Origin of the sequence: Bilifractor sp. LCP21S3_A7 (assembly GCF_052118825.1) — a bacterium.
In the GTDB taxonomy this organism is placed as follows: Bacteria; Bacillota; Clostridia; order Lachnospirales; family Lachnospiraceae; genus Bilifractor.
This window is the reverse complement of record NZ_JBQKGL010000002.1, coordinates 173015-346004: the sequence shown is the minus strand read 5'-3', so window position 1 is coordinate 346004 and position 172990 is coordinate 173015. Positions and strand designations below refer to the sequence as shown.

The 172990-nt window shown below is 49.2% G+C and carries 152 protein-coding genes, 2 pseudogenes, 3 riboswitches and 1 other annotated feature (1 of these 158 only partly in view); of the genes and pseudogenes, 134 read left to right on the top strand and 20 right to left on the bottom strand.

Features of this window, described 5'->3' with window-relative positions:
- Positions 1-129 precede the first annotated feature (129 nt).
- Positions 130-1416, top strand: coding sequence for a cation:proton antiporter (locus ACTQ1O_RS03250; protein WP_441486083.1), 1287 nt, complete (start codon positions 130-132; stop codon positions 1414-1416).
- 107 nt (positions 1417-1523) lie between these two features.
- Here the strand turns inward: ACTQ1O_RS03250 and ACTQ1O_RS03245 are convergent, their stop codons facing one another.
- Positions 1524-2756, bottom strand: coding sequence for a ribonuclease H-like domain-containing protein (locus tag ACTQ1O_RS03245; protein ID WP_441486070.1), 1233 nt, complete (start codon positions 2754-2756; stop codon positions 1524-1526).
- Between the two features lie 224 nt (positions 2757-2980).
- Here ACTQ1O_RS03245 and ruvA point away from each other — a divergent pair, with 224 nt between their 5' ends.
- The 47 genes and pseudogenes from ruvA (at position 2981) to ACTQ1O_RS03010 (ending at position 49266) form a co-directional block, all read left to right on the top strand.
- The gene (gene ruvA / locus ACTQ1O_RS03240) at positions 2981-3604 is read left to right on the top strand and encodes a Holliday junction branch migration protein RuvA (protein ID WP_441486069.1); all 624 of its coding nucleotides are present in this window, start codon (positions 2981-2983) and stop codon (positions 3602-3604) included.
- A 123-nt stretch (positions 3605-3727) separates the two neighbouring features.
- A complete protein-coding gene (gene ruvB / locus ACTQ1O_RS03235; RefSeq protein WP_441486068.1) occupies positions 3728-4729 on the top strand; it encodes a Holliday junction branch migration DNA helicase RuvB in 1002 nt (333 codons plus the stop codon).
- A gap of 190 nt (positions 4730-4919) precedes the next feature.
- Positions 4920-5291: a cell division protein ZapA gene (locus ACTQ1O_RS03230; protein ID WP_441475125.1), complete on the top strand. Its 372-nt coding sequence runs from the start codon at positions 4920-4922 to the stop codon at positions 5289-5291.
- A 43-nt stretch (positions 5292-5334) separates the two neighbouring features.
- Complete coding sequence (locus ACTQ1O_RS03225; RefSeq protein ID WP_441486082.1) at positions 5335-7659, top strand: peptidase U32 family protein; 2325 nt, start codon at positions 5335-5337, stop codon at positions 7657-7659.
- 52 nt (positions 7660-7711) lie between these two features.
- A complete protein-coding gene (locus ACTQ1O_RS03220; RefSeq protein ID WP_441486067.1) occupies positions 7712-9265 on the top strand; it encodes an FtsW/RodA/SpoVE family cell cycle protein in 1554 nt (517 codons plus the stop codon).
- Entirely contained in the window at positions 9147-10661 is a 1515-nt protein-coding gene (locus tag ACTQ1O_RS03215; RefSeq protein WP_441486081.1) for a peptidoglycan D,D-transpeptidase FtsI family protein, read from the top strand. The genes ACTQ1O_RS03220 and ACTQ1O_RS03215 overlap by 119 nt, the downstream gene beginning before the upstream one ends.
- A 111-nt stretch (positions 10662-10772) precedes the next feature.
- Positions 10773-11219: an NUDIX hydrolase gene (locus ACTQ1O_RS03210; protein WP_441486066.1), complete on the top strand. Its 447-nt coding sequence runs from the start codon at positions 10773-10775 to the stop codon at positions 11217-11219.
- Positions 11201-11566, top strand: a complete 366-nt coding sequence (locus ACTQ1O_RS03205; RefSeq protein ID WP_441486065.1) for a hypothetical protein — start codon at positions 11201-11203, stop codon at positions 11564-11566. The genes ACTQ1O_RS03210 and ACTQ1O_RS03205 overlap by 19 nt, the downstream gene beginning before the upstream one ends.
- A gap of 123 nt (positions 11567-11689) precedes the next feature.
- The gene (locus ACTQ1O_RS03200) at positions 11690-12754 is read left to right on the top strand and encodes a DUF2953 domain-containing protein (RefSeq protein ID WP_441486064.1); all 1065 of its coding nucleotides are present in this window, start codon (positions 11690-11692) and stop codon (positions 12752-12754) included.
- Between the two features lie 264 nt (positions 12755-13018).
- Complete coding sequence (locus ACTQ1O_RS03195; protein ID WP_441100362.1) at positions 13019-13411, top strand: GerW family sporulation protein; 393 nt, start codon at positions 13019-13021, stop codon at positions 13409-13411.
- Positions 13412-13634: 223 nt separating this feature from the next.
- Positions 13635-13820, top strand: coding sequence for a 50S ribosomal protein L28 (rpmB, locus tag ACTQ1O_RS03190; protein ID WP_441100361.1), 186 nt, complete (start codon positions 13635-13637; stop codon positions 13818-13820).
- Between the two features lie 368 nt (positions 13821-14188).
- Complete coding sequence (locus ACTQ1O_RS03185; RefSeq protein WP_441475131.1) at positions 14189-14545, top strand: Asp23/Gls24 family envelope stress response protein; 357 nt, start codon at positions 14189-14191, stop codon at positions 14543-14545.
- A gap of 20 nt (positions 14546-14565) precedes the next feature.
- A complete protein-coding gene (locus ACTQ1O_RS03180) occupies positions 14566-16239 on the top strand; it encodes a DAK2 domain-containing protein (protein WP_441486063.1) in 1674 nt (557 codons plus the stop codon).
- A 219-nt stretch (positions 16240-16458) separates the two neighbouring features.
- Complete coding sequence (gene recG / locus ACTQ1O_RS03175; protein ID WP_441486062.1) at positions 16459-18537, top strand: ATP-dependent DNA helicase RecG; 2079 nt, start codon at positions 16459-16461, stop codon at positions 18535-18537.
- 380 nt (positions 18538-18917) lie between these two features.
- Positions 18918-19610 carry a DUF6465 family protein gene (locus ACTQ1O_RS03170; protein ID WP_441486061.1) on the top strand — a complete coding sequence of 231 codons (693 nt, stop codon included), beginning with the start codon at positions 18918-18920 and terminating at the stop codon, positions 19608-19610.
- Between the two features lie 260 nt (positions 19611-19870).
- Positions 19871-20281 (top strand): methylglyoxal synthase, encoded by a 411-nt coding sequence (locus tag ACTQ1O_RS03165; protein WP_441100347.1) that lies wholly within the window; start codon positions 19871-19873, stop codon positions 20279-20281.
- A complete protein-coding gene (rsmD, locus tag ACTQ1O_RS03160; RefSeq protein WP_441486060.1) occupies positions 20278-20841 on the top strand; it encodes a 16S rRNA (guanine(966)-N(2))-methyltransferase RsmD in 564 nt (187 codons plus the stop codon). Before ACTQ1O_RS03165 ends, rsmD begins: the two co-directional genes overlap by 4 nt.
- Positions 20842-20844: 3 nt before the next feature.
- On the top strand, positions 20845-21348 hold the full coding sequence (coaD, locus tag ACTQ1O_RS03155) for a pantetheine-phosphate adenylyltransferase (protein ID WP_441486059.1): 504 nt from the start codon (positions 20845-20847) through the stop codon (positions 21346-21348).
- A gap of 145 nt (positions 21349-21493) precedes the next feature.
- The gene (locus tag ACTQ1O_RS03150) at positions 21494-22159 is read left to right on the top strand and encodes an ATPase (RefSeq protein WP_441486058.1); all 666 of its coding nucleotides are present in this window, start codon (positions 21494-21496) and stop codon (positions 22157-22159) included.
- 70 nt (positions 22160-22229) lie between these two features.
- Complete coding sequence (locus tag ACTQ1O_RS03145; RefSeq protein WP_441486057.1) at positions 22230-23063, top strand: GTP pyrophosphokinase; 834 nt, start codon at positions 22230-22232, stop codon at positions 23061-23063.
- A gap of 14 nt (positions 23064-23077) precedes the next feature.
- Complete coding sequence (locus ACTQ1O_RS03140; protein ID WP_441486056.1) at positions 23078-23650, top strand: hypothetical protein; 573 nt, start codon at positions 23078-23080, stop codon at positions 23648-23650.
- Positions 23651-23751: 101 nt separating this feature from the next.
- The gene (locus tag ACTQ1O_RS03135; RefSeq protein WP_441486055.1) at positions 23752-24894 is read left to right on the top strand and encodes an RluA family pseudouridine synthase; all 1143 of its coding nucleotides are present in this window, start codon (positions 23752-23754) and stop codon (positions 24892-24894) included.
- Between the two features lie 249 nt (positions 24895-25143).
- Positions 25144-25896 (top strand): signal peptidase I, encoded by a 753-nt coding sequence (lepB, locus tag ACTQ1O_RS03130; RefSeq protein ID WP_441486054.1) that lies wholly within the window; start codon positions 25144-25146, stop codon positions 25894-25896.
- Positions 25897-25908: 12 nt separating this feature from the next.
- Entirely contained in the window at positions 25909-26478 is a 570-nt protein-coding gene (locus ACTQ1O_RS03125; RefSeq protein WP_441486053.1) for a Holliday junction resolvase RecU, read from the top strand.
- A gap of 182 nt (positions 26479-26660) precedes the next feature.
- The gene (hisZ, locus tag ACTQ1O_RS03120; protein ID WP_441475141.1) at positions 26661-27929 is read left to right on the top strand and encodes an ATP phosphoribosyltransferase regulatory subunit; all 1269 of its coding nucleotides are present in this window, start codon (positions 26661-26663) and stop codon (positions 27927-27929) included.
- Positions 27926-28576, top strand: coding sequence for an ATP phosphoribosyltransferase (gene hisG / locus ACTQ1O_RS03115; protein WP_441486052.1), 651 nt, complete (start codon positions 27926-27928; stop codon positions 28574-28576). Before hisZ ends, hisG begins: the two co-directional genes overlap by 4 nt.
- 163 nt (positions 28577-28739) lie before the next feature.
- Positions 28740-30041 (top strand): histidinol dehydrogenase, encoded by a 1302-nt coding sequence (hisD, locus tag ACTQ1O_RS03110; RefSeq protein ID WP_441486051.1) that lies wholly within the window; start codon positions 28740-28742, stop codon positions 30039-30041.
- Positions 30042-30044: 3 nt separating this feature from the next.
- The gene (gene hisB / locus ACTQ1O_RS03105) at positions 30045-30632 is read left to right on the top strand and encodes an imidazoleglycerol-phosphate dehydratase HisB (RefSeq protein WP_441475144.1); all 588 of its coding nucleotides are present in this window, start codon (positions 30045-30047) and stop codon (positions 30630-30632) included.
- A 278-nt stretch (positions 30633-30910) separates the two neighbouring features.
- Positions 30911-31255, top strand: a pseudogene (gene hisI / locus ACTQ1O_RS03100) (phosphoribosyl-AMP cyclohydrolase); the annotation flags it as partial.
- 212 nt (positions 31256-31467) lie between these two features.
- Positions 31468-31586: riboswitch (cobalamin riboswitch) on the top strand.
- Between the two features lie 110 nt (positions 31587-31696).
- Positions 31697-32380: a precorrin-2 C(20)-methyltransferase gene (gene cobI / locus ACTQ1O_RS03095; RefSeq protein WP_441100330.1), complete on the top strand. Its 684-nt coding sequence runs from the start codon at positions 31697-31699 to the stop codon at positions 32378-32380.
- Positions 32377-33618 carry a hypothetical protein gene (locus tag ACTQ1O_RS03090; protein ID WP_441486050.1) on the top strand — a complete coding sequence of 414 codons (1242 nt, stop codon included), beginning with the start codon at positions 32377-32379 and terminating at the stop codon, positions 33616-33618. The genes cobI and ACTQ1O_RS03090 overlap by 4 nt, the downstream gene beginning before the upstream one ends.
- A 173-nt stretch (positions 33619-33791) precedes the next feature.
- Positions 33792-34637: an ABC transporter ATP-binding protein gene (locus ACTQ1O_RS03085; RefSeq protein WP_441486049.1), complete on the top strand. Its 846-nt coding sequence runs from the start codon at positions 33792-33794 to the stop codon at positions 34635-34637.
- A gap of 191 nt (positions 34638-34828) precedes the next feature.
- Positions 34829-35560 carry an ABC transporter permease gene (locus ACTQ1O_RS03080; protein ID WP_441486048.1) on the top strand — a complete coding sequence of 244 codons (732 nt, stop codon included), beginning with the start codon at positions 34829-34831 and terminating at the stop codon, positions 35558-35560.
- A 26-nt stretch (positions 35561-35586) separates the two neighbouring features.
- Positions 35587-36417 carry a sirohydrochlorin cobaltochelatase gene (locus ACTQ1O_RS03075; RefSeq protein WP_441486047.1) on the top strand — a complete coding sequence of 277 codons (831 nt, stop codon included), beginning with the start codon at positions 35587-35589 and terminating at the stop codon, positions 36415-36417.
- A 12-nt stretch (positions 36418-36429) separates the two neighbouring features.
- The gene (gene hemA, locus ACTQ1O_RS03070) at positions 36430-37677 is read left to right on the top strand and encodes a glutamyl-tRNA reductase (RefSeq protein ID WP_441486046.1); all 1248 of its coding nucleotides are present in this window, start codon (positions 36430-36432) and stop codon (positions 37675-37677) included.
- Positions 37674-38186, top strand: coding sequence for a precorrin-2 dehydrogenase/sirohydrochlorin ferrochelatase family protein (locus ACTQ1O_RS03065; RefSeq protein WP_441486045.1), 513 nt, complete (start codon positions 37674-37676; stop codon positions 38184-38186). The genes hemA and ACTQ1O_RS03065 overlap by 4 nt, the downstream gene beginning before the upstream one ends.
- A 250-nt stretch (positions 38187-38436) precedes the next feature.
- The gene (hemC, locus tag ACTQ1O_RS03060) at positions 38437-39423 is read left to right on the top strand and encodes a hydroxymethylbilane synthase (RefSeq protein WP_441486044.1); all 987 of its coding nucleotides are present in this window, start codon (positions 38437-38439) and stop codon (positions 39421-39423) included.
- A gap of 105 nt (positions 39424-39528) precedes the next feature.
- Positions 39529-41040, top strand: a complete 1512-nt coding sequence (gene cobA, locus ACTQ1O_RS03055) for a uroporphyrinogen-III C-methyltransferase (RefSeq protein WP_441486043.1) — start codon at positions 39529-39531, stop codon at positions 41038-41040.
- Positions 41041-41274: 234 nt separating this feature from the next.
- Positions 41275-42258: a porphobilinogen synthase gene (gene hemB, locus ACTQ1O_RS03050; protein WP_441486042.1), complete on the top strand. Its 984-nt coding sequence runs from the start codon at positions 41275-41277 to the stop codon at positions 42256-42258.
- An 81-nt stretch (positions 42259-42339) separates the two neighbouring features.
- The gene (hemL, locus tag ACTQ1O_RS03045) at positions 42340-43659 is read left to right on the top strand and encodes a glutamate-1-semialdehyde 2,1-aminomutase (protein ID WP_441486041.1); all 1320 of its coding nucleotides are present in this window, start codon (positions 42340-42342) and stop codon (positions 43657-43659) included.
- A 248-nt stretch (positions 43660-43907) separates the two neighbouring features.
- Positions 43908-44384, top strand: a complete 477-nt coding sequence (gene rnhA / locus ACTQ1O_RS03040; protein WP_441486040.1) for a ribonuclease HI — start codon at positions 43908-43910, stop codon at positions 44382-44384.
- A gap of 348 nt (positions 44385-44732) precedes the next feature.
- Complete coding sequence (locus ACTQ1O_RS03035) at positions 44733-45959, top strand: O-acetylhomoserine aminocarboxypropyltransferase/cysteine synthase family protein (protein ID WP_441486039.1); 1227 nt, start codon at positions 44733-44735, stop codon at positions 45957-45959.
- Between the two features lie 216 nt (positions 45960-46175).
- The gene (gene thiS / locus ACTQ1O_RS03030) at positions 46176-46385 is read left to right on the top strand and encodes a sulfur carrier protein ThiS (protein WP_441486038.1); all 210 of its coding nucleotides are present in this window, start codon (positions 46176-46178) and stop codon (positions 46383-46385) included.
- 18 nt (positions 46386-46403) lie between these two features.
- Positions 46404-47222 (top strand): thiazole biosynthesis adenylyltransferase ThiF, encoded by an 819-nt coding sequence (thiF, locus tag ACTQ1O_RS03025; protein WP_441100316.1) that lies wholly within the window; start codon positions 46404-46406, stop codon positions 47220-47222.
- Between the two features lie 253 nt (positions 47223-47475).
- The gene (locus tag ACTQ1O_RS03020; RefSeq protein ID WP_441486080.1) at positions 47476-47889 is read left to right on the top strand and encodes a M67 family metallopeptidase; all 414 of its coding nucleotides are present in this window, start codon (positions 47476-47478) and stop codon (positions 47887-47889) included.
- Positions 47890-48009: 120 nt separating this feature from the next.
- Entirely contained in the window at positions 48010-48948 is a 939-nt protein-coding gene (locus ACTQ1O_RS03015) for a 4Fe-4S binding protein (protein WP_441486037.1), read from the top strand.
- Positions 48949-49008: 60 nt separating this feature from the next.
- Complete coding sequence (locus ACTQ1O_RS03010; RefSeq protein ID WP_441100314.1) at positions 49009-49266, top strand: sulfurtransferase TusA family protein; 258 nt, start codon at positions 49009-49011, stop codon at positions 49264-49266.
- A gap of 146 nt (positions 49267-49412) precedes the next feature.
- Here ACTQ1O_RS03010 and ACTQ1O_RS03005 read toward each other — a convergent pair whose 3' ends face one another.
- Together ACTQ1O_RS03005 and ACTQ1O_RS03000 are read right to left on the bottom strand one after the other, a co-directional pair.
- The gene (locus ACTQ1O_RS03005; protein ID WP_441486036.1) at positions 49413-49622 is read right to left on the bottom strand and encodes a helix-turn-helix transcriptional regulator; all 210 of its coding nucleotides are present in this window, start codon (positions 49620-49622) and stop codon (positions 49413-49415) included.
- Between the two features lies 1 nt (position 49623).
- Positions 49624-50037, bottom strand: coding sequence for a hypothetical protein (locus ACTQ1O_RS03000; protein ID WP_441486035.1), 414 nt, complete (start codon positions 50035-50037; stop codon positions 49624-49626).
- Between the two features lie 337 nt (positions 50038-50374).
- Here ACTQ1O_RS03000 and ACTQ1O_RS02995 point away from each other — a divergent pair, with 337 nt between their 5' ends.
- The 6 genes from ACTQ1O_RS02995 (at position 50375) to alaS (ending at position 60746) form a co-directional block, all read left to right on the top strand.
- Positions 50375-51700, top strand: a complete 1326-nt coding sequence (locus ACTQ1O_RS02995; RefSeq protein WP_441486034.1) for an MATE family efflux transporter — start codon at positions 50375-50377, stop codon at positions 51698-51700.
- A 12-nt stretch (positions 51701-51712) separates the two neighbouring features.
- Complete coding sequence (locus tag ACTQ1O_RS02990) at positions 51713-52723, top strand: LacI family DNA-binding transcriptional regulator (protein ID WP_441486033.1); 1011 nt, start codon at positions 51713-51715, stop codon at positions 52721-52723.
- The gene (locus ACTQ1O_RS02985) at positions 52704-53105 is read left to right on the top strand and encodes a winged helix-turn-helix domain-containing protein (RefSeq protein WP_441486032.1); all 402 of its coding nucleotides are present in this window, start codon (positions 52704-52706) and stop codon (positions 53103-53105) included. Before ACTQ1O_RS02990 ends, ACTQ1O_RS02985 begins: the two co-directional genes overlap by 20 nt.
- Positions 53106-53378: 273 nt before the next feature.
- The gene (locus ACTQ1O_RS02980; protein ID WP_441486031.1) at positions 53379-55886 is read left to right on the top strand and encodes an excinuclease ABC subunit UvrA; all 2508 of its coding nucleotides are present in this window, start codon (positions 53379-53381) and stop codon (positions 55884-55886) included.
- Positions 55887-56029: 143 nt separating this feature from the next.
- Positions 56030-56338 (top strand) — a binding site (T-box leader).
- A 179-nt stretch (positions 56339-56517) separates the two neighbouring features.
- Complete coding sequence (gene tyrS, locus ACTQ1O_RS02975) at positions 56518-57750, top strand: tyrosine--tRNA ligase (RefSeq protein ID WP_441486030.1); 1233 nt, start codon at positions 56518-56520, stop codon at positions 57748-57750.
- A gap of 269 nt (positions 57751-58019) precedes the next feature.
- A complete protein-coding gene (gene alaS / locus ACTQ1O_RS02970) occupies positions 58020-60746 on the top strand; it encodes an alanine--tRNA ligase (protein ID WP_441486029.1) in 2727 nt (908 codons plus the stop codon).
- Positions 60747-61156: 410 nt separating this feature from the next.
- Here the strand turns inward: alaS and ACTQ1O_RS02965 are convergent, their stop codons facing one another.
- The 4 genes from ACTQ1O_RS02965 to ACTQ1O_RS02950 all read right to left on the bottom strand — a co-directional run bounded on the left by ACTQ1O_RS02965 (position 61157) and on the right by ACTQ1O_RS02950 (position 64454).
- Positions 61157-62593 carry a M20/M25/M40 family metallo-hydrolase gene (locus tag ACTQ1O_RS02965; RefSeq protein WP_441486028.1) on the bottom strand — a complete coding sequence of 479 codons (1437 nt, stop codon included), beginning with the start codon at positions 62591-62593 and terminating at the stop codon, positions 61157-61159.
- A gap of 144 nt (positions 62594-62737) precedes the next feature.
- On the bottom strand, positions 62738-63277 hold the full coding sequence (locus ACTQ1O_RS02960; protein WP_441486027.1) for a hypothetical protein: 540 nt from the start codon (positions 63275-63277) through the stop codon (positions 62738-62740).
- Between the two features lie 59 nt (positions 63278-63336).
- Positions 63337-63624: a hypothetical protein gene (locus ACTQ1O_RS02955; protein WP_441486026.1), complete on the bottom strand. Its 288-nt coding sequence runs from the start codon at positions 63622-63624 to the stop codon at positions 63337-63339.
- 92 nt (positions 63625-63716) lie between these two features.
- Complete coding sequence (locus ACTQ1O_RS02950) at positions 63717-64454, bottom strand: DUF5058 family protein (RefSeq protein WP_441475167.1); 738 nt, start codon at positions 64452-64454, stop codon at positions 63717-63719.
- A gap of 252 nt (positions 64455-64706) precedes the next feature.
- Here ACTQ1O_RS02950 and ACTQ1O_RS02945 point away from each other — a divergent pair, with 252 nt between their 5' ends.
- From ACTQ1O_RS02945 to scpB, 16 genes are all read left to right on the top strand, one after another.
- A complete protein-coding gene (locus ACTQ1O_RS02945; protein ID WP_441486025.1) occupies positions 64707-65189 on the top strand; it encodes a pyridoxamine 5'-phosphate oxidase family protein in 483 nt (160 codons plus the stop codon).
- Positions 65190-65281: 92 nt separating this feature from the next.
- A complete protein-coding gene (locus ACTQ1O_RS02940; protein WP_441486024.1) occupies positions 65282-68299 on the top strand; it encodes a DUF3427 domain-containing protein in 3018 nt (1005 codons plus the stop codon).
- A gap of 69 nt (positions 68300-68368) precedes the next feature.
- On the top strand, positions 68369-68767 hold the full coding sequence (locus tag ACTQ1O_RS02935) for a (deoxy)nucleoside triphosphate pyrophosphohydrolase (protein ID WP_441486023.1): 399 nt from the start codon (positions 68369-68371) through the stop codon (positions 68765-68767).
- 40 nt (positions 68768-68807) lie between these two features.
- The gene (locus ACTQ1O_RS02930; RefSeq protein WP_441486022.1) at positions 68808-68981 is read left to right on the top strand and encodes a phosphopantothenoylcysteine decarboxylase domain-containing protein; all 174 of its coding nucleotides are present in this window, start codon (positions 68808-68810) and stop codon (positions 68979-68981) included.
- 17 nt (positions 68982-68998) lie between these two features.
- Entirely contained in the window at positions 68999-70048 is a 1050-nt protein-coding gene (locus ACTQ1O_RS02925) for a tRNA dihydrouridine synthase (protein ID WP_441486021.1), read from the top strand.
- A 125-nt stretch (positions 70049-70173) separates the two neighbouring features.
- Positions 70174-71307, top strand: coding sequence for a sodium ion-translocating decarboxylase subunit beta (locus ACTQ1O_RS02920; protein WP_441100417.1), 1134 nt, complete (start codon positions 70174-70176; stop codon positions 71305-71307).
- A 170-nt stretch (positions 71308-71477) separates the two neighbouring features.
- On the top strand, positions 71478-71675 hold the full coding sequence (locus tag ACTQ1O_RS02915) for an OadG family transporter subunit (protein ID WP_441486020.1): 198 nt from the start codon (positions 71478-71480) through the stop codon (positions 71673-71675).
- Between the two features lie 377 nt (positions 71676-72052).
- Positions 72053-72742 carry a hydrogenase nickel incorporation protein HypB gene (hypB, locus tag ACTQ1O_RS02910; protein WP_441486019.1) on the top strand — a complete coding sequence of 230 codons (690 nt, stop codon included), beginning with the start codon at positions 72053-72055 and terminating at the stop codon, positions 72740-72742.
- Positions 72739-73443 (top strand): hydrogenase nickel incorporation protein HypB, encoded by a 705-nt coding sequence (gene hypB / locus ACTQ1O_RS02905; protein WP_441486018.1) that lies wholly within the window; start codon positions 72739-72741, stop codon positions 73441-73443. Before hypB (ACTQ1O_RS02910) ends, hypB (ACTQ1O_RS02905) begins: the two co-directional genes overlap by 4 nt.
- A 214-nt stretch (positions 73444-73657) precedes the next feature.
- Positions 73658-76450 carry an FAD-dependent oxidoreductase gene (locus tag ACTQ1O_RS02900; protein WP_441486079.1) on the top strand — a complete coding sequence of 931 codons (2793 nt, stop codon included), beginning with the start codon at positions 73658-73660 and terminating at the stop codon, positions 76448-76450.
- A gap of 12 nt (positions 76451-76462) precedes the next feature.
- Positions 76463-76807 (top strand): hydrogenase maturation nickel metallochaperone HypA, encoded by a 345-nt coding sequence (locus tag ACTQ1O_RS02895; protein WP_441486017.1) that lies wholly within the window; start codon positions 76463-76465, stop codon positions 76805-76807.
- A gap of 171 nt (positions 76808-76978) precedes the next feature.
- A complete protein-coding gene (locus ACTQ1O_RS02890) occupies positions 76979-77725 on the top strand; it encodes a LytR/AlgR family response regulator transcription factor (RefSeq protein WP_441486016.1) in 747 nt (248 codons plus the stop codon).
- Positions 77726-77968: 243 nt separating this feature from the next.
- A complete protein-coding gene (gene rpsU / locus ACTQ1O_RS02885) occupies positions 77969-78145 on the top strand; it encodes a 30S ribosomal protein S21 (RefSeq protein WP_004602251.1) in 177 nt (58 codons plus the stop codon).
- Positions 78146-78205: 60 nt separating this feature from the next.
- Positions 78206-79075 (top strand): metallophosphoesterase, encoded by an 870-nt coding sequence (locus ACTQ1O_RS02880; RefSeq protein WP_441486015.1) that lies wholly within the window; start codon positions 78206-78208, stop codon positions 79073-79075.
- 32 nt (positions 79076-79107) lie between these two features.
- Positions 79108-79929 carry a segregation and condensation protein A gene (locus tag ACTQ1O_RS02875; RefSeq protein ID WP_441100294.1) on the top strand — a complete coding sequence of 274 codons (822 nt, stop codon included), beginning with the start codon at positions 79108-79110 and terminating at the stop codon, positions 79927-79929.
- A gap of 218 nt (positions 79930-80147) precedes the next feature.
- A complete protein-coding gene (gene scpB / locus ACTQ1O_RS02870; RefSeq protein ID WP_441486078.1) occupies positions 80148-80789 on the top strand; it encodes an SMC-Scp complex subunit ScpB in 642 nt (213 codons plus the stop codon).
- Positions 80790-80994: 205 nt separating this feature from the next.
- Here the strand turns inward: scpB and ACTQ1O_RS02865 are convergent, their stop codons facing one another.
- Complete coding sequence (locus ACTQ1O_RS02865; protein ID WP_441486014.1) at positions 80995-83064, bottom strand: sulfatase-like hydrolase/transferase; 2070 nt, start codon at positions 83062-83064, stop codon at positions 80995-80997.
- 538 nt (positions 83065-83602) lie between these two features.
- Here ACTQ1O_RS02865 and ACTQ1O_RS02860 point away from each other — a divergent pair.
- Positions 83603-84928 carry a Na+/H+ antiporter NhaC family protein gene (locus ACTQ1O_RS02860; protein ID WP_441486013.1) on the top strand — a complete coding sequence of 442 codons (1326 nt, stop codon included), beginning with the start codon at positions 83603-83605 and terminating at the stop codon, positions 84926-84928.
- Positions 84929-85041: 113 nt separating this feature from the next.
- On the opposite strand, the gene ACTQ1O_RS02855 is transcribed toward ACTQ1O_RS02860, so the two are convergent.
- Complete coding sequence (locus ACTQ1O_RS02855; RefSeq protein WP_441486012.1) at positions 85042-86478, bottom strand: aspartate ammonia-lyase; 1437 nt, start codon at positions 86476-86478, stop codon at positions 85042-85044.
- Positions 86479-87012: 534 nt separating this feature from the next.
- Here ACTQ1O_RS02855 and ACTQ1O_RS02850 point away from each other — a divergent pair.
- Positions 87013-87456 carry an Lrp/AsnC family transcriptional regulator gene (locus ACTQ1O_RS02850; RefSeq protein WP_441100414.1) on the top strand — a complete coding sequence of 148 codons (444 nt, stop codon included), beginning with the start codon at positions 87013-87015 and terminating at the stop codon, positions 87454-87456.
- Between the two features lie 106 nt (positions 87457-87562).
- Here the strand turns inward: ACTQ1O_RS02850 and ACTQ1O_RS02845 are convergent, their stop codons facing one another.
- Positions 87563-88303, bottom strand: a complete 741-nt coding sequence (locus ACTQ1O_RS02845; protein WP_441486011.1) for a FadR/GntR family transcriptional regulator — start codon at positions 88301-88303, stop codon at positions 87563-87565.
- A gap of 494 nt (positions 88304-88797) precedes the next feature.
- Between ACTQ1O_RS02845 and ACTQ1O_RS02840 the strand changes: the two genes are divergently transcribed.
- The 10 genes from ACTQ1O_RS02840 (at position 88798) to speB (ACTQ1O_RS02795) (ending at position 98837) form a co-directional block, all read left to right on the top strand.
- Positions 88798-89928, top strand: coding sequence for an Ldh family oxidoreductase (locus ACTQ1O_RS02840; protein WP_441486010.1), 1131 nt, complete (start codon positions 88798-88800; stop codon positions 89926-89928).
- 186 nt (positions 89929-90114) lie between these two features.
- The gene (locus tag ACTQ1O_RS02835; RefSeq protein ID WP_441100287.1) at positions 90115-91287 is read left to right on the top strand and encodes an NAD(P)-dependent malic enzyme; all 1173 of its coding nucleotides are present in this window, start codon (positions 90115-90117) and stop codon (positions 91285-91287) included.
- A 252-nt stretch (positions 91288-91539) separates the two neighbouring features.
- A complete protein-coding gene (gene speB / locus ACTQ1O_RS02830; protein WP_441486009.1) occupies positions 91540-92586 on the top strand; it encodes an agmatinase in 1047 nt (348 codons plus the stop codon).
- Between the two features lie 104 nt (positions 92587-92690).
- Positions 92691-93629: a transporter substrate-binding domain-containing protein gene (locus ACTQ1O_RS02825; protein WP_441486008.1), complete on the top strand. Its 939-nt coding sequence runs from the start codon at positions 92691-92693 to the stop codon at positions 93627-93629.
- 101 nt (positions 93630-93730) lie between these two features.
- Positions 93731-94405 carry an amino acid ABC transporter permease gene (locus ACTQ1O_RS02820; RefSeq protein WP_441486007.1) on the top strand — a complete coding sequence of 225 codons (675 nt, stop codon included), beginning with the start codon at positions 93731-93733 and terminating at the stop codon, positions 94403-94405.
- Positions 94406-94407: 2 nt separating this feature from the next.
- The gene (locus tag ACTQ1O_RS02815) at positions 94408-95067 is read left to right on the top strand and encodes an amino acid ABC transporter permease (RefSeq protein ID WP_441486006.1); all 660 of its coding nucleotides are present in this window, start codon (positions 94408-94410) and stop codon (positions 95065-95067) included.
- 12 nt (positions 95068-95079) lie between these two features.
- A complete protein-coding gene (locus tag ACTQ1O_RS02810) occupies positions 95080-95856 on the top strand; it encodes an amino acid ABC transporter ATP-binding protein (RefSeq protein WP_441486005.1) in 777 nt (258 codons plus the stop codon).
- On the top strand, positions 95853-97163 hold the full coding sequence (locus ACTQ1O_RS02805) for a sigma 54-interacting transcriptional regulator (protein WP_441486004.1): 1311 nt from the start codon (positions 95853-95855) through the stop codon (positions 97161-97163). The genes ACTQ1O_RS02810 and ACTQ1O_RS02805 overlap by 4 nt, the downstream gene beginning before the upstream one ends.
- A 16-nt stretch (positions 97164-97179) precedes the next feature.
- Positions 97180-97785, top strand: coding sequence for an AAA family ATPase (locus ACTQ1O_RS02800; protein ID WP_441486003.1), 606 nt, complete (start codon positions 97180-97182; stop codon positions 97783-97785).
- An 86-nt stretch (positions 97786-97871) separates the two neighbouring features.
- A complete protein-coding gene (gene speB, locus ACTQ1O_RS02795) occupies positions 97872-98837 on the top strand; it encodes an agmatinase (RefSeq protein ID WP_441486002.1) in 966 nt (321 codons plus the stop codon).
- Between the two features lie 32 nt (positions 98838-98869).
- Here speB (ACTQ1O_RS02795) and ACTQ1O_RS02790 read toward each other — a convergent pair whose 3' ends face one another.
- The 5 genes from ACTQ1O_RS02790 to ACTQ1O_RS02770 form a co-directional block, all read right to left on the bottom strand.
- Positions 98870-99526: an HAD family hydrolase gene (locus ACTQ1O_RS02790; protein WP_441486001.1), complete on the bottom strand. Its 657-nt coding sequence runs from the start codon at positions 99524-99526 to the stop codon at positions 98870-98872.
- Positions 99501-100361, bottom strand: coding sequence for a hydroxyethylthiazole kinase (gene thiM, locus ACTQ1O_RS02785; RefSeq protein WP_441486000.1), 861 nt, complete (start codon positions 100359-100361; stop codon positions 99501-99503). Before thiM ends, ACTQ1O_RS02790 begins: the two co-directional genes overlap by 26 nt.
- Before the next feature lie 143 nt (positions 100362-100504).
- Positions 100505-101086 carry an energy coupling factor transporter S component ThiW gene (gene thiW, locus ACTQ1O_RS02780; protein ID WP_441485999.1) on the bottom strand — a complete coding sequence of 194 codons (582 nt, stop codon included), beginning with the start codon at positions 101084-101086 and terminating at the stop codon, positions 100505-100507.
- Positions 101087-101303: 217 nt separating this feature from the next.
- A riboswitch (TPP riboswitch) is annotated at positions 101304-101413 on the bottom strand.
- 411 nt (positions 101414-101824) lie between these two features.
- Positions 101825-102943: a M20 metallopeptidase family protein gene (locus ACTQ1O_RS02775; RefSeq protein WP_441485998.1), complete on the bottom strand. Its 1119-nt coding sequence runs from the start codon at positions 102941-102943 to the stop codon at positions 101825-101827.
- Positions 102944-103160: 217 nt separating this feature from the next.
- Positions 103161-104174 (bottom strand): DUF2284 domain-containing protein, encoded by a 1014-nt coding sequence (locus tag ACTQ1O_RS02770; protein ID WP_441485997.1) that lies wholly within the window; start codon positions 104172-104174, stop codon positions 103161-103163.
- Positions 104175-104272: 98 nt separating this feature from the next.
- Here ACTQ1O_RS02770 and ACTQ1O_RS02765 point away from each other — a divergent pair, with 98 nt between their 5' ends.
- Entirely contained in the window at positions 104273-106018 is a 1746-nt protein-coding gene (locus ACTQ1O_RS02765) for a hypothetical protein (RefSeq protein ID WP_441485996.1), read from the top strand.
- Positions 106019-106412: 394 nt separating this feature from the next.
- Here the strand turns inward: ACTQ1O_RS02765 and ACTQ1O_RS02760 are convergent, their stop codons facing one another.
- Both ACTQ1O_RS02760 and ACTQ1O_RS02755 read right to left on the bottom strand, forming a co-directional pair.
- Positions 106413-107810: an MFS transporter gene (locus tag ACTQ1O_RS02760; RefSeq protein ID WP_441485995.1), complete on the bottom strand. Its 1398-nt coding sequence runs from the start codon at positions 107808-107810 to the stop codon at positions 106413-106415.
- A 166-nt stretch (positions 107811-107976) separates the two neighbouring features.
- Complete coding sequence (locus tag ACTQ1O_RS02755) at positions 107977-111015, bottom strand: glycoside hydrolase family 2 TIM barrel-domain containing protein (protein ID WP_441485994.1); 3039 nt, start codon at positions 111013-111015, stop codon at positions 107977-107979.
- Positions 111016-111209: 194 nt separating this feature from the next.
- Here ACTQ1O_RS02755 and ACTQ1O_RS02750 point away from each other — a divergent pair, with 194 nt between their 5' ends.
- The 10 genes from ACTQ1O_RS02750 (at position 111210) to ACTQ1O_RS02705 (ending at position 121658) form a co-directional block, all read left to right on the top strand.
- Positions 111210-112073 carry an AraC family transcriptional regulator gene (locus ACTQ1O_RS02750; RefSeq protein ID WP_441485993.1) on the top strand — a complete coding sequence of 288 codons (864 nt, stop codon included), beginning with the start codon at positions 111210-111212 and terminating at the stop codon, positions 112071-112073.
- Between the two features lie 223 nt (positions 112074-112296).
- Positions 112297-112662 carry a hypothetical protein gene (locus tag ACTQ1O_RS02745; protein ID WP_441485992.1) on the top strand — a complete coding sequence of 122 codons (366 nt, stop codon included), beginning with the start codon at positions 112297-112299 and terminating at the stop codon, positions 112660-112662.
- A 998-nt stretch (positions 112663-113660) separates the two neighbouring features.
- The gene (locus ACTQ1O_RS02740) at positions 113661-113972 is read left to right on the top strand and encodes a hypothetical protein (RefSeq protein WP_441485991.1); all 312 of its coding nucleotides are present in this window, start codon (positions 113661-113663) and stop codon (positions 113970-113972) included.
- A gap of 394 nt (positions 113973-114366) precedes the next feature.
- The gene (locus ACTQ1O_RS02735) at positions 114367-114798 is read left to right on the top strand and encodes a MarR family winged helix-turn-helix transcriptional regulator (RefSeq protein WP_441485990.1); all 432 of its coding nucleotides are present in this window, start codon (positions 114367-114369) and stop codon (positions 114796-114798) included.
- Positions 114799-114892: 94 nt separating this feature from the next.
- Complete coding sequence (locus tag ACTQ1O_RS02730; protein WP_441485989.1) at positions 114893-115465, top strand: nitroreductase family protein; 573 nt, start codon at positions 114893-114895, stop codon at positions 115463-115465.
- A gap of 94 nt (positions 115466-115559) precedes the next feature.
- Positions 115560-116339 (top strand): MBL fold metallo-hydrolase, encoded by a 780-nt coding sequence (locus ACTQ1O_RS02725; RefSeq protein WP_441485988.1) that lies wholly within the window; start codon positions 115560-115562, stop codon positions 116337-116339.
- 331 nt (positions 116340-116670) lie between these two features.
- On the top strand, positions 116671-116796 hold the full coding sequence (locus ACTQ1O_RS02720; RefSeq protein ID WP_441485987.1) for a hypothetical protein: 126 nt from the start codon (positions 116671-116673) through the stop codon (positions 116794-116796).
- A 226-nt stretch (positions 116797-117022) separates the two neighbouring features.
- Positions 117023-117220: a DUF6465 family protein gene (locus tag ACTQ1O_RS02715; protein ID WP_441485986.1), complete on the top strand. Its 198-nt coding sequence runs from the start codon at positions 117023-117025 to the stop codon at positions 117218-117220.
- A gap of 290 nt (positions 117221-117510) precedes the next feature.
- Positions 117511-119151 (top strand): C69 family dipeptidase, encoded by a 1641-nt coding sequence (locus tag ACTQ1O_RS02710; protein WP_441485985.1) that lies wholly within the window; start codon positions 117511-117513, stop codon positions 119149-119151.
- Positions 119152-120263: 1112 nt separating this feature from the next.
- Positions 120264-121658 (top strand): replication initiation protein, encoded by a 1395-nt coding sequence (locus tag ACTQ1O_RS02705; protein WP_441485984.1) that lies wholly within the window; start codon positions 120264-120266, stop codon positions 121656-121658.
- A gap of 47 nt (positions 121659-121705) precedes the next feature.
- On the opposite strand, the gene ACTQ1O_RS02700 is transcribed toward ACTQ1O_RS02705, so the two are convergent.
- Positions 121706-123286 (bottom strand): response regulator, encoded by a 1581-nt coding sequence (locus ACTQ1O_RS02700; RefSeq protein WP_441485983.1) that lies wholly within the window; start codon positions 123284-123286, stop codon positions 121706-121708.
- Between the two features lie 68 nt (positions 123287-123354).
- Complete coding sequence (locus ACTQ1O_RS02695; RefSeq protein ID WP_441485982.1) at positions 123355-125145, bottom strand: cache domain-containing sensor histidine kinase; 1791 nt, start codon at positions 125143-125145, stop codon at positions 123355-123357.
- Between the two features lie 147 nt (positions 125146-125292).
- Here ACTQ1O_RS02695 and ACTQ1O_RS02690 point away from each other — a divergent pair, with 147 nt between their 5' ends.
- The 35 genes and pseudogenes from ACTQ1O_RS02690 to ACTQ1O_RS02520 all read left to right on the top strand — a co-directional run bounded on the left by ACTQ1O_RS02690 (position 125293) and on the right by ACTQ1O_RS02520 (position 163134).
- Positions 125293-126687, top strand: coding sequence for an ABC transporter substrate-binding protein (locus tag ACTQ1O_RS02690; RefSeq protein WP_441485981.1), 1395 nt, complete (start codon positions 125293-125295; stop codon positions 126685-126687).
- 113 nt (positions 126688-126800) lie between these two features.
- Positions 126801-127712 (top strand): carbohydrate ABC transporter permease, encoded by a 912-nt coding sequence (locus ACTQ1O_RS02685; RefSeq protein ID WP_441485980.1) that lies wholly within the window; start codon positions 126801-126803, stop codon positions 127710-127712.
- On the top strand, positions 127712-128581 hold the full coding sequence (locus ACTQ1O_RS02680) for a carbohydrate ABC transporter permease (RefSeq protein ID WP_441485979.1): 870 nt from the start codon (positions 127712-127714) through the stop codon (positions 128579-128581). Before ACTQ1O_RS02685 ends, ACTQ1O_RS02680 begins: the two co-directional genes overlap by 1 nt.
- Before the next feature lie 21 nt (positions 128582-128602).
- Complete coding sequence (locus ACTQ1O_RS02675) at positions 128603-129235, top strand: hypothetical protein (RefSeq protein WP_441485978.1); 633 nt, start codon at positions 128603-128605, stop codon at positions 129233-129235.
- A gap of 49 nt (positions 129236-129284) precedes the next feature.
- Positions 129285-129563: pseudogene (locus ACTQ1O_RS02670) on the top strand (DUF624 domain-containing protein); the annotation flags it as partial.
- Positions 129564-129907: 344 nt separating this feature from the next.
- Positions 129908-132142 carry a glycosyl hydrolase gene (locus ACTQ1O_RS02665; RefSeq protein ID WP_441485977.1) on the top strand — a complete coding sequence of 745 codons (2235 nt, stop codon included), beginning with the start codon at positions 129908-129910 and terminating at the stop codon, positions 132140-132142.
- Positions 132143-132246: 104 nt separating this feature from the next.
- Positions 132247-134802, top strand: coding sequence for a glycoside hydrolase family 3 protein (locus ACTQ1O_RS02660; RefSeq protein ID WP_441485976.1), 2556 nt, complete (start codon positions 132247-132249; stop codon positions 134800-134802).
- A gap of 342 nt (positions 134803-135144) precedes the next feature.
- Positions 135145-136890 carry a MalY/PatB family protein gene (locus tag ACTQ1O_RS02655; protein WP_441485975.1) on the top strand — a complete coding sequence of 582 codons (1746 nt, stop codon included), beginning with the start codon at positions 135145-135147 and terminating at the stop codon, positions 136888-136890.
- 50 nt (positions 136891-136940) lie between these two features.
- Positions 136941-138380, top strand: coding sequence for an MATE family efflux transporter (locus ACTQ1O_RS02650; protein ID WP_441485974.1), 1440 nt, complete (start codon positions 136941-136943; stop codon positions 138378-138380).
- Between the two features lie 184 nt (positions 138381-138564).
- Entirely contained in the window at positions 138565-139791 is a 1227-nt protein-coding gene (locus ACTQ1O_RS02645; protein ID WP_441485973.1) for a PucR family transcriptional regulator, read from the top strand.
- Between the two features lie 208 nt (positions 139792-139999).
- The gene (locus tag ACTQ1O_RS02640; protein WP_441485972.1) at positions 140000-140326 is read left to right on the top strand and encodes a P-II family nitrogen regulator; all 327 of its coding nucleotides are present in this window, start codon (positions 140000-140002) and stop codon (positions 140324-140326) included.
- 13 nt (positions 140327-140339) lie between these two features.
- Complete coding sequence (locus tag ACTQ1O_RS02635) at positions 140340-140696, top strand: P-II family nitrogen regulator (protein WP_441485971.1); 357 nt, start codon at positions 140340-140342, stop codon at positions 140694-140696.
- 15 nt (positions 140697-140711) lie between these two features.
- Positions 140712-141509 (top strand): ABC transporter permease, encoded by a 798-nt coding sequence (locus tag ACTQ1O_RS02630; protein WP_441485970.1) that lies wholly within the window; start codon positions 140712-140714, stop codon positions 141507-141509.
- An 86-nt stretch (positions 141510-141595) separates the two neighbouring features.
- A complete protein-coding gene (locus tag ACTQ1O_RS02625; protein WP_441485969.1) occupies positions 141596-142432 on the top strand; it encodes an ABC transporter ATP-binding protein in 837 nt (278 codons plus the stop codon).
- A complete protein-coding gene (locus ACTQ1O_RS02620; protein ID WP_279201375.1) occupies positions 142429-143580 on the top strand; it encodes an iron-containing alcohol dehydrogenase family protein in 1152 nt (383 codons plus the stop codon). Before ACTQ1O_RS02625 ends, ACTQ1O_RS02620 begins: the two co-directional genes overlap by 4 nt.
- A 79-nt stretch (positions 143581-143659) precedes the next feature.
- Positions 143660-144568, top strand: a complete 909-nt coding sequence (gene speB / locus ACTQ1O_RS02615) for an agmatinase (RefSeq protein WP_279201377.1) — start codon at positions 143660-143662, stop codon at positions 144566-144568.
- A gap of 45 nt (positions 144569-144613) precedes the next feature.
- Positions 144614-145684 (top strand): ABC transporter substrate-binding protein, encoded by a 1071-nt coding sequence (locus tag ACTQ1O_RS02610; RefSeq protein ID WP_279201378.1) that lies wholly within the window; start codon positions 144614-144616, stop codon positions 145682-145684.
- A 170-nt stretch (positions 145685-145854) separates the two neighbouring features.
- Complete coding sequence (locus ACTQ1O_RS02605) at positions 145855-146157, top strand: urease subunit gamma (RefSeq protein ID WP_279201379.1); 303 nt, start codon at positions 145855-145857, stop codon at positions 146155-146157.
- 15 nt (positions 146158-146172) lie between these two features.
- Positions 146173-146631 carry an urease subunit beta gene (locus ACTQ1O_RS02600; RefSeq protein WP_441485968.1) on the top strand — a complete coding sequence of 153 codons (459 nt, stop codon included), beginning with the start codon at positions 146173-146175 and terminating at the stop codon, positions 146629-146631.
- Positions 146628-148349: an urease subunit alpha gene (gene ureC, locus ACTQ1O_RS02595; protein WP_441474872.1), complete on the top strand. Its 1722-nt coding sequence runs from the start codon at positions 146628-146630 to the stop codon at positions 148347-148349. Before ACTQ1O_RS02600 ends, ureC begins: the two co-directional genes overlap by 4 nt.
- A gap of 255 nt (positions 148350-148604) precedes the next feature.
- On the top strand, positions 148605-149120 hold the full coding sequence (locus ACTQ1O_RS02590; protein ID WP_441485967.1) for an urease accessory protein UreE: 516 nt from the start codon (positions 148605-148607) through the stop codon (positions 149118-149120).
- 110 nt (positions 149121-149230) lie between these two features.
- Complete coding sequence (locus ACTQ1O_RS02585) at positions 149231-149923, top strand: urease accessory protein UreF (RefSeq protein WP_441485966.1); 693 nt, start codon at positions 149231-149233, stop codon at positions 149921-149923.
- Positions 149924-150037: 114 nt separating this feature from the next.
- The gene (gene ureG, locus ACTQ1O_RS02580; protein WP_441100922.1) at positions 150038-150655 is read left to right on the top strand and encodes an urease accessory protein UreG; all 618 of its coding nucleotides are present in this window, start codon (positions 150038-150040) and stop codon (positions 150653-150655) included.
- Positions 150652-151491: an urease accessory protein UreD gene (locus ACTQ1O_RS02575; RefSeq protein WP_441485965.1), complete on the top strand. Its 840-nt coding sequence runs from the start codon at positions 150652-150654 to the stop codon at positions 151489-151491. The genes ureG and ACTQ1O_RS02575 overlap by 4 nt, the downstream gene beginning before the upstream one ends.
- Before the next feature lie 52 nt (positions 151492-151543).
- Positions 151544-151780, top strand: a complete 237-nt coding sequence (locus tag ACTQ1O_RS02570) for a hypothetical protein (RefSeq protein ID WP_441485964.1) — start codon at positions 151544-151546, stop codon at positions 151778-151780.
- A riboswitch (TPP riboswitch) is annotated at positions 151752-151854 on the top strand. Its footprint overlaps the gene before it by 29 nt.
- 208 nt (positions 151855-152062) lie before the next feature.
- Positions 152063-153373: a phosphomethylpyrimidine synthase ThiC gene (gene thiC / locus ACTQ1O_RS02565; RefSeq protein ID WP_441485963.1), complete on the top strand. Its 1311-nt coding sequence runs from the start codon at positions 152063-152065 to the stop codon at positions 153371-153373.
- Positions 153374-153678: 305 nt separating this feature from the next.
- Positions 153679-154488: a DUF975 family protein gene (locus ACTQ1O_RS02560; RefSeq protein WP_441485962.1), complete on the top strand. Its 810-nt coding sequence runs from the start codon at positions 153679-153681 to the stop codon at positions 154486-154488.
- 93 nt (positions 154489-154581) lie between these two features.
- Positions 154582-154875, top strand: a complete 294-nt coding sequence (locus ACTQ1O_RS02555) for a Dabb family protein (protein ID WP_441485961.1) — start codon at positions 154582-154584, stop codon at positions 154873-154875.
- Positions 154876-155138: 263 nt separating this feature from the next.
- Positions 155139-155360 carry an HPr family phosphocarrier protein gene (locus ACTQ1O_RS02550; protein ID WP_441100917.1) on the top strand — a complete coding sequence of 74 codons (222 nt, stop codon included), beginning with the start codon at positions 155139-155141 and terminating at the stop codon, positions 155358-155360.
- 469 nt (positions 155361-155829) lie between these two features.
- Positions 155830-157020, top strand: a complete 1191-nt coding sequence (locus ACTQ1O_RS02545) for an alanyl-tRNA editing protein (protein WP_441485960.1) — start codon at positions 155830-155832, stop codon at positions 157018-157020.
- A 310-nt stretch (positions 157021-157330) separates the two neighbouring features.
- Complete coding sequence (locus ACTQ1O_RS02540) at positions 157331-158485, top strand: DNA/RNA non-specific endonuclease (RefSeq protein ID WP_441485959.1); 1155 nt, start codon at positions 157331-157333, stop codon at positions 158483-158485.
- A 56-nt stretch (positions 158486-158541) separates the two neighbouring features.
- On the top strand, positions 158542-159549 hold the full coding sequence (locus ACTQ1O_RS02535) for an alpha/beta hydrolase (protein ID WP_441485958.1): 1008 nt from the start codon (positions 158542-158544) through the stop codon (positions 159547-159549).
- Entirely contained in the window at positions 159546-160469 is a 924-nt protein-coding gene (locus tag ACTQ1O_RS02530) for an AAA family ATPase (protein WP_441485957.1), read from the top strand. The genes ACTQ1O_RS02535 and ACTQ1O_RS02530 overlap by 4 nt, the downstream gene beginning before the upstream one ends.
- A complete protein-coding gene (locus ACTQ1O_RS02525; RefSeq protein WP_441485956.1) occupies positions 160466-162247 on the top strand; it encodes a cobaltochelatase CobT-related protein in 1782 nt (593 codons plus the stop codon). Before ACTQ1O_RS02530 ends, ACTQ1O_RS02525 begins: the two co-directional genes overlap by 4 nt.
- Before the next feature lie 92 nt (positions 162248-162339).
- Positions 162340-163134, top strand: coding sequence for a lysozyme family protein (locus ACTQ1O_RS02520; protein WP_441485955.1), 795 nt, complete (start codon positions 162340-162342; stop codon positions 163132-163134).
- A gap of 314 nt (positions 163135-163448) precedes the next feature.
- Here ACTQ1O_RS02520 and ACTQ1O_RS02515 read toward each other — a convergent pair whose 3' ends face one another.
- Positions 163449-163691 (bottom strand): polya polymerase, encoded by a 243-nt coding sequence (locus ACTQ1O_RS02515; RefSeq protein WP_441100910.1) that lies wholly within the window; start codon positions 163689-163691, stop codon positions 163449-163451.
- A gap of 429 nt (positions 163692-164120) precedes the next feature.
- Here ACTQ1O_RS02515 and ACTQ1O_RS02510 point away from each other — a divergent pair, with 429 nt between their 5' ends.
- From ACTQ1O_RS02510 to feoB, 6 genes are all read left to right on the top strand, one after another.
- Positions 164121-165020 (top strand): YitT family protein, encoded by a 900-nt coding sequence (locus ACTQ1O_RS02510; RefSeq protein ID WP_441485954.1) that lies wholly within the window; start codon positions 164121-164123, stop codon positions 165018-165020.
- A 183-nt stretch (positions 165021-165203) separates the two neighbouring features.
- Complete coding sequence (locus ACTQ1O_RS02505; protein WP_441485953.1) at positions 165204-166484, top strand: glutamate-5-semialdehyde dehydrogenase; 1281 nt, start codon at positions 165204-165206, stop codon at positions 166482-166484.
- A gap of 373 nt (positions 166485-166857) precedes the next feature.
- Positions 166858-167898, top strand: a complete 1041-nt coding sequence (locus tag ACTQ1O_RS02500) for a helix-turn-helix transcriptional regulator (RefSeq protein ID WP_441485952.1) — start codon at positions 166858-166860, stop codon at positions 167896-167898.
- Positions 167895-169046 carry an exonuclease SbcCD subunit D gene (locus ACTQ1O_RS02495; RefSeq protein ID WP_441485951.1) on the top strand — a complete coding sequence of 384 codons (1152 nt, stop codon included), beginning with the start codon at positions 167895-167897 and terminating at the stop codon, positions 169044-169046. The genes ACTQ1O_RS02500 and ACTQ1O_RS02495 overlap by 4 nt, the downstream gene beginning before the upstream one ends.
- On the top strand, positions 169043-172240 hold the full coding sequence (locus tag ACTQ1O_RS02490; protein WP_441485950.1) for an AAA family ATPase: 3198 nt from the start codon (positions 169043-169045) through the stop codon (positions 172238-172240). The genes ACTQ1O_RS02495 and ACTQ1O_RS02490 overlap by 4 nt, the downstream gene beginning before the upstream one ends.
- Before the next feature lie 153 nt (positions 172241-172393).
- A protein-coding gene (gene feoB, locus ACTQ1O_RS02485) for a ferrous iron transport protein B (protein ID WP_441485949.1) crosses the window boundary here: on the top strand, positions 172394-172990 show its 5' end (the start). Its footprint extends 1812 nt past the window's final position; 597 of the gene's 2409 nt are visible here — the first part of the coding sequence; the start codon lies at positions 172394-172396; the stop codon falls past the right edge of the window.

Genomic DNA, 172990 nt, shown 5'->3' with positions numbered 1-172990 from the left:
CATTTGGTATGCGCAAGGCTATTCGCCTGGTTCGCCATGAGATCACCTCTTTCTTTTAAATAGTGGCTTGGACACCTCTATTATAGAAAGAGTTGATCTCAATTGTATAACCATTTGACTCTCACCCGCATAGCGGGTGGTTTTTTATTTCGCTCGGCTCATATTTCCGTTGGGAAATACTCGCTCGAGCTCAACAGGCTAAAGCCCATAATAAAAATGCCGGCAATTCTGGGATGGCTGATTGCCGGCATGCTGCTCGGTCCCTGCGGAGCGGGCCTGCTCTCACCGTCAATTCTGGAGACCGGATGGTATAAAATGATTATCATCTGGATGCAGTGCGCGTTTGGACTGATGCTGGGGACGGAACTTATCTGGACGAAAATAGCATCTTATGGGCGGGCGTTAATCATTACGACATTGACGCAGTCCCTCGGAACCTTTGCCATAGTCTCTGTGACCTTCGCTGTGGTACTTTATCTGGCGCGTCAGCCCGTCTGGCTTGCGCCTGCATTTGGAGGCATCGCTCTTGCCACAGCTCCTGCGCCTGCCTTATCCATTGTCCAGGAATTTCATACGAAGGGGCCGGTTACAGACACGCTGCTTCCCATGGCGGTATTGGATGATATTGTCGGAATTGCCGTCTTTTTTACCGTAAATTCCTTTATTGCTAGCAGAGTTTCCGGCGGAGCAGTGCCCCTGTATATGATTCCTGTCATGATTTTTCTGCCGATCGCGATCGGCATTGTAACCGGTGTTCCGGCAGGAATGCTGTTGAAGAAAAAACCGGGAAAGTCCGGAACACTTCTGATTCTACTGGCCGGAATTACGCTTACAGCAGCAAGTGGTCTGTTTTTCAACCGGGTAGTTTTTACAAATATCACACTGAATTACATGCTGATGGGAGTATCCTTCTCCGCTGTATTCTCCAACCGGATCCCGCAGAGACAGCTGGAGCAGACAACGACATGGTTTCATCCCATCCTCGGCGTCAGCCTGCTGGCCGCCATCACCGACCTTGGCGCTCCGCTTGACTATCACCTGATTCTCGGAGCAGGTCTCTATACCTTTGTATACATTGCTTCCCGTGCCTTTGGAAAATATTTCGGTGCCAGAGTGGGCGCCAGGGCAACACACATGCCGGTGACGGTACAGAAGTACCTTGGACTCACGCTTCTCCCGCATTCCGGTGTATCTCTGGTATTTACCGGAATTGTATGCAGTGTTCTCGCGGCTTCCCGGCCCGGGCTCTCATCCCTGGTGAAGGGGACCATCGCGGCCGCGGCCGTGATCAATGAGATCATCGCGGTAATCGCCGCAAAAAAGGGCTTTGAACTTGCCGGAGAGACTGAAGCAAAGCCAAAGACCATTCATGCATCTGACAGCACAACGGGCAGGACCTCAGGCCCGGTTAACTGACTGTCAGCGGCAAAAGATCGGAGCCGGTATGCCTCTTAACGGCTGTCTAACGGCTGATTTAGCGGTTTTTCTAAGCGACCGGTTTAAAGGCTGGTCTAATGACCGGTTTAGCGGCTGGTCCTGCGAAAAACTTCCAAAAAATCCAGGAGATACTGCCGGAGGGTCTCATCTTCCGTCTCTTCACTCCCGGCAAGCCTCGATTGAAAATCCTCCCACCGGAAGTAGGCGGGCTTTGATTTGTAGTCCATGTAAAAGGCCGGCTCGATCTGACCGGAAAACTGCGGCAGAAAGGTTCCCCGGGCTCTTTGGTAACAGGTTGCCGCCCTGGCTTTTTCCCGATGCTCCGGATCTACAAATATCGCAACGTCCCGATGAATTGCCCTGTCCTCATCCGGCAGATAGAAGTAATTCCTGTAATCGGAAAAGAAATGCTTCATCTCCATCTTTCGTGTGCGGATCAGAAGATCCGCGCTCAGCGGATTCTCCCCGCATCCTAAACGGAGGACCGCTCCGTACTCCCGGTCCGTGACCGCAGCCGGGACAGGGAAGGCGTGATCGGCTTTCATGCGGATCCGCAGTGCCTGTCTCTCAGGTGAACTCGCCCCATTTTCTTGAAAGCAAAAGTCATCTCCGCACGGCATCGCTTCTCCGGATTCTCCAACCATTGCTTCTCCGGACAGTCGGAAGCCTCCGCTGAAAAACAGAGGATAGGAGAGTACCGGTATAATATCAGCCATGCCCGCGACATCGTCATGATTGTGAAGGAAGAGAAGATGCAGCAGTTCCTCATCCCGGCTTTCCAGGTAACGCCGGTATACCGGTATCAGATCACCGCCACTTGAGCGATCCTCTCTTTCGACCCCGAGAAATTTCTCCACATCCTTCTGCTTCAGAGAGGGCAGGCCCAGAAACTTCTGAAGAGGATGCACCTCCCGGTAGATATCAACGCTCTCCATCCCCTCAAACGGGTCTGTCAGACCGTAAAACTCACATTTATGCCGGATATACGGAAGATCAAACAAATTGCCATTATAATGCAGAAGCCGCACACTGCCTCCGCCTTCTTCGGAATTCCCGTTTTTTTCTTTCCCCTTCAGATCGTGCAGAAAATCCCCGAACATCTGCAGAAGATTTTTCTCCTCTGAAGGCCTGTCCAGAAACCACTGAACCAAAATCCACTCGCCGCAGCAGCAGTACAGGACGCCGATCAGATATACATGAGAGGTTTTCCAGGAAAGTCCCGTCGTTTCTATATCAAACAAAACCACGTCCTCATCCGGAAAATATTCCCGGATCTTTTCCGTCAGATGTCGCTCCGCAATTTCCTGTCTTTTCCGCATTATCTTCTCCTTTCTGCACAGTTTTTCTCAAGTCAAAGCGTCTGTATCATGCAGTCATATTCCTACATTATAGCTTTCGCGCCATCCTGCCGCAAGCGAAGCACGGAGCATTGCACAGCTTATACCATCTGTGGCACGGTTTACAAAATCCTCCGTTTCGTGGTAATATGATTGAAATATGGGGTACTCTGTACCGGGGATAAATTTCTGAAAGGCATGCGCACATGATAGGATTTCTGAAAGGCACAATTGAAGAAACAGGTCCGGATTATGTTGTCATTGACAATCATGGGATCGGCTGGATCGTTTATGTACCAACAGCTCTCCTTGACCGGGAACTCCGCGCAGGAGATGACGTGAAGCTGTACACCCATATGGCCGTTCGTGAGGACGCGGTGACACTCTACGGTTTTTTCACAAGAGATGATCTCGAAGTCTTCCGGCTCCTGTTAAATGTCAGCGGAATCGGTCCGAGGGGAGCTCTCGGCGTTCTCTCCACCATGACATCAGACAATCTGCGCTTTGCGGTGCTCGCCGACGATGCCGCCGCGATTGCGAAGGCGCCGGGCATCGGAAAGAAGACCGCCCAGAAGCTCATACTGGAACTGAAGGACAAGTTCCGTCTCGACGAAGCCTTTGAGAAAAAGCTTGCACACGGAGCGGAAGCGGACAGTGCCGCTGAGCCCGGTTCCGGCGGACAGTCCGCCGCTGCGGATGATGCCGTGCAGGCACTTGTCGCTCTCGGCTACTCGGGAGCCGAGGCCCTGCAGGCTGTTCGAAAGGCAGCCACCGATGAAAGTATGGACTCTGAAGCCATCCTGAAGGCAGCCCTGAAATTTTTATTCTGACCTGCATTCTGTCCGCACCGCGGCCGGCCGAAGAGCCGTTTCTCTCCAGGATTGAGGGGCACAGCGGCACGGAACGTTCCGTAACTAATATTATTTGTGGTGTAATACATCATTCAGGTATTTATGGAAAAACGAATCATACAAACTGAGGCCCGGCAGGAGGATGAACCGGTAGAAAAAAGTCTCCGTCCGCAGAGCCTCGACGAATATATCGGCCAGGAAAAGGCCAAAAACAATCTTCGGATTTATATACAGGCAGCCCGGCAGAGAGGCGATGTTCTGGACCACGTCCTGTTCTATGGACCGCCCGGCCTCGGAAAAACCACCCTTGCGGGTATTATTGCCAATGAAATGGGCACGCATATGAAGGTGACGTCCGGACCGGCAATCGAAAAGCCGGGAGAGATGGCCGCGATTCTGAACAATCTTCAGGAGGGCGACATCCTGTTTGTCGACGAGATACACCGTCTGAACCGGCAGGTGGAGGAAGTACTCTATCCGGCGATGGAGGATTACGCCATCGATATTATGATCGGCAAAGGTTCCTCCGCGCGGTCGATAAGGCTCGATCTCCCGAAATTCACTCTGGTGGGTGCCACGACAAGAGCGGGCCTCCTGACCGCGCCCCTGAGGGATCGTTTCGGCGTGATCCAGCACATGGAATTCTATACCGTTGATGAGCTCAGTGAAATCATCCTTCACTCCTCACGAATTCTGGACGTTGAAATTGACGATGAAGGAGCACACGAGCTTGCCAGACGGTCACGCGGAACCCCGCGGATTGCCAACCGCCTCCTGAAACGTGTCCGGGATTTCGCAATGGTTCAGTATGACGGGAAGATCACCGCGGATGTCGCGAATATGGCGCTGAATCTGCTGGAGGTGGACCGATACGGGCTGGACCGTACCGACCGAAAGCTGCTGACCACAATCATTGACAAGTTCCGGGGAGGGCCAGTAGGCCTGGATACGCTCGCCGCTGCCATCGGCGAAGATTCCGGCACCATCGAGGATGTCTACGAACCGTATCTGATCAAGAACGGTTTTCTGAACCGGACGCACAGCGGAAGAGTGGCGACCGAGCTCGCCTACCACCATCTCGGGATAGATATCCCCGAGAACTAAGGCACAGCACAGATTCAGCAGAGAAGAAGCGCTGACATACCAGGTGAGGAAGCTGCACCGCAGATATAACAGATCTGTCAAAAGAACAATCCGCAGCAAAGATACACCGGAAGCGGAAACCGGATCGCTAGCATCCGGCAGAATCCGTATTTATAACATATAGACAATACAGATACAGAGGGATAAACGTATGGCGGAAAAACATTCAGTAAAGGTTCTGATTGACGGAAAGGCAATTACTCTTTCCGGTTATGAGAGTGAGGAATACCTGCAGAGAGTCGCATTCTACCTCAACAACAAGATTGCCGAGCTCAGCTCCATCAGCGGCTACGGCCGCCTGACGCAGGATACGAAATCCATGCTTCTCGAGTTCAATATTGCAGACGACTACTTCAAGGCAAAATCCCAGGTGGATTCTATGGAGCAGGATCTCGAGAATAAGGATCAGAGCACCTACGATATCAAGCATGACCTCGTGGCGGCGCAGATGGAGATTGAAAGGCTCAAGAAGGAAAATGCAAGACTTCGTGAAAGCAGAAGCAATGGCAGTACCCGTAAATAAACGAGAGATGACTGAAAGGATTTCCGGCGGAAGAACGGCAGGCATCCCCGCTTTTCAGACAGAGCTTCTGGCCCCTGCCGGTTCTGTCGAAGCTCTGAAGGCTGCCTACATCGCCGGAGCCGACGCCGTATACATCGGAGGCAGCCGGTTCGGGGCCAGAGCGTATGCCGACAATCCCGGAGAAACCGAGCTCTGTGAAGCCATCGACCTTGCGCACAGACTCGGAAAAAAACTCTACATGACCGTCAACACTCTGGTCAAGGATTCCGAGATTGAAAAAGACCTCGAAGACTTCATGAAGCCATATGTGGAGGAGGGTCTGGACGGCGTCATCGTGCAGGATTTCGGTGTCATTGATCTCTTTCAGCATGTATTTCCGGATCTCCCTCTCCATGCCAGCACGCAGATGACGGTGACCGGCGTTCACGGCGCTGCCTTCCTGAAGGAAATCGGAATGTCCAGAATCGTCCCCGCAAGGGAACTCTCTCTGGAAGAGATCCGTCTCATTCATGACAAGACCGGTATGGAAATCGAAAGCTTCATCCACGGAGCGATGTGTTACAGCTATTCCGGCCAGTGCCTGATGAGCAGCCTTATCGGAGGCCGCAGCGGAAACCGGGGCAGATGTGCCGGTGTCTGCCGCCTTCCTTTCGAAGTCTATGAAAACGGAAAGCTCCTCACCGGGAAAAACACCAGATATCCGCTGAACATGAAGGATATGAACACGGTTGAGATTCTTCCGGATCTCATCCGTGCGGGTATTTCTTCCTTTAAAATAGAGGGACGAATGAAAAAACCCGAGTATACCGCAGGCGTCGTGCAGGTCTATCGGAAATACATCGACCGCTTCCTCTCGGACCCGGACCACTACCGCGTAGATAGCGAAGACCTGGAGTTTCTATGGAATCTCTTCAACCGCGACGGCTTTCATCCCGGCTGTTATCTGCAACGAAACGGCAGGGATATGATTGCCCTCAAAAATGAAAAGCTGAGCGATGTCCGTCAGAAGGCTGCTCAGCAGCTGACCGGACGAATCCGCGCTGATCTCAGCACACGTGAGGCTGCCCACAGGCTGCAGACTCCTGTCGCCGCAAGACTCAGACTCACTGCAGACGAAGGCGCCGTTCTTGATCTGTCATGGTCAGCGGACCAGTCGCCCCGTCTCCCGGAAGGTCCGGATTTTCCCGGAGAAATCGTCTCCGGTAAAGCCGGCTCTGTGCATGTCCGAATCCAAAAAGGCGGAATACAGATCGCAGAAAACCGTCCGGTCACCGAAGAGCGAATTCTCGCGCAAATGAACAAGACCGGAAACAGCCCTTTCTATTTTCAGGATCTGCGTCTGGAAGCGGGGAAGAATCTCTTCGTTCCGATGCAGCTGTTAAACGAGCTTCGGAGAGAGGGTTTTTCTGCGCTTTCCGAAAAAATCCGCGAGACATACCGCCGCAGCGCCCCGGCTGTTTCAAATACATCAAGGGATTTCTTCCGTACAGATACAGATACTGCCGGGCCAGGGCGGACCTGCTGTACTGCATCTGTCAGCTCCGTTGAACAGCTCCGTGCTCTTCTGGACATAAAGGGTCTCTCCGCACTCTGGCTCGATGCCGAGATGTTCCTTGGAGACAACGCACACTCCGGATTTCTGTCAGAGGCAGTACGAAGGACACAGGAATCCGGAAAGTCCGCCTTTCTGATGCTCCCCTATGTGATGCGAAAAGACAGCGAAGCGTCGCTGACCTCCCTTATCCGTGCATATATGTCCTTGTTCCCGGAATCCACGGCTGCGTCTTCCTGTGCCATTCTGGCGCGAAACCTCGAGGAGCTCGGCCTGCTCCGCTTCCTTGATCTTACCGGATATACAGTAGCAGACGCCGGAATCTACACGATGAATACGCGGGCAGAAGATTTCCTGGCCCGCTGGGGATATTCCCGCAACACAGCTTCCCTCGAACTCAATTACCGGGAACTTATAAAAAGAGACAACCGGACGAGCGAAATCATTGTATACGGCCGCGCTCCGATGATGCTGTCGGCTCACTGCCTGAAGAAGACAATGGACCGCTGCACCCATTCCGATGCTCGTCTTGTTCTGAAGGACAGAAAGGGAGCCAGGTTTCCCGCGGAATGTCACTGCGTTTCCTGCTACAATATCATCTACAACAGTCTGCCTTCCTCACTGTTAAAAGAGCATCTGAGCGACGGCAGGGATTCCTCATCCCCGCTGGACAGGCTGCATTTTCGATCCTTCCGTCTGCAGTTTACCGACGAGAGCGGTCCGCTCGCCTCGAGGATCGCGACCGCCTTCCTTGAACGGCGTGATCTTCCGGAGATGGAAACCACCCGCGGACATTTCCGCCGCGGCGTAGAATAGGTGCAGAGTGACAGAAGACAGAAAGATCCCCACAACATGAGGTGTCCGTTTCATGGTAAAAATATTAGTACAGGTATCGAAATACGTTCTTCTTCTGATCATGATTTTTTTCACGGTGGAAACCTTCATGGTCCTCAAGAGGAAATCAGATGAGGCACGGCGCCGGATCATGCGAAACCAGATCTGGCTCATGATTCTCTTCAACACCGTCAGCTATGTCATCATGTACCTTCAGTCCGAGGAGCCATATATGATCCTCATGCTGATCTGTGTGATCGGATATATCCTGGTGGTGCAGATTTTGTACCGGATTATATACCGGAAAGCCTCTCTTATTCTGCTGAATACAATGTGCATGATCCTGTCCGTCGGGCTGGTCATGCAGTCCAGGCTTGGAATTGATAATGCCAGAAAGCAGTTCATCATCGCCGCGTTTGCCACGATGGTCTGCTTCATCATCCCCGTTTTTGTCCGGAGAGTCCGCTGGGTTTCAAAGCTCACATGGCTCTACGGCATTGTGGGCATCCTGCTTCTCGGAGCGGTTCTGGCACTCGGCCGGGTTACCGGCGGTGCCAACCTCAACCTGAACATCGGAGGCATTTCCTTCCAGTTTTCCGAGTTTGTCAAGATCAGTGTCGTTCTGTTCATGGCTGGCATGCTTCAGAAGCGCACCGACTTTAAGCAGGTTGTCATCACCACGATCGTGGTCGCAATCCATGTCGGGATTCTGGCGCTGTCCGCCGATCTTGGCGCTGCGCTTGTATATTTTGTCGCGTATATCGTCATGGTTTACGTCGCCACCAGGAATCCCGGCTACATAGCTCTCGGTCTGGGAGGCATGGCAGGCGCATGTGTCGTTGCCTACCGCCGTTTTGAGCATGTCCGCATCCGGGTACAGGTCTGGAAGGATCCGTTCTCCGACTATGAAGGCACCGGATATCAGATCATCCAGGCACTCTTCGGTGTCTGCGCGGGCGGATGGTTCGGCACCGGCCTGTTCAACGGTCATCCGGAGATGATTCCTCTTGCGTATGAGGATTTCACCTTTGCAGCTATCTGTGAGGAATTCGGGATCATTTTTTCCATCTGCCTGATCCTCCTCTGCATGGGAATGTATCTGCTGATCGTAAACATTGCTCTCCGACTTGACCGGCCCTTCTATAAGCTGGTCGCGATCGGATTTGGTACGGAATATGCCTTTCAGGTATTCCTGACGATCGGCGGCACGACAAAATTCATCCCGATGACAGGCATCACGCTTCCGCTGGTCAGCTACGGAGGAAGTTCACTGATGTGCACAATTGCCATGATATCCATCATCCAGGGATTGTACATCATGAGAAAGGACGAGGACGAAGAACTTGAGGAAGAAAGACGAGAGAGGATACGGAGAAACAGAGAGCTCCAGAGGCAGCCGCAGAACCGGGATCAGGGATTCCGGCCGCAGCAGTACCGGCCGGAGCAGCCGTTCCGACCGGAACAGCAGTATGAACAGCAGCCGTACAGACCGCAGGGACAATCCGGACAGGTACGACAGGATACCGGAGACCTCGAACGAAAGATCGAAGAACAGACAAAAGAAGATCTCGCGCTCCGCAATCATTAGGCCCTACCGGATTGTGTCTTTCGTCTCCCTTGCGCTTTTTGCGTCTCTGATCGTCTACATGGTATACTTTCAGATCAACGACAGTGATGCCCTGCTGAACAGCCCATACAATAAACGGCAGGAGGAAGCGGCACAGGAGATCATCCGCGGATCCATTCTGGCGGATGATGGCACAACCGCCCTGGCAAGAACTGACACGGCAGACGACGGTACAGAAACCAGGGTTTATCCCTATGGCTCACTATTTGCCCAGTCGGTCGGTTACTCTGTCTACGGCGGAAGCGGACTGGAATCGACCCACAACAACGATCTGATCCAGTCCCACTCCGGCATCGTCACTCAGATGGAAAACGATCTGAACGAACAGAAGAAGGCCGGCGACAACATCGTGACAACCTTCAATGTGCCCCTTCAGCAGGCAGCAGCCGCTGCGATGGGCGACAATTCAGGGGCTGTAGTTGCCATGGATGTCGATACCGGAAGCGTTCTCGTGGATTACAGCAGCCCGACCTATGATCCGAACACTGTCGAAGAGAACTGGGACACCCTGACGAATTCCGACAACGGTATTTTCCTGAATCGCGCAACCCAGGGGCTTTATCCTCCAGGCTCCACCTTCAAGATCGTCACCGCGCTCGCGTATCTGCGGCAGAATGGCAGTTTCGATAATTTTTCCTACAATTGCACCGGAACATATGAAAACGCAGGCTTCACGATACATTGCTACAACTACGAGGCGCATGGGCAGGAGACCTTTGCCAGCGCGTTCGCAAATTCGTGTAACTGTGCCTTCGCCTACATGAGTCAGAACGACATCGACAAATCCACCTTACGGCAGACAGCCGATGATTTCGGTCTGAATCAGGCGGTTGATACCGATCTTGATGTCACAACAAGTACCTTCACGCTGGATACCAGCACACCGGACCAGCTGACCATGCAGACCGCGATCGGACAGGGCGACACCAGAGTCACACCCCTTCAGATGTGCATGATCGGTCAGGCTGTCGCCAATAAAGGCGTGATGCTGAAGCCCTATTTTGTAAAAAGCGTTGTAAGCGCTGAGGGAAGAACGGTAAAAACTACACAGACCACAACCTTAAAGCAGGTTATGGACGCGGGACAGGCTGCAAACCTGACGGAAGCAATGAGAGGCGTTGTGCAGGGCGGAACCGGAACTGCCATCGCTGACCTTCCTTATGACATCGTCGGAAAGACCGGAACCGCCGAATATGACAGCGCGGGCCACGCCCACTCCTGGTTTGTCGGATTCTCCAACACCGGTAATAACGATATCGTGGTCTGTGCCATCGTGGAAAACGGAGGAGACGGCACAGCCCCTGCAATCAATGTCGTCCGCCAGGTATTCGCCACATATTTCGGAAGCGAAAGCTGAACGGGATCTGTCGGAATCAGACGGAATCCGGCACTCCCGCATTTTATATCCTTCCTTGCGAACGGCGCACAACTGTCGTATACTAGTCATAATTATGGGAGGATAAAACACATGATAAATGCGGTCAGCTGCGGAGGAATCGTCATCTTCCGGGGAAAAATCCTCGTCCTGTATAAAAATTTCAAAGGTCGCTATGAAGGCTGGGTTCTCCCAAAGGGTACTGTCGAACAGGGAGAAGAGTTCACAGATACGGCTCTTCGGGAAGTTCGTGAAGAATCCGGGGCAAGGGCTACAATCATGAAATATATCGGAACGAGCCACTATACATTTGAGGTTCCGGAGGGCGAGGTGGACAAACAGGTCCACTGGTATCTGATGATGGGAAGCAGTTATTACAGCAAGCCGCAGTGGGAGGAATATTTCATAGATTCCGGATATTACAAATACCACGAGGCCTATCATCTGCTGAAATTCACGAATGAGCGCCAGATCCTCGAAAAAGGATACAGCACTTACATGGAGATGAAAAAATCAGGATTATGGGTACCCCAAAAGTAAAATTTTCAGGCAAGCTGTATCTCGGCACGCGGGCGGAGGAGCAGGAAGCGGAAATCCGCCGCGCACTCCGAAAGGGTGCATGGTTTCCCGGATTGTTTCTGATCACCTACCCTCTGAACGAGGCGGAGCAGCTGGATATCATTGAAGCAAAATATCTCAGAAATGATATCATTCTTCGTACGCTCCCGCCGGTTGTCGGTCTGGCAGTCGGAAAGCGTGAAGCGTACGAGGTTCTGACGCAGATCGCCGGGGAAACATTCCAGGCGACCGGATCATGTGATATGAAAACCTATCTGAGACAGACGGATGCTCCCGGAATGTGCACCCGGAGCAGAAGCATATCCTGAATCTCCGGACCAGGACATAGTTGCCGCACACTGAAACGCAGTTGCCGCAGACTGACGCACAGATGTCGCTCACTGCGACACAGCTGTCGCAGCTGACACGGACAGAAAGATAGAGGAGGAAGGATGCTGTCAGTTTTTCTTCACATTCTGTCAACGATTGGTATCATTCTGCTGTGGATAATCGGGATTATTCTCATACTCAGCCTTCTCCTGCTTTTCACCCCCTTTTTATACCGGGTGAAACTGAAGAAGCACGGAGACGAACTCCGCGCAGACGCAAAGGTCTGGTGGCTGTTTCACTTCTTCCATGCTGACTTTCATTTCAGGCGAAGCGGCGGAAGCAGCACGCACAGCGGGGAGATACGGATTCTCGGGATTCCACTCCTGAAGCTGATCAACAGAAGAAAAGAGAAAAGGAATCACCAATCAACAGAAACAAAAGAAGTCACCGGGGCCGGTGCGAAAACATTCCGCAGTGCCTCTGAGGCCAGGGGAGAGACCTGGTCCGCGGCAAAGAAACGTCCGACGGTAAGTCCCGGTCAATGGAAATACATGCCCGACAGGAGCACCGAAGAAAACGCTGCGGCACTCGATATAGAGGTGGCTGCAAGTGAAACACCTGGTCCGCTTGCCCGGTTCGGAGCGTGGATCAGCAGTCTGTTCTGCCGGATTCGAAAGGCCTTCCGCCGGTTTTTCACCTCTGCCGGGGAAGCTCTCCGGAAAATCCGCCATTTTCTGAACATTGCGACGGACTGGATCGACTACCTGGAATCGGAATCCTTCTACTGCTTCAAGGAAATGGCACTGAAGCAGCTCGCAGCTCTGCTTCATCATATTCTTCCTCGGAGAATTGACGGGTACGCTGAATTTGGCACGGACGATCCGGCACTGACCGGACAGCTTCTCGGCATCTTCGCAATTTTTTATCCGAAGATACCGGGCAGCCTGCAGATTCGGCCGGATTTTCAACAGAAAATCCTTGAAGCAGATATGGATCTTCGAGGTCATATCATTCTGGTTGTACCACTCGTGCGAATTCTCAGAATCGTTACCGCCAGAGAATTCCGAATCCTGATGCGGCGGATCCGCCGCAAGGGATCCTCTCAGGCGGATCGCGGCGGGGAGAATCCGGATACCGGTCACAAAAAGAGAAAAGGCATCATCCCTCGCAGAAAGAGGGCTGCCTGATTGCGATTCAGCTGCTGCACCGACAGACAGGAGGCCAGCCTGCAGAATCTTCAAATGATTTTGCATAACACCCGGCCATACAGTCTCCACGCTGTCATGCCCAACCAGGCAGCAGTAGTTTTAAACCAGGCAGTAGTTTTCATATTTAAAAAAACACCCGGCCGTACAGGGCCGTCATAACGGGAATTCCGAATCAAATCGGACAGGCAGCCCGCCGCCGGCAGGGATCTGAAATAACAACGGACTACAGGAGGAATACGGATTATGTCAGACAAGAAGAACAGCTTCGAAAATAATGTTGACTCGCTTTTCAAGGGACTGAATAACTTCCTTACCACGAAGGCAGTTGTCGGCCAGCCCGTTCCGGTCGGCGACAGCATCATGATTCCCCTCTCAGAGGTTTCCTTCGGTATGGGTGCCGGCGCTTTCAGCAACAATTCCAAAGATAACGGTGGCGGCGCGGCAGGCGCCAAGATGGTCCCGGCCGCTGTACTGATGGTAGCGAAGGACGGCACCACAAAGCTGATCAGCATGAAGAGTCAGGATGCGGTTTCCAAGATCATTGATATGGCTCCGGACATCGTGACCAAGATCAAGGAAGCTGTCGGTAAGGATGGCAGCGGATCCTCCGCCGGAGAATCGGACGCGGAAGAATAAGCCTGAAATATCCCGGAAGGATTAACTTCTATCCCGATGCAGACGGGATGAAACTTTGAACTTCAGTTCACGTTCAAAAAGGTTGGTTCAAAAAAGTTCCTGCGAAATCTTGCGAAATCTTTAAAAAGTTCTTGCAAAGAGCGGAGCGTTCTGATACAATAGCTGAGTGTTGTAAGCCGTTGTATCAGATTCGGCTTTAGTTTGTGGTTAAGGAGGTGTGATCATGGCAAAATGTGCTATTTGCGATAAGGCTGTTTACTTTGGCAATAATGTAAGCCATTCTCATAGAAGATCTAATCATATGTGGAAAGCTAACGTTAAGGCTGTACGTGTAAAGACACCACAGGGTACAAAGAAGATGTACGTTTGTACCAGCTGCCTGAGAAGCGGTGCTGTAGAGCGTGCCTGAAGTCACGACTCCATAAAAGGAAACATCCTGGAGATCTCATCCGTCATCTGATGAGGTCTCTTTTTTTTACGCGAACAGTGAGCCGCAGCCGAATGCGAAGTATTCGTGTGCGGCGAGCGTCGCGATAGCGAGATAAAACTCGCGCAGCGTGTTTTATCTCGTTGCTTTCCTCCCAGGCCGGATAGATCCGGCAGGTGTCAGAGTGAGGGTACCGCCGCACATTTACCCTTCACAATCCCACATGTTTACGCTATACTAAAGATTGTGTAATTGGGCTTACCAGTCCTCCGGATGTCATCCGGACTTATACGGAGCCCTGAATCTGATTACAGTATTGTCAGTATTGTATATATAGAAAGGAGCAGGAGATGAAAGGACGCGTTAATTCGGAATTCGGCGAAGTAGTCATTAATCCCGATGTCATCGCAACCTATGCCGGCAGCGTTGCCGTAGAATGCTTCGGAATTGTCGGAATGGCTGCCGTCAACATGAAGGACGGTCTCGTCCGTCTGCTGAAAAAGGACAGCCTGAAGCACGGCATTCATGTGATGATCAGCGATAATAAAATCTCCCTGGAGTTCCACGTAATTATTGCCTATGGTGTGAGTATCTCCACGGTAGCACAGAATCTGATCGACAGCGTGAAATATCAGCTCGAGGAATTTACCGGAATGAAAGTTGAGCATGTACGCATCATCGTTGAGGGCGTACGGGTAATAGACTGATATCTGAGGAGGATATAGTTTTGGCTGAAAATACAATTGATGCCAGTCTTCTGGCGCATATGTTTTTAACCGGCGCCCAGAATCTGGATGCCAAAAAGGATTGGATCAATGAATTAAACGTTTTCCCGGTACCGGACGGTGATACCGGAACGAACATGACCATGACCATCATGTCCGCGGTTCATATGGTACAGGATATCGACAGCATGAACATGAAGGATCTGGCAAAAGCGATTTCTTCCGGATCTCTGCGCGGGGCACGTGGAAATTCCGGCGTCATCCTTTCACAGCTTTTCCGGGGGTTCACCAAGGTTGTAAAAGGCTCTGACGAAATCGATATTCCCATGATCGCCGACGCCTGTGAAAAGGCAGTAGAAACCGCCTATAAGGCTGTAATCAAGCCTAAGGAGGGCACCATTCTCACCGTCGCGAAGGGAATGGCCGAGATCGCCCGCAAACTTGTGGACGCGCAAATGACACTCGACGTCTACATCAAGAATATCATTGATTATGGCAGCGAGGTTCTCGCAAAGACTCCTGACATGCTTCCGGTTCTCAAGGAGGCCGGCGTCGTCGATTCCGGCGGACAGGGTCTTATCACCATCCTCGAGGGCGCGTATGACGGCCTGATGGGAAAGGAAGTAGATCCCGACCTCGGTAAGGCAAAGGATGAGAATGCAGACAGAAAAGAGGCTCCGGAGGAAAAAGAGCCTGAAAAGCCCCGATTTATCTACAGTGCGGAATTTATCATCAACAGCGAGAAATCGCTTCCGCAGGCACAGATCGATGAACTCCGCACCTTCCTCGTCACAAACGGTGAACAGGTGGTGATTATTCCGGACGCCAGAGAGCTGAAGGTACATGTGCATACAAACGAACCCGGTCAAATACTTTCCAAGGCGCTGACGCTCGGCAGGCTGACCTGCATCAGCATCGACAACCTCCTCGTGGAGCACCATGAAAAGCTGATCAAGAACCCATCCAAGGCAGCCAGAGATCAGGCAGATGAGCTTCTTCGGAGAACCACTCCCGCAAAACCGGTCGGCTTTATCGAGGTCTGTGCCGGCGACGGCTTTGAAGAAATCTTCCGGGGCCTTGGCGCCGATTTCATCATCAAGGGCGGACAGACCATGAATCCGAGCACTGAGGACGTACTGGACGCGATTGATCAGGTCAACGCGGAGAACATCTTCCTGTTCCCGAACAACAAGAACATCATCATGGCAGCCCGTCAGGCGCAGGATCTGGTGCGCGAGAAGAACATCATCGTGATCCCGTCAAAGACGATCCCGCAGGGAATCACCGCGCTGCTCGGATATGATCCCGCACAGAATGTTGAATCAAATCAAACGGCAATGATGGACGCCATCGCAAATGTCCGCACCGCAGAGGTAACTTACGCAATCCGCGACACCACGATCGATAACGTTGAAATTCACCAGGGAGACATCATGGCGGTCGGTGACGATGGAATTCTCTCCGTGGGCAGCGATATCGAAGACACCTCCCTCGCATCCGTCGAGAAAATGATGTCCGACGACGCCGAACTTATCAGCATATACTTCGGAAAAGAATTCTCAGAAGAGAACGCAAACCGCCTCGCTCAGAAGATCACCGAAAAGTTCCCGGATGTGGACGTCGAAGTGAACAACGGCGGACAGCCGGTCTACTACTGTATCCTTTCCGTTGAGTAAAGCTGTGTCCGTCCGCGGGAAAGCGCACAAACTCGCGCAGAATCTTTAGTCCTGCAGGCGGAATAAAACACGCTTCGCGGGTTTTATCCCGCTGTCGCGGCGCTCGCCTCACTCGAAGGCTCCGCATTCGGCTGCGGCTCACTGTTCGCGTAAATCTATGAAGCTGCCCCTCCGGTCAGACAGACCGGTGAGGCAGCTTTCTTTGCAGAGGAGGAAGATATGTCATCCCGAAAGATACCTCCCCATTCCATCCGGAATCTGAAAGGAATCGGGGAAAAATCCGAGATTCTGTTCAACCGGGCAGGAATTTTCACCACAGATGATCTGATCCGGTATTATCCAAGAGAATATGACTCCTACGAGGAACCCGTCTCCGTCGGAGCGGTTGTCCCCGGTCAGAAAAACGCCGTCTTCGGACGGATCACCCGAAAGCCCTCGGTTCGGACATTTGGAGGAAATTCCATTACCATGGCTGTCCTCAAGGACGAGACCGGTTCTCTGCAGGTGAACTGGTTTCACATGCCGTTTCTCGCCTCCACCCTGAAGCCCGGCATGGTCTATATTTTCCGGGGACCCGTCATAGAGAAAAACGGCAGACGGATCATGGAGCATCCCGAGCTTTTCACACCGGCCGCCTACGATAATCTGCGGGGGCAGTTACTCCCGATCTATGCACTGACGAAGGGGCTCACAAATCAGGCCATTCGAAAAGCCATGGCACAGCTTATACAGACCCGGGACCGCATCCCCGAAATCCTTCCGGAAGAAATCCGTGAACCTCTTGGTCTTGCGGAGATAAATTTTGCGCTCGATCAAATTCATTTCCCGGATTCCCGTGACAGCCTCCTCTCTGCCCGAAACCGTCTCTGCTTCGATGAGTTCTTTTTCTTCCTTCTGGGAATCGCCCGTATGAAGGACCGGAATCGCGACAGAGTCAACCATTTTCCGATGAAGACCGTGTGGAAGACAGAGGAAGTCATCGACGCCCTTCCATACCGTCTCACCCGCGCACAGCAGCGGGTATGGAACGAACTGGAGAAGGATCTTGCATCGAACCGGCTGATGGAACGGCTGATTCAGGGTGATGTCGGAAGCGGAAAGACTATTCTCGCTTTTCTGGCCATGATCATGGCATTTGAAAACGGCTGGCAGAGCGCAATCATGGTCCCGACAGAGGTTCTCGCCGAGCAGCATTTCGCATCTCTCACGGCACTTCTTGAAAGCAGCGGCATCGAGGACGCATGCCCCGTTCTTTTGCGCGGCAGCTGTACGCCAAAGGAAAAAAGGGAAATCTATGAGAAAATCGCCTCAGGGGAGGCAATGATGATCGTCGGCACGCACGCGCTCATCCAGGAGGCCGTGACATATCCGAATCTCGGTCTCGTCATTACGGACGAACAGCACCGCTTCGGTGTCCGACAGCGCATGACGCTTGCCGGAAAGGGCTATCCTCCGAATGTGCTCGTCATGAGTGCCACGCCGATTCCCCGCACACTGGCGATGATCCTCTACGGGGATCTGGACATTTCCGTACTTGACGATATGCCCCGGAACCGGCTTCCCATCCGTAACTGTGTAGTCGGAACCTCCTACCGGGAGACCGCCTACCGCTTCATGGAAAAACAGATCGCGGACGGACATCAGGTCTATATTATCTGCCCGATGGTCGAGCCCAATGAGGAAATCCCCTGCGAGAATGTCACGGAATACAGCCAGAAGATCCGGAAGCGTTTTGACGCATCCATCCGGGTCGAAGCTCTCCACGGCCAGATGAAGCCCCAGCAGAAACAGGAGATCATGAATGCTTTCGCCGCTGGCGAAATCCAGATTCTCGTCTCCACGACAGTCGTAGAAGTCGGCGTCAATGTTCCGAATGCCACCGTGATGATGATCGAAAATGCGGAGCGTTTCGGGCTCGCACAGCTCCATCAGCTTCGCGGAAGGGTCGGGCGGGGCAGCGCCCAGTCCTACTGCATCTTCATGCAGGGCGATGAAAAAAAAGAGACCTCAAAGAGGCTCGAAATTCTCAACGAATCCAACGACGGATTCTATATCGCAGAACAGGATCTGAAGCTTCGGGGGCCCGGAGATCTCTTCGGCGTGAGGCAGAGCGGCATTGCGGTTTTCCAGATTGCGGACATCTACCGGGATTCCGCTATCCTGAAGGCAGCATCCCGGGCAGTAAATGACCTGCTCTCCATGGACGCGGAACTTGCACTGCCGCAGAACCGTGAGCTGAAAAATGCCCTGGATCAGTATATCAGCCGTTCGGGGATTGCTTCCGGATTTCCCGGGTGAAACACATTCGCATCCGGACTCTTTCGCGCATCGCGCGCGTCGTTACCTTTCCCATCAGCGAAGTCGAAATTCTTTGATAAAAGCTTCTTTCGCACATCGCGCGCGTCGTTACCGGATCCGATTTCGAAGAGCTCTCTTTTTTCATATATAAGCGGCGCATTGCTTCGTCCTTCGCACACCTGAAATCCTTCAGGTGTGCGCAAATACGTTGTACGAAATGCCGACCGAAGCGCTTCATTCCATCATAGTTATATCCGAATCGCTGATTTTTTTCCGGTATTCTTGAAAAAATAAAGAAAAAAGAATAATATAGATAAGAATCATATTTGACCATCAAATTTTTAAACAATTATCAGTTGAGTCATTATGGAGGAGAGAAAATGGCAGAGGCTAAGAAGACAGCTGCTGTAGCTAAGACCGAAATGAAAAAGACACCGGAAGCAGCGAAAACGAACGTAGTTGAAAAAGTAGCGGCAAAGGTTGAGAAGAAAGCCGAGAAGGTGGAACATAAGGTCGAACAGGCGGCAGCAGAGGTCAGAAAGACAGCCGCTGACATCAAGACTGCAGAGAAGAAAGCAGCAAATGAGATCAAAACCGCTGAGAAGAAGGCGGCATCTGATATAAAGACTGCTGGCGCAAAGACCGCATCTGACATCAAAACTGCAGGTGCAAAGACCGCATCTGATATTAAAGCCGCAGAGAAGAAGACTGTCGTTGCGGCAAAAGCTGCTGCAAAGAAGCCTTCAAAGGCATCCAGACCGGCAGTTCACAAAGCGGCAAAATCCGCAAAGGCTGCTGTGACAAAAGCTGCTGCCACGGTGAAGAAAGAAGCCGAAAAGGCAGTTGCCGCAAAGCAGGCACACGCTGCCGAGGCAAAACAGACAGTTGTTCTCCAGTACCTCGGGAAGGAGATTCCTTACAGCGAGCTTGTTGACCGCGCAGTCGATGCCTGGAAGGCAGCCGGCAAAGACGAAGCCGCTCTGAAGGAAGTCAAGGTATATGTAAAACCAGAAGAGAACAAAGCATACTACGTACTTAATGACGGCGAAGAGATCGGCAGTTTCGACATCTGAGTTTATCACCAATTCAAGCGAGACCTCTAAGGGGCTTCCGCAGCGGACATCTGCTCGGCGGCCTCTTTTTGTAGTAAAAACCCATAATCAAACCGTTTGCGGTTGCGAAATGTTTGTGCATTTGTTATAATGTGATCAGAAAACACTCGTGCTATATCGGCACAACAATTTGTATACGTCCCCGCGGCACTTCGCTGCTTTACAGCTTCCGTGCCGCTGACAGATATTCAGGCAGTGCAGGAAAGGGAGCATCACAACGCATGAACATTGGAATAATCGCACATAACAGCAAGAAGAGTCTGATCGAAGATTTCTGCATCGCATATAAGGGGATTCTTGCAAAGCACGAAATTTATGCGACCGGTACAACCGGAAGAAGAATCGAAGAGGTAACAAACCTTCACATCCATAAGTTTCTGGCAGGAAGCCTCGGCGGTGACAAGCAGTTTACGGAAATGATCGAGAGAAATGACATGGATATGGTCATTTTCTTTTATAACCCGGCAATCATTGATCCGAGAGAACCGGATGTCGTCAAGATCATGAAGTGCTGTGACCAGTATACCATCCCGATCGCAACCAATATCGCCACGGCAGAAATGCTGATCCTCGGTCTGGACCGCGGCGATCTTGACTGGAGAATTCAATATAAAGAGGCAAAGGAAGAATGAGAGTAATCGCCGGAAAATGCAGAAGTCTTCCGCTGAAGACACTTCCCGGTAAGGATACCCGCCCGACAACTGACAGGATCAAGGAAACGCTTTTCAATATACTCCAGAATGATATTCCGGGGTGCCGTTTCCTTGATCTTTTTTCAGGAAGCGGAGCTATCGGTATCGAGGCGCTGAGCCGGGGCGCAGAGAGCTGCTGTTTTGTAGACAAAAGCCGTCAGGCAGTAAGTATCATAAACGACAACCTTCGCTTTACAAAGCTGGAGAATCAGGCAACAGTTCTTCAGATGGATGTCATGTCAGCAGTCCGGTATCTTTCCGGACAGGCGCCCTTCGACGTTGTCTTCCTGGACCCGCCATATCTTCATGATCTGGAAAAGGAAGCACTCGAGACGCTCCGCACTGCTCCTTGTGTAACCGGGGATACCCTGTTTGTCGTCGAGGCTTCCATCAAAAACGATTTTTCCTGGCTTGACAATTCAGGCTATACATGTATTAAATGGAAGACATACAAAACTAACGAGCACCTTTTCCTGAGGCTCGATTCAGCAGGAGAATAACAGATGGTTATCGCCGTTTATCCGGGTACCTTCGATCCTGTGACCTATGGTCACCTCGATATCATTACCCGCGCATCAAAATTATACGACAAGCTCATCATCGGGGTTTTGCACAATTCTGCAAAAACTCCGTTGTTTTCATCAAAAGAACGTGTTAATATACTTAAGAAAGCTACGAGTGGGATCCCGAACGTCGAGGTACAGGCATTCGAAGGACTTTCCGTCGATTTCGCGAAGGCCTGTCACGCAAGTGTGATTGTACGAGGGCTGCGCCTCATCACTGATTTTGAATATGAACTTCAGATGGCACAGACAAACCGCAAGCTTGCCCCCGATGTCGATACCACTTTTCTCTATACGGCACTTCAGTACTCGTATCTGAGCTCTACAACCGTGAAGGAGGTTGCTGCGTTCGGAGGCGATATCAGCGAATTTGTGCCTCCTTTTGTGGCGGGTGAAATACACCGCAAGCTTGGTGACATCCGACGCATTCACAGCGAAGACTGAGATATCCGCTGAATACTTTTTTCCGGACAACGCCGCGTGCGGATTCGGATCGGCACAGCTGAGGGGCAGTTGCCGGTCATAATCGGGCGGATTATTCTTCCGGAATTCAGATGATACAGGTAAATTAAGGTAAGGAGTATAAATAATGAGCAGCAGCAGAATTGAACAGATCATTGAGGAGATAGAAGAATATGTGGAGAACTGCCGGTATCAGCCGTTATCCACAACCAAGATCATTGTAAATAAAGAAGAGCTGGAAGAGCTCCTCCGCGAGCTTCGTCTGAAGACGCCGGATGAGATCAAACGATATCAGAAGATCATTGGCAACAAGGATGCAATTCTTGCGGACGCGCAGTCAAAGGCGGACAATATTATCGCAGAGGCAGAGAAGAAGGCCCAGGAGCTGACTTCGGAGACCGAAGTCATGCAGGCAGCCTATGCGCAGGCAAATGATACCGTCAATCAGGCGAATCAGCAGGCGCAGGATATTCTGGATTCCGCCCAGAATGACGCGAACAACATCCGCTCGAGCGCGATCACTTATACCGATCAGCTTCTCGGGAATATCTCCTCCATCCTCAGCAACGCGATGGCCGAGGTCGGAGAGAAGTACAACGATTTCTCCGGTTCCCTGCAGAGCTACTACGATCTTGTAAATCAGAACAGAAGTCAGCTTGCTCCGATGGAGGACAACAGTTCCACATCCGGCAATTCGGCAGATGCTGCTCAGGAGACCGGCGGCCAGACAGCATATGACGATTCCGACGACGTGGATGAGGATGATGACGCCGATTACGAGGATGAAGAGTAAATTTTGAACTTATCGCAGCTCATTCCGGAAAGGGATGGGCTGTTTTTTGTTATGAAGCAAGGTGCAGAATATGGATATCATCATGTGGCATAAGGTCCTCAGCCCCTATGTAATGGCTGTGGATGAACTGATTCTGAAATTTGATTCCCTGCGGAGAGAATTTCAGGAGCAAGGGCAGTACTGCCCGATCGAGCATGTGACCGGACGCGTCAAAAGCATTTCCAGCATACTCGACAAGATGGCAAAGAAAAATATCCCGCCGGAAAAAATGGAAGAGCAGATAGAAGACATTGCGGGCATACGCATCATCTGTCAGTTTACCGAGGATATCAGCAGAGTTGCCAGTCTCATCACCAGCCGGACCGATATCGAGCTGGTCGAAATCAAGGACTATATCCGCAACCAGAAGCAGAGCGGTTACCGCAGCTATCACATGGTTGTGCATTATGAAGTGAACACCATCAACGGGCCGAAGAAAATTCTGGTCGAGATCCAGATCCGGACCATGGCGATGGACTTCTGGGCTACGACGGAGCACTCTCTCCAGTACAAGTACAAAGGGCAGATCCCCGAGCGGGTCGGCAGCCGTCTGTCCAATGCCGCGGACGCCATCATTTCTCTGGACAGCGAGATGTCTTCCGTCCGCGATGAGATCATGGACGCCCAGCTTTCCTCCAAGCTCCGCTACAATCTCGTGGAAGATATCGTAAATACCATCGAGAGTCTCTACCGGATGACCTCGAAGCGCGAGGTGGAAAAAATTCAGGAAGAATTCTATCGGATCTATCAGTCCGGTGACGTGGAAGAACTGGTCCGCTACCATCATCAGCTGGATCTTATCGCTCAGGCCTATCACGCCCAGAAAAACCGCGTCGATGAAGGCATAAAAATCAGTGAAGAATAAAAGGAGACAGAGGTTTGAAAATCGAAAAGGGTCAGTACGGCTACATCCGACACGAAAAGTTTAAGAGAGTTCTGAGAACCGTTATCGCGTTTGCGATTGATTTCGCCATCTTTGCTTTTGGCCTGATCATGAACAGCGGCAGCCGCCGCAACATCTATTCGATTATCGCAGCGGTTGGCTGCGTTCCCGCGGCAATGTCAATGGTTGGAATGATCATGATGCTGATGAGAAAGCCGATGGATCAGGAACTCCATACGGATATCGAGACCCACGCCGGCTCTCTCCCCATGCTGTACGAACTGTACCTGACCACCCGCGACCAGAATCTCTTTATTGACGCGGCGGCCGTGTGCGGAGAGTATATCACCGCATATACCCATGAGAATGCTGCGCCCGGTGTTCTTCAGTTTATGGAAGGCCACATCCGGAAATCGGTTCTGCAGAGCGGATATAAGGTCACCGTCAAAATCTTTTCTAATCGAAAGAATTTCCTGGAGCGCATCGACCAGATGCGGGAAAAGCAGGCGGAATACCGCATGGACCGCGATGACGAGGTCGCAGCAATTCTCCGGCAGCTTGCCCTCTAATTGTTTTATTGCACTTAATTGTTTTTATTGTTTTGCATTGCTTTAATTATTTATTCGCTTTTATGGCTTTCAGCCGCTTTCAATAATATGTAGGAAGAAGAATGATTCAAATCACCATTGACACCGAAACTGCTTCCCAGCGTCTGGATAAATTTCTCAGAAGATATCTTCCGGAGGCGGGAAGCGGTTTTCTGTATAAACAGCTGCGCAAAAAAAATATTACACTTAACGGAACGAAAGCTACCGGAAAGGAACTTCTGCAGGAGGGAGACGAAATCCGAATCTTCTTTTCCGATGAAACGCTGCGTAAATTTTCCGCAAAAGAGTCTCTCCCGCAGAAGAACAAATCCGGAAAACCCGGGCCTTCCCTTGCCGCATCGGACATCCTCTTTGAGGACTCTCACGTGCTGATTCTGAACAAAAAGGCCGGGATTCTCTCGCAGAAGGCAGCCCCGGAGGACATCTCCCTGGTGGAAATGATCCAGTCATACCTGACCGAAAAAGGCGAGCTCACAGAAGAGAGTCTCCGCATCTTCCGTCCCTCTGTGGTCAACCGGATCGACCGCAATACAAGCGGAATTGTGCTTGCCGCAAAGACGCTCGCCGCCGCACGGGAGCTTTCCGAATGCCTGAGAGACCGGACCGTACACAAATACTATTATGCCCTGACAGAGGGCGAAATCCGGGAGCCCGCCCGCATCAGTGCATATCTCACGAAGGATCCCCGGACCAACCGGGTGACCGTTCATGACAGAGCATCCGTCCGAACATCTGCCGCAGACGCATTGCCTTCCCGAACATCTGCAGTATCCATACCAGACAACGATCAGATCTCTGATGCGAAGCTGACATTCGCGGCGGAAGGTGTGCAGAATCCCGGCGAATACATTGAGACGGAATACACTCCTGCAGAGCATTTCCGGATCACGGACCCGCACGGACAGCCCGTCTCCTTTACCTTGCTGAAGGTTAAACTGATCACCGGAAAGACCCACCAGATCCGGAGCCACCTTTCTTTTATTGGACATCCCATCATCGGTGATGTAAAATATGGTCTCAGAAACCGGAACGAAGATTTTCGCAAGAGCTTTGGCCTTCGAAGGCAGTTTCTCCACGCATCAGAGCTTGTTTTTCCCCCGATGAACGGCGTTCTCTCTGATCTCTCGGGAAGAACCTTTCAGGCCCCCCTGCCTGATGACCTCAGAACCACGCTGAAAAAGCTTGAAGCAGCCAACCGGCTGTAATCGCCGCATGATCATACCAAGTTGCGTGCTGCCCCGTTCATCGGACAGATAACGCTAACTGCTATTCAGCAGCACTGGCACACAGGCCTGCGCGCTGCCCTGTTCATCGGACAGATAACGCTAACCGCTATTCAGCAGCACTGGCACACAGACCTGCGCGCTGTCCTGTCTGCAGGGTTCCGGATCGCAAGTATGCGGCACTGGCGGCTGCAGAATATCATCAGTATAACTTTCAGGAAAGAAGAACACATGAGTAAAAAAGCCGATACCAATTCCACTGACACCCGTCCGGAAGAGACGGACGAGAAAACACCGGTAACCACACCGGACGACCGGAAGGAGAGTATCCGTAAGGATGTTTTCGACTACGTGAAAATCATTGCGATCGTTCTGATCGTTATGTTTGTCCTTCAGAAATTCATCATTGTCAATGCACGGATTCCATCCGCATCCATGGAACCGACGATCATGACCAACGACCAGATCTTTGGAAACCGCCTGGCCTACCTGAACAGCGATCCGAAGAGATATGACATCGTCATTTTCCGCTATCCTGATGACGAATCGCGTCTGTTCATCAAACGGGTCATCGGCCTTCCGGGCGAGACCGTCGACATCCGGAACGGTGACGTCTATATCAACGGAAGCAAGACTCCTCTGGATGACAGCTTCTGCGCAACGCCGGACTCCACCGACACCGGAAATCTGACGTTCCCGCTTACCGTTCCGGCAGACAGCTACTTCATGCTGGGCGACAACCGCATTTATTCCAAGGATTCCCGATACTGGGAAAATCCCTTTGTCAAAAAGGAAAAGATCCTTGGAAAGGCCTTCTTCCGCTACTGGCCGCTAAACAAGATCTCGGTGATCAACAGCAAAGAGGCGGACTATTATGATCCGACAGCAGATACTTCCAGTGCCTCGGTCTCTGGATTTTCCGGGGCAGCAACGACATCTGCGGGATTCCCGGCGCTGAATCCTGCTTCTGTATTCGGATTCTGAGGCGGCCTCACGATGGCGACCTGGAATTCAAGAGGGCTTCGCGGTTCCACCCTCGAAGACATGATTAACCGGACAAATGACCAGTACCGGGAACAGGGACTTGCGCTGATTCAGAAAATCCCGACCCCGATCACTCCGGTCAGAATGGACAAGGAGACCCGACGCATCACTCTGGCATATTTCGATCAGAAAAGCACCATTGATTACATCGGAGCAGTGCAGGGTATTCCCGTCTGCTTCGATGCCAAGGAATGCAAGACCGATACCTTTCCTCTGGCAAATATTCATCCGCATCAGATCCGTTTTATGTCCGATTTCGAGAAGCAGCAGGGGATATCCTTTCTCCTCATTTTTTATTCCTCACGGGATGAATATTATTATCTTCGCTATGAAGAACTGCTCCGGTTCTGGAATCGTATGGAAGCAGGCGGGCTGAAGCGTTTTCATTTTGATGAGCTTACGCCCGCTTTTTTTCTCCGGAGGAGAGCCGGCATTCTGGTGCCGTACCTGGACGGAATCTCCAGGGATCTCGCCCTTCGGGACGCGGATGCAGCAGGGGGAGCCGATTTCGACGCTGAATAAGCCCTCTGCCTGTCTTTCTCCGTCGTGCGCAGAGGGCAGGAGAGTGCCCGCAAAAGCGACGCACATGAACTCCCTCACAATTATTCCTTGTATTTAGCGTAGTAGTATGGTAGCATACTAAAGTGACGAATAAAAAACATCTGAAGAACAATCTTAACCGTTCAGACAAACAGGAGAACGCCATGAAAAAATTAATCCACACCCCCGAGGGTGTCCGTGACATATTCGGCCGTGAATGCGACCGGAAGAGATATCTGGAGAGACAGATCGAGAAGCTCTATCATTCCTACGGATATCAGTCGATCGAGACCCCGGGGTTTGAATTCTTCGACGTCTTTGCAAAGGAAGTCGGTACGACTCCCTCCCGCGATCTCTATAAATTCTTCGACCGCGACGGCAACACTCTGGTGCTGCGCTCGGATTTCACGCCTTCCGTTGCCCGCGCCGTTGCCATGTATTTCGGCGAAGAGGAGATGCCGCTCCGGCTGTGCTATCACGGAAGCATTTACCGCAACAATCATTCCTACCACGGAAGCCTGAATGAGAGCACGCAGATGGGTGTGGAATTTATGAACGATGACAGCGCCGAAGCCGACGCGGAGATCATTGCCCTTGTGGTATCCACCATGCGCAGGGCGGGGCTGGAGAATTTTCAGGTCAGCATGGGCCACGTGGATTATTTCAATGCCCTGGCGGAGGAAGCCGGCATGAGCGAGGATTCTCTGCAGGAGCTCAGAAACCTCCTTGCCGCGCAGAACCGCTTCGGCGCGGAGGAACTGATCGATCACCTGAACATCCGGCCGGATCTGAAAAAAGCTCTGGTTGAGATGCCCGGTCTCTTCGGCAGCGAGGAAGTCCTGGAACAGGCGAGAACACTGACCGGAAACCGAAGCTGCCGTGCCGCGGTCGACCGGCTGGAACGGATCTATCATTTCCTGAAGATGTACGGCTGTGAAAATTACGTTACCTTTGACTTCGGTCTGGTAACCGAATACCGGTATTACACAGGGATCATCTTCCAGGCGTATACATATGGCTCAGGTGACGCGCTGATCAAGGGAGGCCGGTACAATCGGCTTATTGAGCACTTCGGAAAGAAATGCGCTGCCGTCGGTTTTGCCACGGAGATTGACTCCCTTCTGAACGCCATAGAGCGGCAGAAGATCTCCCTTCCCGTAGAAGATATCAAGACAATGATTCTTTACCCGGCGGAGCTGGAGGAGATGGCCATTCATTATGCAGGTTCCCGGAGAGCCAATGGCCTCGATGTCGCCTGTGTAAGGTTTGAATACGGAAAGGTCCTGGACGATTACCGCAGATACGGTATGCGCAATCAGTTCGGCGGCATCATCTATTTCCGCTCGATGGATGAGGTCTACGCGATCAATCTCTCGAACGGCAGTACCGAAAGAATCTATCCCTTTGGCGGAAACGGAGGACAGGCACAATGAGATATCTTACCTTTGCGCTCACAAAAGGACGTCTGGCGGAACAGACCATGGCCACGCTTGAAAAGCTCGGCATCAGCTGCGATGAGATGAAGGACAAGAGCACCCGCAAGCTGATCTTCACCAACGAACAGTACGGTCTGCGTTTCTTCCTGGCAAAAGGCCCGGATGTCCCCACCTATGTCGAGTACGGCGCGGCCGATATCGGCATCGTCGGCAAGGACACCATAATGGAAGAGAACCGGAAGATCTATGAAGTTCTTGATCTTGGCTACGGGAAATGCAGGATGTGTGTCTGCGGCCCGGCATCCGCAAGAGAATACCTCGACCACAACCAGCTGATCCGCGTGGCAACGAAGTATCCGAACATCGCCAAGGACTATTTTTACAATAAAAAGAATCAGAACATGGAAATCATCAAGCTGAACGGATCCATCGAGCTGGCGCCCATCGTAGGGCTGTCTGAGGTGATCGTTGATATTGTTGAGACCGGAACCACCCTGAGAGAAAATGGTCTTCAGGTTCTCGAAGAGGTATGCCCGCTCTCCGCAAGAATGGTCGTGAACCCGGTCAGCATGAAAATGGACAACATGCGAATCACGGACCTGATCCGCAGAATCAAGGCAGTCCGCACGCAGGAACAGGCATAGTACACCGAATCAACACAGCCCGCGCGCAGGAACAGGCATGGTTCGCCCGATCAGCATGGTCCCCCTCAGGAGCACGCGTGATCCGGACTGCTGAAATCATCTGACAATGCAACTGAAATACAAGGCTGCGGCAGGCAGCATGAACACTGCAGGAGATAAGAAAATGAAAATCGTTGAACTCAGTGAAGAAAACAAAAAGGAAGTACAGAAAAACATCCTCCAGAGAAGTCCTTCCACCTTTGGAGCACAGGAAGCCACCGTCCGCTCCATCATCGAGGACATCAAGGCTCGCGGCGACGAGGCGGTTTTTGAATACACAAAAAAATTCGACCGCGCAGAGATCACCGGCAGCAATTTCCAGGTAACAGAGGAAGAAATCCGGGCCGCATACAAGGAGGTGCCCCCGGAACTCCTCGACGTTGTCCGCAAGGCACTCGTAAATATCCGTGCCTTCCACGAGAAGCAGAAGCAGAACAGCTGGATCACGACCACAGAAAAAGGAACCATTCTCGGGCAGAAAATCACGCCCATGCAGAGAGTCGGAGTCTATGTACCCGGCGGAAAAGCAGCATATCCTTCATCCGTACTGATGAACATCGTCCCCGCCAAGGTTGCGGGTGTCGAAGAGGTCATCATGACAACCCCCTGCAGTGCCCAGGGAAAAGTAAATCCTGTTGTCCTTGTTGCCGCCAATGAGGCTGGAGCTGACAGGATCTTCAAGGTGGGCGGAGCACAGGCGATTGCCGCGCTTGCCTTCGGCACGGAGAGCATCCCGAAAGTAGATAAAATCGTCGGTCCAGGCAATATTTTTGTCGCACTTGCAAAGAAAGCAGTATACGGCAATGTAAGCATCGATTCTGTCGCCGGTCCCTCCGAAATCCTGGTTCTCGCAGATGAGACCGCAAATCCCAGATACGTCGCCGCAGACCTTCTGTCCCAGGCGGAACACGATGAGATGGCCTCCGCCGTTCTCGTTACCACAAGTGAAGATCTCGCCCGGAAGGTCAGCGCTGAAGTTGACGGATTTCTCAAGATCCTGTCCAGACGTGAGATTATTCAGAAATCCTTAGACAATTTCGGACGGATTCTTGTGGCACGAAACAGACAGGAGGCAATCGACGCGGCAAATGAATTCGCACCGGAACATCTGGAAATCGTCATGAGAGACGCCTTCGAGGTTATGACAAAGATCCGCAACGCCGGCGCCATCTTTATTGGTGAATACAGCAGTGAACCGCTCGGCGACTATTTTGCCGGACCGAACCACATTCTCCCGACGAGCGGAACAGCCAGATTCTTCTCGCCTCTCAGTGTGGATGATTTTGTCAAGAAATCCAGCATCATCCATTATTCAAGAGAGGCCCTCAAGGAGATTCACAAGGATATTGAACAGTTTGCAAAATGTGAGCAGCTCACCGCACATGCAAATTCCATTGCGGTCCGCTTTGAAAATGACGAGGACTGAACCATGAGCAGAACAGCTACCGTAAAGCGCAATACAAAGGAGACGCAGATCACCGTCACCATCAACCTGGACGGCACCGGAAAAACAGACCTGGATACCGGCGTAGGTTTTTTCAACCATATGCTGGACGGCTTTGCCCGTCACGGTCTCTTCGATCTGACCATTCACGTAAAGGGCGATCTGAATGTTGACGATCATCACACCATCGAGGATACCGGCATTGTACTCGGCACTGCCATTCGGCAGGCTTGCGGAGACAAGAAGGGCATCCGCCGTTTCGGAAGCTGTATCCTTCCGATGGATGAAACCCTTGTGCTCACTGCCATCGATCTTTCCGGCCGTCCCTATTTCGTATATGACGCAGACTTCACCACGGACAGAATGGGAGACATGAGCACACAGATGGTCCGGGAATTCTTTTACGCGATTTCCTACTCTGCGGAAATGAATCTTCACATGAAGGTCATGTACGGCGAAAACGATCATCACAAGGCAGAGGCACTGTTCAAGTCCTTCGCAAAATCTCTCGATCAGGCCACCTCTCCGGATTCAAGAATCACAGACGTCCTGTCCACGAAGGGAAGCCTCTGATCCTCTGCCCGTAAACCGGAAGTTCGAATATCCGGCCCGGTTTTAAAATAAACCTCATACGATAAGTCGTGCCACATACTGTATAAGCTACGGATTGCTCCGTGCTTCGCACTCCTGCAATCCTACAGGTGACCGACTTCGTCGGTCTGTCGCGGCGTTCGCCCCACCGCTTCACACTTTGTGTGAGCGGATGTGGCTCACTGCCCGCGCATATCATGAATCCGCAAAATTTGGAAAGGACGCAGCTGATGATACAAAATCAGGAAGAAAAAGCAAAGACCAATACACAGAAGTGCAGCCTTGCCTGGAAGGACTTCAAACTCAATGAGAGCGGCCTTGTCCCCTGCATCGTGCAGGACTGCCGCACCGGAGAAGTTCTTATGCTCGCCTATATGAACGAGGAGTCCTTCCAGAAGACGCTGGAGAGCGGACGCATGACATACTGGAGTCGGAGCAGGCAGGAGCTGTGGATCAAAGGACTGACATCCGGACATTTCCAGTATGTTCAGTCCCTTACCCTGGACTGTGACAACGACACCCTTCTGGCAAAGGTAGAGCAGATAGGAGCTGCCTGCCACACCGGAAGCTATTCCTGCTTCTTCAAAGAGCTTTACCGCCGCGAGGAATCGTAGATCTTATTATCCATACTGTTTCCACCGCAGCGTGAAGACATGGAATGTGAACAGCTCTCATTCATCATATTTATCATTGTCTCGAATAGCAGGGATTATACAGCTATGCCCGGTTAACGGCGATGTAGATCTGACAATTCCAAAATCTTACCTTGCATATACCACATCGTTAAACTATAATAGTGGATACACACGGAAGATTTTGAAACACAAATTCTGACTGTATGTGAAGGGGGAAGCAGGTGCGAATCCTGCGCTGTCCCGCAACTGTGAGTATCGTTCTGATACAAGCCAGAGCACCCGCATACGGCACTGCAAATGACACGACGGATGGATGATTGCAGAACATAGCGATTGACTGTGCTTGTGTCCCACGCAGGTCGTTTCCCCTACCGGAAACGGCTTTTATTTTTGTCTAAGGAGAAATTTATAATGTCAGGAATATTATTTGGAATTGGAGTCGGACCCGGAGATCCGGAATTAATGACGCTGAAGGCTTGTCGTATCCTCCGCGAAAACGAGGTCATCGCTGCTCCCGGTGAATCTGTGAAGGATACTGTCGCGTATAAAATCGCGGTGCAGGCGGTCCCGGAAATCGCAGACAAAACGCTGATGCCGATCTTCATGCCGATGGTCATGAACAAGGCCGAACAAATTGAGAATCACAAAAAGGGTGCCCGTCAGATCGAAAAGGTTCTCGACGAGGGAAAAAATGTCGTCTTTATCACTCTCGGGGATCCCACGATTTACTCTACTTTCTCTTATGTACAGGAAATCGTAGAGGCGGACGGATATGAGACCGCCCTCGTCAGCGGAATCACCTCGTTCTGCGCCGCTGCCGCCACCCTGAACATACCGCTCACGGAGTGGACGGAGCAGCTTCACATCATTCCCGCGGTACATAAGCTGGATGTTCCCCTCGACCAGCCCGGCACCTACGTGCTGATGAAATCTGGCAGCCATATGGACGCCGTCAAGGAAAATCTCCGTGCCTCGGGCAAAAAGGTTGAGATGGTCGAGAACTGCGGCATGCCGGGGCAGAAGATCTACCGTTCTCTGGATGAGATTCCCGATGACGCGGGATATTTTTCACTGATCGTCGCAAAGGAAAAATGAAGAAGCTTCCATTAAAAAACAACCTGCGAAGGGTACTTCCCGTCCTCTTTCTGGTTCTGATGACCGCAGCCGCATCGTTCGGCCCCATATCTGTTTTCGCTGATCAGGAACACAGCGACGTGGCGGGAAGCGGAGAGACCGTTTCCACCAGGCCTGTCGGCCGATACGGAATGACACCGATCAGAGGAAGCGATGTCAATGATGGCACCTACGATATCGACGTCGATGTCAGCTCACAGTTTTTCCGGATTGACTCCTGCAAACTGACGGTCAAAGACGGCAAAATGACCGCAGCCATCCAGCTTGATACCTTTTCCTACTCGCTGATCTATAACGGAACCGGGAAAGAAGCCGCCAAAGCCGACGCCTCTGATTATATTGAAATCACTGAGGATAAAGAAGGCTATGCCTCCTTCACGATTCCGGTGGACGCGCTGGATAAGCAGATTTCCATTGCGTCCTTCAGCACACGGAAGAACAAATGGTACGACCGGACAATCCTGTTTGACGCGACCTCTCTTCCCGCATCGAGCCTTCACGTAACTTTGCCGGACTTCGATGCCATCGAGGACGGGCTGAAGGCAATCGGCTACGACACGGATAAGCTTGACGCAGCCAGCGATCTCGCTAAAGCCAAACGAGACACTTCTGAGACTGCCGGTTCTTCTTCAGAGAGCACTTCCACAGACAAAGAGCCTTCCGCAGATGTTCCCGCTGACACAGGCGAAAGCCTGTCCTCAGTCTCGGCTTCCTCTGCCGGATCCTCGTCGGACGCTCCCGCCGAAAGCGGGAATGCCGTAGCGGTTGACCGGAAAGACGGCGAGTATTCCATCGAGGTCAATATGACCGGCGGAAGCGGAAGAGCAAGCGTCACCTCGCCCACCCTTCTGATCATACGGAACGGAAAGGCATACGCTAAGCTTTACTGGAGCAGCACCTACTACGACTACATGATTGTTGACGGCGTCAAATACCAGAACAACACCAAAGACGGCGGAACCTCGACCTTTATCATTCCGATCACCTCCATGGACGCGCCCGTACCGGTGATTGCCGACACAACCGCCATGGGGGATCCTGTGGAAATCAGCTATCAGCTCACCTTCTATGCGGACACGATCGGAAGCAGGAATCTCGTTCCACAAATTGCGACGAGGCGGGTACTCATTGTCGCCCTGTTTATCATCCTGGCCGGCGCTGTCCTCAGCTTTCTCACCCGGAAGACAAGGTATCGCTGAGCCGTGCGAACGGGACGGAACCGTCGCTCTCAGCACCTAAAACAGTGTGATGCGACGCTCTCCGAGCCAAAGAGCATTACAAAGCGACATTCTCCGCACCAATAGCAATGTGAAACGGTACTCTCCGGACGATTTTTCAGCAGCCGGATAATCAGAAATATCGGATATACGAAATGATCGAATTACAAAATCTCACAAAAAAATTTGATGACTTCACTGCCGTGGACCATCTCAATCTGACGATAAATACCGGGGAATTTTTCGGTCTTCTCGGCTCCAACGGCGCCGGTAAGACAACGACCATCAGCATGATCTCGACGGTCCTTCTTCCTACCGAGGGAGAGGTTCTGATCGACGGCGGAAAGGTCACCCGCAAATCCTCGGCGCAGAAACGAAAGCTTTCCATCGTCACCCAGGAATACTCCATGCGTCAGGACATGACCATGGATGAGGTAATGGAATATCAGGGCCGGCTCTACTATATGCCCCGCAAGGTCATTCGCCGTAAAACCGACGAGCTGCTCGAATTCGCAGGTCTCATCGACTACCGCAGGCGCATAGTCCGGCATCTGTCCGGCGGCATGAAACGCAAGCTGATGATCTGCCGGGCGCTGATGACGGATCCCGGAATCATCCTTCTCGACGAACCCACCGCAGGCATGGACGCTTTTGCGAGACGGCAGATGTGGGAACTTCTGAGGAAGCTGCAGCGCCAGAACATCACAATTATCCTGACCACGCATTATATCGAGGAAGCAGAGGCGCTCTGCGACCGGGTTGCCTTTCTTCACAAAGGCAAACTGGACGTTGTTGACACTCCCTCAAATCTCATCCTTTCCCTTGGAAAATACGCTGTCGATGAAGCCACCGATGAGGGACAGAAGAGCCGGTTCTTCTCCGACAGAAGGGCAGCGATTGATTATCTGGATGGACTCGATCCGGACGCTACGGCATCTCTTCGCAGAACCACCCTTGAGGATGCTTTTGTGGAACGCATCGGGAACCGCATTCGCAGATGATCACAGCGGTGACGCAATGCCCTTCCGGCAAAACTGCAGGCGCAGTTCTCCTCTGTAAACCGTCTCCGCGGGCGTATGATCAGACAGACCGACCCGCTTCGCAGCAGGACGGACAGAAGGGAACGAATGAATTTCCTTATAACACCGACAACGATATCAAAGCGGGCGTACAAACAGACAGGAAAGAACGAATGGGAATAATTACCGTATTATGGGAAAAATGGGCGGAGTTCAAGCGGGATTTTTTCAAGATCACACTGGCATCCATGATCTCGCCCCTGATGTATCTGATTATTTTCGGCCTCGGCATACAGGCAACCTCGCACGGAGAGCCGTACCTCAACTACCTGATTCCCGGCATCGTAGCCATGTCCACCATGACCGGAAGCTTCAGCGCGGTGGCTCAGAACATGAGCGTTCAGCGGCTATATGAGAAAGCACTCGATCAGGTAATGATTTCGCCGACGCCCCTGTGGCAGTTCATCGCGGGACAGATTATCGGCGGCGCGCTCCGCGGGATGTACGCATCCTGCATCATCCTGCTTCTCACAATGTCGATCCGGACGGGACTCATCTTCAACTGGAAATCCTTCCTGATCATGTTCCTGAACGGCATGGTATTTTCCACGATGGCACTGGTTCTGTCCTTTCTGGCCAAAAGCTACTCGGACGCGCCGAGATACAACGCCTACATCATCGTTCCCATGTCGTTTCTGTGCAATACCTTCTTCTCGACGGATCAGATGCCTGCCGCTTTCCGGTATTTTGTGGGATTTCTCCCGCTGTCCCAGGCGAGCAACATGATCCGGAGTATTTCAGCCGGAATCGATCCGGGCTGGGGCGGGGTTGTCATTCTGCTGGTCTATCAGGCAGCCTTCACCCTGCTCTCCGTCCTGTTTATTTACAAAAAGAAAAACCTGTAAGGCGCCTCCGCCGGAAAGGAAATACAATGTCTGATAAAGCGATCCTTGTTGCAAGCTTCGGCACTCTCCAGGAAGACAGTCAGAGAAGATCGATCGGCGCTCTCGAGACAGAGGCCGCAGCTTTTTTCTCTGACAGAACTCTTTACCGCGCCTGGACAAGTGCCTTTATCCGGAAACGTCTGTTATCCTCCGGCCGCACGCCGGCAGCCAGCACAGAAGAGGCCATTGCACGGATGCTTCGCGATGGAATCCGGGATGTGCTCGTACTCCCCGCATTCGTATTCGAGGGAAAGGAGTATAGAGATCTCTGCGCCCGGTTCGCGGATATTCAGAAAGGGGAAAAAACGAAAGCCGGGAATTCCTCTGCATCCGCTAAGTTTGAAAAAGTCCGCATCGCCAGGCCACTTCTCAGCTCCGGTGCGGATCTGGACGACATCATCCGCTTTCTGACAGACAGCTTTCCCGGCCGCGAAGACGACGAAGCCGTCATCCTCATGGGGCACGGAACCACCTACGGACTCGGCGGAATCTATTCCACGCTTGATCGGGAACTTGAGAAGCGGGGGCTTCAAAACATCATGCTTGGCACCATCGATTCCCCGGAAATCGGATTTGATCATGTGCTCTCTGAACTGCAGACAGCTGCCAAAAACGGACGCCACATCCATCATCTCATCCTGATGCCATTTCTGATGACTGCGGGAAATCATGTGATCGTCGACATGGCCGGAAACCAGCCGGATTCCTGGAAGTCCCGGCTTGAAAGCGCCGGGTATGAGGTCACCTGTGTCCTGCAGGGTCTCGGCGAATCAGAGGCGATTCGCCGCCTGCTGATCCGGCATGCCCTTGGTAAGTAAGTGAGGTAAGTTATGATTCAGATGGTCGGAACGGACCATACACTGGCACCCGTCAATGTCAGGTCCTTTTTCTCCTTTACAAAAGAGGAGAGTATACAATTCATGACACAGATCCAGATAGATCTGAAAGCAAACGGCGTACTGCTTTTGTCCACATGCAACCGGATGGAGCTGTGGGTCAGCACGGACCGCGAAGAGCCGGACAACCTTCTCCATGAGATCTGCCTGTTCAAGGATGTGAACGAGGAGAGATACCGCGGCTATTTTCAGGGACGCACCGATGAGGAAGCTGTGGAGCATCTCTTTGCTCTCACCTGCGGATTAAAATCCGCTATCCTCGCGGAGGACCAGATTCTCACTCAGGTCAAATCCTCCCTCGCCTTTGCCCGGGAGAACTATTTTACCGACAGCGTCATCGAAGTTCTGTTCCGGATGGCCGTCACTGCCGCGAAGAAAGTCAAGACAAGCGTGACCTTCACCCATGCCGATTCCACTGCCATCGAGCAGGCCGTATCCATGCTGAAGGAACAGCGATTCAACTTCAAAGGCGCGAACTGTATGGTCATCGGAAATGGCGAATACGGAAAAATCGCCGCCAATACTCTTGTCAAAAACGGAGCCAATGTCACGGTAACGGTCCGCCAGTATCACCGCGGACATGTGGAAATCCCTTCAGGATGCAGCCGCATCAATTACGGCGACCGCATGCAGTATCTTCCGGAGTGCGACCTCGTAGTCAGCGCCACAACCAGTCCCCACCTCACCATTGAATATGATGATCTTCTGGGCATGCACCCGGACCACCCGATCATTCTGATCGATTTCGCGATCCCTCAGGACATCGATCCCCGCATTTCTCATCTGAAGAGCTTCACGCTCTACAATATTGATGACTTTCATTCGGATGCGGACCCCGAAAATGAAGCCAACCGGGCTGCGTATCGGCAGGCGCGGGAAATCCTTGCCGAAGAAGAAAACGAGTTCTGGTTCTGGATGAATGACCGCGATCTTGTGCCGAGGATTCACCGGATCAAGGATCAGGCGGTGGAGGACTACAACCTCCGGATGCGAAAGATCATCCGAAGGCTTCCCCTCACCGGAGATGAGCAGATGGTGCTTAACGGAGACATGGATCGTGCCGTCGGAAAAGTAATTGCCAAGCTGATCTTTGACCTTCAGGACCATCTGCCCGACCATGAATTCCGGGAATGTGTCGCAGGGATGGAGAAGGTTTTTGAAAAGGAGGATGAGAACTCATGAGCACCTCTCAGGGAAAACCATTTTTTCCGGTATTTCTTGATTTATCCGAAAAAAAAGTTGTCGTCGTCGGCGGTGGATCCATTGCGGAGCGCCGGATTCTTACCCTGTCCCGCTTTGTCGGCAGCATCACCGTGATAGCGCCGGAAGTCACCGATGCCATCAGCCGGATCACTTCCGATACGCAGCAGGCACCGGTCACCTGGATTGCGAAATCCTATGAACGCACCGATATTATGGATGCGGACCTTGTACTTGCCTGCACCGATGACCCTGATCTGAACAACGACATCTATGTCGCCTGCAAGTGTCTCGGAATCATGGTCAATGACTGCAGCGACAAGAACAAATGCGATTTTTACTTTCCAAGCGTTGTACAGAAGGACGGCATCGTCGTCGGCATCAACGCAGGAGGCACGGACCATCACCGTGTCAAGGCTGTCCGTCAGCGGGTAGAAGAGGTTCTGGAATGTAAGACCTCCCTCTATTCCGATGACACGGCTGACCGGTAAGTCCGTTCTTCCGCCACCGGCATGAGAACCGCCATGTCCGTTCTTCCGCCACCGGCATGAGAACCGCCATGTCCGTTCTTCCGCCACCGGCATGAGAACCGCCATGTCCGTTCTTTCGCCACCGGGACGAGAACCGGTAAGTTCGTTATTTGCCATCGGTACGAGGGCGGCGAGCAGGCGCATACTGCGCCGGCCATGTATATCCATCATATTCAAACATCTGATATATGTCATGAAAGAGCATCCAATTATGAAGAAACGAAAATTAATAATAGGAAGCCGTGAGAGTACTCTCGCGGTGGTACAGAGCAATCTCGTTATTCAATATCTGAACAAGGCTCATCCGGAGCTGGATACCGAACTTCTGACCATGAAGACGACCGGAGATAAAATCCTCGACCGCCGTCTCGACCAGATCGGCGGAAAGGGGCTCTTCGTCAAGGAGCTCGACAGGGCTCTCCTGGAACATCGGAGCGACTACTCGGTTCACAGCCTCAAGGATCTTCCCATGGAAGTACCGGATGAGCTTCCGGTCGTCGCTTATTCAAGGCGGGAAGACCCCAGGGATGTGCTCGTCCTTCCGAAAGGTCAGACAGAGCCGGATCTCACAAAACCGATCGGAACCTCCTCGCTCCGAAGAATCCTGCAGCTGAAAAAGCTGTTCCCGGGTGCCGTCTTCCAGAGCGTGCGCGGCAATCTTCAGACCCGCCTCCGAAAGCTCGACGACGGACAGTACGGCGCCATCGTACTCGCCGCCGCAGGCATGAAACGTCTCGGTATGCAGGACCGGATCAGCCGTTATTTTTCGGTCGATGAGGTGATTCCCTCTGCCGGCCAGGCCATACTGGCTGTACAGGGCAGAAGAGGAGAGGACTCCTCTGTATTTGACGATTTTGCAGACGAGAATTCCTTCTATGCCGCAACCTGCGAGCGGGCGTTCGTCCGTTATCTGAACGGAGGCTGTTCCTCGCCCATCGCTGCTCACGCCACTGTCTACGCGAACGAAGACGCTTTTCGGAAAGCCCTCGGGAACAAGGCGCCTGAGCTTTTTCACACCCCTGAAGCAGGCATGAATCCCGAAAAAGCCGCAAGCGGAAGTCAGAAACTGATCTACCTCCGCGGATTGTACTACAGCGAAGAGACCGGCAGGTATTCCACCGGTTTCGCTGCTGCGCGCGCCGGCGATTCAGCCGCTCTTGGCATCGCTCTCGCTCAGAAATTACAGGCAGAGATCTGAAAATATAACACCACGGACTTCAGGCGCAGATCCGCGAACATCACAGATCCAGGAAAATCGCAGATATGGAAAGACACAATCGCAAGAAAGGTACGGAATCAAGAAATGAAGAAAGGTAAAGTATGGCTCGTAGGAGCCGGTCCCGGAGATCAGGGCCTGTTCACAATCAAGGGAAAAGAAGTCCTTCAGAATGCAGATGTAGTGCTGTACGACAGCCTCGTGGGTCCCGGCGTGCTTGCCATGATTCCCGACACCGCGCGCACCATCAATGTCGGGAAAAGGTCCAGCCACCACACCATGCCTCAGTGGAAGATGAATGAGCTGATTCTGGAAGAAGCGCAGAAGGGAAACCGGGTGGTCCGCCTGAAGGGGGGAGATCCCTTCCTTTTCGGAAGAGGCGGAGAGGAACTGGAGCTCCTGGCAGAGAACGGCATCCCCTTTGAGGTCGTCCCCGGCATCACCTCGCCGATCGCGGTTCCCTCGTACAATGGCATTCCGGTCACGCACAGAGATTTCACCTCGTCCCTTCATATCATCACCGGACACAAAAAAGCCGGCGATGTCTATGACATCGATTTCCATGCCCTCGTTCAGACAAAGGGAACCCTCGTTTTTCTCATGGGAATCGCCTCCCTCAATGATATCTGCAAGGGACTTCTGGATGCCGGAATGGAACCGGACATGCCGGCAGCGGTTCTCCAGAAAGGCACCACGGCACGCCAGAAGAGAATCATCGCCACCGTCTCCACACTCCCGGATGAAGTAAAAAAGCAGGGTGTGGAGACACCGGCTATCATTGTGATCGGCAAGGTCTGCGCGCTGGCGGATACCTTCGAATGGTATGAGAAGCTTCCGCTGTCCGGCTTCCGGGTTCTTGTGACGCGTCCAAGAGGTCTCTCCTCCGAGATGGCCGCAAAGCTCAGAGCGCAGGGTGCTGACGTCCTTGAGGTTCCGTCCATCGCGACCGTTCCGATTGAAAACAATCTGAAGCTGATCCACGCCATCCAGAACCTTCGGGACTATCAATGGATCGCCTTTACCAGTCCCAGCGGCGTTAAAATCTTCTTCGATCAGATGCGCACCTCAGAAGTAGACATCCGGAATCTCGCCGGTTTAAAAATCGCCTCCATCGGAAAGGGCACGGCTAATGAGCTCGGAAAATACGGACTGATCCCCGACCTGATACCTCCGCGCTATGACGGGGAAGCTCTCGGAGAATGGATCGCCCGCAAGGCAGATCCGGATGACCGGATTCTGCTGCCGAGGGCGGAAATCGGCAGCAAGGCAATCCTTGAAAAACTGAAGGACTTTGCTGTCGACGACATTCCCACCTATCACACCGTACCCCTTAAGTCCGAAGCCGTAAACGAAACAGAGCTCTTCGAACATGGTGAGATCGACTGTGCCGCCTTCACCAGCTCCTCCGGCGTCAAGGCGTTCCTCGCCGCAAATCCCGACCTCGACATGAGCCTTGTAAAAGCCGCCTGCATCGGAAGGCAGACACAGGCTGCCGCTGACGCCGCCGGGATGGAGACCTTCTGCGCTGATAAAGCGACCATTGACAGCCTTCTGGAACTGATCATCCGGATACACGATCACTACAGACAGAACGGCTGACGCTCCGGCAAAGGACAGCCTCTGGATATCCATAGTGAAAGCCGCACTCACCTGCAGGCACAACAACTAACGAACAAATTCGACTATCCGCAGTGAAAGATGTTCACACCTGCAGGCACAACGGCTGACACTCCGGCATAAGGGCCCATGTCCACAGAATTCTCTGACACACTGGCAACCGCTTCAGAAGCGTGCTATGATACGATTGAATAAACAAGAAAAGAGGCAATTGCAATGGAAATGATAAAAAGACCGCGCCGTCTGCGCGAAAATTCAGTCATCCGCAAAATGGTGCGTGAAACCAGACTTGACAAGTCCTCTCTGGTATATCCGATTTTTGTCATGGAAGGAGAGGGTATCACAGAAGAAATTCCTTCCATGCCCGGCCAGTACCGCTACAGCATCGACACCTTTATTGTGAAGCTGAAAGAGCTCCTCGCTCATGGTGTCTCCTCCGTCATGATCTTCGGCATTCCCGATCAGAAGGACGAAATTGGCTCCGGAGCCTATGACAGCAACGGAATTGTCCAGAGAGCCCTCCGAGCAGCGAAGAAGGCTGTACCGGATATGTATTATATCACGGACGTCTGCATGTGCGAGTACACCTCGCACGGCCACTGCGGCGTCCTGAACGGAAACGACGTGGACAATGATCCAACGCTTGAACTTCTCGCAAAAACCGCTCTTTCTCACGCGGAAGCAGGTGCGGACATGGTTGCACCATCTGACATGATGGATGGACGGGTACTGGCTATCCGCAGAAAGCTGGATGAAAACGGCTATTCCAGAGTACCGATCATGTCCTATGCGGTAAAATACGCTTCCGCCTTCTACGGTCCCTTCCGTGACGCCGCGGATTCCGCGCCGAAATTCGGAGACCGCAAGACCTATCAGATGGACTTCCACAACGTACGCGAGGGCATCAAGGAGGCTCTCACCGATGTGGAAGAGGGTGCGGACATCGTCATGGTGAAACCGGCTATGTCGTTCCTCGATGTCCTGACGAAAGTACACGACGTCGTAAATGTTCCGGTTGCCTGTTACAGTGTCAGCGGCGAATATGCCATGGTCAAGGCAGCTGCACAGAACGGATGGATCGATGAAGACCGCATCGTCGGCGAAATGGCCGTATCCGCCTTCCGCGCCGGCGCACAGATCTACATCACCTATTATGCGGAACGGATCGCCCGTCTCATCGACGAAGGCGTCATCGGCTGATCCGCTGAATGATCGATAACCTTCTGCATGGCACCGGAAGAAGGCGTCCGCAGATTTATCAACAAGAAAGGATGAATCATCATGGCAGAACAAAAGAAGAACCGCTCCGAAGTTCTGATGGAGCGGGCACAGAAAGTGATTCCCGGAGGCGTAAACTCTCCGGTACGCTCCTGGCAGAATGTCGGGATGACCCCCAGATTTATCCAGGGTTCCACCGGCCCGTATATTTTTGATGTGGATGGCAACAAATATATCGACTACATCTGCTCCTGGGGTCCGATGATCCTCGGGCACAACAACAGCGAAGTCCTTGACGCGGTCGTCCGCACCGCGGAGAACGGCCTCAGTTTTGGCACCCCGACGGAGCTTGAGGTGGAAATCGCGGAATATATCTGTGAGCGGATTCCTCACGTTGACATGATCCGCATGGTGAACTCCGGCACAGAGGCTGTCATGAGCGCCATCCGCCTTGCCAGAGGGTACACCGGCAAAAACAAGGTCATCAAATTCGCCGGCAACTACCACGGTCACAGTGACTGTCTTCTCGTGGACGCCGGTTCCGGACTGATGACACAGGGTATCCCCGGCAGCGCCGGTGTTCCGGAAGGCTGCACGCAGGACACCCTCAGTGCGGTCTACAATGATATTGCGAGTGTTGAAGAGCTTTTCAAGGCAAACAAAGATGAGATCGCCTGTGTCATCGTCGAGCCTGTCGCCGCAAATATGGGCGTTGTTCCTCCGCAGCCGGGCTTTCTGCAGGGGCTCCGCGAGCTCTGCACCAAATACCATGCACTCCTGATCTTCGATGAGGTAATCACCGGATTCCGACTCGCGTTCGGCGGAGCAGCAGAATTGTTTGGAATCACCCCCGACCTCGTGACCTACGGCAAAATCATCGGAGGCGGTATGCCGGTAGGTGCATACGGCGGCAGAAGAGACATCATGAAAATGGTTGCCCCGCTCGGTCCGGTATACCAGGCAGGCACTCTTTCAGGCAACCCGGTAGCAATGGCGGCGGGACTTGCCCAGCTGAAGATTCTCTACGAAAACCGCGGGGATTATGCCGTTCTCTCCGCCAACGCAGACAAACTGTATGAAGGAATGAAGGAAATCATCCGCCGCTATGAGCTTCCGGCGACCGTAAACCATATCGGCTCACTGGGTTCTGTCTTCTTCACCGATGCGGAGGTTACCAATTATTCCATCGCCAAAACAGCAGATACCGGGGAATTCGCCCGTTACTTCCGCTTCATGCTGGAGCATGACATCAACGTGGCTCCATCTCAGTTCGAAGCTATGTTCCTCTCCCTGGCTCATACCGATGATATCATCCAGTATACACTGGACACCTTCGAGGCTTACGCGAAAACACGCCGGGACGAGATCGAAAGCGATCTGTAAAATCCGGCAGCTGCATCAAAAAGAAATGCTCGCGCATCCGGCTGCGCCGATCATGTATGATCTGCGGTTTTTTCGCATACCGCATACGCGCAGCCGCTGCCCCGCCGCAACGCGGATTCACTACTACAACGATCAGAAAGTAAACAAACCAATTATATTACAAGATGGTGTCCCGTAAATTCCAACTTGAAACATCAATTGGTCCTGGCTGACAAAGAGCCCTCTGCCACAATTCAGGAGGAAGATATATGCACGTAGAAATATACACTGACGGTGCCGCTCGCGGAAATCCTGATGGTCCTGGCGGATACGGATGCGTTCTGCAGTACGTCGACAGTCAGGGACAGCTTCACGAGAGGGAGCTCTCCCGCGGCTACAAAAAAACAACCAACAACCGGATGGAGCTGATGGCAGCAATCGCAGGACTTGAGGCCCTCACGCGTCCCTGCGACGTAACCCTTCATTCCGATTCCCAGTATCTTGTCAATGCCTTCAATCAGCACTGGATCGACTCCTGGATCCGCAAGGGATGGAAGAGAGGAAAGAATGAACCGGTCAAGAACATCGATCTCTGGAAGCGGCTACTCGAAGCCAAAAAGCCGCACAATGTAACCTTCGTCTGGGTCAGAGGCCATGACGGCAACGAACTGAACGAGCGCTGTGACAGACTGGCAACAGGAGCGGCAGACGGCGATGATCTCTCCGTCGATCCCGGAACGAGATAAAACACGCTGCGCGAGTTTTATCTCGCTATCGCGACGCTCGCCGCACACGAATACTTCGCATTCGGCTGCGGCTCACTGTTCGCGTAAATCAGTTAACCCGGTCCGACCGTCCCGCGGATCGGGTGCCCTCTCCTCTCGAAAAAACCCACTGCACGTCTTCCAATCTTATTTTTTCCCTTTCTGCATAATCCCCTCGAAAATCCTGACGAAAAATGCCAATCAACGGCTGATCGGCGGAAAATGCCGATCAGCCGTTGACATTATTCCGGAACAAGTGTAGAATTTACTCAACATATTTCATACTATATAAATAGGAATTGTAGTATAATAAAAAGGCGAGGATCACTAATGGAATTTAACACCAGGCTTCTTCATGGAAAAGCTGTCCGCAAGTATCCTGACAGCGCAATCCTTCCTCCGATCTCTCAGGTAACTGCTTTCCGATTCGACACAGCAGAAGAGCAGGCAAAGGTATTTCAGCACAAAGCCGCCGGTTTTGCATACAGCAGAGTAGGCAATCCGACAGTTGCTGCCTTTGAGCAGAGAATCAATGAGCTCGAAGGTGGCAATGCATGCATTGCCTGCTCATCCGGCATGTCCGCGATTACCCTTGCTCTGCTGAATATGCTCTGCGCGGGAGATGAGATTATCGCGGGAAGCGGCCTTTACGGAGGCTCCATCGACCTCTTCGAGGACCTTACAAAGTTCGGAATCACCACACATTTTGTCAATCACGTCACCCCGGAAGAAATCGAACCACTGATTACCAGTCACACAAGGCTGATCTACAGTGAGGTGATCGGGAACCCGGGACTTCGGGTGCTTGATATCCGGAAGGTTGCTGATTTTGCGCATGCACACGGAATCCCCCTGATGACGGATTCGACGACTGCGACTCCCTACCTGGTGAATCCGATCTCTCTTGGAGCAGACATCGTGGTTCATTCATCCTCCAAATACATCAACGGATACGGGAATGCCATCAGCGGTGTCATCATAGATTCCGCAAAATTCAAATGGGATTTCGACCGTTTCCGGGCACTTGACGGCTACCGGAAATTTGGAAATCTGGCTTATACCATCCGCCTGCGCACAGATATCTGGGAAAATATGGGAAGCTGCCTGTCTCCGGCGAATGCCTTTTTGAACATCGCCGGACTCGAGACTCTGGGGCTGCGTATGGAGAGAATCTGCAGCAACGCCAGCAGGCTGGCGGAAGCCCTGAACGGCATCGATGGAATCAAGGTCAACTATCCGCTGCTTGAGAGCAGCCCTGACAGAGACCTTTGCCGCACACAGCTCAAGGGCTTCGGCGGCGGCATTCTCACCTTCCGGACAGGAAGCAGAGAACGGGCTTTCCGAATTCTCAACAGCCTGAAATACGCGGTGATCGCCAGTAATATCGGAGATATCCGCACGCTGGCCATCCATCCCGATTCCACGCTCTACATCAGAAGTACAAAAGAGCAGAAGGAATCCGCCGGAGTCTTTGATGACACCATTCGCGTCAGCGTAGGAATCGAGAACATAGACGACCTGATCGACGATTTCACCGAAGCGATCCGCAATTCCTGATGTCCGACACATCCTGAAGCACACGAGGGAGTCAAAGTTTGTACAAGGTATTTACAATATCAAATGGCTTACCGTTTACTCAGGACTTTTACACTATGCTCAACAGGGAAAACGTTTACTCAAGACATTTACACCATCAAAAGAGATTACCGTTTACTCAAGGTATCTACACGATCAAAAAGGATAAAAAATAAAGAGGATAAGGAGTACAGAAAAATGAAAATCACAGTATCCGGAGAAACCAAGGAAGTAAAGGACGACATTACTATCTCAGAACTGATCAGCCAGGAGAACGTGGAGACGCCGGAATACGTAAGTGTCTCCGTAAACGAAGAGTTTGCCCAGAAATCAGACTTCGACACCACACACCTGAAGGAGGGCGATGTCGTTGAATTCCTCTATTTCATGGGCGGCGGATGCATGTAAGACAGGAGGATAAGGAAAATGCCATTCACAAATGAGCAGCTGGAGCGTTATTCCAGACATATTATCTTAAAAGAAATCGGTGTAAAGGGCCAGAAAAAGCTTCTGAACGGAAGCGTTCTGATCATCGGTGCAGGCGGACTCGGAGCACCGGCAGCCATGTATCTCGCTGCTGCCGGTGTCGGAAAAATCGGCATCGCCGACGCCGATAATGTTGATCTCTCCAACCTTCAGAGACAGGTCATTCATACTACAAATGACATCGGAAAGCCGAAGGTGGAATCCGCAAAGGAAACCATGAATGCCATCAACCCGGACGTCGAGGTTCAGACCTACCATGACTTCATCACCAGCAAAAACATCATGGACATCATCCGCGACTACGATTTTGTCATCGACGGAACCGACAATTTTCCCGCAAAATTCCTGATCAACGATGCCTGCGTCATGGCGGATAAGCCCTTTTCTCACGCGGGAATCATCCGCTTCAAGGGGCAGCTCATGACAGTCGTTCCTCACCAGGGCCCCTGCTACCGCTGTGTATTTAAGGAGATGCCTCCGAAGGACGCCGTTCCGACCTGCAAACAGGCCGGAGTCATCGGTGCCATGGGTGGAATCATAGGTTCCCTGCAGGCACTCGAAGCAGTAAAATATATCACAGGTGTCGGAGACCTGCTGGTCGGCAGACTTCTGACCTTTGACGGTCTGAAGGGCGAATTCCACACAATCAAGCTCCCGCCCCGAGGAGATGGATGCGCGGTATGCTCCGACCACCCGACCATCACAAAGCTCATCGATTACGAGCAGGCACAGTGCGAGTGGAAACCGGGACAGAACTGACCGCCGCGCGGAATGTCTGAGTTTTCTGGTAAATATCCGGCACGGATAATCCTATCCCTGGAAATACCCTGACACAAAAGATCAGATCACAAGATAATTAGCTCAGACACAGATTCCCGGTTTATCAGAGATTTGCCCAGACACAGATTTCCGATTCATCAGGTATTTACTCTGACAGAGCCTGTCGATATGGCTTGACATGCAGGAGGTTTGCGGTTTGAAGGTTACAATCAGAAAAAGCGATTACGAGAAGATGCTTTCCCACGCGCGCTCCGTATGGCCCGAAGAGGCCTGCGGACTCATTGCCGGGATTGATCATATCGATGACACCGACCCCGACGCAAAGGTTGAGATTCGCGAGATCCGCAAGGTATACCTTCTGGAAAACCGGGATCACACAAATGTTCATTTTTCTCTGGACCCGGGAGAACATCTGAAGGCAGTCGTCGATATGCGGAAGCATCATCTGAAGCCCCTCGGCAACTGGCACTCCCACCCGGAAACGCCGTCTCGCTCATCGGCAGAGGATATCCGTCTGGCATCCTTCGACCATACCGCAAGCTACCTGATCCTGTCGCTGATGGACAATGAACATCCGGTGCTGCACAGCTTTCATGTGGAAAACGGCGTATCCACACCAGAGGCTCTCGAAATCATTTCCGGATGATTACCGGAAAAACAGGAAACCCGCGGCCGCATATTTTATCTCACATGCGTCAGGCGGTCACAGTTCGTGTAAATAACAGCTTCCGGCACTTCGGAAGATACGAGGAGGTACAAGTCAAATATGGCTACAGATTACGCAACATTAAAAAAAGGCGGATGGATGAGGCAGAAACAGAAAAACTATTTTGCCCTCCGTATTCACGTGACCGGCGGATATCTGACAGATGAACAGATGGCAGGCGTTTCACTCGTCGCAAAAAAATACGGCCACGGATACGTCCATCTCACAGCCCGTCAGTCACTGGAAATCCCGTGGATGAAGCTCGAGGATATTGAGGCGATCAAGGCGGAGCTCGCAAAATACGGCGTACAGCCGTCTGTCTGCGGCCCGCGTGTACGTACCACCACTGCATGCCAGGGCAGCGCAACCTGTCCCTCTGCCTGCATAGATACCTACGCCCTGGCCCAGGAAATCGACGAGAGATATTTTGCGAAGGAACTTCCGGGAAAATTCAAGTTCGGTGTGACCGGATGTCAGAATAACTGCCTGAAAACAGAAGAAAATGATATCGGCATCAAGGGAGCCGAGCGCGTCGAGTGGATCGAGGACAACTGCATCGCCTGCGGCGTATGCGTCAAGGCCTGCCGCGAAAACGCAATAACACTTGCCGACGGTAAAATCACCATCGACCGTGACAAATGCACAAACTGTGGAAGATGTGCGAAGGCATGCCCTGCAGATGCCTATGAAGAGCATCCCGGATATATCATGTCCTTCGGCGGTATGTTCGGCAACCATTTTCACAAGGGAAGACAGCTTGTACCGTTCTTTGAGAGCCATGACAAGCTGATCCAGATCTGCGACACCGTCATCCGCTTCTTCCACGATAACGCGCAGCCGGGAGACCGACTTCAGTTTGCTATCGACAGATACGGTCAGGACAAATTCGACGAGTTGATCCGGGAGACCTTCGCCAAGAGCGAAGAATCCGCAAAAAAAGAAGCATCCGAGCCTCTTGAGCTCTCTGACTGGAAGCTCAGAACCGATCTTCAGAAATAATTCCGGACAATCCGAAACAGATACACAGGATCCATATTTTATCCGCAGGAGGAAAGACAAATGGCAAAGGAAATCGACGGAATTCAGGTTGACGAAACGGTAGACATCACAGATGTAGTCTGTCCGGTTACTTTTGTAAAAGCAAAGGTTGCCCTCGAGGAGCTGGACGACGGTCAGGTTCTCTCTGTTCATATGAATGACGGAGAGCCGGTGCAGAACGTGCCGAGAAGCATTAAAGAAGAAGGCCACAAGATTCTGAAGCTCATCGATAACGAAGACGGAACCTACGATCTCCTCGTCCGCAAGGTTGAAGACTAACAGCTCATCATTGAGCTGGAATAAATATTGAAAGTCCGGAACCCGGAATACTGGGTTTTCGGACTTTTTCTATGCCTCGTGAGTACATTTTTCAAAAAAAGATTCGGCGTTTACCGACCACCCTTTTTGCCTGAAAACGGAACCACCTATTTACCTCCGTCTGTGAAGGTGAATAATTCCTCGACAGTAACGTCAAATACTCTTGCAATATCCATTGCCAGCTTTAATGAGGGATTATATTTACCGTTTTCCAGATGAACAATTGTCTCCCTCCGGGCACCAACTTTCTCCGCGAGATCCGCCTGCGTTAATCCTGCTTTTTCACGGAATTCTTTTATTTTTGTAATAAGTGCCACCTCATACTCCCTTCTGATCCATTACCTTGAAAATGATAATTCGCAGTATGGAAATGATGATCAGCGAAATCATAATAACCCAGCCCATGAAAGATGCAGTATTAGCTACATGCCCCAATGTGCCGCCAATAAATGCAGTCAAAACCATTGCTGCTGCAAATATTTTCAGACAGATGGAGTCACATCTTTTTAAATTTGCTCTTGCAAGCTCATCGATGGGCTCTTTGTGAAATTTCCGGACTCTGTATGATATCAGGAAAATAATACATATGATCCCTCCTGCGACAGCATTTTGAATATACGTGTAGGATTCTTTCCAATCCGTTCTTACCCAGCACCAATAGTAGAATGTCAAACCAATGGTAAGAACTGCAGTTTCTGTCATCAATTCTGTAATACTGACTTTTTTATTCATAATGCCTCCTGTGTGATATATTTGTCACTTGTGTTATAAATATATCACATCAAAATTACTTGTCAACAATAAATGTGATAAATAATTCACTTTGTATATTCAGATATACAGTTTCCAGACCGCGATTGACAGCTATGAGGACTTGATGAGTGTGTCTGATTCTGAAAGAATTGTTTAATTGTTAAGAAGTGAGGCCTTAAACCGTTACAAGGATTACAGGAAGTTGCAAATTATAAGAGCGCAAAAAGACATTATTATATGCGGGTTACGCGATTAACCTATTGTGGAATGAGCTTTTTTTAAATACTATGGAACAAAAGCGTAAAGGAGAAACCCCATGTCAGATAAAAGATTTTTACAAGATGTGCTGCGCATCTCCATGCCGGTGGCATTACAATCCATGCTGCAGTCTTCCTTTTCCATGGTCGATCAGATCATGGTCGGTCAGCTTGGAGATAAAAGTGTTGCTGCGGTTGAAATTGCCGGAAAGCCCAGTTTTATTTATGCGTTTGTCATTGGAGCAATCAGTACGATCACAGGAATCATGATCTCGCAGTACATTGGCAACCACAACAGAAAAGCAGAGGAAAAGAGCATCTGTATCAATTTTCTGGTGATGATATTAACCGGGCTTACCTTTCTATCTGTTTTCAGCCTTTTCCAGAATCCGTTCGTGGGAATGTTTACGGAAGAAGAGCAGGTAATCGCAGAGGGCAGCACATATCTCGGGATTATCTCATGGACATTCATTCCGCTGGGGATCTGTAACATTCTGGGGACGGCGCTGCGATGCCGGGACAAATCAACCTGGCCACTTTATATCGGCATTTTTTCTGCTTTGCTCAATACAGTTTTAAACTACTGCTTTATATTTGGAAATTTTGGCGCGCCGCGTCTTGGAATAGCAGGTGCCGCATATGCGAGTGTCATATCCCAGGCAGCAGGAGCACTGATTTCCATCCTGTGTTTTTGCAGATTATATGGGCGGATTCGTATTTCGTTAAGCCTTGGAAAGGCAGGATATTCGCAGTACTTTCTGATGCTTCTGCCGATTGTTTTGAATGAGTTTTTCTGGTCCGTGGGACAAAGCGTATACACATATGTTTATGGGCATATGGGGACTAATGAACTGGCAGGAATGTCGTTGACGGGCGCTGTTCAAGGCCTGACCATGGGAGCATTAAGTGGCCTGTCTCAGGCAGCCGGGATTCTGATCGGCAAAAGGCTGGGCAGCAGGGAATATGATGCTGCTTATGAGGATTCCAAAAAGCTATGCGGTCTTGGAGTAGCCGGATCACTGGTCTTCACGCTGTTATTGATTTTGATCAGAAATCCGTATGTTCAGCTGTTCAACGTATCAGGAGATGTTCGCGGAATTGGCGCAGATATTATGGCAGCATTTGCGATCCTGATGCCTGTGAAGGTACAGAATATGATACTGGGAGGCGGAATCATCCGAAGCGGCGGAAAAACAAAGTATGTCATGATGATTGACATGATGGGAACCTGGCTGATCGGCGTACCTCTGGCACTGCTTACAGGACTGTATTTAAAGCTGCCGGTTATCTGGGTCTACTTTATTTTATCGCAGGAAGAACTGGTCCGTCTGATCGTATCTGTTATTATGTTCAGAAGCAGAAAATGGATGCATACACTACAATAATCGGAGATGAATATGTGGGATGAAAAGAAGATCCGGATTATTGATATTGCAGATGAATTAGGCGTCAGTACAGCGACGGTTTCCAATGTTATCCACGGCAAAACAAAAAAGATATCCGACGCAACGGTCAGACGTGTGCAGGAAAAACTCGTTGAAAGAGGATATATTCCGAATATGGCCGCGACGCTCCTTTCGCAGAACAATTCGAGAATTGTCGGAGTGGTCGTAAACAATCATCCGAAATATGAAGGACATGTTCTGGAAGACCCGTTCGTCAGCGGCGCAGTCAATGCGTTATCCGATGCGCTGGAAAGCCATGGATATTTTTTGATGCTGAAGAAGACAAACGACATCATGGATATTGTCCCCTTCGCATCGATGTGGAATATGGATGGGATGGTAATCATGGGTTTCTGCGAAGATGAGTATCAGAAACTTCGTGACCGCATCAGGATACCGTTTGTTGTATATGACGGCTTCTTTCAGAATGACAGAAACATCTGCAATCTGATGCTGGATGATTATGACGGAGGAAGGCAGGTCGGCGCGTTCTTCAGGGAAAACGGCAGAGAGAAGATATTATTTATCGCGGATAACCGGCTGAAACCGGATTTTGACAGATATGAGGGTCTTTGCTCCGGTTATGGAAGAACAGCTGATTTTCTGGAAGTGCCTATGAGTAAAAAAGAAAGACAGGCACATTATCAGGATATCTTACCGGTATTTCAGGATTATGATTCGGTATTTGCTGCATCGGATTATTATGCGGTTGAAATTATGTACTTTCTGATTCACGCGGGGATACGCGTCCCGGAAGATATCTGGGTTGTGGGATTTGACGACATGGAGTTATGTAGAAATGTCATGCCGCAGTTATCATCCGTCCGGCAGGATGTGTTTTTGCGCGCGGGAAAAGCAGTGGAGTATCTGGATCGGATGAAAACAGACAGAAGTTATTCTGTAACGGACAAAATTCCGGTACAGTTCGTTCCGCGGATGAGCTGTGGAAGAAGATCATATTGAAAGGAATAAAGCCGGCTGCAAAGTGGAATATCGTGGGGACGATGATGGATTTACGGTAAGATTCCACCGTCGCTGCGGAGAAGGCTGGGGGACAGGCTTGAGTGCCAATGTCATTCACGGTGGCACTTACGATGGCACTCACGATGAAGAAAAAATAAGAGAATCCTATGAATCTGGCATTCTCTCAATGGTGAAGTCAAATAACAGAATTACCCGGAAAGTAATGGCGGAAAAGTTATCCATCAGTCTCCGTTCTCTTCGAAGGATAATTAACAAAATGGATGAATTACATTACGTTGGAAGCGGAAATCACGGACATTGGGAGATCAGTTTAGCAATTGAATCAGACAGTGCTTTTTTGTACTCTTTTCCCGTTGAGTAACGGTCAAAAATCCCTGACATTGCCGGAGGCTTTTGAGATAGTATCACAAAAGATACCATGTTAGAAAAATCTGCTTACTTGATATTAAATTGAAATACAGTATGATAATGGATACAAAGAACAACACAACTATCAGGAACGAGATAAAACACGCTGCGCGAGTTTTATCTCGCTATCGCGACGCTCGCCGCACACGAATACTTCGCATTCGGCTGCGGCTCACTGTTCGCGTAAATAAAAATAGGGGACCAGAAAGGCATAGAGGTCATTGTTATGTCCAGTGAAATCAAACAGAGGAAGATGTTGCCAAAGTACATCGAAATACGCGGCGCGAAGGTTCATAATCTCAAGAATATCAATGTAGATGTCCCGCTTAATGAGATCGTGGCGATTACCGGGGTCTCCGGATCGGGAAAATCCTCGCTTGCACTTGGCGCGCTGTATGCGGAGGGATCCCGCAGATATTTGGAATCTCTCTCTACCTATACGCGCCGGAGGATGACGCAGGCGGAAAGAGCGGATGTGGATGATGTCCGCTACGTGCCGGCGGCGCTTGCACTGCGCCAGCGGCCCGGAGTTCCCGGTATCCGCAGTACATTCGGAACACTTTCGGAGCTGCTCAATAGTCTGCGGCTGATGTTTTCGCGGCTTGCGAGCCACCGCTGTCCAAACGGACATTACTGTCCGCCATCTCTTTCCGTTGCGGCCATGCAGGAAATCACCTGCCCGGGCTGCGGCGCGAAATTCTACGGTCCCGGAGCAGAAGAGCTTGCCTTCAACAGCACCGGCGCCTGCAAGACCTGCGGCGGAACAGGAGTCGTCCAGACTGTGAATGAGGCAGCCCTGGTGCCGGATGATTCCAAGACCATTGACGAAGGTGCGGTCGTTGTCTGGGGGACGCTCATGTGGTCGCTGATGAAGGATATCGTGCGCACGATGGGTGTCCGGACGGATGTTCCGTTCCGTGATCTGACACCCGGGGAAAAGGAGATTGTCTATCACGGCGAGCTGAAAAAGCACCACATCCACTACATCAATCCGAACACGCTTGAACCGGCGGATATGGATTTTAATTATTACAGTGCGGTTAATTCCGTGAAGAATTCCCTTGCCAAGGTCAAGGACGAGAAGGGAATGAAGCGGCTCGAAAAATATCTGGAAGAGGATGTCTGCCCGGATTGCCGCGGAACCAGACTTTCAGAAGCCGCCCGCGCGCCCAGGCTTCGAGGGATAGGGCTGGATGAAGCCACAGCCATGACGCTCTCAGAACTGATTCCCTGGGTGAAGGGCGTTCCGGCTTCTTTGCCGGAAGAGATGCGTCCCATGGCAGAAAATATCTGTGAATCCTTCCTGGACGTCTCAAAGCGGCTGATGGATCTGGGGCTTGGCTATCTTTCTCTTGACAGAGCGGCCTCAACGCTTTCCACCGGGGAAAGGCAGCGTGTGCAGCTCGCGAGGGCAGTGCGCAACCGCACGACAGGCGTGCTCTATGTTCTCGATGAGCCGTCGATCGGCCTGCACCCTTACAATCTCAAAGGTCTGACCGGCGTGATGGACGATCTGCGGACGGATGGAAATTCCGTCATCATTGTCGATCATGACACGCAGGTTCTAAAGCATGCCGACTGGATGATAGAGATGGGCAGGGGCGCCGGCGCGGACGGCGGAACGGTTATTGCGGAGGGGAGCATCGAGGATATCTCCAAAAATCCCGAATCCGTCATCGGGCCATACCTCTCCGATCAATATGAAGCAAGGATTCGTCCGGTGCTGCAGAAGGCTTCGATGTTTGAGAAAGGTGTCATACATCTGGAAACAGGGAAAATTCACACCGTACATCCACTGGATGTGCGGATCCCGATGGGGCGGCTCACCGTGGTGACGGGCGTTTCCGGTTCGGGAAAGACGACCATGGTGCTTGAAAGCCTGATTCCGGCACTCAGGGCAAAAATCAACAGGCAGAAACTTCCGGTACATGTAAAAAATATCGAGGCAGAAGGCATCACACAGGTCAAGCTGATCGATGCGACACCGATCGGCATTAATGTGCGCTCAACCGTGGCGACGTACGCGAATGTCCATGATGGGCTCCGAAAAGTTTACGCGAAGACAAAGGACGCAAAAGAACGCTCCTTTAAGGCGGGAGACTTTTCTTATAATACGGGGAAGCTCCGCTGTCCGACCTGTGACGGAACGGGGGAAATTTCCCTGGACGTCCAGTTTCTGCCTGACGTGAAGATTCCCTGCCCGGACTGCCGCGGCTCCCGGTACAGCAGAGAGGCTTTTGATATTCGCAGGAAGGCAAAGGACGGTAACGAATACAGTCTGCCGGAGCTCATGAATATGAGTGTGGACCAGGTGCTGCATGCGCTTGGCGGGCTTAAACTCCTGCAGCAGCGCCTGCAGGTACTGCACGACTTAGGACTCGGCTATCTGACCCTCGGAGAGGAAACACCGGGACTTTCCGGCGGCGAAGCGCAGCGTTTAAAGCTGGCCAGCGAGATGGGAAAGGGCCAGAGCGACTCTGTGTTTGTTTTTGATGAACCGACAATCGGCCTGCATCCGAAGGATGTGAGGACACTGCTGCATGTTTTTCAGACTTTGATCGACCATGGAGCAACGGTCATTGTCATAGAGCATGACCTTGATGTCATTAAGAATGCCGATTACATCATCGACATGGGTCCTGGCGGCGGAAAGGAAGGCGGCAGGATCGTTGCCTTCGGGACACCGGATGAAATCAAACAGACAGGTGAAAGCATTACCGGGCAGTATATATAACTCTCAATTGCAAAATTGCAAAACTAAATTCCCCCCAGATGGCATTTAGTTTTGCAATTGAGAAAGAAGCGCCGCCGAATAACCAAATGTCTTGACTTTGTCCCGCGAACTCTATATACTCCAAAGCATGATCAATTTCATAACAACAGGCAATGACGGGAACAAGTAGGAAAGAACAGAATCCTTCAGAGAGCTGCCGGCAGGTGAGAGGCGCAGGAAGAGTTTTTTCACGAATACATCCCCGAGCTCTGCACTGAAACATTTACAGTAGGCTGCAGCGTAGTGGCGCACGTTATAAACGCCGGAGTATTTGCTTTTCATGTCCATGCACTCCATGTTCAGGCTGTTTTATTTCATAATAACAGCGCACAGATACTCCAGGAGGCGGATATCGTGAGATACCCGTGAAATTAGGTGGTACCACGGAAGAATTTTAAGCTTTCGTCCTGAATGAATTACGGTTCGGGACGGGAGTTTTTTTATGCATTGAATAGACCCGAAAGCCACACCAAAGTGAAAAGCTCTGTCCGTACCGGAGAACCGGACACATCGCGCACATTCGCTGTGCACCTCATTTCCCAACGGAAGGACCAGCCAGCGGAATCAAACAGAAAAGGAGAATAGCAGAACAATGACACTTTACGAAGAACTTCAGGCGCGCGGACTGCTCGCGCAGCTCACAGACGAAAAGGAAATCGCCGATCTCATCAATCAGGGAAAAGCCACCTTTTATATCGGCTTTGATCCGACCGCTGATTCCCTGCATGTCGGCCATTTCATGGCCCTGCTGCTGATGAAGAGACTTCAGGCGGCGGGCAACAAGCCGATCGCCCTTGTCGGCGGAGGCACTGCGATGATCGGCGACCCCTCCGGCCGCACCGACATGCGGAAGATGATGACCGTTGATATGATTGATCACAACGTAGAATGCTTCAAGAAGCAGATGTCCCGCTTCATCGAATTTGGCGAAGGAAAGGCACAGATCGTCAACAATGCGGACTGGCTCCGTGATCTGAACTTCCTGGATTTCATGCGTGACATCGGATCTCAGTTCAATGTAAACGAAATGCTCCGCGCGCGCTGCTATGTCAACCGCATGCAGACCGGACTTTCCTTCCTTGAATTTTCCTATATGTTGATGCAGAGCTACGACTTCTACAGACTGTACCAGGATTACGGCTGCCAGATGCAGTTCGGCGGCGATGATCAGTGGTCCAACATGCTCGGCGGCATCAACCTCATCCGCAAGAAGCTGAACAAGGACGCCTATGCCATGACCATTTCTCTGCTTCTGAAGCATGACGGAACAAAGATGGGCAAGACCGCGGGCGGCGCTGTATGGCTCGATCCGGACAAATACAAGCCTTATGACTTCTACCAGTACTGGAGAAATGTTGACGACTCTGACGTACTGAAATTTCTCCGCATGATGACCTTCCTTCCGCTGGAACAGATCGATGAGATGGATAAATGGGAGGGCAGCAAGCTGAACGAGGCAAAATCAATCCTGGCATATGAGCTCACCTCTCTGGTACACGGAGAGGACGAGGCGAAAAAAGCACAGGCAGGAGCCGAGGCAGTCTTCAAGGGTGCCGGAAGTCTCGACACCGTTCCCTCCGTTGTCCTCACTCAGGATGACTTTAACGAAAACGATGCCATTGATATCATCAGTCTCCTCGTAAAAACCGAACAGTGCGGTTCCCGCTCCGACGCGCGCCGCGCCATCACCAAGGATCACAGCATTACCGTCGGCGAGAGCAAGATCGATGACTTCAAATACGAAGTGAAGAAGACGGATATCCCCGCAGAGGGTCTCCTGATCAAGAAGGGCAAGAAGAATATCAAGAAAGTAGTTGTCGAATAAACGACAATGCGGGAATCACTTCCAAGCTCTTTCGCGTGCGGCGTGACATGCCTGTCTGCGTTTTCGAAGAGCCCGCACTTTCCCATTTGACCGAAGCTTATAGACGCTTATAGACGCACTTCTTGTGCAGAAGCTTGGGATTGCGATGAAGTTCATATAGTGGTAAGATTAATTCCGTACGTGCTGCCGACGGGCAGTTTCGTACGGATTTTTCACAATAAACAGTTCGTGGACAACTGCAGAGTTCACGAAAGCAGGAGGAAGCAGTTATGGCACCAAAGAAAAAATACGGAGTCAACGAACTCCGTGAGATGTTCCTTTCATTTTTTGAATCAAAGGGCTGTCTGAGGCTGAACAGTTTTTCACTCGTTCCGCACAATGACAATTCCCTTCTGATCATCAACTCCGGCATGGCTCCGATGAAGCCCTGGTTCACCGGGCAGGAGATTCCGCCGAGAAGAAGAGTTACCACCTGTCAGAAATGCATCCGTACCGGTGATCTGGAAAACGTCGGAAAAACCGCCCGTCACGGCACGTACTTCGAGATGCTCGGAAACTTCTCCTTCGGAGACTACTTCAAGAAAGAGGCGATTCCGTGGGCGTGGGAATTCCTGACCGAGGTTGTCGGTCTCGACGCGGACAGACTGTATCCCTCCGTATATGAAAAAGACGATGAGTCCTACAATATCTGGCTCAATGACATGCACATCCCTGCAGAGCGCATCTACAAATTCGGCAAGGAGGATAACTTCTGGGAGCACGGCTCCGGCCCCTGCGGTCCCTGTACAGAGATTTACTATGACAGAGGTCCCGAATTCGGAAACGGACCGGAGGATGTCATGGGCGGAGAGGGCGACCGCTTCATGGAAGTATGGAACGTCGTTTTCTCTCAGTTCAACAACGACGGACACGGCAATTACACCGACCTCGTACAGAAGAACATCGATACCGGAATGGGACTTGAGCGTCTCGCGGTTGCCGTTCAGGGCGTCGGCTCCCTGTTCGATGTCGATACCGTAAAATCACTCCGCGACCTCGTATGCACCCTTGCCGGAGGCATCGCCTATGAGCAGCCGGACACCCATGATACCGACGTATCCGTCCGCATCTGCACCGACCACGCAAGAGCCATGACCTTCATGATCTCCGATGGCATCATGCCGTCCAACAACGGCCGCGGATATGTTCTGCGCCGAATCATCCGCCGCGCGGTCCGTCACGGAAGAAAGCTCGGCATCAAGGGTCCCTTCCTGACAAAGCTCGCAGAGAATGTAATCGAGGGCTCGAAGGACGGCTATCCGGAGCTGGAGGAAAAGAGAGATTTCATTCTGAACGTCATCCAGGCAGAAGAGGATAAATTCGAGAAAACCTATGAGCAGGGCATGGAGATCCTTCAGAGCATGGAGGATGAACTGGAGGCAGCCGGCAGAAAAGAGCTCTCCGGTGAGAATGCCTTCAAGCTTTACGATACCTACGGATTCCCCATTGATAATACAAAAGAAATTCTGGAAGAAAAGGGCTATACCGTCGATGAAGCGGGCTTCAACGCCGCAATGAAAAAGCAGAAGGAAACCGCGCGCGAGGACCGCAAGAAATCCGGAAAATCCTCGACCTACATGGGCGCAGCGGCGACCATCTATGAGGAAATGGATCCAGCCATCAACTCCGAGTTTATCGGCTATGACAAAACACAGGCAGACAGCCGGATCGTGGCAATGGCAGCCTTCGCAGGCGAGGAAGAGGACAGTGACTCCATCGTGGAAGCCCTCGCGGACGGACAGTCCGGCGCGATTATCACCGCTGAAACACCGTTCTACGGAACGATGGGCGGACAGGTCGGCGACATTGGAACCATCGTTCTCGGCAGCGACGACAATGAGGCTGCCGCGCTCGGAAAGGGAGCTGCCGTCTTCCAGGTAACCGCGACCGAACACGTAGCCGGCAATAAGATTGCCCACATCGGCAAGGTCGTAAAGGGCATGTTCAAGCTGGGCGACACAGTCACACTGAAGGTCGATGAGAAAGAACGCATGGCGACCTGCCGCAACCACAGCGCGACACACCTTCTCCAGAAGGCGCTCCGTGAAGTGCTCGGCACCCATGTAGAGCAGGCCGGCTCCTACCAGGACGCAGACCGCACCAGATTCGATTTCAGCCATTTCCAGGCAATGACCCCGGAAGAGCTGAAGAAGGTAGAAGATCTTGTCAACGAGAAGATCCAGGCAGGACTTCCGGTTAAGACAGAAATCATGAGTCTTGACGACGCGAAGAAGAGTGGTGCTATGGCGCTCTTCGGTGAGAAATATGGCGATAAGGTACGTGTCGTTCGCATGGGCGACTTTTCAACGGAGCTCTGCGGAGGTACCCACGTATCCAATACCCTGCAGATCGGACAGTTCAAGATTCTGTCCGAGAGCGGCGTAGCTGCCGGCGTCCGCCGGATCGAGGCACTGACCGGCGACAACGTAAGGAAATATTACGAGAAGCTGGAAGCACAGTTAAAGGATGCCGCTTCCCTCCTCAAGGCAACCCCTGACACTCTCGCGGATCATATCCGGAAACTTCAGGATGAACTCAAGGCATCCCGCAGCGAGAACGAGTCGCTGAAGGCAAAGGAAGCACAGAATGCCCTGGGCGATGTCACCGGAAACGCAAAGGACATCAACGGCGTGAAATTTGTCGCCTCCGCTCTTAAGGATGTAGATCCTGATGAGCTGAGGAATCTTGGTGACAGCCTGAAGACAAAGCTGGGAGACGGCAGCGTCATCCTTCTTCTGGCAGACAACGGCGGAAAGGTCAACCTGATGTGCATGGCGGATGACACTGCCGTTGGAAAAGGCGCACATGCAGGCAACATCATCCGCTCTGCCGCAAAGATCCTCGGTGGAGGAGGCGGCGGCCGCCCGAATATGGCACAGGCCGGCGGTAAGGATGCCACCAGAATCAACGACGCCATTGCAGATGCCGAGAATGTACTGAAAGCACAGATCCGGTAATTCTGAACCGCTTAAGAACGCAGAACCGGATATATGCCTGTCATCTGTATGATGCTGAACGATTCGGATTCTGACTGGGATCAAACGCAATGCAGTGCTGATTCATTTATCAAAGCTGGATTGTCGAGTTTTGAAGCCAGCACACTGTTCCCCGACGGGACTGGTGCGCTGGCTTTTTTGATTTACGCGAACAGTGAGCCGCAGCCGAATGCGAAGTATTCGTGTGCGGCGAGCGTCGCGATAGCGAGATAAAACTCGCGCAGCGTGTTTTATCTCGTTTCATGATGGCCTGCTCAAAGTTCATTCTGTTAACCGGAATTCTGCTTCTGTCCGTTAGTATTCTGCTCCCGTCAAAACAATGCTCTTGACTTTTGAACCAGGATAGGGCTAACGGGTCGGAAAAAATGTGCTCATTGTGCGCGTATCAGGTTTTTGTAAAAATCAACACATCCGGGCAGACAGTTGTACGCAATATTTTCGTTAATTCCGTGCATGCCCTTCATCTGTTCCGGTCCGTAGATGACCGGTGCAAACCGTACTACATTGTCGCAAATTTCCTGATAACAGCGGGCATCAGTAGCACCTGTCATCACATAGGGAATTCCGGTCATGCCATCAAAGGTCTTCGAAATCACACCCTGAAACATCCGGAATGCTTCTCCGTGAATGTCGATGGGGCGGGTGTAGTCGTTCTTGTGCATGACTGACATGGTCAGACCGTATTTTTCTGCCCGTTTCTGAATGAGAGCGAGGCTTTCCTCCATTCCCTGGTGAGGAATAAACCGAAGGTTCGCGGACACAGAAGCCTCCTGAGGGATGACATTTACCGCATCCGATCCAGACTGCATGGTAAAGGCAATCGTTGTTCGAAGCATGGCTGCTCCCTGAGCAGAAATGGACGGCATGACATGTGTCAGCAGTCCCTTAAAGAGCCAGAGATTCTCGAAGAGATACCGGAGACCAAATCCAGCGTAGGGTCCCAGTGTCCGGAACATCGCGGCGACTTCCGGAAGCATCTTCACCCGGAAGGGATTGTGCGTTTCTACATCATTCTCAAAAGCTGCAAGCCTCGCAATGGGAGAACCTTTTGACGGGGCACTTGCGTGTCCGCCTCTGCCCGTTGCTGTGAATTTTACATCCGCCTTTCCCTTTTCAAAAACGCCGACCATAGCAAAATTTCCCTTAATGCCCCCGATCGGGTCTGTGATGATTCCACCGCCCTCATCACAGACCAGATAGGGATGAACACCTCTTCGTTTTAGTTCATCCACTAGCTTCGGGCAGCCGTCACCAGCCCATTCCTCCGTGCAGGAGGAAGAGAGCCAGACATCCTGTTCCGGGCTGAACCCCTCGGAAAGCAGTTCCTCCACAGCCTGAAAAAAGCCCATCACAGAGCATTTCGTATCGGATGCGCCGCGTCCCCACACCTTCCCGTCCGCGATGTCGCCCGCGAACGGAGGATGAATCCAGTCTCCCTCTGCGGGCACAACATCCTGATGACTCATCAGGACAATCGGACGATTATGTTTTTTCCCTTCCCAATAAAAGAGGAGATTCCCGTCAATTTCTGTTTTTTCCAGCTTCTCGTGCACAAGTGGGAACATCTCCGCCAACAGTTTCTGGAAGCCGAGAAATTTTTCCCTGTCGTGCATACCCTGATGCGAGGTAGTGTCACAGGCCACCATGCGGGAAAGCTTCTGCGCATATTCCAGCGCACGCTTTTCATCCGGATGCGGCACATAATCCGCTGTTTTCCGTGGCACAAGCAGAGTATGAATCCAGGCTGCACACAAAAGAACTGCCAGCAGGAGAAGAATGGCAGCAATTACGAGAAGAACCAGTTTCATGAGGACGTACTCCTTTCATTTTTTCTTTCCTTTTTCGTATTTCTTTCAGGCTTCAACATTTTACTTACCGCCTTCGCCGTTTTATTTTCATTCCTCAGAATATTACTTACCGCTTTCGCCGTATTCCTTTCAATCCTCAGTGTTTTACTTACCGTTTCCGCCATTTTTCCTGCGGCAATTTATGGTTCCCTTACGGTATTCCATCCACGCCAGCAAAATAGAGAGCGCACCGGACGGAAGGATCATCATGCTCGTCTGTGCGGTCAGGGATGGAACAAAAACAAAGAGAACTGTCATGCCAGCCAAAGGGATTATGGCAAGCCGAAGATTTTTGCGGTAATACTGCCATGCCATCGCGCCGAACAGTGCGGGAACGACGTTCTCAAATGCAGGGGCGAGAGTCTGACTCTGCAGAACCGGCTGCAGAGGCTGCAGCAGCAGAACTCCGAGTGCGAGAACCGCGATTGTCACAAGTGAGGAAGTGGCAATTGAGAGCGTGGAAATAATTTCATTCTCCACTGTACCCGCCTTCGTTCCTGCAATGTCACGCGCATTCATCGCGCATGGAATTTTCATGTTGATCAGATTTCCAGTCATAAACGCCAGATACCCGCCGCCGGCTCCAAGCATAGGCGTATATACCAGAAACTCTACGACGCTTGAGACGGTCCAGATCAGTCCCACTGAGAGAAAGCCCTTGGCGGCAGCGGAAAGATCCGGCATGGCATGCAGATAGATTCCGATCAGAAACGGAGCGCCGACAAGCGAACCAGTGTGACTGCGCTTGAAATTCTACCAATCCGGTGCGTTCCCCTGTGATACTGCTCAACAGAAAAAGAACCATCCTTCATAGCATATACTCTCTCTGTTTTTGCGGCAGAGCTGTCCTTTCCGGAAGAAGTGCCCTTCTGAATAGAACCATTCTCCTGTGCGGATATATTTTCCTGTGTGGAAGCCTTTTCTTGTGCGGAAGCATTTTCCTGTATCAAAGTATTTTCAAAAATATTATTTTCTTTTTTCTGTGTTCGCATATGCTCTCCCTTCAACCTAAAGTCTGTATCTCACTTCCCGCATTCCTGCTAAAAGTCTGTATCCTACTTCCCGCATTCCTGCAATTTTCCGGTTATCCGAGAAAAACGGCGGCAGCCATCCCGATCAGCATGCTGCCCGCTACGGAGAAATTCTCAAGCCACCGCAGACCCTTTTTCTCAGAGAAGAACGTAAAAAGTCCCATCGCGGCAGCGGATACAGCGGCAACAACCAATGGAACTGCATTTCCCTGAAAGGTGAAGTTTCCACTTCCGGATACAAAATTTCCGATATAGCTCCCGATATAGGCGCTAACCAGTCCCACAAACATGGCAGTCATCGCAGAATCGCCAAAACCCGCTTCATTCTTCTGAGCTCCTCTGTTACTCAGACGGCTGGTATAGCGCTTATTGAACAGAATAGAAAGAATCATTCCCCACATGATGCAGACACTCATCAGAAACGCAATCGTAGTAAAAGCCTGCGGGGTCATATGCGCAATAGAAAGGCTTCCGATTCCCACCGCCTCTGACGCAGCTTCTGCCACCTGTGTCTCATAGTGAAGCGCCCCGATGACAGACAGCCGCAGCCAAGGCCAGGGAGTTCCCAGACTTCCCGAGAGGGCAATGACACCGAGCAGGATGCCGACAGCAGGAAGAATCGTGAAGGTGGCGCTGGACGCAATCGCATGTTTCAGAGCCTTCGGGTCCATTCCCATAGCCTTTCCCGCACGGTATGATCGCACGAGAAAGACAACACAAACGATCGCGACAAACAAAATGACCGTACCACAAACCATGTACATAAAAGGACTATTCAACTTCTGAAGCATTCACAGCACCACCTTTCGCGAGAATCCTCTTTTCTTTTCATATTCTCATAAAGTCCATTATGCTTCAATACCATCGAAATAGCAATTAATGTCTGCAAATTCCCCGGCAAATTCCATTCGTTCTGCCTCCATTACAAATGCCGCTTTCCTGTCACTCATCCGTTTTCTCCATTACATCTTCTGAAATTTGTGTTATTTTATTTATATCTGATAAGACGAAAGAAAGACTGATCGGTGAAAGAGGAGAAGAACATGGCTGAATTTAAAAAGATGCGGCGCTTTAAACAGGAAATTACAAAAGAAGAGTGTATCGAAGTCTTAAAGAAGGCTCCACGCGGTATTATGGCCTTCCACGGAGAGAATGGCTATCCATACGCAATTCCACTGAATCAGTATTACGATGAAGCGGATGGCAGGCTCTACTTCCATGGCGCAAGGGATGGCCTGAAAATCGATCTCCTGGCAAAGGACAATAAGGTCTGTTTCACCGTAATGGACGAAGGCTTTGTGAAGGAAGGCGAGTGGGCTCTCAATATCAAGAGTGTGGTCTGCCTGGGAAGACTGGAGACAGTTACCGATCATGATAAGGCAATCGAACAGTGCCGTATGCTCGGCAGAAAATTCTATCCATCTCATGAAGCGGTAGAGGAAGAGATTGCGAAAGCGGGTGGCAGAGTGAATGTGCTGGCTATGACGATCGATCGTATGACCGGGAAACTCGTCAATGAATCATAACCCAGTCGGCAGATGATTTCGATATCAGCGCATGTGAAAACAGCTGATCGTTTACACCAGCAGGATCAAACCTGTAAGAATGGAGACCCATCATGAAAGCGGACCATCAGGAAATTCTCACAGAATACGTAAAACAGCTTGAGAAGGGAATGTATTCTGCGTTTATTGACGGTTCAGTCAATACAAATCTCGCTTATAAGCCGGAATTCGTATCCAATAATTACCACGAAGGCAGGAAGGTCCTGTCGGCACTGGAGAATGAACTGCTTCAATGTGAAGAATTTTACATCAGTGTCGCTTTCATCACACTCGGTGGAATAACTCCACTGCTTCAGACATTTAAAGAGTTAGAGGAGCGGGGGATTCCGGGCAAAATTCTCACCACCAATTACCTGAATTTCAGCGAACCCCTTGCGATTCAGAAGCTTCACGAGTTGTCCAATCTGGATATACGAATGTACATGTCTGATGATGACGAGGGCTTCCATACGAAGGGATATATTTTCAAGAATAAAGATGTATATCGGATCATCGTCGGAAGCTCCAATATGACGCTGACGGCTCTCACCAAAAATAAAGAATGGAATACGAAAATCATATCCACGGAATTCGGAGAATATTCCGAGCGTATTCTCACAGAATTCCAAGATCTTTGGGCTTCGGACAAAACCAGAGAATACCATTCGTTTATCGATGAATACCGAACAGCGTTTGAGATTTCAAGAAAACAGCGTCAGATCGCCCGGGACGCAATTCAAGAGAGCGGCGCGCTGGATTTTGAGTTGTACCGACTGAAACCTAATGCGATGCAGACCGCCTTTATAACCAGCCTGAGGGATTTGATGAAAAGAGGCGAAAAGAGGGCACTTCTGATTTCTGCAACAGGCACAGGAAAGACCTATGCAGCCGCCTTCGCAATGAGAGAACTTAACCAGGAAAAGGTCCTTTTTTTAGTTCATCGGGAGCAAATTGCAAAGCAGGCACAAAAAAGCTTTCGTAAGGTTCTGGGCACCAAAGTCTCCTATGGGATTATATCCGGAAACCAGAAGGAACCGGACGCAGATTATCTTTTTGCTACCGTTCAGACCATGTCAAGAGATGAAACACTGACCAATTTTTCAAAGCATCAGTTTCAGACCATCATCATTGATGAAGTTCACCGGGCAGGTGCTGCTTCCTATCAGAAAATTGTGGAATATTTTAAGCCTCAGCTTCTTTTGGGAATGACAGCTACACCGGAGAGAACCGATGGCTTTGATATTTACAGCCTGTTTGACCACAACATTGCAACGGAAATTCGCCTTCAGGATGCGATGGAAGAGAATCTGTTATGTCCATTTCATTATTTTGGCATCACAGAACTTGAGGTTAATGGGCAGGTCGCACACGATCTCCAGAACAACGAAACCCTGTCCCTCAGAGATTTTCAATATCTGACGGGAGAAGCCCGTGTAAAATATATCCTGCGAGAAGCAGATTATTATGGCTATAGTGGTAATCGTGTCAAAGGTATAATTTTTTGCAGTCGTAAGGATCTTGGACGAGAATTGTCCTGCAAAATGAATCAGATGGGAAAACAGACAGTTTTTCTGTCTGGTGAAGATTCTCAGTACGAAAGAGAGCAGGCAATCCGGCGCCTGACCAGCGATGACATGCCCAGGAACAGACAGCTCGACTATATCCTGACTGTTGATATATTTAATGAAGGCGTCGATATTCCTGAAATTAATCAGGTCATTCTGCTCCGGCCAACGGAAAGCCCGATCATCCTTGTGCAGCAGCTTGGAAGAGGTCTTCGGAAAGCGGTCGGAAAAGAATTTGTCGTGATTCTGGACTTTATCGGTGCCTATACCAATAATTACATGATTCCGATCGCACTATCCGGAGATCGTTCTTACAACAAAGATAACATCCGCCGCTATGTGCAGGAGGGATCCCGCATGATCCCGGGCTGCTCGACCATACATTTTGACGAAATTTCCCGTAAGAGAATCTTCAGTGCAATTGACAGCGTCAGACTGAACGACACAAAACTTCTTTGCGATGCCTATAGGAAGTTAAAATACCAGCTCGACAGAATCCCTTCAATGACGGATTTCTCTGCCTACGGTTCCGTTAACATAACAAAGTATTTTATGAAATTCAATTCCTATTACGGCTTCCTCAAAAAGTATGAACAGGAATATCCTGTAAGACTGGACGCCACAGAAGAGCAGATCCTCGGATTTATCTCAAAAAAGCTTGCCTTTGGAAAACGTCCGGAGGAATTACTCATCCTTCGTGATATTCTTCATAACCACGGCTTCCATTTTCGTATAAAGGCTTATGCAGATGCCCTGTCACGGAGTGGAATCCGGGAAAAGGATGCAACCATTGCCTCTGCTGTTCGCAACCTGACAAATCGTTTTGCAAAAGACTCTGATCAGAAGAAGTTCTCTGCCTGTGTCTTTCTGAAAAAAACAAAAGAGGAAACCTACCAGGCTTCCACCGGATTTCTCCGGGTACTGAGAAATGACACGTTCCGAAAGATGATAGAAGAAACCGTGGAATTTGGTTTGCAGGAATATCAGAAGAACTACAGCAACCGGTATAAGGATACGAATTTTCAACTGTATCGGAAGTATACATATGAAGAGGTCTGCCTTCTGCTGAACTGGGACAAAAACATGAACGCACAGAACCTGGGCGGATATTTTTATGACGCACGAACGAAAACTCTTCCCGTATTCATCAACTATGACAAGACCGATGATGCCATCGCATATGAAGACCGTTTTCTTGCAGCGGACAGACTCATAGCACTATCCAAACACCCAAGAAAGATCACATCAAGCGATGCGGATCATTTTTACAAACGCACCGAAGCCGACCGCGAAAACCGGATTTTTCTTTTCCTTCGGAAAAATAAGGACGACCGGGAAGCAAAGGAGTTTTATTTCCTCGGTGAAATGCAGGCACAGGGAGATCCGAAACCTATCCAAATGAAATTTGATAAAGTCGATGAAACCGGAGCAGTCATCGGGACACGGATAGATGATGCTTTTGAGGTTGACTATCAGCTTGAGGTTCCGGTCCGTCAGGATCTTTACAATTATATTGTGAAAGAATGATACCATTCGTCAAAGGCCGGAAGGATGCCCATCTGCTGAGATAAACAATACAGAAAGTGAGAATAAAAAATGGATACAAAACATGTGGTTGCCGCCGTGATCATTCATCATGGGAAAGTATACGCTACCCAGAGAGGCTACGGAGAATTTAAGGACAAATGGGAGTTCCCCGGAGGAAAAATAGAGCCAGGAGAGACCCCGCAGGAGGCACTCCGCCGGGAAATTCGCGAGGAACTTGACACCGAAATTTCGCCAGGCTCTCTGATCGATACCATCGAGACCGATTATCCTGGATTTCATCTGGTCATGGAATGCTATTATTGTACTGTTCGCAGTGGCAGCCTTACGCTTTTAGAACACGAGGCAGCCAGATGGCTGGATTCAGCTCATCTCGAAGATGTTGACTGGCTCCCGGCAGACCGTTCGCTTCTTCCGGAGATCCGGCAGCATCTGGATCGCCACCTCTGAGTCCGGGTATCCTGCCTGAGGAGCAACAGGCAAGGGCAAGATGGTTTCGTCGCAAAGGCTTTACGAAGTCCTTGATCATGTGATAGGATTTGAAAAGGATCTGGTTGGCAAGCGGATCCTGGTCTCACCCGGTCCAACCCGAGAGGCTTTGGATCCCGTTCGTTTTCTCACCAATCATCCACAAGAGTTTCACGACGACAGACAAACCACATAACGCGACGGAAAAACAGAATGAAACTATACTTCGCACCGATGGAGGGGATCACCGGAAGGGTTTACCGGCAGGTACATCACCGGTTTTTCCCCGGAATCGATAAATATTATACGCCGTTTCTTTCCGTGACCAGAGATCTGAAGCTGAAGAGTAGGGACAAAAAGGAACTGGATCCGGCAGAAAATCCGGACATTTTTCTGGTCCCCCAGTTTCTCGGGAACGATCCGGAGGCTTTCCGCAAAGGAATTCAATACGCGGGAAAACTCGGGTATTCAGAGATTAATATCAACCTGGGATGTCCTTCAAAGACCGTGACCGCCAAGAAGAAGGGATCCGGCCTCCTCGACGAACCGGAACTTCTGACAAGACTTCTCGACGGTGTATTCGAAGAGACCGAACAGAATTCTTCTGACAGTTCCTCCGGCTTCGAAAATCCGGGACTGAATTCTTCCGGCAGCTCCTCGAACTTCAAAGAGCCGGAACAGAATTCTTCCGGCAGATCCTCGAACCCGGACAGGAAAATGCAGATTTCAATCAAAACCAGATTAGGGGTCAGCGATCCGGAAGAGGTATTTTCTCTTCTGGAGATATACAATCGTTACCCCGTTTCAGAGCTGACCATTCACCCGCGAGTGAGAGACGAGGGCTACCAGGGACGGGTACATCTGGATTACTTCGAAGAATGCCTTCGCAGATCAGAAAATCCGGTCTGTTACAACGGAGATATCCGGACCGTGCGCGACTATGATCAGATTGCAGAGAAATTTCCAGAAGTACATGCTGTAATGATCGGTCGCGGACTCGTCGGAAATCCGGCGCTGGTGCGCGAAATCCGCGGAGGAGATTCTCTGACCATGGAGGAACTGAAGCTTTTCCACGATTCCATCCTGGAATCCTTCATGGAGGCGTTTCAGGGTGATGAATACGTGTCCATTCGGCATATGCTGGAGCTGTGGTCATTCATGAAAGAGAATTTTCCGGATTCCGACCGTCTGATTCATAAGCTTTATAAGACAAAAAGACTTTCAGAGTATCGGACGGCTGCTGACAGAGTCTTCTGTGGATGACTCTGCTTGACAGACCTCATTTCCGATAAAAGCAGCTTAATTCGTCAGCTTAAATCAGCAGTACAAATGCAGATCGATTCACGCAGCATGAAAAATTGTAGAAAGGACTCAAAATTATGCAGGGAATTATGGAGCTGTTTTCCAATGCGGGGAACATCACATGGCAGATGGCTGTCATGTGGATCATTGGAGGTATACTGATCTATCTGGGCATTGTAAAAAAAATGGAGCCTTCTTTACTGGTACCAATGGGATTCGGCGCAGTTCTGGTGAATCTTCCGATGTCGGGAGCAGTCACGCAGACAATCAATGGTGTACTAACACAGGGGCCTCTCGATACCCTCTTCAATGCAGGAATTTCCAATGAGATCTTTCTGCTCCTGCTCTTTATCGGCATTGGAGCCATGATCGACTTTACGCCGCTTCTGTCCAATCCGCTGATGATGCTGTTCGGTGCAGCAGCCCAGTTCGGCATTTTTTTCACGCTGAGTCTGGCGGCCCTCTTTGGCTTCAGCCTGCAGGATGCCGCTTCCGTCGGCATCATAGGAGCGGCAGACGGACCGACCTCCATCTTTGTCGCCAACTATTTTCACTCCAGATACCTCGGAGCAATTATCGTTGCGGCCTACTCCTATATGGCGCTTGTGCCGATCATTCAGCCGCCGGTCATCCGGGCGGTGACGACAAAAAAGGAACGCGCCATGCACATGTCCTACAACCCGCAGAGTGTTTCAAAACCGGTGAAAATTCTGTTCCCGGTCTGCATCACCATTATCGCGGGAATTGTAGCACCGCGGTCTGTCGCCCTGGTGGGCTTTCTCATGTTCGGAAATCTCGTCCGTGAGTGCGGTGTTCTGGATTCGCTTTCCGATACGGCCCAGCACTCCCTCGCCAACATCATCACTCTGATGCTTGGGATCACAGTGGCATCACAGATGCGTTCAGAAGACTTCCTCAATATCAGGACTCTGCTGATCCTCCTTCTCGGACTCATCGCGTTTATTTTTGACACCGTCGGAGGCGTACTCTTTGCAAAACTCCTGAACCTGTTTCTGCCAAAGAACAAAAAGGTCAACCCGATGATCGGAGCCTGCGGCATATCCGCCTTTCCGATGTCTGCCAGAGTCATCACCCAGATGGGCATCAAAGAGGATCCTTCCAATGTTCTGATCATGCAGGCCACAGGCGTCAATGTCTCCGGCCAGATCGCATCCGTTATCGCAGGCGGTCTGATCCTGAGCCTTGTACCGCTGGCATGACCGCGCGGACGTTTTTCGTAACGTTTTTCTTATAGAGGACATTTCATATAATAGAGTTTCACTTATGAAGGCCCTCTCTTTGAACAGGCTGATGAAATTCCTGAAGAATTCAGCGGAAACATTGAAAAAACAGATACCTCTCTGAAGGAGACTCTGAAAGGAGATCGAAAATGAATACATTTCTTGGATCACTGAAGGTTATGGGCCTCGGGATGCTCGGAATCTTTATCGTCACCATTGTGCTGATTGTCATCATGATGCTTCTCACAAAAATCTTTCCCGCCAGGAAAAACAGTGCTGACAGCACAGAGGTTCCCACCGCAGAACAGAAAGCTGCCTGCAGTCAGACGAATGACACAGACCAGTGAATCACAGACACACATTGATACAGACCGGTGAAACGCAGTCAAACAACGACACAGACCGGTGAAACGCACTCACACAACAGCACAGACCGGTGAAACACAGTCAAACAAACGGCGCACTCCGTTGGAACGCAGACAGAACCGCTTCGCGCGTAATACGCGCGGCGGTACTGTCTGCGTTTTTTCTTATTCCTGTAACAATTTCCTGCAAACAACAGAATCTCTCACCTGTGCTTCCGGTTCACCTCCATTGATCCGGCAGGAATAACACGCGTCCCGGAAGACCCGTTAATCCATAAATAATGCACAAAATATGTTTCTATAAAGCTGATATTTATGTTATAATTTTAAAATCGATCATTTAAAGGGGCATATTGTACATGAATAATGACGAATTCAAAGTGATTGAAGTCAAGAGCCGCATTCTGGAGGACAATGACAGCATCGCCGATGCTGTACGATCCAGAATGAGAGAGAAGGGAGTCTTTCTGATCAATCTCATGGCCTCACCGGGAGCCGGCAAGACAACACTTCTTGCCCGTACGATCCGGGAGCTGAAAGACACATACCGCATCGGTGTGATGGAAGCAGATGTAGACAGCGACGTAGATGCAAGGACGGTGGCAGAAGCCGGCGCAAAGGTCATTCAGGTTCATACCGGAGGCTCCTGTCACATGGATGCCGTGATGACACAAAAAGGCCTTGATGAGATGGGCGTGGACGGCCTGGATCTTGTATTTCTCGAAAATGTCGGTAATCTTGTCTGCCCGGCAGAGTTCGATGTGGGTGCGGATAAGCGGGTGATGATTCTCAGCGTGCCGGAAGGCGATGACAAACCGCTGAAGTATCCGCTGATGTTCCAGGTAAGCGACTTACTTGTGGTCAGCAAGTCGGATACGGCAGCGATCTTCGATTTTGATTTTGACAGGCTGCGCGAAAATGTCTCCGCACAGCGGAAAAAAGCAGACCGGCGCTCAGCGGAGATGCCGGTTCTTCCTCTTTCAGCAAAGACGGGAGAGGGCTTTGATGCCTGGATCAGCTGGCTGAAGCGGGAGGTGAATGCGCGATGAAGGTAATCGAACTGCACGAGAGCGTAACCGCGTCAAATGACCGTGATGCAGAAGCACTTCGTGAAGAGATGAAGAGAAGAGGGACGCTGCTGATCAATTTGATGAGCAGTCCGGGTTCCGGCAAGACGACACTGCTGGCGCAAACGATCCGCGATCTCCAGGGCGAGTGCAGTGGCGATGCTGGAAACCGAAGAACGAATGACAAGCTGAAGATCGCCGTGCTGGAGGCCGATATCGATTCCGATGTGGATGCCAGGCGGATGGACCGTCTGGGAGCGAAGACAATTCAGGTCCACACCGACGGCATGTGTCACATGGACGCAGGAATGACGGCAAGGGGACTTGATGAACTGGGATATGAGGGCATCGATCTGGCTTTCCTGGAAAATGTCGGAAACCTGATCTGCCCGGCCGAATTCGATACCGGAGCAGGAAGAAATGTCATGATACTCAGTGTCCCGGAAGGCGACGACAAACCGCTGAAGTATCCGCTGATGTTCCAAACCAGCGACGCGCTCGTCATCTCCAAGATTGACGCGCTGCCATATTTTGATTTTGACATGGACGCCTGCGTACAGCGGGCAAAAGCTCTTCATCCCGCAATACAGATCTTTCCCGTATCCGCGAAAACCGGAGAGGGGATGGCTGCATGGGAGGAATGGCTTCGAAACGCCGTACATAGCTGGAAATCCGGCGTCTGAAGCACTTATGACCAGAGATATCCTGGTCTGAAAACCTGATGACCAGATATCCTGTGTCTAAAGTCCTCATGGCCAGATATTCCGTGTCTGACTTATATCTAAGCGTCTGATTTACAAAGGCGCCGGATCACGAACAACGCCGGCTATCGGGGGAAGGCCGCGCAGGAGAGAAGAAAAGGAGAGGATTTTATTTATGAAGGAACAGAAGAACCGAATGACGAACGAACGTGATTACCGGCTTCCGGAGAATTTTGTCTATCCGGACAGAGAAAAGCTGAAGCTGCTGATTCGTCTGGCCAGTATGATTACGGACCGTTATGTGGCAAAATACACTCATACCATTCGTCCGGACGACCCGGAGGTCTGGTGCCTCGATGAGGTCATGAACAAGGATGAAGTAAAGTTCATGCTCAGTTTCAAGAAACCCAGGACAAACTACAGCCACGCGCAGCTCGTGAAAATGAACCCTGCGTTTACAGAGACGCAGATCGATAAAATGCTGGAACACCTGATGTGGGTCGGCTGCATTGAGACGAATCGTGAGAACCCGGCAAAAGAGCTGTGGTACGATGTGCCGATTTTTGTTCCGGGCATCGCCGAGTTCATGGTCATGAACGATAAGCTGATGGCAGAGCACCCGAATATCGCGACATTTTTTAACCTGATGACCCAGATGCCCCTGGAGGGCATTACGCCCATGGTTCCCATGGGTGGCGCGGGCATCGGCATGCATGTCATTCCCGTCGAGAAAGCAATCGAATCCGTTTCCACATCCGTACCGCTTGAGCATATCTCGCATTGGCTGGATAAATATGAGGGCAAGCTTTCCATCGGTGTCTGCACCTGCCGCCGGCAGCAGCGGATCCGCGGAGAGGGTGACGGTTCCATCGAGCAGGAGTGCTGCATCGGCCTGGGCGATCTCGCTGAGTGGTGCGTGAATACCGGCCGCGGCCATTATATTACGAAGGAGGAGGCGCTGGAAGCCTGCGAGAGGGCAGAGCGGCATGGATTTGTCCATCAGACTACGAATATCGACGGCGAAGATAAAATCGTCGGTCTCTGCAACTGTGCACCCGGCGTCTGCAATGCGATCCGCACCTCTCAGCTCTACAATACGCCGAATATGTCCCGTTCCGCATATCGTGCGCATGTAAAGAAGGAAAACTGCGTAGCCTGCGGAAAGTGTGTGGAGGTATGCCCGGTCGGCGCGGCCAAACTCGGTCAGAAGCTCTGTAAAAAGGACGGCAGTGAGGTGAAATACCCGCTGACGCTGCTGCCGGATGAAACACGCTGGACTGCGGACAACTGGAACATTCATTACCGTGAGGACGCGAAGATTAATTGCTATGACACCGGAACTTCCCCCTGTAAGACGGCTTGTCCGGCGCATATTGCGGTTCAGGGCTATGTGAAGATGGCAAAAGAAGGCAGATACGCGGACGCGCTGAAGCTCATTCGTCAGGATAATCCGTTCCCGGCTGTCTGCGGAGCCATCTGTAACCGCCGCTGTGAGGATGCCTGCACGAGAGGTACAGTGGACAGCCCTGTCGCGATCGACGAGATCAAGAAATTCGTCGCGCAGCAGGAGATCGATCCCGCTTTCCGCAAATCTATCCTTCCCGTATGCGAGCGTGACGAGGGCGGCTTCTGGGACGAGAATTATAAAATGGCAGTTATCGGTTCCGGCCCTGCCGGCATGTCCTGTGCTTATTACCTCCGGACCAAAGGATATCCGGTCACAATTTTTGAAAAGGAAGAAAAACCCGGCGGAATGCTCACGTACGGCATGCCGTCCTTCCGTCTCTCGAAGGATCTCGTCGATGCAGAGATCGATATGCTCCGCGAAATGGGCATTGAGTTCCGCTGCGGTGTGGAGATCGGAAGGGATGTCAGCATAGCCGATCTCAGAGCACAGGGATATCGCGCCTTTTACGTATCCATCGGTCTCTCAGGCGGCAGAAGCGCCGGTGTTCCCGGAGAGGATGCCGCGGGTGTAGAGTCCGGTATAGGCTTCCTGAATCGCGTGAATCGCGATCACAGCGTAAAACTGACCGGAGATGTCGTTGTGGTAGGCGGCGGCAACGTAGCCGTCGATGTAGCAAGGACAGCACAGCGTGTGACAGACGGACACATCACCATGATCTGTCTGGAAGGCGCAGATGAAATGCCTGCCGCTGCCGATGAGGTTGAAGACGCAAAGGCCGAGGGCATTGAAGTGAAGAACGGATGGGGTCCGAAGGAGATCCTGACAGAAGATGGAAAGGTAACCGGCGTTGTGTTCAGGAAATGCACCCGGGTCAAGAACCCCGACGGACGCTTTGATCCCCAGTATGACGAAGAAACAACAATCACCGTTCCCTGCAAGAACGTACTGGAGGCAATCGGCCAGTCTGCTGTCTGGGGCGATCTTCTGAAAGGTACAAAAGCACAGACACGGCGAGGCGGCACCATTATCTGCGACCCGGTTACCTTCCAGACCGGAGAACCGGACATTTTCGCCGGAGGCGATATCAACCACGGCGCCCGTTTCGCCATTGACGCCATTGCCGACGGCAAGAAGGGAGCGGAATCTATGCACCGCTTCGTACATGAAGGTCAGTCGCTCACGATTGCCCGTGATCTCCGGGAATTCATAGAGCTCGACAAAGAGGATATCACAGTTCCTCTCGGCTATGATCACGCCAAACGCTGCGTCCCCGGATCCCGTAAGGTCGAGGACCGTTTCGACGATACAAGACTTCCGCTGACCGAAGAGCAGGTACATCAGGAGGCGGACCGCTGTCTCGGATGCGGCGCAACAACAGTTGATATCAACCGCTGCATCGGATGCGGCCTGTGCACCACCCGCTGTGAATTCGACGCAATTCATCTGGAGCGGGACCTCCCGGACTGCAGTAACTTCTTCCGTTCTGAAGATAAGATGAAGGCGATCGCGCCTTATGCAATGAAGCGGGAGATTAAGATCATCCGAAAGGAAGCCCGCGAAAAAAAGGCAGCGCGCAGGTGACGGAGAACGGCTATGCATGAAATGGGAATCGTAACTCATCTCGCGAAGACACTGGATGATCTCGCAAAGGAACAGAACATTACGAAAATCGGTTCTGTCACACTGCAGGTCGGAGAGGTCTCCGGCATCATGACGGACTATTTCACCGACTGCTGGGACTATTTCAAGGTGCGCCATCCCGTATTAAAGTCGGCAGAACTGAAGCTTGAGACGATCCCTGCAGTGACCTGGTGCAATCACTGCAGAAGAACCTACCCGACCGTAGAGTACGGACGGGAATGCCCCTACTGTCACAGTGGAGAGACATGGCTCCTCAAGGGAAATGAATGTATCATTAAGGAAATCGAGGCCGAGTAAATCAATTAAATTCGGTTCACACAAGAAGAAACCGGAAATCTGAAAACGAGATAAAACACGCTGCGCGAGTTTTATCTCGCTATCGCGACGCTCGCCGCACACGAATACTTCGCATTCGGCTGCGGCTCACTGTTCGCGTAAATAAAAGTCCCGGAAAGGAACGGTTGACAAATGGAGCAGCTTCGGATAGGCATATGTGAAGATAATAAGGAATCACGCGTCCGGCTTCTGAATATGGTGACGGATTCCGCAGAAAAAATAACCGCAGAGGCGTTTGAAAGCGCTGAAGATCTGCTGGATCATTTTTTTCCCGGGAAATTCGATCTTCTGATACTTGACATCTATATGGAACGGATGACCGGAATTGACGCGCTGGAACAGATCCGCAGAAAAGATACACGCGTAGTGGCAGCCATTGCCACAACCAGTCAGGATTTTGCGCTGGAATCCTATCGTCTTCGTGCCGCCCGTTATCTGGAGAAACCTGTAAAACCGGAGGATATCCGGGAACTGATCCAGGATGTTATTCACAAGAAGGAATCTGAGCCTCATTTCGAATGTGAATCGGTACGTGAGAGGATACGAGTGCCTTTTGACTGCATTCTCTTTGCAGAACAGAGAGGGAAAAGCATCTGTCTGCACATGGATGACGGAAAAGAACTGATCTTCCGCGGAAAACTGGATGACGAGATAAACAAATTCCCGGAGAAGTATTTTTTCCGCTGCCATAAGAGCTTTCTGGTCAACCTCTCGAAGATTTGCGGTATAGACCGCGAGCTGCTGACCTTTGTCATGCAGGGCGGCGAACAGGTTCATATTCACCGACAGGGATTTTTTGCCGCAAAAAGAGCATATGAACATTATCTTTTTTCCATTGCTGAAGGACGGAAACAGGAAGGACAGGGGGCGGACGAGTAGACGGATGCTGTTCCCTGGAAGAATGGGATGAAGCGGCATGCTCTATGAAGCTGAATGATCCGATCCGGGCATAGTTAAATATGCAATAAAAAAAACACCCCATCCGTCAACCCCTCAACCCCTCAAAATTAAATTTTCCCTTGACGAAAAAAAAAAATTTGCTATAATAAGGTGAGTGCAAAAATACCCAAACAGTTGTATTTAGCACAATCTTACAACTGGAGGGAGGTTAGGTTTGGGCATATGGCAAACGTTATCGTAAAAGAGAACGAAACACTGGATAGCGCGTTACGTCGTTTCAAGAGAAGCTGCGCTAAGGCTGGAATCCAGCAGGAGATCCGTAAGAGAGAGCACTACGAGAAGCCGAGTGTTCGTCGCAAGAAGAAATCCGAAGCAGCAAGAAAACGTAAATATAATTAATTTGCACATGAAAAGCTCTGACATGTAAATGCCAGAGCTTTCTTCGTTTTATTTATATTCATGAAAAGATACAAAGATACCCGCTACAATCTCAATCTCAAAAAACCCGGACTTCCCTCAGGCACGCTTACCGTCTGTTTTTTCACTGACATGCACAATTGCTGCAGTCCTGAGGAAATCTCCCGCATCGAAACCATTCTGCAGAGAAACCGCCCGGATCTCATTCTGTGCGGTGGAGACAGCATTATCGGGAAGCCCGGATACCCTGTCGCTCCCGCGGCTGATTTTCTCACCTGTCTTGCCGGGAAATGGGCCTCTGCTCATGAGAACGGAGATCCTGCCGGAAATATCTATCTCGCCATGGGCAATCACGAATATCGCACACGGATCTACCCGGAGGTGTACGGCGACATGTATACCCGCTACCAGCGCGCTCTGCAGCAATCCGGACACCTCATTCTGCTCCAGAACGAATCGCGCGAATTCACCGTGCACGGCCTCCCGGTCTGCATCTGCGGCTTCAGCATGGATCGCCGCTACTATGGCAGAATCCATCACGAAAAGCTCCCCTGTTCCGCGATTACAGAGGCTTTCCACACAGATCAGAATCCCGGGACGCTTCCTGCAGACCGGATCAGTATTCTTCTCGCACACAACCCATCCGGTATGGATGCCTATCTGGAATGGGGCGCTGATCTGACTCTCTGCGGACATTACCACGGGGGAGTCGCACGTTTTGGAAAGCACGGAGGGCTGATCAGCCCTGATCTCTGTCTTCTTACCGGAAAAGCCTACGGCTTATTCCAAAAAAACGGAAAAAGTGTTATAGTAAGTTCCGGCTGCGGAGAACACACCATCCCCGTCAGGATCAATAATCCGAGGGAGATCGTGACCGTAGTAATTCATGTAAATGAGAATTCTCAGTCCTGACAGCTTTCATTCAGAAAGGAAATCTCTTCGAAGTGGCAATATCTGTAAATCTCCAGGTATTTCAAGGTCCTCTGGATCTTCTCCTGCATCTCATTGACAAAAACAAAATAGATATCTATGATATTCCCATTTCTGAAATTACCGATCAGTATCTGGAATATGTCCGGCAGATGGACCACGAAGACATGAATGTCACCAGTGAATTCATGGTGATGGCGGCAACGCTGATCGACATCAAATGCCGGATGCTCCTTCCCAGAGAGGTCGATGAAGAAACCGGCGAGGAGATTGATCCGCGCGAAAACCTCGTGCAGCAGCTTCTAGAATACAAGGAATACAAGGAGATTTCCAGGCATCTGCGCGAATATGCGGAGGATGCGGGAGAGCTCGTCACGCGAAGGCAGCACCTTCCGAAAGAGGTGGCACGCTATTCGCCGCCGGTAGATCCGGCGCAGCTTCTGGACGGCGTCACACTGGAAAGGCTTCACGAAATCTTCGAATTCGTCCTGAAACGGCAGAAGGACAAAATCGACCCGATCCGGAGTAAATTCGGCCATATTGAACGAGATGAGGTTTCTCTCCCCGACAAGCTGGATTATGTCCAGATCGTGACCCGCAAGAAGAGAAAGGTCTCCTTCCGGAGACTGCTGGAAAAACAGCCGACGAAAATGAACGCTGTCGTTACGTTCCTGGCAGTGCTTGAGCTCATGAAACTCGGCAAGATTCACTGCACCCAGGATGAGCTCTTCGGTGATATTGAAATTGAATCCCTGGAGAATGAACACGAAACCGCCCTCGCCGGAGACGCCTACCGGGAGGACGCAGGCAACAAACCTTTTAATGAACTGTTCTGAGAAAATGGTAATTGCAGATGGCAGAAGAAATAGAAACAAAAAAAACAAGCGGAAATAAAGAAACAGACCCGGATACTACACCTGAAACAACAGCTGATACAGCTCCCCGTTCCGAACCCGGCCACTCAGCGGATTCCTCCCGGCATTCCGCTCCCCATACACGTAAGGATACCGGATCCGGTCCGGAAAACTCCGACTCCCAACATTCCGCTCCCAATATGCGTAAAGATACCGGATCCGGTCCGGAAAACTCCGACTCCCGGCAGGACGATAACCTTCGCTTCACCGAAACGGAGGACACAACTCTGGAGGGAGCCCTTGAGGCTCTTCTCTTTGCGATGGGAGATTCCGTTGAGCTGTCGCGTCTCGCCTCTGCCGTTGGCCGCACCTCCTCGCAGACCGAGAAGGCTCTGCGCTCCCTGCAGAAAAGGCTGAGCCGGCCGGAATCCGGCATTCAGCTTCTCGATCTCAACAACTCCTGGCAGCTTTCCACAAAGAAACAGTATTACGGCCAGCTGATCACGCTCGCCAGACATCCAAAGAAACCCCAGCTTACCGATGTCATTCTGGAGACTCTCTCCATCATCGCATACAAACAGCCGGTCACAAAGGCTCAGATCGAACAGATCCGCGGCGTCAGCTCCGAGCACGCGGTCAACAAGCTTCTGGAATATGATCTGATTCAGGAGCTCGGACGCCTTAATGTTCCGGGCCGGCCGATTCTTCTGGGCACCACAGAAAAATTTCTCCGCTACTTCGGTGTGGAATCGACAGATCAGCTCCCGGAGCTCAGTCCCGGACAGATCGCGGACTTCAAGGCGGAAGCAGAAGCGGAGGCCGATGTGCGTGTAGACGTCTGAATGGCTCTGAAAAATTCATAAAAATCAGGACTCCCAGCCGGATTTCATTCGTTAAAAAGGGGGTGTCGCACGAACTGGTGCGGCACCCCCTTTTTCTTCTCTTATCTTTATTCTTATCTTTATTCTGTCTGGGTTTTCGAAGAGCTGTTCTGTTATGATACCGGATAAGCTGCGGATTGCTCCTTGCTTCGCACTCCCGCAATACTTAGCCAGTGAACCAACTATATTTATATGCGTACGTGCTGCTCAATACCTTGTGTGTGCTGGAATTTGACTGAACCGCTACCTTTATCATGCTGTCTTCATTCAGATCCTGATCATTTACCATCAGCGTCTGGTTGTTCACATAGATCGTATCGTTGTCCAGCTTTCCGTCGATAACCACCTTACATGACTGTGTGAAATTTTCACCGCTGATGTAATACGTTCCGTTCGCCAGCTTTGTAATTCCATTAATAACAATCGGCTTCACGCCCAGCCGGAGATCGGACTTTTTAAACGGATTTGTCTTGTTGTACACATATCGTTTTCCGTACAGTATATCGTACTGAAGCGTCTGCATGTCGAAGGTGTAGCTCTCGCTGTTCTGCATCGTCTGTTGATACCGGAACATCACGCCGTCATGAATATCAAGCTTGTCAAACAGATCTGCTGCCGCCTGATATGCTGTGATATCTTTACTTTCCTTCTTCAGGCCGATATTGTCCCACAGAAGGTAATTGGTCTGGTAGATCGAACCATAATTCAGATCCTCATCGGAAAGGCCCATCGTTGGGAGATGATCCCCGTAGAACAGAATCACTGCAGGTTCACCCCGGTTCTCCACATCCTGAATCAGGTCCGCGATGAACTGATCCTCCTCGTGCAGCTGATTCACGTAATACTCCCACGCGGCGTTCTCCGCGTCTGTGTCAGTCCCCGTCACTGTAATCTCCGGATTATCAATGATATGCTCACTCGGATAGGAGCCGTGAGGCTGAACAGAAACAGTAAAGACAAAATCCTTCCCGGATGTGGAATCCAGCGCGTCGTTGATCGGAGTGATCAGATTCTCATCGCGCATCCATCCGTTCTCATTCACGTCATTCTGCGTGTCCATGTACTCGCCCGAAGTAAACGTATCGAATCCGAAATCCGCGTACACCTTGCGGCGGCTGTAGAAGTTCGCCTCATTGTCATGGACCGCATGCGCGGAGAATCCCAGATTTTTCAGCACGGTTGCCGCACTCTCACAGGTTTCTTCCCTGAGGATGCCCTTATAGGGATACTCACCGGCTCCGAAGAACCGCATGCTCATTCCGGTCAGGGTCTCAAATTCAGTGTTTACCGTGCCGGCACCCACGACCGGCACCTGATACAGACCGGAGGTGTATTCCTTTTCCAGCTTATGCCAGTTCGGAAGCGGGTCCTCGGAGAACGTGAGATTTTTCATACGGGTCGGGTCAAAAAATGTCTCGCACTGCACAATAATAATATTCGGGAGATTGTCCGTATCCGAGGTGGTTTTCTCCTCATCATGCTCATCCGCAATGATCTGATCCACCATCGTCTTGGAGTAATTGTCCGGCTTTGATATTCCGGTATCCAGAACTGTAACCGTCAGACAGTACGGAAAACCGTAATCCTCATACGCATAGGCAATGTTTTCAAAATAAGCGGAAAGCAGGCGCACATTTACCATCACCCGGGTCAGTCCCCAGAAACCGAAGCAGGAGAGTACAATCCCGATCAGCACCGGAATCCTGTGTGTCTTTCCCTGATAGCGCGGAGAGCGGCACAGCAGCACAATAAGACCGGCCACAAGAGCAATAATAAGTGCGTATATCACCCCGATCTCCCAGCCGGACAGATACTTCGTGACTACAGAAGCTCCTTCGCTCAGCGCCGTCAGATCCGGTCCGGTCAGCGGCGTCACACGGTTCGCCAGCAATATGCTGTTACTGATTCCAAGGAGCATCCAGAAGGTCAGAACCAGAATTCTCCAGAAGGTCCGTCTCCGGAACAGAAATACGATCAGTGAGCTCAGAAAGATCAGCAGTGTATTATACAGGAAAACCTTGGTGTGATCATCCAGAAATGTTACCGCCGCCCCGAAGGAATGTCTCGACAGCGCCTCAATAAGCAGATATCCGAAAAACGACGCGGCAAAATGAAAAATAAGGGCATATCGGTTCAGAAACTGCACCAGTTTCGGATGCCGCGGCGGTTTTGGTTCCGGCCTTACTGCCTTCAGAAACCAGTGCTTCCCCTTTCCGAGGACTTCCCTAATACTCATAATTTCCTCCGTTCCAGACATCTGTTACGTACATAGACAAATTCTTTCTGCTCAGCTTCTGCGTTTCAGAAGCTTGCTCACGTAAGCTTCTGCATTTCGGCAGAGTTGTCACGTGGCCTTCTGCATTTTGGCAGATTTAACGTGTCTGGCTCAATGATTTAACCCAGTGATTCAACACTTTTAACTTGACAACGAACCATCATAACAGTTTTACCGGAATTTGTCGATGTACGAAGTCCTGAAAGTACTGGCCAAAGAATGCTGAATATCAGGAAAAATTCATGAAAAAACGGCTGGAACAACAGCCGTTTATCTTGAAGATCATCCCGTTATGAATTAGTATTATTTATGTGCATCCATAAATATATGTCCATAAGTTAAGCATCCATGAACATTTGCACCCAAGAACATTCGCATCCATAAATACCTGAATCTTTGAATATTTACGCTTTTGAATACCTGCATGCAATATTTATATCTGTAAGTATTTGAATCTGTAAGTATTCGTATCCACCACTATTATTTAGGGAGAAAGAAAATGTCTGAGCAAAACGCCAAAGCAACCCACAAGAAACAGTCGAACCCAAAGGCACTCATCCCCATCCTGGTATTTCTCGTCCTGTACCTGGGATCTGGTATTTATTTTGAATATATCCACCCTGTTAAGGGAGAAATGGGCTTCTATATCATGTCTGTCGTCGTGGCTTTTGGTCTGGCGCTGATCGTCGCCTTTCTCCAGAATCCTTCTCTTTCCTTTGATAAAAAGATCCATATCTGCGCCAGAGGAATCGGCGATGACAACATCACGATCATGCTCTTTATTTTCCTGATGGCAGGCGCTTTCAGCGGAATTGCCAACCAGGCGGGCGGAGTGGAGAGTACCGCCAACCTGCTTCTGAATATCATACCGGGCCGATTTGCCATTCCCGGTCTTTTCGTCATTGCCTGCCTGATTTCCATGTCAATGGGTACCAGTGTCGGCACGATAACCGTACTGGTGCCGATCGCCGCTTCCGTCGCAAAAACAGCCGGGTTTTACCTGCCTCTCTGTGTCGGTACCGTCGTGGGCGGTGCCATGTTCGGAGACAATCTCTCCTTCATTTCCGACACGACGATTGCGGCCACCAAGACACAGGGCGTTGAGATGAAGGATAAATTCCGCGCGAATATCCGGATCGCCCTCCCGGCCGCCGTACTCACGCTGGCAATTCTCTGCGTCATTGCCCTGAACGGCGGAAAAGCCGAACTCGGAAATTATCCTTTCCAGTTCGGCCTTGCGCTCCCATATTTTGCGGTTCTTGTCATGGCCCTTCTCGGAACCAATGTCTTCGTTGTCCTTGGAGTCGGGATTCTCCTGTTCCTGATCATGGGCGGTCTGCTCGGAGAACTCAGTTTTGCCACCGCGTTTTCCTCCATGGGTACCGGCACATCGTCGATGTTCGAAACCATGATCGTCACCATTCTTGTCGCCTCCATCAGCGCGCTGATGGAAGAGTACGGAGGCTTTGAGGCGATCCTGGAGCTGATCCGGAAATTCTCCCACAGCAAGCGGGGTGCCATGTTCGGCATTGCATTTCTTACCGGCCTGATGGATATCGCGACAGCAAACAATACCGTTGCCATCGTCGTCGCCGCGCCCATCGCCAAAACCGTAAGCACGGAATATCAGATACAGCCGCAGAAGACCGCGTCCCTTCTGGACACCTGCTCCTGCATCTTTCAGGGCATTATCCCCTACGGCGCACAGCTTCTGATTGCAGCCAGTCTCTCCGGGGTCTCCACCGTATCGATCATTCCTTATTTATTCTATCCCTTCCTGCTCCTGATCTTTGTGGTTCTCTCGATCGTTTTCGACAGGAGCTGAGCAGCCGCGGTCCTTCCCACCTGCCCTGGCCAGGCTTGCGCTGCTTGCGGCCCTTCTCATCAGTATTGGTTCAGGCCCTGCTCCTCTTTACGGACTATTCGTCTATCACGTTTTCAGACTGCGCTGCTTGCGGTTCTTCCCGTATGGATTGACGTCAGACTGTAGGCATCAAGCACCTGCTCGAGATCGCCTGCTGTCATCAGCTTTTCCTGAAGCACCAGCTCCTTCACCGGCACGCTGGTCTTCAGGGATTTCTTTGCGATTTCCGCGGCTTTCCTGTATCCGATATACGGATTCAAAGCAGTGGCAATTCCAACGCTTGCATTCAGAAGCTCCCCGCATCTTTCCTCATTCGCTGTGATTCCATCGATGCAGTTCACACGCAGCGTGTTCACCGCGTGCGTCAGCTCAGAAACAGAGTCAAACAGATTGTAGAACAGAACAGGCTCAAACGCATTCAGCTCCATCTGCCCGGCTTCCGCTGCCATGGTGATGGTCGTATCATTGCCGGCGACCTCAAATGCCACCTGCGTCACAACCTCGGGAATTACCGGGTTGACCTTTCCGGGCATGATCGAAGATCCGTTCTGCATCGCCGGAAGAGAGATCTCGCCGATTCCCGCCCGCGGTCCGCTGGAGAGCAGACGAAGGTCATTGCACATCTTGGAGAGGTCAACCGCACAGGTTTTCAGTCCGGAGGAAATCGTCACGAAGCTGTCGAGATTTTCGGTCGCGTCAAACAGATCCGCTGCCTGCGTAAGCGGATAACCGGTGATTTTTGCAAGTGTCGGGACAATATTATAAAAATAAAAATCGGAGGTATTGATCGCGGTACCTATGGCTGTCGCGCCCATATTCACCGTGTAGAGTTCTTTCTTGAGATGCAGAAGACGATCGCGGTCTCTGGAAACCATCGATGCATAAGAATGGAAGGTCTGACCGAGGCGCATGGGGACAGCATCCTGGAGCTGTGTGCGTCCGATTTTGAGAATATGATCAAATTCTTCAGATTTTTCAGAGAGGCTGTCTGCAAGCGCTTCCAGCTCACCGTCAAGGACGGAGAGAAGATCGAGAGCAGTCAGCTTGCCGCATGTCGGAATCACATCGTTGGTTGACTGGCACATGTTCACGTCATCATTTGGATGAATGACGGAATAATCGCCTTTTTTGCCTCCAAGCAGCTCGATTGCCCTGTTGGCCACAACCTCATTCGCGTTCATGTTTGCACTGGTTCCGGCTCCGCCCTGAATTCCGTCCACGATGAAAGACTCTGTAAGCCTGCCTCTCATGATATCACGGCATGCCTTTGCGATGGCATCTGCCTTTTCCGGCTTCAGCTTTCCGCTTTTCTTGTTTGTCTCGGCCGCCGCGAGCTTGATTCTCGCCAGATTCCGAATAAACAGGGGATGGAGTCCGGTGCCGGTGATCGGAAAATTCCTCTTTGCCCGAAGAGACTGCACTCCATAATAGGCATCCTCCGGCACCTCCAGCGTGCCGATAGAATCAGCTTCCAGACGAGTTCCTGCTGTGATCTTCTCAAAAATCTCCATGATGTTTCCCTCCAAATGTCCTGAATGAAATTTGAGCACTCATTAAACTTTTCGGACGTCTTCACCGACTGTCCTTCCGGATGACGCGAGAATAGCACTCTGAAAACCCGATGTAAATATCTTAAGTTGAGAAGATTGAAAGAGAAGAAATCCGGGGCGTTCTCACGAAATAAATGAAGTTAATTTCCGTTATGACGAATAAAATAAAGCCGTTTATAAACTTCTCACTTGCATCTGACGCCGGAAGGTTTATAATTAGGGCAGTACAGAGAGGTACCAGCTGAAAAGATCAGCCGGTGCCTCTTTTTCTATTTTCCTGGATTTTTCCCTGGATTCCACGGATGGATTGCTGTTCTGTTTTGTGAATGGATTTTTTTCCTGAATTTTGTAGATGGATTATTTTCCTCAATTTCTATGTAGATGGATCATTTTCCTCAATTTCATGGATGAACTTCTTTTCTAAATTTTGTAGATGGAACTTTTTCCTGAATTATGTATTTGGATGGATTTCATGGAGGTAAAATTTTGAAAAAGCTGGATGCCATCGATATCAAGATACTGAATATCCTGCAGAAGGACGGCAGAATCCCTCTCAAGGACCTGGCAGCAAAGGTCTTTCTGTCCTCGCCCTCCGTCTCTGCAAGGCTGGAAAAGCTGGAGGAGCAGGGCGTCATCCTGGGATATCACGCACAGATCAACCCTATGATGCTGGATTATCATATTAAGGCGTTCATCAACCTGGAGGTCGAACCGAATCAGAAACCCGAGTTTTATCCCTATATCAAGTCGATCCCGAACGTGGTGGAGTGCAACTGTGTGACGGGTGATTACTCGATGCTCATCGAGGTCATGTTCCAGAGTACGACAGAACTGGATCATTTCATCAATGAGCTCCAGAAATTCGGCCGCACCAAGACCCAGATCGTCTTTTCAACCAGCGTGGAGCAGAGGGCAGTGCCGGTTCACACTTCCCCATAAAACAATAGATATGCCCGAATCTAGCATCGCATGATCAGGACTCATTGATATGTCCTGTGCGGGAAATTGTGCGTGCTATGGATGTGGTGCTCTGCAAAAAAATAGATCAGCCTTCCCCGCAGGAACGTTTATTCTCCTCAATCGTTCTGACATAGCCGGTCACCGTCCACATGTGCTCGTTCATCCGACGTCGAGCATCCCGCGTATCGTGCGACATTATTGCCCGAACCAGATTCCGGTGCTCCTGATCAATGCCTTTTGTGGATTTTTCCTTCTGCATGACCAGAGCCCGGATATCCGTGATCATGTTCTCAATCAATACGGAGGATGCGCACAGAACCTGATAGATCATGGGATTATCCGCAATGGAGGCGATCTTCAGATGAAGCTCCCGGTCAAGAGACGCACGCTCCCGGTCATTCTCCTCCTGGTCCAGCTTTTTGAGATACCATTCCAGCTCGGCAGCGTCCTCCTCGGTGCATTTTTCGGCCGCAAGAGAGGCGGATTCCACTTCAAGTGAAGAACGCAGCTGCTGCACCTGCGTTACTGTGCTCCGATTCATCCGGAACAGAAGCGTGAGCGGTGTGATCATGCACTGGTTAAAGTCATCTGTGATATAATTCGCGCCCCCCTGCACCGAATGAATGATGCCGAGCAGCCGGAGAGAATGAAGTGCCTCACGCACCACCGGCCGGGACACAGCCATCTGCTCCGCCATCTTCCTCTCCGTGGGAAGCGCATCTCCCTCATGAAGCAGGCCATCTTCGATTGCCTTTATGATCTGATCGAGTATATCATTCACTGCATCTTCTTTATTTACTTTTTGAAATACAACCTGCTCTGTCATCGGTTTCTCCCCGTTCTACATCCTGTCTTTATACAATAAACCCCCATGCGATAAGTCGTGCCACAAACTGTATAAGTCCGCGCGAAACACACTGTATAAGCTACGGATTGCTCCGTGCTTCGCAGGATATTATCTGTGACGCCCTGCCTTGCAGAGCATGCAGGTTTACATATTTTCTGTTTAGATTCATATCTTCTACGCATGCTTATATTACCACAAAATTTCCCGATTTCGAGAAGAGCTCCTTCTGTTTTTTTGTTTCGGGGCCCTTTGGGAGCTTCATTTCCGGCATGTCTCCGTTCGTCCTTCTCGAACTTCCTTACTCTCATTGATCTTCAGCTTCCAGGACCCCGGGCAGAACGCAGACGGTCACAGTCGCTGTTTTTGTCTTGTTCATCCGGGAAATCATTATTGAATTTCAATATTCGCGGTGTTATATTGGTATTACCAATCAAAGCAACAATCGTGGTAAATATACCAGAAGGAGCAGTACAATGGGGTACGTTAAATGGAGCTATGAAACACTGAATCGTTTTTGCACCGATGTTTTTCACAATTTCGGATTTTCCGATGAAGAGGGAAAAATCATCAAGGATGTTCTGCTGACCGCTGATCTCTACGGAATTGAAAGCCACGGCATGCAGAGGATGGTCCGCTACCACAAGGGAATTGAAAAGGGAACAATTCATCCGACCGCAAAGCCCGAAGTTGTATTTGAGACACCCGTATCCGCAGTTATTGACGGACATAATGGAATGGGCCAGCTCAATGCTTATTTTGCAATGAATAAGGCAATCGAGAAGGCAAAGACCACCGGTGTCGGAATCGTATCCGTCCGTGAATCCAATCATTTCGGAATTGCCGGATACTACGCAAAGATGGCAAGTGACCAGGGACTGATCGGTGTCGCCGCGACAAACTCTGAGGCGATCATGGTTCCTACGTTCGGAAGAAAGGCAATGATCGGCTCCAATCCGATTGCGGTTGCCGTTCCTGCCGACCCGTTCCCCTTCCTTTTCGATGCATCTACAACAGTTGTCACCAGAGGAAAGCTGGAGATGTACAACAAAGCCGGAAAACTGCTTCCGGAAAGATGGGCTCTCGACGCCAACGGTAATCCATGCAGTGACGCGCCGACCGTTCTGTCCAATATCGTAGCAAAGAAGGGCGGCGGCATCATGCCGCTGGGTGGAAATGATCCTCTGACCGGAAGCCACAAGGGTTACGGATGGGGCATGGTCTGCGAAATCCTCAGTTCCATCCTCTCAAACGGCGTGAACTCGGATCAGTGCTGCACCTTCAAGGATAAAACCGGAATCTGCCATGGCTTCATCGCGATCAATCCCGCCTTCTTCGGAGATGCGGAAGCCATCAAGAAGAACTTCTCCGATTACCTTCAGAGACTTCGTGAGAGCCCGAAGGCAGAAGGTCAGGAACAGATCTATACGCATGGAGAAAAAGAGATTTTTGCAGAGAAAGACAGAAGAGAAAACGGTATTCCGGTAAACGACAATACCATGGTAGAGCTCAGCAACCTCTGCTCCTACCTGCACATGGACTTCAGCAAATACTTTGAGGGATATCAGGTCAACAAAGATTCCAAATTCTTCGCCGGCAATTACTGATTCCCTTTACAGCAATGCCTCCGGAGTGGTAACCTGTTCCGGAAGGCATATTGCGGCTGGACAAATTCTGTACGGTAACGGTTTCCAGAAGATAACCATTATTTTTGTACAGCAGCAATTCTTATTCGGTAACAATTTCAATTCATATTCATAAATTCATATTCATAATATATGGAGGATAATCAAATGGATTACGCAAAGGAATCCCTGAAAAAACACTATGAGTGGAAGGGTAAAATTGAAATCAAGCTGAGAGCTGAAGTAGACAGCGCCGAGGCGCTGAGCCTTGCATACACCCCGGGTGTTGCACAGCCCTGTCTTGAGATCCAGAAGGATATCAATAAAAGTTACGAGCTGACCAGAAGATGGAACACCGTCGCAGTTGTAACAGACGGCTCCGCAGTACTCGGCCTGGGCGACATCGGACCGGAGGCAGGAATGCCGGTTATGGAAGGAAAATGCGCGCTCTTCAAGGCTTTCGGCGATGTAGACGCAATCCCGATCTGTGTAAAAACACATGATGTAGACGAGATCGTAAAGACCGTTTCTCTCATTTCCGGATCCTTCGGCGGCATCAACCTCGAGGACATCGCTGCTCCGAGATGCTTTGAGATCGAAGAGAAGCTGAAGAAGTGCACCGATATTCCGATTTTCCATGATGACCAGCATGGAACCGCGGTTATCACCCTTGCAGGCCTGATGAATGCGCTCAAGGTTGTCGGCAAGAACATCGAGGATATCAAGATCGTCACATCCGGTGCCGGCGCTGCCGGAATCGCTATCATCAAGCTCCTGATCTCCATGGGTCTCAAGAATGTTATCATGACTGACCGCAAGGGCGCAATCTATGAGGGCCGTGAAGGACTGAACCCGGTCAAGGAAGAGATGGCAAAGATCACAAACCGCTCACATGAGTCCGGCACTCTGGCAGACGTCATCAAGGGAGCTGATGTATTTATCGGTGTTTCCGCACCCGGCACACTGACTCAGGATATGGTTCGCAGCATGGCAAAGGATCCGATCATTTTTGCGTGCGCAAACCCGGTACCGGAAATTTATCCGGATGACGCAAAGGCCGCAGGCGCAGCAGTTGTATCGACCGGAAGAAGTGACTTCCCGAACCAGATCAACAACGTTCTCTGCTTCCCGGGCATCTTCCGCGGAGCTCTGGATGTACGCGCATCCGACATCAATGACGAGATGAAGATTGCCGCCGCAAAGGCAATCGCCGGCCTTGTCTCCGACAAGGAGCTTTCCGCGGATTACATTCTTCCGAAGGCATTTGATCCGAGAGTAAAGACTGCCGTTGCCGAAGCTGTCGCTAAGGCTGCCCGTGAGAGCGGAGTCGCAAGAATCTGAATATAATATTCTGCCGCAAGTCAGAAAGGCTGCTGCAGCTTGTTATCCTGTACGGATCACATCGCTGCGGCAGCCTTTTTTCTATTCAACGCCCCATTAAGGCAATTATGAGCATCCTTCATATTATTTGATCTATGCATAAACGAATATAATTTAGATCATTGCACTTGTATATTTGAAAATTGTAAGAAAACGCGCGAGATTGCCCTTATTCAATTATGAATACACTAGTTACATACGAAATTGTACCCATTGACAATTAATCTTGAAATGTTAAAATGGCAAACAATAAATAACATCAATAGTTCCTATCAAAATCTTAAAGAAAAGAGGCAGAAAACAATGAGTGGATATCAACCGCCAAGCGCAACGGGTTCTCCTAGATTTGTAAACATGGGCAATTTTATGAGGCTTCCATTCAGCGAGAATGCAGAGGGTCTAGATTTTGGTATTGTAGGAATACCTTTTGACACGGCAGCATCATTCCGTGCCGGAGCAAGATTTGGTCCAAATGGAGTTCGTAATATTTCCGCAATGATAAAACCTAATAATATTCCTATGGGTGTCAACATCATGGATTCCATCAAAGGTGCTGATCTGGGGGATGTGCCAATAATCCCTGATTACATTCATGAAACCTATGCTGCAATAGAAAGCACTCTTACTGAAAAAGTTTTAAATTACGACGCTGTTCCAATTTCAATCGGGGGGGATCATGCGATTACGCTTGGCGAACTCAGAGCAATTTATAAAAAATATGGCAAGGTATCATTAATTCACTTTGATTCCCATTTGGATTTATGTGATACTGTATTTGGTCAGAAGTATAATCATGGAACTCCATTCCGCAGAGCTCTTGAAGAAGGGCTGATTGATTCATCAAAATCTATTCAGATCGGAATGAGAGGTTCATTATATGATCCTGATGATTTTAACATTGCTGCCGATCTTGGATTTAAGGTAATACCTGGAGATCAACTTCACTTCATGAGCGCTGCGGAACTAAGTAAGGAGATACATGACAGGGTAGGCGACAATAGGGTATTTCTTACCTTTGATATTGATTTCGTAGATCCGGCATATGCTCCTGGTACCGGAACCCCTGAAGTAGGCGGTTTTACTTCATTTGAGACACTGCAATTTATTCGTCAGCTGAAGGACCTAAGTTTTGTCGGCTTCGATGTTGTAGAAGTTGCTCCTCCGTATGATAGTTCTGAAATTACTGCTTATATGGGGGCAAATATCATTTTTGAATTCTTGTCTATTCTCGCATATCAGAAAAAAAACGGACTTCGTTGAAGTCTTTCAGAATAATAACAGCAAAGGTGCTTTTCCTGAATAGGAAGAGTGCCTTTTTTATTAAAGAACTTTTCATCAAGCAAACACAAAAAGGAGGATAAAAGATGAAAAAAAAATTAATTGCAATGATCCTGACAGGTTCTATGCTCACAGCCACTTTTGAAGGATGTGGCTCCACATCCTCTGGCAGTTCCAATACAGCTACTTCCGCATCTACAACTGTTGCATCTTCGGCTTCTGCTTCCAGCACACTGACTTTGGATGAAATAAAAAAGAAAGGACAATTAGTAGTTGCAACTGAAGCAGCATATGAACCATTTGAATACCTTGATGATGATGGAGAAACCATTATTGGTTATAATGCGGATTTATTTAATCAGATATGTGACGATCTTGGAGTAAAATTAGTATATCAGGATTTACCGTTCCAGGGTATACTTGCAGGTCTTGATGCGCATAAATATGATGTTGTTGGAGCAACACTCGGAATAACAGCCGAGCGGGCAAAATCATATACTATGACAGAACCCATAGAAAAGGGAACTACTGTTCTCATAAAAAGAAAAGGGGATAATAACTTTACGTCTCTTGATGATGTCAACGGGACGATCGTAGGTACACAAACTTCCTGTTATAACGAAACTGACATGAAAAACTTTAACAAAGAATTAAAATCAAAAGGCGGGAAGGGATATTCTGATCTCAAAACATATGACCATTTCACAGAGGCTTATTCTGAATTGACAAACAAGCAGATCGATCTCGTAGCTCAGAATTATGCAAGTGCAGCTTCACTTGTAAAAAAATATCCTGATCAATTCGAAATTGTCACCAATTCTGATGGAAAGCCTGCTTACGTAACGAATACCGATGTCTGGTTAGGATGGGCAGTAAGAAAATCTGATTCAGAATTGGCCGATTATATTAATTCTGAAATTGAGAAATTCAAAGAAAATGGTTTTCTGAAAAAAGAGCAAGAAAAATGGTTTGGACAGACAGTAGATCTTCCGAGTGATAATTATATTCCTGAATCTGACAGCTGATTGCATCTTGGGTCTACCAGATGCCTTTCATCGGCTGATCAGCATAAATATATTTTAGAAAACGTAATAGCTGTAACAATAAATAAGAGGAGAGTCGCATATTGGGATCTATACAATTGGTTTTTCACTATATGCCGTTATTATTGAAGGGGCTAAGATATACAATTCTTGTTTCAGTTTACGCAATTATGATCGCATTATGTATCGGCATTTTTCTTTCAATTGTTAGAGTTTCCGTTGGAAGTTCTTTGGTTGGAAAGATAATAAAAAAAATAATAACTATATATATCAGTTTTGTACGGGGAACCCCGGTATTGATACAAATATACCTGATCTTTCAAGTACTTTCCGTATGGGGATTAAACCTTTCTGGATTTGTTTCAGGGGTCATCGCGTTAAGCTTAAATAGCGGAGGATTTATGGCAGAAATCATACGAGGTGGCATTTCAGCAATTCCTAAAGGCCAGATTGAAGCAGGGTATTCGCTTGGTATGTCAAAAAGAAAGATCTGGACAAGAATCATTCTTCCACAGGTTTTCAAAATAGTCCTTCCTCAGCTGACAAGTGAATTTATCAACGTCATCAAGGTATCTCCTATGTTATCCGTTTTGGCGGTGGTAGAACTAACCCGAACCGCTCAGCGTCTTGTAGGACAAACATACCAGACGCTTCCTTTCTACATTGCAATTGCTGTGCTCTATTTTATTGTCTGTGCATTACTAGAAGAATTAATTAAATTGCAAAAGAGGAGAATTATGAGAGGACAGGAGGCATAGATATGATGAATTTTTTGCACATTGCAAGTATAACTCTGCCGCTCTTGCTGAAGGGACTCATTGTTACTATTGAGATTTCTGTCCTTGGTATCCTCATCTCTTTAGTTGCCGGATTTTTCATCAATCTTATGTGCTTGTCCAAAAACAAGATCATTGAGCTTATAGGAAGAATATATATTAAAATTTTTCGATGCACTCCATTCATGGTGCAAGTTTATCTGGCATATTATGGGTTACCCGCGCTTGGGATTCATATATCTGCTTTTTACGTTGGTGTGCTGATTCTAGGCGCCTATTATGCTGCATATAATGCGGTAATATTCGAAAGCGGTATCCGGGCGCTTCCCAAAGGTCAGGAAGAAGCAGCTGTTGCTATCGGGATGAATAAATTTCAATGTATGACAAGGATACTACTTCCTCAGACCGTAAGTGTAATAATGCCTTCTCTTACGGGGATGTTTATGCAGACAGTTAAAGATTCTTCTATTCTTTCAGTTATCACTGTTGCAGAAATGACAATGGAGACAAAAGAGGCCATCGGAATTACATTTTCATCACTTTTTGTCTATATTCTGGCCGGGTTGCTTTATTGGATCCTCAATATCGCAATTGAAAACATAACTGGAAAAATTGAAAGGCAGAGTCGAGTTGTGAAAAATTAACAAGGAGTCAAAATGACAACTAGGGATACAGTTATTTCAGTAAAAAATCTTTCAAAATACTATGGCGAACTAAGCGTACTCAGAAAAATAGATATTGATGTTCATACAGGAGAAGTAATCTGTATAATCGGACCAAGCGGATCCGGAAAAAGCACTTTTCTCAGATGCTTAAATTACTTGGAAAAACCTACAGGAGGTGAAATTACAATACTGGGAAACACCCTCTATGGTATTTCTTCTGGAGCCAACGTAGAAAAAGCCAATGAAAAAAACGCTAGAGAAATACGCAAAAATGTTGGTATGGTCTTTCAGCAATTTAATCTCTGGCCTCATAAAACAGTTCTCGAAAATGTAATTGAAGGACCAATCCAGGTTAAGAAGGCGGATAAAAGGGCATCGATCCAACGAGCGGAAGACTTACTAAAAAAAGTTGGAATGCTTGAGAAAAAAAATGCCTACCCACTTCAATTATCCGGAGGGCAACAACAAAGAGTCGCTATTGCTAGAACTCTTGCGATGGATCCGAAAGTAATCTTATTTGATGAACCTACCTCTGCATTGGATCCAGAATTCGTAAATGAAGTACTTAATGTAATCAAAGAATTAGCAGATGACGGAATGACAATGATTGTTGTAACTCATGAAATGGGATTTGTTGCAAAAGCTGCCAACAGAGTGTGTTTTATGGATGGAGGTTACATCATAGAAGACGGTTCTCCACAAGAAGTGTTCAAACATCCAAGAACAGAACGCGCTAAACAATTTTTCTCTAAGATATTAAACGTTTGATTAATAGAGTGCTTATGAATTCCAACATAGATTATCAATTTCTAGGAAAAATATTAGAAAAAATTCTGCCTGGTATTTCCATAGCCGATGGAAACGGTATTTTTGTCTATCTAAGTGAATCCTGTATGAGAATGTTTTCCATTGATGCTGATGAATTTTTGGGAAAGAGGGCCGACAATCCAGATATATGCGATTATTTCAAACCCTGCGTTACTCAGATGGTATATGAATCCGGAAGAAAAATAGTCACGACCCAACAAACAAAAAGCGGAGAAACAATCCTAGTTACAGGTGTGCCAGTATTTAATGACAATCATGAACTTGAAATGATTCTGGTAAATTCCACATGGGAAATTGGCACTCATGATGAATTGAAAGAAAAGTACAACACACTCCGGAAAGAAAACGCACAGTTAGAAATTCAACTCACCAAACTAATTCAAAAAAATCAGCAGGATTCCAATATTGTGAGCAAAAGTCAATTGATTCAGGACTGCATTCGAATAATATCTATTTTTTCTTCAAGAAATCTTCCAGTATTTATTTGTGGAGAAAGAGGAAGTGGAAAGAAATACCTTATCAGAAACGTCTATGGAAAAAATAAGCCTTTATTTGAATACAATTGTACTCTGATGGCTGAATCTATAATGGAAGAAGAATTTTTCGGAGATAATGGTTTTTTTGCATCAGATAACCTATCAACAGTTATCTTTGAAAATGTCGAAGGTCTCCCCTTACTTCTTCAGCAGAAGCTGTTAACATTCATAAAAAATGACAAAAAGGCGATTATTTTAACATCAAAATATTCTTTAGATGAGTTATTAAATCAAGGAAAAATTACAAGTGACTTTTATAATTATTTTAGAAGCTATCAGATAAAAATACCACCTATTAGAGAACGCCGACAAGATCTGTCTTTATTTCTTACTTTCTATCTGAAGCATTTCAACAATCTTTATGACAGAAATATTTCCTTGTCACCGCGAGCCTTCGAAGCTCTTCTTAATTATCATTGGCCGGGAAATATAAATGAAATCAAAAGCACAATAGAACGACTTGTATTAACGGCAGAACACGAACGGGTGGATGCGTACCAGCTACCGAAAGAATTTTCAAATCGGTCATATGCATTTTTTACCTCTGAAAATTCTCTTAGAGATATGATGGATCTATATGAAGGTCATATCATCCGAAATGCTTTTGAAAAATTTGGAACAACTGTCGCTGTCAGTAAATATCTAAAAATCAGCCAGACTTCCGCTTCGAGAAAAAGACAAAAATACATAGATGCATGCAATGAACATTAAAGGAGAATGCTGTCATATGAAACACTTTATCATAAATATTAGTAGAGAATTCGGATGTAATGCGCGAGAGGTAAGCAGACAGTTAGCATCCATGTTAAATGTTGAGATCTATGACAAAGATCTCATTGACCTAACAGCAAGACGAGCGGGTATCAACCAGGACAGCTTTCTGGACAGCGATGCAATCGTAGATAAAAGTCGTAAGAATTTACTCCAACGTTTTGGTTATGGTTCTTCTACCAGTTTTTACTCGGATGAAGCGATTAAAGCACAGGCTGACATAATCCGCGAACTTGCAAATAAAGGGTCGTCCTGCATCTTCTTCGGGCGATGTTCCGATTATATCTTAAGAGAGTATCCAAACAGATTAAATATTCTTCTATATGCACCTTTTGAACAAAGAGTACTCCATGTCATGAGAAATTATAATCTGGATGAAGTGTCTGCGAAAAAACTCATTACTCGTGTTGATCGTCAGAGACATAACTATTATAAATATGTAACCGGAAAAAACAGAGGAGATCGTGACTATAAACAATTAATGATTGACGTACACGAATTCGGCATCAAAGGATCTGCAACACTGCTTTATGATGTGATTGTCAAGCATTTTCATGATTAAACACAATCTGTCCGTAGTTATTCAATTATTTATATACCGTCTGTGTAAGTGACAAGTGAAGACAAACTACAGATGCAAGGAGGTATATGATGAATTATAAACCAGTAGATTCACAAGACTCTCCCAGATTTTCGGGGATAAAAACATTTATGCGACTTCCATACTCAAAAGCCACAAAAGACATTGATTTTGCAATTACTGGCATTCCATTTGATACAGCTGCGTCCTATCGTGTCGGCACTAGATTCGGTCCATCCGCAATACGAGATATTTCTTCTCTTACGAAACCATATAATCCAGAACTAGACATAGACATTTTCGAATACTGCAATGGCATTGATTTTGGAGATGTTAAAACTATTCCCGGATATATAGAAGATTCACTACAGACCATTCAAGACGACCTGGAACCGCTTTTTCAATCAGGAATCGTACCGATATCCATGGGTGGAGATCATTTGGTAACATTGCCGGAACTGCGCGCCTGCCACAGTGCCCATCAAGAGCTCGCATTGATTCATTTCGATTCACATTATGACACATGGAAAGAGTATTTTGGAAAACCTTATAATCATGGAACCCCATTTCGTATAGCGGCAAATGAAAAAATTATTGAGCCGTCTAAATCTATTCAGATTGGTTTACGAGGAGGATTATATACCAAGAGTGACATCAAAATGAGTCCCAACCTCGGTTTTGAAGTTATTCGTGCTGTCGAATGCCATAAAATCGGAACGGAAGAAATTGTACAAAGAATTATTCAGCGTGTAGGTAATACCCCGGCCTTTCTTTCCTTTGACATTGATTATCTTGATCCGTCATATGCACCAGGCACTGGTACTCCTGAGATTGGCGGATTTACTACCGCAGAAGCTCTCGAAATTATCCGCGGATTAAAACATCTAAATATTGTCGGTTATGATGTAGTTGAAGTCGCTCCTCAATACGATTCAGGCCAGATTACTGCACTTGCCGCAGCTAATATTATTGTAGAATTTATGTCACATGTTGCATATCGAAAAAGAGCAACCGGCAGAACACCAACAAAATAAAACATAATCCAAAATATTGTCAATAAAATATACTATGCCGCTTCCTTCCAGCTCACATAGGATTCATCGGCAATTCTCCGGATTCTGTCCCAGTCCCTTTCATAGCTGCGCTCGAACAACGCAACGGTATAATACCCGGCATTTGAAGCGGTTTCCAGACAATAGGCAGCATCCTCAAACACCGCAATATCAGACGGCAGGAGAGAGGTGCCTGCCTCATCGGCCATTTTCTCCCTGCAGAAATCATAGATGTCCGGATCCCGCTTTCCTCTGCCGATTTCCTCACAGCTCACAAAAAAGTCAAAATATTCCAGAATTCCGTTCCGCCGGAAACACGCCCTGGAAAGCGCGGTGTCATTTGCCGTTGCGACGCACATGCGCACACCCCGTTCCCGGAGGCTTCGGAGATAAGCGGCGGCTCCCTCCTTCAGCGGAATATCCTCCTCATAATGCTTTCGGATCAGAGAAAACATTTCCTCCATCACTTCTCCGGGCGTTTTCGAAAGACTGTATCTGTGAATGAAATACGCTGAGCTCTCCGACATCGTCATCGTTTCAATCGGTGCAAGCTCCTCCCCGGATGCATGAATGCCCAGACCGCCGAGATAATCCTCCGCGAGATGATCCCAGTACCGCATCGAATCCGCCAGCGTGCCGTCCACATCAAAAATCGCGTACTTTTTCCGCATTTCTCTGTTCCTCCTGACACCGGATGCCCTGATCCACCTTCTCCGGAGTCATGTTGAAGACGGCATCGATCAGATCTGTACGGAAGGTGGCGTTTCCGGTTTCCTTCTCCAGACGCTTCTGTTCCGCGATCTCTCCCGCAAGGCCCATCACCGTCATTGCACTCACGACAGCGCGGAAGGAATTCTCTCTGTCGGCACCGCAGAACGCTCCGATCAGCGAAGTAAGCATGCATCCGCTTCCGGTAATCCGTGCCATCGTTGCGCACCCATTATGGAGAATCACTGTCTGTTCTCCGTCAGTCACGATATCTGTCTCTCCGGATACGGCTATGACGCTTCGGATCCGCAGAGCCAGTTTTTCCGCCATCACAATACTCTTCTCGAGATTATCCGCGGTAATCTCATCCTCCGCGCTGACATCCACGCCCCTCCCGGTTTTCGCCTCAAGGCCTCCCGTCTCAATCGCACGGATCTCAGAGGCATTCCCCCGGATTGCGGTAAAATGGACTGTCTCCAGAAGCTCCCGGATGCTGTACCGCCGCAGCGTTGTGCTGCCGGCAGCGACCGGATCCAGAACAACCGGGATTCCCAGCTCATTCGCATGCTGTCCGGCAATGATCATGCTGTCTACCGATTCAATCGCTCCGAGATTGCAGACAAGGGCATTCATTCCCTCCACTCCCTCGCGGACCTCGCGGACATCCATCGTCATCGCCGGTGTTCCTCCTGCCGCAAGAATGATATTCGCGCAGTCATTGACCGTGACAAAATTGGTGATACACTGCACCGCAGGCTTCGTTTCCTGCACTTTTCGAAGAGATTCTCCATACTTCATCTGTTACGATTCCTTCCATATAGTACTTCAAATATTTTTCAGTGGACTTCCCGGCCGCGGAAAGATCCGCGCCCCTTCGCCTTGTAAGCCTTCATCTATGAATGCACGGACTGCAGGGGATATGTCCTCCGCGCAAAATCTTTTCATTTGTTCAGCTGCGCCTGCATCTTCGGCAGCGCCTTGGATCGCTTCAGCACCAGGAGAACCGCAATCGCGAGGGTTGCCCCCATCGCAGATGCCGGGCCGTAGTAGGGGATCAGATAGAAAATCGCGTATTTAATGTGAAGTGCCAGGTTGAAAATCACGCTTGCCAGTACCGCGCTGATGAAGCCGGTTCCGATGACTTCTCCGACCCATGCTGCCCAGAGCTTATGTGTTTTTCTATAAAGAATACCGGAAAGCAGAGCACCAAAAATCGCGCCGATCACAGCCTGAAAATCACAGCCGACCAGAGCCACCCGCATGCAGCCCGTCAGAAGAGCTGCGATGAAATTATACCACGGGCCCAGAAAAACCGCCCCCATAACGTTGCAGAAGTGCTGAAACGGAGCCATGTGCGGAAACCATACAAAGGTATTCAGCACAAATCCGAGACATGCAAGCATCGCGGTAAATACCATTTTCTTCAGAGACAGCTTTCCTGCCCGTGACCCTTCCGGAAGCGGGGCAGCAGCAGAAGCTGCATTCTTTGCAGAAACCTTGGTTGTGTTCCATTTGTTTTTCATGATCATATCCCTTCCTTTTTAAGATTTAAAGAAATTGATGGCGCGCCGGCTGATAGTCACTATGATCACCGGTCCGGACGCGAAACGAGATAAAACACGCTGTGCGAGTTTTATCTTGCTATCGCGATGCTCGCCGCACACGAATACTTCGCATTCGACTGCGGCTCACTGTTCGCGTAAAAAAACAGACTGCCAAACGACAGTCTGCATAAATACGCATAATCACAGCGATGCTCCCTACGTTGGCATTATCCAAATCAGGTTAATGGGTCGACAGCTGAAATCTGTCCTCTCAGCCCGATGCATCGGGCTCCCCAGTCTGTTTCTTTTGATTTTCTAAAGCGTTCTGCTTTAACGGTGCTATTATAACACAATCCATTCGGAAAGTGCACACCAAATGTCAATCTATTGTTTCTGACCACCAAATGTCAATCCACTGTTTCTGAACTGAGTTTCTGTCCAATCTGATATGCATTTTTCAGGTCCACAGGGAAATTCTTTTCATGCGATGATTCCTTTTTGGCCTCATCGAAGCCGCTCCAACAGCTCAAAGTAACGGCTTGTCGGTCTGCCCAGATAGATAGCTGTTCCGATCAACAGTACATCTGCATGAAAAATTTTATCAATAACCGGTGACAGGTCGTCTTTCCAGTAACAGTGGCATCTTTCCACGCCTTTTCGCTTACAAAGCATGCACCCTCTGCATCCGGTAAAATTAAGATCGTACAGATACTATTTTCACATTTCGCTTTCAGCCAGTTTCAGAAAAACAGTTGCGGCTGTCGGCAGAATGTGATCGTTAAAATCATACGCAGGCTGGTGCGGCATAGGCCAGTTGGTGCCGTTTCCGACGTAGAACATAGCGCCGGGGCGGATTTTCGTGTACCATCCGAAATCTTCCGATGGTCTCCATGGCTGCTTCATGTTTACGCAGGAGTAGCCGGCTTTCCCCGCTGCCCTGCGGACCTTCTCTGCGCAGCGGGGATGATTGATCGTGGCGGGGAAGGGATCAAATTCTTCAAATGAGACTGTCAGCCCATATTGATCTGTCAGTTTTTCTGCCTGTGTGCGCAAAGTGAGATCCATATTTTCCAGGACATCATCTGCTTCTGCTCTCAGTGTAAAAGCAACTTCACCTTGTCCCGGAGAAATGCCAAAATCCCGGCTGCCTTCCTGTATGCTGACGACTGTGCAGAGGCACGAAGAGGATTCTTTATTGATTTTTTCCGCATAGAGAGCCATAGAGCCAAGTGCAGAAGCCGGGTTGCGGCCATTTTCGGGAGTTCCGGCATGAGCACTTTCACCGGTAAACTGCACAAGCAGACCTTTAGAGGCACATTGCGTCAGGCGGTCACGAACCATCACGGCATTTTCCGGATAACCGCTCAGGTTATGAAAAGCATATACTTCACTGATATCTGTCTCGCTTACGAAATCTGCACAGGTTTTCCCTCCCTGACCGGTTTCTTCCGCAGACTGGAAAATCAGATACACAGGACGGCGGACAGCCGCATCCTGTTCCAGAAGTACGGCCACAGCTGCCAATACAGCACAATGCCCGTCGTGTCCGCATTTATGTGCAATATTGGGTTTGGCCGATCCGTAGGGCAGGGAAATAGTTTCTGATATGGGAAGGGCATCCATATCCGCGCGGAAGGCGATTGGTGATACTCCGTTATTTAATTTTGGTTCATATAGGGCATAGAACCAGGTTCCTTTATCCCTGATTTTCAGATGTGTGTTCATACAGATAAAGCTTTTCAGACATTCTTTCGTTTGAAACTCCTGCCCCGATAATTCCGGATATTTATGCAGTTTATGTCGAAGAGCTGTAATTGTTTTCCATAAGTCATCCATGTTATGTTTCCCTATCATGTTTTTTATTATCTTTTAAGCCGGATTCTCCCGAAGAAAGAATGTACCTATATCTACTAAACAGCAGATAAATGTACTCCTGTTTACAGGAGAAAGTATGTTGAAAAAGGCTTTATTAATTATTATAGGATGATTTTCGGTTTTATCCAATGAGGATTAAGATTCACCTGCCTATAACCTTATGGGTAGAATATTTCTTTCAGCTCCGGTTATAGAATACCGCGCCGAAAAAAGTCACGGAGCCTGGTCCGTGCAGATACCGGATCCCTGCCTTTTGGGCAAGCTCACTGACAAGGAAGCCGTATCCTTCTATGGAGTGAAAGCATTTGTCGGGGAACCGGCACGGGCTGTCCGGCCAGGTGCACCTTTTGCATCTGTCACAGGATTCGTTTGACAGAATCAGGGCTTCCGGAAATTCCACAAGAATCTGATCTGCCGCACGCTGAATATATTCCTTAAATTCGTGCATGGCGTTTTGGAAAGTATCAAAATCAAAGGGATCTGTTACCGGAAATGCCTTGGAAAAGACCTGCAGTTCTTCGTACTTCATGCATCGCTTCCGGCATTCCTCAAGGGTGCCGACGGCTGGCGGGCATGCCCAGGTTTCCTGATATCTGCCGCATTTGTTTTCCTTGCAGAGCTTTCGTACTTCCGGGTAAAAAACAAGATCGGAAGGATGCAGGATTCCGCTTTCCAGAAGACCGTTTTTCAGCAGCAGTTCCCGAATTCGGGCAGCGGAAGACCCTGCCTGCCGCTGTGCGGCAGCTGTTTTTTCTGCAATTAACGCACTCCATTCAGACATTTTTCGGCAGATGCAGTACCGGCAGAGACTGTCCGCGGTCTCCTCTCTGGCGGGACAGTAATAAACCGCCTTATCCTCCGGGAACTGCACGATCCACTTTGTCTGGTGGGCTGCGTGCAGTGGCTCCGAGAAGATGAATGCCAGAGACACGCAGGAAAGAACAATGGGAAGGTGTGCATCCGGATGATCCGGCATATATTTTGTCAGATAGGCCTTCAGCTCCCCGCTCATTTTAGAAACTGCGTCCTCTGGGATTTCGGCATCCGGGTCCGGGATGGCTTCCAGAAGTCGAAGTAATGTTTTCCGATTGAAAGCGCTGACAGGAACAGGAAAGTCATCTTGTCGGAGCATCTCCCATTCTTTATCGGAATATGCCGCAAGTATTTTAAGTTTTAATTCATCTCTGGTCAATTTTCTGGTAAACTCCTCAATATCAGTAAAGCATTAGTTCCTATAAACATAATAGTTATTACAGGGACGGAAGTCCAGTTTTTCAGGAGGCGCAGAATTTGAAACAAAGCTGTAGGGAAAATATTTATCGGATCGGGGAGGGAGTACCGGATAGCTACAAGTGGAATCTGTCAGGCAGGAGACTGGCTGTGCTGTATCGTTTTTTCTCTGCATTTCTTGTCCCTGTCGCCTGGGTGTTTCTGGTAATCTTTCTCGAATGGCATGTGATACGCATCGGGTCATTGACTGCCGGTGGTATTCTTTGGACTGTTGTGGCGTTGGTTGTCCTGTTTTACTCGGTTTTAATTTTCCTGAATCATTTGTTTTCCGGCATTTCCCGAAGGCTGGATCCGGAAGAAAGACATGATTATATCCTTTATTGTTATCATCATAGAGGCAGGAGAAACGTAAGGCTGAGAGCACAGTCTCTGCTTTTTATGGCACAGCTGGATATTCGGATGCACCGCCCGGAAAGAGCAGGAGAGGCATTGAAAGAGATTCCTACCGACAAGCTTTCTGTGGAGCAGATGAAACTCTATACCCTTCTGAAGCTGGCGGGGGAAGTGTTAAGTAAAGAAGGGGCGACAGAGGGAACGCTAAGTGAGAAAGGAGAGACGGAGGGGACAGTCCGGGGAGAGGGAGAAAAGCAGGCTCATGCATCGGCAGGGGACTGGTATATCCGCTATTCCGGATTTTCCGATCAAACAGGGAAGTTCCCGGATAATGCCGCTGTAGAATCGTGGATAAAACCGGAAGCTATGGAAAATAAGCGGGCGCAGGACGAAATGATTGCTGTGATTTCCGGTATTTCCATCGAGCCGGAGCTTCATCCGTTTTTAAATTTATTTTTCGGAATGATGCTGGCACACAGCATTTTCTTTCCGACAGTCCAAAGCTTTACCGCTTCCGGGTGGCAGCTGCGGCCGAAGTATTCCTTTTTCGCAGGAGGGCTGGCCGGTCTCTTTGTTCTCATTCTCGGAATCGGGATTCTGTATCTTTTGTTGAAAAAACACAGGCGCGCAGGATCACCGGAAAGAGGGGCGGATAAAACACGGCTGATTATTGGCGGGATTGCCTGGGTGGTGCTTGTTCTTTCTCTCTCAGCTATGGTATTTCTTGGAAGCTGGGCGGGAACTTCGGATCAGGAGCGCGTACTGACGGATGCGGCTCCGGATCCGTTTACCGGGATCAAATACGTGTATCTTGCCGAAGAAAAGGATTACGGCGGCATCAGATACTATCGTTCCCCTGATTTTATTTTTATGGAAGAGTGGAGCGAAGCCATGTATTACGATACAGAGGCCGGGAATGATCTGCCGGAAGCAGTCGGAGAGAATCTGAATACGGCGTCTGCTGTGAGCGAAAGTTCCGCAGAGCCCGGAGAACAGGATCAGAAAATAGGAAGCAGCAGCCTGGGTGCGTCAGCGTCGGTCAGCAGCGATTCCGGGGATGACGGCGGGACTGGTTCCGATGACAGCTTTGCCGCACAGAACGCGATGCAGGCGGTTTACGAGTATTTGAAAGAGAATGGAGAATTTCAGAATTTGAGCATTTCGTACAGTGCGAACGCTAAAGGGGACCTCTATGCCCGGATTGGTTCTGGATCCGATGTACAGGGTACGGATAATAGCTATGAGCTTCGCCTGTACGACAACGGGGAAAAAGGGGCCGACAGCGGGTTCTGCCGGGAAATTGTGCTGGAGAAGGTCTATACGCCCGAGGATGGAGAGACAGAACTGCTTGATTTTTTCCTTGTTCATCCGGAAACACTGGAGGTAACGGATGAACATAAGACGGAGTGGTAATTAATATATTTCATGGCTTGCACAGCATTAACCTGAATTATTCACCGTTATACGATGATTGCAGTTGAAAGCCGCATAGTTACTTCGTTTTTCAACTTTTTTGCTTTCATCTGATAAGTGAGCATAAAAAAGAGCTCGATTTCTGGTAAAATGTGATTGTTCAAACATCAACAAAACACCAGAGAAAGGAGCTCTCAAGGAAGAGTTCTTCGAAACTCTGCCAAATATAAGAGCATTAAAACCTGTTCCACTGTTGGAATAGTAACAGTTACCGGCGGCTCTGCCGCTATAAGCGAATCGTGATTTTTGAATTGGTCACCTACATTGTAGACAGGTCTATCAGTGCGCCCATTTATATGCGGATAACTCGTTTTCAAAAATCATGATACGATTTTCAAAGGATTTCACCCGTGGTATTGGGAAATCCCAGCCTCGGTCCTTTTTCTGCTTTCAGTTTTTTATTTGCATCTTCAACATTCATTCTTGAAAGTACAAACATAATCAATACGTCAAAGATTAACGGAAGCCAAAGATACATAAACTGCATCATATCAAGTGCAGACTGCGGCTGAGTTGAATTTGTTCCGACATATCCACTGAACTCAAGCATCCATCCAACAACAGCGGTTCCAATACCTCCACCGATTTTTACACCAAGAGAAGTACAAGAGTACATCGTTCCGTCAATTCTCTTTCCCTGCGTAAGATAAGTGTATTCAGAGCAAGATGCGATAACTGCATTCATATCTCCCTGCCATGGTCCCTGACCTAAGGCTGCAAAAGCTGTAAATGCCATCATCAGCGGAACACTGCCCATATATCCGGCAACAACAACAAGTGCTCTACCGATGACTGCTAAGACGTAACCTCTTAAATTCAGTTTATACATACCTTTCCACTTACCAACTAATGTCGGTGTGAAAATCAGGGCAATGATCAGTGGAATATTTACTGCCCATGCAAATTGTCCAAACAAATTCTTATTTTTCAGTACCCATGTCATGTAATAAATGCCAGCTCCAATCATGGCACCATATAACTGCTGTAAAATATATGTTCCACAAATCATCATGTAATATTTGTTTTTAACAAGAAGCTTGAATGCCTGTACCATTCCGTACTTTTCATTATCATCCTTTACTTCTCCTTCGTTAAGTTCTTCCTCAGGAAGTTCCTTAACAGAAAGTGCTGAAATCGTATTTACGACCAGACCAATGATTGCATAGATAATAGCAACCGTTCTCCATGCCGCAGCATCTCCACCACATTTATCTACAAATCCAACTGTAATCGCCTGAATCAGAAGACTTGTTGAAAATGCAAAAATAAAACGGCAAGATCCCATCTGCACACGCTCTTTGCTGTTCTTTGTAATCAGTGACGTAAGTGCTGAGTAAGCAATATTGTTTGCTGTATAAAACACACAATTTAACAGTGTATAAGAAATAAAGAACCATGCGTATTTAGCCGTTGTTCCAAAGCTGACTGGTACTGCAAAGCAGCAGACCAGCGTAATGGCACAGCCAATATATCCGTATAGCATCCAGGGTTTCGCTTTTCCCATTTTACTGTGTGTTTTGTCAATCATTGATCCAAAAAATATATCCGTAAAACCATCAAATACTTTTGATATGGCAATCAGGGTACCCACGACACCTGCAGCAAGTCCTACCGAGTCCGTCAGATAGACCATCATAAAAGATGTCAGGAACGCATAGACTACATTGCCTGCAATATCACCTGATCCATATCCAATTTTGTTATACCATTTCAAATACTTTTTTTCTTCCATCGAATTTCTTTGCTCCTCATCTTCATCGCACTTAGAATCTCAATATGTCTAGCCGTATGATGTCTAATTCTAATTTTTCTCTGTTTTTGTCTGATTGCTCTGTATATCCGGACTTTACATCTCAATCAGACTATCCTTCTTTGTTTACGGGTTACATGAAACTTTATTATCCCTTTACATACGGTATCAGCGTAAACTGGAACCGGAATAATACATCATCAAATCGGTACTGATCCAATACAACCGGACCACAACTATTAGAACCAATGCCATTTAATGCGTAGTCAACGCAAAATACTACGCTATCTGATTCTGTCAGTTCATAATTATGTGTTTTCTTCTCAAGTTCTTCCTGTGTATAATAAGAAGCATTGAATGAAAAGGCATTTTCTGCGGATACCACAATTCCATATCGGCTGTTGTTAAGCTCTACATATTCACAATCATAATGGCTTCCATTTTCCTGTGGGCGAATATAATCCTCATGCAAATCGTCTACATTTGCCTGGTACAAGCCGTGGCTCGCAGCCTGATGTTTGTCACAATAGCTTTCCTGTGGTCCCATTCCAAAGTATCGTGCAGCTGAAAGTTTTTTATCCAGGAACATCCTCACACCAAATCTTGGCAGGTCCGGAAATTCATCGTCTTTTGTTACTGCAATATCTGCATCAATCTTTCCAGCAGCTTCTATTTTCCATGTGATCGTCACATCAAGAATCTTCTGGACTGTCTCTGCCACAACGGATGCATGACTTGTAATTTTCACACCATGTTTTCCCTGCACAACCTCTGTCGTGTAGGCTCTTGTATAAGCTTTATCATAGTGGGCTTTCTTCCATTCAGACTTGATGTACATATCGTTATCTGTTGGAGCTCTCCAAATATTTAATTCCATCGGATGGTTCAAGTATTCCCGCCCTGCGAATTTCATCTCTGTAAAGAGTGCAGTACGTTTGTCTATGGTATAAACAAATTCACGCCCCTTGATATGAATCTGTGTATCATTTTCATTTACCTGTAACTCAGAGTCCACTGCTGTTTTTTGTAGCCATTTCTCAGCAAGTTTACATTTTGCACCGTCTTTGCTTACCTCAATTTCATCGAATCCAAGAATATGGTCTTCATCCAACAGTGGCAATTTCTTTTTCAGATGGTAAATAAATTTTAAATAACATTTTCCACTCTCTGGCACATTGATCTTCAGGTTTGTTTTTCCTTCACTGTGTGGTGCTGCTGAAACTTCTGGCAGTTTACCTTTGCCGATCACAAGACCGTCCTGCGTCAGTTCATAACTGATCTTCACATAATCTTTCAAGTCATCAAAATCCATGTAGTTATGAAGCACCAGTTCTCCGCTTTCTTTGTCATAGGAAATAACCCTTGCCGGGCGATAAACATTCTTGTATTCCAAAAGCCCTGTATGTACCGTTCTGTCCGGATATACTAATCCATCTATACAGAAGTTGCCATCATGAATTTCTTCGCCATGGTCGCCCCCATAAGCATATATAGTCTTTCCATTCTCAGCAGTTCCATGAGCAATCGCGTGGTCACACCATTCCCAGACAAAACCGCCGCACATTTTATCATTATCCTGAATCATCTGGAAGTAATCTTCAAAATCTCCGGGTCCGTTTCCCATACTGCGACAGTACTCCACCAAAAGGAAGGGTTTGCTTCCATCTTTATCCAGATATTCCTGAATTTCGGAAAGCGCCGGATACATCCGGCTGTACACATCCAGATTGCTGTAATCATATGTTTCATCATAATTACGATATCTTGCACTCTCATATTGTGTGATGCGGTCTGGATCAAATTTTTTTGTCCATTCCAGTGCTTTTTCAAAGTTGCAGCCATAAGCACTCTCATTTCCCATTGACCACATAACAATACAGAAACGGTTTTTGTCACGTTCCACCATGAGTTTTACGCGATCAACGATTGCCTCTTCCCATACCGGATCATCTGCAATCTTCTCATTCCATCGTTTGAACCGATTGTAATCGGTGTCTTCTTTTCTGTAGATCATAAATGGACCATGAGCTTCAATATCTGCTTCATCTATTACCATGAATCCATACTTGTCACACATTTCATAGAAAAATGGTGCGTTCGGATAGTGGCTGGAACGGATCGCATTAAAATTATGCTGCTTCATTAACGTAAGATCGGTTGTAATCTGTTCCGGATTGATTGTAAATCCAGTAACCGGATCGGAATCATGTCGATTGACACCACGGAATTTAATCTTCTGTCTATTTAAATAAATAACCTGGTCTTTAATCTCTATCTTTCTTAATGCAATGTGATCTACAATTACTTCATTCTCTGTTTCAAGAATCAGTTTATATAGATATGGATTTTCTGTATTCCAAAGTTCCGGACTTGCGATTTCTAATACAGCTGTTCCTTCTTCAGCAATACTTCCTCGTGCTACAACTGCTCCATTTCTATCTTCAATCGAAATTTTTACATTTAACGGAGAGTAGAATTTCATTTCAATCTCTACTTTCGCAAGCATATCCTCAATTCTTGTTTTAATATGATAATCACTGATTGCCTGTTTTGGTCGTTTCAAAATGTACACATCCCGGAAAATACCACTCATACGGAATTTGTCCTGATCTTCCAAATAGGAACCATCACACCACTTCATTACCAACACTGCCACCGTATTCGTTCCATCCTGAAGTACATCGGTAACCTCAAACTCACTGGTCATATGCGAAACCTGGCTGTATCCTATGTAAGAGCCATTGATCCATACGTAAAAGCAACTGTCTACTCCTTCAAAGTTCAAAAAAGATTTTGGCGCTTTCTCATCTCTACTGTACTCAAAAGTATGTACATAGGCTCCACACGGAATGTCCTGTGGCACATATGGTGGATCAAACGGAAATGGATACCGGATGTTTGTATACTGGTGTGTATCATATCCAGCCATCTGCCATACACTTGGAACCTGAATCTCATCAAAATTTTCTGTATCATAATTCTTCTCAAAGAAAGAATCCTGAATGTCATAGATGCTGTTAAAATACTGGAATTTCCAAGTTCCATTCAATAACTGCATACGATCTGACTCTTCTCTGTGTTCCACCAAGTTATCCATTCTTCTGGATGCCGGAATATAATAGGCTCTGGCTGGCATTGTGTTTTCGTGCAGTACGCTTAGATTTTCATAATAACGTGGTACGATCATAAATAGCTCTCCTCCAATACATACACTTTTTTGTTCTTTGTTTTCCTAAAGCAAGCCTTATGCTTTTTTGTTCACGTTCTTTAGTTATGCTATATATAGCTTATCCTAATTCGCAAAATATATCTATGAATTGGATTAGACAAAATATACACTAAATGATACAATGATAAAAGTACGAAAAGAGGTGCTGTCCTATGTATATGAACACCGGTTATTTGAACCACTCACATATGGATTTCAAAGACAAAAGTCGTCCGCTGATTGTCGGTAGCTGTGGTACTTACCGTCTTTCCAGATATCCCAAACTTCCGACCTACCGTCCAAGGGGTCGTCTGGATTATCAGATTATATATATCACTGCTGGTTGTGGGCATTTTCATTTTGATAATGTAAATAATGAAACGATTGTTCCGGCCGGCAACATTGTACTGTACAGACCGAAAGAACTCCAAAAATATGAATATTACGGAGAAGATAAGACAGAAGTATACTGGATTCACTTCACAGGAAGCAATGTAAAAAATATCTTACGTCAATATGGGTTTCCAGATAAAGAACATGTCTTTCAAGTTGGTACATCTAATGAATATGAACAAATTTTCAAGCGTATTATTATCGAGCTCCAACGCTGTCAGGATAATTATGAGGAAATGCTTGTCCTTTTGCTACGTCATCTTCTGATTAGTTTCCACCGGGAACTGACAAGAGAGCACATATTAAAAAACGAATATCTTGATCATGAGATGGATAATGCTGTTACCTTTTTCCGTGAAAACTACAATCAAAATATCAATATTGATGATTATGCTGCCTCACGAGGCATGAGTGTCAGCTGGTTTATCCGAAATTTCAAAAAATATACCGGTTCTACACCAATGCAATTCATTGTGGGAATCCGCATCAACAATGCTCAGATGTTACTTGAAACAACAACTTATTCCATCAATGAGATTTCTAAGATTGTCGGATATGATAACCAGCTTTATTTCAGCCGGCTTTTTCACAAGCTGAAAGGATATTCGCCAAGAGAATACCGAAAAATAAGAAATAGGTTATGAAATCTATAATGTCATAAAGTAAGCGGTAAACAATCCGTACCTTGAAAAGCGTACATATAATGCTGAATCGGCGCAGGATGAGTACACTACCGTATTATCTGAATCAAGGCTCGGTGCCGCTGTTTCAGATGGAGATGTCAGCCGTCTTGATGCCATCATCTCGCCTTTATTGATCAAGGGGCAATCCCTTCATCATATTTATCTGAATCACAGAGATGAACTCATGGTAAGCGAGCGAACGCTCTACAAATATGTATATGCCGGTCTTTTCAAGGCAAGAAACATAGATATGCCAAGAACAATTTGCATGCGTCCACGCAGAAAGAAACCCTATACGATCAAAGTAGACACCAGGTGTCGCGAAGGCCGTACACGCAAAGACTATGAAGCATTCATTCGTCAGAATCCCGATACACCTGTCGTCCAGCTGGATTCTGTAGAAGGCATCAAAAATGGTGCTGTACTCCTTACAGTGACTTTTGTTTCTACGGGCCTCCAGGTTGCTTTCCGCTGCGATCATAATGATGCCAGATCTGTCTCAGATATTTTTGACAGGCTGTACCTTGAACTTCGCCCGATATTTTTATAACCTTGTTTCCCATGTGTCTGGCCGATAACGGCAGTGAATTCTCTGTCCCGAAACGCATCGAATTCGATGCTAACGGCAACAGACGAAGCCGCGTTTTTTACTGCGACTCATCATCCCCTTATCAGAAAGGAAGCTGCGAAGTCCGTCATGAGATGATCCGCCGAATCATCCCAAAACACACCGATATAACACCGTATTCTCAGGAAAAGATATCCCTTATGATGAGCCATATCAATTCGTATAAGCGAAAACTTTCGGTGATAAAAGTCCCTACGAAGTGTTCGCTTTCCAATACGGCGAGGAGACATTAAAAAAGCTCGGATTCAGGCATATCTCGTCCCCACCGATGAGATATGCCTGAATCCGAGCCTCCTCAAATAAAAATACGTAAATCATAGAACGCCGGAGCCCATGGGACATCAGAGCCACTCCATATAGAAAAAGAGGGGTGGAACTTAAAATATCCGAAATTTTGGCTTTAAGTTCGACTTCTGGTTGAGGTACGCATTTTTAAGGGATTAATCCCATTACATCTCGTTATAAGGCATTTTTCTCACTGATCAGACTCTGCCGCTGTCGCGGAGATTCAGTATAAGATAGGGAATCGACTTGATGACATACAAAAACAGTTGGAGGAGTTGTCAGATAAAGAGGATGCTAAAAGCGACGATAAAGCAGAGCTTAAGGAAAGTAAAAATTACGGTTGCCAAAAAAAGCATCAAATATCTTAGGAATACAAGCGATGCATTGCAGAAGTTGATGAAGAAATATCCCAGCATAAAGCCAGAGAGACTGCTTCCACAAAAGCTGAAATGTAAACAATAAAATTCTGAAAAGTGCCAGAAATGGCTTGCACCAATGCCATTCAAGATTGTCCGAAATGACATCACAAAAATGAACACCGAGGCTATTGTAAACACAGCCAATGATCATCCTGCGGTTGGAACCGGGTGTGATCATGCTGTTTATATGGCTGCTGGATTCAGAAAGTAGAGCGGATGAGCTATAATCAGTACTGCGTCAGAGGCTGTACAGCGCTGCTGGACGCTGTTGGCGGAGCAATCCATCATATTAAGAATGTATACAGGTACGCAAGAGAGGAGGATATTCCTGAAAAGACACTCTTTATTATCACGACGGATGGAATGGAAAATGCGAGCCGCCAGTACAGTTTTGACAATGTACGCCGGATGATTGAACACGAAAAAGAAAAATATCACTGGGAGTTCCTGTTCCTGGGGGGCAAATATCGACGCTGTCCAGGTTGCCGGCAGATTTGGGATCAAGGCAAACCGTGCTGTCCGGTATGAACACGATGGGGTCGGTACGAGACTCAATTATGAAGTCATGTCAAAGGCGGTCAGCTTTGCCAGAAGCGCCCCTTCCGCAGCAGATATGAAATGTGCCCTTGATGAGGAAGGGCTGCTTGCACCGATCCGTGAAGATTATAAACGGAGACACAAGCGGTAATGGTCGAAGATCTGTGTCAGATGTTAACATTGCGAATTTTGATGATATTGCTGAAAAGGAAGATATAATAGATTGTGTGTTCTGAAGCAAATAACACAATTCACGTGGAGAATCCGATGACACAATTCAGGTGGAGAATCCGATTGACGTTATATCTAATTAGATATAATATGAGGGCAGGAACAGCAAAAATCTTTTGAATAATATGCAGACACAGGAAAGGAAATCTCGGACTTGGAACTGACAGCAACAGAAAGTAACCTGATCATCAGTCTGCACAGGATTGTCACCGATCTGGACAGGAAAACTAAAGTATTATGCCAGAAACAGGGACTGACGTTCGGGCAGTTTATGGTGTTGGAAGCGCTCTATCATAAGGGACCGCTTTCGGTCGGTGAGGTAAAGGAAAGCATTCTCAGCACCGACGGAACAATCCCTGTAATTGTCGCAAATATGGAAAAAGCCGGCCTTCTGGCAAGAAAACAGGATGAAAAGGATCGCCGAAAAAGCATTCTTTCTCTCACCAAAAAGGGCAGGGATATCATCCGCGAGGTTTATCCGGACAATGCGGAGATGATTCACACGGCGTTCTCCGTATGGAATGACAGGGAAAAGGGGGACTTAAAAAGACTACTGGCAGCCTACTGGGATCAAAAGACCTTTTGATCCCGGCATCATCAACATACATAGGAAACAGAAAACCCTGACACAAAATATAACATAGTGTTTAGGAAATCATCATCAGAGAAAAGAGGTTAAAATGAGTATACGCGAATCACTGAAGGAAAGAAGAACGGTTTATTCACTGAAGAAAGAGCTTCCTGTACCGGCAGACGAGATAAAAAAGCTTGTGACAGAAACGACAGAACTTGTGCCGGACGCATTTAATATGCACAGCCAGAGAGTCGTGCTTGTCCTCGGCAGGAAACAGGATGAACTCTGGGACAAAATTTATGATGTATTTCAAGGAAAGGTGCCGAGGGAGAAAATAGACGGATTCCGAGCGGCAGCCGGGACTGTTCTTTATTTTTATGATGAAGCAGTGGTAAAGGGCTTGCAGGAGCAGTTCCCTCTCTATGCTCCCAATTTCCCGGTCTGGGCAAATCAGTCCAACGGCATGCTGCAGCTGGCTGTATGGTCAGGACTCAGAGAACTGGGTGTAGGCGCAAATCTTCAGCACTACAATCCCGTTATTGATGATGCTGTACGCGAGATGTTCCATCTGCCGGACAGCTATAAGCTGGTTGCCCAGATGCCTTTCGGCGGTATTGTGGAGCTTCCGGGCGCCAAGGACGCAGAAGATATTTCCAAGAGAGTTATTTTTGAAGAATAATATTCAGCGAAGATGAGGAAGGGAAGAACCCGGCTGTTCAGCGGATGCTGCAGCGGCTATACACATTTGTAGAGGCAGACAAGGAGTACGGGATATGCACGAAATCTATCAGGCAGGCAGACATGTTCTTCATATTCAGGAAACAGACGGCACGTTTTTCAGCATCATACACGGAGCCAAGCTCGCGATCATCTCAGATACTGCCTACGGGATCGGTGACAACCGTGGTTTTATCGAAGCTCATATAAATACCCCTTACATCGTTATTAATACCCATGGCCATGCAGATCACGTGCAGGGAGACTGGCAGTTTGACGAAGCCTGGATGCATCCGGCGGACCAGCCGGCCTATGAAAGAGCCTGCAGCAGGATACAGAGGATCTCCACCTTTTACCAGTATGCAGTGTCCTGCGGCGTACCCGGTGAGCGGAAGGACGCCTATATCGCCGCGCCACGCACCGTCATCCATCCTCTGCAGGGCAACGAACGCTTTGATCTGGGCGGCGTCCATGTCTCTGTTCATCATTTTCCCGGACATACCAGAGGTGAGATCGGGCTGCTCGTGGAAGAGGACCGGCTGCTCCTCTCAGGCGATTCTTTCAGCGACGACTGCTTCATGTTCTGGGATAACCATGACACCCTGGAGGCTCTGCAGGAATCCCTGAAAAAGGCTCTTCACCTTCCCTTTGATACATACCTCGGAAGTCATACGACGAAAGCTCTTCCCAGAGAATTTCTCTCCACCGTGCTCGAAAACGCCGAGAAACAGGAGATTGTTCCCGGATCCGAAGAGGTCATTCTCGGTGTAAAAACGCTCACCATTCAGGCAGAAGGACCGCTCGGCATCTCAAAAATCCGGATTCCGGAAGGCTGACAGCAGCCAGCCCTGCATGAACGCTGACAAATTCCTCTGAATCCATTAATCCCTTCGGTCTTTTTCAAATATATCTCTGTAATCATTATCTTATCCAAAATGATAAGAATATTTTTCCGAAACCCGGTCTTCGGAAACGGCCTGGTTGAAAGATACGTTCGAATTCGCATTTACATAACTGTATATTTTGCGACCATTGTGCGTATTTTTGCATTTGCTATCTGTCATAATAAAATCATCCTTAATCACGAAGAGACATCAAGATCTGTCTTTTCATCTCTTCATTCATAATTCTTTTCAAATGATGACATTTACGATAAGGAGGATTTTTATGAAAGGTTATTCAATCAGCGATGGGTTTATGGGATATGTTGACGGTGAGTATATGCTTTTTGCGTGTGAATCCGAGTATATAGATTATATTGAAGAGGAAGACGAGGAATTATCCATCGGCTGAACCGCCTGTTTTCATCCACTCATTCCACAAGCTCTCTGACATTTGTTCAGTGTGCACATAGTATCCTGCAAAATTCGGGAAAATAATGTATACATTACGAACATATTTGTGTTACACTTTCCAATGTAATGGTCTACTAAAGTTATATATACCATATCATTTAAGATATTCTGCATATGATATGGCATCAGCTGTAAACCGAATTAAGTGAAAGAGGTAAATAGAAATGGCAGTTAGAAAAAGCACAGTTAAGGCAGATGTAATTCTTCAGTACGGCGGCAGACAGTATACCCAGAAGGATATCATCGACAGAGTAAAGGCAGCCGCTCCCAAGGCAAAGGATCTCACCATCTATGTAAAGCCCGAGGAAAACCGCGCCTACTACGTTGCGGACGGAGATGCCGATAACTTTGTAGAACTTTGATCGGACATATCAACGTCCCGGATTTTTCACAGAAGATCCCGAAGGCAGCCGGACCCCTTACAGGGGTGCGGCTTTCTTTTTTGCCGACGCACAGCATCGAATTGTGATAAAATAAACATCAGATCATAGATAAGAAAGAAGGTTATACAATGAGTAAGCTTGGTGGAAAGAACAAAGACAGCAAGAAGGCAGCAGAGAAGAAGATGCAGCAGCAGCTTGCAGCTCTGGCACGCAAAAACGCAAAGAAGAAGAAATAATGATCCCTGAAGCAGACAGAAAGGAATAATAAGATGTCCTGTACTACTATACTGGTCGGCCGGAAGGCCACCTATGACGGTTCTACCTTTATTGCACGAAATGATGACTCTCCCTCCGGGAAATACACCCCGAAGAAATTCACGGTCGTCCCTCCCGAGGAACAGCCGCGCAAATATCGCTCGGTTCTTTCTCATGTAGAAATCGACCTTCCCGACAATCCGATGCGCTACACCGCGGTGCCGAATGCGCTGGAAGGCGAAGGAATCTGGGCTGCCAGCGGCGTAAATGAAGCCAATGTGGCCATGACCGCCACGGAGACGATCACAACCAACGAACGCGTACTCGGCGCAGATCCGCTTGTAGAATTTATTCCAGCGACGGACGGAAAACCGGAAGTTCCAGGAGGAATCGGCGAGGAGGACCTCGTGGTTCTCACCCTTCCCTATATCCACACCGCACGCGAGGGGGTAACCCGTATGGGAAGTCTTCTCGAGAAGTACGGTACCTATGAATCCAATGGAATGGCTTTTCAGGACAAGGACGAAATCTGGTGGCTCGAAAGTATCGGCGGTCATCACTGGATTGCCAGAAGAGTACCGGACGACCGGTATGTCATCATGCCGAATCAGCTGGGAATCGATGAGTTCGACATGGATGATGCCTTCGGCGAGCAGAAGAATTACATGTGCTCCGCAGATCTTCGTGAATTTATTACCTGGAATCATCTGGATCTAACCGTGAAGGACGAGGCTCAGGATTTTGAAGTCGGATTCAGCAGATCATCCGGAGATTCTCCGTCACAGCCAGACACTGCTTCAAGTTCCGGAACTCACGCGGCAAAGCACTGGACCTTCAATCCCAGAGATGCATTCGGAAGTCACGATGATGCAGATCATGTATACAATACACCGCGCGGATGGTACATGGCCCGTTACCTGAACCCCCATTTTGCTTCCTGGGACGGCCCTCACGCGGACTATCGCCCGGATTCGGATGATATTCCATGGAGCCTGACTCCGGAGCGGAAGATTACACCCGAGGACGTGAAATATCTCCTTTCCTCCCATTATCAGGGCACTCCGTACGATCCTTACGCCTCATATGGAGACAGCAGCAGAAGAGGAGCATACCGCTCTATCGGTATTAACCGCAACGATTTCCTCGCTCTGATTCAGATCCGTCCGTACCAGCCGGAGGAGTTCCGGTCCATCGAATGGCTCGCATTCGCTTCGAATGCGTTCAATACCTGGGCTCCGATGTACGCCAATGTCACCAGAACCCCGGCGTATCTTTCCAACACCGGAAAGCATGCCTCCACGGATAATTTCTACTGGATAAGCCGTATGATCGCCGCGATGACAGATGCCTCCTACGGAAAGAGCCTCTTCCACATTGAACGATATCAGCTTGCTGTCGGAGCAAAAGGCCATGAGCTTATCCGTAAATACGACGCTAAGATGATGAACGCACTCGGTGACCCAGTGGCTGCAATCCCAGCTACAGCTTCCTCCTCAGACAGATCCGAAAGAAATGATCGTATTCATGCGCTTGCCGAGCAGGCAAACCAGGAAATGGCAGACGCATTGAAGGATGCAACTGCGGATACACTCGATAAAGTTCTTTATGAACTGAGCAATCAGATGAAGAATTCCTATTCCAGATCTGACACCTGATCCAAACAGCAGATAACGAAAAAAGTACCTGATCTATCAGGTACTTTTTTCGTTATCTGAAACTTATCTGAAATAATTCCTACAATCATTTTGCTGCTGATTTTTCTCGTCGATCATCAGATCTAACTGGAGAACAAATTGCGGAACATAGAAAAATACAGCACCCAGTCTTTCCTTTTGTTTTCTATTCAGTTGTTGTAAGTATATTTTTCGCTATCTGTCTTAAGTCAGATAAGCGGTTCGACTATTTTATATTATATATATAACAACATTTATATTTCTTTTATTTTAGAGAGCCGGAAAGCCCTGCAAATAAAGGATTCTCCGGGTTCAGAAAACGAAAAAGCTACTGCTGTCGAACATCAAATTGACTGACAGATAACATTCCGGATAAGTCAGAAGGCGAAAAAACGGAGAGCGGAGACAACGATTGGGGGAATGCAGATACAGACGGCCGGATTCAGTCGCTAAGTCAGATGACGAAAAGAATACTTCAGAAAGCGATGCCGGTACAGATGACGAAAAAAATACTGGACGGTCCCGATAAGTATCTGAGTCGTTATGATCAGGAGTGATGATGTCAGACAACGAAAAAAATACTCCGATCAGAAAGCGAAAAAAGTACTTTTTATACCGGATTGAGAAGGCAGATCGGGTGAAAGAAAACGAAAAAATTACTGACTGATGACGAATAAAGTACTGAAATTAAGTAGAAAAGGCAGATCGACAGGAAGGGCAATCATTCAGATGACGACATTTGTACTGAATCATCATAGAGCGCGAAGGTTTCCTGATGACGAAAAATGTACTGAAATCAGTCGCTGTTTCCTTCGTAAGGGCTGTTTTTCCAGGGAAAACAGGCATTGCACGGAATCAGAAGACGAAAAAAATACTGTTAACGAGAGGAGATCAGAAGACGAAAAAACAACTTATGTAAATCGGGCAAGTACTTTTTTCGCCATATGAGAGTGAGATGACGAATAAAATACTGAAATTTAATGAAAAGTTAATCAGTAACTTTTTCGTTATCTGAGAGACAAATGGGAAAGAATAGGTTATTATCCTGTTAAAGTATTTTTGTCGCTTTCTGACAAAACAAAGGGGATATTGAAATGACAAGTACCAGTGTACGGAACGACCTGATTGAGGGCGTTGTCGTCCGGAAGAGTAATTCGCTGATCAATGCGAAATATAAAACCTCGATCCTCGGGAACAAGATCATCGCTGTTTCTCTCACAAAGCTGCAGCAGGAGCCGGGATCGAAGCAGGTAATGGCGACGCTTTATCCGAGTGAGATCAAACGTATCCTTGGTAATGAGACAGATACCAATATTTATAAGAAGCTGAAGAGCGTCAGCAAGCAGCTTGCCGGGAATATCATCACGATTGAAGACGGTCTCGGAAATTTCCATACCTTTACGATGATTACCAACGTATCCTATAAAGACCAGAAGCTGGAGATCATCTATAACCGGGAAATGACACCGCATATCACGAGTCTTCAGAAGAGTTATACTTCCATGGAACTTGCGACGCTTGTCTCCTTCGAGAAGAACAGCTCCTTTCGTCTCTATGAGCTTCTGAAGAAGGAAGCATACAAGATTGATACGACGAAATCAAAGTTTGTCACGAAGGTTTACAGTGTAGATGAACTACGTTGTACGCTCGGACTCGTGAATCTGGATGCCTCCTATCTTCAGAGAGCGGTTTCCGATGGCGCGACGTGGTCGGAGCTGGTTCGTCTGGCAAAGAAGGAGGACAAGCAGTATGAGCGGTTTACGGATTTCCGCACAAAGGTGCTTGACGAAGCAAAGATCGAGATGGACGAGAAGGCAGACATCACGTTCGAGTACACCGTGGAGAGAGGAAACAGAGGCAGGGCGACTGACATCATGTTTATGATTTCCTGGAATATTCCGGAGGCAAATCTCGAGACGATTCACAAGAACAAGGAGAAGATCGAGCAGCTGAGTCCGGAGTATGTGAAGGTCGCTGAACCGGATCCGTTCGAAAAAGTCGCCGCTGAGGACAAGAAGAGCGGAGCGAAGAAGCTGCGGGAATATTCGGATATACTGACATATCTGAAGAAGAGCGGAATCCGCGCTACGAGCGGATTTACGATGGAGTATTACGATCGTCTGCTTCAGGATGCCAATGGAGATACTGACGAGATCAAGAGAGAGATCGACTACGCGAAGACCGGAGGAATGACGATTCGGAATTATTTCGGATGGCTGAGAGAGGCCGTGCGGAACCGTTATGCGGACAATGTTGTGGAAGCCGTAGAGGGAAGCACTGATGAGGCGGAGACCGCCAGGGAACTCCACAGAGAATCTCATTCGAACAGAACCAAGGAGCTTGTATGGGAGAGATACAAGCAGAAGGACAATTTCCAGGATTTTGTGGAAAGCACGGGCGTACCGCTCGAGGCTATGGAGCTTGCCTTTGACATCGATGAGCGAATCAAGATGTATATGGATTTTACAGTCGAGAATATGCACGCATGAGCGTTAGAACGAGAAGCCGGTCACCGGAAAAGGATGCCGGCTTCTCGTTAATTCTTTCCGGATAATTGTTTCCGGTATTGATCAGGAGTCATCCCTGTCCGCTTTCGGAAAATACGAAAAAAATATTTTTCATTATCATAGCCCACAGCTTTTGCGACCTGATACATTTTCTGTCCTGGTTTCTGAAGAAGTTCCTCTGCGTGCTCCAGACGAACATCATTCAGATAATCTACGAATTTTTCACCAGTTTTTTTGCGAAACTGGGAGCTGAGATAGCTGCGATTCATGTAAAAAAGAGATGCGATATAATCCTGAGTCAGGTCCTTCTGATAATTTCTCTGCATGTAGGTTTTTACATTTTCAATGACGTCATCACTGTTATATACGGAATATGGTTTGAGCATGAAAGCCACATTCATAAAAAACTGACGGTAATATGCCTCAAGGTCGGTAATGTGGAAAAAATGGCTCGATACACGTTCCATAGAACCTGAGCCTTCTGAAGTATCAGAGGCAGGCGAGTTGATATATTCAGTGATCAGCTGTTGACAGCTCCCGGCCAGTTTTCTACAGTGTGCCTTTATATCTATCAGACGGCATTCGGGAATTGATTCATAATACTGAAAAAGGTCATCAAATAATTCAGAGACGGCGTCCGTCATCCCGGCTTCTATTCGGAAAAGAAACTCGCTGGTGTGTTCCCAGTGGATCGTTATGGGATGCAGTTCCGATTGATAGAAACAAACGCTATTTTTGGGGGCGGCGAGTGGTCTCTGATCCAGAGCAAGGGCGCACTCCCTGTATGCAGTATTCAAATCAGATAAGGAATGATGAATGTTGCTGAAGCCGACAACTGGTTCCAGTTCCAGTGAAAGAAGGTATGTGCGGAAGGAACGAAATATCTGTTTTGCCAGGTCCTTCTGAAGCTTCGGATTCTGTTGGGGAAGGAAGAGAATGAGAAATCCCTGTGGCTGCTGTACATCACGCCCGGAAATATACAGAGCCATATCTCCAAATCCGTTTTCTTCCAGCCACAGTGAAAATTTTGAATCGTCGGCATTTTCGTAATACCCGAAGGTGAGCAGGATCAGATTGTGAGTCGTGTTGATATAGTTCAGACGATGAGACGTCAGAATCGGATCCAGGGTACGATAACCAAAGATCAGATTATGTATGAGGGAAATATCATAATCATAGCGGACCTGTTCGGTCTGTTCTTCGGTAAGTTTTAGCTGCTGACGAATTTCTGATCTTTGCTGAAGCTGATTAAGAACTTTTTTTACACAGTCTTGAATCATGTCGGCACTGAAGGGCTTCAGCAGGTATTCCACTGCCCGTGCGGAGATTGCCTGTTTGATATAATCAAAGTTCTTGTAACCACTGATTACAATGAGCGGCATGGATTCATAATGTGAGGCCAGGTAGGGGAGGAGTTCCATACCGTTCATGACAGGCATCTGCATATCAAGAATAACAAAGTCGGGTTTTGCTTCTGCGATCAGCTTGATTCCATCCTGTCCGTTATCGGCCTCGCCGATGCAGGTGATTTCTTCGTGCAATGGCTCCAGTTTTTTCAGGGTTCCCTTTCTTATCAAAATTTCATCATCGATAATAATATAAGTAAACATATCGCACATCCTTTCTTACTCTGACCCGACAGATGCTGCCGTTTTCAGTTCATCTGATGATTCTGACTTTAGGGCTGCGCTCCGCGATTTTTGCGTACTTCTTCTGACTGTATTTTAGGGGGATTCCCTGTGATCGGGATTGTTATCGTTATCCGGGTGCCAATGTTCTCGGCACTTGCGATGGAAAGACCATATTGTTTACCGTAGTAGAGCTGAATCCGTGCATGGATATTTCCAAGTCCGATGCTTTGCCCGGATTGATGTCCAATTTCTGAGAAGGAATTCTGATTCATCAGGGTGCTTCGGAGCATGGCAAGGGTTTCGGGGTTCATTCCCACACCGTTGTCAGAGACAGAAATATGAAGAAGAAGATTTTCCTGGACGGCGGAAATCGTGATGAGATCACCGGCTGTACAATAGTTCAGCCCGTGAAACAGAGCATTTTCAACCAGCGGCTGCAGAATCAGCTTCAGGACAGGGCAGGACAGGAGGGCAGGCGGAATATTCTTCTCCAGGCGAAACTTTCCGTTGAATCGGATCAGCTGAATGGAAGCATAATCATCCACATGCTTCAGTTCATCTGTCAGGGTTACGATCTCTCCGGGCGTTTTAATCGCATAGCGAAACATGTCTCCGAGAGCCAGACTCATCGTCGCAATTTCTTTATTGTCTGCCAGTTCAGCCATGCTGTTGATGGATTCCAGTGTGTTGAACAGAAAATGGGAATTTATCCGTGCTTCCAGAGCTTTCATCTGAGCATCAAGGACGATCAGACGATTCTGATAATCTCTTCGTATGCCTTCATTTATCTCATCGAGCATGTGAGAATATTCATTGTATAAAGTGCCTATTTCATCTGTGCGCCCCATATAAGGACTTACAAATTTCAGACCGTTTTTTCTCTGGTGCTTCATAACCCGGCTCAGACGCTCGAGCGGGAAGGTGATCTTTCCGGTAATCAGGTACAAAGAAATAAGAACGCCGGCAGCAAATACAAAGATCATCAGCAGAATTACCATCCGCATTGGATTGTACTGTGCATACAGGGTATCGTAATGAAAGCTTATGGACAGTTCAAGCGGTTCAAGGTTCAATTCAAATTTTTGCATGTCATCGGTATACTGGGTTTCGTTTGTTTTCAGAGAATCTACATTTGAATAAAGAGTTTCGCCTGTCTTTGTATTTTCAATAAAAAGTAGCGCAAGGTCCGGAATGGCAGTCAAACTGTCCAGGTTCAGAATTTCGGGGTTTAAATCCAGAAGTATAACGCCTAGAAATTTATGGGAGTAAACATCATAAATGCTTCGGGAAAGATAGATCGAGGGATTTTTATCCGTGAACAGATCGTCGCTGGTGATTGTGCTGATGTAATGCTGTCCTTTCAGGGATAGTGTTTCCTGATACCAGTAATCACTGCGACAGTCATGATTCGGATTTATTGAGCTGGTTTGATCATTAGAGGTACCGAGTATCAGGCCGTCAGGCGTAATGAGATAAATGCCACGAATACTGCTGTTTGCGTACATCAGGTTGCCGAAGATGGAATTGGTCCTTTTTCCCGCCTGAAGGATGTCGTAACTGGAATAGTTGACAGGTCCGTCGGCGAATTCAGAGAGAATCTCAATGATGGATGATTCGCTGTCATCTGAGTAGTAGGTCATAAAATCCAGTGTACGGTTAATACGATCCAGGGTATTATTGCTCTGTTCTACGGCATTATGGATAATCGTTGATGAATAGGTACGAATCTGCTCGGAGACAGAAGCCTGCCAGCGAGAATAGGAATAATAACCGATGGCAAGTATCGGTATGATTGCGACGACAGAATATACCAGAAACATTTTCGTGCGAAGTTTCAACTTGATCAGGTCTCCTTATTTCTTATTGGTCAGAAATCCAACAAAAGTATACCATTATCGCCAACAAAAGTACACTCATCCTTGTGCTATTATAAATCCAACGGAAAAATAAAAACTTTTCATGAATAAGAAAGGAAGGACTTATCAATGAAGGGAAAGAAAGTAACTGCGATACTTTGTGCCGGTATGATGGCTGCCGGTATGCTCGCCGGCTGCGGAGGAGCATCTGGAACAGACGCGGCAGCTTCATCTGGAGATGCTGTTACAGGAGGGAGCGTTCAGACAGGGAGTCAGGCTTCTGGAGACAAGTATGATCACCAGGCAATCGAGAACACCAAGGATAACATCACAATCACAATGATGGTGTCTGGTGTTGCACAGGGTACAGACTTTGAGACACAGACGCTTCCGGAACTGGTACATAAGAAATGGCCGAACGTGACACTGGAGGTCACCAAACTTCCGGATGATAATTATTACACCTCATTAAAGACAAAACTGGCATCCGGTGAGTGCCCGGATATGATTCTCACGCAGCCGATGTACGCAGGGTCTAACTCCTGCTATGCTTTAGCGGATGCCGGATATCTTGCGTCTCTGAATGATCTGGACTATCTGTCCAACATGCCTGACTTGTCTGCAGTCACATATGATGGAAATGTGGTCACGGCGACCACGGGCGTATCAATTCTGGGAACCTATTACAATAAGGATCTGTTTCAAAAGGCGGGAATCTCGGAAGAGCCCAAGACATGGGATGAATTCCTGGAGGACTGTAAAAAACTGAAGGACGCTGGAATTCAGCCGATTGTTATGGGAGACAAGGATCAGTATGTAATGCAGTTCGGACTTTATCAGATTGCGGCAAATGAAATTTATTCAAAGAATTCGAAATATGATGATGAGCTGAGAACCGGGGAAACTTCTTTCACAGACAAGGATACCTGGGATAAGGTTCTGACGATGTACAAGCAGCTGTATGATGAGGGATATATTGATGCAAGTCAGTCCCTCGGATACGGCGCATCCCAGGCTATTCAGGACTTTATCGATGGAAAGGCTGCAATGACATTTGATGGTTCCTTCAACGCTGCGGCGCTTACTGCTACCGGAGCAGCAGGTGATTTTGAGAGAGGATATTTCCCGATTCCATCCGAGTCAGGCGAGCAGTATACCGCGACCTGTCTGTCTGCCGGGTATTCAATTTATGCGAAGTCAAAGTATATAGACCAGTGCAAGGAAATCTTAGATTACTGGATGAATGGAGATAACGAAATCTGGGACGCATATCTTGCAACCGGCCGCATTATCCCACTGTATGGAAAGGGCGCGGATTCAATCCCGAACTATGATCTGTTCAAACCATTTATTGAGCTGACAAATGAAGGAAAGGGATTCCATTGGTGTAATCAGGCGTGGCCGGCAGGTACTGAGACGACAATGGAGGAGATGTTCTCAGAGATGATCGGAGGGCAGGGAACTACTGTGGATGACATCACGCAGGGAATGCAGGATAAGTTTGAAGACCTTCTGGATGATTAATCATCGCTGCAGGGTTCTGACGTGAAATAAAAATGACAAATGGCTGTTCAGAGGCTGTGCCGGGGGTGACAGCTTTTGGACAGCCTCTTTTATGGCATGGAGGATTAATGATGATGGCAAGAAGGAAAAAAAAATCTGGAGCCAATACATCGCTGACATTTAACAACAAAATGTTCGCCTTTATGATTCCGGCGCTTGCGATGTTTCTGATTTTCTGGATATATCCGTTATTGCAGTTGTTTTATTACAGCGTGACGAATTTTAACGGGATCAATTATAATTACGAATATGTTGGATTGAAAAATTTCATTAAAATCTTCGATAATGGTACTATCCTTAACTCGATTGGCATTACCCTGGTTTATGCGGCAGTTACGGTGGTTTTAAGCAATATTCTCGGACTCGCGCTTGCGATTATTTTGAATACAAAGATAAGATTCAAGGGCTTTTTCCGGACGGCCAGTTATTTTCCGGCGCTGTTCAGCGCTATCGTAGTAGGATTCATATGGTCGTATGTATATATGCCTTCAAATGGAATGATTGCCAGCATCATCAATCTGTTAGGCGGGAATGGAGCCTCCTTTAATCCACTTGGAAATTTCCACACTGCGTTGTTTGCCATTGCCTTAGTGGAAGTCTGGAAGGGATTCGGTACAACCATGATTATCTACCTGGCCGGTTTGCAGACAGTAGACGAGAGCGTGCTGGAGGCGGGGAGAATAGATGGATGCAATGAATGGCAGCTTACACGGCTGGTGAAGCTTCCGATGATTTCCTCAACCATCACGATTAATGTTGTTCTGTCGGTCATCAACGGACTGAAAGCCTTCGACTATTCGTTCATTATGACAAATGGAGGACCGGGAAAATCGACGAAGACGTTGATGTTTCAGATTTATGAGATTGCATTTACGGATCAGAAAATGGGAAGGGCAAGTGCCTTTTCAGTTGTGTCCTTTGCGGTAATCATCGCTATAACCATTGTGATGCTGATCTTTATGAATAAAAGGGAGGTCGAAGTGTAATGGCACGGAAGAAAAAAGCAGACCGGGAAAAAGAACAATACATGAAGATGTCTCCAAAAGTACTGGCTCTCTATATCGTAATAATTGCATTCTGTATTCTTGTAATAGCGCCTCTGGTCATTGTGTTTTCAAGCTCGCTTCGGAGTCCTGATAATCAGGCATCTCCTCTCCGCCTGTTTATTGAATTTTCAGGAGCAAGCTATATCCGAGCGTGGACGCAGATGAATTTCCCGGTAGAGCTGCTTAATTCCTTTATGACTACAGGTATTGCGGTTCTGGTTATTGTATTCTTTTCCACCATGGCAGCCTGGCCGATCGGGAGAATAAAGACAAAGGTTGCGAGATTCTTTTATTACTTCTTTATTTCGGGACTTATTATTCCTTCACAAATGGTCATTGTTCCGATTGCGCAGACCTTTAACCGTTTTAATATTCCAAATACCCGATTTACTCCGGTCATTATGTTTATTACATGCTCGCTTCCATTCTCGGTATTCCTTTTCTCCGGGTTCATGAAAAGCGTGCCGGCAGAAATCGAGGAGTCGGCTTACATGGACGGGGCCTCTCTATGGAAAAGATTTTCGACTGTTGTTTTTCCGCTTCTTAAGCCGGCAACGGTTTCAGTGGTGATCACACAGGGAATGTGGATCTGGAACGATTATTTCTATCCGATGGTGTTCATTTCAAAGCAGGGGCAGTACTCGCTGCCGGTTGGAATGCTGCAGTTCCTTGGAGACAAGGAAAATCCTGCGCAGTGGAATGTTTTATTTGCAGCCTGTGTTCTCTGCGCGCTTCCGCTCATCGTTATTTTCATGCTGCTTCAGAAGCAGTTTATCAACGGAATTGCCGCAGGTGCAGTGAAGGGTTAATGTCATATAAGGAGTAAGCTGATGGCAGCAGCAGAGGATCAAAAAAAGAAGACAAGGAAGGACAGGTTGGAGTATTTCTGGATGTTCTATAAGATTCCGGCGATTCTTGTTGTGATCAGTATTATTGCTGCCGTCAGTTTTATTCACGCCTGGATCACGAATAAACCTTCCGTTCTGGATGCTATGCTTCTGGATATCCATTCGGATGTCACGGAAGAAAATATGGAGCAGGACTTTGTAGAAGCAGCCGGAATCAATCCAGACCGGAACTGTGTTACAATATCTACATCGCAGCTTCTCGGCGATGGGAGCAGGGATTACCAGATGGCATCCCTGGCGAAGTTGTATTCGCAGATCGGAACCGGGACTCTGGATGTTGTTTCGATGAGAGAGTCTGATTTTGTGAAGTATGTTGACGCGGGAACATTTCTGGATCTGCGGGATCTGTTTACAGACAAGGAGTTATCCGCCTTCGGGCATGTCTACAGGGATGAGGATGGAAAAATTCTTGGAATATACTGTGAAGGTATGGCGAAAATGAAGGAGATCGGCGGATATTCAAGTGGAGAGAATGGGATAATCGGAATTCTGTATAATTCCGAACACGTTGAAATGGCCGGAAAATTTCTTCAATATCTGAATAAATCTGAATGACATGTAATCTTGACAGACAGATTTTAACTATTACTATCAGGAGGGAATCATGAGCGGAATATTGTCACCGGAAGGCAGAGTGAGCAGCGTTTTAAATACAATCGGGGATCTGATTATCCTCAATCTTCTCACGCTCGTATGTAGTATTCCTGTTTTTACAATCGGTGCGGCATTTAGCTCGATGTATCAGATTTTGATCAAAATAGCAAGAAAAGAAGAAGGGCATATTGTCAGCCCTTATTTTAAGGCATTTCGGGAGAATTTCAGAAAATCGACGATCATCTGGTTTATCGGAGGAGGAATTTCTCTTTTCCTTGCTTTTGATATTTTTCTCCTTTCAAAATTTTCATTTTCTTATTCCCGGATTTATCAGATTATCCTCTGTATTTTTTTCTTTCTGACGGTTATGTTCACGCTCTTTGCTCTTGTTACAGAAGCTCACTTCGAGAACACAATTAAAAATACCATCGTCAATGGAATGAAATTCAGCGTAATTCATATTTTTTTATCTGTACTTGTGACGGCACTTACAATCGCGCCCTTTCTAATGCTTCATCTGACTCTTCGTCTGATTCCGCTGTTCCTTCTTCTGGGTTACTCGGGCCCGGGATATGTATGCGGATTGTATTTTTCAGACCTGTTTTCGAGATACGAAAAGGAGAATGCTGAACAATGAACAAAGAAATTTGGAAACACCCGAAACAGGAGAGCAGCCTTGATGAGGCGGAAGTGCCTCTGTGGTTCTGGAATGCGAAACTTGAGAAGGGGGAGCTGATCCGGCAGCTGGAACTTCAGACGGAGGTCGGTGTGAAGGCGACAAATCCGCATGCGCGCACGGAGAATGGCGCGGGCTACAGTGGCGGGTATCTGGATGAAGAATGGTTTTCGCATATGAAGACAGTGCTTGATTACAAAAAAAAGCATGGCGAAAAAATGTGGCTGTATGATGAGATCGACTGGCCGGCCGGGACGTGCAACAAAACGATCACAGAAAACGAAAAGTACCGGGAGCAGTACATTACGATCGATAAAATTCCGGTACCGGCTGGTGTGCCGTTCCGGTTGCAGCTGCGTACCTTCGAAGGAGCCGGAATGTTTGGCATGACTCCGGATACCGATTACTCTGCAATTCCGCTGAATATTCATATTCTTGACAAGGAGACAGGAAAGCCCTTTCCGCTCTCGGATTCTTTTTTATATGGCATTTTCGGTCCGGAATTGGAATTCAAATCGAATCGGGATGCGGAAGCATATGTAACTCATATCCATGTCGATGCCTATGAGTATGGGGGAGATGAGTCGGTTAATTATCTGGACAAAAATGCAACTGATGCTTTTCTGAGATCCACTTATGAAAAATATTATGAGCAAATGGGTCAGGATTTCGGAAGTACAGTGACGACGGTGTTTAATGATGAAACACGTATGTGCAATGCCATTCCATGGTGTCGCGAATTTCCGGAAGTATTCCGGAAAAGACACGGTTATGATATCCGTCAGGAGTTGTATCGGATTATTCTTCCGGGCACAGAGAACGGAAGAATTCGTGTGGATTATTACGATACTGTGGCGTACCTTTATCAGACCCGATATTTCAAGCGAATTCATTCGTGGTGCGAAAAACATAACCTTAAGTTTTTTGCTCATCTTCTGGCGGAGGAAACGTTATTTGGGCATGTGAGATACAGCGGTGACTATATGCGACAGAACCGGTACCAGGACATCGTCGGTGCTGACTACCTGGGGAAGGGAATTGGAAGTCTGAATCTGAAATTTACTTCAGCGGCTGCACATTCGTATGGAAAGAAAATGACGGCGGTTGAGATCTTTGCCGGATGTGGTTGGGATCTTACATTCGATGAATACACGCGAATGATTACATTTGCGTTTCAGCAGGGCATGCAGACGATTATAAATCACGGATTTTTTTACTCGACGGAAGGTGAACGCGCGAATGATTGGCCGCCGTCTGAGTTCTTTCAGTGGAAATACTGGAACCGTCAGAGCGATGGAAATAATATGATCCGCCGCCTTCAGTATGCGATGTCGGGAGGAATCAATGAAGCTGATGTGATCGCCTATCTTCCGACTGAGACCTTGCAGATGCATTGTATTCCGGATCAGAACTTTACGCATGCATTTTCTCATGGACCATTTTTGAGAGATGACCGGGCAGTTCATGTCGATCGGGAGATTCAATTGTTGTTTCAGTCCATGCTTTCCGCAAATATAGATTTCGAACTTCTTCACAGGGATGCTATCGGAAATTTTGCCGTCAGAGACGGGAAGATTACAAATATCACGAACGGACAGCGATTCTCTGTTCTGCTGCTCCCCATGTGCGAAGTACTTCCTCTCGGTATGGCTAAGCTGGCGGAAGCGTTTGCGGCTGAAGGAGGAAGGGTCGTGCTGGTGGACGATATCCCGTCTCTGGGAACAGATAAAAATGAAGACAAAGAGATCTGCCGGATAATGGGTGATCTGTCGGATACTGGAAGTATTTTTGTCTGTTCCTCAGAGGATAAGAATCAAATTCTGAAGATTCTGAATGATTCGATTCCCCATCCGGTTGTAATTACCCGGGGAGTCTCGGGGACGGTGAATCAGCACCCGTCATACCCCGCGTATCTGATCGATCCTTATATGCACACTGGTGAGGATTTGACAGGTGTTCAGTTCGTGAGATATCTTAAAGATGGCATGAGGAATACTTTATTTATGAATTATGGAAGCAATCCGGAAACCATCGAGGTTAGGGTGCAGACGAAGGGGGAAATACCGGAGATCTGGGACACACTGACCGGAGAAGCCAGGAAGGCGGAGGTTGTGACAAGAGAAGAATATGCATATGTAATCCGGATGCAGCTTCCATGCAATCATGGAGTGTTTATTGTCAGCAGCTGCTGATGCAGAATCTTGTCTGCACATTTTTTCCGACCGAAGAGCAGATAAACCGCATCTATGGTGACAGAATGATTCATGCTGTGATACAAAAACAGGAGGACGTCGAAATGGAGAGAAAAATGATACAGCGCGGATTTTCCGGGACACGCGAACCCGAAGAGACCGCAGAGGAGCGCATCGGACGCGCGGTGGCCAGGAAGGCTGCCGCGGCAGGCATGGTACTTCTGAAAAATGATAATCACATACTCCCGCTTCGAAAGGGCAGCGGTGTCGCGCTGTACGGTGTCGGGGCATCCCATACCATCAAGGGTGGAACGGGTTCAGGTGATGTGAATGAGCGTTCCAGTGTCAGCATCTGTGAAGGAATGAGAAACGCCGGATTTGTGATCACGAATGAAGCGTGGATCCGTGATTTTGAAAAAACCTATACGGAGGCAAGGCTTCACTGGAGAGATGATCTGCTCGGCAGGAAGAATGCAAACGGGGGAGAATATGATTTCTTCAGCGATTATTCGGAGAATCCGTTCCACATGCCTGCGGGACGGCCGATTGATCCTTCGAGGGATATTGCAGAAGACAGGAATACGGCGTTCTATATTCTCAGCCGGGTGTGCGGAGAGGGAGCGGATCGTTTCTGTGAAAAGGGCGACTATTATCTGACGGATGAGGAGCATCGTATGCTGCAGGATATCTGCGGAATTTATAAGGATGTGATTGTGGTGCTCAACGCGGGAGGACAGGTGGATCTGTCATTCCTGGACGAATTTGCGAACATCCGGGGGCTGATCCAGATGGCGCAGCCGGGAATGGAGGGAGGAAACGCCTTCGCGGATCTGGTCTCCGGAAGAATCAATCCATCGGGAAAGCTGGCGGACAGCTATGCTTTTCGCTATGAAGACTACCCGAATGAACAGAATTATTCCCACAACAACGGTAATACCGACACAGAGGAGTATAACGAGGGCATCTATGTCGGATATCGCTATTTTGACAGCTATGAAATTCCGGTTCGCTACGGGTTTGGCTGCGGGCTTTCATACACCTCCTTTTCTATCCGTGCCGGCGAGATCTGTAAGGCGGAAGGCGGGGACACACAGGAAATCAGTGTGACGGCGACGGTCAGAAATACGGGAGAAACTGTGGGCCGCGAGGTCGTTCAGGTGTATGCGTCACTTCCGTATGGAAAACTGGAGAAGGAGTATCGACGCCTGGTTGGTTTTATAAAAACCGATGAGCTGAAGCCGGGGGAAGAGCAGGAGGTTATGGTTGAAATTCCGCTGAAGGCTCTGGCATCCTACGACGAGGAATGTGCTGCGTGGATTATGGAGGAGGGCGATTACGGAATCTGGGTCGGAAACAGCCTGGAAGGATCCCGGCTCGTCGGAGCCGTCCGGCTGGATGAGACCGCTGTGCTTGAGAAGGTCAGAAACATCTGTCCGCTGAAGACAGATCTGGAGGAATTTCACAGAGATCCGGAGCTGATGAAGAGACAGTATCAGGGATGGAGGAATGAGGCGGCCGAGAAGAGGCTTCCTGTTGTTCTTCTGCATGCGTCTGAAATCCGGAGAAAGACCGTTACGTACCGCAGCAACGCGGAGCTTGTCGAAACGGAGGCGCGCTCCTTTACGGATACGCTGACAAGAGAGCAGCTGATTCGTCTGTCGGCGGGAGATCCCGGTCAGGCGCAGGGAAGCAGCAGCCTTGGTTCCGCCGGTTTTACGGTTCCGGGATCTGCGGCGCAGACAAGCCGTGCCGCAGAGGATCGGAATCTTGCGAGCATCGTGCTTGCTGACGGACCTGCAGGACTGCGTTTGATGCGCTATTACTTTGTCCGGGACGGAAAGGTCGTTCCCATGCCCTTTGAATTCAGTCTGGAGGGCGGATTCTTCGCGCCGGAAACGGAGGAGATGAAGGGCGATAAATATTATCAGTACTGCACGGCAATCCCGACGGGGACTGTACTGGCGCAGACCTGGGATACGGATCTGGTTTCCGAGGTGGGTGAGATCATCGGAAAAGAGCTGCTCAGGTTCGGGGTGACGCTCTGGCTGGCTCCCGGTATGTGCATTCACAGAAATCCGCTTTGCGGCAGGAATTTTGAATATTATTCGGAAGATCCGGTGCTGACCGGAGAAATTGCCGCGGCGATGACGAACGGGGTGCAGAGGAATCCGGGCGTCGGAACGACCATCAAGCATTTTGCGTGCAATAATCAGGAAGATAACCGAATGAGATCGGATTCGGTCCTTTCGGAAAGAACGCTTCGGGAGATCTATCTTCGAGGATTTGAGATCGCGGTGAAAAAATCACAGCCGATGTCGCTTATGACCAGCTACAATCTGGTGAACGGCGTGCATGCTGCCAACTGTCGTGATCTGATCACAGATGTTCTGCGGAATGAATGGGGATTCCGGGGTGCAGTGATGACTGACTGGACAACGACGATGCAGCTCCAGGATCCGAAGGGAGCGACCGCGGACGGATGCATGCGTGCCGGCAATGATATGATCATGCCGGGAGCAGCGTCGGATTATGAGGAGATCGGGAAAGCACTGGATAACGGGACGCTTTCACCGGAAGACCTGAAGGCCTGCGTGAGCAGAACGGTGTCGATTATCTGGCAGTCCGCCATGTATGAGGGAGCGGTGCCGTACAGAAAATAGCATTTTAGAAATAATGTTAATAATGTTAAAAGCAAAAAACAGGCCTGATTCAATGCAAGAATCCAGCCTGTTTTTTTATCTCGTTTTATTCAGAAATATTGGTATCTCATCTGTTTCATAAAAGAAATAAGTGAGTTTTTATGCGAAGATATCATAAGAGTGCATGCAGCTGACATGGATGAAAATGACCATATTTCAGAATCTTTCCGGATATGATACAATGGCAAAGGTAATGTCCCGCATTGTGGGAGAAACATCATTTTATGAATGATATATGGAAAAAAGTGCTGCTGCGGTGTGCAGCGGAGGAAGAACCGGATTCTGTATGGAGATGGAGAAAGAATGAAGTACGATTTTACGTCGATTATTGACAGGCGGGGACAGGACGCCACTGCGGTAGACGCCGCCGGAAAGCGGGTCTGGGGATTTGAGCCAGGAGTGCCGATGAAGGGATTCGATTTTATCCCGATGTGGGTGGCAGATATGAATTTCAAAACCTGCCCGGCGATTACAGACGCGATCATCAGGCGTGCGCAGCATCCGTTGTTTGGATATTTTGTGCCAAAGGACAGTTACTATGACTCGATTATCCGCTGGCAGGAAGAACGCAATCATGTGACAGGGCTCTCGCGGGAGCATATCGGATATGAAAATGGTGTGCACGGATTTATCTCGAGTGTGATTGATGTGCTGACACAGCCCGGAGACCGGATTTTTCTTCATCGGCCATATTATGTAGGTTTTATCGGAGATATTATCGACAAGGGACGGCGTCCGGTGTTCAGCGATCTCAAGAAGGATGAGAGTGGGATCTGGCGGATGGACTATGAGGACATGGAGCGTCAGATCCGTAAGAATCAGGTCCGGCTTGCAATTTTCTGTTCTCCGCATAATCCGTGCGGGAGAGTCTGGACAGCTGAGGAAATCGAAAAGGCAATGGAGGTCTTCCGCAGAAATGACTGCCTTGTGATCAGTGATGAGATCTGGTCGGATCTTACCTATACCGGGCATTCCCATGTGCCGGCTCAGATGGTCAGTGAATGGGCCCGTGAGCATGTCCTGGCGGCGTATGCGCCGAGCAAGACCTTCAACCTGGCGGGGCTTGTCGGAAGCTACCATATCATATATAATCAGAATCTCAATCAGAGAATCACGGACTTTTCGGCAAATACCCATTACAATGAAATGAATGTCTTCAGTGAGCATGCACTGATCGCGGCATACAGCCGCGAGGGAGCGGAGTGGACCGATGAGCTCAGAAGTGTTCTCGAGGATAACTGCCGCACGGCGGTTGATTTCATTCAGGAAAATTTCGAGGGCGTGGATGTTTCAATGCCTGAGGGCACGTATATGCTGTTTCTGGACTGCACCGGATTCTGCAGAAGAACCGGAAGAACGATTGATGAGGTTCTCAGAGCGGGCTGGAATGCAGGCATCGGCTGGCAGACGGGCCATGCATTTGGCGGTAACTGTCATATACGCGTCAATCTGGCACTGCCGAAGACAAAACTCATGGAAGCGCTTGGCCGGATGCGGGATTATGTTTTCACCGATACGGATACGGAGGCTTATTTGTGGATCAATAAGTCTGATAAAGATCAGACAGACGTTGAGGGAGCGGGCCCCGGTGACAGCGGCATGCAGGAAGAAGATAAATCTGAAGTCTGTCGGGATACGGACAGATTAAATCGGCAAGACGAAATGCGCCGGAGAGAAGAGAAGGTAGTACGTTGTGCCACAAAGAGAAGGAGCATGGAGAAGGATGACGGTGGAGAAAGCGGGGATCCTGAAGAAAGCGGCGATTCGGAGGATTTTTCTGCCGGGTGGATATACAATGATGACGGCCTTCTGACCGTTTCCGATGACAGAAACCGGGATATGACGGTGCGTGCCGTGAAGAGGCTTCTGGGAAATTATCCTGTAGAGGAGTGTCATCTGGCGGGATTTGTAAATGGAAATATCGTTGGGAACAAGGATATGGAGGAAGCGCAGAATTATTGCCGGATCCTGCAAAACGGAGGGTTGAAGATTGCGGAGCTCTTCACGGAGGAGGAATGTGTGAAGCTGAGGCAGATCGGTATTTTTTGACAGAGGCTTCGCGGCAGGCGCCCTGTCTGTGTTCCCGAAGGACTTATACTATGAGAAATTTAAGTAAATCAAAAACAATTGAAAGAGAAAATGAGGAGAAACAGTATCGGAGGATGACGGAGACACCGGTCTCGAAGTTGATTCTGCAGCTGGCGGTTCCGACGATCATCAGTATGCTGATCACGAACATCTATAACACCGGTGACACATATTTCGTCAGCCGGATCGGAACATCGGCGTCCGGGGCGGTCGGAATTGTATTTGCGCTGATGGCGATTTTTCAGGCGCTTGGGTTCATGTTCGGTCATGGTGCCGGAAGCATCATATCCAGACATCTGGGCGCAGAGGATCCGGATGCCGCAGTAAAGTTCGCGTCTACGTCTTTTTTCGTCAGCTTCGGCGTCGGTATTCTTGCCGCGCTGTTCTGTATGATTTTCATGAATCCGATTCTCCGTCTTCTGGGAGCGACGGATACGATTCTTCCGTTCGCGAGAGAATACGCGTTCTGGATTTTTCTGTCCGGGCCATTTCTGGCGACAAGCTGCGTACTGAACAACATCCTCCGCTATGAGGGACGGGCATTTTACGCGATGATAGGTCTTACGACGGGAGGCATCCTGAATCTGATCGGCGACCCGATTCTGATGTTCGGCTTCCATTTGGGGGTCAGCGGCGCAGGAATATCGACGGCTGTATCTCAGATTATCAGTTTCCTGATTCTTCTTCATATGTTCTACAGCGGAAAAACCGTGACCTATTTCTCACTCCGAACGGTCGGGAGGGCGGCTTCCGGACTGTTCCGATGGAGAGTTCTCGGAAGAGACACTTCGGATATTGTGAAGACAGGATTTGCAAGCTTTGTGCGCCAGACGCTGAATAGTGTATCGACGGGATTTCTGACGTCTCAGTCATCTGCCTACGGAGATGCGGCGATCGCCGGGATGAGCATCGTGGGAAGAGTGGTCTTTCTGATGGCATCCGTTGCAATCGGCATCGGACAGGGACTTCAGCCGGTAGCAGCGTTTAATTACGGTGCGGGGAAGTATCGGAGAGTGAAACGCGGCTACGGATTTACCGTGGCGGCGGGGACGGTTGTTCTGGGAGTCATCGCCCTTGTCATGGCCGTTTTTGCTGCGCCTGTGATCGCCTGGTTCCGGCCTGATGCGGATGTTGTGAAGATCGGAGCGCCGGCACTTCGCTGGCAGTGTGCGACTTGCCTTCTGCAGGCATGGATCATCGGCTCCAACATGCTTTTTCAGAGCATTGGAAAGAGTTTCCGGGCGTCATTTCTTGCGGGTCTGAAAAGCGGCTTCTGCTTTATTCCGCTGGTATGTATCCTTCCGAGGCTCTGGGGAATTAACGGAATTATTCTGGCACAGCCGCTCGCGGATGTAATTACGGCAGCAGTCACGGTACTGTTCATCGTTCCGTTCATGAATGAGCTTAGTAAATCAGAGCGCAAGACCGTAAGCGATTCCGGAAAGGTTTAAGGATGGCGCTCATAGCGTCTCTGCGGAAATATCAGAGGGGGCTATTGGATCATATCGAAAGAGCCGATTTTATTATCCATATGGGTTGGACAGATACCGTGTTATATGTGAGTGCAGAGAAAGACTTCATGAAGTAAATGCAAGATAGGCACGGAGTATTATATTGTTAACAGGCAGGTGAACCATGAACGTAGAAGAGCTTAGAAATATGCCGAGGCTTCGCGCTGGACTGAAGCTGGTTGCGGGAGAAAATGGTCTGGACCGACATATACGATGGATTTATTTTGCAGATTGTATACAATGCGTGCGAGATAAGAAAAATCCGGCAGATTATATCCATGGAGAGGAAGTCGTGATTATCACGAATGTCACACTGACGGATAACGATGATATTGTTCTTGGATTGATCCGGTCCATGAATCAAAAGAACATCGCAACTGTTGTTGTAAACGAAGGTCAGATATCCACAAGAGTAGCACAGTACTGCGAACAGATTCGTCTGCCCTTGTTTGAACTGTCCAAGGATCTGCATCTTATTGATCTTTCACAGATCGTCTGTCAGGAATTGATGCGGGAGGAGACCAGAGTCAGTTCCAGGGAACGTCTATTTTCCGAGATGTTGAATCTGGAGGATCCCGATCGCTCGGATATTCTCGCACAAGCAGAATACCTTGATGTCAATCTTTCCGGACAGTTCTTTGTTGTTGATTTTTTTATCTGTGATCGTGCAACCAACGAGCAAATGGAAGAAAAAAAGAGAAGAAAGGACACAGGGGCCCTTCCGGATGAGGTTTATACACTGAAAAGCATAGTAAAGGACGAGTTTCGGCCATATGTTCCCCGGCACATGCTGGTAATGGAACAGAGTGGGCATGTACTGGCGCTTGTTCCTCAGGATATAATGAGTCATGATCTGCTGGAGTCGGTGATTGACCGGATTTGTCAGGCAGAGGAAGATAGGAGCGGAAATATTGTAAAAGCTGGGGTTGGTCTCCCTTATGAATATCCGGAGGAATTTCGAACCAGCTGGAAGGAGGCAAAGGATGCGCTAAAAATCAGTCGTATTCTGAGCAGCGATAAAAAAGTTTTTTTTTATGACAGTGTTGGTATATACTCCGTGATTATGCAGATCAAGAGCGGACGATTTATGGATAAGTATGTGAATGCACATCTGGGAAGACTTTTTGAAGCGGATCGCCTTCAGGGCGGCGACCTGGTGCATACATTGGAAATATATCTGGAATGCGGTGCGAATGCAAATGATGCAGCGGAAAAACTTTTTCTGCACAGAAATACAATGCATTATCGCCTGAATAAAATTCGTACGATCCTGAACAATGAGCTTTCAGACCTTTCAACCTTTCTGGAACTGGAACTGGCATTCGCTTTTTATCGTTATCGGCATCAGTAATTGTGCTGCATGCACAAAGATTTTTATTTTACAAACACATTGTATACAGTAAAAAGAAATTCTATAATCTCCACAATGAAAACAGAATATTTTTCAGGTTTCAGAGGCAAAGGCGCCGGACATTCGTCCGACGCCTTTTTGTATCCATAGTACGCGGACAGCCAATTAGTATTTCGCGAGTAACAACCAATACAGGAGGAATTATGATATGAAGATGATCAAGGCTATTGTCAGACCAGAAAAAGCAGCATTGGTATTGGATCAGTTAGGAAATGCCGGGTTTCGGGCATCGACAAAATTCAGCATTCTTGGAAGAGGAAAACAGAGAGGGTTAAAGGTCGAAGATATCTATTATGACGAAATCCCGAAAGAGATGCTCATGCTGGTTGTAGAGGATGCAGATGCGGATAAGGTAGTTAACATTATTTCTGACACCGCCAGAACAAAGGATGAAGGATATTTCGGTGACGGGAAAATCTTTGTACAGGATGTAGAGAGAGCCATTACCATCAGCGCAGGAAAAGAAGAGCTTTGAGGAGGAAACAGGCATGAAGGAAATCATGATTATTGTCAGACCCCGAAGATATTTTAAAACGAAAGAAATTCTAAGCGAGAACCGGTTTTATGCGATGAGCACAAAGGAAGTGCTTGGAAGAGGGAAAAATACCGTTAAATATATGTCTGCTGATGAAAAGAAAACATATGATGCCGCCTATGAGAATTCTCTTGTAGCCAAGAGAATGATAGAGATGGTTGTGCCTGACAAGGATGTGGATGAAGTCATTCGTCTGGTACTGCAGGTAAATCAGAGCGGTAACGAGGGAGATGGAAAGATCTTTGTGCTCCCTGTTAACACTAGTTTCCGTATTCACACCGGCGAGAGCGGTGACGATGCATTGATGTAATGAGGTGATGTTTTTATGAAGCAGAAAACAGACAGAGGTGATTTCCGTCTCCGTAAGGAAATTACACACAAACGATATATCACAATCGCGATTGTCACATTTGTGGTGATTTTTGCAGCATGGGAGATTGCAGCGGCAAGCGGTCAGGTAAAATCAATATTTCTGCCATCACCTATAAAGGTACTGCAGGATTTGATCGACAAGGCAAAGGATGGGTCACTGTGGACGGACATGGGGTACAGTGTATACCGTGTTACGATGGGATTTTTGCTTTCTGTGGTGCTTGGAGTTCCGCTTGGAATTCTGGCAGGAAGCTTCAAAAAAGCAGAAGCAGTGATTGCTCCTATTTGTGAGTTTATCCGTTATATGCCTGTACCTGCCTTTGTTCCGCTTGTTATGGTTTGGTGTGGTATCGGAGAGACCGCCAAAATCGTAATCGTATTTCTCGGATGCTTTTTCCAACTGGTATTGATGATTGCGGATGACACGATGTCTGTTTCAGATGATCTTCTTTCTTCTGCATATACGCTTGGAACAAGCAGATGGACGACCATTACAAAGGTTTTGATTCCGGCTATGGCACCGAAAATGATGTTGACACTACGTATGATGATCGGGTGGGGCTGGACATATCTAACGGTTGCAGAACTTGTGGCTTCCAATTCGGGCCTTGGTTATTCTATTTTAAGAGCACAAAGATTTATGCATACGCAAAGCATCTTCTCCGGAATTCTGGTCATTGGTCTTTTGGGCCTTCTGACTGACAGGCTTTTTGCATTGGCGATTAAAAAGTTTTTCCCATGGGCGGATTGACGAGAGTCAGAGAACTTTTTTGACCATTTTAAGAAACCTGTGTAGGGATTGAATAGTATGTTGAATATCCGAGGAGGAATTAGATTATGACACATAAACAAATACTGCAGGATGATCATGCTGGACATCCGCTGACAGCACATGTCGCCAGCAGTAAGATCATGGCAGATGGCATTGACAAGATCTATATAGACGGGAAAAAGCAGACATTGGCACTTAAGCAGGTAAGTATTGATATTAAGGACAATGATTTCTGCTGTATTGTAGGACCCTCTGGGTGTGGAAAATCCACCTTGCTGCGTATGCTTGCGGGGCTTGATTTCCCTACAAAGGGAAAAATCATCATTGATGACCGGGAGGTTACCGGTCCAGGTCCGGACAGAGGAATGGTTTTTCAGACCTATACACTTTTTCCTTGGATGTCTGTTGAGGACAATATCAAATTTGGTTTGAAGCTGAAAAAAATGCCAAAGGATCAGCAACAGGAAATAGCAGATCGGTATCTGAAGATTATTGGCCTGCAGAAATTTGCCAAAGCTTATCCAAAGGAGCTTTCGGGAGGAATGAAGCAAAGAGTCGCTATTGCCAGAGCACTGGCTAATCAGCCGGAGGTTCTGTTGATGGATGAACCATTTGGAGCTCTGGATCCGCACACAAAAGCAATGATGCAGCTATTGCTTCGTGAGATCTGGGAACAGGAACATCCTACCGTAGTGTTCATTACACACGACATTGATGAGGCGGTTTTCCTTGCAAATAAAATTTATGTAATGTCTGCCAGACCGGGACGTGTCATTAAAGATGTCGATGTAAGACTTCCGCATACGAGAGAACTGGAATTGAAGGATACGCCGGAATTCATTCGGATAAGAAAAAATATCAATTATTTACTCTATAGTTCGGATGAGGAGGCAGAAGAGTGAAGGGCTTTCGAATGGTTTATACGGGAACGTCCTACTTTGGAGCGGATGCTCGAGAAAATATTTTGACAGAAGTTATGAATAGAAATTTCAGAAAGGCTTTGCTCGTCACAGATCCTGGTATTGAAGCATGTGGAATTTCCGGAAAGGTCCGGGAGGTTCTGGATGCAGGGAAGGTTCCATACGCCACTTTTTCCGGAATCAAACCTAATCCTACGATTGAAAATGTGCGGGATGGGCTGGAAGCGTGGGAGGAAAGTCAGGCAGATTTTCTGATTGCCGTCGGGGGTGGATCTGTTATCGATACTGCCGAAGCCGTCTCCATTTTGGCCAACAATCCGGAAAATCGTGACGTGGTTTCTCTTGAAGGCATGGACAAAAACCGAAGGCCAGGTGCTCCAGTTATTGCAGTTCCGACGACTGCAGGAACAGGATCAGAAACGACCATGGATTTTGTAATTACAAACACAGCACAGAAACGAAAAATGGCATGTATGAGCTCTACTGGTATTCCGGTTGTTGCGATTCTGGATACAGAATTGATGGCAGGTATGCCGCCAAGAATGACGGCGGCGACAGGTATGGATGCTCTCACCCACGCTGTGGAGTCTTATCTGGCCAAAGGGGCGAATACTTTTTCAGAACTGCTTTCGTTAAAAGCAGTTGGTCTGATTGCTGATGCATTGCCGAAAGTGTTAAAAAACCCCAAAGACTTAAAGGCAAGAGAAGATATGGCTTTGGCAGAATACATGGCGGGCATGAGTTTTACCAATGTTGGGCTTGGAATTGTGCATTCCATGGCCCATCCGTTGAGCGCCTTTTATGATATTCCTCATGGTGTCGCAAACGCATTGATTCTTCCGTTCGGACTTGCATTTAATGCAGGCGCCTGCACAAGGAAAATGAAAGAGCTGAAAAAAGTTCTTTGTCCAGAAGCCGCAGAAGATGAGAGGACAGTAGAATGCTGTTGCGAAAAAATTCGCAAGCTGAACCAGATGGCTGGATTGCCGATGAGACTGAGAGAGCTGAATGTGAAAAGAGAAGATTTGGATGATCTTTCCAGGTCTGCCTTTGAGGACGTTTCTACGCTGGATAATCCGCGGGAAGTTACACAGGAAGACCTGAGGAAGCTTTATGAGAGTATGCTCTAAGTGATTTTGGGAAGAGGGTAACACCTGATTTCCACTATGTTGAATGGCGCAAATAATGGGAAACAGAAAGGAGAAAATTATGGAATATAATGTACAGAAGCATCTTCATTATGGAGGGATAGCCAGCTACAATGGGTATCCTGTCACACAGGATGTAAAGGGAACAGATGTTGTTGTTATGGGGGTTCCATTTGATGCCGGCGTCACGAACCGACCGGGCGCAAGGCTTGGTCCGCGAGCAATCCGAATGCAGAGTCAACTGGCATGCTGTTTTAAATATCCATGGGAGAAGAAGCTGGATGACAGAGCAAAAATCGTAGATTATGGAGACGTAGGTTATTATGTAGGACCGAAAACAACAGAAGTAATGCTGCAGGAGACGCATGACAACGCGAAAAAAATTCTGGAAGCCGGATGCCGGCTTTTGACGCTGGGTGGGGATCACACCATTCCGTATGGCATGGTCCGCGCAGCACATGAGGTCTATGGAAAGCTGGCATTACTTCATTTTGATTCTCATCAGGATAGTACGCCAAGTACGGATGGTAATATTTCACATGCTAATTTCGCATACGATCTGCAGGCAGAGGGATGTATTGATCCTTCGCATTCTGCACAGGTTTTTATTCGTACAGAGATGACAGAATGTGGATATCACATCTTATATGCACAGGATGCAGTGTTTATGGACATGGATGTTCTGGCAGAGAAAATTAAAAAAATTTTAGGCGACATGCCTGTTTATCTGACATTTGATATTGATTCTCTGGATCCATCAGCTGCGCCGGGCACAGGAACACCTGTGATCGGCGGTCCATCCACTGCACAGATGCGAAAGCTGCTTCATGCATTACGTGGTATCAAAGTTGTGGCTTCTGATCTGGTTGAAGTACTCCCAGCCTATGATACGAGTGAAATTACGGCGCTGGCAGCAGCACAGATCTCGCAGGATCTGATACAGCTGATGCTGGATGCACCGAGAAATTAAAAGAAGATAGGACAGGGACTGTATAAGAGAACAGGAGGAATTGATATGAGAAATAAAGTATTGGCAATCATGTTGGCAGGAATTATAGCGACATCTTTGACAGCCTGTGGAGCTTCCTCGGTATCTTCTGGATCATCGACAGGAGGTTCTGAGGCATCTGCTTCCTCGGGTAGCAGCACTTCTGATTCCAATTCTGGAAGTGATCTGACGGAAGTAACTCTAGGGACAACGTCCTGGCCAACCAATATGTTTTATTACCTTGCAGAAGAGCAGGGATTTTTTGAGGAAAATGGTGTCAAGGTCAAGATTCAGGACTTTTCATCCACAACTGAGAGTACAAATGCCTTTGTTGGTGGTAAACTGGATTTTGTCACCTTTGCTTCTTCCGAAACAATTTCTCCTTTTGAGGAAGGTGCCGATTACAAGATTGTCATGGAGTCGGATAAATCTAATGGATGTGAGGGGTTGGTTGCCAAGTCTGATATCAAGTCTGTGGAGGACCTGAAAGGGAAAACAGTGGCCACACAGATGTACAGCGTAGATCACATGCTTCTTCTTACGCTACTTGATCAGCACGGGATGACGCAGGATGATATTAATCTGGTTGACATGTCCATTCAGGAGGCAGGCAGTGCATTTGTTGCAGGGCAGTGTGATGCAGCCTGCATTTGGAATCCTTATTTTTCACAGGCAAAGGCAGCGGGTGGAAATGTACTGTTTTCTTCTGCAGACAACCCAGACTTGATCACGGATGTACTTGGTGCTTCTGCAGATATGTGTGAGAATCATCCGGATGTTGTCAAAGGTGTAATAAAGGGATTTATGGAAGCCGTCGATTATTGGAAAAATAATAAGGATGCGGCAAGTGAATTCATGGGTGAAAAGCTGGGTGTAGACGCCGATGAGTTCAAGTCAGAAATGGATGGTCTGATGGTTCCCACGCTTGATGATGAAGTCACCGCTTTTACAAAAGCAGATGATTACAGCTATTGGGGATACACACAGAATCAGGTAAGAGACTTTATGTACAAACTTGGAGCTCTGGATTCCAAGGACAAGGATTGTGGCGATATGATTGATAGCAGTTTTGTACAGGAACTTGCTAAGGAAGGATAATCGTGAGACTTTAGAAAAGTCCGAGTAATATAATTGCATGGCCTTTAAAGGCAATGTATAGATTGTACCTGATAACGGCATTGAAAAATTTGAGGGAACAGAATCCGGTTGCAAGTCTGGGTATCTGTTCCCTATATGTGTATTTTGAACGACTTTTTAAGGAGGTATTTATGCAACTGACAGAGCGTGAGCGCGAAAAAATGATGATCAGTCTGGCAGCAATGATCGCGCAGAAGCGGAAGGACAGAGGAGTAAAGCTGAACCATCCGGAAAGCGTTGCAATTATCACCAGTTATATTCTGGAGGGCGCCAGAGACGGAAAGACCGTGGCGGAGCTCATGGATGAGGGAGCACGGATTCTGACCAGAGATGATGTGATGGAAGGCGTGCCGGAGATGATCCCGATGATTCAGGTTGAGGCGACCTTTGTGGACGGCACAAAGCTTGTTACGATTCATGACCCGATCCGCTGACCGGAGAATTCTCCTTTGGGAAAGCGGCACGCAGACAGTGACGCGGGGACATATACATTTCGATGTCCCGGATACGGGGCAAGCAGAATTACAGAGCACAGCAGAAAGGAGCAGTCTATGATTCCGGGAGAGGTTCATTTTGCGACAGATAAACCGGTTCCTTACAATGAAGGCTATGATGCCATCGAGCTGGAAGTAAAGAATGTAGGAGACAGAGCGGTTCAGGTCGGATCGGAGTATCACTTTTATGAGGCAAACGAGCAGGGCCTGAAGTTTGACCGCGCGAAGGCATATGGAAAGCGTCTTGATATCGCTGCGGGAACGGCAATACGCTTCGAGCCCGGCGAGACGAGAACGGTCCGTCTGATTGATTTCGGCGGAAAACGGAGAGTCTTTGGCTTCAATAACCGTGTGAACGGGTATCTGGACAAGAACAAGAAAGCCCACAGCACAGATCTGGAGGTGACGGTATGAGCTTTGAAATGGACCGGAAGCAGTATACACAGATGTTTGGGCCGGCGGAGGGAGACAGCGTCCGGCTGGGAGATACCAATCTGTTTGCAAAGATAGAGAAGGATTATACCGTACACGGACAGGAGAGCAAATTCGGCGGCGGGAAGGTACTTCGTGACGGAATGGGTGTGAGCGCGACGCAGACCAGAAAGGATAATCCGAAGGTCGCGGATACGATTATCACGGGAATTACAGTCATCGATTATACAGGGATCTACAAGGCGGATATCGGTATCCGTGACGGGAAGATCCTCGCCATTGGAAAGGGCGGAAACCCGGATATCATGGACAGCATCGACTTCATCGTGGGAGCAAGCACGGAGGCGATCTCAGGTGAAGGGCTGATTCTTACCGCCGGAGGTATTGATCTTCATGTTCATTATCTTTCGACAGGTCTGGCTCATGCCGCTCTCGACAACGGTATCACGACACTCTTCGGAGGCGGAACAGGACCGGCAGACGGTTCGAACTCTGCCACAACCACACCGGGCGCATGGCACATTCAGCGTATGATAGAAGCCGTTGAGAACGATCCTCTGAACTATGGATTTATGGCAAAGGGCGCCGGCGCCACACCGGAGACTATTGCAGAGCAGGTCGAGGCAGGTGCCGCGGCAATCAAGACTCATGAGGACTGGGGCGCTACGGCGGCGGGAATTGATAATTCCATCAAGGCAGCGGACAAGTACGATGTTCAGTACGCGGTGCACACAGATTCCCTGAATGAGGGCGGATTTGTTGAGAATACAATTAATGCCTTTGCAGGACGTACGGTTCATACCTTCCATACAGAGGGCGCCGGCGGCGGACATGCACCGGATATCATGATTGTAGCCGGTGATGAGAACATTCTTCCGTCCTCTACAAATCCGACAAACCCCTATACGCAGAATGTCATTGATGAGCTCTTTGATATGACCATGGTCTGCCACAATCTGGATCCGAAGGTTCCGGAGGATGTCGCTTTTGCGGAGTCCCGTGTCAGAAAGCAGACGGTGGCGGCAGAGGATGTTCTTCATGATATGGGCGCTCTCAGCGTCATGACCTCTGATGCCATGGCAATGGGCCGTGTCGGTGAGGTGGCGATGCGCTGCTGGCAGCTGGCAGACAAGATGAAACAGCAGAGAGGACCGCTCGAGGGCGATTCTGAATATGACGATAATAACCGGATCAAGCGTTATGTGGCAAAATATACCATCAACCCGGCCATCGTCAACGGTATTTCCGATTATGTGGGATCCGTCGAGGTCGGCAAGTACGCAGACCTGGTCATCTGGGATCCGAAGTTTTTCGGCGCAAAGCCGAAGCTGGTTCTGAAATCCGGCATGATCGTATACGGCGTTGTCGGAGACGCTTCCTCCAGTCTTCCGACACCTGAACCGAGAATGATGAGAGATCTCTACGGCGCTTTCGGCAAGGCAGTTCAGAGCACAAGCATCACTTTTGTATCCACCTATGCGTATACACACGGAATTAAGGAAAAACTCGGCCTGAACAAGATTGTTCTCCCGGTTCATAACACGCGCAATCTCACAAAGAGAGATATGAAGCTGAACAATTATGCGCCGAAGACGATCAGGATTGATCCGCAGACCTTCAATGTAACAATTGATGACGAGCTGATCAGCTGTGAGCCGGTAGATACCATTTCACTGGCACAGCGGTACTACTTCTTCTGAGAAGTACAGAAACAGGTATGATATTCCGGCGTAATATGTGCCGGCATGGGGCGGTCCGGACTGTCTGTAATGACAGCCGGACCGATCTCCATATATGGAGGACACTGTGACGATGATTATCAGACGGATATGGGGGCATCGCTGGAACTGATTTCCCTATATAGGCGGACACTGTGACAGGGAGAGATAGCCTGCGATATGTGTTCTGCCTCGTTCACAGCAAGACAGTCTGACAGAGAGGAGCTGTATAGAATCATGATTTTGACGGAAGTATACGGGAATATCCAGGATATTCCGGATCTGGCATCCTGGCATGTGGAGACCGCTATGGTAAAAAGTGATGATCTTCTGAAAGCGATCCTGCGGGTAACCTCTGATCACGGGCGTGACTATGGAATCAGGCTTGAGGATGAATCGCAGAAGCTGGAGAACGGATCCGCGTTTATGCTGGGGCGGGGAAAACTTCTTGTACTGAGTGTCATTCCGGATGAGGTGATCGTGATTACTCCCTCAGATATGGATGAAATGGGAAAAACAGCGCATATGCTCGGCAACCTGCATAAGCCGGTGCAGATCAGAGACGGCAGGATTACGCTTCTGATGGATCCGGTTGTGCTGAAGACGCTGAAGGAAAATGGAACCGGGTTTACGGTGGAGAAGGTGCAGCTGGAGAAGCCCATGCAGTACGCAAACCTGACGCCGGGCGCACATACACACACGCACCATACGCCGGGCGCACATACACATGCGCACCACGCGGAAGAGCACTAAAGATTTCTGTCCGGGCTTGCTTGAAAGGCAGGGCTTTACAGTATCTCTGCCTTTTGCAGACCGGATGCAGCAGAGTTTTTATTAGATATTGCAGAGAGGAAAATAACAGAATGAGAAAAGAGTTGCTGGAGGCATTTCAGATCTGTGATTCGACCTTTCCGATCGGCACCTTTAATCACTCCTTCGGAATGGAAAATTATCTGTCGAGGAGGGTCATCCGTAAGGCACCGCAGTTTCGGGAGTGGCTGGAGAACTATTTCCGCTCTCAGTACCGCTATGGAGAGGGACTGCTGGTCATTTTATGCAGCCGCGCTCTGGATGAGGGACGTGAGGAGGAGCTTCTGAGATACGATGACATCATCAACCGGTCCGTGGCAGCAAGAGAGACGCGTGAGGGAAGCCGGATGATCGCTGTACAGATGGCGGCACTGATCCGGAAAATTTACGGGGACAGATATGCATTTTTGAACCGGTACGCGGAGAGGATGGATGAGGACGAATACTTCGGCAGCCCCGCGATCGTTTTTTCTGTTTTTGCCCATGAAAAGGGAATTGACTGCCGGGATGCCTTTGAGATGTACGGCTACAGTGTGGCGTCCACGCTGGTGCAGAACGCGGTCCGCTCCGTCCCCCTCGGACAGAGAGAAGGACAGGTGATTCTGCATGACATTTTGCTCCTGATCACGGATCTTTATGACCGGACGTCAGAGCTGAATGAGGAGTATCTGGGAGCTAACATTCCGGGTCTCGAGCTGGCGCAGATCTGTCATGAGACACAGGAAGCGAGATTGTTCATGTCGTAGTATATGCGAGAAGCAGGAATTCGAGGAGCAGTGAATCAGAGAATAATCAGGATACCGGAATCATCTGACAGGAATATGATCCGGCAGCATATCACAGAGAAAGGATAATGAATCATGAAACGGGCAGTAAGAATCGGAGTCGGAGGTCCGGTAGGATCCGGAAAAACGCAGCTGATCGAGAGGCTTACCAGAAGGCTTAAGGATGAATACAGTATGGCGGTTATCACCAATGATATCTATACGAAGTGGGACGCAGAGTATATGGTATCCCATTCCGTACTGGATGCGGACAGAATCATCGGGGTGGAGACCGGCGGATGCCCGCACACGGCGATCCGTGAGGATGCGTCCATGAATTTTGCGGCGGTGGAGAAGCTGGAGAAGCGTTTCAACCACACCCTCGATCTGATGTTCATTGAAAGCGGAGGTGATAACCTCGCGGCAACCTTCAGCCCCGAGCTGGTAGATTTTTCCATTTACATCATTGACTGCGCGGAGGGAGAGAAGATCCCGGCAAAGGCTGGACAGGGAATGATCAAGTCGGATTTGTTCATCATCAACAAGATCGATCTCGCGCCTTATGTCGGAGCAAATCTGGAGAACATGCGGGAGACGTCCCGAAAGTTTCGCGGAGATGGGACCTTTGTGTTTACGAATCTGAAGACGGACGAAGGTCTCGAGGATGTTGTGCGGTGGCTGAAGAAGGATTGTCTTCTGGAGGACCTTGAATGAAAAGTCAATTTGACGGAGAGATCCGCCTTGGATTTACAAACCGAAGCGGGCGAACTGTGGCGCAGACGACCTACCGCAGGGGAAATTCCAGGATTTCCGGGAACATTCCGGCTGCAGTCGACGTTCCATATTATTTTCTGATCAGCACCGGCGGCGGTTTTACCGAGGGGGAGACGTATCTTCAGGAGGTTTCGCTCGAGGAACAGTGTCATGCGATTGTGACGACACAGACCCCGAACTATATCTACAAGTGCGACGGGGGAAGACTGACGAGTCAGAACAACCGGGTGAAGATTGGAAAGGATTCCTTCCTGGAGTATTATATTGATGAGACGATTCCGTACGCCAGGGCAAGGTTTCGTCAGAACACGGAGATCCAGATGGCCCGGGGATCCAGACTGATTATGACCGACGGTCTGACTGCCGGGTGGTCGGAGAACGAGGAACCCTTCCAGTACCGGGATATCGGGCTGAAGACCGATATCCGGATGGATGGTCGGCTTCTGTTCCATGACTTTCTGCTCGTCAACCCGGAAGAGGATCATATGCATGAAATCGGATGCTTTGAGGGATCCATGAACTACAATTCCGCTGTCATCATTGATGAAGGTGTCGACGAGGCTATGCTGGAGGAACTGAGAAATTTTCTGAATCAGAAATTCACCGGTTCCGACGAGGTCCGGTTCGGATTGTCTCTGCTTGATCGTTATGGTCTTGTACTTCGTGTTCTGGGGAAGAGCATCGTGGGGAACCGCGAAGTCGTGTATTCAATGACCGGTTATTACCGGGAGAAAATTCTCGGTTATCCCCACTTTGCGTTGAGGAAAAATGCCTGAATGAAGTGCGCCTTTAGCGATTTTGAGTGTTGTCAATAGAGACAACAGGCATATGTATGACAAAGTGCCGGAAGTCGTTAATCCAGATCGGCAATCAAAAAGAATTTTGAAAATGGTTGATTTTTCGCCCAAAGTAATGGTTGATTTTTCGCGCAAAAGTACGCTTGATGAAAATAAGGGAATGTGTTATCATGAACCCGTTGTGAGGCTCATTGCTCCTGGCTTCCGGGAAACATCCGGGCCGGCACAGAACAATAGAATAGAAAAACATGGGGAGCCGGAAGGCTGAGAGGTATCACATGAGATACGACCCGAGAACCTGATTTGGATAATGCCAACGTAGGGAAGTGCGAGCACTGGTGTTTTTATGTAGTCTTTTAGGCGGTATCCATTTGGGTATCGTCTTTTTTGTGTATAAGCTCTTCGAAACCACGAAGCACGGAGCAATCCGCAGCTTATACAGTATTATACCAGAACAGCTCTTCGAAACCGCAGACAGGAGCGTCACATGCGAAAAGCGCTAGTGACTTTATTCTATTTAAAGAATTCGAAAGGAAGGACAAGGTTACAGATGAGAGAGTATCATACGCAGATGGAGGCGGCGAGAAAGGGAATCGTCACTCCGGAGATGAAGGCTGTGGCAGGAAAAGAGAGAAGAACGGGGGAGGAAATCCGGAACTGGGTAGCGGAAGGAAAGGTGGTTATCCCAGCGAATCCGGCGCACAAGGGGCTTGATCCGAACGGCATCGGCAGTATGCTGAAGACGAAAATTAATGTAAATCTCGGTATCAGCCGTGATGTGAAGGATTATGATGTGGAGATGAAGAAGGTTCTCAGCGCCGTCGATCTCGGCGCTGAGGCAATCATGGATCTTTCCAGTCATGGCAACACCCAGCCGTTCCGCAGAAAGCTGACCAGTGAATGTCCGGCGATGATCGGCACGGTTCCGATCTATGATTCCGTGATCCATTATCAGAGGGACCTTGCGACCCTCAGTGCAAAGGATTTTGTGGATGTCGTGCGTCTGCACGCAGAGGACGGTGTGGACTTCGTGACGCTGCACTGTGGGATCACCAGAAAGACGATTGAGGAAATCAAGGCCGGCAGGAGGAAAATGAACATAGTCAGCCGGGGAGGAAGCCTGGTATTCGCATGGATGGCGATGACGGGGAACGAAAATCCCTTCTACGAATATTATGATGAGATTCTGGAGATCTGCCGGGAACATGATGTGACTATCAGCCTCGGTGATGCCTGCCGGCCGGGATGCCTTGCGGACGCGACGGACAGCTGTCAGATCGGCGAACTGCTTCGGCTTGGAGAGCTGACGCAGAGGGCGTGGGACCGGGATGTCCAGGTCATGGTGGAAGGACCAGGCCATGTGCCGATGGATCAGATCGCCGCAAACATGAAGGTTCAGCAGACCATCTGCAAGGGAGCGCCCTTCTATGTACTCGGACCTCTGGTAACAGATATCGCGCCAGGCTATGACCACATCACAGCTGCGATCGGCGGGGCGATTGCGGCGATGAGCGGCGCTGCGTTTCTCTGTTATGTGACACCGGCGGAGCATCTTGCGCTTCCGAACATAGACGATGTACGTCAGGGAATAATAGCAAGCCGGATAGCGGCTCACGCGGCAGATATCGCCAAGGGCATTCCGGGTGCGCGGGAACAGGACGACCGGATGGCGGATGCAAGACGGAAGCTTGACTGGGAAGCCCAGTTCAAGGAGGCGCTTGATCCGAAGACTGCGAAGTCCATTCGGGACAGCCGGGCGCCGGAGGATGATCACAGTGACACCTGCTCCATGTGCGGAAAGTTCTGCGCGGTGCGGAGCATGAATAAAGCGCTGGCGGGAGAATATATCGATATTCTCTAATGTATCGATATCATTTGATCAGAGTATATTTTGCAGGGATTTCACAGGACTGCTTTATCCAGGGGCTGACTTAAGGTCAGCAGCCGGAGACACCGGACAGAGGTTCTGTGAAATTCCTGTTTTTCTGTTGCATGAATAAAAATGAATAAAAAAGAAAATGCTTTCCTACCGGCACTGGATTCTGTATACTTAAGGATGAAAATCATGGTTACAGATTTCGCCGCGAGGCGGAAGCTGCCACAGGGCTGCCGCGGATGTTGGAATATACTGCAATATTTGCCGCAGCACAGAAAAGGAGGAGCAGTATGTGGACTAGGATCGGATTAAAAAACCGGTCAAAAGAGGTATTCAGGGGCAATTACTGGAAAGCTGTTCTTGCCGGACTTCTTCTTTCGCTGACGATTGGAGGATCTTACAGCAGATCCGGCGGAGGAGCGTTATCCGGATTTTGCAACGGAATTTTGAATTATGATGTCGTTTCCGGCAGAGACACTGATATTTTCGGATTTCATGCGGGACCGGGCGGCATTCCCGGCGGGATGTTTGGTGCGTGGCTGATGGCTGCGGGGATCATCTTCATGGTGGTGGTGTTGATCGCCGTCATCGCGATTGTGGCCGATGTATTTCTGCTGAATCCGCTGGAAGTCGGGGTGCGGAGGTTCTTTTATACGAATCTTCACCAGAAAGCGGAGCTTCGCGAAATCATGTACGGATTTGATCACTCCTACAAGAACGTGGTAAAGGTGATGTTCTTCCGTGATCTCTATACCTTTCTCTGGTCATTGCTTTTCGTGATTCCGGGAATCGTGAAAGGGTATGAATATCGTATGATTCCGTATCTTCTGGCTGAATATCCGGACATGCCGATGGAGGAAGCGTTCCAGATCAGCAGAAACATGATGTATGGAAATAAATGGAAGGCATTTGTGCTGGACCTTTCGTTTCTTCTGTGGGTGATTTTTTCGAGCATTACCTTCGGGCTGGTCGGTATCTTCTATGTAGATCCCTATATGGCGCAGACGAGCGCCGCGCTGTACGATGCCATCAAGATCGAGAAAAATCCGTTCGCGGGACAGAATCCGGGCGGTAATGGCAGCTTCGCAGGCATGTGGTAAACGGTCATACGATGATCTTGCCACAAAATGTATAAGCTGCGGTTTGTCTGCGTTTTCGAAGCACATATAGTTTTCGATTTTGGAGGTAATAGAATGTATCATTGCATACTGGCAAAATATAATGCGAAAATATCCCGAAAGCAGAAGGAGAATCTTCTGCCGGAGATCCGGGAACTGTTCGCGGGTCTCACCGGAATTGAAGGAATTGAATCGGTTGAGGTATTTCCAAATGTGATTGACCGGGCAAACCGGTACGATGTTCTGATCCGGATCCGGATGAAACCGGAGGCATTGCCTGTCTATGACGACAGTGAAATCCACAAAACCTGGAAAAGAGACTACGGAAAATACCTTGAGAAGAAGGCGATATTTGATTATGAGGGATGAGAATGCGTAGCAGATATGCACAAAATTTCCCGGTATTTTCACAAAAATTATAGAAGTAAGTCCTGAATTTCATGCATAAGCTCCCGAAAGATTTGCATTTCAGTGTCAAGAGGATAAAATACCCATATAGGGTCTCCGGAGAACCGCGGGTCATGGAAGGATAGCATACCGCATCAGTTTTCACGGAGCCTGTGACAATATTTATTTGGAAGTCGGCCGTAGATATCGAAGACCGAAATTGAATCTGAGGAGAGGCATGAGAGATGAAAAAGGCAAAGGTGAAATTCAACCGGGTCGAGGATATCGTAGCATTTGTTAAACTTGCCGGAGAATGCGCAGAGGACGTCACGGTCCGGAAGGGCAGAAGTGAGACGGACGGAAAATCAATTATGGGAGTATTTGCTCTGGGATTTGAACCGATAGAGATTGAGTTCACGGAAGGCAATTCACAGATGGAAGAGTATCTGAGCGCGTACGCATTATAATCAGCGTTCAGAGAGCGTGTTAAACAGACCTAAAAGATCGGCAGATATTTGTTCGGGAAAGGATAAATATCTGCCGATTTACTGTATAAAGCCGTCGTCAAGCGGGCAGTTTTTGGGCATGCGAAGCATGCACAGAAAACTGCATGCTTGAACGACGCTAACATGTATGAGCATGGAGCGGTGTGAAACACCGCGAGAATGCGAATATGCGCGGGCAGTGAGCCACACCCGCTCACACGAAGTGTGAAGCGGTGGGGCGAACGCCGCGACAGACCGACGAAGTCGGTCACATGTGGCAGCTGCGAGAGTTGCGAAGCAACGGAGCAGCTGGCTTTATACAGTATGCGGCACGATATAATAATAAGCGGCACGGAAGCTGCGAAGCAGCGAAGTGACGCGGGGACTTATACAGTATGCGGCACGATAACAGGCAGTGCTCCACACCTGTCAGGAAAGGAAAAGGACAACGATGGAAAATTTCGATGAATTATACTATCAGAGACCATATCTGAAAGAGTTTGACGCGGAGGTGATCTCCTGCGAACCGTGCGGGAAGGGCTATCACGTGGAGCTAAACCGGACGGCGTTTTATCCGGAAGGCGGCGGTCAGCCTTCAGACCGCGGCATTCTGCAGACTGACGCACAGACGGTTATTCCGGTGCGGGATGTTCAGAAGCATGGGGATCACATTGTTCATACGACGGATCGGGAAATCGCCGTCGGAACTCAGGTACACGGGGTCATTGACTGGCAGCGCCGAATGGATTATACTACGGCACATTCGGGTGAGCATATCCTATCTGGTCTGATCCACAGACGTTTCGGATACGAGAATGTCGGATTCCATATGAGTGAGGAATGCGTCACCATTGATATCAGCGGAGTCATGACCTGGGAAGAACTGATGGAGGTGGAGCGTGACACAAATGCAGTGATCCGCAGCGATGTTCCTGTAGAAGAAAGCTTTCCGGAGGGACAGGAACTGGAGACGCTGGATTACCGGAGCAAGAAGGAACTGACCGGAAAAGTCAGAATCATCACGATTCCGGGAGCGGATATCTGCGCCTGCTGCGGGACCCATGTGATGAGAACCGGCGAGATCGGCATGGTGAAATGTCTCAGCATGATTCATTATAAGAAAGGCGTGCGGATCGAGCTGGTCTGCGGCAGAAAGGCCCTTCTCGATTATGAGCGGAAGGTGGACCAGAACACGGAGATCTCCCATATGCTCTCCGCGAAGCCCCATGAGACAGCAGAGGCTGTCGCGAGAGTACAGCAGGAGCTGGCGGAGGCAAATCAGAAGCTGAATGCCTGGGTCAGCAGGTACTTTGACGGGAAGATGAAGGAACTCGAAAAGCAGGAGTCCTTTCTGATCGACTTTGAGGAAAATATCGACAGGAACAGCTGCCGGAAGTTCTGCGACAGGCTTGTGAAGGAATCCATGGCGCCTACCTGTGCCGTAATTACGGAGCAGGAAGACGAAAAGGGCGTCTATGCGTACTGCATCTGCAGCTCTGCGGTGAATCTGAGAAACCTTACGAAGACGATCAACTCCAGCCTGGACGGACGGGGAGGCGGAAGCCCGGAGATGATCCAGGGATCTTTTCACGCAGAGAAAGTCAGGATACAAGAAGTCCTGACCGAAATCTTTCGTGTATAAGCTCTTCGAAAACGCAGACGGGCTCGACACACGCGACGCGTGTGAAAGAGCGAGGATGCGATTTCGAAAGCAACAGGTATGAGGATGAAGCGCGAAGGCGCGGAATCCGAATGCCTGTAGGATTGTGGGAGTGCGAAGCACGGAGCAATCCGTAGCTTATACAGTATTAAAGAGCTCCAGGAAAACGCAGACAGGCACGTCACACGTGAAGCGTGTGTAAGGGCCAGGATGCGAATTTTCACAAAACGTGTGTTCTGTGTTATAATCGGAGGCGGAACGGTTTTTGAGTTTCCTGCTGAGGGGATTTGATATGCTTGTGATAGAACTGCTGCTTCTGGCAGCGCTTGTGATATTTCCGGTGTCGCTGATCGCGGGTATTGTGAAAAAGAGACGCAGCGGCGACCGGCGAGGGCCCCGGATATGGATGATCGGATCGATGACGGTGATTGTCATCGGAACGATTCTTGTCGGCGTTCTCCCGGGAGGCGTTCAGACCGGTACTGGAGAGAACCGGACGGGAGCTGTTGGGACCGTCATCGACCGGATTCGGAATGGGACAACCGCCTCTGTCGGAGGGGCGCTGCCTTCCGAAGAGAAAAGAGCGGCGGCGGAGCTCACAGCCTTTGATCCGGATGAGATTCCGGCGTACAGCGGCTCTCCCTCGGTTGAGGTGAACGGGAATGTTCCTTTTTTCACGGATGAGGATTTCAAGACGCGGGAATTCGAATTCTACAGCAGCCAGGACGGTCTCGGACGCTGCGGAACCGCCTGGGCGGATATCTGTGTCGATACAATGCCTGTGGAGGAGAGGGGAAAGATCGGATCGGTAAAGCCGACCGGATGGCACACGGTAAAGTACAATGGGATTGACGGCAATTATCTGTATAACCGCTGTCACCTGATCGGATATCAGCTGGCGGGAGAGAACGCGAACAAAAAAAATCTGATCACAGGTACCCGCTATATGAATGTAGAGGGAATGCTTCCCTATGAAAACGAGGTGAGCTACGCGGTCACCGACTTTAATTTTCATGTGCTGTACCGGGTGACACCAGTCTTTGAGGGCAATAATCTGCTGGCCTCCGGTGTTCTGATGGAGGCGGAATCCGTAGAAGACAGGGGAGAGCGGATCCGGTTCTGCGTCTACTGCTACAATGTACAGCCAGGGATCACGATTGACTATGCGACCGGTGACAGCAGCGGCCCGGCATTTACCGGCTCTGATTCCGCGTCCGGCAATAAAGAGACCGCGAAGCAGACGGAGGTGTCAGAGACACCTGCTTCGGAGCCATCCGTTTCGGGTGGGACAGTCAGCTATGTCGTCAATACCAATACAGGCAGATTTCACTACCCGACGTGCTCGTCAGTGGAAGACATTGCACCGGGAAACCGAATGGAGTGGACCGGATCGAGGGATGAACTAATCGACAGGGGATACATACCTTGTAAGCGATGCAATCCATAGAGCTTATACAACGGCGGGTATGTGCAGGACCGGTTCCGGTTTGAAATGGAGATCATATGTTTCGTATCATCGCAGGAATTCTTGTGGCTTTTATTCTCAGTATAGCGGTTCTTATATATTTTGGGCTTTACGCAGTATTTCGCGCCGTTCTCTATAATACGAATGAACGGAAGTCCGGTCATGTGCCGCTCCCGACCGGGGAGGGATATGATCAGCATCAGGAGAGCATGCAGGAGCTGGTGGACCTGATGAAGGAGATTCCGTATGAGGAGGTAAGGGTCCGGAGCTTTGACAACCTGACGCTTTACGGCAGGTATTATGAGGTAAAAAAAGGGGCACCGCTCCAGATTCAGTTCCACGGATACCGGGGAGAGGCGATTCGCGATATGGCAGGCGGAAATCGTGTCGCCAGGGAACATGGGCAGAACACTCTGGTTGTGGATCAGAGGGCGCATGGGAAAAGCGGTGGGAATGTCACAACCTTCGGGGTGAAGGAACGGCAGGACTGCCTGACGTGGGCCAGATATGCGGCAAAGAGGTTCGGCATGCAGACACCGGTCATTCTGTCCGGTGTGTCGATGGGCGCCGCAACGGTTCTGATGGCGGCAGATCTGAAGCTTCCGGATAACGTTGTCGGGATTATCGCGGACTGCGGGTATACCTCACCGGAGGCAATTGTCCGGGATGTTGGAAGGGCAAGGAGGTATCCGGAGGGAGCGGTCTGGTGGCTGGTGAAGACCGGGGCAAAGCTTTTTGGCCATGTGGATCTCGCAAGTTGCGGTGCCATAAGCTCAATCCGGAAATCGAGGGTTCCGGTACTTTTGATTCACGGCGACGCGGACCGGTATGTGCCGGTGCGGATGAGCCGTGAGCTGTATGAGGCGGCAGAGGAAGCCGGAGTTCCCGTCCGACTGGAAATCTTCCGCGGCGGCGCCCACGGAATCAGCTATCTGACGGATGTCCCAAGATACACGGATCTCGAGATGGAGTTTACATCGGGGCTGATGAAACGGTATATCCGGGAGTATTCCGGAGAGAAAGAATCGGAGAGAGGAAAGATATGACACTGGAACAGAAAAGGATTCTGGAGGAGCAGGATGTGAGCCCGGAGCTGATCCGCGGCGTGGAGAGATTCCGGGAGACTTATACCGTAGATGACGCTGTCCGGAGCCGTGTGGTAAAACCTGCACTTCCGTTTTACGGGAAAGAGGTGCTGGAAATGGCGATCGCCGCTCTTCTGGAGGGACAGAATCTGCTGCTCACGGGCGCAAAGGCAACGGGCAAGAATGTTCTGGCGGAGAATCTTGCTTTTTTATTCGGCAGACCGGTGTACAATGTGTCATTTCATGTGAACACGAGCAGTGCAGAGCTGATCGGTACCGATACCTTCCGGAATAATCAGGTGGAGCTTCGGGAGGGGAGTATCAGCCTCTGTGCCCGGTATGGAGGTTTCGGCATTCTCGATGAGATCAACATGGCAAAAAATGACGCGGTTTCTGTCCTGCATTCGACGCTCGATTACCGGCGGAGCATCGATATCCCCGGCTACGAGAAGATTGACCTTCATCCTGCGGCAAGATTTATAGGAACGATGAACTACGGATACGCCGGAACAAAGGAGCTGAACGAGGCGCTGGTATCCCGGTTCCTTGTCATCGACATGCCTCCGCAGACAGAAAGTTCATTGGAGTATATTCTCAGGCGGATTTTTCCGGATATGACAGACAGGGCCAGAGAGCAGCTTTCGGGGTTATTTCTCGATCTGCAGACAAAAGCGGAGCACGGAGAAATTTCAGCCAGGAGTCTGGATCTCCGTGGAATTGTCGCGGCGGCACAGACAGTCCGCCAGGGCATCCCGCCTTTTTTCGCGTTGCAGATGGGGGTTGTCAATAAATGCTTTGACACCTTTGAAAAGGAAATCGTTCGCGACGTTCTGAGTACGCGGATTCCTGCGGAATGGACAAGGAAGGATGTTTTTGCTTGAATACTGGCAAGGATGTATGGGAATCCTATCCCTATGAGCTGGAAAACAGAATACGGAACCTGATCTGGACAGTCAGCGGGGATTATAGTCTTGAGGTGAAGCCGGATCTTGCGGAGTTTTCCCGATCACCGGAGATTGCCATCTATAACGGGATCAAGCAGGGGGCTCTGGCGAAATATTTTGATCAGGATGCCATTGCGATGTATCTGCTGAAGAAGATCTACTGTCATGCGGATCAGAGAGCACTGATGGATACTGCCAGGCTGTGCATTGAGGAAGCGGTGGGATGGAGACTTGACCGGGAGCGCGAGGGAGTGCGGTCTATCCGAAAAAAAGCTCTGGAGAAATGGCTGTATCAGGATTTCGGAAGAATGTCTGCGTATCCGCTGGGACGGCTGATGGCGGCGAGCTGGAGAGAAAAGCTGGATGGCGGCTATCATGGCCCGGAGCAAATCATGCGCCAGCTGGACCGGATTCACCGTCTCCGTCAGGTGGGAAGCTCGGAAGAAATCATCGCGATGATCGACAGTCTGTACAACGATGTGGTAGATCCTTCTTTTCCCATGACGCTGACGGAGGTGCTTCGGGTAACATCGGAAGAGCTTACCGAGTTTTCCTGGAGCGATTACCTGAAGGAGGAGCTGGAGGATGATTCCGTCCGCTATGTTATCGAGAGAGTTACCGCGGAGATGCTGAGTTCGGATGAGCCTTCCCGTGAAGGAATAACGAATGAGCAGGCTCCAGCGGAAGGCGGAGACAAGATCCGGAAGCTTTTACTGATCGATGACAGCGTTCTGGAAAAATCCAGGGAGTATGTGCAGCGGAATTTCGGGAAATCCTATCTTTCGCTTTCGGAGGAGAAAAGGATCACAAGCCGCATGTGCAGGGGAATACATTCCGACTGCGGGCTTTTTTTTACAGACGGGATCCTGAAGAACCCCGTGGTCCGGAACAATCAGTATGTGCTCGCGAGGGGAAATAAAGAGAAAACGCTGGAATACTTCCGGACGAATTACAGGACAGTCCGACACAATATTCAGATTCTCACGGATATGCTGAAGCGCGCATTCGCGCTTCGAAACGAGGAGGACAGCATCCTGTCCGATTCCGGTCAGATCGATCCGCGGCAGCTGTGGAAGGCAGGGAGATCGGAGGATGCGAGGCTGTTTCGGAGAGCTCTGCGAAGGGACAGCATGGATTTTGTGGTTGATTTTCTGATCGACGCGAGCGGGTCACAGAGAAAGCGGCAGAGAGAAGTGGCAATGCAGGCGTATATTATCTGCGAAGCAATGTCGAATCTTGGAATTCCCATGCGGGTGATGAGCTTCTGTACGTTCTGGGATTACACGGTGCTTCGCAGATTCCGGGAGTATGGGGATGACCGGAGCGCAAATGAAAACATCTTTGAGTTTACCACAAGCTCCAACAACCGGGACGGCCTGGCGATACGAACCGTGGGGCAGGGGCTCCTGGAGAGAGAGGAGAGCAACAAGGTCCTGATTGTGCTGAGTGATGGGAAACCGTATGATGTAATGCTCAACCGGCCGAACGCGAGAAATCCGGAGCCTTACGCGGGTCACAGGGCAGCCCTTGACGCGGGCACCGAGGTCCGCCGGCTGAGACAGAACAATGTGGCGGTGCTTGGCGTTTTTGTAGGGGAGGAGAGCGAGCTTGCCGCAGAGCGGAAAATCTTCGGGAAGGATTTTGCGTATATCCGGTCAATCGACCATTTTTCAAACACCGTGGGTAGATATCTGCTCAGGCAGATTGAAAGTTAGTCGCCTGTGTAAGCTGTACGCCGCTCCGCACTTCGTGCTCCCGCGTCGTTACAGGTAAGAAACCGGAAAATGCAGACCCGGGGAGAGATGTTATGAGTGAGAAATCTGGATACAGAAAAACAAATACCAGACGCAGACGGCGCAGAAGGAAGAAACGTTTCTGGAGAAAGTTTATTCGTTTCTGGAGAATGTTCGGGCGGGCGGTCGTCTATCTCTATCGGGCAGGAGGCAGGGTTGTGATACCTGTGGCGGCCCTGATTGTGGTGTTTATAGCTGTAGGGACCATGGAGCAGAGTGAACAAATGGCCAATGTCCGGAAAGTAACGAAAAAAGATACCACAATTACGATACGCAAGGATCTGGTGAGCGACGAGGTGGAGAATTATTCGGATGTAATCCGGAAATATGCAGACGAATATTCTATTGGCGAGTATACCGGTCTGATCAAGGCAATCATGATGCAGGAATCAAGGGGTGACGGAACAGATCCCATGCAGGCGTCCGCCTCCTTCTACAATGAGCGCTATGCCGGACAGACAATTACAGATCCGGATTATTCAATCCGGGCCGGTGTCCGGGAACTTGCGGCGGCTCTCGATGCTGCCGATGTCCGTGGACCGGACGATATTAAAGGCATTTCGCTGGCTGTGCAGGGATACAACTTTGGTACCGGTTACATTGAATGGGCGAGGAAGAATTACGGGGGTTACTCTGAGGAGAATGCTTCCACATTTTCAAATATGAAAGCATATGAAAACGGCTGGAGTTCATATGGTGATCCGGATTATGTGGAGCATGTACTGCGCTATTATTCGTATTCCTATTCGATTTCCGGGGGCAGTTCCGGGAAGGGCGGAGATACTGCCGGGACATCTGCGCTGTCCTGAATGATACTCAGAGGGATATTCGATATTCAGAACAGTATTCGAAAGTCAGAGGGGTATTCGAAATTCGGAAGAGTATTTGATATTCAGAGCGGTATTCGAAATTCAGAAGGGGGTTCTGGGTGTGAAACGGCGAGGCTAATGCCGCGACAGACCAACGAAGCCGGCGCGTGCGGCAGTGGTGAGAGCTGATAAGCAGCAGAGCGGATGGCTTTATCCACTATGTGGGCACACGCAGAAAAACGGCAGGATCGCCTTTTTGGAGATCCTGCCGTCTTTGATCCTGATGGTCGCATATCGTTTTTTCTGGGTGTTTCTCACGCATTTCCGTCGATCATGAAGTTCATGAGCTTGCGGATATCCTCCGGATCAGAAGCGATGATCTCGAGCTCCGGAATAGCAGCCTCATTGGAAAAAATGTTTGCCAGGGATACATACTGGCTGAGCTTTGATTTCAGGTTCAGCGTGTCACCCTCGGCAGTAACCAGTTCCACTCTTCCCTTGCAGCTGTCTACGATTTCAAAAAATTTCTCAACATTCGTGATGTTATTGATTTTCATCTCTTATCCTCTCTTTGCCGTGCGGATTATAACGGCAGTCTATAGACCTTTTGCTCTGCTTTACGAATATATATGACGAATATATGAATGTCTTGTCAAAATCATCCCGATATCAGTCATTTTTTGCTGCTGCACACGGATTTACGGCTTGTCTGAAAGGCGGGGAAAGTACAGTTTGATGGCACGGTCCGTCCGCAGACTTCTGAAAGCAGGTACTGTCCGGATAAAGGAAGGATAATATTCCCCGTACCGGATAATCGTTAACAGAAACAGCCGGGGCGGGCGGCAGGTGTATGCGCAGGTTTTGGTATGGAAGTTTATGGCGGTTTATGGTAGACTGTTTTCAAATTTGCAATGCTGTAACGGCCGGGGCAGGTAGGGATTTCGAGACGCGGGACGGAACTGATTAATGAGAGGAGAGATGCCGGAATGTACAGGATTCATCTATCACAGAGCGGGAAGGGATATGAGGCTCAGCGGATTATGGTGCTTCTTCTTGGTACATTTATTTACGCGGTGGGCATCAATTTTTTCATTGTACCTGCGGGTCTTTATACCGGTGGAGTTCTGGGACTGTGTCAGCTGCTGCGTTCCTTTCTGACATCGGTTGTCGGACTCGGATTCGGGAGCGTTGACGTCGCGGGTATTCTCTATTATCTGGTCAATATTCCGTTCCTGGTCCTGGCGCACAAGCTGATGGGAAAGCTCTATTTTGCGAAGACCATTCTCGGTATTACAGCGGAATCTGTGTTCCTTGTGCTGCTTCCGATTCCCAAACAGGCGCTGGTGGACAACCGTCTGGCTGCCGCCCTGATCGGAGGTGTAATCTGCGGCGCGATGATGGGACTGATGCTGAGGATGGGAGCCTGCGACGGAGGAATGGATCTGATCGGTGTACTGATTGTGCACCAGAGGAACGGGGCCAGCGTGGGACATGCCAATCTGTACGTCAATATTGTCGTATTTGCCATCATGGCCTTCAATTATCCGATTGACATTCTGATCTATTCGCTTTTTTCCGCGTTTGTCACATCCTATGCGCTTGACCGGTTCTATTCGCAGAACATCAAGGTGGAATTTCATATCATCACACAGCAGGATGTAAATGTTCTGGAAAAAAGCATCATCCGGGAGCTTCGCAGATCGGTGACGAGATGGGAGGGAAAAGGCGGATTCAGCGGAAATGATGTAAATATTCTCTATGTAATTGTAGACAAGTACGAGGCACCGAGACTGAGACGGCTGGTCCGTGAATTTGATCCGGATGCCTTTGTCGTTGAAAATTCCGGTGTTAATATCTCGGGTAATTTCGAGAAGCATCTGGAGTGAGAGAGACTATTGTAAAGATCCGGACGGGAAAGCGGTGCCTTGCAGTACCGCCGGCTTGTCAGTCTTGTCAGCCGCGTGGGAACGGTCATTCCGGCGTTTGAAAATGATGTATGATTGGATGGCTGCACGTATGAACCGGAAGCCTGCGGGAGCGGTCAGTGTGACAGAAAAGAGGTCAGATAAATGGAGATCAGAGAAGAAGTTCGCAAAATGAAGCGGGTCGCGCCGCAAGTCGCTTCGTCTACCCTGGAACAGAGAAATCATGTTCTGAAATTGATCGGGGAGAGTCTGGAACGTCATAAGGAAGAGATTTTCGCGGCGAACCGGAAGGATCTTGAGAGAGCCGATGCGGAACAGGTCGCGCCGGCGATTCGGAAGAGACTGAAATTCAGTGAAGAAAAGCTTGCGGATGTGGAAAAGGGAATCCGGCTCCTGATAAGCCTTCCGGATCCGATCCATCGGGAAACGCTGGTACGGGAACTGGATGAGGGACTGCTGCTGAAGCGGGTCACCTGTCCGATTGGTGTCATCGGTGTTATCTTCGAAGCCCGTCCCGACGCGCTGGTTCAGATTTCATCGCTCTGTATCAAGAGCGGAAACTGTGCGGTCTTGAAGGGCGGACGTGAGACAGCGGAGACTAACCGTGTCCTCTTCCGGGTGATTCACGAAGCCGCGGTCGCCGGAGGACTCCCGGAATACTGCATGATACAGGCGGAACAGCACAATGAGATCGATGAACTTCTGGATTGTGATGACTGTGTGGATCTCCTGATTCCGAGAGGATCAAACCGTTTTGTGCGCTATATCATGGATCACACAAAGATTCCGGTAATGGGTCACGCGGACGGTATCTGTCATATCTATGTGGACAAGGATGCGGATTTTGAGAAGGCAATTCCGATTATCATCGATGCGAAGACGCAGTACACTGCCGCCTGTAATGCGGTGGAGACGCTTCTTGTGAACCGGTCGATTGCTCCGGTATTTCTTCCGAAGCTTGCGGAGGCACTGAGGAAGGAAGGAGTGGAGATCCGCGGGACCAAAGAGGTCACCTTGATGATCGGGGGAGAGACCATTGGTGAGGATCAGTTCCGGGAGTATCTGGATCTCATTGTTTCCGTGAAACTTGTAAATGACCTGGAGGAAGCGGTCGATCATATCAACCGCTTCGGTTCTCATCATACCGACTGCATCATTACGGAGAATGATGAGACGGCGGAGCGATTCATGGAACTGGTGGACTCTGCCGGCGTATACCAGAACTGCTCTACGAGATTCGCGGACGGGTTCCGCTATGGGTTCGGGGCGGAGGTCGGGATCAGCACCGGAAAAATTCATGCGAGGGGGCCGGTTGGACTCGATGGGCTGGTGACTTACAAATACAAGCTGTACGGTCACGGCCAGATCGTCGGGGACTATGCGTCCGGTAAGAAGGATTTTCATTTTCGTGATATTGTATCATGATGCCGGCGGCAGATTGAGCAGGTATATCAGAGGCTGTGCATGGTATCCGGTACAGAATCCGGTACGGATGGAAAAATATGGATGATCAGATGATATGGCAGGAGGCTGTTTCCCTGAAGGAGACAGCCTCCTGCCTTCTGCAATCCGGATATTCATATTGAGGCTCCTGCGGGCGCTTGATGCGTGAAGCTCCTTTCTTTGGAGACGGCAGGAACAGCGGGTCAGGAAGGGGTCCTGTACGCTTCTTGCGTGCGCCGCCTCTGCCTGTGTATTCGAAGAATATACTAGTTACATTGTACAAAAATATGCAGACAGAAGGGAAAATGGGATGATATAATTTAGAAGAATACATGTTCGATTTTATGGAGGTACTATGGCTGTACAGAGACAGAAGCTCAGAATGCTCTTTATTTATTCGATTCTGCGGGAGATGACAGATGAGGACCACATCCTGTCCGCTTCGGAGCTGGGGAATATTCTGAAGGGGCGCTACAATATAGAGACCGACAGGAGGAGTATATACGGTGATATTGATACGCTGAGAGAATGGGGCGCAGACATTGTCATACGGAAGGGCAGAGACCACGGGTATTTTATTGGTGAGCGTGAATTTGAGATTCCGGAACTGCGGATGCTGGTGGACGCTGTTCAGGTGTCGAAGTCGATCACCGAGAAGAAATCCGGGGAGCTGATTGAGAAGCTGATCGGCTTCGTCGGAGAGCCTCAGCGAAAGCTGCTTGAGAAACAGATTATTCTGTACAACCGTCCGAAAGCAAAGAATGAGACAGTTTTCTACGTGACGGATGCCATTCACAGTGCGATCTATGAAAACCGGCAGATTACCTTTCAGTACGTGGAATGGACGGTGCGGAAGGAATATCGCTTCAGAAGAAACGGCGCCCGCTACCGCGTCAGCCCGTGGGCATTGATTTGGGATGATGAGAACTATTATCTGATCGCGTATGAAAAGGAAAGTGACATGATGCGCCACTATCGGGTGGACAAGATGATGAATCTTGAGATCGAACCTGAGCCGAGAGAGGGGAAGAATCTGGCGAAGGATTTTGATCCTGCAGTCTTTGAGAAGAAGACTTTCGGGATGTTCTCCGGGGAGGATGTCAGGGTGACACTGATCTGCGACAACCGGTTTGCGGGTGTGATCATCGACCGGTTCGGCATCGATTCAATACTGATCCCGGCGGGTGCGGACCGGTTCACGGTGATGGTTCCGGTTACAGTAAGCCCTCAGTTTTTCGGGTGGCTGACAGCGCTTGGGAGCGGCATTCAGATTCTGCGTCCCGAGAGGATCAGACGGGCGTATCTGGAGTATTTGGGGCAGGTCGCGGAGCGGTACGATGCCGTGCTGGAAATTTCAGGGGAAAGGACAAGAAAGAAGGAAGGAGCGGAATCTTGAAATTTTTTCATTTATCGGATCTTCATGTCGGTCTGAAGCTGATCAATCGGGATCTCGGTGAAGATCAGCGGTTTATTCTCCGGGAGATCGTTGAGAAGGCGGCGGCCGGGAAGCCGGACGCGATCCTGATCGCCGGAGATATCTATGACAAGTCTGTACCATCGGCAGAAGCAGTGGAGATTTTTGATGACTTCATCTCCGGGCTCCGGAAGGCGGTTCCGGATGCGGAGATTATGATGATCAGCGGGAACCACGACAGCGCGCCCCGCGTGAATCTGTTCCGGAGAATCCTGAACAGAGAGCGAATCCACATGATCGGAATTCCGCCACAGAGGGAAGAGGATCATGTGGAGCAGGTGACGCTCCGGGATGAATACGGTGCGGTCCATTTTTACCTGCTTCCTTTTGTGCGGCCCTCCATGGTGCGGAATGTAATCGGGGTGAAGGAGGATGGAAGCGGATTCAGCTACGACGAGACGATACACCGGCTGCTGGACAGAGAGGAGATTGACACACGGGAACGGAATGTTCTCGTGAGTCATCAGTTCTACCTTCCGAAGGGAGCGGATGCAGCGGATGTTGAGCGCATGGATTCCGAGATCCTGACGATAGGAAATATCGACCGTGTAACGGCGGATGTTCTTCAGAGATTTGATTATGCGGCGCTTGGACATATCCACAAGCCGATGCGGGTCGGCAGTGAGTATGCGCGGTACTGCGGGACGCCGATGGCCTGCTCGGTCAGTGAGGCCGGTCAGCAGAAGGGAATTGTCGAGGTGAATCTGGGGAGGAAGGGAGAGAGGTCTGTCTCCATTCTTCCGCTTACGCCGCTGAGGCAGATCCGCATCGTGCGGGGAGATCTGGAGGAGGTTCTCCGGCAGGGGTGCGAGGACTACGCGGTTGTGACGCTCACGGATATAAGGGAGGCGGATGCGCTGGATCTGCAGGATCGTATACGAAGCGCATTTCCGAATCTTCTGGAAATCAGGAGAGAGGGCCTGCCGGGGGTTGATTATCAGGCGGAATATACAGGAGAGGCTGTCATGGATACCTATGATCTCTGCTGTTCATTCCTGGGCAACCCGGATGAGGGGGAGAGAAGCCTTCTGGAGGATGTCATCAATACAGTGGGGGAGGAACTGCCATGAGACCGATCAGACTCGTCATGCAATCGTTCGGGTCGTACGGACAGAGAACGGAGATAGATTTCACAAAGCCGGACCAGAATCTCTTTCTGATTACCGGGGATACCGGGTCCGGAAAGACCACCATATTTGACGCGATTGTCTTCGCTCTGTACGGGGAGGCAAGTTCAAATCGGAACCGTAAGGACGGTGAGGAACTGCAAAGTCAGTACTCCGATATCCGGACGGAGCCCTTTGTTGAGCTTACCTTTTCAGAAAAGACGGGTGCCGTTTCTGAGGAGTACCGGGTGCGCCGGGTTCCCCGGCATCTGCGTGCTCTGAAGCGCGGTAAGGGAAGCCGCATGGAATCAGAATCCGTATCGCTGGAGATGCCGGATGGATCCGTATATCCGCAGAAGGAAACCGACGCGAAGCTTGTCGATATTATCGGCCTTACAAAGACGCAGTTCACGCAGGTCGCCATGATCGCGCAGGGAGAATTCATGGAGGTTCTGCGGGCGGACTCGAATAAGAAAAAAGAAATCTTCCGGAAGCTTTTCCGGACCGAGAAATATCAGGATATCGTCGATGAGCTGGCAAGGAGAAGGAAGGAGAAGCTCTCCGATATCGCAGAGGTCCGGACGGCCTGCCGTCTGGAGGCCGGACACATCGAGGTGCCGGAAGAATACGTGCGCGCCGGAGTGATACAGGCGGAAAAACAGCAGGTGATCGACGGCGACAGACTGAATGTCGCGGAAGCGGAGAGCCTTCAGGAGGAACTTTCTCTTCTGAACGAATATATGAACTCGAGGAAGGAAGAGCTGGAAAAGGATTACAGGGACTCATGTACCTCGAGAGATCTGACGCGGGAAGCCTATGCGAAGGCCGAGGGAATTCTGCGATCATTCCGGCAGATGGAGGATGCGGAGAAGGTGCTGGCCGGATGCCGGGCGCATGAGGAGGAGATCCGCGCGGAAGGAGAGCTGATCCGGTCGATTCAGAATGCCATCGAGGTCAGACAGGCCTTCAGGAGCCTTCAGGAAGCCGCTCAGACGGCGGAAGAAACCGGGAAGGAGCTGAAACGGCTTGAGGCAGCGCTGCCGGATCAAAGAACGGCATATGAGAAGACGATGGATCTGGAGAAGACGGCGGATGATAACCGCCGGCAGGAGGCGGACCGGTTTACAAAGACAAGGGAACGTGTGTCAAAAGCGAGGGATCTTTTCCGTCAGATTACGGAGGCAGGGGAAGCCGTAGCGGATCGGGAGAAGAAGGCAGCCGCATCAAATAAAGCAGCAGTCGCGGCGGAAGAAGAACGGAAGAGACTTGAAACGCAGAAGGAGAAGTGGACCGGGGAGAAATCACGTCTTGCGGATGCGGATGTGCGGTGGAATCTCTTCCGGGAGAATACTCTGACCGGATATAACCGGCTCCTCGAGGAGAAAACCAGGGTATCAGAGGCAGCGGGTGAGTATTCAGAGCAGAAGAAAACAGCGGAAAAAGCCGCGGAGGAATACAGAGATGCCTGGAAGGAGTATCAGAAAAAGAACAGTGAATACAACCAGCGGCAGACAGAGTTCCTGAACGATCAGGCAGGTTTTCTTGCCGCCAGGCTTGTCGAGGGCGAACCCTGTCCCGTCTGTGGGTCAAGAATTCACCCAGATCCTTGTCGGCTGCCGGAACGGCATACGAATCTGACGAAGGAGGATATTGACACTCTCGCTGAGGAGGTCGGGAATAGCAGCCGGATCATGACGGAGAAGGCGGCGGCTTCGAAGGCGGCTGCGGATCTTCTGGAAGAAAAAAGAAAGCAGGCGCGCGCCGGGCTTGAAGAATTCCGTAAGCATCTGATCGAGGTGATCCCGGAGGCGTCACTATCAGAGAAGCCGTCATTTATGGAGATGTCAGAAGCGATGAAGCGGTGGCGGAGGGAACTGGAAACGAAGAAGGAAGAGCTGGAGCGGTCGTATCGGAGACTTGCGGAGCTGAATCAGTCTCTGGAAGCCTGGGAGGAGCAGAGCAAAGCCCTCCTTCAGATCAAGGATGAGGCTGTTCGAAGGGCATCCGACGACAGGGCGGCTCTCGCCGCGGCGAAGGCTCAGTATCTGCAGCTGGTGGAACGCAGGGATTTCGAAACGGAGGAGCAAGCCGCACGTGTTCTTCGAGAGGCTGAGGAGAAGACACAGAAGGCGGAGGAATGCTATCAGCTGGCAAGAGCCGGGGCTTTGAGAGCCAGAGCAGAAAAAGAAAAGACAGAGACGCTGATCGCGCAGCTTGAAAAATCTCTCCCCCTGCAGAAGAAAACAGCGGAGGAACGGGAAGAGAGTTACCGGTCGATGCTAAAGGAGAAGAAGCTGACGGAAAAGGAATGGATGACCGTTCTGGAAGAACATACGCGTGAGGAAGCCTCCCGTCTTCAGGAGAAGATCGACCGCTTTCAGCGCGAGAAGGCATCTGCACAGGGCGCGTTCGATACTGCCCGCAAGGCGGTCAGCGGTCAGACGAAACCGGATCTGGATGCGCTTGGCAGGAAGAGAGATCAAGAAGAAGAGAGGTATCGCAGGATTCAGGCAGAGAGAGAAAGTGTCAGGGAGATCTTCCGGGCGGATTCTGCCGCATACCGGAAGCTTGCGTCCGTTCTGCGGGAGCGAGGAAGAATCGCGGAGGAATTTTCGCGGATTGACAGCCTCTACACCCGCCTTGCGGGGAAGGTGACCGGTGCGAGAATGGATATCGAAACCTTTGTTCAGAGATATTATCTTCGCAGGATTCTGCACGCGGCGAACATCCGGTTCTCGGAAATGTCAGCGGGACAGTACGAGCTGCGGATGGTAGATGATTCGATGGCGGGAGAGGGGAGAAACCGTGGGCTGGACCTCATGGTCTACTCTTTTATCAACGGTCAGGAACGGGAGGTGCGGACACTCTCCGGAGGGGAATCCTTCATGGCAGCTCTTTCATTGGCACTCGGCCTCGCGGATCAGATTCAGGAAAGCTCCGCCTCGATCCATCCGGACATCATGTTCATTGATGAAGGGTTCGGATCGCTGGATGACCATGCCAGGGACCAGGCAGTGCGTGTTCTCAAGGAGATGGACGGAGGAACGAAGCTGATCGGCATCATTTCGCATGTGACAGAACTGAGACAGGAGATCGAGGATCAGCTGCAGGTGGTGAAGGATGACAATGGAAGTCATGCGAGGTGGAGAATCAGCTGAGCGTATGGATCCGTGGCTTATTCAGCGTGCAGTGCGATATATCGCATGGCTGTTTCCTGTATTCGTGGCTTGACTTATATAGAATCTTGTTGTAGGATTTTTACAAAAGTAAGTTTAAGCTAACATTTTTACAGGAGATGAGCAGGAATTCGTATGGCAGCAAAAACTGAAAAGACAAGCATAGAAAAAGAAAAGAGAAAGACACTGAGAGATCTGGAGATCGGCGAAACCGGGCGGATCACCAGAGTTGGAGGTGAAGGTGCGCTTCGGCAGCATTTTCTGGATATGGGACTGATTCCGGATGCAGAGGTCACGCTGGTGAAGTATGCACCGATGGGCGATCCTATGGAGGTGAAGATTCACGGGTATGAGCTGACAATCCGGCTTTCGGATGCAGAGCAGATCGATCTGGTACCGGTGAATCGCGCGGTATCCGCGGATGACGAGGCAAAGAGAAGGCGGGAAGAGCAGCGCAGATATGAGCACCCGGGACTCGGAGAGGGAGGCAAGTACCATGTGAAGGCTGGGGAGCATCCGCTCCCGGCTGACAGAACCCTGACCTTTGCGCTGGCCGGGAACCAGAACTGCGGCAAGACAACATTATTCAATCAGCTGACCGGGGCGAACCAGCACGTGGGGAATTTTCCCGGGGTTACGGTGGACCAGAAGAGCGGTCCAATCCGGAATCATCCGAACACGAGTGTCACGGATCTTCCCGGGATCTATTCCCTTTCGCCCTATACAAGCGAA

Excerpts from the sequence above, each read along its gene's own strand:
- ACTQ1O_RS03245 (WP_441486070.1), bottom strand. The coding sequence starts at position 2,756 with ATGCGGAAAAGACAGGAAATTGCGGAGCGACATCTGACGGAAAAGATC.
- ruvA (WP_441486069.1), top strand. The coding sequence starts at position 2,981 with ATGATAGGATTTCTGAAAGGCACAATTGAAGAAACAGGTCCGGATTAT.
- ruvB (WP_441486068.1), top strand. The coding sequence starts at position 3,728 with ATGGAAAAACGAATCATACAAACTGAGGCCCGGCAGGAGGATGAACCG.
- ACTQ1O_RS03230 (WP_441475125.1), top strand. The coding sequence starts at position 4,920 with ATGGCGGAAAAACATTCAGTAAAGGTTCTGATTGACGGAAAGGCAATT.
- ACTQ1O_RS03220 (WP_441486067.1), top strand. The coding sequence starts at position 7,712 with ATGGTAAAAATATTAGTACAGGTATCGAAATACGTTCTTCTTCTGATC.
- ACTQ1O_RS03215 (WP_441486081.1), top strand. The coding sequence starts at position 9,147 with ATGAACAGCAGCCGTACAGACCGCAGGGACAATCCGGACAGGTACGAC.
- ACTQ1O_RS03210 (WP_441486066.1), top strand. The coding sequence starts at position 10,773 with ATGATAAATGCGGTCAGCTGCGGAGGAATCGTCATCTTCCGGGGAAAA.
- ACTQ1O_RS03205 (WP_441486065.1), top strand. The coding sequence starts at position 11,201 with ATGGGTACCCCAAAAGTAAAATTTTCAGGCAAGCTGTATCTCGGCACG.
- ACTQ1O_RS03200 (WP_441486064.1), top strand. The coding sequence starts at position 11,690 with ATGCTGTCAGTTTTTCTTCACATTCTGTCAACGATTGGTATCATTCTG.
- ACTQ1O_RS03195 (WP_441100362.1), top strand. The coding sequence starts at position 13,019 with ATGTCAGACAAGAAGAACAGCTTCGAAAATAATGTTGACTCGCTTTTC.
- rpmB (WP_441100361.1), top strand. The coding sequence starts at position 13,635 with ATGGCAAAATGTGCTATTTGCGATAAGGCTGTTTACTTTGGCAATAAT.
- ACTQ1O_RS03185 (WP_441475131.1), top strand. The coding sequence starts at position 14,189 with ATGAAAGGACGCGTTAATTCGGAATTCGGCGAAGTAGTCATTAATCCC.
- recG (WP_441486062.1), top strand. The coding sequence starts at position 16,459 with ATGTCATCCCGAAAGATACCTCCCCATTCCATCCGGAATCTGAAAGGA.
- ACTQ1O_RS03170 (WP_441486061.1), top strand. The coding sequence starts at position 18,918 with ATGGCAGAGGCTAAGAAGACAGCTGCTGTAGCTAAGACCGAAATGAAA.
- ACTQ1O_RS03165 (WP_441100347.1), top strand. The coding sequence starts at position 19,871 with ATGAACATTGGAATAATCGCACATAACAGCAAGAAGAGTCTGATCGAA.
- rsmD (WP_441486060.1), top strand. The coding sequence starts at position 20,278 with ATGAGAGTAATCGCCGGAAAATGCAGAAGTCTTCCGCTGAAGACACTT.
- coaD (WP_441486059.1), top strand. The coding sequence starts at position 20,845 with ATGGTTATCGCCGTTTATCCGGGTACCTTCGATCCTGTGACCTATGGT.
- ACTQ1O_RS03150 (WP_441486058.1), top strand. The coding sequence starts at position 21,494 with ATGAGCAGCAGCAGAATTGAACAGATCATTGAGGAGATAGAAGAATAT.
- ACTQ1O_RS03145 (WP_441486057.1), top strand. The coding sequence starts at position 22,230 with ATGGATATCATCATGTGGCATAAGGTCCTCAGCCCCTATGTAATGGCT.
- ACTQ1O_RS03135 (WP_441486055.1), top strand. The coding sequence starts at position 23,752 with ATGATTCAAATCACCATTGACACCGAAACTGCTTCCCAGCGTCTGGAT.
- lepB (WP_441486054.1), top strand. The coding sequence starts at position 25,144 with ATGAGTAAAAAAGCCGATACCAATTCCACTGACACCCGTCCGGAAGAG.
- ACTQ1O_RS03125 (WP_441486053.1), top strand. The coding sequence starts at position 25,909 with ATGGCGACCTGGAATTCAAGAGGGCTTCGCGGTTCCACCCTCGAAGAC.
- hisZ (WP_441475141.1), top strand. The coding sequence starts at position 26,661 with ATGAAAAAATTAATCCACACCCCCGAGGGTGTCCGTGACATATTCGGC.
- hisG (WP_441486052.1), top strand. The coding sequence starts at position 27,926 with ATGAGATATCTTACCTTTGCGCTCACAAAAGGACGTCTGGCGGAACAG.
- hisD (WP_441486051.1), top strand. The coding sequence starts at position 28,740 with ATGAAAATCGTTGAACTCAGTGAAGAAAACAAAAAGGAAGTACAGAAA.
- hisB (WP_441475144.1), top strand. The coding sequence starts at position 30,045 with ATGAGCAGAACAGCTACCGTAAAGCGCAATACAAAGGAGACGCAGATC.
- cobI (WP_441100330.1), top strand. The coding sequence starts at position 31,697 with ATGTCAGGAATATTATTTGGAATTGGAGTCGGACCCGGAGATCCGGAA.
- ACTQ1O_RS03090 (WP_441486050.1), top strand. The coding sequence starts at position 32,377 with ATGAAGAAGCTTCCATTAAAAAACAACCTGCGAAGGGTACTTCCCGTC.
- ACTQ1O_RS03085 (WP_441486049.1), top strand. The coding sequence starts at position 33,792 with ATGATCGAATTACAAAATCTCACAAAAAAATTTGATGACTTCACTGCC.
- ACTQ1O_RS03080 (WP_441486048.1), top strand. The coding sequence starts at position 34,829 with ATGGGAATAATTACCGTATTATGGGAAAAATGGGCGGAGTTCAAGCGG.
- ACTQ1O_RS03075 (WP_441486047.1), top strand. The coding sequence starts at position 35,587 with ATGTCTGATAAAGCGATCCTTGTTGCAAGCTTCGGCACTCTCCAGGAA.
- hemA (WP_441486046.1), top strand. The coding sequence starts at position 36,430 with ATGATTCAGATGGTCGGAACGGACCATACACTGGCACCCGTCAATGTC.
- ACTQ1O_RS03065 (WP_441486045.1), top strand. The coding sequence starts at position 37,674 with ATGAGCACCTCTCAGGGAAAACCATTTTTTCCGGTATTTCTTGATTTA.
- hemC (WP_441486044.1), top strand. The coding sequence starts at position 38,437 with ATGAAGAAACGAAAATTAATAATAGGAAGCCGTGAGAGTACTCTCGCG.
- cobA (WP_441486043.1), top strand. The coding sequence starts at position 39,529 with ATGAAGAAAGGTAAAGTATGGCTCGTAGGAGCCGGTCCCGGAGATCAG.
- hemB (WP_441486042.1), top strand. The coding sequence starts at position 41,275 with ATGGAAATGATAAAAAGACCGCGCCGTCTGCGCGAAAATTCAGTCATC.
- hemL (WP_441486041.1), top strand. The coding sequence starts at position 42,340 with ATGGCAGAACAAAAGAAGAACCGCTCCGAAGTTCTGATGGAGCGGGCA.
- rnhA (WP_441486040.1), top strand. The coding sequence starts at position 43,908 with ATGCACGTAGAAATATACACTGACGGTGCCGCTCGCGGAAATCCTGAT.
- ACTQ1O_RS03035 (WP_441486039.1), top strand. The coding sequence starts at position 44,733 with ATGGAATTTAACACCAGGCTTCTTCATGGAAAAGCTGTCCGCAAGTAT.
- thiS (WP_441486038.1), top strand. The coding sequence starts at position 46,176 with ATGAAAATCACAGTATCCGGAGAAACCAAGGAAGTAAAGGACGACATT.
- thiF (WP_441100316.1), top strand. The coding sequence starts at position 46,404 with ATGCCATTCACAAATGAGCAGCTGGAGCGTTATTCCAGACATATTATC.
- ACTQ1O_RS03020 (WP_441486080.1), top strand. The coding sequence starts at position 47,476 with ATGCTTTCCCACGCGCGCTCCGTATGGCCCGAAGAGGCCTGCGGACTC.
- ACTQ1O_RS03015 (WP_441486037.1), top strand. The coding sequence starts at position 48,010 with ATGGCTACAGATTACGCAACATTAAAAAAAGGCGGATGGATGAGGCAG.
- ACTQ1O_RS03010 (WP_441100314.1), top strand. The coding sequence starts at position 49,009 with ATGGCAAAGGAAATCGACGGAATTCAGGTTGACGAAACGGTAGACATC.
- ACTQ1O_RS03000 (WP_441486035.1), bottom strand. The coding sequence starts at position 50,037 with ATGAATAAAAAAGTCAGTATTACAGAATTGATGACAGAAACTGCAGTT.
- ACTQ1O_RS02995 (WP_441486034.1), top strand. The coding sequence starts at position 50,375 with ATGTCAGATAAAAGATTTTTACAAGATGTGCTGCGCATCTCCATGCCG.
- ACTQ1O_RS02990 (WP_441486033.1), top strand. The coding sequence starts at position 51,713 with ATGTGGGATGAAAAGAAGATCCGGATTATTGATATTGCAGATGAATTA.
- ACTQ1O_RS02980 (WP_441486031.1), top strand. The coding sequence starts at position 53,379 with ATGTCCAGTGAAATCAAACAGAGGAAGATGTTGCCAAAGTACATCGAA.
- tyrS (WP_441486030.1), top strand. The coding sequence starts at position 56,518 with ATGACACTTTACGAAGAACTTCAGGCGCGCGGACTGCTCGCGCAGCTC.
- alaS (WP_441486029.1), top strand. The coding sequence starts at position 58,020 with ATGGCACCAAAGAAAAAATACGGAGTCAACGAACTCCGTGAGATGTTC.
- ACTQ1O_RS02965 (WP_441486028.1), bottom strand. The coding sequence starts at position 62,593 with ATGAAACTGGTTCTTCTCGTAATTGCTGCCATTCTTCTCCTGCTGGCA.
- ACTQ1O_RS02955 (WP_441486026.1), bottom strand. The coding sequence starts at position 63,624 with ATGCGAACACAGAAAAAAGAAAATAATATTTTTGAAAATACTTTGATA.
- ACTQ1O_RS02950 (WP_441475167.1), bottom strand. The coding sequence starts at position 64,454 with ATGCTTCAGAAGTTGAATAGTCCTTTTATGTACATGGTTTGTGGTACG.
- ACTQ1O_RS02945 (WP_441486025.1), top strand. The coding sequence starts at position 64,707 with ATGGCTGAATTTAAAAAGATGCGGCGCTTTAAACAGGAAATTACAAAA.
- ACTQ1O_RS02940 (WP_441486024.1), top strand. The coding sequence starts at position 65,282 with ATGAAAGCGGACCATCAGGAAATTCTCACAGAATACGTAAAACAGCTT.
- ACTQ1O_RS02935 (WP_441486023.1), top strand. The coding sequence starts at position 68,369 with ATGGATACAAAACATGTGGTTGCCGCCGTGATCATTCATCATGGGAAA.
- ACTQ1O_RS02930 (WP_441486022.1), top strand. The coding sequence starts at position 68,808 with ATGGTTTCGTCGCAAAGGCTTTACGAAGTCCTTGATCATGTGATAGGA.
- ACTQ1O_RS02925 (WP_441486021.1), top strand. The coding sequence starts at position 68,999 with ATGAAACTATACTTCGCACCGATGGAGGGGATCACCGGAAGGGTTTAC.
- ACTQ1O_RS02915 (WP_441486020.1), top strand. The coding sequence starts at position 71,478 with ATGAATACATTTCTTGGATCACTGAAGGTTATGGGCCTCGGGATGCTC.
- hypB (WP_441486019.1), top strand. The coding sequence starts at position 72,053 with ATGAATAATGACGAATTCAAAGTGATTGAAGTCAAGAGCCGCATTCTG.
- hypB (WP_441486018.1), top strand. The coding sequence starts at position 72,739 with ATGAAGGTAATCGAACTGCACGAGAGCGTAACCGCGTCAAATGACCGT.
- ACTQ1O_RS02900 (WP_441486079.1), top strand. The coding sequence starts at position 73,658 with ATGACGAACGAACGTGATTACCGGCTTCCGGAGAATTTTGTCTATCCG.
- ACTQ1O_RS02895 (WP_441486017.1), top strand. The coding sequence starts at position 76,463 with ATGCATGAAATGGGAATCGTAACTCATCTCGCGAAGACACTGGATGAT.
- ACTQ1O_RS02890 (WP_441486016.1), top strand. The coding sequence starts at position 76,979 with ATGGAGCAGCTTCGGATAGGCATATGTGAAGATAATAAGGAATCACGC.
- rpsU (WP_004602251.1), top strand. The coding sequence starts at position 77,969 with ATGGCAAACGTTATCGTAAAAGAGAACGAAACACTGGATAGCGCGTTA.
- ACTQ1O_RS02880 (WP_441486015.1), top strand. The coding sequence starts at position 78,206 with ATGAAAAGATACAAAGATACCCGCTACAATCTCAATCTCAAAAAACCC.
- scpB (WP_441486078.1), top strand. The coding sequence starts at position 80,148 with ATGCGTAAAGATACCGGATCCGGTCCGGAAAACTCCGACTCCCGGCAG.
- ACTQ1O_RS02865 (WP_441486014.1), bottom strand. The coding sequence starts at position 83,064 with ATGAGTATTAGGGAAGTCCTCGGAAAGGGGAAGCACTGGTTTCTGAAG.
- ACTQ1O_RS02860 (WP_441486013.1), top strand. The coding sequence starts at position 83,603 with ATGTCTGAGCAAAACGCCAAAGCAACCCACAAGAAACAGTCGAACCCA.
- ACTQ1O_RS02855 (WP_441486012.1), bottom strand. The coding sequence starts at position 86,478 with ATGGAGATTTTTGAGAAGATCACAGCAGGAACTCGTCTGGAAGCTGAT.
- ACTQ1O_RS02845 (WP_441486011.1), bottom strand. The coding sequence starts at position 88,303 with ATGACAGAGCAGGTTGTATTTCAAAAAGTAAATAAAGAAGATGCAGTG.
- ACTQ1O_RS02840 (WP_441486010.1), top strand. The coding sequence starts at position 88,798 with ATGGGGTACGTTAAATGGAGCTATGAAACACTGAATCGTTTTTGCACC.
- ACTQ1O_RS02835 (WP_441100287.1), top strand. The coding sequence starts at position 90,115 with ATGGATTACGCAAAGGAATCCCTGAAAAAACACTATGAGTGGAAGGGT.
- ACTQ1O_RS02825 (WP_441486008.1), top strand. The coding sequence starts at position 92,691 with ATGAAAAAAAAATTAATTGCAATGATCCTGACAGGTTCTATGCTCACA.
- ACTQ1O_RS02815 (WP_441486006.1), top strand. The coding sequence starts at position 94,408 with ATGATGAATTTTTTGCACATTGCAAGTATAACTCTGCCGCTCTTGCTG.
- ACTQ1O_RS02810 (WP_441486005.1), top strand. The coding sequence starts at position 95,080 with ATGACAACTAGGGATACAGTTATTTCAGTAAAAAATCTTTCAAAATAC.
- ACTQ1O_RS02800 (WP_441486003.1), top strand. The coding sequence starts at position 97,180 with ATGAAACACTTTATCATAAATATTAGTAGAGAATTCGGATGTAATGCG.
- speB (WP_441486002.1), top strand. The coding sequence starts at position 97,872 with ATGATGAATTATAAACCAGTAGATTCACAAGACTCTCCCAGATTTTCG.
- ACTQ1O_RS02790 (WP_441486001.1), bottom strand. The coding sequence starts at position 99,526 with ATGCGGAAAAAGTACGCGATTTTTGATGTGGACGGCACGCTGGCGGAT.
- thiM (WP_441486000.1), bottom strand. The coding sequence starts at position 100,361 with ATGAAGTATGGAGAATCTCTTCGAAAAGTGCAGGAAACGAAGCCTGCG.
- thiW (WP_441485999.1), bottom strand. The coding sequence starts at position 101,086 with ATGAAAAACAAATGGAACACAACCAAGGTTTCTGCAAAGAATGCAGCT.
- ACTQ1O_RS02775 (WP_441485998.1), bottom strand. The coding sequence starts at position 102,943 with ATGGATGACTTATGGAAAACAATTACAGCTCTTCGACATAAACTGCAT.
- ACTQ1O_RS02760 (WP_441485995.1), bottom strand. The coding sequence starts at position 107,810 with ATGGAAGAAAAAAAGTATTTGAAATGGTATAACAAAATTGGATATGGA.
- ACTQ1O_RS02755 (WP_441485994.1), bottom strand. The coding sequence starts at position 111,015 with ATGATCGTACCACGTTATTATGAAAATCTAAGCGTACTGCACGAAAAC.
- ACTQ1O_RS02750 (WP_441485993.1), top strand. The coding sequence starts at position 111,210 with ATGTATATGAACACCGGTTATTTGAACCACTCACATATGGATTTCAAA.
- ACTQ1O_RS02745 (WP_441485992.1), top strand. The coding sequence starts at position 112,297 with ATGGTAAGCGAGCGAACGCTCTACAAATATGTATATGCCGGTCTTTTC.
- ACTQ1O_RS02740 (WP_441485991.1), top strand. The coding sequence starts at position 113,661 with ATGAGCTATAATCAGTACTGCGTCAGAGGCTGTACAGCGCTGCTGGAC.
- ACTQ1O_RS02730 (WP_441485989.1), top strand. The coding sequence starts at position 114,893 with ATGAGTATACGCGAATCACTGAAGGAAAGAAGAACGGTTTATTCACTG.
- ACTQ1O_RS02725 (WP_441485988.1), top strand. The coding sequence starts at position 115,560 with ATGCACGAAATCTATCAGGCAGGCAGACATGTTCTTCATATTCAGGAA.
- ACTQ1O_RS02720 (WP_441485987.1), top strand. The coding sequence starts at position 116,671 with ATGAAAGGTTATTCAATCAGCGATGGGTTTATGGGATATGTTGACGGT.
- ACTQ1O_RS02715 (WP_441485986.1), top strand. The coding sequence starts at position 117,023 with ATGGCAGTTAGAAAAAGCACAGTTAAGGCAGATGTAATTCTTCAGTAC.
- ACTQ1O_RS02710 (WP_441485985.1), top strand. The coding sequence starts at position 117,511 with ATGTCCTGTACTACTATACTGGTCGGCCGGAAGGCCACCTATGACGGT.
- ACTQ1O_RS02705 (WP_441485984.1), top strand. The coding sequence starts at position 120,264 with ATGACAAGTACCAGTGTACGGAACGACCTGATTGAGGGCGTTGTCGTC.
- ACTQ1O_RS02700 (WP_441485983.1), bottom strand. The coding sequence starts at position 123,286 with ATGTTTACTTATATTATTATCGATGATGAAATTTTGATAAGAAAGGGA.
- ACTQ1O_RS02690 (WP_441485981.1), top strand. The coding sequence starts at position 125,293 with ATGAAGGGAAAGAAAGTAACTGCGATACTTTGTGCCGGTATGATGGCT.
- ACTQ1O_RS02685 (WP_441485980.1), top strand. The coding sequence starts at position 126,801 with ATGGCAAGAAGGAAAAAAAAATCTGGAGCCAATACATCGCTGACATTT.
- ACTQ1O_RS02680 (WP_441485979.1), top strand. The coding sequence starts at position 127,712 with ATGGCACGGAAGAAAAAAGCAGACCGGGAAAAAGAACAATACATGAAG.
- ACTQ1O_RS02675 (WP_441485978.1), top strand. The coding sequence starts at position 128,603 with ATGGCAGCAGCAGAGGATCAAAAAAAGAAGACAAGGAAGGACAGGTTG.
- ACTQ1O_RS02665 (WP_441485977.1), top strand. The coding sequence starts at position 129,908 with ATGAACAAAGAAATTTGGAAACACCCGAAACAGGAGAGCAGCCTTGAT.
- ACTQ1O_RS02660 (WP_441485976.1), top strand. The coding sequence starts at position 132,247 with ATGGAGAGAAAAATGATACAGCGCGGATTTTCCGGGACACGCGAACCC.
- ACTQ1O_RS02655 (WP_441485975.1), top strand. The coding sequence starts at position 135,145 with ATGAAGTACGATTTTACGTCGATTATTGACAGGCGGGGACAGGACGCC.
- ACTQ1O_RS02650 (WP_441485974.1), top strand. The coding sequence starts at position 136,941 with ATGAGAAATTTAAGTAAATCAAAAACAATTGAAAGAGAAAATGAGGAG.
- ACTQ1O_RS02645 (WP_441485973.1), top strand. The coding sequence starts at position 138,565 with ATGAACGTAGAAGAGCTTAGAAATATGCCGAGGCTTCGCGCTGGACTG.
- ACTQ1O_RS02640 (WP_441485972.1), top strand. The coding sequence starts at position 140,000 with ATGAAGATGATCAAGGCTATTGTCAGACCAGAAAAAGCAGCATTGGTA.
- ACTQ1O_RS02635 (WP_441485971.1), top strand. The coding sequence starts at position 140,340 with ATGAAGGAAATCATGATTATTGTCAGACCCCGAAGATATTTTAAAACG.
- ACTQ1O_RS02630 (WP_441485970.1), top strand. The coding sequence starts at position 140,712 with ATGAAGCAGAAAACAGACAGAGGTGATTTCCGTCTCCGTAAGGAAATT.
- ACTQ1O_RS02625 (WP_441485969.1), top strand. The coding sequence starts at position 141,596 with ATGACACATAAACAAATACTGCAGGATGATCATGCTGGACATCCGCTG.
- speB (WP_279201377.1), top strand. The coding sequence starts at position 143,660 with ATGGAATATAATGTACAGAAGCATCTTCATTATGGAGGGATAGCCAGC.
- ACTQ1O_RS02610 (WP_279201378.1), top strand. The coding sequence starts at position 144,614 with ATGAGAAATAAAGTATTGGCAATCATGTTGGCAGGAATTATAGCGACA.
- ACTQ1O_RS02605 (WP_279201379.1), top strand. The coding sequence starts at position 145,855 with ATGCAACTGACAGAGCGTGAGCGCGAAAAAATGATGATCAGTCTGGCA.
- ureC (WP_441474872.1), top strand. The coding sequence starts at position 146,628 with ATGAGCTTTGAAATGGACCGGAAGCAGTATACACAGATGTTTGGGCCG.
- ACTQ1O_RS02590 (WP_441485967.1), top strand. The coding sequence starts at position 148,605 with ATGATTTTGACGGAAGTATACGGGAATATCCAGGATATTCCGGATCTG.
- ACTQ1O_RS02585 (WP_441485966.1), top strand. The coding sequence starts at position 149,231 with ATGAGAAAAGAGTTGCTGGAGGCATTTCAGATCTGTGATTCGACCTTT.
- ureG (WP_441100922.1), top strand. The coding sequence starts at position 150,038 with ATGAAACGGGCAGTAAGAATCGGAGTCGGAGGTCCGGTAGGATCCGGA.
- ACTQ1O_RS02575 (WP_441485965.1), top strand. The coding sequence starts at position 150,652 with ATGAAAAGTCAATTTGACGGAGAGATCCGCCTTGGATTTACAAACCGA.
- ACTQ1O_RS02570 (WP_441485964.1), top strand. The coding sequence starts at position 151,544 with ATGTATGACAAAGTGCCGGAAGTCGTTAATCCAGATCGGCAATCAAAA.
- thiC (WP_441485963.1), top strand. The coding sequence starts at position 152,063 with ATGAGAGAGTATCATACGCAGATGGAGGCGGCGAGAAAGGGAATCGTC.
- ACTQ1O_RS02560 (WP_441485962.1), top strand. The coding sequence starts at position 153,679 with ATGTGGACTAGGATCGGATTAAAAAACCGGTCAAAAGAGGTATTCAGG.
- ACTQ1O_RS02555 (WP_441485961.1), top strand. The coding sequence starts at position 154,582 with ATGTATCATTGCATACTGGCAAAATATAATGCGAAAATATCCCGAAAG.
- ACTQ1O_RS02550 (WP_441100917.1), top strand. The coding sequence starts at position 155,139 with ATGAAAAAGGCAAAGGTGAAATTCAACCGGGTCGAGGATATCGTAGCA.
- ACTQ1O_RS02545 (WP_441485960.1), top strand. The coding sequence starts at position 155,830 with ATGGAAAATTTCGATGAATTATACTATCAGAGACCATATCTGAAAGAG.
- ACTQ1O_RS02540 (WP_441485959.1), top strand. The coding sequence starts at position 157,331 with ATGCTTGTGATAGAACTGCTGCTTCTGGCAGCGCTTGTGATATTTCCG.
- ACTQ1O_RS02535 (WP_441485958.1), top strand. The coding sequence starts at position 158,542 with ATGTTTCGTATCATCGCAGGAATTCTTGTGGCTTTTATTCTCAGTATA.
- ACTQ1O_RS02530 (WP_441485957.1), top strand. The coding sequence starts at position 159,546 with ATGACACTGGAACAGAAAAGGATTCTGGAGGAGCAGGATGTGAGCCCG.
- ACTQ1O_RS02520 (WP_441485955.1), top strand. The coding sequence starts at position 162,340 with ATGAGTGAGAAATCTGGATACAGAAAAACAAATACCAGACGCAGACGG.
- ACTQ1O_RS02515 (WP_441100910.1), bottom strand. The coding sequence starts at position 163,691 with ATGAAAATCAATAACATCACGAATGTTGAGAAATTTTTTGAAATCGTA.
- ACTQ1O_RS02510 (WP_441485954.1), top strand. The coding sequence starts at position 164,121 with ATGTACAGGATTCATCTATCACAGAGCGGGAAGGGATATGAGGCTCAG.
- ACTQ1O_RS02505 (WP_441485953.1), top strand. The coding sequence starts at position 165,204 with ATGGAGATCAGAGAAGAAGTTCGCAAAATGAAGCGGGTCGCGCCGCAA.
- ACTQ1O_RS02500 (WP_441485952.1), top strand. The coding sequence starts at position 166,858 with ATGGCTGTACAGAGACAGAAGCTCAGAATGCTCTTTATTTATTCGATT.
- ACTQ1O_RS02490 (WP_441485950.1), top strand. The coding sequence starts at position 169,043 with ATGAGACCGATCAGACTCGTCATGCAATCGTTCGGGTCGTACGGACAG.